The following is a 230,686-nucleotide window of genomic DNA, read 5'->3' as shown; positions in this document are numbered from 1 at the left end:
GTTCTGTGAAGATTTTGAATACATGCCCGTACTCTTTACAGCATACCAAACCGTAGGCAGCCAACGAAAAGCTATTTATCACACTAATGTGATGATGTGTGTTGGGGAAACCTTTGCAGTAATCTGTTTGAGTAGCATTGACGATAAAAAGGAACGTAAAAATGTGGTGAAGCATTTAAGAGAAGATGGCAAGGAAATTATCGACATTACCGAAGCGCAAGTACAGCGTTTTGCTGGCAATATGTTACAAGTTAAAGGAGCAAACGATGTGTCTTATCTCGTAATGAGTCAATCGGCTTATGATGCATTAACAACGTCTCAAATCTCAACTATTGAAAAGCATACTAAAATTTTATCCAGTTCTTTAGATACAATTGAAGCCTGTGGCGGTGGTAGTGCGCGTTGTATGATGGCAGAAGTTTTTTTACCAAAAGTATAGTTAGATTATGATATGTCAGGATTAGATTTAGGCAATTGTACATAAAAAGTACTGCCTATGCCTTGGGTGCTTTCTACCCATATTTTTCCATGATTCAGTTCTACAAGCTCTTTGCAAATTGAGAGTCCAAGTCCTGTACCTTTTTCGTTGTCTGTACCTAGAGTTGAAAAGGAATCTTCTTTAAAAAGTTTATCTAAATTTTGTTTAGAAATGCCAATTCCAGAATCGGCGACGCTTATTATGCAGCAACCATTGCTAATATGATTGGAAATGGTAATGCTGTCATCTTTTTTGCAAAACTTCAAAGCATTTGCAAGTAAGTTTTGAATTATGATTTCAAACATGCTTCTATCCGCGTAAGCGAAATCCCTTAAAGAACGATCAATTAAAGTGATGCCTTTATTTTGCATACGCTGTTCTATAAGGCTTACTTTGCTTTCAAAAACTTCTTGAATATCAAACAGGCTAGGTTTGGGTTCAAGCGATTGCATTTGGGATTTAGACCAATTAAGTAAATTGAATAATAAAAGCGAGGCGTTGTTAGCATTTTCGCTTAATTCAGGAATAAGGGTGTCAAATTCTTCTCTACTAAGCGAACCATCTTTAAGCAAATCGATAAAACCATTTATAGATGAAAGCGAGTCTTTTAAATCGTGAGAAACAATTGAAAAAAGCTTGTCTTTTACATTATTAACGTTTTCTAAATGCTTCGTTTGTTTGGAAAAAGCTTCGTTTTGTAATTCTATTTTAATGTTTTTTTCTTCTAGTTTTTTAGTGTACTTAATGGTGTTATTTCGTTTTAAAAGAAATACCACAAAAAAAGTAGATATAACAATTAAAAGGCCAACAGTAAAGTAAAGCCCCATATTGAGTTGTTTTAGTTTAGCATTTTGTAAAGTGCTGCTTGTGTTTATTGGGGTTGTGGTGTGTTGATTCGTGCTTGCAATGTTTACGGTATCGAACTCTAAGACATCAAAACTTTCATTTATTTTGGTATTTAACGCTGCTTTTTCTTGTTGTATCTCTTCTTTTAATTCGTAATAAGCACGTTGCCAAGCGTAAGCTTTTTCAAAACGCTGCCTAAGTGAATCTAGTGCTTTTAATAATTTATACTGCTTTAGTAATTCAGGTTTATTATTGCTGTTTTTTGCAATTTCTCCTGCTTTTAGAAGTTGTTCTTCAGCAAGTGTTAGTTTATTCTGACTAATATTTAAATTGGCAAGATTGTTTAAGGTGATTAATAAGTCGGTTTTGTTCGTTTTTAAAACATTTATGTCGTAACCTTCATTTAAATAATTTGAAGCTTTTTCAAAGTCATTAAACTCTAAGTACTCGCCACCTAGTTTAGGGTAGAGGTGCCCCAGAATAGAATCGTTTTTAGGGTTGGTATTCTCAATAAGTGTTTCGTAAATTTCAATGGCTTTTCGGTGTTCTTTTCTTTCGGAATACAGTCCAGCAAGTATGGTATTTGTTTTAAAAATGGCACTTTCGTCGTTTAATTGTTCTTGTACTTCAAGGGTTTTTAGGTAATACTCAATAGCTTTATCTTTTTGGTTAATACTAGAGTAAGCCTGTGCCAAGTTGTTATAAGCTAAATTAAGATCGGTTTTTAAATGCCTTTTTTCTAATTCGCGAATAGCATTTAGCGAATATTGTAAGCCCTTGTTAAAGTTGCCTCTTTTAATTTCAATTAAACCAATACTATTATTCACCTTGGCTATACTAATGGTGTCGTTTAGTTTGTTGAATAAACGTTTCGATTTTTCATAACCACTAATAGCGTTGATGTAATCGTTCTTTTCAGCATAAATTAAGGCTTTGTAATAGGTGATTTCTGCAATACCTTTTTTATGATTTATGCTATTTGAAAGTTTTTCGCTTTCAATAATATATTTTATGGCACGTTCGTAGTCATTACTGTCGTATAGCGATTTAATAAGTTTTAATGAAACGTCTACTTTTAAAGAATCTTGATTTTGAAAAGCTAATTGCAAGGCGAGACTATCTATTTCGTTGGATTGCGAAAATCCTAAAGAAATAAATAAAAGAGTAACTAATGTAATTAATCGCCTCATATAAAAATTCAATTACAACTCAACAAATTGAAAAAGCCTTAAGATTGAGAGAAAATAAGACGGTATTATTAAGTTATAAAGGTTGGTTAGTTTAATTGTTTTATCCAATGACTTGGAAATTAATAGCTTTACAAAAACAAATGTTGTAAAAAGCCTTATTAAAATCTAATTTATAGGTTTTAATGCCAAAAAATTAGATGAAATGAGTGCTAAAAAACCAGTGAAATATCGATGAATAGATGAACAGCATAAATCATAGAAAAGATGCGTTTCTTTTGAAAAAATACAGCTGTATTTCATCGGGTTTTTGCAAAAATGAAAATCTTATGAAATTTACCGCAGGTCACCGCAAGCTTTTTCGTATTTACTAGAAAATCTTGCTATCTTTGCAGGCTTAAAATACACGAGACATGAACCTTCAGGATACTTTATCGCATTACGTAAAACAAGCCGTAAAAGCAACATTTAATATTGAATTAGAATCGGTAGAATTTCAAGCCACACGTAAAGAATTTGCTGGCGATATTACCGTTGTTGTTTTTCCAATGTTACGTTTTATAAAGGGAAATCCGGTTCAAATAGGTGAAACTATTGGTGAATTTTTGGTGAATGAAGTTGAAGATGTAAAGGCTTTTAATGTGGTAAAAGGCTTTTTGAATATTGAAATAAACGACTCGTATTACCTCAATTTTTTCGAAGGAATTAAGGCTGATGAAACCTTCGGATTTGTATCGCCTAATCCTGAAGAAAAAGCCATTATGGTAGAGTATTCCTCGCCAAACACGAATAAACCTTTGCATTTAGGTCACGTTAGAAACAATTTATTAGGTTACAGTGTTGCCGAAATTTTAAAAGCTTCGGGCAAGAAGGTTTATAAAACTCAGATTATAAACGATCGTGGTATTCATATTTGTAAAAGTATGTTGGCTTGGAAACGTTTTGGAAACGAAGAAACTCCAGAAAGCACGAATTTAAAAGGCGATAAACTGGTAGGCAACTATTATGTAAAGTTCGACCAAGAGTATAAAAAAGAAATAGAAGCATTAGTTGCTGAAGGACAAACAGTTGAAGACGCTAAGAAGAACGCGCCAATTTTATTAGAAGCACAAGACATGCTTTTAAAATGGGAAGCTGGCGATGCTGAAGTTGTAGCGCTTTGGGAGAAAATGAACGCTTGGGTTTATAAAGGTTTTAATGAAACTTATAAAAATTTAGGGGTTGATTTTGATACCTTATATTACGAAAGTAAAACCTATTTATTAGGAAAAGAATTTGTTGAACAAGGTTTAAAATCTGGCGTTTTCCAAAAAGAAGAAGACGGCTCGGTGTGGTGCGATTTAACCGAGGATGGTTTGGATAAAAAAATCGTATTGCGTGCCGATGGAACAGCGGTTTACATGACCCAAGATATTGGTACGGCCATTCAACGTATTAAAGATTTTCCAGATGTTGGCGGAATGGTTTACACCGTAGGAAACGAGCAAGATTATCATTTTCAAGTCCTGTTTTTAATACTGAAGAAATTAGGTTTTGAATGGGCAAAAAATCTATACCATTTAAGTTATGGTATGGTAGATTTACCTAGCGGAAAAATGAAGAGTAGAGAGGGAACCGTTGTTGATGCCGACGATTTAATTGACGATATGGCGAATACGGCTGAAGAAATCTCGGAAGAATTAGGGAAACTTGACGGCTATTCTAATGAAGAAAAGAAGGAGCTATATAAAACCATTGGTTTAGGGGCTTTAAAATATTACATCTTAAAAGTAGATCCTAAAAAGCGTATTTTATTCGACCCAAAGGAATCTATCGATTTTCAAGGGAATACAGGGCCTTTTATTCAGTATACCTATGCAAGAATTCAGTCTATTTTAAGAAAGGCAGATTTAAATGCTCAGGTTACAGAAACCATAACATTACAGCCTAAAGAGAAGGAGTTAATTAAGCAAATCCAGTTGTTTCCAGAAGTGGTTCAAAATGCAGCCGAAAACCACAGTCCGGCATTAATTGCGAATTATACCTATGAACTGGTTAAAGAATTCAATTCTTTTTATCAAAATGTGTCAATTTTGGGTGCCGATAACGAGAGTGAAAAAGCTTTCCGTGTGCAGTTATCTAATACCGTAGCAAACACCATTAAAAATAGTTTTGGATTGCTTGGGATTCACGTTCCGGAGCGTATGTAAGTTTGCGTTTGGTAGAAAGTTAGAATTACTTTTTACAACTCCACTTTCTCTTCATAAGGTGCAATGGCTGTTGCCCAGCCTTCCATGATGGTTGGTGAGTTTAATATAAATTCGCCTGTTCTTAAATTAAAATGAACGATTTCATTAAAAGGATTTATCGTAATAATTTCATTCTTAGCAACAGTTAAACAGTAGGTGCCTGTGCTTTCTGAAAGGGCGATTTTATTCTCTTCACGGCTAGATAATCTGAGTTTTACAACGGGTTCATTTTCAGAGTAACGTAAGTAGTACAAATTTGTGTCGTCAATGGCGATATCTGGAATGTTATATGAGGAGTTTTTTGTAGCTATGGTTTCAATTAGTACCCCATTTTTGTCAATTTTTTTAATGTTTTTATAATCTGAATAATATATAAATTCATCTAAAACCGCAATACCTTCAGTTTTAATATTTGGTATTTCAGAAATAATAGCCCCATTTTCAGGGTTGAGTTGATAAATGGATTCGTCTTCTCCAACACCGCCAACCCATAAGGACTCACCATCGAAAGCTAAAGCGTGAGGCGACTCTAAACCTTTTGGTAAATCGAGTTTTAATTCAATGGTTGAAGTCGTTTCATTATATAAATAAATCCCTGGTTTAGCATAACTACGGTGTGTTAAAATCCACCATTTATATTCTATTTCCTCTTCTTCTTCAGTTTCTGTTACAAGATCACCTTCATCTAAATCTTCTAAATATCGGTTGCAAGATGTTGCAAGAATGCTAAGAATAAGTAAGGTAAAAATGGTTTTTGTTAGTTTCATAAACGGTATTTCAAATGGTAAACAAATTGACTGTTTTTATGCGAATGGCCAGGACTATATTTTAATGACTTTATGAATTTCTTTTTTAGATGAAGAATATATTTCAAATAAATAAACTCCGCTGCTAAAATGCCCTAAATTAAGCGAGACTTTGCCATCTTGTAAAGTTTCGGTTTTGCTTAATAACATTACGCCAGATGCATTATAAACTCTAAATGAAACGGTTTCAGGATGATTTATGCCTGATATATTTACGATATCTCGAAACGGATTTGGATACACCAGCCAGTTTTTGTTTTCGGAAAACTTCTCTTCTTTGGTAGGTATACAACCTTTTGAAATATCGAACTCCGATTTTAAAAGTTCTTCAATTCTTAAATTAACAAAACTGTCATTTAAGGTGTGATTAAAAAATGTGGAATCTATAATACTATCATCGGCACCAAGATAATTTTGCAGTAAAGTGGCAAAAGTTTGTCGGTAATCGTACTGAACGGTTTGTATTTGAAAGTTGTTGGAACTGGTAGCTTCAGTTAAATCTGGATTTGTTCCAGAAACACCGCCTGAAACTGGTTTTCCGAAGACAAACATAGGTGCGATTTCACCATGATCGGTACCTAAACTGCCATTTTCGGCTGCTTTTCTACCAAACTCAGAAAAGGTAAGTCCAACCACATCATCGGCTAAATTCTGACTATTTAAATCGTTAATAAAGGCTTCCATGCCTTCGGCTAAATCGGTTAATAAACTGTAGTGTTTTCCAATAGCCTCACCAACGCCTTCAACTTGTTGGTTGTGGGTGTCGAATCCAGAAATACGCACCATATATATTTTTGTGCCCAAATCGCCACTTATTAATCGGGCTACGGTTTTTAACTGATTGGATAAATCGGAATCCGGATAACTAATATCGTTTTGCCCAGCTTGAAAAGCTTGTGAAATTGATTTTCCATAGGTGTTCGAAAGGGCATCGGTATTGGTTAAATATTCTAATTGTTTACCATAATCGGAATCTGGAATATTCAAAGGCGGCAAACCTCCTAAACCGTTTACAATAGAGTAATAGCCTTCAGGATCTTGTCCGGAAATGTTTAATGATAGGCCGTGCGCTTCTTCAGCATGAAAACCTAAAGAAGTTTTAATTGAGCCTATTTCTACGGCTATAGGGAAACTTTCAACAATTAAATTGGGGTAATACAATTCCATAAAACGCCCCATCCAGCCTGTGTCCGAGCCGTTTAAAAGACTGTTTCCGTCGTTTCCGGTTAAATATAAATCGGTAGATTTAAAATGACTTTTATTTTGAGACGGGTAACCTACAGATTGCATAATTCTCAACCAGCCTTTGTCATATATCGATTTTAGTCCTGTAAGTGCAGGGTTTAATCCTATTTGTTGGTTGTCTGGCAACGTGCTATCTAAGCCAATATATTTATTGGGTCCCGTAATGGGAACTTTTATTGTGGGTCTTAAATTACTGTAAACATCGTATTGGTTTAATGGTACAACAGTGTTTAAACCATCGTTGGCACCTGCTAAATTGATAAGGACTAATTTTCGGTTTGAAATATCCGGACAATTAGCATAAGGCATGAATGACTTTAGTGCCGCTTGCAACTCAAAAGGTGTTAGGGCCATGGCTGAAGCCGCAGTTGATAATTTTATAAATTGTCTTCTTTGCATAATTTTAGGCTTACATTAATTGGAATTCTGGGGCATTAACCATAGCGGTAATCAAATCATTTAAACGGGTTCTTATCGTGGTATCGTCATTGTTTTCAAGGTATTTTTTCCACGTACCCGTCCAATAATAATCGGGAAAACCTACATCAACTAAAAAGCTTTTAAAGTAATTAGTTCTATCGGTATCAATACTTTCTGGATAGAGTAGTTCGGCAATTTCATATACCAATAAATTAGGGTCTTCAGCATTAGGAATGTGTTTTTTTACAAAGGCTGCGGTATCCAGTTTCGCATAAATATCACCATTGCTTATGGTATTTTTACCTTCAATAAAGCTTTCAATAAGTTTATAGCGGCCTATAATGGTGTTTGATGAAAACCAATACCTGTCAAATCCAGGTTCTTGATAATAGGCGGGGTAGCCAGCTACTTCATCAGGATTGAAAAAATCCATACCTGAAGCTAGAAAATATTTGTTATGAATAAAGTTGTGGAAGAAACTACTGTAGTAATTTATAGGGTTTGTGCTTGGGTCTGGATAGTCAATTTCGAACATGGCAGTAACTTCTGAAAGTAATTGCAACGGACTTTTAATAATGCTTCCAATAATATTATCGGTGGGGTCGCTATCATCAGCATCGTAAAAATGCTCGCTAGAAAGCAGGGTGGTTACTACAGGTAATATTTCGTAATCGTTCTGAATAAGAATCTGCGCTAAAGGCGTGATGATGTCGGTTTCAACGGTTTCATCCCAATGACTTTTTACAAAATAAAGGTAAAGTTTTCGGCAGTAGGCTTTCGCGGTTTCTTCTTGAGCAAAAACCATATCGACAAAAGCATGTAGTTCTTCAAAAATTTCAGCTTCCGTTTCTTTTCCAATAATCACCTGATTTCCAAAAGCACTGCTGAAGGTTTTATCTTCCGTATCATGTTGGTCGATATTAATGTATCCCATCGGGATATTAGTATCGGGGTCGATATCGGTTCTTTCTTCACGTTTTTTAAATCCAGAAAATACTTTTGCTGCTTGTTGGATATCAACTTCGGTATAATTGGTATAATTATCAGAGCCAATTTGTTTACCTTTTAAAATGGTGAAAAGTTCTAAATATTCACGGGCATAATTTTCATTCGGATTGTTTTTATTATTCTGGGTATTATCCAAATAATCGAGCATCCCGTTATCGAGATTAATTTTTTTAGCTAAGGTTTTTAAATTTCCAAAAGCATAAAAATCTAATAAATTAATATGATCAAAAAAGTAGGTTGATGAGCCCACGCCCGTGTCTTTCCCAACCACAAAACAGGTGTGTAAAAAGAACGATAGTTTGTGTTTTAAAGTGGTTTCCTGCATGGCATTATACCACCACCAGGCCGTAATTATAGAGCGTTTTCGACTTTGTCCTTCAAATGTTTTTGGAAGATTGGGAGACGATGTCCAATAACCATCAGGAGCTTCAGTTGGTAAAGGATCGTAAGGTTCTGCTATGGTGTTGGTTGAAGCAGTTGTTAAACTATTTACAGCATCTGTAGCAGACATGCCCACAAATGAGTCTAATTGTGCTTTTGTGAATTTAAAAGACGCGCGCCTAAGTAGGTGTTTTGCTTTTCGCAAGTCTAAATTGGTACTGAGTGGATTAATGGATGGCATGGTTAAAATTTTAGGCAAATTAGAAAAAAGATTAATTTAGAACTGTTAAAATGTCGTTTTTTTCTCTAAAAAAATGTATTTCAACCTTAAAAAGATGCTTTTTATCTAGATGTAAGTGTGGAAGTGTAGGTTCTTTTAGTATCAAGAAATTTGGTTTTTTGATTGATTTAGGTTGATTTGGAGTGTGTTACGATTTGGGTTAACAGTCGGTCCATTAGTTTATACGAGGAAACTTGTTTTTTAGATTAGAACGTGAGTTTAAAATCGAAGTTAGTTTTGATAATTTTGACTCAAAATAAGATTGCGAATAAAAAATCAATTGCGGTTCAATTGAAATATTCACGAGTTGAATACACTAATTTCTTGATTACCTGTTTTCGTCATGCTGAACTGGTTTCAGCATCCCATCCCAGATTAGTACATCAATATTAATTACGAATGATTGAAAAAACTTCAATTTCAGAACAAATTTTTAGCACGATACATCCAATCACTGCAAATTAAAACACTGTTTTAAACCTAAGAATCCCTTTACTGTACTTTTTGCATAACCTTACTTAATAATACCTAGCAAATCACTAAATTTGCAATTCTTAAAATTGAATTAAAAATTATGTTTAATAATTTAAGTGAAAAATTAGATAAAGCTTTACACGTTCTTAAAGGACATGGAAGTATTACCGAAGTCAACGTAGCTGAAACTTTAAAGGAAGTTAGACGTGCCCTTTTAGATGCCGATGTTAACTTTAAAATCGCTAAACAATTTACCCAAACGGTTAAAGAAAAAGCGCTTGGACAAGATGTATTAACAACGCTGCAACCTGGGCAGTTAATGGTTAAAATCGTTAAAGACGAGTTAACCCAACTTATGGGTGGTGATGCCGAAGGTTTAAATCTTTCGGGAACGCCAAGCATTATTTTAATGTCTGGTTTACAGGGTTCTGGTAAAACAACGTTTTCGGGTAAGCTTGCTAATTATCTTAAAAATAAAAAAACTAAAAAGCCATTATTAGTAGCTTGTGATGTGTACCGTCCAGCTGCGATAGACCAATTGCATGTTGTAGGTGAGCAAATTGGCGTTGAGGTTTTTAGTGATAAAGGCAATAATGATCCGGTTGCGATTTCGCAAGCAGCAATTGCGCATGCGAAAACCAACGGACACAATGTAGTGATTATAGATACCGCCGGTCGTTTAGCTGTAGACGAAGCGATGATGACCGAAATATCGAACATTCATAAAGCCATTCAACCTCAAGAAACCTTGTTTGTTGTAGATTCTATGACGGGGCAAGATGCTGTAAATACGGCAAAGGCCTTTAACGATGTCTTGAATTTTGATGGGGTTATCCTTACCAAATTAGATGGTGATACTCGTGGTGGTGCAGCCATTTCAATTAAATCGGTTGTAGATAAACCAATTAAGTTTATTGGTACAGGCGAGAAAATGGAAGCTATTGATGTGTTCTATCCATCGCGTATGGCAGACCGTATTCTTGGTATGGGGGATGTAGTGTCTTTAGTAGAACGTGCTCAAGAACAGTTTGATGAAGCTGAAGCAAGAAAACTACAAAAGAAGATTGCTAAAAATCAGTTTGGTTTTGATGACTTCTTAAGTCAGATTCAGCAAATCAAGAAAATGGGGAACATGAAAGACCTTATGGGTATGATTCCTGGCGCTGGAAAAATGATGAAAGATGTTGATATTGACGATGATGCTTTTAAGGGTATTGAAGCCATTATCCATTCGATGACACCAGCTGAACGTAGCAACCCTTCAATTATTAATGCAAGTAGAAAAAAACGTATTGGTAGCGGTTCGGGAACTTCGGTTCAAGAAGTGAATCAACTTTTAAAGCAATTCAACCAAATGAGCAAAATGATGAAGATGATGCAAGGCGGTGGCGGTAAAAAGATGATGCAGATGATGAAGAATATGAGATAATTTAAGTTAAAAGTTCCAAGTTAAAAGTTAAAAGTAGTTATAGCGGTTAGGAAGTTAAGAGGTTAAGGATTATGAAGTTTGGTAAGAACCAAAAACCAACAACCAATAGCCAACAACCAATATTAGTTAAAAGTTAAAAAGTAGTTATAGCGCTTAGGAGGTTAAGAGGTTAAGGGATATGAAGTTTGGTAACGACCAAAAATCAACAACCAATAGCCAACAACCAGTAACCAAAAGCCAACAACCAATAGAAATATGATCATTTTAGACGGAAAAAAAGTTAGTAACGATATAAAAGAAGAAATCGCTGCTGAAGTTTTAAAAATTAAAGCAAACGGCGAACGTGTCCCACATCTTGCAGCTATATTGGTTGGAACCGATGGGGCGAGTATGACTTATGTAAATGCGAAAGTTAAGGCCTGTGAAAAAATAGGATTTAACTCAACTTTAATTGATTTGCCTGAGGAAACTTCGGAAGCTGTCTTATTAGAAAAAATACATGAATTAAACACCGATGATGCTATTGATGGGTTTATCGTGCAATTACCATTGCCAAAACACATTGACGAGCAAAAGGTTTTAATGGCTGTAAATGCCGATAAGGATGTTGACGGATTTCATCCTACAAACGTTGGGAAAATGGCTTTAGATTTGCCTAGCTTTTTGCCTGCAACGCCTTACGGAATTTTAGAATTGTTAGAACGTTATAACGTAGAAACTTCTGGAAAAAACGTGGTTGTTATGGGACGTAGTCATATTGTTGGTCGTCCAATGAGTATTTTAATGTCTCAAAAACGTAAAGCTGGTGATGCTACGGTAACTGTTGTTCATAGCCGTACTAAAGATTTAGCTGAAATTACAAAACAAGCCGATATTATTGTTGCTGCTATTGGAATTTCAGAATTTTTAAAAGGCGATATGGTTAAAGATGGCGTTGTTATTATAGATGTTGGAATTACGCGTGTGCCAGATGAAACTAAAGAACGTGGGTACAGATTGGCTGGCGATGTTGATTTTGATAGCGTAAGCCCTAAAGCGAGCTACATTACACCAGTTCCAGGTGGCGTTGGCCCTATGACGATTGCCATGCTGCTTAAAAATACATTGCAAGCTAGAGAGATTCACGGTTAGAAAGTAATCGTTGACGATTTATTATATTAAAAAAGCCCTGTAATTTTAGATTATAGGGCTTTTGTTTTATGTCTCTAATCAATTGTTGGTTATACTTCCTGTTGGTTTTACATTTGAAGGTTTAAATTCAATTTTGCGCCTAAAGCATTGAAAATTCTCATAACAGTTTCAAAAGTTACATTGCCAGTATTATTTTCAAGTCTAGAGATTTGAGCTTTTTTAACACCAACTAATTCTCCTAATTGCTCTTGTGTAAGTTTTCTTTTCTTACGAGCAGTTTTTATCATATCTCCAATCAATTCAAGTTTTAACTCGAATTCATATTCCTCTCTTTCTTTAGTTCCTTTTTTTCCAATTAAAAGGTCTTCAGCTTGGTCTAAATTGTAGCTTTTCATTTCTTTTTCATCAATTTTGCTTGTATTCATGAAAGCTGTAGAAATTAAAAAAAGTTACTTCTAATGATTTCTAGGTCCTTTTTTTTGATCTTTATTTCTATCTTGATCCTTCTTTTTATCTCTGCTTGTTACAAACTCCTTTGTAGACTTTCTAATTAAATCGTTAAGCTCACTAAATTCTACTTTTGTTAATTCGCGGTATTCGCCAATGGGCATATCCAATTTAATGTTCATAATTCGAACACGCTTTAAAGTTTGTACCTCGTAGTTTAAATAATCGCACATTCTACGAATTTGACGGTTTAAACCTTGTGTTAAAATAATTTTGAACTTGTAAGTACCAAGTTTTTCAACCTGACATTTTTTAGTGGTTTTATTTAAATCGGCAAGCGGAATGCCACCAGCCATACGTTCTATAAACGTTTGCGAGATGGGTTTATCAACCGTAACAATATATTCCTTTTCGTGGTTGTTACTCGCACGAAGAATTTTGTTTACAATGTCGCCATCATCCGTTAGAAGAATTAAACCTTCACTGGGTTTATCTAATCTTCCGATAGGGAAAATACGTTTTGGGTATTTTAGAAAATCAATAATATTGTCTTTTTCAACCGATGTATCAGTAGTACAAACAATACCAACAGGTTTGTTAAAAGCTAAATAAACAAAGCTTTCTTTGGTGTTTTTAATTTCTTCACCATCGACAGCAACCACATCGTCTGGCGCTATTTTTGTCCCCTTTTCAGGAACCACACCGTTTATTGTTACACGTCCAGCTTCAATAAGTTTATCGGCTTCGCGTCTTGAACAATAGCCAACTTCACTTAAAAATTTATTGATGCGTTTTAATTGCGTTTCTTCCATGCTGTAAAAATACAATAATTTAAGCCTTTAAAAAGTCTAATATATGCTGATAAACAACTTCCGATTTAAGCCTGTGACCTAAGCCTATAGTTTTAATAAGTTTGCCGTTTTTGTAGTGTTTGTTAATATCTAAAGCTTCGAGATATGAAATGATTTTATCTTTTTTATCGTGAATAACGATGCCTTCAGTATCATTATTTTTATAAAAATTTTCAGCACAATAGTAACCAGGTAAATGGTTGAAATATTTTAAATAATAAGCATCTATAGCTTTAGTAACCGTTTCATTAAAACCCATAAAAGTGGCAAAATTTTTAACTGATATCGCTAAGTTTGAAGGCGCTCCTAACAAGATGTTCTTTTTAATTGAAGACAGATTGTAGTTTTCTTGAGCAATAATACTAGCAGTTGCACCAATGGAATGCCCAATAATAATGCTGGGTTTAAATTTTTCAACAACCACACGAATACATTCTGAATATTGGGGAGCATTAAAAATTTTACCGCTAGAGCCACCATGCGCAGGGGCGTCTAAAGCAACAATATTATAATCTTCTTTTTGAAGCAATTCAATTAAATCTTGCCATCTAAAGGTGTTACTTTCCCAGCCATGAACAAGTAGAATGGTTTCTCCTTTTCCTTTCCAGTGGTATGTTTTTATGTGAATGCCTTCACAAATAACATTTTCTTGTGTGGCGGTATTTAGAAAAGACAATTGATTCGCTTTAAGCTTTCCTTTGCGTGGTGTTGAAAATAATTTAACGGCTAGCTTAGCGGCCAATTGCGGATTGAAATGACTTATAGAATTTATAGCCGTTCCAATAATTTGCGGAATGTTTTTACTCATGTATTAGGCTTCTCTGTTTACTAAATCCATTGAAAATGCAGGAGTGCAAATGGCAATGTATTCGCAAACTTCGGTAAAAGGATTGGAGTATTGTACTCGTGTGTTTTTTTCTATTTTAATGGATTGACCAGCTTCTAAAATAACCGTTTCATCTTCAATGATAAATTGTTTTTTGCCTTTTATAATAAAGGTAAATTCATCAAATTCTGGTGTTTGAAAAGGTTCGCTCCAACCCGCAGGGGCTTTCATGTGGGCAATGCTTATTTTAGAATTTCCATCGGTCGTGTTTCCAAAGTGTTCTTCTATAATTTTGCCGTCGGTTGTGGGAACTACAAAAGGATTGTTTTGAACGGTATATTTTTTATGTGACATGGGTTTATAAGTTATCAATGAAACGATTAGTGATCTTTCATTGGTTTTTTCTTTATCATACCGCCTTTTAAATCTTTCACAATACCCATGATGATGAATGCATTTCGGTCAATCTTATCAATTTCAGTTTGAAGCCTAGCCAATTCTAAACGGGTTACAACGGTGTAGATAATGTCTTTGTCGTAACTTTCTCCAGAACTTCCAAATCCGCCTTTTCCAGCATAAATGGTACAAGCGCGTTGTAGTTTTTGGGTAAGCATGATTCGTAAATCTTCGTGCTTGTTGGAAATTATGGTAACACCAACATATTCTTCAACACCATCAACAACAAAATCGACTGTTTTCGCAGCGGCTAAATAGGTTAGTATCGCATAAAGAGCCGTTTCAATAGATAGTAAATATGCGCCAACCGAGAAAATTACAATGTTAATCAGTAATAACACATCGCCAATGGTTAGCGATAGTTTTCTGCCAAGGTAAATGGCCAAGACTTCGGTGCCGTCTATAACACTGCCACCTCGCATAGACATACCAATGCCTAAACCTAAGAAGAACCCTCCAAATACCGCTATTAAAAGTTTATCATCTGTAACGGTGGGGTAATCTACGAAGTGCACTACAATAGCTAACATGGCTATGGCAATAATACTTTTTATGGCGAATTTGGAACCTATAGTTTTGGCGGCCAGAATGATAAACGGGAGGTTTACTATAACTAATAAAATGCCTAATTGTAAGGAGGTTAGGTGTTCCAATAATAAGGAAATACCTGTTGCGCCACCATCAATAAAGCTATTAGGAAGTAAAAATCCTTTTAAGCCGAATCCTGCAGAAAACACGCCAATAATGATTAATATATATTCTTTAACAGCATGCGTAAATTCTACCTGAAGAATTCTTACCAAGGGCACAATGTCCCTTTTAGACAGCGTTTCTTCGGCGTGGGTTTTCTTCAGCCTTTTACGCGCAACGTCTACTATTAATTTTGATAAGAATGGATTCATTTATGTGGTTTTAATTATCCCAATTAAGAAAAAAGTACTTCACTTTAGCATCATCTGGAATGTGAGTTGGTTCAAATTTTAAATTCATATCGAACCTTAAATTTGCTGGTAATTCTTTTTTATCGATGGTAAAACTACCGTTAATATCGTTTACAGCGACCACCACAGAATTAATTAAATTGCTAATTTTTGAAATTTTATATTGGCTATGAATATCTTTAAAAGTGCTTATTGCCGATATGTTTTTGTCTGTTTTAAAACGTGGATCTATAATTCTTACATTACTGATTACAGAAGTCGAATCTAAGGCGTATTTTGGGGTTAGTGTAAGCAGCTTGTTACCGCCTTTTTCAAAGATTTCAATATTATCTACACTGCCTGTAAATTCGTCGCCAGCAATAAATTTAACAACCGAATCGTTTGGAAATACGCTGTTAAGGTCTTTAACTTGGGTAGAATCGGTTAATAAACCAATATGTTGTTTCGAAATTTCGAAAGGGTTTTGTGTTTTGCTACAGCTTGAAAATAAAAGAGTTAAGGCTATTCCGCTAAGTAATAATGTACGCATTGGTTTGTTTTAAGGTTTGTATTTAATAATTGTCAAATATCGACTTATTTTTTCATGACTTTAGTTAAAATTCCAAAAACACTACGAATAAATGTGGCACTTGTAAGGACTTTTACAATCGGGTTCATGGCTGAACTTCTTGAGCTGCTGCTGCGCGATCGTTTTTTAGCCTGAGCTTTTTCAAGTGCTTCTTGTTCTTTTTGTGCTTTTTCTTTTAAATCATCTGCTTCAGCTTGCTTAATTTTTTCATTAAGCAGTTCGTAAGCGCTTTCTCTATCGATGGTTTCGTTGTATTTTTTAACTAAATGCGATTGCTTGTATAAATTGTCTAATTCTTCATCGGTTAACACATCCATACGACTCATTGGGGCACGCATCATGGTGGCTGCAAGAGGTGTTGGACGTCCTTTTTCATCTAAAGCCGAAACTAAAGCTTCGCCAATTCCAAGGGAAGTGAGGACTTCTTCGGTATCGTAATATTCGGAGTCTGGATAGTTTTGAGCCGTTAATTTAATGGCTTTTCTGTCTTTTGCCGTAAAGGCTCTTAAGGCGTGCTGTATTTTTAATCCCAATTGCGATAAAACATCTTCTGGAACATCGGTTGGGTTTTGGGTTACAAAATATAAACCAACACCTTTGCTTCGAATCAGTTTTACTATACTTTCAATTTGATTTAAAAGGGCTTTGGAAGCTTCATTAAAAATTAAGTGAGCTTCATCAATAAAAATGATGAGTTCCGGACGTTCGCTATCGCCTTGTTCAGGAAAGGTTGAATAAATTTCAGCCAATAAACTCAGCATAAAGGTAGAAAATAACTGCGGTTTATCCTGAATATCGGTTAATCTGATAATATTGATATAGCCTCGCCCGTTTTCATCAATCCGAAGTAAATCCTGGGTGTCGAAGGAGGTTTCACCAAAAAATAAATCGGCGCCTTGTTGTTCTAATTCTACAATTTTTCTAAGAATAGAGCCTGTTGAAGCGGTAGAAATACGGCCATAAGCTTCGTTAAACTCGTCTTTACCTTCTTGGGTAGCATATTGTAAAATTTTCTTGAAATCTTTTAAATCGAGTAGGGGTAATTTATTGTTGTCGCAGTATTGAAAAATAACAGAGACAATGCCCGATTGGGTTTCCGATAAATCTAAAATTCGCGATAAAAGCACGGGGCCAAATTCGGAAACCGTTGCTCTTAACCGAACACCTTCTTGTTCAGAAAGGGTTAATATTTCAACAGGGAAACCTTTAGCTTCAAATGGGAGCCCGATTTTTTCTTGTCGTTGTGTAATTTTAGGATGTCCAGGACTTGGTTGTGCAATTCCACTTAAATCGCCTTTAATATCCATAAGCAGCACCGGAACACCTTTGTCGCTGAGGTTTTCGGCTAAAACTTGCAACGATTTTGTTTTTCCAGTTCCCGTAGCGCCAGCAATTAACCCGTGACGATTCATGGTTTTTAGCGGAATTTTTACATGAGCACCAGTAATGGTTTCACCGTTTAACATGGCCGCGCCAATAGGAATAAAATCGCCTTTTGTAGCGTTGCCTTCGGTGATGTATTTAAAAAAAGTTTCCTTGGTTGTCATCCTTTATGTTTTGCATAAAAATACAGGAAAAATGAAGAATGAGAAAAAAAGTTTTGAAGCCAGTAATATTTAAATCTTTTCTTGTATAATCACTATAAAAATTATATTCAATAGTACTTTAAAATATTATTGATTTTGGATTGTTTTTTATGAAACGGATTTTTGGCTTATCGAGAATTTATCGTAAAATTTGAAGCGAAAACACCGTAAAATTTCAGGCTGTTTGAGCTAAGTGAATTTTTGTAGCTAGCATTAATTATCAAAGCGAGTTCCTGAAATTTAGGTGTAGAGCGATAAATTTAGATAAAGATTCGTCAGCCTAGATTTTTTTGGTTGCGTTTTTTCATCAATGGAAAAAATGAACAAATATATTATTTAGGACTGATCTGGTTTTGACTCTTGATTACAAGGAACTTAATTTATTTTGAAAACCAAAAAATTAAATAAAGGAATATGTATCTTTGCAAACTTATGCAAGAAGAGACACAAAAACGGGTTGAAAAAGGTGAAATGCTCCCATTAATGGAGGAGTTTTACACGATTCAAGGGGAAGGATTCCATAAAGGAACAGCGGCTTATTTTATACGAATTGGCGGTTGCGATGTGGGTTGCCATTGGTGTGATGTTAAGGAAAGTTGGAATGCCGATTTGCATCCGCCTACCGAAACTTCAAAAATAGTTGACAATGCTGCTAAGTACAGCGATACTATTGTGGTTACAGGTGGTGAACCGTTAATGTGGGATATGACGAGTTTAACAACCCAACTTAAAGCAAAAGGCTTACAGGTTCATATTGAAACTTCTGGCGCTTATAAACTAACCGGAATTTGGGATTGGATTTGCTTATCGCCAAAAAAAATGAAGCTGCCTACGCAGGAGGTTTATAACAATGCCAACGAGCTAAAAGTGATTGTTTATAATAAGGACGATTTTCGCTTCGCGGAAGAACAAGCGGCCAAAGTAAATAAAGATTGTATTTTATATTTACAGCCCGAATGGAGCAAACGCGATAAGGTGGTGCCAGAAATTGTAGATTATGTGATGGCAAACCCGAAATGGAAAGTGTCTTTACAAACCCATAAATATTTAAATATTCCTTAAAAAAGCAATATGAAATTGATACGTTTTGGTCGCGATTTTCAGCCTGATGAGAAAGTAATCTTAAGAGATTATTTGGCAATCGAGCGTACGCGTTTGGCCAATGAACGTACATTGTTGTCTTACATTAGGTCGTCGTTATATTTACTTATTGCCAGTTTTGCTTTTTTTGAATTAAAGGCCTTTCCAAACTTTAAGTATTTTGCTTTGGTATGTTTGGTGTTTTGTGTAATATTTTTAGTGATTGGCGTGGTTCGTTTTAGACTGCTTAAGAAAAGTCTAAAAAAACTGTATTACATGTCTGAAAAAGAAAAGAATAACTAAAAAAATCCAGTAGAATAAAATTCTGCTGGATTTTTAGTTTTGTCTACCGTCTACCGTCTACCGTCTACCGTCTACCGTCTACCGTCTACCGTCTACCTATTCCGTAAAAGGCACTGCAACACGAGTTTTATCCCAAGCTAAAAACATGGTGCTATTATCATCAAAAGCGATAGAAAATGCTTCAATAGATTCTGAGGCACTGCTTACATCGGCTTGAACTCTTACCGCATCATGAGCTTCGTTATACGAATAAGCGCCCCAAACATTAATGTCTTTACTTAAAATAACCGTCCATGATTTGTCGCCAGGAATGGTGAAAAGTGAATATTGACCTGCTTTTACTGCTTTGCCAGCAATTTTTAGGTCTTTGTATAAAATTATAGTTGGCGCTTCGTTGGCACCTGTTCTCCAAACTCTATCATTTGGAGCTAATTTGCTTAACTCACGACCTTTAAGTTGGGGTCTGCTGTAAAATACTTTAATTAATTTTTCTGAAACTTTATTGCTAGAAGGGAATGCCGTAGCATCCATTGGGCTTTTGTCCAGCTTTGCGAATTTTTGAGCATTGATGTTTGTTGATAAAAGCATGATGCAAACTAAAGCTAGACTTGAAATAAAAGTTGATTTTTTCATAATAGGGTTTTAATATTTAGTTTTTAAAGATAGTTGTAGTTGGTCTTAAATATTTTGTAAAACTTAGATTAAGATGTTAAAGTTTATTGGTTACTGAAAACAAAAAAGCTGCCTAAAAAGTTAATTAAACTTGATTTGTCAGGTTGAGCTTGTCGAAACCGAAATTGATTAGCAATCAGTTAGAAACATTTCGACAAGCTGTAATATGACACCAAGTATACTTTTTAGGCAGCTTTAAGGTGTTTTTTGGAAACCTCTTATGGCGCTTCAACCACAGGGACCTCGATAGTTAAGAAGGTATCTTGGTCATCGGCATCTTTGCCTTGATAAAATTTAAAAATATAAGGTTCTTCTTGTAAGGCCTGCACCGGAATTGAAAATGTAACTTCTCTAGATGTATCATCACATGAAACATCATCATCAACATGTGCAATTGGGTAGATTAATCTAGAGGTTCCTTCATAGAAATAATCGTACTGATTGTAATAATAGTAGCAACTATTAGGTAGATCTATGGTAACTTCAATGCGGTAAGTACGTCCGTGAACAAATTCATCAGGAAGGTCTGCGCTTGTAACATTAACATACTCTAAATGGTACTCGTGGTAATCATCATCGTTACTACATGAAGTTAAGGACGCGGTGAAACCAACAAACATAATTAGTAAATACTTAAAATTTCTCATTCTTAATTTTGTTTTTAATTTAATTTTACCAAATGTATTACCAAAAAAAACGTTTGAATATGACATGTTATGTCGTAACGAAACTCGCTCCATCAACTACTTATCAGCATTTTATACGACGTATGGTCAAATGGTTTTCTTTAATATGTTAAAAGGTTAAATGTCTTCGTGTTATTTTAGGAAATTATAGAGATAAAAGTTATTTTGATAAGAAATTTTACTCCCCAATGATTAGTCCTGAATTACCTGAAAATGAATACGAAAGGCAATTAGCAGTCAATAAATATCAGCTGTTAGATACCTTGCCAGAGGAAAGTTACGATAACATTACGGCTTTAATGGCTTATATATGCGAGGTTCCCATCTCATTAGTGTCATTATTAGACAGAGATCGTAATTTTTTAAAATCGCATCACGGCATTCCTTTTAATGAGTCGCCTAGAAATATTTCATTTTGTGGGCATGCTATTAATTCTGATGATCCTATTACAATCATTGAAGATTCAAGAAAGGACATACGTTTTCATGATAACCCGTTAGTGACGGATTTTCAAGCGATTTTTTATGCAGGTGTTCCAGTTATTAATATTGATGGTTTTAAACTAGGGACCCTTTGCGTTTATGATACCAAACCGAGACAGTTAACAGATAATCAAAGAAATGCTTTGGTAGTCATGGCAAAGCAAGTTGCTCATTTATTCGAGCAGCGGTTTCAAAACCTAAAATTGATGCAGCTTCAAGATAATTTAAAGAAAAGAAATGAAGATTTAAAAAAGTTTGCAAGGGTGGTATCTCACGATCTTCAATCACCGTTATCCAATATTATTTCTTTAGCAGAGTTGCTGGAAAGTAAAAAGAAGAACGCTCTAGATGAAGAGTCTCAGCAATATCTGGAATACCTGAAAACTTCCTCATATTCTTTAAAAAATTACATTGATGGTTTACTGAAATTTTATAATAGTGATGATTTGCTTAGCAAAGGAAATGAAGTCATTTTGGTTGATGATATTCTAACCGAATTAAAACAGATTACCAATCTGGATCATACGGTGTCTTTTCATTTAGAAGGAAATTCCACGGAAATAAAAACGAATAAATCAGCCTTAATGCAAGTTTTGGTGAATTTAGTAACGAATTCGATAAAGTATAATAAAAAGCCAAATACGGAAATTAGCATTACTATTTCTGAAACGGAAACAGCATATTTGTTTTCTGTAGCCGATAATGGCGATGGGATTCCTGATAAGGATATTGCTAAAATATTTAATCTTTTTAGTATTGTTGGTTCCGAAGATAAATATGGTAATATAGGCACTGGTATTGGTCTGGCTACAGTAAAGAATATTATAGATGATCTAGGGGGAGAAATTAGTGTGTCGTCTGAATTAGGTCAAGGAAGTACCTTTACCTTTTCTATTCTGAAGCATTACAGTGCGAATTAGATGTTAAGCAAAGTTTGTATTCAATGATTCTGTTTTTTAAATCCATGCGCTTATGTTGCAATTTTTTGCCTTTTATCAAATAACGCATCATTCAGCTAAATCTAAAGCTTTATTCCAGAGGCTTTGGCCTTTGTTTTTAATTTCGTTTCCTGTTTTTTCTAAGCTTTCAGTGCTAGAGAAATTTTCTAGGTGTTCTATAAAAACTTTTAGGTTGTCAATTGTTTTAAAAATCTCTTCTGTATGAGAAACATTCTGTGCTTCAACCACTTTTTTCCAATCTATTTCCGATAACAAGGAGAACATGTATTTTGTAGCTATTTTGCTTAAAAAGTACTTGTCGTAAAAGTGATTGTGTGCTTTTTCAGGCGTTCTATTTTGCAAATAGATGATGGATTCGTTTATACTTTCTTTGTCGCCAGAAGAAAGTAAATGACTTGTTTTTAGTTTGGTTAAAGCGGTAATTGCTTTTTCGCCTTCTTCGTTTTTTACATATAAATAGGTTTCAATAGCCCATACAATTTCATTGTTAAGTCCAATTGCGTTTACGTCTTTTAAAAACATTTCAAAATCATCTAGGGCGCGTTTTTCATCAATTGTTCTTTCCATCATTAACCTGTCAAATCCCCTGAATAAATGATTTAAAGCATGAAAACCTATATGAGTTTGCTCATTGTTTAAATTCCCCCATTGAAACATGGTTCTTGTAAAAGGTAAGTCGACCCCTTTATTATTGTTTAACCAATCTATGTTTCTTGAAATTTCATCTTCAGATAGATAATAAAGTTCTTTTTCAAAAAATAAAAACCCTCTAAAATATTGTAATAGTGTTTTTGTTTCAGAGTCTTGAAGTAAATCTGGATGTGTTTTAGAGCATTCATAAAGCGCTACTTCTTTGCCTAAATTTTTACTTAAAATTACAATGGCGCTTAAAATAGCATGCTCAATATTTTGAACACGCATTTTTTCATTTCCTGTTAGATATGCGCTTTGCTTGCTAATAGAATCTGCATAATTTGTATTGAAAGCATCTATTAAAGTTGGAAAAATATCTTCATCGGTTTTCATGATAAAATCCTCCATGTTTTTGTAATCCCGATAAATCGAAATATAGTCGAGCATGGAGAGGCTCTCTGGATTATGAATATCATATTTTACAGCCTTATTAAAAATTCTATCTAAGTCCGCTTTATAGGATTGAAATTCTGGAGATATGCTGTCTTTTTCTGCTGAAGCTCTAATGAGTATTTTTCCAAATTTGTATGCAGATACTTTATATGAATCGAGGTTTGCTACTAATGCTTTTTTGTCGTTTTCGAGTAGTTCTTTGTCTGTTTTGTTCGCATTCGAACATCCAATAATTAAGCCTGTTAACAGGACTAAAACTATCTTTTTCATATTTAGTTTGGGACTATTAATGGTGTGGGGGTTACTTTGATTTGTGATTAATTAGCGGATTTAATAAATACAAACCGAATAGAAACCCTGTGAAGGTTTGTAGAAACAAGCGTAAATCAGTAATAAATTATGAGTGATACTTGTTTTTCGTATGCTAAATGTCCATTGATAATTTCAGACTTCCACCTAATCCATCTCGGATTATTCTCATCAAAGTTGAAAGTCGAATATCACTTGCATTATTTTCAATCCTAGAAATGTAATTTTTAGTAGTGCCAACTTTTTCGGCAAGTTGTTGTTGTGTTAATTGTTGCTTCTTTCTAGCTTCTTGAATTAAAATTCCAATTTTAAATGTTTCAAATTCTTCTTGGAATTTATCACGAGATTCAGTTCCCATTTTCCCGTACTGCTCATCTAAATGGTCATCAAATGATGTAATTCTTTTATCTGTTTTCATAATATTCCTTTTTTAATCGTTCAGCTTTTTTAATTTCTTTCATGGGTGTTTTTTGTGTCTTCTTTTGAAATCCGCTCAACAGAATTACTAAATTCCCCTTGTCGAAAAAGCAGAAAATCCGAAATATACCATTTCCTGCTGAAATTCGAACTTCCCATAAGCCATCAGTATTCGTAAGGTTCTTTAAAAATTTCTCAGGAACAATTCGAGTATCTCTCAAAAGTAAAAGCGTCCAATCTATTTTCTTACGAACAAGGAGTGACTGTTTAAAATAGAAATCTTTAAAGTAGTTTTCGTAAAACCCTATTTCTCTTTTAAATTCGCTCAATTTATTAATAGTTAAATCCAAAACAAAGTTACCTAAAAAGGCAACATGCTCCAAGTTTAGAGCTGTTTTTTTATCTGTAAACGGAATCCTATGTGCTACGGGAGAGGTGTTTGGCTATGGTTTAATAAGCCAAAACTGAATTGAAAATCATAGAAGATTTTCGTAAGTAGGCTATAACTAATAAGTGCTTTTGCTATTGTAGTACAAAGTATTTTATTCAAAGGTTATTTCTTGAGTTTGTTTTACTAATTCAGCCCCTGATTCCAGTGAGATTATAACCGTAAATAGAGACCTGTCTGGAATATTGTCATATTCTGACATGTCCACTTGAAATCCATCCAGCCAATCTTCCCGAATTTCAAATAATTCACTTATGGTCAATTGTTCTCCATTATAATTATAAGTTGTAAAATTATCTGTAACATCAGTAATCTCTTGGGTTTCTATATTTACTACATTTATTTTTATTGAAGCGATAGGGTCTAAAGTAATATACTCATCCATAGGACAATCACAATCACTCATTGCATATGCCGATGTAAATCCAAATGAGCTTATATTCCATATTGGTTTTGAATATGAAATTTGATTTAATTCAAATTGTACATAAATTGTTAGTCCGAAAGCATTTTTATAAGCAGAATTTAATACTTCTGTATTTTGAAATCCAGAAGTGTCCCAAGCCTTTAAATCCAAATCATTGTACGTTTTTTCAAATGTATTTATTGGGTCGCAATCACAAGAACAACAAGAAGTTGCAATAGACTGTATAAAGTAAATTAGAAAAATTATTATTACTTTTTTATTCATTTCATTCAATATTTTGCGTAGTTTATTTTACAAATACCTTTTCAGTTCTATTTACAATTCAAATAAAAAAGGCATTATGTTGTAATTTCCCTGCAAATATAATTATAAAAATTCCTACAAAAAAAGAAAATCCCAATAGGGTGCATATCGGGATTTAACTTGTGTTTACGCGATTAAAAAATGGTTTTAATCAAGATGTAGGTTCATCGTTATAACAATTCGATTTTTTTATCAAAAATTTTGTGTCTATACTTTATACCGACTTGATGTGTGTATTAATCTTTAATTTCTTTAAAAGGACTAGGTTTCATTGCGGGAGACGGGAATATGGGGTTTATAGGAGATATCACCTCTTTTATTCGTTTTGTTTTTTTATCCATGCGGTACTTTTTGTTAGTGTATTCTCCTAAATTAAAGCTGCCTGAATGTGTAATGTCAAAAAAATCATGGTCTTCAATAATTTCTATTGGGTAATCAATTTTATCAGCTCCTTCAAGGAAATCTGCTAATTTGCTTTCAATTAATTTGGTTGTCTTATTATCTTCTTCAGTAGGGGAATAAAAATGTGCAGGGTTTTTAGCTACCGTTTTTTTAACAAGATTAATCTTTAAATCGTAATCTAGCTTAGCTGTATTTTTATGTCTTAATGGGATGAATTTAACTAACCGAGTTAACGTCGCTTCCACTTCATTTTTATTTGTTTTATATCCGATGTTATAATCGTCAAGCTTAATATTTGGGCTGAATTGATTTTCATTCAAAATAGCCAAAGTCATATTTTCGAGAGGCTTATTGTTTTCAGATTGAGCTTCAAATAAACCATTCATTCTTTTATAGTTTTCCTGTAACGATAGGTCTTCGCGATTATTAACCTGTAGCGTGAAAGCATCATTAGTCCATACAATTTCATTGGTGTTTTTACTTATAAAATAGTTTTTTGTAGCACTTTCATAAATGCTTGTCACAAAAAAATAATTATTGTTTTCTGATACCGTATGTTCTATGTTAGCACTGTGTTCTAAAGGCAGTACGTTCTGTAGGGTTTTAATCGTTTTTTTGTCGGAAGAAGTTGTTTTATAAAAAGCAATTTCAGAAGTATTAAAAGGGCTTATTTCTTTTATTATAATATTAACAGCAAGATCGAAAACGGTTTCTTCATTACCCTTATTAAACCTAACAAAGCGTCTGTATTTTACGATAAGATCTTTGTAATTACCTAAAATCATGATATCGTAATCGTTAGGATCTAATTTTAAATCGGGTTGTTTTTCTTTTAAAATAGAAGTGGCCATTTTAATAATTTCATCATGGTTCGATGTGTTTTTTGCTTTTAAAACGGCATATAAATTTTCTTGATAATAATGTTTAGTTGTCATCTGGCTTAGGTAGTAAAAGGGATTACGTCCTTTAAAATAAAGCCTGTCTCCTGTTTTTTTATTTACAAGGGTTTTGCTTATGTAAGGGTGTTTTTGGTTTGTTATTGCGTTTTTGTCAATCTCATATAAATTATCAAAACACGATATTAAGTGATACGCTGCATTTTCTGTAAAGGTATATTCAACATCTGGCTGATTGTTTTTTGGTAACAATCCTTTTTCCTTTAATGCGGCAATAGTCTTATTTGCTTCTTTAGAAGGCGTGTAAAAGGGCAGATCTGGATCGTTAAAAGGCGTAATTTCTTTTGAGATTAAATCGATAGATATGTTATAATTAGTAGCATCTGTTTCATTGGTAGCATAACGTATTGCTCTTATAAAAATCACTTTTATGCTGCCATAATTATTATTCCAAACTCGAATATCAAAATCGTTGGTATTTAAAATACGTTCTGGGTATTTTTCTTTTAATAGGGCTGTAGCTATTTCAATTAACTCGGTTTTACTTTTTGCTTGAAGTGCTTCATTAGTATATTCCATAGTGTTTTGGGCATTAAGTAATAGCGTGTTCAAGAGTAAAAGTAGGAGTAGAAGGGACTTTATCCGAATCATTTTATAAACCATATTAATGTTTTTTACTATGCATGGACTCTTTAATATCCTTTAGCAGGTGTTCTTTCCGATGGTGCAAATAATGCCCTCACCATTTTGAGTCTTCATTATTTTATTCACTTTGTAATTCAATAGATAAAGAGCCTTGTGGCCATGTGTTATTCATGATTTCTTCAACATGGTCTAATAGCCTCAAAGAAATAATTCTTTCTAAAATATGATTAAAAGTTTTTCTGCATTTTTTGTTAAAAGCCATTCTATATAATGAGTTTTTAAATAATCTAAGTCTTTTAGAACAAATTCTAGCACTTGATTCCACTTATTTTGGTTTGAGGCGATAAGTGATCTATCAAGAAGTTTTTTAATGGTTATTGATATTTAGTATTGTAACGATGTAGCTTGTATTCATGACGGGGCAAAATTGTTTCTGTATCTGGTAAAGAAACGATGTGCTCTCGGAATATCAAATAGCAAAAACACACAACGCCTTTTAACTGACTTCCCTTTGTTATCCTCTACAAATATCGTGTGTTTAATGCGCTTTTTTCACCCCGAATACCGTGAAAATAGCATCATGAATAAAACCTCCCTGCTTGCATACAACTTGCTTAAATTGATTTATAATATATACCATAAAAAAAGCTCTCAAAATCAAGACATTGGTTTTGAGAGCTTAATGTTGTAGCAACCAAACTTAATGAAGAAAGCTGATGTATTTACCGCTTTTATTTGTTTTGTCTACCAAGTTGTTCAACTTTAGCAACCCATTTTTCTCTTAAACTAGCTTTTGAGTTTTTTACAACACCAAAATAAGAGGTTTGCACCCGTTTAATCCCACAAAAATTTAAAGTTGATTTTTTTAATTGATTGACACTTGGTCGGCCATAAACGAACCAATAATACCAGTTTGGCTGATCGAGTGTGGTAATTATACGCGCTGTTTTTCCTTTTAATAACTTATCCCAGAATATCGAATTTTCTCTGTATTGAAAAGCAAAACCAGGAAGAAAAACCCTATCGATAAAACCTTTCATAATTGCTGGTAATCCGCCCCACCAAACAGGATGAATCCATACCAAATGATCGGCCCATTTAATCTTCTCCCAAGCCTCTAACAAATCGGGTTCCAACTCTGTTCTTTTTCGGAAACCAAACTCTAGGTTTGGATTAAACTTCAAGTCGGAAATTCTAATTTCTTGCACTTCCGAATGGCTTTCTAATGCTCCTTTTTTATAAGCTGCAGCAAAACCAAAGTTCAAACTTTCTTTATCTGGATGTCCGTTTATAATTACTATTTTTTTAGCCATTTTTTGTCTTTTAATTGTGAAAGACAAAACTAGAAGAGGCTGTTTTGATTAGGTAGGACAAATGTCTAATAAAGAAATTTCTTTACGAATTCGGCTTAAATGCCTTTGTGTAACTCCTAAATAGGAGGCTAAATATTGTAAGGGGATATGCTGGATGTACTGCGGTTGATTTTTTATTAATTCAGTATATCGTTTTTTAGCATTACTGCCTTGTAGCGAAAATATTCTTTTCTCTAATTCAATGTACTGTTGTTCTGCAATGATTTTTTGAAAAAGTAACCAATTCTGACTGTTATCTGTTATTTTTTCAATCTTGGATTTCGGAACAACTAATAATTCTGTTTCGGTAATCGCTTGTATATTTTCTCGTGTAGGTTGGTTGGTTAGAAAAGAAGAATACGCCGTCATAAAGTTATTCGGAAACGTAATGCAGTAGGTCATGTCGTCGTCTTTATCGGAGGTGTAATAAGACCTTAAAATGCCTGAAATAACAAAAGTTACCGACTTACAGGTTTCTCCTTCTTTAATGTAGTACTCATTTTTATTCAAATGCTTGCTTGTCGAGGCATTGATAAAATCGTCAATGTCACTATCGTGGAGAACATCAAATGATTTTAAGAGATTTTTAATGGGTTCCATCTTTTTTGACTTTAAACGGGATTCTTCTTGTCTTTTTTTATCTTAAACTTTCAATGAGTTGAGATTGTTCTCTAACCAATTGTGATCGTTTGTTACCAACAGGTTCATTTTCTAACGCTGTTTCAATTTCGATGAATTTATGAGTGAAATCATTAAATGTCTTGGTGATTGTAAAGTCTTTCAACCATATCGTAAAATCTTGAAGTTCTTCTTGATCTTTAGAATATTCTAAGTTTTCTGCAATGTTTGAATATTCCCAATTGGTCTTTTCAGAATGATCTAAATGAATTAATTCATTGCCTAAAAACACGTCAATTATAAATCGATTGCAGCAAAAAGTTTCTAAAGCCTTTTTTTCAGCGTCTTCAATTTTTTTTCTTTTGAAAAGGGTTATGGTCCACTCAAATAGAAATATGGGAAAGCCAGCATCTTCGGGGAAGTTTTTATTAAACCAATTAAAATAGCGTAAAGCGCCTGTATAATCGTTAATTTTTAAATATAACGCTGGTGGTAAATATCTAAGACCTCGACCGTCATGATAGTAGCCACCCCAATGCTTTTTGTCTGCAGCGAGCTCCTTTTTGATTTTCTTGATTTTATTTTGAATCCTTTCTGCTTGTTTTGGGGTCATTGTTTAATCTTTCTTAATTGTGTCTGTTTGTTTTAGTACGATTTGTAGTGTGATTAAGTTGTTAATTTAGCAATAAATAAAACAGAATATAAAACCTGATCGGATTTTGGTGATTAGGCGAGGGGGTAGCTATTAATTATGGACGGTATTTTGTGTTATTATTTTTTGAATAAATTCTCCTTTTCGTTAAGAATTTGAATTCCAATTTTCTCGAATGTACTATTGTTTTTCAGTTTTCCTATAGAAAGAAATAGGTTAGCAATTGGAATGAAATTTTGTAAAACCATATTTGAAATATGAGGGACAAAAAACAATTCTAATGAATCCGTTAATCTTACATAAGGATCATTTTTATAATTTTCAAGCTTGTTCTTAAATATTGTTGAAACTGCAATTTGGGCATCTTTACCAATGGTAATAATTTTATTTGGATTAATAGCTTTAATTTCTTTTTCTAGAATTTCATAATGAAATCCTTTTTCTTTCTTTAATTTTTTTCTTTCTAGGCTATTGATGGTATAAAGTTTATATACATCGGTTATATAAACCCTATTATTTTCAAGAAGTGGTTCAGTAAATTTCCAATATTTATTTTTCGAGGTCTCCCTTCCTCCTTTGTTTGCTAACCCAAAAGGAGAGCCTATGATGAGTCTGTTGTCTTTATGGCTTCTTTGTGGGTCTCTCCCGATTATCATTACTTTTGATTTGTTAGTATTCCAATCAAACCAAATAGGAAAATCTATTCCTAACCCAAAGCAATTTTTATAAGGTTTTAGATAATCACACAATAAATCTGAATCTAAAGTTTTGCCCCAATTATCATCATTTTTAGACATTTTCATGCCTTCATAGATTTTATCAATTTCTATGAAATCTTGATTTATAATTTCTGTTAAAATAGGAATAATTTTTTCTTTAAGATTGCTTTCTAAGAGAGTATGAATCATTATCTTTTCTTGTTTCTATGTGTTTTTGTACGAAAAGTATCGGGTTTTCACGCATTAACTTTTCGGCTAAACAGAGGCTTTTTTATATTTTATTGCTTTCGTTTTAGCTATTAAACCGCTATTATTTTTATGCATTGTTGGTTGCAGTATTTTAACGTAAATGCAATTCAATCTTCTCTTCATCATCCCAAAATTGATTTTCTAAATTCTGTTCTCCGTTAACACAATCTGTTAATACAGACATCAGTTCTTCTTTGTTGTTTTCTAGCTTATCTTTCCAATTGTGGTAGTAAATATGCTTGATTGTAAATAGAACAAATCTTAAAGGGGACAATATTTTGTCAATAGGAATTCTAATATTGCTTAAATGACCAATATGTATGTGAGAAACAGAGTGTAGTATTGGTTTGTAGTTTTTAAAATCCGAATCATATCTAATGGTAGAATAATTTGAAGATAAGTCTTGTTCATTTAAAAATTGATTGTATTCCATCTCAAATAAATTACCTATACTTTCAATAGATTCTTCAATTTCTTCAAGGTCAATTTCATTTGCTAAATATTCCTCATATGTCAGGTGTTCAAAAGGATTTTGGAAAAATGAATACCTAATTTCTAAAATACCTTCTTTGATAGAAAATTGAAATTGAAAATATGACTCATCATCAAGTAAGAAGTCAAAATCGTAATTTTCTAAACCAGTCTTGTAAGCTTCAAAATATTTATTGCCTAATGAAGCCTTTTTAAATTCGTCTGTTACTCCGTCGTTTTTTAAATTTTTAATTCCTCTCATCTTGAAAAGATTAAAGGATTTAAGAGTTTTTTCTATTTTTGAAAATGAAATATTAAAGTTGGCTTCTGTCATTTTTTATCAAAAAATTTTATTTTTAATTGCTCAACAATCTCATCTTTTGATAAATCAGTTTCTTTAACTAAATCGTCTGCTAGTCGTTCTATTTTATTTAGTAGTTTTTGTTTTTTGTTAATTCCTTGTCTTACTGTCCTAACATCTCTTTCACTAGGTTGATTGAAGATTAATTTGTAATCATTATTTCTCAGCGCAGTAATTTCATTGATGCAATAATCAATAGAATCTCCTACTCCAGTTAAAGTAACCCAACCTAAACTTCTGGTAAGGGCAGTGAATATTTTATTTCGTTCAGTTATATCATCTTTTTCTTGAAAAACTGAATCAATTCCAGCAATATATACTTTACCAGCCTCATTTCCTTTTGCATTATAGATTGTACTCAAAGTAACGTGGTCTTGTACTTTAAAAAATTTATTACTACTTGAAACCTTTAATAAGTTGAAGCAACTAACCCCTTTAAGGTCTAATTTTTTTTCTATGTAATCGAAATATTTTTTTACGTTTATGTTATCCATACAAACAACGCTAATGTCTTCAGGCTTTAATTCTTGAGTGAGGTCTTTTAAGATTGATTCGACAATGAAATCCAACTCTTTTTTAAACTCATCAAATTTTAAAATTTCAATAATCTCATCATCACTTAGCATCTCATTTTTTATAGATGCGCTATTATGTATTGGCCTCTCAATTTCCATTTGAGATTTATCAGTAGAATCCCCTTTATTAACTTTGAATCCTAGGCTTTCCCAATGGTCATTACTTTCTAATCGTTGAATAATTTTAGGATTATTCTTTCTGTTTTTATTGTAAATACCGAGACCTAGAGCAAATGCGGTTATCAAAATTTTTCTTGGATTACGATAACATATATGTAAAATCAAATCTTGTAATTTGTCCTCACTTCTTGAAAAGTCGATAAAATATTTTCCTTCTACATTTTTTCCAAAAGTTTCTTTCTCATCTTGTATTTCAATGTCTAAAATATTCTGAAAATCGTCATAAGCCCATACAACCCTGTCTTTGTAAGTTATTTGTCTGCAAATTCTATAAAAACTATTTGGAAAATCTTGTGCTTCATCGATTAAACAGTAATCAAATTGCTTCTTTAAACTATTTTTATTTAGCTCTTCACAAACATATTTAAATGGCTGTTCTTTACTATTTGCTCTAGCTTTAGAAAGGTTTATAGGCGATATTCCATTATTTTTACTAGCATTATAATAAACACCCTCTAAATATTTTCCTCCCCAAGCGTGCATAATATTAATTTTATTCCAATTTGGGTCTCTATCTGCAAATTGTCTGTAAAATCTTGTTATTAAGTTTTTGACTACGTCATTTAAACTTTTAGTGTAATAAGTATATAGAACATTAGCTTCAGGGTTTTGCAAATGAATTAAAGCAGCTTTCATCGAAAGAATAACTGTTTTTCCAGAACCGGCTAGTCCTCTAATTCTTTGAGGACCATCTAAGATGAATAAAGCTGCTCTTTTTTGCTCTAAATCAAAATTGTAAATTTCATTTTCAATTGCTGATAATATAGCACCTTTAGAATTTTTAAAGTCGAGCTTGTCTTTTAGTTTTCTATTCTTAGGTTTAGGTATTCCTTTTGAACCTTCTATTGTTGCTTTTAAATCTCTATATTCGGATTCGGATAGTTCATTGTTTTCAGCTGAATCTATTATTAATTTTTTAATATCATTAAATGTAGTGCAGATTTCAAATTCAGATTCAATTTGATGATTATTTGGAATATTGTTCAAAAATAAAATTGATGTTATATCAATTTTGAGTGTCTTTCTTCTTCTATCCTCTATAAGAATTGGTGATTCTTTAAGAAGTTTTGCAAAGATTAATCTATCAATGTCATCTAATGAACTCTCTTCAGATTCAATTGAATTTAATTCTTGATTTGAACATTCAATAGTTTGAAATATAAATAATCCGTAATTTCTTGACACGAAAATTACATTTGCAGAAATTGTATCATCCGAATCTAAATTAGGATAAATAGGAAAATTATGATAGATAGCTGAATTTTCAAATTGTAGTTCTTCATCTATTTGATACAAATAAGTCAAAAGAGTCCTTGCTGAAGAATCTTTCTTTACTAAGTTTTCGTTTATGTTTTTTTCTATCATAAGGTTCTTTCAATCTTGCAACCAACATATATTACAAACACTCCTTTCTCTCATACCCCTAAAAACAAGCCAGATTAAAAAAAAGTATTCTATTATAATTTCCTCGTAAATATAATTATAAAGAATCCTACAAAAAAACAAAATCCCAATAGGTGTGCCTATCGGGATTTAACTTGTATTTGTGTTATTTAAAAAAAAACTTATTTCTTCATCACACGCACATTCATTTCTTCAACTTTTTTATCAGATAGAATAGAAGGCGCTCCGAATAATAAATCTTCGCTAGTTCCTGTTTTTGGGAAAGCCATCACCTCTCTAATGGATGCTTTTTTCTCTAAAATCATCATTAAACGGTCTACACCCCAAGCGATGCCGCCGTGTGGTGGTGCACCGTAATGGAAGGCTTTGTACATGGTGCCAACGCTTTTTAGCATCTCTTCTTTATTGTAGCCCATGTTCTTGTATGTGGCTTCAAGAATTTCAGGTTTGTGGGCACGCACAGAACCACCACCAATTTCGTAACCGTTTAAGATTAAGTCGTATTGTTGGGCGATAATACTGCCTATTTCTTCCTCTTTGCCATTCATGTGCTTGTCTAAATCGTAAATCGCAGGCATCGAGAATGGGTTGTGGGTAAAGGTCCAACGGCCTTCGTCGGTTTTCTCAAACATTGGGAAGTCAATTACCCAAGCAGGTCTTAATTCCTTAGGATTGATTAAACGTAACATGCTTCCTAGTTCTTGACGAACGGCATCTAAGGCTTTGTTTGCTGTAGCATAATCGGCAGCAGAGAAGAATACAATGTCTCCAACCTGTGCTCCGGTTGTTTTTATAATGCCTGCAGCAATCTCTTCACCTAAGAATTTAATGATTGGCGATTGTAAATCGTTTTCATTTACAATAATATAGGCCAAACCACCTAAACCATGCTGTTGGGCAATACCCGTTAATTTTTCAATTTGCCCTTTAGATAAACGTTTGTTGCCTTGTTCTTCGGCAGACACTTTAATACATTTTACAATACCGCCTTCTTCAATAGGTTTGCTAAAGACTTGGAATGTAGTATCTTTTACAATCTCGGTGATGTCTTGTAATTTCAATCCGAAACGTAAATCTGGACGGTCGCAACCGTAGTAATCCATGGCTTCTTGGTAGGTAAGCACTTCAAACGGATGTAAAATCCATTTTTTACCATATATTTTTTCAACAATCGCATTAAACATATTGGTGTTTAAATCTATGATTTGTTGCATGCTGGCATAGGCCATTTCAATATCCAATTGCGTGAATTCTGGCTGGCGGTCGCCACGAGAATCTTCATCTCTAAAACAACGTGCTATTTGAAAATACTTTTCGTAACCCGAAACCATCAACATTTGCTTGAATTGTTGTGGTGCTTGCGGTAGCGTGTAAAACGAACCAGCTTGCTTACGCGTTGGTACGATAAATTCACGCGCCCCTTCATCGGTTCCGGCACTTAAAATAGGCGTTTCAATTTCTAAGAAATCTTGATCGTCTAAAATATCGCGCATCATTTTAATCACCTTATGGCGATTTACAATAACACGACGCACATCGTCATTTCTATGGTCTAAATATTTATACTGAAAACGAACATTTTCATTCGTTTTAGTCGCTCTTTTTATTTCGAAAGGCAGCGTTTTAGAAAGGTTTAATATCTCTAAATCGTTCGCCTCTAATTCGATTTTTCCGGTGCGTAAAGCTGCGTTATAATCGTCCTCTTTACGTTGAAGAATGGTTCCTGAAACGGTAATGACCGACTCTGGTTTAAGTTTTACCAATTCATCTAAATTCGGGAAAGACTCACGACTTAAGCGAACTTGAAAAATTTGTGTGCTAGAATCGCGTAAATCGATAAAAATTAACTCCCCATGATCGCGAACGCTAGATACCCATCCAGAAAGTGTTACTTTTTCTGAAATGCTTTCTTCTGAAATATCAGAAATTAAGTGCGTTCTGTAGGTGTCCTTAATTACGATTGGAATTTGTGGGAGAACTTCTTCCTCTTTTTTTGTTGTTGGTTGCTGGTTATTGGTTGCTGGTTGTTGGTTGCCCGTTTGAGAGGCACTTTCAACTTTTAACTCTTCACTTTTAACTTGCTTCAAAATCCCTTCACGAATCACTTTTCCTGAAGCGCCTTTTCCTATAATCGCAATGACTTTTCCAACAAGAATACCTGCTTTACCTTGGTTCCCCGATTTAATATCGTTAGCAATGGCTTCATTTTCTGAAATGACTTTTGCAATCGCTTCCTCTATTTGAGATTCGGAAATGGTATTTTCTTCAAAATATTTATTGTAATCAAACTTTCGGTCTTTTAAGTAGGCGGTAATCGCATTCTGAACTAAAACAGAAGTGATTTTTTCGTCTTTAAAAAGCTGAAAGATTTCAATTAAATGTTCAATGCGGTGAATATCTGCATACTCATCGGCGCCAATATTATTCACTAGTGTTTTAGCTACAAACGACGGATCTTTAATCACGTTGTTAATAGCCACAAAAGTTTCCGAACGTAGGGAATCGGCTGTAAAAAACTTAGCGTCCTGCGGTAAAACGCCACCTTTAATTAAGATGGATTCTACGGCATAAGGTAAAGTACTTACATCGACATCAATCGATTCAACCACTTCTTTAATGCTTACAAAAGGTAAGTCTGGTTCCGAAATAAAACGGTAATCGGCTTCAAATTCCTTTTTACGCATGGTTTTGGTTTGCTTCAATTCGGCATCCCATAAAACCGTGGTTTGATCTGGTCTAAATTCTTTGTGTTCGATGTAGTAATTCAGTTGTTTTTCAACTTCTTCTTTTAAAGCATCGACCATAAACTTAAACGAGTTCAAGTTTTTAATTTCGGTACGCGGATTTAACTCGTAAGTATGTTTTTTACGAAGTGATACCGAAACATCCGATTTAAATTCCCCTTTTTCAAGGTTGGCTTCAGATATTTTTAAATTCTGAACAATACGCTGAATGTACTGCGCGTAGGTTGAAGCATCTTCGATATGACGAATACACGGTTCGGTTACAATTTCAATTAAAGGCACGCCAGCTTTGTTAAAATCGACTAACGAGATTTTCTTCTCGTGCATCAATTTCGCGGCATCTTCTTCAATGTGTACCTGAGTTAAATTCACTGTAAACTGCGAGCCATCATTACGGTAACAAGACACTTGTCCGTCAGGAATCACAGGGTTGTGAAACTGTGTAATTTGTATGTTTTTCGGGTTGTCTGGGTATTCGTAGTGTTTTCTATCCCAAGAAATAACTTCGTTAGAAAAAGTCGATTTTACCGCTTTTCCAAAGTAAATCGCTTTTGTAACGGCTTCTTTGTTAATGGCAGGTAAAACGCCCATTTGTCCCGTACATACCGAACATATATTTTGATTAGGTTGTTCTATTTCGCTATTGGCGCAAGAACAAAATAATTTGGTTTTGGTATTTAATCGAACGTGTGTTTCCAGACCGATTACTAACTCTAATTCGTGCTTTTTCAGCAAGTCGTTTAATTGTTCCAGTTCCATTATATCGTGTCTTTTAAGAAGTTAGCAAACTTCAAAACGAGTTCGTCATTATTTTTTGCAGCTGTAATTTGTAAGCCTGTTGAGGTGCCTTGTGGTACGGTTAACGTAGGTAATTGCCCTAAGCTAAAACCAACGGTATAAGCATCAGATAAGTACATGGCTAAAGGGTCTTTTAAGCTATCACCAATTTTAGGCGGAGTACTAGGTGTAACCGGAGAAAGGATGATGTCCACTTCATTAAAATCCTTTTCAAAATTTTCTGAAATTTGATCACGAAGGTTTAGACCTTTTAAATAAATTTCATCTGAAAATCCTTGAGATAGTACTTGGTTTCCACCCACGATTCGGCGTTTTGTCTCTTCAGAAAAATTCTCAGAACGGGTTACCGCGTAGGTTTCTTTTAAGTTTTCAGCTTCGATGCGATTGCCGTAATTAGTACCGTCTAAACGCGAAAGGTTAGAAGCGGTTTCAGCCATGGCTAAAGTATAGTAAGTGGATACTAAAGTGTTTGATTCAAAGAAATCTAAAGCTTTTACTTCAATACCTTTGGCTTTTATTTTCTCGATAGCTGCTAAAAAATCAGCTTTTATTTCAGAATCAATCGCGTCGCTTTCAATAAAATTTTTGAAGTACCCGACAGTTTTAATGGCTTCGGAAGATTTTATCGCCTCTGGAGTGATTTCCGCGGAAGCGTAAGTCGTTTGGTCCTTAACATCTTTTCCACTCATCACATTTAAAACAATGCGAATGTCTTCAATCGATTTTGCGATAGGCCCAACACAGTCGGTCGATGAGGCATACGCCATGAGTCCGTAACGCGAAATACGTCCGTAAGTCGGTTTTAAACCATACACGTTGTTGTAACCTGCTGGCTGACGAATAGAACCTCCAGTATCGCCACCAATTGAAAAAACAGTATAGTCTTTAGCAACGTTTACGGCCGATCCTCCACTAGAACCACCACCCACTAAATCGGGGTTTATAGCGTTTTTAACGGCACCAAAAATGGTGTTTTCGCTAGAGGAACCGTGACCAAAACTATCGCAGTTTTCTTTAACCAACGGAATGGCGCCAGCATCCAATAATTTTTGAATGGCTGTTGCCGTATAAGCCGATTTATAATTTTTAAGCAATTCGGAACTCGCTGTGGTAAGCGTGCCCTGAACCATGTAAACGTCTTTGATACCAAAAGGAATCCCTTCAAGCAAACCAATGGTTTCGCCGTTGGCTATTTTGGCATCTACTTTTGCTGCTAGCTCTAAAGCTTTTTCGTCTAGTAAAGCGTTTACAGTATGGTTGGTGTTTTGTTTTAAGGCGTCTAGTTTACTTTGCACAAGCGCTGTACAAGTAATATCTTGATTCACCAATTGTTGGTGAATTTTGTGTATTTGAGAGTCCATAACTATTCTTCTATGACTTTAGAAACGACTAAATAACCGTTTTTTTCTTTAGGAAAGTTTTCAATAATGATTTGTTTTTCTAGCTCTGAACTAGCAACCACAACATCATCTCTCAAATCATTTAAAGACACGCTGTTATTATGATTATTATTAAAAGAATTATTATTTGTAAGATTAGCGTTTTTAATAACCTCAAATAACTTGTTCACAGTCTCGGAAGGCTGTGCTCCTTTAATACTCGACAAAACGTCGACTGTCATAATTTTACTCATGTCTTTTTAATCTATTTTAAAGTGAAACTTTTAAGCGCGTAAAACTACAAAACATTTTAGGTAGTTTTTAGTTTCCTTAGACTAAAGTTGGAATATTGTTAGGATTATCAAAAAATAGGAGCAAAGTGTTTAAATCATTGAAATATTAATAAAAATGACGCATTAAATATGATTTTTTTTCTTTTGCTGAAAGTTAAAAAAAGTAATTATAATTGGGTGTGAAATGAAAATTCTAAAATGAGGTTGTTTAAAAAGCAAGTAAAAGTTAATTTGTTAGGTTGCCCTTGTAGAAACTGATATTGATTAGCAGTGAGTTAGAAATATCTTGACAAGTCCATGATGACATCAAACTTACTTTTTAGACAGCCTGGATTATTAGGGTTGAAATTAATCGGTTTTTACGCTTATTTTAAGGCAATTTGGTACTGTAAAACCGCCATGCCTTTGTAGTCTATGTTGGTTAAAGAAACCGCATCAAAAATGGGGCGGTATTGGTAACCTAAGCTTATTTTATTGCTATGCGTGCCGTTAATTAAAAAGTTTGTGGTGAAGTCGTAAACCGTCATCTTGTCGTTTAAAGCATCCCAATTGGCATGCTGAATAGCGATATTGGGTTGTATAACCACCTTATGATCTAGTAATTTAGTTTCTTTAAAGGCATAACCAAATTGCATGTACCACGTGCTACCTGTTCCTAGCATAGGAAACGCAACGCCGGCACCATTAAAATCGCCGTTTTCTACACCATTTGTGGGGTTGTTAGCGCCCAAGTTTCTAATGTAATCTTTACCGTAATTAAAGTTGTAAAACCCTAAATATGCTGTAATGGCTTGCTGATTTGTTAGTGGTAAATTTAAAAAAGAATCGACCGCCCAATGTTTCATGTCGTAAAATGTGGTTGTGGGGTCTTGGGCATCGCCATCACTAAATGCTTTTGCTTGATACTGAAATCCAGCTCCAACATTAAACACTTTTTTGTTAGCCAAATAAGTACCTGTTTGGTAAGCTGTTTTATTCGATTCGTTTTCAAAAAATTGATATTTTAAGTACGACGATGTTTTCCAACGGGGTTTGTTGTTCGCAAAATCTACTTTTCCGTTTGGCGCTTCTGAAATGGCTCTGGGTTGGTTAAGCGAAACACGATAATCGAAACGACCGGCTTGGCCTTTTATCCAGGTTCCAAATTGCCGACCTAAATCGTCGTCTTTTTCTACGGTATTCAAAGGGAATAAGGGGGAGTCGAGTCCCATTAACGAATTGCTAGAGCGTATATTCCAACGGCTTAAACCCTGCCATCCCGATTTTCCGAAGCCTACTTCTGCATATTTTGAAAAAGCATATTCTACATAAAAATCTAATACATCAATTAGGGATTCTGCTTTTTTAAGGTTGTAATTATTATCGCCAAACATGGCGGAAACATAAATTTTGGGTGTGATTTGTGCTGAAATAGGTATTCGAATACGGCGTATAGAAATGTCTGTAAAATGCGATGTTGGCTCGCTATTTACTAAAGATCCCTTGTTTAAATCGGAGTAACGTAACCAAATTTGAGCGCGGGCATTCCAGTTTAGGGTAGGCTTGAATTTTGCTTCTTTTTCCTGCCCTATTAATGAAAACGGAGCTAATAAAAAAGCAATTAATAAAACTGTAAAAAAACCTGTGTCTTTCATTCTCAAAAGATGACGCGCAAATGCTTACTACAAAATTATACCAATCCTTCAAGTGAAAAGATGACATGTGTCATTTTTAAGCTAAATCTTTAAAATTGGTCTTTTTTTATTATTCTGTTGAATTTTCTGAATCAGAAAGAAGTGAAATTAGCGTCTTAGAATCATTTTTTATGGTGTCGTTCGTCGAAGTGGTTTAAAATACAGCAATATCAATTTTAAGCTACTTTTTAGGCGATTTAAGACGCTTTTAGGTAATTAACAATTGTTGATAATTTAATTATTGAAGCTGTAAAATGCTTTAAAAAACACATTTAAAGCCTTATATTTGTTTGTATTCAAAAGGATGCTTTAGGCGTCTTTTTTTATGCTGCTTTTTTATTAAGAAGTGGTGCATGCAAAAACTTTAGCAAATTAAAAATGATTGTTGGGTTGATGTATCATTTTGGCTGAAAAACGCGTTAGGGATTGCAGTGGAAAGCCCACAGCGCCTTTTTTTGGCGCGAGGACTTGTAATGTAAAGCCCGACCTTTAGGTAACGCCCAAAGAAATTTGTGGTGTTATGTAAAAATTAATAATAGAATTAAACAATTTTAAATAATATGAGCGAACCAAAAGAAGAATTTAATAAGCATAATTATTCTGCTGATAGTATTCAGGCTTTAGAAGGCATGGAGCACGTACGTATGCGTCCTTCAATGTATATTGGAGATGTTGGCGTACGCGGATTGCACCACTTGGTGTACGAGGTTGTAGATAACTCGATTGATGAGGCCTTAGCAGGGCACTGTAACAACATTACAGTGATTATTAATGAAGATAACTCGATTACAACTGAAGATGATGGTCGTGGTATCCCTGTAGATTTACATAAAAAAGAAGGTGTTTCTGCCCTTGAGGTGGTTATGACCAAAATTGGAGCCGGAGGTAAGTTTGATAAAGACTCTTACAAGGTTTCTGGTGGTTTACACGGTGTGGGTGTAAGTTGTGTAAATGCATTGTCGGAAAACTTAAAAGCAACCGTTTATAGAAACGGTGAAATTTGGGAACAAGAATACGAACGTGGAAAAGCCATTTATCCGGTTAAAAAAATTGGTGAGACCGATAAAAGAGGTACGATTGTTACCTTTAAACCCGACTCGACTATTTTTACGCAGACTTTAGAGTATAGCTACGATACGTTAGCAAGTCGTTTACGTGAGTTGGCGTATTTAAATAAAGGAATTACCATCCATTTAGTTGATAGACGTACCGTAAAAGAGGATGGCGAATTTGAAGGTGAAACATTTCATTCTGATGAAGGTTTAAAAGAATTTATCAAGTATTTAGATGCTACTCGTGAGCCTTTAATGAAAGATGTAATTGCTTTTGAAGGTGAGAAAAATGGCGTGCCTGTTGAGGTTGCTATGATTTATAACACCTCTTATGCTGAAAATTTACACTCTTATGTAAATAATATTAACACCCATGAAGGTGGAACGCATTTATCTGGTTTCCGTCGTGGTTTAACACATACCCTTAAAAAGTATGCTGATGAATCTGGGATGTTGGATAAATTAAAGTTTGATATTGCTGGTGATGATTTCCGTGAAGGTTTAACGGCTATTATTTCTGTAAAAGTTCAAGAGCCTCAATTTGAAGGGCAAACCAAAACCAAATTAGGAAACCGCGAAGTGTCTGCTTCTGTAAGTCAGGCCGTTTCTGAAATGCTGACTGATTATTTAGAAGAGCATCCAGAAGACGCGAAAGTTATCGTTCAAAAAGTAATTCTAGCTGCCCAAGCCCGTCATGCTGCTCAAAAAGCGCGTGAAATGGTGCAGCGTAAAACGGTAATGAGTATTGGCGGATTGCCTGGAAAATTATCAGATTGCTCTGAGCAAGATCCTGCAAAATGTGAAGTGTTCCTTGTCGAGGGAGATTCGGCGGGTGGAACTGCTAAACAAGGTCGTGATAGAGCGTTTCAAGCCATTTTACCATTAAGAGGTAAGATTTTGAATGTTGAAAAAGCCATGACGCACAAGGTTTTTGAAAACGAAGAGATTAAAAATATTTTTACAGCGCTTGGGGTAACTATTGGAACCGAAGAGGATAGTAAAGCCTTAAACCTTTCTAAATTACGTTACCATAAAGTGGTAATTATGTGTGATGCCGATATTGATGGTAGCCACATTGCCACTTTAATTTTAACCTTCTTCTTCAGATACATGAAGGAATTGATTGAAAACGGACATATCTACATTGCAACACCTCCTTTATATTTAGTTAAAAGAGGTGCTAAAAAGCAATACGCTTGGTCGGATAAAGAACGCGACGCTATTGTTGCTGAGTTTGGCGATGGTTCAAAAATCCAACGTTATAAGGGTCTTGGAGAGATGAACGCTGAGCAACTTTGGGATACAACTATGAATCCTGAGTTTAGAACCATGCGTTTAGTGCAAATAGATAACGGTACAGAAGCCGATAGAATTTTCTCTATGTTAATGGGCGATGAGGTGCCACCTCGTAGAGAGTTTATTGAAAAGAATGCTGTTTACGCAAACATCGATGCGTAATAAGTAAATTGTGTTAATTGCTATTGTAAAATCACCCTGTCCATTTTTTAATGGCAGGGTTATTTTTTTGGACTGATTTTACTGTAGAATTAGTGTTAATTTTGGTTTTAGATAATGAAACAGCTTGTTAATATAACATTTCTAAATTTTTATCATAAAATTTTTAGGTAGTCTCAAAAAACCTGTGAATTGTCTGTTACTTCTTTATTAAGACTGTTTTAATTCGTAAATTAGCACGGTTTGAACTATAATGAGTTGTATTTCGAGCTTAAAACAAATAAATACTAATAATAAATAATAAAAAAATGAAAGTAACTGTAGTAGGAGCAGGAGCAGTAGGTGCAAGTTGTGCTGAGTATATTGCTATTAAAAATTTCGCTTCAGAAGTCGTAATTCTTGATATCAAAGAAGGTTTTGCTGAAGGAAAAGCAATGGATTTAATGCAATGTGCATCTTTAAATGGATTTGATACTAAAATAACAGGTGTAACGAACGATTATAGCCAAACAGCAAATAGTGATATTTGTGTGATTACTTCAGGAATTCCTCGTAAACCAGGTATGACTCGTGAAGAGTTAATTGGAATTAACGCTGGGATTGTTAAAAATGTATCAAAAAGTTTACTTGAGCATTCTCCAAACATGATTCTTATTGTGGTGAGTAACCCAATGGATACCATGACTTATTTAGCTCATAAATCTACAGGAATGCCAAAAAATAGAATTATTGGTATGGGTGGTGCTTTAGATTCTGCTCGTTTTAAATACCGTTTAGCTGAAGCTTTAGGTGCGCCTATTAGCGATGTAGATGGTATGGTAGTTGGTGGTCATAGCGATACAGGTATGGTGCCATTAACAAGTCATGCTACAAGAAACAGTATTAAAGTTTCTGAATTTTTAAGCGAAGAGCGTTTAGCGCAAGTTGCTGAAGATACTAAAGTTGGTGGAGCAACATTAACGAAGTTATTAGGTACTTCTGCATGGTATGCGCCAGGAGCAGCTGTATCAGGAATGGTACAAGCTATTGCTTGTGATACTAAAAAGATTTTCCCTTGTTCTACTTTCCTTGAAGGAGAATATGGTTTAAATGATATCTGTATTGGTGTGCCAGTAGTATTAGGAAAAGACGGTATCGAAAAAATAGTTGATATTCCTTTAAGTGATGCTGAAAAAGCACACATGAAAGCTAGTGCTGAAGGTGTAGCAAAAACAAACGGATTGTTAGAGCTATAGGCTGGATAATCTTTATAAATAAAAAAGCGTCTGAAAATTAATTTTCAGACGCTTTTTTTATGATGAATTTTGAAGTTAATTACATACCAACAAACTTCAAGGCTTGTTTTAATAATTTTGGGTTTTTTGTGATGTAATCAATCGCATGTGCTGCTAAGGATTTGTTTCCTAAAATAGAAGACATAAGATCTGAGTTGCTAGAACTTTTAGTGGCTAAATCTAAAACAGATTTAGAAGTTTCAGGATCAGATTTTAAAAAGTCTATAGTTTTAGATTGTAAATCTTTATCATTCATTAAAGCATTTTTAATTTGCTTTTCTTGACCTGAACTTAGGTTTGAAGCAGATTCAGTTAAATCTGAAGTTTTTACTGGAAATGATTGAGCCGATAACGCAAAAGTTGAAAAGGCTAGTACGAGGGTTGACAATACAATTTTTTTCATGGTATTAATTTTGTTTTAGCCCATAAAAATAATGCTTTTATATATGGATTTATAAAAGTTGATGTTAAATAATTGGCGTTATAAAGTTAATTTGAAGGCCAATTGCTTACGATTTAGTCTTTTGAATATAGAATGCGGTCGCCAACCGAAAGTCCCCAAGCGCTCACTAAACCAGCGTTAACTTCTAAAACATATTTGGCTGGTGCGTTTGATGGTAACGACGATTCGTCAAAAGGTTTTGCGTTTTCTTGAAAACTAACAATCGTTTTATCAGCGTTAATATAAATCAAGTCTAAGGCAATTTTGGTATTCTTCATATAAAAATAACGCTCTTGCTCATCTTCAAAAACAAAAAGCATCCCATGATTGCGTTTCATGGCATCGCGATACATTAATCCGGTTTGTACATCAAAATCGGTGTCGGCAATTTCAATGTCCAAATTAATTTTGGTAGAATCGGCTGCTTTTATAATGCTTAATTCGCCTTCTTTAGTGAAGGTAACTTCCGTTTGTTTAATACTTTTTTTATCCTCTTTACAGCTTGAAAAAGTCAATAAAAAAGATAAAAAAAGTAAAAAAGGATAACCTTTTATAAGCATGTTATTTTACAGTGGTTTTGGGTTTGTAAACAAACATAAAATACAAACCAATTAATACAAAAGGGATGCTTAACCATTGTCCTGTATTTAAGCCAAACCAATTGATGTACTCTTCGCCTTGTGGTTCTTTGGTGAATTCAATAAAGAATCTAATGCTCCATAAAAGCACTAAAAACAACCCGAATAAAAAGCCTGTTTGGTCTTTTTTAGTGGTTTTTGAATAGAAATACCATAAAATTAGAAATACAAATACATAACAAAACGATTCGTAAAGCTGAGACGGATGTCTGTAAGGTACCGCATCTAACAGGTTTTGAAATTGCGGATTATCAGTTACTGCATTATAGGCTTTTTGAACATCTTTAATGCCTGTAAGTTGCACAATTTCATTTTTATAATATTGGTCTTGTATAAAGCGAACCCCAAAATTAGAATCGGTTACTTTTCCAATAATTTCAGAATTAATAAAATTTCCAATACGAATAAAAATAGCACCTGATGCTACAGGAATAACCACGCGATCTAAAATCCAAAGTAAGGATTTGTAATTGTATTTTCTTCGGTACAAGTACATACCAATAATAATACCTATGGCAGCACCGTGACTTGCTAAGCCTTGAAATCCGGTAAACTGAAACCCACCTTTAAATTTAAAAGGTAAAAAGATGCTGAAAAAATCTTCTGAAATTAATTCCGATTGATAGAATAAAACATGACCTAAACGGGCACCAATCATGGTGGCTAAAACCGTGTAGATAAATAAGGGGTCTAGGTAGGTTAACGATACTTTTTCTTTGGTGAAAATACGTTTCATAATGTACCAGCCTAAAATAAAGGCGGTCACCCACATGAGACTGTAAAAATGAATTTTGAAATTTCCTGCTATATCAATTCCTGAGATAGGATTCCAATCGAATTTTAATGCTTGCATAAGTTTGTGTGTCGTTTTCTATTTTAAAAGTTCTAAAATTTCAACTTCAAAAATAATATTAGATTTTCCAGGGATACCACGTGTGCCACTTTCGCCATAGGCCAAATGATGCGGAATAAATAAGGTGGCTTTGTCGCCAACATGTAAATGTTGTAAGCCTTCTTTAAATCCAGGAATCATATACGCGTTAGGGGCGAGATCGGCAATTATAGGGGTGTATTTGTTCGCTAATTTTCGTTTTTGGTTAACAGCATCTTGCTGCTCGGCAACCTCTAATTTGCTAGTTTCTATAAGTTTTCCATTTTCAAAATAAACGGAATAATTTACAAGGGCTTTCGATTTTTTAGGAAGTTTTTCTCCCGTTCCTTTTTCAGAAATAAAATATTGCAAACCAGATTCAAGGGTTGTAGCTTGTGCTTTTTGAGCTTCAAATTTTTCTTTTGAGGCTTTTAGTATCGCTTCAGCCTTTTCAATTCTTTCTTTTTCTAAGCGTTCTTCTTCGGCAAAATGTTCCTTAAATATTTTAGGCGCATTAAAGGCTTTGGCGGCTTTTCCTTTTCTAATAATTACCAGATGTTCTAAAACGACATCGGTTAATGGTTTGTTTCTTTCATTCGTTTTTACTCTCGAAATGGTGTCTAAAACATCCAACCCAATAATCACTTCACCAAAAACTGTATGCACGTGATCTAAATGTGGTTTGGGGATAACGGTTATAAAAAACTGACTCCCGTTAGAATGCGTACCAGAGTTAGCCATAGATAGAATGCCAGGCTTGTCGTGTTTTAAATCGGGATTAAATTCATCTTTAAACTTGTAGCCAGGATTGCCTTTCCCTGTACCTGTTGGGTCGCCACCTTGAATCATGAAATCGGCAATAACACGATGAAAAATAGTGCCGTCGTAGTATTTTTTGTCTTTGTAAGGTTCTTTAACTAAAGTGTTTGTGCCTTCGGCTAAGGATACAAAGTTGGCTACGGTTACGGGTGTTTTTTCTTGTTCTAATTTGGCAAGCATTGTGCCTTTGTTGGTAATAAATTCGGCATATAAGCCATCTTCTAATTCAGGATATGGCGCTTTGCAGGATGCTAGATTTAAGCAAAGTATTAAGCCTAGAATTTTAATGCTGTTTTTAACTAAATTCATTCGTCTTGAGTAATAGAGTTTACTGTTACCTCGCAAATAATAGGCGTGTTGCTGCCTATTTTATTTTCGTCGCCATAATAACCGTATGCTTTTTGTGAAGGGAAGAAAAAAGTAGCTGTTTCGCCTGTTTTCATAAGTTTTAAACCCTCACGAAGACCTGTGAATAACTCTTGCTTATCCATGGCATAATTTTGCGTTTTTAGGTCTTCAGTAGAATATATAAGTTTGCCATTAAGCGCCTTTACATTGTAATTGTAATTTACAATATCTCCAAAATCTGGTGTTTTTAAGGAGTCAACTTCAATCTTAGTATTGTAGTAATACCAAAATCCGCTTTCGGAGGCGATGTACTCTTGGTTTTGCTGCTCTAATAGTTTTTTTATAGAGGCATATTCTTTAGAGTTTAGTTTTTTATTTCGTGCAATAGAGGCATCAATAAAAGAGCCAGATTTCACAGAAACTGGTCGGCGTGCTTCGGGTGTTTTACAGCCAAAAGCAACCAAAAGCAATAGGATTATTAGTGGTTTATGCATGGTTTAAAGCTTGGTTATAACTAGGCAATATACTAATAAATTTTTCAATGGTTTCATTTAATGAAATCTCGCTTCGTCCACCGGCAGCATTGGTGTGACCGCCACCATTAAAATGTGCACGAGACATTTCGTTAACCGAAAAATCACCTTTAGAACGCAGCGATATTTTGATGATGCCTTCTTGGCGGTCTTCAATAAAAATGGCAGCAAGCACGATGTTGTCTAAAGATAAAGCGTAGTTAACAATACCTTCGGTATCTCCTTTTTTGTAATTATAACGATTCAATTCGTCTTGAGATAGCGTGATATATGCAGCTCGCGATTCTGGAATCACTTTTAAGTTTCTTAAAGCGCACCCCAATAACTGTAAACGTTCATAACTGTTTGTGTCGTATACATTATTATGAATAATCGCGTTTTCGGCGCCTTTTTCAATAAGATTGGCTACAATACGGTGTGTGGTACTTGTAGTTGAGCGAAACCTAAAAGAGCCTGTATCGGTCATTATACCCACGTATAAACAGGTGGCTATATCAGCATCAATGCTATCGGCATCACCAAGAATGTCTATAAAATGATATACCATTTCGCAAGTGGAACTCATGCTAACATCACTGTAAGTGTATTTGGCATAATCATCAGGTGCTTGATGGTGGTCTATCATGATTTTTAGGGCTTGGCTTTCGCTTAAAACCGATTCCATATTGCCTGTTCTATGAAAGGCATTAAAATCTAAAGTAAAAATAATGTCGGCATCATTAATTAAGGCGTTGCAAGCTTTTGTTTGCGTTTCATGAATTAAAATGCTTTCATTTCCAGGCATCCATTTTAAAAATGAAGGATAATCGTTTGGCACGATAACCTGTGCGTTATGCTTATTTTTTAAAAGGTAGTGGTAGAGTCCTAATGTCGAGCCAATAGCATCGCCATCGGGGTTTTTATGCGGAACAATAACAATTTTTTTTGGTGTTGCTAATAATTGTTTTATGCCTGTAACGTCTTCTTTATTCATAGATGGCGAAGATACAATTTTTTTAAAATTCGTTTAGTTGCTTTTTATGATAAATACATTACTTTTGCAGGCAAAATAAGAGGTTTGTTAATTTGTTTTCAGAAATTTATAATGTTGTGAAGGCTTATTTATCAAATTAAATATCCGAATAAAAAAATTATAGACATGGCAACAAATAGAACATTTACAATGCTTAAGCCTGATGCTGTTGAAAAAGGACACATTGGAGCAATCTTAGAAAAAATTTCAGCTTCAGGTTTTAGAATTGTGGCGATGAAATTAACACAAATGACAAAAGCTGATGCAGAAACGTTTTACGCAATACATAACGAGCGTCCGTTTTTTTCAGAATTAGTTGAATATATGACGCGTGGCCCGATTGTAGCGGCGATTTTAGAAAAAGAAAATGCAGTAGACGATTTTAGAACTTTAATAGGTGCTACCAATCCTGCTGATGCTGCCGATGGAACTATTAGAAAAATGTTTGCAGATTCTATTAGCGAAAATGCGGTACACGGAAGTGATAGTGATGATAATGCTGCTATTGAAGGTGCTTTCCATTTCTCAGGAAGAGAGCAGTTTTAAGTATTAGAAACACACAATTAGATATTTAAAAATCCGTAACTTTTTGTTGCGGATTTTTTTGTGATTAATGTTGGTGAAGCATTATATCTACACGAAACATTTAGCTTTAAAATGAAAATGGTTAACTTTACAAACGATAAAAATTTTGAAGCAGCACTTTTCTTAAATTTATGTTAGATTCGTAGCACTGAAATAATATAAAAGGCTCTAATTTATAAATAACTAACACTCAAATTAAGACTATTTATTCTTCTTTTTCGTAGTGAAAAACTCAAAAACTCAAAAAACATATAAAATTCTTAAGTATATTTTTTTCTGTGCTTGTTTGGTTTTTACAGGTACGATAAAATCGCAAACCTTATATCCAGAAATTACTAATTATTCTTTTGGCAGTAGTCAAAACTGGAGTGTCGATGTAAATTTCGAAGCCTCTATAGCAGTGGCTAATAATGCAGGATTGTCTACATACAATGGGCAAACTTGGGAGATGCACCAATTGCCTAAAAACATGATTATCCGATCGGTTTTATGTGATGGCGATATTATTTATACAGGTTCTTATGAAGAGTTTGGCTATTGGAAAAAGGATGCTTTAGGGGAATTAAAATACAATTCTTTAAAATCAAAATTTGAAGTTAATAATCCTCAAGACAGTGAAGAATATTGGCAAATTATAAAATATAATGATCTTATCATTTTTAGGTCTTTCGGAGCCATTTACGCTTATGATGGTACTAAGATTAAGAATATTACAACCGATTTTAATGTATCTAATATAAGTGTTTACAAGAACAAACTAATATTTGGAAGTTTAGATCGCGGGGTGTTAGAAGTCACTAATTCTGGAGTAAAACCTTATTTTCAATACGAAGCATTAAGGAGTTTGTCTTCCGTTAGTCATTTAACATCCTTTAAAGATTTGTTGTTTGTTTTCGATCAAAATTCTGGAGGGTATTTGGTTAAAGCAGATAGTGTTTCAAAACTACCAGAGGCTATAAATTTAGTGCTTAAAAACTTCACTCTTAACAAGGTAACATTTATTGATGAGACTCAAGTTGCTTTTGGTACGGTTAAAAATGGAGTGGTTATTTATAATTTTATTAAAGATGAATATCGGGTTATTAATAAGCGTTCGGGGTTAAGAAACAACACTGTATTGGATATGGCGCTTAGTGATAATAATTTATGGTTAGCCCTAGACGATGGTGTTAGTAGAATAGCTATTAAAAGTGAGTATGCTTATTTTAATGATATAACAGGAACTTTAGGAGCTGTTTACGATGTTGCATTTTTTAATAACGCATACTATTTGGCAAGTAATACAGGGGTGTATACTTTTATTGACAACGAACTGGCGCTGGTTGCAAATTCTGAAGGACATTGTTGGAGTTTATTTCAATATCAAAATAAATTATTGTGTGCGCATAACCGAGGGGCTTTTGTTTTAGAATCCAATCGTTTAGTGCCTATTGAGGGGTCTTTTAGTGGTGTTTATAATTATTATTCCATCCCCAGATCTAAAGATTTATTGATTTCTACTTATTCAGGTATTGCCGTTTTAAAAGAAAACAAAAAGCAGTTTGCAATTTCTGCACTGGCTGGTTTGGAGGGGCCTATTGATAAGGTCGTTTTCCAAAACGATAGCACACTTTGGGCAACTGGAAATTATGAAGGGCTTTTTAAAGTGGATTTTGATAGTGGTAATCTAAAAATAAATGATGTTCAAAGTTTAAGTGATCATGCTGTTATTTCAGAAAATAAAGTAAAGCTAGAACCTATAAACAACCAACTCTATTTTGTAATTAATGGTAACTGGTTTACGTATTCTAACAACACACAATCTTTTGGAGTATTTGTTGATTTTAAAAATAAAAGCTTACTCGGAGAGAAAAACGGCTCGCTTTGGATGTATGACAATCAAACATTGGGGCTTGTTAATTATGATCGCGAGTTTAAAATTAAAGATGTTTTATTCAATAAAAATTTAACTTCAAAATTTGTAACAGGGTACGAAAAAATAATTTACAAGAATGATTCCACTCTAATTTTCAATTTAAAAGATGGTTTTTCCACTTTAAATTTGAAAAAGGACATCCAATATAAAACATCACAACCTAAAGTCGCTAAAATATATGTTAATAGGGAGTTGTTTCAAATTTCAAAAAATAATTCCATAGAACTCAATCATGAACAAGCACAATTGGTCACTTTTGATGTGTATACTCCAGGGCATTATGAGAATGCACTTCAATATCAATTAAAAGGAAGGGTTAATCAAGAAGAAGCTATTGTAAACGGTGTTTTTACGATTCAAAATTTACCAGCAGGTGATTATAATCTAACTATTTTTGAAAAAAAACAGCCTTCAAGAAAAACACATTTTGAAATTAAAATATTGCCACCATGGTATTTAAGTACTTTAATGGTGGTTTTTTATCTCATGTTGGTTTTATTGGGGATGTATTTAGCAGGACGCTACCAAAAACATAAAGCAGAAAAAGCACATCTAAAAACTCAAAAGCGCTTAAAAGCAGAAGCTGAAAAAAAACTTCAATTGGTTGAGAAAAATAACTTAATCAATGAAATAAAAACAAGAAAAAAAGAACTTACAAATAGAACGGCTTCAATAGTTAAAAAAAATGAGACTATAATTTTGCTTCGTAATGAGTTAAAGCGTCTTGAAAAAGTGTCTCCAAATGTGACAAGAACCAAAAATATTTTGCATCGTTCAGGAGAGCAATTAGACAGTAAAAATGATTGGCACATCTTCGAATCTAAATTTAACGAGCTTAATGAAGACTTTTTTAAGAACCTTTCTAAAGCATTTCCTAAGCTAACTACAAAAGATCGTAAGCTATGTGCCTATATAAAAGTAGGGCTCACTTCTAAGGAAATTGCTCCTTTATTAGGGATTACCGTTAGAAGTGTTGAGCTACAACGTTATCGATTGAGAAAAAAGCTAAATTTAGATGCTGAAATTACTTTTATCGAATTTTTAAGAGGGTTTTAGTACGATATTCTTGTTTTTAAAGCCTTTTTCTGCCTCATCATCACTACATCATTTTGTTAATTTTTGAGTTAATTTGTTTTTTAAAACACTGTTAATCAGGATTTTTTGTTTTTTGTGTATCTACATCTTTAATATTGAACTTGAGACTTTGCTTAATCCTGTAAATTTGTTTCAACGATAAACTAAATGAGTATTTACAAAACTAGAATAATGACTTATGTATTTTAAAAACCAAATTTTAACTTGCTTTATATTCTTAATAACATCCCAGATGATCTTTGCGCAAAACAGCGTTTCTGGAAAAGTTACAGACGAATATGATATCCCACTTCCTGGTGCAAATGTCACCATTGATTCAAGACAAAAAGGCACCCAAACAGATTTTGATGGCGGATTTACTTTAGAGGTATATCCTGGAGATGTAATCACAATAAGTTATTTGGGCTACATTAAACAAACCATTCCTGTTGGTGACAAAACCAAATTTATAATTAAACTAAAAGAAGACGTTAGCGCCTTAAGTGAAGTTGTAGTTGTAGGGTACGGTACACAGAAAAAGGCTATTTTAACTAGTGCTGTTTCTCAAGTAAAAGGCGAAGATTTAGCTAAAGAACCTGTTTTAAATGCAGCGCAAGCTTTGCAAGGTAAAGCGTCTGGTGTTTTGGTTATGGCATCCGATGCGCCCGGACAAGCATCAACGGTTATTATTAGAGGTTTAGGTACTGTACAAGGTGGTCGCGATCCTTTGTATGTTGTAGATGGGGTTTTAACCGATAATATTAACAACATTAATTCTGCAGATATAGAATCTTTAAACGTTCTTAAAGATGCCGCTTCACTTGCAATCTATGGAAATAGAGGTGCCAATGGTGTGGTTATGGTTACTACAAAAAAGGGAAAGAGTGGTAAAATGGTGCTTAATTTTGATACCTACACAGGGTTTCGTGATATATTAAGCCGTGTTGAAATGGCCAATGCTTCGCAATATGTAACTTATAGTAATGAAGCATTAAGACGCGATTACTTAACAGATAACGACCCAACCAATGATGATAGTACTTTTGGATTTATACCAACAAATCAAAAATACGACACCAATTGGTTAGATGAAATAACTCAACAAGGTTTAGTGTCAAACTACAATCTTTCTGCCTCTGGAGGTTCCGATAACGTAAAGGCCTTTTTTAGTGCAGGTTTTAATGAGGAGCGTGGTGTTTTATTAAACGATGAGTTTAATAGATTAACCCTTAGAAGTAATGTTGATTATAAAATTAGTGATAAAATTGATTTTTCACATAATGTAGGGGTGCAATTGGCTTCAGGAAGTCCACAAAATTACGGCCTTTTTACATCGGCTTATAAACAAGCGCCAATTATTCCTGTAAGAGATGAAAATGGAGCTTACGGGTCTTCAACCTCACTTAATAGTGTAGCCAATCCAGCCGTAGATGCTGGAAACGAGTTTAAAAAAGATAAAAATAAATTCTTCAAAATTCAAGGAGCTTTTAAATTGGACTATGAAATTATTGAAGACTTAACTTTTACCTCTCGTTTTTCTATAGAAACGGAATATGGTAGGTTTTATGCTTTTAGAGATCGCTTAGGGAATTTCTTGGCTCAAAACCCTTTTAATACAGAAAGTAGTTTTGAAGGTGATTCAGAAAATCCTGCTAAAACACGTCTTACGGTAACACATACAAACACCTACAGATGGTTTCTTGATAATTATTTCACGTATAAGAAGACCTTTAATGAAAAGCATACACTTAATGCAACTTTAGGTATTACTTCTGAAGAAAATCGTAGCGAACTCCTTTCGGCTACCAGAAATAACGTGCCTTTAGATCCAAATTTAAATTTTAATTTAAATACTGGTGATGAAGATGATACGCAACTTAACTCAGGAGCTTTAAGCGTAGTAGATCGCTTATATTCTTATATCGCCAGAGTTAATTACGATTATAAAGACAAGTATTTACTAGGAGGTTCTTTTAGAAGAGATGGGTCTAGTAAATTCCAAAAAGGACAACAATTTGGAAACTTTTATGCAGTAAGTGCTGGTTGGGTAGTTACTGAAGAGAAGTTTATGGCAAACAGCATCTTCAATATTTTAAAGCTAAGAGCGAGTTATGGTGAGTTAGGAAATCAAAATGTACCATTAAATGTTCTTGCAGCCACTACAGGAAGTGCAGGGTTTTATCCATTCGGCCAAAATCAAGATTTACAGCAAGGGATTACAATTACAGGAACAATTCAAGAAGACTTAACCTGGGAGACCACAAACGAGTTTGATTTAGGTTTAGAGTTTACGCTTTTAAATTACAGACTTTCTGGTGAGTTGGATTTTTATAGACGATTAAACACCAATGCGACTTTACAAATTGAATTGCCAGATATTATTGGTTTCGATCCTTTTAATTCTCACGTTGGTGAAATTGAAAATAAAGGGATTGAATTCGCTTTAAATTGGAAAGACAATATTGGAGAAGATTTTAAATACAATGTTGGGTTCAATGTTTCTTACAATGAAAATAAAATCACCAAAGTGACCAACCCATTTTTTAGCGAACAATTAGGGGGCTTTATTAATAACGGGCAGTATACTAAAAAGGTAGCTGTAGGTCAACCTTTAGGTAGCTTTTACTTATACGATATTGAAGGCATAGATGATCAAGGAGATTTTGTTTACAAAGATTTAAATGATGATGGTGTTATAGATGAAAGTGATAGAGCGTATTTCGGCTCGTATTTACCAAAGTTTTTTGGAGGGTTTAATTTAGGAATTCAGTATAAACAATTTGATTTTGGCGTAGAAACCTTTGCAAACGTTGGAAACAAAGTTTATAACGGAAAAAAAGCCCAGCGTTTTGGAAATGAAAATATTGAACTTTTAAATTTTAATAGCCGTTACACAACCGGAAGACCAAGTAATACAACGCCAAGAGCCTTTAATAATGTGCCTTTATCTTCAACGTATTATTTAGAGGATGGCGACTTTTTTAGAATAAATAATATTACTGCAGGTTACACCATTCCTATGAAAAACAATAGCTTTTTTAATACGGTGCGTATTTATGCAACGGCTAAAAACCCATTTGTTTTTCAAAAATTCACAGGCTTCTCTCCTGAATTGTCGGGAGATCCATTAGGGAATGCAGGGATAGAGCTTGATGCTTACCCAACACTTAGATCATTTTACATTGGATTAAACACATCATTTTAAAAAATAACTATGAAAACAATACTTAATAGAATCAAAAAGATTTCTTTAGTTACAGTGCTGTCTTTATTAGGCTTACAGTCTTGTTCAGAAAATTTTATAGACGTAGACTCTAATCAGGAAACCGAAGATGCGTTAACTCCAGATAGTGCGCCAGAGTTAGTAAACGCAATTTATAATAGCTTTTTAAGCTGGGAAATGAGCTCATTTGGTTGGACAGGATTAACCAGTATCGCTTCAGACGATGCAGATAAAGGCAGTATTCCTAGTGATACAGGAGCAGATAAAGATTTATTAGATGCTTTAACAATTACACCAACACTTTTATCTGCAGCAGAAGTATGGCGCGGGCATTATGATGGTATTCAACGTGCGAATCAGGCCATTAGTAGAATTCCAAAATTTGAAATGGATGCCAACTTACAAACACGTCTTTTAGGTGAAGCTCGATTTTTAAGAGGATTGATGTACTTTAGGTTAGTGCAAACTTTTGGTGGCGTACCATTAATATCGGAAGTGACTTCGGTAGAGGATATTAATGAAGATATTTTATCAAGAAAAACAAAAGAAGCCTGTTACCTTTTTATTGAAGAAGATTTACTATTTGCTATCGATGCTTTGCCGTTAAAAAGCGAATATCCTGCAGCTCAGTTAGGAAGAGCAACTAAAGGTGCAGCCCAAACTTTATTGGCAAAGGTGAGCATGTATCAGTCTAAATGGGATGATGTATTAGCATTAACTGAGGCGGTTATGCAATCCAACGAATACGGTTTAACACCAAATTACGAAGACATCTGGAAAGAAATTTCAGAAAATAATATCGAGTCCATATTCGAAATTCAAGCCAGAGGTAACGAACCTGCTGCTGGGGTAGATAAATACAGTACCATTCAAGGCGCTCGTGGCGAAGGCGGCTGGGGCTGGGGTTTCAATACACCCTCTGAAGATTTGGAAAAGGCTTACAGTCCTAACGATCAAAGAAAAGATGCTACCATTATGTTTGCTGGCGAAACTTTATTCGATGGTCGTGTTATCGACATCAATGCACCAAATCCAAGGTATAATCAAAAAGCATATTCAAGCATATTAACAGAATCAGAACAAACAGGAAAGAACATTAGAATACTGCGTTACGCAGAAGTATTACTAATGAATGCCGAAGCTAAATCTATTTTGGGTGGCGATGTGGCAACGCCTTTAAATGCTGTACGATTAAGAGCAGGACTTACTGCTGCAACAGACTTAAGTACTTTAGCTATTTGGGAAGAAAGACGTTTAGAATTGGCTTTTGAGCACGATAGATATTTCGACTTAGTAAGACAAGGTCGAGCTTCAGAAGTGCTTAATTCAAAAGGGATTCCTTTTGTTCAAGGTAAGCATGAAGTGTTCCCAATTCCGCAAGAGCAAATCGATATTAGTGGTGGAGCTCTAGTACAAAACCCAAATTATTAATTGAAAAGAACTTTAACGTATGATCCTTAATTCAAAAATAATGAGCATTATAAATCCAATCATTTTATTGATTACCCTTTTGATAACCAGTAATTGCACAAATAAAGATATAGAGGCACCGCCAGCTGATGTTGGTTTTATAGAAGAGCCTAGCGTAAAAACAATTCCTTTTGAAGAGTTATTAGATTTAGTACAACAACGTACATTTAATTATTTCTGGGATTTTGCAGAACCAGTTAGTGGTTTGGCTAGAGAAACCTCTAGAGACGCTGCACTTGGTGGTGAAGCCCCTAGAATCGTAACAACTGGAGGTTCTGGTTTTGGAATCGCATGTTTTCCTGCTGCCGTAGAACGTGGTTGGATAACTCGTGATCAAGCCATAAACCGATTAGATAAAATACTTACTTTTTTAGAAGGTTGCGAAAAATATCACGGCGTGTTTTCACACTGGTATTTTGGCGATACAGGAGTAACCAGACCGTTTAGCGATTTAGATAACGGTGCCGATCTTGTTGAAACCGCTTTCTTAATGGAAGGATTACTTATTAATAGGCAATATTTGTCTGTTGAAGCTGCTAAAGAAGCGTCGCTTATAAGCAGAATTACAACGATTTACGAAAATATAGAATGGAGTTTCTTTGAAAGAGGTCAAAATGAAATGACCTGGCATTGGTCGCCTGATAATGGGTTTGCTATAGATTTAAAAATTCAAGGTTGGAATGAATCGTTAATGGTTTACGTTTTAGCAGCAGGATCGCCAACATTTCCAATTACTAAAGAAACTTACGATAATGGCTGGGCAAGAAATGGTCAAATGGTGAATAATAATACCTATGTGGGGACTACTTTACCTTTAGGAGTCGATTTTGGAGGTCCGTTATTTTATTCTCATTATTCGTTTATTGGCTTAGATCCTCGTAATCTAAACGATCAATACGCTAATTATTTTGAGCAAAATAAAGCACATTCAAAAATTAATTACGAATACTGTAGAAACAACCCAAAAGACTTTATTGGCTACGGCGGAGACAGTTGGGGGTTAACTGCTAGTAACGATTTTAACGGTTATGCTGTGCATGATCCTTTAAATGATATCGGGGTAATTACGCCAACAGCTGCATTGTCTTCATTCCCGTACACACCAGAAGAATCTAAAAAAGCTTTAGAATATTTCTACTATAAACTTAACGACAGACTTTGGGGTAAATACGGTTTTTATGATGCCTTTTCTGAAGATCGTAACTGGTTTGACGATAGTTATTTAGCTATAGATCAAGGGCCAATTGTTGCCATGATTGAAAATTATAGAAGCCAATTACTTTGGGATCTTTTTATGAAAGATCAGGATGTTAAAAATGGTTTGGATGTTTTAGGATTTACATATTAAGTTTATGAAAAATAGTAATATATATATCTTTACAGCCTTATTAAGCGCCTTGTTTTTTAGCTGTAATAATGCAAACACTAAAACATCGGTAGTTAAGAGTGACGACATTATCGAACAAAAAATCGATTCGATTATTGCTTTAATGACTGTTGATGAAAAAATAGGACAAACCGTTTTATATTCTAGTATAGAAGATATTACAGGGCCTGTTTTAGATAAAAATTATACAACCTATCTTAAAAATGGACAAATGGGAGCCATTTTTAATGCCACTGGTTCGGCTTTTACAAGAAAACTTCAAAAAATAGCTGTAGAAGAAACCCGATTAGGTATTCCTTTAATTTTTGGATACGATGTTATTCATGGGTATAAAACCATTTTCCCAATTCCAATGGGAGAGGCGTCTAGCTGGGATTTAGAGCTTATGAAAAAAACAGCTAGTATTGCTGCAAAAGAAGCTGCTGCCGAAGGATTGCATTGGACATTTGCGCCAATGGTAGATATTTCAAGAGACCCAAGATGGGGTAGAATTGCTGAAGGTGCAGGCGAAGATACCTATTTAGGAAGCTTAATCGCCAAAGCAAGAGTTGAAGGGTTTCAAGGCAAAAATTTAGCAGATAAACATACCGTTTTAGCTTGTGCTAAACATTATGCAGCTTATGGTGCTGCCCAAGCGGGTCGTGATTATCATACGGTTGATATGTCTTTAAACACGCTTAAAGAAGTGTATTTACCACCATTTAAAGCAGCTATAGATGCCGATGTGGCTACATTTATGACGGCTTTTAACGAATTAAATGGCGTACCTGCTACCGGAAATAGCTTTTTGCTTAAAGATATTTTAAGGGATGAGTGGAAATTTAATGGTTTTGTAGTTACCGATTATACGTCTATTAATGAAATGGTACCTCATGGTTTTGCGGAAGACTTAAAACACGCTGGCGAATTAGCGATGAATGCTGGGGTAGACATGGATATGCAAGGCGGTGTTTACAAAAACCACATGAAAGCTTCGATAGAAGAAAACAAAATCAAAATTTCAAGACTTGATGAAGCGGTAAGAGATATTTTAAGGTTGAAATTTAAATTAGGACTTTTTGAAGATCCTTATAAATACTGTAATGAAGCTGATGAGGCTAATATTATTCTTCATAAAGACCATTTAGAAGTTTCTAGAGAAGCTGCAAGAAAATCGATTGTTTTACTGAAAAATGAAAATAATGTATTGCCATTAGATGCTTCTAAAAAAGTAGCTTTAATTGGGCCTTTAGCCGACGATCAATTTCATATTATCGGGAATTGGGCAGCAAAAGGTGATCGCGATGGTATTGCAGTAAGCGTAAAAGAAGGTTTTGAGGCTCAAAATAAAGCATTCAGCTACGCAAAAGGTTGCGATATTGAAGGTGGTGACACAGCAAACTTTAATGAAGCCATCAAAATCGCTAAAACTTCAGATGTTGTAGTTATGGTTATGGGCGAATCAGAAAGAATGAGTGGTGAAGCTGCAAGCCGAACCGACTTAAAATTACCAGGTTTACAGCAACAACTTATCGCAGAAATTAAAAAAACAGGCACACCTATTGTATTGGTGCTTTATAACGGAAGACCATTAAATCTAACCTACGAAAACCAAACTGTTGATGCTATTGTTGAAGCTTGGTTCCCAGGAACTGATGGTGGTCATGCGGTTACCGATGTGCTTTATGGCGATTACAATCCTTCAGGAAAATTAACTGTAACATTTCCAAGAAATGTGGGGCAAGTGCCTATTCATTATAATATGAAAAGAACTGGGAGACCTGAGGATTTAGAGGGCGCACACTCACGTTATGTGTCTAAATATATAGATGTTGAAAACTCTCCTTTATTTCCTTTTGGTTATGGGTTAAGTTATACCACATTTGAATATGGAGAACCGCAACTTTCAAGTAATACGCTATCAAATAACGGATCTATTACTGTAAAAACTACAGTAACAAATACAGGAAATGTAGCAGGAGAAGAAGTGGTGCAATTGTATATAAAAGACCGTTTTGGAAGTGTAACAAGACCTGTTAAGGAACTTAAAGGCTTCAAAAAAATAACTTTAGAAAAAGGAGCATCAACTACTGTGGAATTCACCATTACATCTGAAGATTTAAAATTCTATAACAATAAACTAGAATTTGCTAACGAAACAGGAGACTACGATCTTTTTGTAGCAGGGAGCTCGGATGCTAATTTTACAAGTAGCTTCACTTATAAATAATTAACCCTAAACCAACTAATATGAAAAATTCATTACTATTTATTTTTAGTTTATCAGCTTATTTAAGCTTTGCACAATGTGCAGATCCTGTAATCACAGATTTTGAATGCTCAGGGCCATCGCATCCTGTAACTGGCGCTTTAATTACTGTAGCCAATCCTGTATCAGGAGGTATAAATACAAGTGCTAACGTAGGTGAATACACCGATGATGGTACAGCTGGGTTTGATGCACTGATTATAGATTACGGAACCCCAATAGATTTATCAACAAACGGTTTGTTTAAGATAAAATTCTATTCATCCAGCTCAGTTCAAATTATGGCAAAGTTAGAAGGTGGTACAGCAACTCCAGATTTATATTCTGATTTTAGTGCCGTAGATACATGGCAAGAAATTGTTTTTGATTTTAGTGCCTATGCAGCAGATGGGAATACAAAAGTAGTATTGTTTTTCAATCCTACGGTTACTACTGGAACACCAACAGATATTTATTATATCGATGATTTACTTTTTGATGCACCGCCAACCATGTGTACAGATCCAATAATAACAGATTTTGAGTGTGATTTGCCATCGCATCCTATAACTGGAGCCTTAGTGTCTGTTGCTAATTCTGTATCTGGAGGTATAAATACAAGTGCTAACATTGGCGAGTACACCGATAATGGTACAGCAGGTTTTGATGCTTTAACCGTAGATTATGGAGCAGCCATAGATTTATCTGTTAATACACAGTTGAAACTTAAATTTTACTCACCAACTTCAGTGCAAATATTAGCGAAACTAGAAGGCGGTACCCAACAAGAGATTTATTCAGATTTTAGTTTGGTAAATACATGGCAAGAATTTGTTTTCGATTTTAGTGCTTCAGCAGGAAATGGGAATACTAAGGTGGTATTGTTTTTTAATGTTGCGGTTGAATCTGGAACACCAACAGACATCTATTACATTGATGATTTAAGATTTGAAAGTGCCACTTTATCAACTCCAGAAGTGCCTTCAAACGAAAAATTAAGCCTATACCCAAATCCAGCAAACGATGTTATAAACATTGCGTCGTCAGGAAAAATTGAGAGTTATCAAATTTTCAATACACTTGGTACAGAGGTGGCATCAAACCACTCAAATGCGATATCTAAAGCGATTTCTATAAATCATTTAAACTCTGGAATCTATTTTATAAGACTTCATACTGCCACCTCAAACGCGGTTATTAAGTTTATTAAACAATAATAATTAAAACATTTAATAATGAAAACACCACTATATAGAGTAGCCTTTTTAATATTAGTTTTTAGTCTTTTTTACACCTGTGAAAGAGATTTAAAAACTTATGATTTAATTAGTTATGAAAGATGCGAGTCAGACAACGTAACTGTAAACCCGTTTGTTGTTACAGATTTTGAATGCCAATCAAACATAGAGATTAGTGGTGTTTCTGTTATTAGAAACCCAAGCGAAACTGGTGTAAATACCTCTAGGTTTGTAGGCGAGTATATTGATGGCGCTAGTGCGACTGATGCATTAACTATTAATTTTGATAATGGCTTAGATCTTACTACCAATGCTTTATTTAAATTCAAGGTAAAAACAAAAACCACCGGAACATTACAAATTCAATTAAAGGGAGGATCTAGCAGCGATTTAAATTTTGATATTATAATCACTGGTAACGAAACTTGGGTGGAGTATGAATTGGATTTGGTAGATTATCGTGAAGAGCATTTTACAAAATTTGATTTGGTATTCAACAATGGAATTGAAAATAGCGGTAACGATGTTTATCTAATTGATGATATTAAATTTGATGAAACAATTGATCCTTGTGAAGGGGTAGAGCCAAATTTATCTATAATCAATGATTTTGATTGTCAGCAAAACTACTTTTTAGGTCAAGACCCAACGCAAACAAGTGCTCCAGTTGTAGACAATCCATACATGTCTGGAATAAACCAAAGTGCACATGTTGGTAGATATGTTGATAATGGTACAGAACCATATGATAATTTAGAAATAAACTTTGATTCAGCTATCGATCTTTCTGAAAAATCATTGTTTAAAATGAAAGTGTATGCAACGGTTGCTGGGCCAATTTTAGTAAAATTAGAAGGTGGTACAACACCAATTGAACTAAACATGCCTATTACAAATATTAACCAATGGGTAGAATATTCGTTTAACTTTTCTGAAGCTATAAATAACGGTAACGATAAGCTAATTATATTTTTTAATGCAGGAAATGCTACAGGAACCGAGGCGGACGTTTATTTTATAGATGACCTTAAATTTGAAGCTTATGTAGATCCGTGTGTGGGTGTTCCAGAAGATTTATCAATCATTTCAGATTTCGAATGTCAGCAAAATTATATGCTTGGCGCCGATCCAACAGTAATTCCAGTAGTCGAAAATATCGATAAAAGTGGTATAAATTCTAGTAGTTTTGTTGGAGAATATACCGATGATGGAACACAGCCTTACGATAGTGTTTTAATCGATTTAGGTGCGCCTATTGATCTTACTGTTAAGTCTGAATTTAAAATGAAAGTTTACGCGTCTAACACAGCGCCTATTTTAGCGAAATTAGAAGGAGGAACCCCTTTAGAAGTTTTTGCCAATATTACAGCAACTAGTGAATGGGTAGAGTATACCTTCGATTTTTCTCCAGCTATTGGTGCAGGAAACGACAAACTAGTATTGTTTTTTAATGCAGGACAGACCAATGGAACAGCAACCGATGTTTATTATATTGATGACCTTCGTTTTGATGTTAATGATTGCGCTCAAATCGTTGAAGATTGCACAGGTGTTACTCAAGATTTAAGTATTATTAATGATTTTGATTGTCAGCAAAATTATCTGCTAGGTAACGACCCATTAATTAACGCAGCACCAACAGTGCAAAATCCAAATATCGATTGTGAAAATAGAAGTTCTAACGTTGGTGAGTTTATCGATAACGGTACGGAACCTTACGATCACTTGTTCATCAATTTAAATGGTGCATTCGATTTAAGCACGAATAGTACCTTCAAAATAAAGATTCTGTCTAGTCAAGCTGTGCCTGTTTTAGCAAAGTTAGAAGGTGGTACGCCGTTGGAGGTTTTTGCAGACATTACGATGACTAATGAGTGGGTGGAATATAGTTTCGATTTTAGTGCTGCTATAGGAGCAGGAAACGATAAGCTAATTGTTTTCTTTAATGCTGGACAAACTGATGGTACGACAGCCGACACTTATTATATAGATAATTTAAGATTTGAATAGTTTTCAGATTAATACATAACGATTAAAAAAAAATAAAAAGTTAAAGTGAAAAAGTAAGCAGTGTGAAGATGCCTTAGAAGGGAAAAGTTAAATTTTAATTTAATTCAAAAATATCATGAAAAAATCATATTTATTCAGATTCATATTTTTATTATTTATTCAATTTTATTTTTTTGAGGCATCAGCCCAAATTACAACAGATCAACTTTTAGAAAACACCTATAAACTTTATGATGCACAAAGGCAGTATAATGGTGTTTACCTTGATTCCAAAATAATTAATGGTACAGATTATCATCCGTGTTCGGTAGCGAATACGGGTGTTGGTCTAATCTCATTGTGTGTAGCAGATCGAGCAGGGTATATAACTTATGCAAAAGATTTAGCTGTACAAACGCTACGAACTATTTTGGGGTATAATTCTGGTTTTAATCCAGATCGAAATAGCAAAGGCTATTACAGGCATTTCCTTGATGTTGATACAGGTAATCGAGCTTGGAACTCAGAATACAGTACAATTGATACGGCACTACTTGCAGCTGGTGCTTTATTTGCAAAAAAATACTTTAATGATGCTGAGGTTTCAGCTTATGCAGATGAAATATTTTTGTCTGTAGATTGGGGTGCTGCTATAAATAATCCCTCTACAGGTGCAATTTGGAGAGAGCTTGATGCTAATGGTAACGGCCAAGGCACATCGGCATTACCTTTTAATGAATACATGATTGTGGCGCATTTAGCCATGAAATCTGAAGGTAGTACGGGTGGAGTTGGAACTACGGCATGGAATGTATGGAAGCAATTAAATAATTTTGCACATGCCAATTATTGGGGATATCAACTCTTAGCCGATTATAATGATGTTAACGCATTTCAGTCAGATTTTACCATTCAATTCCCTTATTATTTAACCTCATGGGCGCATAATAGTATGCTGTATAAAAGCTACATGACTAATATGGCATCGGCAGATAAGCTTTATTATGAAAAAATAGCAGGCGACTACCCGAATTTAAATAGTTATGAGTGGGGTTTAGGCGCTGGAAACTCACCAGCTGTATTTAACGGAGTGACTTATACCGATTATGGTTATAATGCCGATCATATAAATAACCATAAGGCACGTGTGGTTTCACCTCAAATTGTAGCTGGGTATATGCCAGTACGATCAAGTGCTAAAACCGATTTACAGCAAATGTTATCAGGAACTAAAGGAATTTACACGTTAAGTTCTGGAGATAAATTATTATGGCGCTATAGTTTAGATGAAGTTAATTGGAATTCAGACCAAATTCAGGGCATCGATTATTCAACCATGTTATATGGTTTAGCGGCCGATAAATTTGGAATTTCATTTTTTACAGATAATAATGATTATGATTATCCTGTTCAAAGCTTTTATAGAGCGAGCTCTTGTACAGTAAGTGTAAATTCAATTTATGGTACTGTTTTAGGTTCGTCTGGATCTTGGGACGGAACTTCCACAAAATTTAAAGCGTTTGATAGTAATAACAATACTTATTTTGATGCACCAAGTGGCAATAATCAATGGGTTGGTTTGGATTTAGGGAGTTATCAAAATGTAACCTGTATTCGTTTTAGACCACGAAGTGGTTTTCCTAATAGAATGCGTGGCGGTAAGTTTCAAATAAGCGATAATGCCAACTTTAGCAACCCAAGAACGATCTATACCATTCCATCTGATGCCAATTTAAGTTTTCAAAATTATTACATTACAAGTGGGAGTGTAAATGGTGTTTCGGCTAGATACGTTCGTTATCTATCACCTAATAATGGTTGGGGGAATATTGCAGAAATGCGTGTTTACAGGTCGACAATCGCAAATAAATCGGCAACGCTTAAGGAAGCTGCATTAGATTCGAGTAAAGACCTTAATGGTTTTAGATTAAGTCCAAACCCTGCTTCTAAGGCTGTTCAAATCAGTTTTTATGTCGAAAAGAAAGCTGCTGTAGCTTTTGATATATACAATACACAAGGCTTAAAGATTCGGTCTTTTTCTAAATATTATAATGCCGCTGGGGACATAAATGAAAAGTTAAATATCGAAGATTTAGCAGATGGCATTTATTTTATTCATCTAAAAACGAATACTAAAGTGATCATGAAAAAATTTGTAGTAGTGAAGTAAAAAATTAACAGACGGCTTATTTATATAAAAAATAGGTCTTTACCTTTTTTGTTTAGTTTAGGGTCTGTTGAATTGATTATTAGCAGTTAGTAGTTTGTTTGAAAAGTCCGTAACCGTGTTGTTGCGGATTTTTTTTGTTTGAAATTGTAAGCACGATTAAAAGCGATGTTTAATCAGGATTAACTTTGTAATTATTCTAAAATTAAAGCTATTCTAGAAATAGGTAAGATTAAATCGTTCTAAAGGGTGTTTGAGCGCAGACGAGAACAAAGTGTCTGGATTAAGATTTTACATCTCGGCCTCGAAAAATAGAAGCACAAAAAAAGCCTATCAAAAATGATAGGCTCTTACTTGTAATTGTTAAATAGTATATTGTTAGACTACTTTTACGTTTACGGCGTTTAATCCTTTTCTTCCTTCTTGAAGATCGAATTCTACAACATCACCTTCACGAATTTCATCGATAAGTCCTGAAATGTGTACGAAATGTTCTTTGTTGTTGTCATCTTCAACGATGAAACCAAATCCTTTAGAATCGTTGAAAAATTTTACGGTACCTTTACTCATTTTATTTGTATTATAATAAATTAAGTCTCAAAGATAATATAAATAATTGTACGAGGTATGGTTTTGTGAAATTATTTACAATTAATTCAGTTTTATAATTATCTTAAAATCAATTTTTTAATAATTTCTTTCCCAAGATCTTCATTAAGCATGTTGATTATTTTTTGTTTTCCGTAACTTAATTCTTCACGTAAAACGCTGGAACTTAACTGTACATAAAGGGTTTCGCGATCTAGGTTTATAGAGGTTGTGTAATTGTTAACGCCATTTCCCATAAGTTTTGCCCAGGCATCGGCAACATTTACCTTGTCTAAACCTTTTTCAAGCTTATTGGTTTCTACAAATTCTTTAAGCGCATCGGAGATGCTAAGATGTTCGTTATTACGTTTTGCCATGATTATAATTTAAAAATTTCATAAGATTGATGCACTTGTTTTACTGCATTTTCGGTTCTTTCAGCATGGGTATCGCTAATAAATAACTGACCGAAATTTTCGTCGTCTACTAATTTAATGATTTGCGACACACGTTGCTCGTCTAGTTTATCAAAAATATCATCTAATAATAAGATGGGGTTTACGCCGCTTTGTGCTTTTATAAAATCGAACTGCGCCAATTTTAAAGCAATTAAAAAGGATTTTTGTTGGCCTTGACTTCCAAACTTTTTAATAGGATGCGCATCTATGTTAAAATTTAAGTCGTCTTTATGAATACCCACGGTGGTATAATGTAAGGCTTTGTCCTTATTAATAGCCGTTTTTAACAAGGTATTTAAATTGCCTTCAAATAATTGGCTGCTATAAACCAAATCGACCAATTCATTTCCGTTGCTAATGGCTTCGTATCGGGATTTAAAAATTGGGATAAATGTATTTAAAAAGGCATCGCGCTTTTCAAAAATTTGGGTACCAAATTCGGTTAGTTGTTCGTTGTAAACCTCTAAAGTGTCTTTGTTAAAGGTGTGGTTTAATGCAAAATATTTTAATAGGGCGTTACGCTGTGCTAGCGTTTTATTGTAACTTATTAATAGGTTGAGGTAGGTTTTATCGCTTTGCGAAATCACACTGTCAATAAATTTTCGGCGCGTATCGCTGCCTTCAATAATTAAATCTCTATCGGCAGGCGAAATAATAACCAATGGTAAAAAACCAATGTGTTCGCTAAATTTATCGTACACTTTGCCATTTCGCTTAATCACTTTTTTTTGCCCGCGTTTTAGGCTAATAACAATTTTTTCGGTTTTATCTTCTTTATTATAATCGCCGTTAATTACAAAAAAGTCTTCATCGTGCTTAATATTTTGAGAAGCTATGGGGTTGAAATAGCTTTTTCCGAAGGATAAATGGTAAATCGCATCGAGCACATTTGTTTTTCCAATGCCATTATTTCCCACAATGCAGTTAATCTTATCGTTGAAAACGAATGATTTGCTGTCAAAATTTTTATAATTAAGAAGTGAAAGGGATTTTAAAATCATATAAATGGCAACTTACGAGCGCTTTTGAAGCTTAACTGATAAAAAGATGTGCAAATTATTGAAAAATATCAAATAAATACCCTTTTAGTTATGAAGAAAAATTATATTTTTGCGCGATATTAATTTAGAAGGAACACATGGCAACTTATAATAAAAGAGGTTACAAACCAAAAACAAAGGAAGAGAAGCAAACCAATATAGAGGAAGAATCTACAACTGCAGAAGTATTTAATACTTTAGATGAAACTGCTTCTAAAACGGAAGACTTTGTAGCAAAAAACCAAAAGTATATCTTTATTATTATTGGTCTTGTTGCTGTAATTGTTTTAGGATCTTTAGGGTATAAAGAATTTATATCTAAACCAAAACAAACAGCAGCTATGAACGATATGTTTCAAGCTCAGAAATATTTTGATCAAGCTGTAACAGGTGTGAAAAAAGATTCTTTATACAATTTAGCATTAAATGGTGGTGAAGGAAAATTTGGAATGCTAGATATTATTGAAGAATATAGCGGAACACCTTCTGCTAATTTGGCAAACTATTATGCAGGAACTGCTTATTTAAGATTGAAAGATTATAAAAATGCAGTAGCTTATTTAAGTGACTTTAAAAGCGACGACGAAATATTAGCACCTTTAGCTAAAGGAAATATTGGTGATGCTTTTGTGCAATTAAACCAAAAAGAAGATGCTTTAGGATATTACGAAGAAGCTGCTAATATGCGTGATAATGCTTATACAACTCCAATGTATTTATTTAAAGCGGGAACTATTGCTTTAGATTTAGGGAAGCCAAGTAAAGCGTTAGATTATTTTAAAAGAATAAAAAACGATTATTCAAATTCTGCAGAAGCTAATCAAGTAGATGTGTTTATTGGAAAAGCACAGGTTTTAGCGAATAAATAAATTGCTATTTTATGGCTACGGCAAATAAAAACTTATCAGATTACGATAAAACAACAATCCCAAACGCGACTAAATTTCGGTTTGGGATTGTTGTTTCAGAATGGAACGATACCATTACCGAAGGTCTTTACAAAGGCGCTTACGATGCATTAATCGATAATGGTGTACTACCTGAAAACATTGTGCGTTGGGATGTTCCAGGGAGTTTCGAGCTAATTTACGGTTGCAAGAAAATGCAAGAGCAAATGGTAAGTGCTGTTATTGCTATAGGAAGCGTGATTCAAGGTGAAACTAAGCATTTCGATTTTGTTTGCGAAGGCGTTACCCAAGGCATCAAAGATTTGAATGTTTTACACGAAACACCTGTTATTTTCTGCGTACTAACCGATAATAACATGCAACAATCTATAGAGCGTTCTGGTGGTATTCACGGTAACAAAGGTACCGAAGCGGCTATTGCTGCTATTAAAATGGCCGAATTGCGTAGAAACGCATAGTTTTAAGCTGTAAAAACAGGATTTTAAATCTGCTTTTAAAATCCTTTGTACTCATCATAGCCTGTTGGTTTTTTATACGGTTTAGCTTCAGCTTTTTAGTCTAAATATTTGCTGGAGTGTTAACAATTTTTAGCATTCCTATTCCTAATTTCTGCCTATTTTTAAGTACTTTTGAGAGCTAACGGCATTAGATTTTGTTGAATCAACGTAAACATAAAACTTTTAATTATCAACCACGATTTTCTAAGGAGAAGCAAACCGATGCGTCTTTAGAAGAAGGCGGTCGCGAACGCGATTTTGTATCGAAGTGGCGCCAGAATAGTGGAAAACAACCTCGTGTTCGTGGGGCCATGTCCATGAAAATATTAGTCTTAATCTTGGTATTATTATTGATCGCTATGTATCTGTTAGAAAAGAAATACCTCTAAACTAAAGCCCATGGGAATTTTAAAGACACGTAAGAATAAAAAATTTAGCTACACCCCGCGTTATTATGATAATAAAGGGGAGGATGGGAGTCCGTTTGAAATTAAACACAAGTTTGATGATTATCGAAAAACCGTTGGCGACAACAAAGGTTTAAAAGGTAAGTTTGTTGATGCGCTTGACGATTTAAAAAACAATCGTGATAAGGAAGTTAACAAACGCCTTATTATCATTATAGCAGTGCTTATTTTGGTGTTTTTATTCATCATCGATTTCGATTTATCTATTTTCTTTTCAAAATAATTTATGGCAGACATTATACAGCTTTTACCCGATCATGTTGCTAATCAAATTGCAGCAGGAGAAGTTGTACAACGCCCGGCTTCGGTAGTCAAGGAACTTCTTGAAAATGCCATCGATGCTGGTGCAGATACGATAAAACTTATTATTAAAAATGCTGGAAAAACCCTTGTTCAAGTAATTGACAATGGTAAAGGCATGAGTACAACCGATGCACGATTAAGTTTTGAGCGTCATGCCACTTCAAAAATTAAAAGCGCCGAAGATTTATTTCAACTAAACACTAAAGGGTTTCGTGGCGAGGCTTTAGCAAGTATAGCAGCCATTGCGCATGTAGAATTAAAAACCAAACAAGCGAGTGACGATGTTGGCAATGCGATAGTGATTGAAGGCAGTACCATTGTTTCTCAAGATGTGGTAGTTACCCCAACAGGGACTTCGGTTTCGGTTAAAAATTTATTTTTTAATATTCCGGCAAGACGCAACTTTTTAAAATCGGATACGGTGGAACTACGTCACGTTATAGACGAATTTCATCGTGTAGCTTTAGCGCATCCAAGCATTAGTTTTGCGCTGTATAATAACGGTAGCGAATCTTTTAATCTGCCCATTACCAATTACCGCCAGCGTATTGTAAATGTCTTCGGAAATAAAACCAATGAAAAATTAGTACCTGTTGAAGAAGATACAGAGGTGCTTCATATTTCAGGTTTTGTTGGCAAGCCTGAGTTTGCTAAAAAGACCCGAGGCGAGCAGTTTTTTTTCGTAAATAATCGCTTTATAAAAAGTGCTTATCTTAATCACGCCATAGCTTCAGCTTTTGATGGCTTGCTAAAAACAGGCATGCATGCGAGTTATTTCTTGAATTTAACCGTCGACCCGCAAACTATCGATATCAATATTCATCCAACAAAAACAGAAATTAAGTTTGATGATGAACATACACTGTATGCCATTTTAAGAGCTGCAGTAAAGCACAGTTTGGGGCAATTTAATATTGCGCCTGTGCTAGATTTTGAGCGCGATCCTAATTTAGATACACCATACAATTATAAAGAAAACACACCAAGTTTTCCAAAAGTGGAAGTCGATAGAGCTTTTAACCCTTTTAACGAAACGGCTAGTTCTGTTAAACAAACAACCGCTTATAAATCCTCGGGAAATTCAGGGAATTCAAGTTCTAGTTGGGAGAGTTTGTATGTAGGATTAGAGTCTAAAGGCAATGTATCTCAAGACGATTTTGGCGAAGTAGAATTTGAAAGTGAAGAACAAACCTTGTCTATTTTTGATGAAGATAATCAAGTTGAACAATCGCATACTACTTATCAAATTCATAATAAATATATAGTAAGCACCATTAAATCGGGTATGCTTATTATCGATCAATACAGAGCGCATCAACGGGTTTTGTATGAAGAATTTTTAAAAAACATGACCACCAGAGAAGGGGTGAGTCAGCAATTATTATTTCCATTGCAACTGCACTTTTCACCCCAAGATATTGTTATTATCGAACAATTAAAGGCTGATTTAGAGCATACAGGTTTTGTGTTTTTAGAAATAGCAGAAGAGTTGGTTGAAATTACAGGCGTTCCTGTTGGTGTGCCAGAAAGCGAAGTATCTATCATTTTAGAACAGCTTATTAGCGATGTGGAAAATGAAGTGCCAGATAGTAATTTTAGTGCGACTGATTTATTAGCCAAGTCCATGGCTAAAAGTCTAGCCATTAAAACGGGACAATCTTTGCAAAAAGACGAACAAGAGCATTTGGTAAATAAGTTATTTGCGTGTAAGGAACCTAATGTGTCGCCTGCAAACCGAGTTACTTTTGTAACCATGAGTGTCGACGAGTTAGATAAAAAGTTTATATAATATCAGAATAAAAAATATTGGTTGTAGTTTTGAAGTACTCACTTTAATAACAACAATAAGTTTTATTAAAATAAGATTTTAAAATATGATGCGAGTATCAGAAACGGTTAAACACTTAATAATCATTAATGTGCTTATGTATGTGGGAACCGTTGCAATAGGAAATGGTAATTTGTTTTACGAATGGTTCGCGATGTATTTCCCGAAAAACGATGCTTTCAAGCCTTGGCAAATCATTACCCACATGTTTATGCATGGCGGCGTAACACATATTTTGTTTAATATGTTTGCCCTTTGGATGTTTGGAACGCCAGTAGAACAAGCCTTAGGATCGAAGAAATTTCTTTTTATTTATATATCTGCAGGTTTAGGAGCTGTATTATTACAGGTTGGTTTCTATTATTTTCAATACATCCCTAACTATAATGCTTTATTAGAATCTGGATTATCTGCCGAAACCATTAAACATGCGTTGGTAACAAATCAAGTTGGCAGTGGTATTACGCCTGCACAACTTGAATTACTAAAACACATTTTCCCGGCATATAATGCGAGTATGGTTGGAGCCTCTGGCTGTATTATGGGGATTTTAGCTGCTTTTGGGATGATGAATCCTGAAGCGAAATTGATGATGATTTTTTTACCAATTCCTATAAAAGCAAAATATTTTATTCCAGGAATTATTATTTTAGATTTGGTTTCAGGTTTAACAGGGCAATCATTCTTTAGTCCAAGTAACACGGCTTATATGGCACACGTTGGTGGTGCTTTAACAGGCTTTTTTATTATGTGGTATTGGAAGAAAAATCAATTTAATCAAAACCGTTGGTATTGATGGATACACTTACTCAAGACATAAAAGCCAAATTGTCTAACCTAAATGTGTTAGAGAAAATAATAGCCGTAAACGTGGTTGTTTTTGTGCTGTCTTTTGTTTTAAAACCTTATTTGGGTTGGCTGGAACTGCCTAGTAGTTTCTCCGGGTTTATTTCAAACCCTTGGTCCATTATAACCTATGCTTTTTTGCATTACGATTTCATGCACATTCTATTTAATATGCTTTGGTTGTATTTTTTAGGACGCATGTTTTTAAACTTGTTTAGCGCAAAAATGGCACTTAATGTTTATTTTCTAGGGGCTATTTCTGGTGGTTTGCTTTTTTTGTTGAGTTACAATTTATTGCCTACAGTGTTTACAGGAAACTCTAGATTGTTAGGGGCTTCGGCAGCCGTAAGAGCCTTGCTAATCTTCCTTTGTGCGTATATGCCTCATCAAGACATTCGATTTTTTACCTTTAATATAAAACTATGGTACGTTGGTGCTTTTATTGTGGTTTTAGATGTTATGGGGTTATTCGGATTAAATGCTGGTGGGAATTTAGCGCATTTAGGTGGTGCCATTTTAGGTTATGTTTACGCGAAACAACTTCATAAAGGACAGGATATCGGTAAGGGTTTTGAAGGACTTGTTGGTAAATTATCAGGACTGTTTAAGGCTTCAAAAAAAGGGCCTTTAAAAACGGTTCACAAGAATAAAAGCAAGGTTGGCGGTTATACAAAATCTGATTTTAATGCCTTTAATAATCAGAAGCAAATCGATGTTATTTTAGATAAAATTAGTAAAAGTGGTTATGAAAGTTTAACGGCTGAAGAAAAAGAATTTTTGTTCAGGGCAGGAAAATAATAAGATGAATAACTTAAGCTTTATAAATAAAATCATCTACATCATTAATTTGATTTTTGCGGTATTGCTTTTATTTTCATTCGTACTACCTTATTTACCTCCTAAAACATTTGCTGTTTTATCTGTTGTTAATCTAGGCGTTTCATTTCTAATAGGCATTAACTTCATTTTTGTTTTATATTGGCTTATAAAGCTTAAAAAACAGTGCTGGCTGTCGGTAGTTGTACTTCTTATTGGTTATTTTCTATATGGTTCTTTATACCGTTTTTCATCTTCAACAGCCCTTGAAGCAGGAGCAAAAAGCATTAAGGTGATGAATTATAACGTGCGCCTTTTCGATTTGTACAATTGGATTCCAGAAAAAGATACCGAGAAAAATATTATCGATTTTATTAAAAAAGAATCGCCAGACATTATTTGTATTCAGGAATACCATCCGCATGAACATTTAGATTTTTCATTTTATAAATACAATTTCAAGAAAATTGAAGGCAAGAAGCTTTTACATGGTCAGGCTATTTTTTCTAAATTTCCTATAATTAATTCAGGGTCTTTAGATTTTCCTAAGACCTCAAACAATGCCGTTTTTGCCGATATTGTAACAGGAAAAGATACTGTTCGAGTGTATAATATTCATTTGGAATCCCTGCATATTAATACCCAAGTTGAAAGTTTAAAAAAGGAAAATTCTGAACGCCTTTTAAAACGAATTGGTACTACTTTTAAAATGCAGCAAACCCAAGCAGAATTGTTTATAAAGCATAAAAATGCTTGCAAATACAAAGTGATTGTGAGTGGTGATTTTAATAATACGGCCTTCTCTTATGTTTACAGAACTATTAAAGGCGATTTAAATGATACGTTTGATGAAGCTGGAACGGGTTTTGGTCGTAGTTATGATTTTCAATTCTTTCCTGTGCGCATCGATTTTATTTTATCCGATAAACGTTTTAAAGTTAATGATTTCAAGAACTACGATGTGCATTATTCCGATCACTTCCCCATTATGGCGACTTTGAGTTTGGAGGAGTAGGTTTTAGTCACAGTCACAGTCACAGTCACAGTCTCAGTTTTTAGTCTCAGTTTTCAGTTAATTTTCAGTTTTAAAATCTAGCTTTAGAATTTAATGCAATTTTCTCTGTGTGACTTTGTGAAACTCGGCGCATCTTTGTGTAGCAATTTTTAGTTTCAGCAGTGATGAATCTTTACATTAAAGCACAATCAACAGCATCAGAAATAATGTGAATTATCAAGCCTAATCCTATTAAACGGGTTTTCTTCGGAAGTAATAAAAGCACATAAACGGCTATGGCATAATAGGAGTGCAGCGGATGAAAATTGATGCTGCAGCGGTTTGGTGAAAAAATAGGAGTGGCTAACAAATGGTCTACATCGATTAACATGGCTGCTATCATGATTAAATAGGCTGTTTTCCACTGCGATTTATACCAAATTAGCGCGACCGCTAAAGGCAATAAAAAATGACAACCATAATGAATTATTGGTTGAAGCATTATGGTGTTTTTAGGGTTTGAGATTCTAAGTAATTCAAGGCATTCGGACCTTCATTAAATAATAAATCTAAAATACTCAAATTGGGAATAAAACCGTGTTTGTCGCCAAAAACCTGAATGTACGGTTCGAAGTTTTGAGGGGGTTCTTTTTTTGCGTGAACCAGAAAGCGATAATCTGAATGTGCTTCATAAGATTTCTGATATGTTTCAGATTTAGAACTGTTCAAATCTAATTGTAAACAATCAAAAATAACGTCCATACACTTGAAATTATGGTCTAAAATGTATTCCGTTTTTTCAGTAAATAAAGGCTGAAGTTCATCTTCATAATAATCGAAAAAAGGTGATGTTCTGTATGCTGAAAGTAAGGATTTCCAATGCAGACTTTGCCAGTTTTCATCATTAAAAATCTTCACATCTTTATATTTCTGACGATTTTTTTGACTGTGAATCACAGGGATATTCAGAGTTAATTTACCGTTCGCCCCGTAGATGTAACTACGGTTCCTGTAGGTTTGTTTTAAAAAGTTATCATCAGTTTCAAACACAACAGCATCCGCATTTGCCATAGCAACACATTGCGCGATACTGGGGAAATAGGTTGGATGGATGATGATGTTCATTTGTTGATATGTTTAATCGTTGATGCGTTTATTTGTTTAATTGATTCCTGTGTATTGTATTCGATTTGTTCGAATTAAAAACCAAAAGTTGTGAGTCAAAATATATTTCTCAAAGGATGGTCTTTGGAGTCGAGAATGGAGGTGTGAACTAAAACAGTAGGTTCTCGACTTCGCTCGAACACCCTGGAGTTTATGATTTTAAATGTTTAATTGTTTGATACGTTTATTTGTTTAATTGTGTGTTTTCGATTAAACAGTTACACAATTCAACAAATCAACGTATCAACAAATCAACAAATCAACAAAAAAAAGTATTAACCATTTCGCTTACGTTCTCTCCATTTCGAGAATCCAAACCAACCTAATAGTAAAACTAAAAACGGAATTAAGAACGATGTTGCTTTTCCTGTGCCGCTAACGGTGGTAAAGAAACGCTCCCATCTTGGTTTCGATCCATCCCAACTCATCCAAATAAACACAGGTTTTCCAACCACGTGATCGAAAGGCACAAAGCCCCATGCACGCGCATCGATGGAATTGTGGCGGTTATCACCCATCATCCAATAATAGTTTTGCTTAAAGGTGTAATTTGTAGCAACCTCTCCGTTAATTAAAATTTGATTGCCTTGAACTTTTAAATCGTTTCCTTCATACTCGGTTATCACACGCTTGTAAAGGGGTAAATTTTCTAAATTAATGTTGATGCTTTTTCCAGCTTCAGGAATATAAAGCGGACCGAAAAAATCGATATTCCAGTTGTATGCAGGGTCGTGCGGGAAAATATTAGGGTCTCTAAGGCCTTTTTCTTTAATGTTTGGCGTGATACTTACCACATTTGGGTTGTCTTTAAATTTCGCTAATGCTTCATCTGAAATTGCCGAAAAATAATAAGTGTTTTCTTTATTTATGATGCCAAATCCATCGGTAATATCGTAACGTTCTTTTAAAAACGCTGGATTGAACTGATTGGTTTTAGGCTGCACATAATAGCTGAATTGTAAATGTGCGCGGTCTGGCAATTCGTTTTTCTTACCATTAATATAAACAAAACCATTTCTAACCTCTAAAGTATCGCCGGCAATACCCACGCAACGTTTTACAAGATTGGTTTTTTTATCGATAGGTTTGTAGTAATTTCTATCGGGTCTAAAATTGTTCATGTCCAGCAAAGTATCTGCTGGCTGGTTGAATACGACAATGTCGTTACGCTCGATATCTTCAAACCCTGGAAATCTTAAATAAGGCAGTTGTAGTTTGTTTTTCCAAGAGGTTTTTCTTTCCTCGTAATGGTCATCAAATAAATATGATTTTACACCTAAACCAGGAATGGTATCATGTACCATTGGTGCGGCAACGGTAGTCATTGGCACGCGCGCGCCATAATGAAATTTACTAACAAATAAAAAGTCGCCAACTAATAAAGATTTTTCTAAAGAAGAAGACGGAATGGTAAATGGTTGAATAATGTAGGTGTGCACAATCGTGGCAGCAACAATAGCAAAAAGAATGGAGCTAATCCAGTCGCCGGCAGAAGTTCTAGGTTTTAAACTACGGTTTTCAATGTATTTAACATCTGCTACGTAATTTAAATAATAGGTGTACAATCCTAAGGTTACAACCGCTAAAACCGTGTCTAGTGTTTGGTTTTTACCAAAGCTTCTAGCAGTTTCAACCCAAATAACAGGAAACATGATGAGATTAACAATGGGTAAAAATAATAAGATAACCCACCAAACCGGGCGGTTAATTATTTTCATTAATACAACAGCATTATACACGGGAATAAATGCTTCCCAAGCTTGTCTGCCTGCTTTTATATACAATTTCCATGTGCCTAAGCCATGAATTACCTGAATAATCAAGATGAATATAAACCACTGTGTTAAAGTCATAATCTGAATCTTTTAATTTTTTGTTAGTTGTAACCGGCGTTAAATCTGTTACATGTTTCGTGGGCTATTAACCTATATTTAACACATCGTTCATGGTGAAAACCCCTGTTTTACCTGCAATCCATTCGGCTGCAATTACTGCGCCTAAAGCAAAACCTTGTCTGGTGTGTGCAATATGTTCAATGTTAATGGTGTCTACTTCACTTTCGTAAGTTACGGTATGCGTTCCAGGGACATCTTCAATTCGTTTTGCAGTAATTGGAATGGTGGTTTCATCACCTTCATCAAGTTTCCAATTGCTGTATTTTGAACTTTGAGCAATCACATCATTCGCTAAAGATATAGCTGTTCCGCTAGGAGCATCTAATTTTTGTGTATGATGAATTTCTTCCATAGAAACGTTGTATTGTTTCAAAGTGCTCATCATTTTAGCAAGCGTTTTGTTCAGCTCGAAAAAGATGTTTACGCCCAAACTGTAGTTGGAAGCATAAATAAAAGCACTCTTTTTTTCTTCACATAAAGCCACGGCTTCGTCGTAACGCTCTAACCAACCTGTAGTTCCAGAAATTACGGGAACTTTATTGTTTATGCAGTTAGTAATATTATTAAAAGCTACGGAAGGAATACTAAAATCGATAGCAACATCGGCTTTCGTAATATCGTAATCAGCGTCGTTTTTATCAATAGTCAAAACCACTTGGTGTCCACGTTTTATGGCAATTTGTTCAATGGTTTTTCCCATTTTTCCGTATCCTAGTAATGCTATTTTCATATTAAAATTTAAAATTAAGTGTTAATCCAAGGTTGCTAGACGCATCAAATTCATTAATTCGGTAATGCGGCGCTAGCGATAAGTTTTCATCAATATTATATTGCATTAAATGCGCATCAACATTGGCATCGATGATGTTTAAGGCATATAAACCTAATGTAACTAAAAGTGATATTTCTTTGTTTCTACGGTAAAATTTTTGAGCACGTTCCAAACCATCAGTAGTTACTCGTGGTGTGGTTAATTGGTTGCCGTTACTATCGTAGTAAAACTCGTCGTTAGTAAATCCAGCCAGCCTGCTTTTGTAAGCATCGCGGTATCTGTGGTATTCTTTGTTGTTTTTCGTGTAAAAATAAATCCCTGTACCTAGGGCACCCCAAACAATAGGGATTTTCCAATATTTTTTATTGTAAGCTTGTCCTAATCCTGGTAAAATAGCCGAATAAAATGCCGCTTTTGCAGGCGCAAGCGGGTTAATAGGTTCTTTTTTAGTAATAGAATCGAGGGCTATAATGGTAGGTGTTTCAGGTTTTGAAACGGTTTCTTTTTCCTTGGTGTTATCATCCTCTTGGGCAGTAAGAGACAAACAACACAAAAAAATAAAAAAACATGATATTAGGAAGTTATTTGGACTCACCTTCAACTAGCTTTTTAATACGATTAAAATCTTCTTCAGAATGAAAAGGAATGGTAATTTTTCCTTTTCCGTTTTTAGAGACTTTAACGTCTATTTTATGTCCGAAGTAGTCTGAAAATGCTGTAATACCCTTTTTGATAAATTTAGGCACCGCATCATTTTCTGGTTTTTGAGCTGAATTTTCTTCTTCTTTTTCTGACGTATTATAATTGCGAACTAGTTGTTCGGTTTCTCTAACAGAAAGTTTTTTAGATAGAATTTTTTCGTAAATATCTAATTGAATATTTTGATCTTCAATAGTGATGATGGCACGTCCATGACCCATAGAAATAAAACCATCGCGCATGCCCGTTTGAATAATGGGATCTAATTTTAATAAACGCAAATAGTTAGCAATGGTAGAACGTTTTTTTCCAACACGTTCGCTCATTTGCTCTTGGGTTAAATTAATTTCATCAATTAAACGTTGGTAAGATAATGCAATCTCGATAGGGTCTAAATCTTGACGTTGAATGTTTTCAACCAAGGCCATTTCTAGCGATTCTTGGTCGTTTGCAATTCTAACATACGCCGTAATGGTTTCTAAACCTAATAATTTAGAAGCTCTAAAACGACGCTCACCTGAAACAAGTTGGTATTGGTTTACGCCTAATTTTCTAACGGTTATGGGTTGAATTATGCCTAATTCTTTAATAGAAGTCGCCAGTTCGCGAAGGGATTCTTCGCTAAAATTTGTTCGTGGTTGAAACGGATTAACTTCGATAAAATCGATGTCTAATTCCACGATATTACCAATTACTTTATCTGCATTTTTATCTTGCACCGATTGGATATCGTTGTTAGGATCGTTTAGTAATGCTGATAAACCTCTACCTAAAGCCTGTTTTTTAGTTGCCTTAGCCATATATTACGCGTTTTTATTGATAATTTCTTTTGCCAAACTTAAGTAATTGGTAGCACCTTTACTGCCCGCATCGTAATTAATGATGCTTTCGCCGTAACTTGGGGCTTCACTTAATCGTACATTTCGTTGAATGATGGTTTGAAACACCATATCGTTAAAATGCTTTTGAACTTCTTCTACAACCTGATTAGATAAACGTAAACGCGAATCGTACATGGTTAATAAAAGTCCTTCAATATCTAATTCTGGGTTGTGTATTTTTTGAACACTTTTAATGGTGTTTAATAATTTACCCAAACCTTCAAGTGCAAAATATTCGCATTGAATAGGAATAATAACCGCATCGGCAGCTGTAAGCGCATTTAGGGTTAATAAGCCTAATGATGGCGCGCAATCAATTAAAATATAATCGTAGTCGTCTTTAATGGTTTGTAATGCTTTTTTAAGCATATACTCCCGTTCTTCTTTATCTACGAGTTCAATTTCAATAGCGACCAAATCGATGTGCGCCGGGATGATATCCAAATTTGGGGTCTCTGTTTTAATAATGGCATCTTTAGCAATGTTGGAGTGTTCTAGAAGTTGGTAGGTACCAATTTCTACAGTTTCAACATCGATACCAATACCAGAAGTTGCATTTGCTTGGGGGTCGGCATCAATTAATAACACCTTTTTTTCAAGCACGCCCAATGAAGCTGCTAAGTTTATAGAAGTCGTGGTTTTACCTACGCCTCCTTTTTGATTAGCGATAGCTATGATTTTACCCATAAATGATTTGGTTTTATTCGCGCCAAAAATACGATTATTTAATTAGGAATAAAAATTCAACTTGTTAACAAAATGATAGTGAAAAACGGTAAAAGTTTTGAATAATTTTAATTATTCTATTAAAATTTCTAAAATTTTTATGGCAGCATCGCTAATTTTTGTGCCAGGGCCAAACACAGCAACGGTTCCGGCGTCAAACAAATACTTGTAATCTTGCTTTGGCACAACGCCTCCAACAATAACCATAATATCATCGCGACCTAATTTTTTAAGGGCTTCAATAACTTGAGGAACTAAAGTTTTGTGTCCTGCTGCTAATGATGAAATGCCTAAAATATGTACATCATTTTCAACGGCTTGTTTTGCGGCTTCTTCGGGTGTTTGAAATAAGGGGCCAATATCGACATCAAAACCCACATCGGCATAAGCGGTTGCTACCACTCTGGCGCCACGATCATGACCATCTTGTCCAATTTTGGCAATCATAATACGCGGGCGTCGGCCGTCTTGTAGCGCAAATTCATCAGCTAATTCTTGAGCTTTTTTAAAGGATTCGTCGTCTTTTATTGCTTTGCTGTACACGCCTGAAAAGGATTTTGTTTCTGCTTTATGTCTTCCGAAAACCAGTTCTAAAGCTTCGCTAATTTCACCTAAAGTAGCACGTTCTTTGGCCGCTTTAATAGCTAATGCGAGTAAATTAGATGTTTCACTTTGTTTAGAATGCTTGTAGCTTTCAGTATCTATACCTTTCGAATTTAATGAAAATCTAGCGGCTTCAGTTAACTTTTCTAGTGCAGCTTTTACTTTTTTAGAATTTCTAGTCGATTTTATACTGTTTAAACGTTCAATTTGCGCTTCTCTAACGGCATGGTTATCGATTTCTAAAGTTGAAATTGGATCGTCTTGCTTTGGCTGAAAGTGATTAACGCCCACAATAATATCTTGACCAGAATCGATACGGGCTTGTTTTTTTGCAGCAGCTTCCTGAATTCTAATTTTAGGAATGCCTGCTTCAATAGCCTTGGTCATACCTCCTAAATCTTCAATTTCTTGAATGAGTGTCCAAGCTTTTTCGGCAATATCATGGGTTAATTTTTCAACAAAATAACTGCCCGCCCAAGGGTCTACCGTTTTTGTAATTTTAGTTTCCTCTTGTAAAAAAAGTTGTGTGTTTCTGGCTATTCTAGCCGAAAAATCGGTTGGAAGCGCCATGGCTTCATCAAGCGCATTGGTGTGTAAACTTTGGGTGCCACCAAATACAGCAGCGGCCGCTTCAATAGTGGTTCGAGCGACATTATTAAAAGGGTCTTGAGCAGTTAAACTCCAACCCGAAGTTTGGCAATGCGTGCGCAGCATTAATGATTTTGGGTTTTTGGGATTAAATGGTTTTATCAATTTTGCCCATAGCATTCTAGCGGCGCGCATTTTAGCGATTTCCATAAAATGATTTAAACCAATGCCCCAAAAAAAGGATAAACGTGGCGCAAAAGTATCAATATCCATGCCTGTTGCCAGTCCGGTTCGAACATATTCTAAACCATCGGCTAGGGTATAGGCCAGTTCAATATCGCAGGTGGCTCCTGCTTCTTGCATGTGGTAGCCCGAAATACTAATACTATTGAATTTAGGCATGTGTTTGCTTGTAAATTCAAAAATATCTGAAATGATTTTCATGGAGGGTTCTGGCGGATAGATGTATGTGTTACGCACCATAAATTCCTTTAAAATATCATTTTGAATGGTGCCTTCTAAAGCTTCTAATTTCACGCCCTGCTCTTGTGCAGCAACAATATAAAAAGCCATAATGGGTAGCACAGCGCCGTTCATGGTCATGGAAACCGACATGTCTTCCAGAGGGATTTTGTTGAAAAGCAGTTTCATGTCTTCAACAGAATCGATGGCTACCCCGGCTTTACCAACATCGCCAACAACACGTTCATGATCGGAATCGTAACCGCGATGCGTTGCTAAATCAAAGGCAATGGACAAACCTTTTTGTCCAGATTTTAAATTGCGAAGGTAAAAGGCATTGCTTTCCTCGGCGGTAGAAAATCCGGAATATTGCCTTATCGTCCATGGTCTGCGTACATACATTGTGCTGTAAGGACCACGAAGATGTGGCGCTATGCCTGCAGCAAAATTTAAGTGCTCTAAATGGGCCATGTCGTTTTTTGAATAGTCTGATTTAAACTCGAGACCTTCAGCAGTTAAAAAAGAAGCGCTTGCAGCATTTAGCTCGCGCTTTACATTTTTATTTAGGTTTATATGTTGAAGGTTTTTTCTCAAAATCGGTATGAATTCAGTTTTTAACGGGTATGTTTTATTTTGTGGTTTCTTCCTTTTGTTCTTTGTCTTCTGAAAAATCCACATTAAAAAGTTTCGTGTAATACAAATCTAATGCAAGATAGGTAGCAAGGTATTTATCGCTTAAAGCGTTTCGGTATTTTTGCATTACAGGTGTGCAAAATAATCTAGGCGATAAGCTATTAGTGGATAAAAGTGCATTAAAAGTGGTTTTTAACTGGTTGTCTTGTATATTGTTTGAAATACAATCTACCACTTTGCCTTTGTAATTTAAGTGACTCACTTTATTGTTAGGGTCCCATAAATCATTTTCTTTTTTTAAGGCTTCAAAAACCTCAAGGGTATGTAGCGAAACCATTTCTTGAAAATTTATTCGGTTATAAACGGCGAGCCTAAGAAATTGATTGTAAGCTTGTGTTAAGTTGGTTTTTGGATTGTTTTTTTGTGCAAATTTTAAAATATCATCTTCAAAACTGTACAAAGCTTCTTTTAATAATTTTGAATTTACGCCTTCGCAGGTTACCGTATCTGGTTGGTCGGCATAGTTAAAATTAGTAAATGTTTGTTGTTTTTTACAACCGAACGTTAAGGTTAATAAAATTGCAATAAAAGTAAGTTTTAAGTGATTTTTAGTGTTCATTTTTTAATCGTTTTTGTTCGTAATTTTCAGATAATCTTTTTTCTATTATGGGTTCAATTAAAGTTTTTCTTGGTTTTATTTTTACAAAAGGGTATAATTCTAATGGATTGTTTATGGTCTCTTCTGTGTTTTGATGCAGGTTCGTTCCTACTAAAATTTCTTTGCCTTCATCAAATTCTTGTTGTTCCTTTTGGGCACTTTCTTTAATTTTCTTTTGAATGATGCCTGCCTTCAATTGTTTTAGAAATCCGCCGTTATTTTCAATGTTTTTAAATAATTCCAAGGCTTTTTCTGAAAGTTGTTGGGTTAAACTTTCAATATAATAAGCTCCATCTGAAGGATTATTAACTTTATTAAAATAGCTTTCGTGTTTTAAAATTAAAAGCTGATTTCTAGCAATACGCTCACTAAACTCATTGGTCTTTTTAAAAATGCTATCGTAAGGCATGTTGCAAATGCTGTTGGCGCCACCCAAAATAGCACTCATGCATGCTGTTGTGCTACGCACCATATTAGTATTGGCATCGTAAAGGGTTAGGTTGCGTTTTGTTGGTGTTGCAGAAATATAACAGGTCGATTTTATGCCGTATTCTCCAGCTAAAGTTTCCCAAAGCAGGCGTAAAGCTTTAAGTTTTGCGATTTCAAAAAAGTAGTTTGAACCGACTGAAACATGAAAAGTTACTTTGACATCTGTTAATTGGTGCTTCTTGTTGTCTAGAAAATTTAAATATTCGTTGGCGTGGGCAAGGGCATAGGCTAGTTGCTGTACCATATTTGCGCCCGCGTTTTGGTACAATGCGGCGTTAATAGTTATGGTTGAAGTTTTGGTTGCTGTGTTTTCGAAAACTAAAAAATCTTCATTTAAATTAGCGTACCAATTTCCTGTTTTTGCAAGATGCCCAATACTGTCTATATGTATTTTAGCTTTCGGAATATGCTTCAGTAATTGTTCAACATAAGCTTCAGATTGAAACTGAAGTTCAAAATGTAAAGGCGTGTTTTCTAAGTCTAAATTTTCAACTAAATTTTCAATAGAAATACTTTCAGAAGGGATGATGAATTTGATGCTTTCGGCACCGCGTTTTAAAACATCAATGGCATGAAGGTTTGATTTTTCTACTTGGGCAACAAAAATTATTTGGCAAATTTCCCAGGCAGTAGCTTTGGTATTCGATGCTTCTGGCCATGTGTTAAAATCATCGGCATGATAAAACGGTTTTACAGCAATGTCTTCATTAGAGTTCCAAATTAGGGTGCTGTTATAATCTTCGCCGTTTAAGTCGTACTGAATTTTTTGCTTCCATTGTTTGGAAGACACGGGATTGAATTCGCTAAATAAAGGACTAGTCATTTTGATTTGTTTTTAAGCTGTCTTCATATTCAATGATATAAATTTCTTCATTATCACGTTTCATGTAATATTGCTCGCGTGCAAATTTTTCTAAACCTTCCTTGGTGCTTAGTTTTTTTAAGTCTTTTTTATCTTTTTCAATTTCCTTTTTATAGTATTCTTTTTCGTTTTCTAAATCGTCAATTTCGCCGTTAAGTTCGCTGTGAATAATCCATGAATTGGCATCGAAAAACAGCATCCATACAATAAATAAAACCCCAATAAGGAGGAAGATGTTCTTGAAAGGCTTTAAATATTTGTTTTTTTTGAACTTCATGTTATAGTTTTTGGGCAATAATGGATTTAACAATATCTACCGCAACGGTGTTGTGTTTATTGTTAGGGATTATAATATCGGCATACTCCTTAGTTGGTTCTATAAACTGGGTATGCATGGGTTTTAAAGTGTTTTGGTAACGTGTTAAAACTTCATCGAGGTCTCGGCCACGTTCTGCAATATCACGTTTTAGGCGTCTAATTAAACGTTCGTCGCTATCGGCATGTACATAAATTTTAATATCGAATAAATCTCGTAATTCTGGATTTGTAAGGATTAAAATCCCTTCAACAATCATCACTTTTCTAGGATGTGTTAAAATGGTGTCGCCCGTTCGGTTGTGTTTTACAAAGGAATATACAGGCTGTGCAATGGTTTTATTATTTTTTAAATCTTTTAAATGCTGCGTTAACAAGTCGAAATCGATGGATCTTGGATGATCGAAATTAATTTTTATGCGCTCGTCATAGCTTAAATGCGAGGTGTCTTTATAGTATGAATCTTGCGAAATAATACCAACTTCGCCTTCGGGAAGCTCGTTAAGTATTTTATTGACTACCGTTGTTTTACCACAACCTGTGCCACCTGCAATTCCTATAATTAACATGATTTGCTTGTTTTTGTTCTGTTTTACAAAGTTAGTTAACATTCCTGTCCTAAATAATATTGTTGTTCATTTTTTCCATTGATGAAAAAACGAACCAATCCTTCGTCAAGCTCTGGACAGGCAAATCTAGGCTTACGAATCTTTATCTAAATTTATCGTTCGACACCTAAATTTCAGAAACTCGCTATGATATTTTTAGGTAAATATAAAAAACACGTCTAGCTCAAACAATCTGAAATTTCACGGTGTTTTCACTTCAAATTTCACGATAAATTTTCGATAGACCACAAAAATCAGAAATCAAGATATAGATTTGAATTTTTATTAAAGATAGATTCTAACAAGATTTTATAAAGAATCATTTCGAGCAATTCGTTAATTTTTAATGTTTGAAACTTCTGCCTCGGTAATTATTTTGGAATTGGTGTTTCCCCATTGGTTGGTTATGTAGTTCATCACATCGGCAACCTCGTCGTCGCTTAAGCCCATAGCGGCCATATTACCATTATATGTGATGCCGTTTACTACAATTTCATCATCTAAACCAAATTTAATGGCGTGAATACTTTTTGCTCGCTGTGTCATTAAATAATCGGATTGCGCTAATGGCGGATATACATTTTTAACGCCTTCGCCATTTGGAAGATGGCAGGACACACAAAAATCGGCGTAAATTTCTTCACCTCTTTCGATGCTTTTCTGTAACGGATCTTGATTTTTAATGTTGAAAATTAAAATAGAACTGATGCTGAATATGCTTAAAACAATGAGTTTCATAAGATGCTTTATTTTTGTTCTGGAATAATTTTGTAGATGCCTTTGCCCTCTACAGCAATGTAAATATAACCATCTGGCGCTTGAACCACATCTCTAAAACGGCCTAGGTTTTCAAAAATTTTTTCGCGTTTTACCACTTTGTTGTTTTTTAAAACCAAACGTTCTAAATAGCTAAATTTTAAAGAGCCAACAAGTAAGTTGTCTTGCCAGTCTGGGTATTTGTTTGATGTAACATAGGCAAACCCTGAAGGCGCAATAGAAGGTGTCCAATAAAAAATGGGTTGTTCCATACCTTCTTTATGGGTAATTTCGGTAAAAGAGGTACCACTATAATTAATACCATAGGAAATGACAGGCCAGCCATAGTTTTTGCCTTTTTCGATAATGTTAATCTCGTCGCCGCCTTGTGGGCCGTGTTCGTGTTCCCAAATAGCGCCTGTGTGAGGGTTTTTTATTAAGCCTTGCGGATTTCTGTGGCCGTAACTGTAAATGGCCGTTTTTGCATCTTTCGTGTTAATAAAAGGATTATCTGTTGGAGTGCTGCCGTCGTCATTAAGTCTGTAAATTTTACCACCATCGCGTGTAATGTCTTGCGGATTTTCATCTCTTGCACCGCGTTCGCCTATAGAGAAATACAAATAGCCTTCATTATCAAAAACGATACGCGAGCCAAAATGCTGCCCTTTTTTAGTGTTCGGAGTAGCTTTGTATAACAGTTGGTTTTCGGTTAAATGGTTATCTGTCAATTTTGCTCGCATAATAGCCGTGTTTCCACCGTCACCTTCACCTTCCGCGGAAGCGTAAGAGAAATAAATCCATCCGTTAGATGCGTAGTTTGGGTGTAATTGAATGTCTAGCAAGCCACCTTGACCACGTACGTAAATTTCTGGTAAGCCTGAAATAGTTGTTTTTTTATTGTCTTTAAAATGAATGAGTTCTCCCGATTTTTCGGTGATAAGCATGCTGCCATCAGGGAGGAATGCCATACCCCAAGGGATGTTTAAATCGGGAACCACCAATTCGGTTTTGTAATGAAGATTTTTGGGCGTTTCTGCTTTCACTTCAGATTCTACTTGTTGAGAACATGCCGAAAGCGTGATTAATATAACGGAAAGAAATGTGTAGAGCTGTTTCATCTTATTAGGATTGTATGTGATAGGCAATTTACTAAAATAATTCGCCGTTTTTGCAGTTGGCAGCAAATCTTATAAGCACTTCGGAAGTGTTTTTAATTTAAACACGAATAAATATAAAAAAATAATTTGGTGTATAAATAAAAAGGGTATATTTGCATCCCGTTACAGATAACCATAAATCGGGGTGTAGCGTAGCCCGGTTATCGCGCCGCGTTTGGGACGCGGAGGTCGCAGGTTCGAATCCTGCCACCCCGACTAAAAAAGCTTCACATGTTTTGTGAAGCTTTTTTTATGCGTTTTAGTGAAATTTAGATTAATTTTTCTAATAACCAAGATTAAGTTTTTCATTATAGTAGCATTAAAAATACCCTTTCAGTTTTAAAACCGGAAGGGTATTTTTTAGAAACACAACCTTATTAGTGATTAGCTGTGTTAATTAGAGTTTCAAGTTCACTAGTTTTTAATCAGCTTAGCAACTCCACCTGTATTTGTTTTTATAAAATAGATTCCTGCTTCTAAATTAGAAATATCCATGTCTTTAAGGTTTGTGAATTTTTTAACTTCAACCCCAGAAATGGTGTAAATTTTAACTTCTGTTGTGTTATGCGCATCAGAAAGGTTAAAAACACCTTTTGTTGGGTTTGGGTAAATCTTCACTTGCTTTAGCTTTCCAGTGCCTTCCACACCAGCTGTATTTGGTGTACGAATATCTCGATTAAAATTGAAGATTTGCATGGTTACACTACTTATATGTCCTCCTGCATCTGGGTAGGTTACCTCAATCGTGTTATTAGCTTGAATTAGGTTAAATGGAACAGGAATTTCTAATACACCAAAAAAGCGTTCTCTTTGCGCTTGGTCGTATCCTCTCCAATCGTTAGGAATTGTAATTGATGTGTTATTAACGGTAATTGAAGAAGGATAAACAAGTTTGCTATGCGGTCTTCCAACACCTAATCGTAAAACAGCTTCTCCATAAGTGTTTTTTGATACTCCGTTAACTTGAAAAGTTTCAGTTTGATTAGCAACGATTGGTTTTAGATAATCAGTTGCATAGTATTTCGTTTCTGTATTCGAGTCGTTAAGGGTTATTGCATTGTCAAAAGTAACTTCTAGAATCATGGTACCTTCAGCTCCCAAAATTACTGTTGAAGTCGTTGTTGGAATGGATTCCTCTAATAAAACAGGTGTTACATTATTTAAATAAAAGTGTTTTTTATTTATTGAATTTATAGTGCCGTATTGCGTGTCAATAAATTTTAAATCCACATCTTTTGAAACAAATTCTAAATTATTTAGAATAATGTACGCTTTATTGCCATCAACATAAGCATCTACCTGAATATCCAAATCATCCGATGTGGTATCTACTCTTGTACCTTTTACATCGCTCCATAGTTGATAAAATTTAATCATATCAGAGTACACCCAATTTCCAGTGTATCCATAACCAGGTACAAAAGTGGCAGGTTCATTCTCTTGTCTCATTAACCTGTTGTTATAAGGATTTCCTTGTGGTGTGCTTCCCCATTGTGCTTTTAAAACTAAAAATGGTAGTGCTTTAGCAATAATATTTGGGCGCTCCATCATAGACATGAGTTGTGCATTGGCACTCTTCACCCAAAGCCAATCTCTGTAAGGAGACCATTTTTGGTTTCTTTGGCCATTCATAACACCACCCATTTCAGATACTATAATAGGTTTTACATTATTAAATAATATGGTGCTATACTGCTCCATCATATCAAAAGTAGCCTCAATATTACTACCACTTCTTAAATCAATCGTGCCATCTGGTTTCGAAGCAATATCATATAAATGAATTGAAAAGAAATCCATGTTAGCTCCAGCTACATCCATGAACAGTTTCCATCGTTTATGCCAACGTTGAAAATCTCCTTTTTCAAAATTAGGAAAAGCCGTCGTATAGCCACCAACCAAAGCGTTTGGTGTTTGTATTTTAATAGCAGCAGCAACCTCATTATGAAAATCGGCGATATCTTGAATATCATGAGTAAAGTCTCCTGGACCACCGTATCCTTCATAAGCAGGCTCATTAATAACCTCTACCCAACTAGGTGCAGGTTCGCCATTTCCACTGTGGAATTCATTAATATAGCGTCCCATATACTCGCCTGTTGCAGTTCCGTTAGCCAAAAGCCAGCCTTGCCCCGTTGGAACCTGATCATGACCTGTCCAAAACGGATTTAATTGTCCTGCAAGAATAAGTTCATTTCTGCTTTCATAAGGATGTATAGCTGTTTTTGAAGCATAAGAATTCCTTGCGTTCAACCCTCTCGAAGCGATACTATTGGAGCCAGTAGGTTTAGCAAATCCTGTTCTGCTAGGATCTTCATCCACTTGATTTAAATTATAGGTAATACCTCCAGTATCTCTACCTAAATACACATCTAAACCATTTAAAAGGTCGTCGCGTAAATCAATCGGGTTACCATTAGCATCAACGTTGTTACCATCCCATTCTGCTTCCCCTTGGTTAGAATGAATACCAATATATTTAGATCGTTCGAAGGTTTCTTTCCCGCCAACGATGTGTTTGGCATTTAAAGTAATGTTTACCTTCGTGTTAACCTTGTTTTCATTGGTTATATTAACATTTCTACTGTCGTTTGCGCCACCATTACTTACGGTCCACATAAACATATGTAAGAAGTAATAGTTTCCTGCGGGTAATGTTGTTGGTGCATTTGCATCTATGGTATACGATGTAGAAAATGAATCTGAATTAGGCTGTTGCCCCACCCCTTCATTACGCACATATTCAATACCATAATTATTTACTACGGCATTTGCAGAGTTTTTTTCTTGTAATACCACCTGTATATAACTAAAATCGCCAGGTGTGCTATAGGAAAAGGTCATATCAATAACTTGCCCAGGGTAAAAGTTTTGTGAGCCCTTAGGGCCATAATCTGATGAATTGTCCCAAGTAAATGTGTTTTGTCCATAACTTAAGACGGTAATTAATAATAGAGCTACTAGTAGTTTAATTTTTTTCATTGTTTATTTTTATGTAGTTGAAAATGGGGTTTAATAGGTGTTAAAATGATTTACAACTTGTGGTAGTTTTTAAACACTATTAAGTACTTTTTTTATTAACCAAAATGTGAAATTACCCTTTTTCATCCCTGAGTCGTGGTTTGCCTACTCGATTTAAACTTGACATGCCCAATATTTGTTGAGTGATGATATTATTTCATGCCATAGAAATGGCATTTTTAAGAATTAGGAGAATATAGAGTTGGTAGGCTTAATTGAAGTTTTCAAGTCTCAAATGTACCATGGGTATTGAGAAACTTCAATGGTGTATAGTTTAAATCTAGTCGATTTTGAGAGCAGGTTATGTTTTATTAAATATATTATAATTATGAAAAAAAAGTTCAGTCAGATACCTGTAAATTTAGTGCATCATGCGGTTGAAACTTTTAAAAAGGGGTAAATTATGATATGGAAAACGATGTATTAATTCAAAATATTGAAAAAAGCATACAACTTTCTAAGCCTGAATTAGAGCAATTATGTAGTTATTTTAAACCCAAGGTGATTCAGAAAAAAGAGTTTTTATTAACTCAGGGTAGTGTTTGTAAATTTGAAGGCTTTGTATTAGAAGGTTGTTTTAGGGTTTTTGTATTAGACAATAAAGGCAATGAAAACACCTTGTATTTTGCGGTTAAAGACTGGTGGCTCATGGATATAGATAGTTTTATGAATCAAAAACCATCAGACTTAAACATTCAGGCTTTAGAGGATAGTAAGGTGCTACTAATCGACAGAAAGGATAAATTGGCACTTTATGATTCAGTTCCTGCCGTAGAAAAACTTTTTAGAATAATGTCTCAAAAAGCATTAGTGGCTTGGCAACGCAGGTTGATTAGAAATCATAGCCTTACGGCGGAAGAACGCTATTTTCATTTTATACAAACCTATCCAGAGATAGCATCTAAACTTACCGACAGACAAATTTCTAGTTATTTAGGAATTACTCATGAATTTTTGAGTAAAATCAAAAAGAAACACTTTAAAAATCATTCTCGTCATAAATAATTAAACTTGTTGTTCATTTTTTCCATTGATGAAAAAACGAACCAAAAAAATCTAGGCTTACGAACCTTTATCTAAATTTTTCGTTCGACACCTAAATTTCAGGAACTCGCTACTGTAATTGGTGGTAAATTTAAAAATTCATTTAGCTCAAACAGCCTGAAATTTTACGGTGTTTTCACTTCAAATTTCACGATAAATGTTCGATAGGCCATTAAAAAAAACTGATATAAAAATTAATTCCATATTCAATAATTTAAAACAGATCCTTTTGAATATAAAATCTAATAAGGTTTTAGAAATTGTTTTGGACGCTATTATTTAAAAATCAATAAAATTTTGAAGTGTTGAACTTGTTCTATTTTTTTGTCATTTTCATTTAAGAGTTTTGTCCTCATAAAACATAATCTAAATGAAAAGCATACTATCACCATTAAAACTTAAAATCATTTTCGTTTTCCTATTCCTATTGAATATGGGGCACATTGAAGCTCAATCAAATTACAATGTTACACATGATGAAGCTTTAAAAATTCTTTTGGAAGCAAAAAAGAACGCAGAACAATCTCATGTTTTAGTAAATATTGCCGTAGTAGATGCTGGTGCTAACTTAAAAGCTTTTATAAGAATGGACGAGTCTTTTTTAGGAAGCATAGATGTCGCCATTAAAAAAGCAAAAACAGCACGTTATTTTAATATTGATACAGGTAAATTAGGTGAACTAACTCAGCCTGGAGGCATTATTTATAATATAGAATTAACCAATAATGGTCTGGTATCCTTCCCTGGAGGCATGCCTATTAAAAATAAAGAAGGCAAAATTATCGGAGCCATTGGTGTAAGTGGTGGTACTATAGACCAAGACCGAGCCATAGCCATTTCTGGAGCAAAAGCAATTATAGATTAATTAAACTTGAAAAGGAATAAAATTATGAATCGTATAAAAAAAGGTATTCTAACCATCACATGGCTAGTCTCTCAAATTTGTTTAGCTCAAGGTTTTGATGATTTAATGCTTTATAGGCAAGACATTAAAAGCATATCAGGAACCAATACCGTGTCTATTACCAGTTATGAAAAAGATGGCGCACATTATATATATGCTAGCGGTATTGGAAATATTGATGTTTATAGTTTAGATAAGCAAGGTATCCTTACGCCAATTAGTAATCATGAACTTTATATGAAAAAAGGCCCTGCAAGAGGTATGGTTGCCGATCGTATTAATGGGACAGATTTTCTATTTGTGGCAAATAAGCATGGTGATGTTGTTGAAACTTTTAAAATTTTAGAAGGTGGCTCCCTTGAACGGGTTGCATTAATTGAAGACACCGACGAAACACACCTTGGTACTGCTATTACCTTACAAGTTATTCATATGAAGAAAGCGTCCTATCTTTTTGTTGGCGGACTCGAAGAAACACCAGGACTAAGTTCTTTTAAGATTGAAAACGATGGGAAACTCACCCATGTTCAGTCTATGAAAGATGATGAAACCATTCATACCGATGGCATTATCGGAATGTTTGTGCATAAGATAAAAGGAAAAACCTATTTATACACAGGCGGATTTCAAGATAATGGGGTTAGTAGTTTTAGGGTTTTTGAAGATGGAACTTTTAAAAACATTAATAACATAAGCGATAATACAACCGATAGATATTTAACAGGAGCCTACCCTGTAACAGGTGTCTCTTTTGGGGATAATAATTATGTAATTGTTGGTCACAGACATCATAAATATTACAAAAGAGGAGGTTTTATAAAAAGAACCAATTTTGTATATCATGGTGACGGTGTTAGTGTTTTTAAAGTTGATAAAAAAGGTGCTTTAGTTCCTCATTCGGTTTTAAAAGATGATGAACATACAAAACTTCAAGGGCAAACTCGAATTGAAGTTGTTTCAGTTGAAAATAATGAAGCGGTATTGGCTGTAGGCACAAGAGACGATGAAAGTATTCAATTGCTTAAGTTAAATAAAGAAGGTATCCTTAGTCCTATAAATTATTTAGAAACAGGATACTCTATTTATTACGGTTTAAGAGCTCTTAAAATAGGTGAAGACAACTTCTTAATTACGGGCTCTTTTCGGAATGATTTAAGAAAGATTGTAAGCTATAAACTTGCGCCTAAAATCAATAGAGAAGGCAAAGTTTTAAGACACATGGTTAACTTAAAATATAAAGAAGACGCCACAAAAGAACAGGTAAATGAGGCTGTTGAAGCTTTTATAAATCTTAAAAATGAAATTCCTGAAATTGCAAACTTGGAATGGGGATTAAATGATAGTACCGAAGGGCATACCAAAGATTTAACCCATTGTTTTACCTTAACCTTTAACGATGAGCATGCTAGAGAAATTTATTTATTCCATAAAGCTCATTTAGATTTGGTGAGTAAAATAGGACCTATTATTGCCGATGTTTTAGTGCTAGATTATTGGACAAAATAACAACCTGCTTTTCAGAAAAACGTTTTAATATTTATAGAAAATGAGCAATTTAAAGAATAAAAAAGCCATCATAACAGGTGGAGGCAGAGGATTAGGAAAAGCTATCGCTTTAGCATTTGCGAAAGAAGGTATTGATGTTGTTATTACAGGAAGAACAGAACGTGTTTTAAAAGAAACGGTTTCCGAATTAGAAGCCTTTGATGTCAAGGCGACCTATGTAGTATTTGATGTTGGTAATTATGAAGAAGTAAAAAACAGTATTAAAAGCGTTTTAGACACTATAGGAAATGTAGATATTTTGGTGAATAATGCTGGCATAGGCGGATTTGGGTCATTTCAAGACATGGCGGTTTCAGAATGGACTCATATTATTCAAACGAATGTAATGGGAATGTACTATGTAACTAAAGAAGTTTTGCCACATTTACTCAAACAAGACGAAGGTGATATTATCAACATAGCTTCTACTGCGGGTTTAAACGGTAATGCGAATACTTCTGCGTATTCTGCTTCAAAATTTGCTGTTATAGGTATGTCGGAATCATTAATGAAAGAAGTCCGTAAAGATAATATTAGAGTGTCTACCTATACACCAAGCACCTTTGAATCCGACATGTCCATAAATGCAGGAATAGCCACTAAAGGTTCTCAAGAAAGCGTGCTTCAACCAGAAGATTTTGCAGAATTAATAGTAGCAGGTCTAAAACTTCCAAGAAGAGCCATGCTTAAAAGTGGGGCTTTATGGTCTACCAATCCGTAATAATAATAGAAAGGATTTAGCTTTGTGTATTAATTAAAGCTTAATGTCCTGTAATCTTTGGATTTCCTGTAGAAATACAATCTATTGTTTACACAGAAAACTTATAAAAAGCTTGGTTTAGCCTAATAAAGTTTAGGGTTTTATTCTGAATCAATTTTAGCTATATTATAAAACAGGGTTAAACTATAAATAATTTAACCCTGTGATTTTATAACTTATGCAGTTTATGAGGTAATGCCTTTATTTTGAGATGTCTATATCGGCATGACTTAGAGTGCGAGCTGGATTTAATTTCTCCAAATTTTTCGCGAATGGTCGTCGTGTCCGTAACACATGTCTTTTAAGTCGTCTAGACTGAGTTTGAAATCATTTCCATCAACAAGGGTGTCTATGCCCTCAACTTTTACGGTTTCAGAAAATTGATGAAACGTCCATTCAACGTCGTTTACACGGTGTTTTCCAGAATAGGCTGCTAACCATAAAGGGTATTCATCAATATAACCTTTTAAACGGGTGTCGTAAAAATGTTTCCCTGTGTATACAACGGGTTTTATACCGTATTTCTCTTCGGTTAATTTTAACCATTTCAAAACATTTTCTCTTAAAAAGGCATCGCCAAACTTGCTTTTTTCTTCAATGTCTAAAATAGGAGGGAAGTCGCCTTTTTCTAAATGTACGGTTTGTGCAAAGTTGTTAAATTGCTCAACGGGGTCTTCATTGGGACGGTAATAATGATAAGCACCACGTATGTAACCATGCTTTTTAGCATCTGCCCAATTGTTGTTATAATGGGTGTCTTTTCCGTCTATACCCATGGTCGATCTTATAAATACAAATTCTATAGGTTTTTCGTTAGATTTTACCTCGTGCCATCTAATTTCACCTTGATAATGCGAAATGTCAATACCAAAAATATAATTAGGGTTTGTAACACCTAAATGTTCTAAGCTTTCAATTCTGTCGATGTTTTCACCAAAATTAGGGACATCATTTTTATTATGATTTGTTTGAAACACATAAAAAAAGCCAAAAATTATAGAAGCTAAAAGGAGTACAGGATATAGAATATGATGTGCCTTTCTAATGCCATTTACCTGTTTCCTGTTTTTATTATTGAAATAATTTAACAAGGCTATAAAAATAGTTATAACCAGAATTGAAATAAACAGAACCTTAGATGTAGTAGATGTTTGGGGAGTTACCAAAAAACTCAATAAAGGATTCATTTTTTTTGTTATTAACGTTGTGCTTCAAAATTATTGCTATTAAGCAGATAATCTTGCGACATGCGATGTCTTAGTCCGTTAAAAAAAAGTGAATGCTATACTATTAAATGGTGTTAATGGTTTGAGGTGTTTTTGCTATGGATGTAACACTTCGTGAGTGTGTTTTTTCATGTTTTCAGCCATTTTATCTAAGGGTAAATCATCAAAATCATTGCCAAAAGGATCTTCAATAGATTCGGCAATTAATTCCAACGAAGCTAAAACATAAAGTATAAAAGGCACCGCAAGAATTACAAAATAACCCAATGAAAATACGTAGCCAATAGGAAGAGTAACCACATAAATAGCTATAAATTTTTTAATAAACGTACTGTATGAATGTGGAATGGGTGTGTTTTTAATGCGCTCGCAGGCACCGCAAATGTTTGTTAGACCTTCAAGTTCATTATTAATAACGATAAGTTGTTCGCCCGAAATTTTATTTTGCTTGTAGAGTAAATTGGTTTTTTTAAATATTAAAGCTGCTACTTGATTTGGACCGTGCTTTTTTCGGCTAAAGGCATCACCTAATTCAGGGTGTTCATTTTCATCAAGCATAAAAGTGGTGTAATCCGATTTTAAAAAAGCAAACAAGCTTTGTGAATACATCGGGATGGCTTTTCTGTAAAAGTGACGCAGAGCGACATCATCATCTTCTAAAAAAGCATTAAGTTTAAGTGCTAGGTTTCGACTTACATTTGTTAGTGCACCCCATTGTTTTCTGGCTTCCCACCACCTGTCGTAAGCTGTGTTTGTTCTAAAAACCAATAAAAGTGATAAAGCAAAACCTAGTAAACTATGAACAACAGTGATGTTTTTTAACCAACTTTTAGATGATAAATTCAAATATTCGAGTTCAAAAAAGGCAATACCACCCGAGCATATAGCAGTTAGAATTAAGTAAGGATATAGGGTTTGTAAAGTATCGGATTTCCTTACATAAAACACGGCTTTAAACCATTCTTTAGGGTTGTATATTCTCATGTTGAGTTTTGTTTTAAAAAGTTGTACGCGAATTTATAAATAAGATTACGATTTTATCCCAAAAAAAAGAGTAACCATTTTTGATAACTCTTACTATGTATAGTATACTGGTCTAGAACCAGTGACTTTTGGGTTGTGAAACCCCGACTTCAATAAAAAAAAACTGTTTTACAGGGTTTTCATTATTAATTTATTAAAATGTAAGTTGTTTTAGTTTTCGAATTAATAATATTATTTTATGAAATTTACCAAATGGATTTAAAGTGTCAAACGTTGAATAATACTTTTAATAGGAAATTTGTGTCTATTTCGGTTTAAATTAATATAATATATTAGTTTTGGGCTTAACCAAATTCACGAAATTCTTTCTTACTAATATTTTCATATCGTTTACTTTAACAGTCATGAGAAATATCCAACTTATTTTACTAGTCATCTTTTTCTTTACCTTTTTTAACTGTCAAAATATAGAAGTAAAAAAATACAGAATAGGATTTTCTCAATGCCTGAGTGATCACATGTGGAGAAATGATATGAATCATTCCATGCAAATTCAAGCATCTCTGAATCATAATGTGATTAATCTCTCAAAGTTTGAAGCACATGGTAGTGCTAAACTACAAATTGCGCAAATGGAGGAAATGATTAAGAATCAATATGATTTAATTATTATTTCTCCCCTAGTTCAAGACAGTATTGTTCCAGTTATTGAAAAGGCATACGATGCGGGAATACCGATTATTCTTTTGGATCGAAAAATCAATTCTGACAAATACACTGCTTTCGTTGGTGCAGATAATTTAGAAGTAGGGCAAACGGCTGCCAAGTATATTATATCCAACTCTCAACAAAAAAAAACAAATGTTTTAGAAATAAAAGGTGTTGGAAACTCATCGCCTGTAGTAGAAAGAAGCTTAGGATTTCATCATGAAATTCAAAACAATCCAAAGATTAATATTGTTAAAACTATTGAAGGTGTCAATTCAACTGAAATATTAAAAACTATTGATTCCTTAGGGCCAAAGGGTATAGATTATGTTTATGCCTTCAATGATGAATTGGCTAAACAGGTTTGGGACTTAACCAATAAATTACAATTTGAAAAAAAACTAAAATTCATTGGGGTCGATGGATTAAACATTCCTGATGGAGGCATAGAGTTAGTCCAGAATAATATTTTAAATGCAACTATATTAAACCCCACCGGTGGCGATGAAGCTATTAGGCTAGCCTTAAGAATATTAAACGGAAAAAAGGTTGAAAAAAATAATATTTTAAGAACGACCGTGATTGATTCTAAAAATGCGGAAATCATGAAGAATCAATTAGACAAGATAAATCAACACCAAGAAGACATTGTCGCACAACAGGGTAAAATCAAGGAACAAGAAAAAACATACTCTACCCAAACAAATATATTAAAACTAGTTTTAGGCCTTTTAATTACCAGTATTCTACTTGGTTGCTTTAGCATATACTCGGGTTTTAAGCTTCGTAAAAAAAAGCGAGAATTAGAACTCAGAAATAATAAGATCACAATTCAACAAAAACATATTCAAAAAATAAGTGAAGCTAAAACTAACTTTTTTACCGGTCTCTCTCATGAATTTAAAACGCCAATTACTCTAATTCTCTCTTCTATCGAATCAATTTCAGATTACAAATCCGTTAGAGATAATAAATTAAATAGAGAAGTAGGTTTAATATTTAATAATTCTAAAAGATTATTAAGGCTTATAAATCAGTTGATTGACTTTCGTAAAGTAGAGGATAGGAAATTCATTTTGAAAGCATCAGAAACTAATCTGTATCAATTTTCAAAATCCATTTTTAAAGATTTTGAACGTGAAGCTCAGAAAAGAAACATTAAATTTTCAATGCATTCAAACAATGAATTTTTAAAAGTTTTCATCGATAGAAATTTAATGGATAAAGTATACTTTAACATTTTATCAAATGCTTTTAAGTTTACGCCTAACAATGGTACAATTAGCATTAATATTATAGATGAAGCAACCAATTTTGTAAAGATTCAATTTAAAGATTCTGGTATTGGCATTCCTGATACTGAAATGGACAAAGTTTTCATGGCTTTCTTTCAGGGATCAAATAATAAAAAATCTAGTTCAGGTATTGGGTTACACCTGTCTAAAGAATTTGTTGAATTACATAAAGGTACTATTGAAGTAAATTCTAAAAATGGAACAGAATTTATTATAACATTATATAAAGGCGATGTACACTTAAGTTCTGACGAAATAATTTATGAGCCTGACATAATAGAAAACCCTACTTTAAGTTTTGAAACTGACTACGAAGATGACGCTTTTATACTTAAAAATGATATTGATGAAGACAGCAAAAACACATTATTAATTATAGAAGATAATCCTGACTTGGTAAGATACTTGAATAATAAACTTTCTGCTGAGTTTATTATTGAGACTTGCGATGGACATGGTGCCATTGAAAAGGCTTTTGAACTCATTCCCGATATTATTATTTGCGATGTTAACTTACCAGACAAAAACGGATTCGAAATATGCAATATTCTAAAAAAAGACTTAAGAACATCACATATCCCTTCTATTATTTTAACAGCATACGATAGTAAAGAATCATACGTTCAGGGGTTAGATTCGGGTGCAGATTTGTTTCTAACAAAACCTTTTAGTTTTACCATACTTTACAGATCTATTAAAAACTTACTTTTCAACAGAGAAAAGTTACGTAGGCATCATATAAAAAACATCTATAAAACCGAGCCTTCGAATAATCTTGCTAATTCTGAACAAGAATTTATTAATGATATGAATAAATATGTTCATGAAAATATTGATGATTCCAGTTACAGCGTAGAACAATTAGCTTCAAGCTTAGGTATATCGAGAGTACAGCTTTATAGAAAAGTAAAGGCCATATTAAATATTAATGTTAGTGATTATATTCAAAATATACGATTAGAAAAAGCAAAAATTTTACTTCAAGAATCGACGCTTTCAATATCAGAAATAGCCTATTCAGTAGGTTTTTCTTCCCCAAGTTATTTTTCTCTAACCTTCAAAAATAAATTTGGTAAATCTCCAAAAACTTACAGGAAAAAATAACAGTTTTTTAATTTTGTATTCATTGCATTATCATATTAATACCAGTATTTTATCTCAAAACACAAGTATTTTACCATATAAAGATGTAACTATTTTTATAGTTTAGCCTAAAAATCGATAATTTCAATCATTGATAACTAGTTAAAAATCAGGTAATTGATGTAAAATTAAGTTAATTTTTAATAATGTAACAATTCTTATATGGTTTACTATGTTGGATAGATAGTTTTACAGAAACTAAATTTCCAACTAAATTATGAATAAGAAAATATTAATCTGGTCTATTACAGCTGCACTTGCGGGATTCCTATTTGGTTTTGATACAGTTGTTATATCAGGCGCAGAAAAAACATTACAACAAATTTGGAATTCATCTGATGTTTTTCATGGAACCGTAGTAATAGGTATGGCTTTGTGGGGAACTGTTATTGGGGCGCTACTTGGTAGTTTTCCAACCAATAAATTAGGGCGTAAAAAGACCTTAATTTGGATAGGCGTTTTTTACACTGTATCTGCCATTGGTTCTGGTTTAGCTAATGACCCTTATACCTTTGCTATATTTAGATTTTTAGGCGGATTAGGTGTTGGGGCTTCTACTGTTGCAGCTCCTGCATATATCTCTGAAATAGCTCCAGCAAAGGATAGAGGAAAGCTGGTAGGTTTATATCAATTTAATATTGTGTTCGGTATTTTAATAGCATTCCTGTCAAATTATTTATTAAATAATATTGGAGAAAACGCGTGGAGATGGATGGTTGGTATTGAGGCTGTTCCTGCAGCACTTTACACAATTATTGCTTTAAGCATTCCGAAAAGTCCAAGATGGCTATTAACTAAATTAAGAAATAGTGAAGCAAAAAGCGTTCTTAAAGTTATTAATCCTGGAGTAAATCCAGAACAATTAATGATAGAGATTAAGGATGAAATGAAAAATACCATCCCTAACGAAAATATTTTTATGAAGAAATATAGGAAGCCTTTAGTCTTAGCTTTTTTAATTGCTTTTTTTAATCAATTGTCGGGTATTAATGCATTGCTTTATTACGCTCCTAGAATATTAACAGAAGCAGGATTAGGAGAAAGTTCGGCACTTTTAAGTAGTATTGGTGTTGGTATAACCAATTTACTTTTTACACTTTTGGGGATTTCACTTATTGATAAACTAGGTAGAAAACAACTGATGTACATAGGTTCCATTGGATATATTTTATCATTATCACTTGTATCCGCAGCATTTTTATTCAATTGGGAAGGCAGTGCGGTTCCAATATTTTTATTCTTCTTCATAGCAGCTCATGCTATCGGTCAAGGAACCGTAATTTGGGTGTTTATTTCTGAAATTTTCCCGAATCATTTAAGAGGGTATGGACAATCCTTTGGAAGTTCAGTACACTGGGTATTGGCAGCAGTAGTGCCTTCCTTAGTTCCTGTGTTATTCTCCACAATAGGAGCAGGAATGGTTTTCTTGATTTTTGCAATTATGATGGTATTTCAACTTCTATTTGTGATTTTTATGATGCCGGAAACCAAAGGAATTTCTTTAGAAAAATTGGGTAAAATTTTAAGTAAATCAGGTAAATCCAAGAGTCTAAAAAAAGTAGCTAGTGTTGCTGTAATAATGTTTTTGACTTTTTCTTGTAAAGAAACTACAAAACCCAGTTTAGGTAGAGAAACCACCGCTGAAAATGTTGCCCATAAAGAAGAAATCTTGTACCGTCCGAACTTCCATTTCACCCCTAAAGAAAATTGGATGAATGACCCTAACGGTATGTTTTTCTTAAATGACACGTATCATCTGTTTTTTCAATATTATCCAGAAGGAAATAAATGGGGGCCTATGCATTGGGGGCATGCTACAAGTAAAGATTTGATTAAATGGTCTGAAGAACCTATAGCGCTATATCCAGATGAATTAGGTTATATTTTTTCTGGTTGTGCTGTAGTAGATCTAGAGAATACTTCTGGATTTGGAAATGGTACAACCCCTCCTGTTGTCGCTATTTTTACCCATCATGATCCAATTAAAGAAAAAGATGGTCGCATTGATTTCGAATACCAAAGTATTGCTTATTCAATTGACGAAGGAAAAACCTGGGTTAAGTACGCAAATAACCCAGTCTTACAAAATCCAGGAATTAAAAACTTTAGAGACCCTAAAGTGGTTTGGGATGAAGATCATGAACAATGGGTTATGGTACTTGCTGCAGATGACAGAACTAAATTTTATAGCTCCAAAGATTTAAAGGAATGGAAGTTCATTTCTGATTTCGGAAAAGACCTTGGTGCCCATGGAGGAGTTTGGGAATGTCCTGATTTTTTTCCGATGCAAACAGAAAACTCAAACGAAACCAAATGGGTGCTCCTTCAAAGTTTAAACCCAGGTGGGCCAAATGGAGGTTCTGCAACACAATATTTTATTGGCGATTTTGATGGTGAAACATTTAAACTCGATGAAACCTTTAAAAATCAGCTAGACTTAAAAAAGGCTATCTGGTTAGATCAAGGAATGGATAATTATGCTAGTGTTACTTGGAATAATACCAACAGTAAAAACCCAATAACTATTGGGTGGATGTCCAACTGGCTATATGCACAAGATGTGCCCACTGAAACATGGAGAAGTAGTATGACTATTCCAAGAGAGCTAAAACTTAATAAAACAGAAAATGGATTTTTGATTAGTTCTGAACCTGTTAATCAATTAGAAAATTATTATTCCAATAGAATCTCTAAAGCAGATATCAAATTTAAAGAAGAAACTGTTTTAATCGACAGTAAAACAATCGATTTAGCAAAGTCTGTCATAGATATAAAACTAACCGATTTAACTACCGACATCTATACACTCACGCTTTCTAATGCTGCTGGGAATAGCTTGAAATTCGGATTAGATAATATTGAAAAACATCTTTTTATAGATCGTCAATCATCAGGATTAACAAACTTTTCTGAAGCATTTGGAAAGCAAGTTACCAAGGCACCTCTTGCCAAACACTATGAAGAAGCAGAGATAAAAATCATATTAGACAAAACATCTATAGAGCTTTTTTTTAACAATGGTCAAGAAGTGTTAACTGAAATATTCTTTCCAAATGAACCTTTCGAAAAGTTAACAATAGGATCTACAAAAAAGGAAGCCAAAATTTCAATTTTGAACACTAATAAACTAAACATAAATAACAACTAACTATTAAAAACTAAATCATGAAGTATAAATTAATTATTTTATTCTTTCTGCAGTTCTCAGCCCTAATGGCTCAAGATCTGGAAATTAAAGGGAAGGTGGTCTCCTCTGAAGATAATATGCCTTTACCCGGTGTTGCGGTTATAATAACCGGTACATCAACAGGATCTGTAACCGATTTTGATGGAAACTTCATTCTAAACGGCGCATCAAAAGGCGATGCTCTTCAATTTAGCTACCTTGGTTTTGTAACTCAAGAGGTAATCATTGGTGATAATTTGACATTAAATATAGTCATGCAATCAGATAATCAACAATTGGAAGAAATCGTTGTAACTGGCTATACAAAACAGAAAAAGGCAGATATTACTGGAGCTGTATCAGTTGTAGATGTCGATGAAATTAATAAGCAAACAGAACCTAATCCAATAAAATCTTTACAAGGAAGATTACCAGGTGTAAATATTACTTCTGATGGGTCGCCTAGTGGCTCTAATACTAAAGTTAATATTAGAGGTATTGGAACGCTAAATAACACAGACCCTTTATATGTGATTGATGGTGTGCCAACTAAAGCAGGCATGCATGAATTAAATCCAAACGATATAGAGAGTATACAAGTACTAAAGGATGCCTCATCTGCAAGTATTTATGGTTCAAGGGCATCAAATGGAGTAATTATAATTACCACAAAACAAGGGAAATCTGGAAAAATGAGAATTAGTACTAATTATTATACTTCCCTTTCAGATTATACAAGCAAATTAGATGTTTTAGATGCAAATCAATTTGGACAAGTTTTATGGAAAGCAAATATAAATGATGGTTTGAATCCGAATTCTAATAATTTGAGTTATCATTTTGACTGGGGAGTAGTAGATGGAGTTCCAACATTAAATAGAATAAGTGTTCCAGAATATTTGGACTCAGAGCGAACTATTAAATCGGCGAATACTAATTGGTATGATGAAGTCTCGCAATTGGGAAGAGCGAATTCTCTGGATTTGTCCATGTCTAGTGGATCGGAAAAAGGAACTTATATGTTTTCTTTAGGTTATTATGATAATCAAGGAATTGTTAAAACTACGGAATTTAAACGTTTGTCAGCTCGAATTAATTCTTCATATAAATTTTTTGATGGAAAGTTAGTTGTAGGAGAGAATTTTACTTTAAATAGAACTAATGAAGTTGTTGATCCTGGAGTTTTAGATCCTGCATTAAGGGCATTGCCAATTATTCCGGTACGAACAGTAGATGGTTTAGGTTGGGGAGGTCCTGTTGGAGGGATGAACGATCGCCAAAACCCCGTTAGAGTTTTAGAATATAATAAAGATAATGGGTATAAATATATGCGTTTATTCGGTAATGTTTATACTGAGCTAGAATTGATTAAAAACTTAAAATTCAAAACTAGTTTTGGAATTGATTTTAGTGATTATTATAAACGAACCCTACAGCGAAGTTATAAATCAGGTTATTTAGAAAATGATCAAAACGCTGTAAATATTGATGAGTCTACTAATACTAAATGGACTTGGACTAATACAGTTCAATATGATTTAAGCCTTAATAAACATCATATTAATATGTTGGCTGGTACTGAAATGTATCAAGAAAGCTTTGAAAATACGTGGTTAAGAAAAGAAGATTTTTTGTTGGAAGATCCAAACTATATGTATCCTGATGCTGGTACTGGAGAAGCTTATAATGGCGGTTCAGCAACATCTTATAGTTTGCTTTCTTATTTTGGAAAGTTAACATATGATTTTGATAATAGATACTTGTTTTCAGCAACTTTAAGACATGACGGTTCTTCTCGTTTTGGGAAAAATAATCGATTTGGAACTTTTCCAGCTTTTTCTGGAGGTTGGAGGATAAGTAAAGAAGCTTTTGCAGAAGAACACTTGAGCTTTTTCTCAGATTTAAAACTTAGAGCGGGTTGGGGACAAACCGGAAATCAGGAAATAAGTAATGAAGCAATTTACTCGCTTTATTTAGCTAGTTATGCGGGAGGAGATCCTACATGGAATACATCTTATGGTACAGCTTATGATTTAGCAGGGGCCAAAAATGGACTGCTTAATTCAGGATTCATTGCCATACAAACTGGGAATGATGATTTAAAATGGGAAACTACAACGCAAACTAATTTAGGAATTGATTTTGGGTTTTTTAACCAAGCTCTAACAGGAAGCATTGATATCTATAAAAAAGAAACAGAAGATATACTAGTGTTGCCTCCTTATTTAGGAGTAATTGGAGAAGGAGGTGAAAGATGGGTAAATGGGGCTTCAATGGAAAACGAAGGTTTGGAAATTGGTCTACAATATAAAAACACAACTAGTTTTGGACTTAAATATGAAATCTCCGGAAATATTGCAGCAAATAGGAATAAAATTACTCAGCTACCAGATGAGGTAAAGAATAATTATGGAGGTGATGGCTTAGAAGATAACATCCTTGGAAGGCCAATAAATTCTATGTATGGTTACGTTGCAGATGGATTATTTAGAACAAAAAATGAGGTTGAAAACTCCGCAATTCAGCCCGGTAAGGACCTGGGGAGAATTAGATATAAAGATTTAAATGAGGACGGGATAATAGATGATAAAGATAGAACTTGGATAGGAAATCCAAATCCGGGCATATCCTATGGATTTAATTTGTCTCTCGAATATAAAAACTTTGATTTAACTACATTTTGGCAAGGGGTAGGAGATGTAGATGTCATTAATCAAACTAAATATCAAACAGATTTTTGGAGTGTAGACGATGTTGGATCAAATAAAGGTGCAAGACTTTTAAATGCTTGGTCAGTTGACAATCCTAATTCAAATATTCCAGCTCTAACAACTGTTGATAGTAATGCGGAATCTCGTTTTTCTACTTATTACGTCGAGAACGGTAGATATTTAAAGTTAAGAGTTCTTCAATTGGGCTATTCAATACCTCAAGATATCATAGAAAAATATAGTATAACTAAACTAAGAATGTACGTGAATGGACAAAACTTATGGACTATTTCATCTCCTAGTTTTACAGGTGTTGATCCTGAAAACCCTGGGTTTGGGTATCCAATACCAATAACTTTTTCCATAGGTTTAAATTTAACGCTGTAATTAATAAAACAAATAATCATGAAAAATATTATATATATAATAGGGTGCTTTCTAATGTTGACTACCCTTGGCTGTGAAGACTTTTTAGATAACGATCCTAAAGGTGTATTAAGTGAAGAAGAATTAGCAAAGCCTGAAAATATTGAAGGTTTTATAACAGCTGCTTATTCTTCATTAGGAAACGATCATTATGATACTCCATTTAGCTTGTGGCCTTACGGAAATGTTCGTTCAGATGATGCGTATAAGGGAGGTAGCGGAACTAACGATATACAGGCATTCCATTTTTTCGAAATATCAAATAATATTCGCTCTGATTTTGGAGAGTTAGATAGGTTGTGGTACAACTGCTATGTGGGTATCGCAAGAGCAAATAAGGCTATAAATGCTTTAAATCAACTTACAGAAGAGGAATTTAAATTGAAGCAAATTAGATTAGGTGAAATGCATTTTATTAGAGGACACTATTATTTTATGCTTAAAGAGTTGTTTAAGTATGTGCCGTATGTAACAGATGAAACGAAACCAGATGATTATAACCTTATTTCAAATCGTGATCTATCAGATGATGAACTTTGGGAAGCTATTGCCTCTGATTTTCAATTTGCAGCAGATAATACACCAGCTAAACAACCTGAAATAGGTAGAGCGAATAAATACGCGGCTTATGCTTATTTGGCTAAGACTAGATTATATCAGGCCTATGAACAAGATGCTAACTATAATGTTATCAATATCAATCAGCAAAGACTACAAGATGTTTTAGATGCAGTAGATCAAGTTGTGGGAATTTATTCTTTAGAACCAGATTTCGCTTTTAATTTTTTATCTGGTAGTTATGAAAATGGACAGGAATCCATATTTTCTATTCAATATTCTAACGACGATGGGACGCTTTATGGGCGTTTAAATTTTGGAGATGTTTTATCTGTACCACAAGGTTTAGGTTGTTGTGATTTTCATAAACCCAGCCAAAACTTAGTAAATGCATTTAAAACGACTACTTCAGGGTTGCCAATGTTTGATAATTTTAATGACCAAGATTTAGATTATAATCAATTAAATAATTATGATGTAGATCCAAGATTATATCATACAGTTGCCATTCCAGGTTTACCATTTAAGTATCACCCAGATTATATTTATGAGGAAAATTGGAATAGATCTCCTGGTACCTATGGATATTATGCTTCTCTAAAGGAAAATGTACAACCCGATTGTTCATGTTTTGTAAATATTGACCCGTTTTATGGAAATTCTAAAAATAGAATAGTTATTAGATATGCAGATGTCATTCTTATGAAAGCCGAGGCTTTAATTGAATTAGGGCGTCAAAATGAAGCCTTACCATTAATTAATGAAATAAGAGCCAGAGCGGCAGAAAGTACAACTTTAACTAAGGCATATACCTCAAATAATTTTATTAAAGAGTACGAAAATGGTGTGAACTGTAACTGGACTCAAGATTTTGCTAGAAAGGCTTTACGTTGGGAACGTAGACTAGAGTTTGCTATGGAAGGTTCTCGTTTTTTCGATTTGGTGCGCTGGGGAGTTGCAGCAGAAACAATGAATAACTTCTATTCACAAGAGAAAATAAAACGTGGTTATTATTTAGATGCCGGATTTGACCATGGAATTGAAGAGTTTCTTCCAATTCCACTGGCACAAATAAATTTTAGTCAAGGGCTTTATAAGCAAAATGAAGGTTATTAATTTAAAAATATAAAAACATGAATTGTATTATAAATAATATAAGAATCACATTCCCATTAATTCTAGTACTAGCATTAGGTTTATTTTGGTCATGTGAAGATAGTTTTGATGACTCAGCTTTTGTTACCAATGTTTCGGTTAACATGCTTTCATTTCAGATTGACGATTTACCTGCGGATATTAATAATGAGGAAGGTAAAATCATACTTGAGATGAATTATGGATCGGATTTAACAAGTTTAATACCCGAAATCTCGTTGCCAAAAGGTGCAATAATGGTTCCTGAAGAAGGAAAGCCTATAGATTTTACTAATGTTGTTAATTATAGGGTTACTAATGGTAATATTTATAAAACTTATGATGTCAATATTACAACCCTAAAACCCATAGAGAGCTTTACTATAAACGGTTTTGATGCTAATATAAATCACAATTCGAAAACTATAACACTAGTTTTACCAGAAGGTACAGATTTGACGGCTCTAAGGCCTGAAATTGTTACCTCAGCAGGTGTTAGTATTTCTCCTGCATCAGGTGAGTTGATTGATTTCAGTGATCCCGTAATTTATACTGTTAGTTCTGCTACATTAACTGAAAATTATACAGCTAGTGTTACTACCCCTATTGATGGTCCAGTTATTGCATTTTTGGGAACCTCCGCATCTTTACAAAGCATAACTAACCCAGATGAGATTGCCGCTTCAGATTGGTTATTCGAAAATTATCCAGGTGCTCAATATTTATCGTTTACAGATATATCAAATGGGGTTTCTTTAGCAGATATAGATGTTATTTGGTGGCATTATGATAGTGCGATAAACCTACCTACTATTGCCTTAGATGCCAATGTTACTACTGCATTAATGAATTATCAGGCAAATGGTGGAAACCTATTATTAACAACATTTGCTTCTCAGTATTTAGAGGCTTTAAATATTATTCCTAGCGGAAAAGGTCCAAACAATGTTTTTGGAGACTTTTTGCCAAATGGATTTATTGATGGTAATGATTGGGGAATGTCATTTGTTGGACATGAAGATCATCCTATTTTCTTAGGTCTTGAAACTTTTGCTCCTGGGAAAGCTAATTTATTAGAAAAAGGAACCTTTAGATTAAATCATACTGCTTGGTGGTTCTTGCCAGACTGGGGTGGTTTTGGAAATGGTGAAGGTTGGAGAAACCAGACAGGTGGTAACAATTTAGCTAGTGAAGCTTGGGATGATAACTTAGATGGACGTGTATCCATTGCTGAATTTCCTGGAGGAGCTACTAACATAAACACAGTTGTTATTTCGATGGGGGCTTACGATTGGTTTAACGAAAATGACACAAACGAAAACAACGGCTTTTTAGATAATATTAAAATACTAACAGCAAACAGCTTAGACTATTTAGCTGACAACTAAAAACAAAACAAGATGTACTTAAAACAATATTTTATAATCGGATTATATATCTGCCTTTTTATGTCGTGCTCAAACGATGATGAAACACATTCTCAGGTACCAATCGATACAGGTAATCAAACTGCTATATATCCATTGCCGCCTGAGCAATGGATGGGAGAAACAAACCCGTATTATACTTCGGGATACGTTGGAGATGTTATGCCGTACTTTGATAATGGGAAATTCAATCTTTTCTTTTTGCATGATGCAAAAACAAAACCTGCCGGCGAAGGCTTTCATGACATTCATAGTTTTGAAACCTCAAACTTCACTGAGTTTGATTACAATGGAAGAATGATTCCTTACGGAACAGCTGATGAACCTGATTTTGGGGTAGGAACCGGATCTGTTGTGAAAGTTGGAAACCTATACTATTTCTATTATACGGGACATAACGGTATACCATCATTCATTCAAAATAACCCTAGAGAAAGTGTTCTTTGTGCCACAAGTACCGACCTAAAAAACTGGACAAAGGTTAAAGACTTTAAATTAACTGCGCCTGCTGGATATTACGATTTCGACTTTAGAGATCCTCATGTGTTCTATAACGAAGAAGAAGGTAAATACTGGATGCTAATGTCTACACAAACAGACCCAGGGAGAAAGGCTGTGGTGGCACTATTTACAACAAGCGATCCTTCAACAAATAACTGGGAGGTTCAAAGCCCTGTTTATACGACAACTTCAGAAGAAAATTATTTAATGCTTGAATGTGCCGATATGTTTAAAATGGGATCTTATTGGTACTTAATTTTTTCTGAAAACTGGAGTAACTATAAAGGTACAAGGTATCGTATAGCAAACTCCCCTAACGGACCATGGACAACTCCAGAAATCGATCGGTTTGATGGTGAATATTTATATGCAGCTAAAACAGCTTCCAATGGAAACCAACGCTATCTATTTGGCTGGACAGCAAGAAAAGCACCAGAAAATAATACAGGTAATAAAGAATGGGCTGGAAATTTAGTAATACATGAACTTGTTCAAAACACAGATGGGACATTGCGAGTTCAACAACCAGAATCCGTCAGTTCAATATTTACTAATGATGTAGCTCTTGAAATGGTAAAAACAACTGGTTCTGTTAATCAAAACAATAATACATTCGTCCTTGATGGTTCCTCTAGTGAGGCTTCTGTTGTATTCCAAAGTATCAAAAAATCAAATGTAATCACTTTTGATACTTCGTTCAATTCCTTAGGTAAGTGCGGCATACTTTTGAATTATGAGAATGAAGGAAATTCAGCTTTCAATATAGTTTTCGAACCTGACAACAACAGAATTACCGCCTACAACCTAGTTAATGGTATTAATCAGTATGTAAACCACATTCCGTTTAGCTTTTCAACAGCTGAAAGTTATGATATAAATATAACAACAAACGAAGATGTATGTGTAATTTATGTAAACGATACTATAGCCTTTAGTAACAGACTTTACAATACTAGTGGAAAACAATGGGCCATTTATTCTAATAACGCCAAGGTTGAATTTTCTAATATTAGTTTAAAAAATCCTTATTAATATGTTCGAAAACACAAACATAAAATTTGTTAGCTTCGGAGAGATTCTTTTTGATGTTTTTAACGACCGAAAAAAAATTGGTGGAGCCCCTTTAAATTTAGCTTTAAGAATAAAGTCCTTCGGATTCCCTGTTTCTATGATAAGTGCCATTGGTAATGATGACAATGGTGTGTCATTAACAAACTATATCAGCAATGAAAATATTGATATTAATGGAATCTCGACTACCAAAAACTATGCTACTGGTATGGTTAATGTAACTTTAGATAGTAAAGGTTCTGCAACTTATTCTATTCAACATCCTGTTGCTTGGGATAAAATTGAAATCACCCCTACTATTCGCAAAATAGTTGAAGATTCAGATGTTTTACTTTTTGGTAGTTTAGCCTGTAGAGACCTTGTTTCTAAAACTACCCTGTTTGAACTTCTAAAATACAGTAACACTTTTAAGGTTTTCGATGTTAATCTAAGGCCGCCACATTACAATATAGAAACACTAAAAAGTCTGATGGACAAATCAGATTTTATAAAATTCAACGATGAAGAACTTCTTGAAATTTCAGAAGAATTGGGTTCCTCATCAAAATCTATTGAAGAAAACATTCATTTCATAGCTCAAGCAACCAAAACCAAAGCCATATGTGTAACGAAAGGAAAGCATGGTGCTGTTCTACTTTGGAAAGGTAAACTTTATCATAATGCTGGATTCTTAATCAATGTTGTAGATACGGTTGGTGCTGGCGACTCATTTTTAGCATCATTAATTTCAAAATTATTAAGTAACGGAGTTCCGCAGGAAGCTATTGATTTTGCTTGTGCTGTTGGCGCTATTGTTGCCCAAAACAAGGGCGCGAATCCTAAGATTTTAAAAGAAGATATAATGATGTTTCTAAATAATAATTGCAAAATATAAACACAACTATAACCACTAAACTAACTCAAAATGAAAAAAATTACAAAACAACTGATTGCTCTGTCATTAATCATTTCTTTTGTCAGCCTAAATGCACAGACAAAAAACATAGCATTCATAGGGCAATCTCCCACTTATAACGATAATATACCAGCTGCTGCTGATGGTTTTACGTATGATGACGACCGTGCAGCAGCAACATGGTTTATGGAAGATTTTGTTCCTGCAAACACCAACATTAATGGAAGTTATTTTTCCTTTCAGGATATTGCCGAAGGAGAAGACCTAAGCAGTTTCGATGCCCTTTGGATACAAAACGATGGAGCCACTTGGCCTAGTAGACTTGAGGAATGGCCAAGAGCTACTTCTGAAGGCGGGGGTGAGAGACATTGTATTATAACCGAAGTTGGATTTCAATGGAATGGGGGAGATGCAAATTGTATTTCACTTGAAGACAGCTTTATATCTAACATTCGAAGTTTTTATGAAGCTGGAGGAAATCTTTTTCTGGGGAATTTCGCAGCAAAAGGAGTTGAAGTCTTTGGGGTTTTTGAAGGTCTTAATAATCCATGGGAGTATAGACCTAATCAAACTTTTGGCGAAACTACTTCCATTTCAGATTCTTGGGCGGTAGACAATCCTTGGGGGAGTCTTTACCATGGCGAAACCAATGACCCTGTTGTGAATGATTTTGTATTGGGTGCTCAAGACGCAGGTTGTAACAATGGTATTTATATTGAGTTCTTAACGCCTGGTACTGGCAAAAAAAATAGAACCTGCCAGTATAATCTTGATTTCGGTCGGATAAATGATGATGCCAATACAAAATATGGAGGCGCTGCAACTTTAGCTCAAAAACAAAGTGAATTTGAATCTGTTTTAAATGCCGAAATACTGTTAACCAATTGTAGCGGAAATGAAATACAAGCAGCTAGATTTAACCCGAGAACTGCTGGTCATGGTACCATTATTATTAACGGTAGTGGGGCGTATGATTGGCATGCTGATGGAAGTCCGGAAAATTTTAACGATAATGTTAAACTATTTACTAAAAACGCATTACTATCTTTAGTTAATAGTACTTTATCAACAAAAACAAAAAATGCTTCCGAAATAAGCTTTGGCCCTAACCCTGTACAATCTTTATTAAAGATTAAGTATAAGGGAGAAATAAACACAACAGTTTATAACATGCTGGGTGAAAAAGTAATAGAATCATTTTCAAAATCTATAGATTTTGAAAATATAATAACTGGTATTTACATTATAAAAGTGAGAGATCTGAATTCTCAAGAAACCAACACGTTTAAAGTTGTAAAAAGGTAAACCAACGGCTCTCTATTTGAAATTATCATAATATAGATACACATTAAAATACTAATAAGCGTTAAACTAATTTTAGTTTGACGCTTAATTTATTGGGCCAATCTCAAAAGTTATTCAATGCTGAGAATACGGTTATTCTGTACTAGTATGAATAAAAAAAGGGCTTCAATTTCTTGAAACCCTTGTCTTTCCTAGTAGCGGGAACTGGACTCGAACCAGTGACCTTCGGGTTATGAGCCCGACGAGCTACCTACTGCTCTATCCCGCGATATAATATCCTAAAACGACTAACTTAGCTTTTAACTTTCGGTTCATAATGCCGACCTAGTTGTTTCGGACTGCAAATATACAATCCTTTTTAGATTCTGCAAGGATTATTTTGTAAAAAATTATTGCTCGATGCTATTCGCTTGAAAATCTATTAATTGAGTGTTATTAAATTTTAAAGAAACTTGAATGGGGTTGCAACATACCTCGCAATCTTCAATGTAATTCTGATTTGAAATAGAGCTATCTAAAAGCATGGAAACGTTTTGCCAACAGTAGGGGCAGCTAAAGCTATGTTCTAGCATGAAGTCAGTTTAAATTTTAAACAATTAATTGTTAAAACGTTTTTATTCTTCTTCAATGGTATTTTCAACTGGCGGATTTGCTGCAGCAGTTTCTTTTTGTATTGCCATTAATACTTCTGGATTTTTCCCTGAAATATTTGCGTATTCATGGCTTAATTGATTGTTGCTAACCATAATACTGTTTAGCTTTTTTAAGTTAACAAACTCTAAAGGAATGTCTCCAGTAAATTTATTTGTAGATAATAACAATTCTTCTAAGTCTGTTAATTGAGCTAGTTCTGCAGGAATTTCTCCTTCCATTTGATTGTTCATCAGACTTAGTTTTTGCAACTTAGTTAAAGCTTGAATTTCTGTTGGAATTTGACCTATAAATAAATTGCTGCCTAATAAAAGCTCTTTTAAACTTGTTAACTCCATAAGTTCTACAGGAAGTTCGCCAGAAAATTGGTTGTTGTAAAGTTTTAAAGATTCCAGTTTTTTTAAGGCGCCTATTTCAACAGGAATAGGCCCTTCAAAATTATTTGAAAATAATTCTAAAGACTCTAGTTCGGTTAAATTTTGAATGGATGCAGGTAGTGTTCCGCTTAATTTATTAAAACCTAAATTTATTTTTTTCAGGTAGATTAAGTTGCCAATTTCTTCAGGTAATTGACCATTAAGATTGTTGAAGTTAAGATTAATTTCAATAACCTTTTGGTCTTTTATTTTTACGCCATGCCAATTATCAACTGGTTGGTCTAAATACCAAGAGATATTCCATTGTTCGCCGTTGGTCGCATTAAACAAGGTAATTAAGGCATTTTTTTCTTCAGGAGAGATAGTTGCATAAGAGTAACTGCTTATACACAAGCAGACTAATAATAGTTTTAAGGTTTTCATTGGTTTTGATTTGGTTGGTTTTGCTAAACGAGCAAAATAAATAAAAAACAGATGAAAAACTATTTTAATCGCCAAAAAGCACTTTTTAGTTAACTAAAAAGTGCTTTTTGGCATTCTTATATAAGCGATAAAAATTGCTTTTGAAATTAATTAAATTTCCATCCTAAACCTGTAGTAATGATGTAATCTGTATCATTACCTTCAATCGCTGGCTGATTATCGTAGTTTAATGTGAAGCCTGCTTTTATGTAAAAATCGGAAGGTAAATCATACTTTAAGCTTGTGTCAAAATCGGTTCTTAACCTGCCTTTTTCAGATAAACTGGGAAGCACAGTTAAATTAGCAGTTACACTAATATCATCATAATTAAATAGATTTAAATTAGTAGCAACAAAAATTTCCGAAGAGGTTTTGTTTAAAGATGTATCCACATAGTTCTCAATATTGTAATTTATACCAGCACTAAGTCCCCAATAAAGTTTGGTGTTGTTTTTTATAAACTTACCAGCACCTATACTTGGTGTAATCCTGCCTTTAAGCGCTTGTTCGGTATTAGATAAAAATGATGCATTTGCTAGTAAATACCATTGGCGATTTGCAAGTATCCTAAAAATATCCACTTTAGCATCGGTTCTCTTAGTGCGTTCGGCATCATCTTGCGTGGTGTTTAATACGCTAACGGTTCCATCGGCAATCCATGAACGGTCTAAATAATGAATTTCACCACTTACCGAAAATTGTTGCGAATTGTTGGCTTTAGATAAATTGTAACCTAAGTCGATTGCCCCAGAAAAACGATTGATAAAATCTTCATTAATTTCGTTTAAGGCAACAATCTCAGATAAACTAAACTCTACAACTTTTCCGTCTTCAAGAATAACTTGACCTAAACCATCTTTGTTTGTTGTTAACTGTCCGAATTCGCGTCGGTTTTTTGTTAAAACTACAAGACTTTTTCTTTTAAGGTAGATGTATTTCACATCCTCAAACTTAACGTTAAAATCACTATCACTATAGTCTGTTTCAATAGTAATTACGTTTTGTTTTAGCTTTTTTACTTCACCTGTTAAAACGGTTTTGTCTTTAAGTTTTAGGGTGTCGACTTGCGAAAAACCTATGAGGGATAGGGATAACATAAAAACACAAGTTAAGTTTTTTTTAAGTACAGATTTTGTCATACTAAATGTTACATTTTGGTTGTACCCGCAATTTAATAATAATAATTTTTTTAATTCGATAAATACAGGAAATTCAGGCCTTATTAACGTACTCTTAAAAATGATTTAATTAAATTTGTTGCAATCAAATCTAATGTATGGGCGGGTTAAAATATTTATGGTTTTGTGTTGTAGTAGTCGTGTTTTTTACTTCTTGTAAGGAGGATAAGTATAAAAACCTTGATGTTAAAGAAACAAAGACACACTATGATGCTGCAACATATATCGGCTCTAAAACCTGTGTTGAATGCCATAACGAAGAATTTAAAAAATGGCAAGGTTCTCATCACGATTTAGCCATGCAGGTAGCAAATGATTCTACTGTTTTAGGTGATTTTAATGATAAAAAACTGACTATCGATGGGGTGTCGTATCATTTTTTTAAACGTAACGATCATTTTTTTGTTAAGGTTAAGGAAATTGATAATTCGGTGAAAGAATACCAGATTTCCTATGCTTTTGGTGTTACGCCTTTACAGCAGTATTTAATAGATTTTGATAAAGGTAGAAAACAAGTTCTGCGCGTTACTTGGGATGCTATTGAACACAAATGGTATCATCAATATCCTGGCGATACTATAGTGCCAAACGATTGGTTACACTGGACACAGACAGCCCAGAATTGGAATACCATGTGTGCCGAATGCCATTCTACGAATTTACAGAAGAATTATAATGTTGAAACTGATGAATTTCATACCACTTATGATGAAATTAATGTGGCTTGTGAAAGTTGTCACGGACCAGCAAGTAACCATGTGCAATGGGTTTCTAATGGTAAAGGTGAAGGCGACGATTATATTTTGAAAGGAAGGACTCAAGAAGATCAGTTACAACTTTGTGCGCCTTGCCATTCTAGAAGAGCAAAATTAACCCCGAATTTAGAGCCTGGAATACCGTTTGAAGATCAATATTTACTTCAAAATCTATCCACTACTTTTTACCATGGTGATGGTCAAATTGAAGATGAGGATTATGTGTATGGTTCTTTTAAACAAAGTAAAATGTTTGCCAATGGTGTTAAGTGTACCGATTGTCATGATGCCCATTCATTAAAACTAAAATTTGATGGTAACCAATTATGCCTACAGTGTCATGCACCAAGCACTTACAATACAGAAAAACATCATTTTCATAAGCCAGGCACAGAATCGGCCATGTGTATTAATTGCCATATGACGGGAAAAGTGTATATGGGTAATGATTTTAGACGCGATCACAGTTTTAGAATTCCTAGACCAGATCAATCGGTTGAATACGGAACTCCAAATGCTTGTACTCAATGTCATGAGGGTAAAAGCGATTCTTGGGCTGCAGAAGCGGTTAAAAATTGGTATGGAGAAGACCATGAGCCTCATTTTTCTGATGCTTTATTATTGAGTAATCATCCAAATTTAAGCACTGCTGAAAGAGCCAAATTAGATGCTTTTATTGGCGATTTACAATTTCCTGAAATTGCAAGAGCATCGGTTATTGATAATTTGAATTATGCAACTCAAGAACAGTATAATGTATTGTTTTCAGCTTTAGAAGATCCTTCAGCAATGGTACGTTATAGCGCACTTATGAAGTTTAGAGCTGTTTCACCAGAAGTGAAGAAAGAGGTTTTAAAAATGGTTTTAAACGATCCTATTAAACTGGTGCGGGTAGGCGCGGCACAACTTGTAAATGGAATGCCTCTTGAAGCGTTTCCAGAACAAGATAGAGCAGCACTTTCAAAAGCTAGGGCTGAATATGAAATCATGCTTAACAGTAGTGCCGATTTTTCAACAGGACGTATGCAATTGGGCGACTATTACATGCAGAAAAATGAGTATAACCAAGCCATAACACATTACGAAATGGCCATGAAAAAAGACAGCTTGTTTACGCCAGTCTATTCTAATCTTGCAACCGCTTATTCTTTAGTAGCAGATTATGATAATGCTTTAAACACGCTAGAAAAATGGATTAAAATAGAACCCAAAATAGGGCGACCACATTATTTGAAGGCCTTATTGTATTTTGAAAACAAAAAGGATGCTATGGCGGTTTCTGAGTTGAAATTGGCTATTAAGTTGGATCCTAAAGATTCGCGCTCTATGTATAATTTAGCAACCTATTATTACCAAGGGAACAAAGATTTACAGTTGGCTAAAACTCATATAAGTCGTGCTTTAAAAGTAGCGCCAGGCAATCCTAATTACGAATATTTATTGGCCTTAATTTATCAGAATTTAGGGGAAACAGATAAAGCTCAAAGCATCATGAGCAGGTTGCAAGCTAATAATCAGAATTAGGAATTCTACGTCTGTTTAAATCACAAGAAAATAGTGAAGCAAGAAGTTTTTTCATCAAATGACCTAATGGTTACGCGAGCATCGCTATGATTTTCTGAATTAAAGAGAAGGGGCATTATAAAGTCTACTTGTATTTAATTTTGATTCCTTTTGAAGATGAATTGAAGAGAAACCACCCATCAAAACACATAAAAAAAAGCTGTCTCCTACATTTGCTAAAAACAAACACAGGAGACAGCCTTTATAAATTCTATAATAAGTTTATTCTTTTTTGTTTAAGCTTTGCATGATTTTTGGAACTAATTTTTCAGCAGCTTTTTGTGCATCGTTAGGGTCTTCCAAATTTGTTGTTACAACGGCAACTAATTGTTTTTCGGTTGGTTCATCTAAATTATAAGCTACAGTTTCTAAAACATAATCGGTACTAACACTTGTTGAAGTTGATGTTGGGATGTAGCCTCCAAAAGAGTTGTAGTACCCGCCATAAGCGTAAGGCGCTCTATAATAATTATAAAAACCACCGTAATAACCTGGGTAATAATTGCCATAACCAGCACCCATGTAAATACCATTATTAGAGGTAGTTACCGTTTGTTTTTTATCTTTAATAGCAGTTAAAACAACACCATTGTACCCTTCGCTATCCATTAAGCTTTTTATAAATGCAATGCGTTCTTCGCTCATTTCTACGTTAGTGTGTATTTCTGGTGCTTTGGTGTAGCTTTCGGTAGCTTTAATACCTTTTGCTCTTAAGGCATTGGCTATTTCTACCTCAAAAGCAATACGCCCTTGTTTGTTTGCTGTACGTGCAATAACCAATACATTTTTTGTTTTAAAAAGATCTACAATAGATTCTTGAGCCTTCCAAGCATTTATTACTTTGGCGCTTTTACAGGCTTGTATTGATAAAGCGATTGTTAAGATTAGAATAACAGCATTAATTTTTCTCATAATTTCAAAAAGGTGTTTTATTAAATACAAGCAGTTTAGTGTGTTTTTAACTGCCATTACAACGGCTATAACCGATAATAGGGTGTAAATATAGTAATAATTAAGGTTGATGCTTGTGCTAATTTAGTCTTTCAAAAATCAGATGAATATTGGTTTTGAAACTAAAATGCATAGGTTAAAGAAATACTATATCTAAATGAAGGTAAGGTTAAACTAGATTTTCTTTTTATTTGGCTAAACCTAAAATCACTTTGAAGAAAATCGAATAAACTATAGTTTTCAAGCGCTTCATTTAAATCGTCATAAAACTCATCGGGAAGGTCTTTTTTATTCGTCATTGAAAAATTATAGAAACCAGCGCCTGGCCCTGCAATTAAAAAATCTACAGCAAACCTTTTAGATATTGGTAATTTGTAACCAACCATAAGTCCAACAGAGGTTATGTTAATTCTGGCATCAAATTCTAATTCGTAAGCTGTATTAGAGTTGCTTATATACGCTCCATCAAGATCCGATTTGTAATTGGAGTATTTTACATAAGCACCAAAATAAAAGCCATTCATTCCTGTAGATCGAATATCATTAAGATAATAACGGACTTCCGGAATTATATTAAATCCGGAGTAGGTGATATCATTCGTTTTTATTTTTTCAGTATTTAAACCAGATAGTCTAATTAGTCCTTCAGGGCTTTTATAGCCTAAACCTAAATCGGCAGAGATATGATCACCTAACAAGCGTTCGTATTTAAACTGAAAAGCACCATTTATTAATTCTGTTGCAACAAAAGCAATTTCGTTTTTACCTTTTGAGTTGTAGCTTTCTTGAGAAAAAGCATTTAAAGCGACTAATAATGCTATTAAAATAGAGGAGAAACGTTTCATAAAGTTTGATTTTATAAAATGAGATTAAAGATACATTATATATAGTTGAATTTAAATGTTCTGGCGTGTTCTTTTTTTATTGAAACTATTAAATTAGTGAATTTTAAAAGGTTATAGTTATATTTTCTTATGTGTTTTTCTCTGTCTTTTAGATTGTGATGCTTTGTAGATTTATTTTACACCATGGGTTTTGGTATTTTTTCTATCTTTAAAGGTCTATTTGTTTTTAGGTTTTTTTGCGCTTTGTTAAATCATTACAAGTACAAAATTACGGGCTTAATGCTCAACTTAAAAGTTGTTAATGGTGTTTTAATAGCCGCTTATCAAGATGAAAATCCAACATGACAAGCGTGTGTATTCGTGCTTTTATCGGTTTTTCGACTAAATAAAGTAGAATTTTTTTAAAAAATATTGCATATAAAATTTAAATCATTACATTTGTGTAATCGATTACAATAAAATAAGAGATTATGAACAACTACGATATGAGATATGCTTCTAGTCCTGAAGCTGTTAAAAAGTACAATACACAAGAGTTACGCGATGAATTTTTAATTCAAAAAGTGTTTAGTAAAGATAAACTAAATTGGGTATATACACACTACGACAGATTTATGGTTTCTGGTGTCGTGCCTGTTGATAAAGATGTTGAGCTAGAAACAATCGACCCATTAAAAGCGTCTTACTTTTTAGAAAGAAGGGAAATGGGCGTTATTAATATTGGTGGAGCAGGAACAATAACTGTAGATGGTACCCTTTATGATATTGATAATAAGGAAGCATTATACTTAGGACAAGGCAATAAAAAAGTTGTTTTTTCAAGTAAATCTAAAGATCATCCGGCAAAATTTTATATCAATTCAACCCCAGCTCATAAAGCATTTCCAAATAAGAAAATTGGAAAAGAGGACGTTGAAGTTATCGAATTAGGCGCCCCTGAAACCGCCAATGCACGTACCTTAAGAAAATATATTGTGAATAGTGTGGTTGATGTTTGTCAGTTACAAATGGGGATGACTTCATTAAAAACGGGAAGTGTTTGGAATACCATTCCTTCTCATGTTCACGACAGACGTATGGAAGTGTATTTCTATTTTGAGGTTCCAGAAGATCAGGCAGTTTGTCATTTTATGGGGCAACCACAGGAAACAAGACATATTTGGATGGCTAATAATCAGGCGGTTATTTCGCCACCATGGTCTATCCACTCAGGCTCAGGTACAAGTAATTATACTTTTATTTGGGGTATGGCTGGTGAAAACCTAGATTATGGTGATATGGATGTTTGTAGTAATAACGAATTAAGATAAAATAAGTATGTCTATTAATTTATTCGATTTAACAGGAAAAGTGGTTTTAGTAACCGGTGCCGCACACGGCTTGGGCATGGCCATGGCTAAAGGTTTAGGTAACGCTGGAGCGACATTAGTAATAAATAATAATACGCCTGCAAATTTAGTAGCAGCGATTGAAGAATATAAAAAATGCGGATTAACCGTTCATGGTTATTCATTTGATGTGACTAATGAAAGCGAAGTAATGCAATCGATTAAAAAGATTGAAACTGAAGTTGGTCCTATAGATGTTTTGGTAAACAATGCCGGCATTATAAAAAGAACTCCTATCGTAGATATGGAGGTTGTCGATTTTGAATCGGTGATAAAAGTCGATTTAGTAGGGCCTTTTATTATGTCTAAGCACGTTGCTAAAGGTATGATTGAAAGAGGTGGCGGAAAAATTATAAACATTTGCTCTATGATGAGTGAACTAGGAAGAACTTCTGTTAGTGCATACGCAGCTGCTAAAGGCGGTTTAAAAATGCTAACCAGAAGTATGGCCACCGAATGGGCGCGATTTAATATCCAAACAAACGGGATTGGCCCTGGGTATTTTGCGACTTCTCAAACAGCACCGATACGTGAAGATGGGCATCCTTTTAACGATTTTATTATTAATAGAACCCCTGCAGCACGTTGGGGTGATCCCGAAGATTTACAAGGCGCCGCAATCTTTTTAAGCTCGAAAGCCAGTGATTTTGTAAATGGCCATATTGTTTATGTAGATGGCGGAATTTTAGCAACCATAGGGAAACCTTCAAACGAAGATTAAATTTTAAGATATGAGTACGACATTTATCCACGATAACTTCTTGTTAGAAAATAAATATGCTGAAGAATTATATCATAATTACTCTAAAAATCAGCCTATAATTGATTATCATAACCATTTACCTCCGCAGCAAATTGCAGAAGATAAAACCTTTGATAACATTACTAATGTTTGGATAAACGGCGATCATTACAAGTGGCGTGCGATGCGAACTCTAGGTATCAACGAAAAATTTATTACTGGTGATGGTTCCGATAAAGACAAGTTTTTAAACTGGGCAAAAACAGTACCTTACACAATGCGTAACCCATTGTACCATTGGACGCATTTGGAATTGGCTAGATATTTTGATATTAACGATTTACTAAGCGAAAAAACGGCCGAAAAAGTTTGGGAACAAACCCAAGCCAAATTAAATTCGGATGGCTATAGCTGTCGTGGTTTACTTAAAAAAGCAAATGCAGAACTCGTTTGTACTACGGAAGATCCTATTGATACATTAGAGCATCATCAAAAATTAGCTAAAGAAAATTTTGGCGTAAAAGTAAGTACGGCTTTCCGTCCTGATAAAGCGATTTTAATTTCTAACGAAGGTTATAACGATTATATAGTAGAACTGGGGAAAGCGGCAAATGTTGCTATCAATACCTTTACAGATTTATGTGATGCCTTAAGAAAACGAATTCAGTTTTTCCATGATAATGGTTGCAGACTTTGCGATCATGGTTTAGATCAAATTTACTATGAAAGCTATACCGAAGCTGAGGTTAATAGCACTCTTCAAAAACAATTAGCAAATAAAGCGATTACAAATGAGGAGGCTTTAAAGTTTCAAAGTGCCGTATTGGTATATTTATGCGAAACCTATCATGAATTTGGCTGGGTGCAACAATTTCACCTAGGCGCTTTAAGAAATAACAACGCACGTATGCACCGTATTTTAGGTCCGGATACAGGTTGGGATTCTATAGGCGATTATCCTCAAGCTCAAAAACTATCGGCTTTTTTAAACGGTTTAGATAGTAAAGATAAATTAACAAAAACCATTATTTATAATTTAAATCCAGCCGATAACGAAGTTATGGCAACCATGATTGGTAACTTTAACGACGGTAGTGTAAGAGGTAAAGTGCAGTTTGGTTCTGGATGGTGGTTTTTAGATCAAAAAGACGGGATGACAAAGCAATTAAACGCCCTTTCTAATATGGGATTAATTAGCTGTTTTGTTGGGATGTTAACCGATTCTAGAAGTTTCTTGTCTTTTCCACGTCATGAGTATTTCCGTCGTATTCTTTGTAATCTTTTAGGGGATGAAATTCAACGCGGCGAACTACCTAATGATATGGAGTGGATTGGAAAAATGGTTTCTGACATCAGTTATAACAACGCGAAAAATTATTTCGATTTTTAAAAATATAATACCAACTAAACTTTTAACACCACAAACTACTAGTTATGAATGAAAATGTAAAAACCAAACCTACCAACTATAGATGGACCATTTGCGGACTTCTATTTATGGCGACAACCATAAATTATTTAGATAGGCAAGTCCTTTCGTTAACTTGGAAAGATTTTATTGCGCCCGAATTTCATTGGACCAATAATGATTACGGTAATATCACCGCTTTATTTTCTATTTTTTATGCGGTGTCTTTATTGTTTGCGGGTCGTTTTGTAGATATTATGGATACCAAAAAAGGCTTCCTTTGGGCCATTGGCGTATGGTCGGTTGGTGCTTGTTTACATGCCTTCGCAGGTATTGGAACGGCTGGATATATTACAGGAGATTGGTTTTTAGGGTTTGAAGGTGCTAAGGATGTGCTTCATACCGTAAGCGATACAGGCTTAGTGATTTCTGTAAGTGTGACGCTATTTATTTTTGCACGTTTTGTATTGGCTTTGGGGGAAGCAGGAAACTTTCCAGCAGCCATTAAAGCTACTGCCGAGTTTTTCCCTAAAAAAGACCGTGCCTTTTCAACAAGTATCTTTAATGCAGGAGCCACTGTAGGCGCACTTGCTGCACCTATTACCATTCCGTTTATTGCCGAGGCATACGGTTGGGAAATGGCCTTTATTGCCATTGGAGCCTTAGGTTTTGTATGGATGGGCTTTTGGGTATTTATGTATGAAAAACCAGAAAAGCATTCAAAAGTAAATGCTGCCGAATTAGAATACATTCAACAAGATATTATCGCAGATAGTAAGATTGAAGGTTATGTTCCAGAATCGACTAAAAAAGTGTCTTTAATGGAATGTTTTAAGTACAAACAAACCTGGGCATTTGCCTTTGGTAAATTCATGACCGATGGGGTTTGGTGGTTCTTCTTATTCTGGACACCAGCATATTTAAGCTCGGTTTATGGTATGGATTCTACCGAAGCGGCTTTCCCATTATTTGTTTTATACATGATTACCTTACTGTCAATAATAGGGGGATGGTTACCAACGTATTTTGTTGATAAAAAAGGGATGAATCCTTACGAAGGCCGTATGAAAGCCATGTTAATTTTTGCTTTTTTTCCTTTACTGGCGTTAATCGCACAACCTTTAGGGCATTATACGTACTGGATTCCTGTTATCATTATCGGAATTGCAGGAGCTGCACACCAAGCTTGGTCGGCAAATATTTTTACCACAGTAGGCGATATGTTTCCTAAAAAAGCCATTGCTACAGTTACCGGAATTGGTGGTTTAGCTGGAGGATTAGGGTCTACATTTATTAATAAAGGTTCTGGACTTTTATTTGATTTTAGCGAAAACACAAATATGGCATTTATGGGCTTTAAAGGTATCGAGTCTGGATATTTTATTGTCTTTTCAATATGTGCTGTATGTTACTTAATAGGTTGGACCGTTATGAGGGTTTTAGTACCTAAATACAGACCTATAACAGACCTATAAACCTTATATACTTACAACTACCAAATATGATTACTACTAAAAAATTAAATAGAGAAAACCTCGGGTTAGAAGCTAAACTACCCATTAAAATTGTTCAGTTTGGCGAAGGGAACTTCTTAAGAGCTTTTGTTGGCTACGCCATTCAAGAATTAAATAAAAAAGCAGATTTTGGAGCTGGAATAGCCGTGGTTCAACCTATAGATCGTGGTTTAGTTAAAATGCTAAACGATCAAGATGGTTTGTACACTTTGTTTATGAAAGGGGTTAAAAAAGGCAAAGAAATTCAGGATATTGAATTGATTTCAAATATCGTTAAAGGGGTAGATCCTTATGCGAATTTTAATGATTATTTAAGTTTAGCTAAGGAGGAAGCTTTAGAATTTATCATTTCTAACACCACCGAAGCAGGAATTTCTTATGTAAGTAGCGATACGCCAGAGATGCAGCCACCAAGCTCATTTCCAGCAAAATTAACCCTGCTTTTACACGAGCGTTTCAAGCATTTTAATGGCGATTCAAGCAAAGGTTTAACCATCATTCCTTGCGAGCTTATTAATCATAATTCTGAAACCTTAAAAGAGATCATATTACAATACATTTCAGATTGGAATCTTGGGGACGATTTTAAATCATGGATTTTAGAAAACAATGCGTTTCATAGTACTTTGGTAGATCGTATTGTGCCAGGCTATCCAAAAGATGAAATTGAAGCTTACAATGCACAATTGGATTATTCAGATAATTTAATTGTTGCTGCCGAAGCCTTTTTACTATGGGTGATTGAAGGTGGTGATGATTTAAAAGCAAAATTACCATTTGATAAAACCGATTTAGACGTTAAGATTGTTGATGATATGCAACCTTACCGTACAAGAAAAGTGCGTATTTTAAACGGGGCGCATACGGCTATGGTACCATTTTCAATTCTTTACGGAAATAAAACCGTAAAACAATCGGTAGATGATGCCTTTACAGGGCCGTTTATTCAAAAAGCCGTATTCAATGAAATTATTGATACGCTGGACATGGATCGTGACGAGTTAAATAGTTTTGCTGATGAGATTTTCGATCGTTTTAGAAATCCGTTTATCATTCATAACCTATCTAGTATTGCTTTAAACACCGTTTCTAAATTTACAGTTCGTGTGTTGCCAAGCTTACTAGGTTATGTTAAAATTCACAATAAAGTGCCAACGCATTTAACCTTTGCTTTTGCTTCGTTAATTCGTTTTTATAAAGGCACTTTTAACGGCGAGGCTTTACCTGTTCAAGATAGCGAAGATATCGTTGCTCATTTTGCCAAAATTTGGGAGTCTAACAATTATGCAGAAATCACAAAGGCTGTTTTAAGTCATGAAGAGTATTGGGGAGAAGATTTAACTCAAGTTGAAAATTTAACTGAAGCCATTGCTTTAGCTTTAAAGGAAATCGATACCAATGGTGTAGAACAAGGCTTTGCTAATTTTAGCAAGTCGTTTTAAGAATTTAAAAGATAACTGTAACAAGTTAATAGGATGCAAAAAAAAATTATAAAAGTAAATAACCCGGATAATGTAGCTGTAGCCCTTGTGAATTTAAAGGCTGGAGAGGTTGTTTCTTTTGAAGGGGAAGACATAAAGATTCTTTCAGATACCAAATCGAAGCATAAGATTGCTTTACAAAAATTTGAATCTGGAGACCGAATCATTATGTATAGCGTACTTGTTGGTACTGCCAATGGGGTGATTGAAAAAGGCGATGTTTTAACGGTTGATAATGTAAAACATCAAAGCGATAAAGTTTTTGGTAAAACAGAATCTTTTTCATGGACCGCACCAAATGTTGAAAAATGGAAGGATAAAACCTTTATGGGTTACCACCGTCCAGATGGCCAAGTTGGAACTGAAAATGTATGGTTGTTTTTTCCTTTAGTGTTTTGTGAAAACAGAAACATTGAAATTTTAAAAGATATTTTCGAACGCGAACTTTTAAAACAAAAGGTGAATCCGCATCAAATGTTGTTACGTTCGTTAGTTAGCGGTCACGAAGAAACTGCTGAAACACCAACATCAACCGATGTTTTTGAAAATATAGACGTAAAATTTATAACGCATCCAGGAGGTTGCGGTGGTATTCGTCAAGATTCCGAAATTTTAGCGAAACTATTAGCAGGTTATGTAAATAACCCTAATGTCGCAGGTGCTACGGTTTTAAGTTTAGGCTGTCAGAACCTTCAAATTAGTGTGTTTAAAGAAGCTTTAAATGCGATAAATCCGAATATGGAGAAGCCTGTTTTAATTTACGAGCAGCAGCAAATGGGGACTGTAGATGAGATGTTAACGGCAATCGTTAAGGATTCTTTTGAGGCCATTAAAGAAGCTAATAAGCAAGAACGCCAACCAGCACCAATATCTAAATTAAAAGTAGGTTTAGAGTGTGGTGGTTCCGATGGGTTTTCAGGAATTTCTGCAAATCCAACTTTAGGTGCTGTTTCCGATTTATTAGTAGCGCTTAATGGTACGGCTGTTTTAGCTGAATTTCCTGAGTTATGTGGTGTAGAACAAGAACTGGTAAACCGTTGTGTAGATGAGGAAGATGGTAAGAAGTTTTTACAATTAATGAAAGATTTTGAAAAATCGGTGGTCGATGCAGGCTCTGGTTTCGATATGAATCCGTCTCCAGGAAACATTAAGGATGGTTTAATAACCGATGCTATGAAATCTGCTGGGGCTGCTAAAAAAGGTGGTACATCACCTGTTGTAAACGTTTTAGATTATGGTGAGTATATCACAGAACCTGGTTTAAACCTTCTATGTACACCAGGAAACGATGTAGAGAGTACCACAGGTTTGGTAGGATCTGGATGTAACGTGGTGTTATTTACTACGGGATTAGGAACGCCAACAGGAAACCCTATTGCACCAATTATAAAAGTATCATCTAATACCGAACTTAAAGAAAAAATGCCTGATATTATCGATATTGAAACAGGCGCTGTAATACGAGCAGAGAAAACCATTGATGAAATGGCTGAAGAAATGTTAGATTTTATCATTGAAGTGGCTAGCGGTAGAATACAAACCAAAGCCAAATTATTAAATCAAAATGATTTTATTCCGTGGAAACGCGGAGTATCCTTATAGAATATAAGTTGTTGTTGTACAAAAAAGGTCGCCTTAAAATTATTTTCTGGCGACCTTTTTATTTATTTGATATGCTTAACTTAGGTTTAAACGTGTTATTTATTCCTAAGGGACGATTGTCTTATAATTAACTCAGGATCTAAAACCACTTTTCTTTCAGAACGGATGCGTTTCGAGTTATTAACTTCTTCAAGAAATACACGTGCTGCTAGTTTACCCATTTCAATAGGTGATTGATCAACCGTTGTTATAGTTAGTTCCATTAATTTCGTGAATGGCTCGTTACTAAAGCCTATAACGCCAATATCTTCAGGGATTCTTAATCCGCGTTCTTTTATTTCCTGAATGGCTCCAAGGGCAGAGAAATCACTTGATGAAAAGATGCCATCAGGCGGATTTTTCATATCTAAAAACGTTTTAGCGACTTCCTTACCTTGTTCCACTTTACTCCAAGATTCTAGCACTAAACTTTCGTCAAATTCCAATCCGTTATCTAATAAAGCTTGTTTGTAACCAGCATATCTATTCTTGAAAATCTCTAATTTTTGATCGTTAGAAATATGTGCAATTCGTTTAAAACCTTGATCAATTAAATGTTGTGTTGCTTCATAAGCTCCTTTAAAATCGTCGATAGTTACAGAACTTACTCCAGGAATATTTTTACTTCTATCAAAAAAGATTAGAGGCACATTTTTTTTAAGGACGTTTTTAAACAAATCATTATTGTCATGTTTGGTATTTGAAATAGACATTAAAATACCATCAACCTGTAGGTTTAAAAGTGAATTTATATTACCTAGTTCCAATTCTTTTTCATCGTGCGTCTGACAAATAATGATGTGATAGCCTTCAGGATAAAGTTCTTCTTCAATACCACGAATAACCGAACCAAAAAAGTTTGTGTTAATACGGGGTACAATCACGCCCACATTAAAACTCTTACCACTTTTTAAAGCTTTAGCAAGTCTGTTTTGTTCGTAATTCATTTCTGCTGCCGTATCCAAAACAAGTTTTCGGGTAGCAACACTAATCTTAGGATTATTATTTAGGGCACGCGATACAGTTGCAGCTGTTATGTTCAGCTTTTCAGCAATATCATAGATTGTTGTTTTTTTATTCATTGGTGAAGGCTCTGGTTAGAGTGCAACAAAAATACCCAAAAAAATAAGCTACACAAACTGTTTTTTGGTTTCATTTTGAGGCTGTTGGTTAGTTGGTTAACGTATTGGTTAATGAAATATTAAATTAAAGAAAATGAGTGTATAAACTATAAGAAACACTGCATTTACATTGTAAGAAATCTCTAGAATACCGAAGCAATATATAACATTAAGTAATCGATTGCAAAAATATGTCCAAAAAAAGTATAATTCTTTGTTTCTTACAATTATGTCAGATTTTTAATTAAAATTTTAGATAAAATGCAATCCTGTGTTCTGCTTTCATATTTTCTTATATTAATTTAAGTATAAAACAGTTGTAATCCATTATGTATAAAGGGGTGTAGGGTTTTTTCTGCATGGAGTTGTTCTTTGTCAAATAGTGGAAAATCGGACTTTATTCATGATATATTAGTAATTTTTTTAACATAATTTTTACAAATTTCTCATTTTTATTTGTTTATCTGAAAAATATTCCTTTGTTTCGTAATCGATTACAATAAGTTGTAGTCAGAAAACTAAACTTTAACTAAACAATTATTAAACTATGAAGAGTAAATCTTTACTTCAGAAATGCTTTAAGCATTTTGGAGCATTACTGGTGTTTTTTTTATTAAACACCTTGAATGCACAGCAAGGAACTACAATTACAGGAGTTATTACAGATTCCGAGACAAACATGCCTTTGCCAGGTGTAAATGTGATTGAAAAAGGCACTAAAAATGGAACTTCAACAGATTTTGATGGAAATTATTCATTAACAGTATCGTCTAGCGCTTCTGTTATAGAGTTTTCTTATGTGGGGTATAAAACTCAAGATATTTCAGCATCAGGAAAAACCACGATTAGTATCGTTATGGAATCTGATGCCCAAGCATTAAAAGAGGTTGTAATCGTAGGATATGGTACTGTTAAGAAAACAGATTTAACAGGTACTGTAGCTACGGTAGATTCTGAAATTATTAATGAAAGAAACGCAACCAACCCTTTAGAGGGGTTACAAGGTACAGTAGCAGGGGTGCAAGTTACTTCTAATACAGGTCGTGCTGGAGATGGTTTCGATATTGTGATTAGAGGAAATAACTCACTGTTATTAGATTCAAAACCACTTTTTGTTGTTGATGGAGTACCTACCGACAATATTGATTTTTTAAATCCTCAAGATATCGCGAGAATGGATATTTTAAAGGATGCTTCCTCGGCAGCTATTTATGGTTCTAGAGGTTCAAACGGGGTTGTTATTGTTACAACTAAAAATGGAACAACTGCAAAATCTGGTGTAACAGTGTCTTTAGATACTTATTCAGGGATAAAAAATGTAGCAAGAATGCCTAAGTTAATGAGTTCGGATAGATGGTGGTACTATCACCAATCGGCTTATATGGCAACCACAAATGGTGGTGATTCAATGAATACCTCACCAGCGGAATTAGAAAACAGTTACATTGGTGCTAGTAATCCTGTTCTTAAAAGCAGAGTTGAAGCAGGTAACGATTACGATTGGGCAGGTGCAGTACTTAAAAGTGGTGTGCAAAACAACACCTACTTATCTGTAGCTGGTAGAGCTGATAACGGATTAAATTATAATATTGGTTTAGGGTATCAAAAAGAAACCGGAAATATTGCAAATGAAGAATTAGATAAGTATTCTTTTAAAGCAGCTGTAAACCATAAGATTAATGAAAAGTTTTCAACAGGAGCTAATATTACGGTTACTTTGACTGAAGAGCAATTGGGTAGTGATATTGCCATGCAAGAAGCATTTAGAATGAACCCATTTCAATCACCTTGGGCTATCGATGCTAATGGAAATGAAATTGAAGGCGAAATGGTGTTACAACCTGGTAAATTATTATACCCTGACGGAAGCTGGGCTATTAATAAAACAAGTTCTATTAACCCGTTATTAGAAATTGTTAATTCGTCTGATGAGATTAGAAGATGGCAAACGGTTGGAAATGTGTTTTTTCAATATAGTCCGCTAGAATGGCTTTCATTCAAAACTACCTATTCTGCAGGTTTAGAAGATTACAGACGTGGTAAATCATGGGGTGCTTTAACCGAAACTGGTTCTAAAAATGGTAATTTACCATCAGCCGAATTAATTCAAGATTCAAACTTCAACTATACTTGGGATAACCAAATGAATATTGATTTTGATCTTGAAGATGGCGATCATACTTTTAATTTCTTAGCGCTTCAAAGTTTTTACTCTGATAGATATGAAACATCTTTTATGAGTTCACAAAGAATGCCTTTCGATACTGGTTATCATAATGTAGGCTCAGGGTTACAATCTTCTTATAATTTAGGTTCAGGTTTTTCTAAGCGTACCTTAAATTCTTATGCTTTACGTTTAAATTATGGGTATAAAGGACGTTACTTAGTAACCTTATCTAACAGATGGGATGGTTCTTCAGTTTTTGCTGAAGGTAATAAATGGGCTAGTTTCCCTTCTGCTGCTTTAGCATGGAGAATGAGTGAAGAGTCTTTTATGGCAGATTCTAATTTCTTTTCAAACTTAAAATTAAGAGCAAGTTACGGTTATACAGGAAACAATAATATTGATTCTTACTCAACTTTAAATGCTTTAGATAGACAGACGTATTACGATTATAATGGCACTACAGCTAACGGATGGATGCCTAGCGATTTAGCAAATTCAGATGTTACTTGGGAAAAAACAAGAGAATTTAATGTTGGTTTAGATTTTGGATTCTTGAAAAACAGAATTGTAGGTAGTGTAGATGTATACGATAGATTATCGGACGATTTATTATTCCCACAAGCCTTACCATTGGAGTCTGGATGGCCAACAACAATTGCAAACGTTGGATCTGTAAGTAATAAAGGTGTTGAGGTTTTATTAACAACAAGAAACATTCAAACTAATAATGTAAGTTGGGAAACGACATTCACTTTTACTAAAAACACAAACAAATTAGTAAGTATTTACGATCAAGATCAAGTAGACGATGTAGGAAACAACCTTTTTATTGGTGAGTCATTAAATTCACACTATAATTATCAGTTTGATGGTATCTGGCAAGCAGATGAAGCTACCGAAGCTGCATCTTATAACCAAACACCAGGACAAGCTAAAGTGAAAGATATAAATAACGATGGCGTTATTAATGCTAATGATGATAGAATTATATTAGGAAACTCTGATCCAGATTGGTCAGGAAGTTTAACTTCAAGATTAACTGTTGGGAATATAGATTTCACAGTTTCTGCAATTACGAATCAAGGCGTGCTTGTGTATAGTGGATTTCACCAAAATTTCACAGACATGAGAGATAGAGGTAGACCAAAATTAGATGTTGCAGATTGGTACATTCCAGAAAACACCTCGGGTATTACACCAATGGCATCAAACTCGTATCCACAACCTCGTAATGGTGGTACTTATTGGAGAAATGATGGCGTAGGATATTATAAAGACGCTTCTTTTGTAAAAATTAAGAACATAACATTAGGATACACTTTAAGTGATCGCATAGTTGATAAGCTTAAAATTAAATCGTTAAGAGTGTACGGAAATGTTTTAAATCCTTTTGTATTTACAGATTATGAAGGATACGATCCAGAGTGGGCGGCAGCAGGTTTTAATGTAGCACGTGTAGGTTCGGTAACCTACCAATTAGGGTTAAGTTTAAAATTTTAAAAAAGGATGAAAATGAATAATATAAAAGTAATTTTAGGAATACTTATTACAACGTTTAGTTTTACGGCTTGTAGTGAATATATAGAGGAAGATAACCTTTCTAATGTAACAGCTGAAAGTTTTTATGTAACAGCTGATGGTTTTCAAGCACTTGTTAATGCCAATTATGCTAATTTAAGAGATATTTATGGTGACGATGCTTGGTTATTTTGTGCAGGAACAGATATGTACGCCGAGGCAAGAGATCAAGAACCTCCAGGATTAAGTCAGTACACGCAATTAAATTCATCATCTCAAGGTGTTGATCATTTGTACGAAACTTGCTATAAAGCAATTCAATCAGCAAACATGGGATTGCATTATGCACAACTTACCGAATCAACTTCAGACTTACCTAAACAAGTAGGGGAGTTACATTTTTTAAGAGCAAATGCATATTTTCTTTTAGTACAAACTTATGGTGGAGTTAGTCTTGCAAATGAGTTTGTTACAAGTCCAGTTTTATCTTTTTCTAGAAATACAGCAGAGGAAGTATATACGCAAATCCTTGCAGATTTACAAGCAGCAGAAGGCGCTGTTGCAACAGGAGCTTATAATGGAAAAGTAAACCAAAGAGCTGTAAAAAACTTAAAAGCTAAGGTGTACTTAACACGTGCTTATGAGTCTTTTGGTGATGCTGGAGATTTTGCTATGGCTGCTCAGTTAGCCGATGAAGTTATTGGCGGACAAGGTTTAAATTTATCATTTACTGATTTATGGTTCCCAGGAAACGAAATGAATGAAGAGGTGATTTTTTCAGTACAGTTCGATCCATCATCAGTAAGTGCAGACCCATTAAATTTAGGAAACAGACAAGCTAATTATTTTGGGCCGTATTTAGGTGGTTCTGAAGTTGCAGGAAATGCGCCATATAGAACGTATAATTTATGTCCAACCGATTATGCTTTAGGCTTGTTTACTCAAGATGATGAAAGATGGGAAGGGACATTTATGACAGAAATTTTTAAAAGATATTATGATTATTTTGATGAAGATGATCATAGCGGTTTAGCAGTAACAGATTTTTATGAGCCACAATGGTTTACTGCAGCAGATAAAACAAATTATCTTACTACAGCTAACTTAGATCCAAATTTCGAATACCATGATTGGGGTACACATTCAGCACAGGTAGTTAGTACTGATTATGCAACAATTCCAGTTAAAAAATTCGATGATCCTGGATCTCCTTTTGGAGCTAATGGCGATGATGGTAGAGTAAGCAGAAGAGACTTTATTGTGTCTCGTTTGGCCGAAACATATTTAATTGCTGCCGAAGCTTATTTAAATACAAATCCTTCAACGGGTCTAGCTAGACTTAATGTGGTTAGAAATAGAGCTGGTGTAACTCCTGCTACCTTAGCCGAGTTTGATATCGATTATATATTAGACGAACGTGGTAGAGAATTATTAGGAGAATATCACCGTTGGTTCGATTTAAAACGTACAGGTAAATTAGTAGAAAGAGCTTCTATGTATCATTATTTAATAGATGCAAGCAATTTTAATGGTGCTAACGGAGAACTTAAAATTTTAAGACCAATACCACAGAAGGCTCTTGATTTAAATCAAAATAAAGATTTTAAACAAAACCCCGCTTACGAATAATTAGTAGTAGTAGTTAGTTTACATATTTAATTTAGTTAAAAAAGAGGTTTCTTCCGTTTTTAGAAACCTCTTTTTGTTTTTAGTTGGTAATGATTTATAATTCTTCTTGACTTTAAATAAAGGGGGATTCGAAATTAACATTGAACTCCTGTTTTAACACTTTATTCGATTAAATTAACGGATTCTGTTTTTCTATTTAAGATAAATTGATTAATATTGTGTAATCGATTGCATTTTGTTGCGTTTCGAATTGATAAATAAATTAATAGCACAGATATGAATAAATTTTTAAAGCTTTCTAGTTTGCTTCTTGTATGTCTTGTTACAGCTTGTAGTAGTGATAGTGATAATGACGACAAACCAGGAGAAGTATTGGTTTCGGGAATAAGCATTCAAGGCAATGACATTAACGATGGCAAAACAACAACACTAAAAGCAAGTGTATCGCCCGAAAACGCTACTAATATAAATGTAGATTGGAGTGTTTCAGATAAAAAAATGGCTGAAATTAGTGTTACAGGTGTTTTAACCCCAAGAGACAATGGTGAAGTTACGGTTACCGCAACAGCACAAGATGGAAGTGGTGTTACAGGAACTTTATTAGTTAAAATTTCTGGCGTAACCCACGGTACCATTTTGCAAGCCGAAAACATGCTGTTATGGCAAAGAAATAACGGCGGATGGCCTAAAGAGCCTCATAATGATTTTTCAGGCTATAGTCGCGAACAAACCGATGCCGAAAAAACAGCCGCATTAAACGGTAAGGGGTATACCGACACAACTATAGATAACGACCATACGGTTGGCGAGATTAAAGCCTTGTTGGATGCTTACCGATTAACATTTAATCCAGCCTATTTAGAGGCTGCCGAAAACGGATTAAAATACCTTTTTGAAGCGCAATATGATAATGGCGGATGGCCACAATATTATCCAGATAAAAGCGGGTACAGACACCAAATTACCTTTAATGATAATGCGATGGTTAATGTGATGAATTTTATGTGGGATATTTCAAAAGGTGAAAATGACACCGATAATTTTGAAGATAGCTACAAAGAAAAAGCTTTAAATGCGTTTAATAAAGGTATCGACGTTATTTTAAAAACACAGATTACCGTAAACGGAACCAAAACCGCTTGGTGCGCTCAACACGATGAAATTACCCTGCTTCCAGCTACGGCGAGATCTTATGAATTACCATCAATAAGTGGTTCGGAGTCTGTAGGTATTGCTAGAACGTTAATGCTTGTTGAAAGTCCTTCCTCAGAAGTAAAAGCAGCTGTAAAAGCGGCTATCGAATGGTTTGAAGATGCTAGACTTTACGACATTGATACCAAAAAAACGGCCGATGATGTGATTGTAGTTACGGCTCCTGGAAATATTATTTGGGCACGTTTTTATGACTTAGAATCCAACGAACCATTTTTCTGTGGTAGAGATGGTATTAAGAAAAGTACTTTAGCCGAAATTGAAAGAGAACGTAGAACAGGCTATGCTTGGTACGGTACATGGCCTAAAAATATTATAGGAACAGAATATACCAATTGGAAAAGTAAACACGGTATTTAAATGTATATAAACTTGTAGAGTAGTTAGTTTTTTTTTTTTTCAAAAGGGGTGCTTATTTATTATATAAGTGCCCTTTTTTATTGAGGTGATTTCAATTCAGAATTGGTATAAAGTGGTTAAAAGGATAAAAAAAGTAGCGATCTTACCAATAGAAATAATTTTTCTTAACCAACAACCAACAACCAACAACCAACATCCAACAACCAAAAACCAACCACCATAGAACTACTCCCCAAAAACAACACCCAAGAAGTCAACAGTAAAACCTAGTGTCGGTTCAAACCAAGGATGCATAAGCCAGAACGCATGTGGTGTATCTGGGAGGGTATGTGTTTCATTATAAATATGATAGTCTTTTAAAAGAGCAATCATATCGTCGCGCCCTGCATGAAAACGGGGCTGTGCGCTATTAATAAACAAAGTTGGTGGCGTATTTTTATCAACATATTCTAGCGGCGACGCAGCTTTCCAGTTTTCCCAGTTTTCTTCACGTGTACCATCTAACCAAATACTTGCCATTTTGCCTTCAGCGGAAGCTTCAGGATGAATAAAGGAAACTATACCATCAATATTTATAATGGCTTGTACAGCATCTGAAATGGTCGAACTCGATGTGTATATAGGGGCGTTTGGAGTTACCCCAATTAATGTGGCCATTTGTGCGCCAGAAGAAGCGCCTAAAACCGCAATTTTATCAGGATTTATATGGTACTTTTTAGCGTATTTTTTAATCCATTTAATGGCATCTTTTAAATCGATCACACCTGCGGGGTAGGGTGCTTCTAGGCCGAGACGGTAAGATGCCGTAATGCCCACATAACCGTTTAAGGCCAGATGTTGTGCCATAACACGTTGGTTTTTCTTTTCGCCTGTAAGCCAACCACCACCGTGAATAAGCAATACCGCGGGATATGTTTTTTTTGATTTGTCTTTAGGACGATAAACATCAAGTTTTAATTTCCGTTGATTTATCTTTTTATAAACAAGATCTTCTTTGTATTCGATTTTATCGGAAACTAAAGGCTGAATAGGGCTAATAAAACCGTATGATTTTTTTAATTTATTATAGGTGGTTTCTATGGTATATGGCTTAAATGTAGGTTTGTTTTGCCCCCATAAAGAATGACTGCCTAGTAGGATTAAAATGAAATATCCAATTTTATGATGAAGGAGCATGATGTCTTAAAATTATTTGCCAATTTTAAAATAAGCCACATCGGCATAACCACCACGTTTAGCATCCATAGTGCTTACCGAAAATAAGCCCACTTTGGCACCAATCCATTTGCCTTCTTTGGCTTTAAACGGTTTGCCTATATCTTTGAATTTTTTGCCATTTTCGGAATAACTGAATTGACACATCGCATTGGGTGCCGTGATTTCTACTTTAAAAAAAACGGTATTCGATTTTAATCTTTTTTCTTCAATTATTTTTTCTGAAGCACCATGAATGGCATCTATGCTTTCGGTTTGTTTGATGTAAAAGCCTTTGGAATCGTTTGCAATGCTTAAAGTAGCATAATCCATACCCATGATAATGATTCCTGCCGATTTACCACTTTCTGCTTCTTCAGGTACTAGAGTAATTTTTGTTGAAGCCGAAAATGATGGTGCCGGAAACTTTTGAAGTAACAAATTAGGCATTAACCATAAGTTTGGGATGGTTTCTTTTGGTTTTATAGAAAATAATCTGAGATAATCATTCCCTGGCAATTTAGCATGCCAAACCACATCATTATTGGCGTTCCATTGCCATTGTAATCCGATGTCTTGACCTTCAAAATTATCAGTTTCAAAAGGGGTTACTATGGGATAGCTTTTTCCAACATTAGGTTTTTTATGAGTTTGTACAGGTTCGCCAATACCATTGCCGTCGAAATCTTTACCCATTACAGGCCAATCGTTTTCCCAAGTCATGGGTTGTAGGTGCACAATGCGTCCGTAAGCATCAACATCCTGAAAATGATAAAACCACGATTCTCCCTGAGGTGTTTCCACCCAAGCCCCTTGATGCGGCCCATTAATTTTGGTGCTACCTTGTTCTAAAACGATCTTCTCTTCATAAGGGCCGTAAATGTTTTTAGAACGTAAAATAAGTTGCCAACCCGTTGGAACACCGCCAGCAGGAGCAAAAATGTAATAATAGCCGTTTCGTTTGTAAAATTTAGACCCTTCAACCGTATCGTGATGGTCATGACCATCAAAAACATGAATGCCTTTATCTAAAACTTTGGTGCCTTCAGCATTCATTTTATTAACACTTAACAAGCTTTTTACGCCTGCTCGGCTTCCAGCGTAAGCATGCACTAAATACGCATCGCCATTATCATCCCAAAGTGGCGAAGGGTCAATAAGACCTTGGCCTGGCATCACAAGAACGGGAGCATCCCAAAGTCCGTAGGGATCTTTGGTTTTTACCATATAAATCCCGTAATCTGGGTCACCCCAATAAATATAAATTTCATTGTTATGATAGCGAATACTAGGTGCCCAAACACCATTACCGTGTTGAGGTATGCTGAAGTTTTCAAGTGGAACCTGTTCTGGCAAAGCATGATTGATGAGTTGCCAGTTTACCATATCTTTTGAATGTAAAATAGGTAGGGCAGGAGCCGCATTGAAGCTAGAGGCGGTCATATAATAATCATCGCCCACACGAACCACATCAGGATCGGAATAATCCGCATATAAAATAGGGTTGGTATAGGTGCCATCGCCATTGTCGGCAACCCAAACTTCCGAAACATAAAGTTTCTCTGTTTGGGCGCTTAGACAGGTAACGTAAAATAATACAAATATTAACGAATAAAACTTCATTATAACTTGTTATTTATTAAGTTCTAAACTCGCCATAATGAAAGGACCAGTGCCTTTAGGGTCGTTAGAGCGGATAATTTCACCAATATAATATTCGTAAGAGCCATCGCGGTAAGGGTTTCCGCCTAAACCAGCTACACCACAGCATTTGTTAAGGTTTACAACACCGTTTTCTTCAACAGAAACAAGGTTTTTTACAAGACTATCGTAAGCTTTGTTGGCAATATCTAAATATTTCGCAGGCAAATAACCTTTGTTAGCGCCTTTTGCAAAAGTGTAGGTAAACATAGCGGTTCCTGTAGCTTCTAAATAGTTGCCTTCGCGATTGCCTTGGTCTAACACTTGCCACCATAATCCAGAGGCATCTTGAACTTTGGTAATGGCTTCTGCGTATTCGTTTAAGTATTTAATGATGCGGGCTCTTCCTGGGTGATCGCTAGGTAAATCATCTAACACATCAACCATAGCCATGCCGTACCATCCCATGCCTCTAGACCAGAAGTGTTGTGAGTTTCCAGTGTCTTTATTCGCCCAACGTTGGTCTTTGCTTTCATCCCAACCATGGTAAAGCAACCCTGTTTTTTCATCGCGACTGTGTTTTTGGATTAAATCGAATTGTAGTACCACATCGTTATAAATGTGTTCTCTTTTCGCCTTATCTTCAATGTACTCTTTAGCGTATCGTGTGTGGAATGGTTCAGCCATATATAAACCATCTAACCACATTTGATACGGGTATATTTTTTTGTGCCAATACCCACCGTCTGAAGTTTTTGGCTGCGACTCCATTTGGATATTTAAAGTTTCCATAGCCGTAAGGAAACGTTGTTCCTTTGTTTTAGGATATAAATACAGTAAAACATCGCCTGATTTTATCATATCTAAATTCTGATTTGATAATTTATAGGTTAAAATGTTTCCGGTACTGTCTATCATTTCATCCGCGTAAGCGTAAATGTAATTGTATATTTTTTCGTTTTTGGTTTGCTCGTAAACACGTGCCGCGGCATCTAAAACCAAGCCGTTGGTATAACTCCATTTTGGCTTATCTCTAAAGTCTAAAAGAGACGCTTTTGGGAAACGTACAATTTCCGATAGGATCATACGTTCCGACCATTTTAGGTTTTCTGGAACTACTTTTTCTACCGCAGCGGTTTCAGCCTTTGTTTCTGTTTCAGATTTAGCTTCCTTGCAGGCTGTTGCCGACAGCCCTAAAGCCAAAGTAAAAAGGGCTATATATTTAGTTGATGTCTTCATGAATGGTTTAGTTTATTGTGTTGTTTGAATTCAAGTTTTCTAGTTTTGTGTTTAAATCGGCTATAAAATCTGCTTCTGTTTTAATGCCGTTAGGTTCTTGTTCCCAAGCTGCTAAAAAGTAATAAGTGATGGTTTTAGTTGTTGGTTTAAAGATGACTAAATGATCGTGCTGTCCTTCTTTTTGTTCGGCAACTTCATCTAATTTATAGAACAATGCCATACCTAAATGATCTGGAGGACTAACTAAAGTTTGCGCGCCGTAGGTAGCGATGTACGCCCATTTTTCACCAACTTTTTTGGTTACTGGAATGTTTTTTGCGATAACAATTCCCGTACATAAACCTTCAATGGCTTTTGAAGGGGTTAATTCAGCTTTAGTAAATCTGTCGTTAGGATAGATGCTTAAAACCGATTTTAAATCGATGCTGTCGTCGCCCGTTTTCCAATCGTCATAAGAAATGGTAATAGCCGATTTTTCATCGGTATTAGAAATCGCAGCGTGGGTATCTTTAACATTTTGAAAATGTACAATCGTATCGGCTACAATGCGGCCGTAACCACCAATACCCATAGATTTTCCTGCTTTTAAAATGTCTTGTCCCCAAGCAGAAGGTTCATGATATGAATCGAATCCATCCTGACCCACATTTGGCAACACCATAGTGTCTACTTTTTTTCCGAAGATGTCTATGGCATTTCTCCAATCTAAATAAATGCGATAGCCTACTTGGGCATTTTCCCAACCTGGGCCTTCATAACGAATGTACCAAGTATGGTCTGTATGTTCTTTAGGAACTTGAAGTGCTTCTACATTTTTAAATGAAGTTCCATTAGCATATTCCATATGTCCTCTAGGACCATCGACCCAAGTTCCGCCTTGAGCGATAGAAATTTCGGCATAGGTTTTTTTGGTTTTTGGAGCTTCTGTTACTACGTTGGTAGTTACCTCAGTTTCGGTTTTTGTTTGTTTGTCTTTACAAGAAAATAGACTTAAAAAGACAATTGATATTAAGGTTAATTGTTTCATGGTCTTTATTTGGTAGTTGGTTTAGTATCGTATGCTTCGCCGTTAATGGTCGTGTTTTTAAATACAACTGGTTCTGAGTTTTCAACTTTCATTGGTGTTTTTGCACCTTTAATATGCACGTTAGTAAGCGTTACATTTTCAATAATAGCTTCTTCACGTCCATGAATTAAAACCCCATATTTACCACTATTTTCAACAGTCATGTTTTCTAAATGCACATTTTTAATGGTTGGAATATGCTCGCCTTCTTGATTCGCATAAATACCGTAATGCAAGTTTATTTTTAGTGCAGCTTCCTTTACTTGTCCTACTTGAACATCGCGTACATATAGGTTTTCAACAAAACCACCGCGTAATGTGTTTGTTTTAATACGAATGGCACGGTCTAAATTCGGACTGTCCATTTTACAGTGTCTTACGAAAACATTTCTTACCCCTGCTGAAATCTCAGAGCCTAAAACTACACCACCGTGACCATCTTTCATATCACAATTTTCAACCACTATATTTTCACTTGGAATATTAACACGTCTTCCGTCATTATTTCTTCCTGCTTTTATAGCAATACAGTCGTCTCCCGTATCAAAAGTACAGTTTGTAATATGTACATTTTTGCTGTATTCAGGATCGCAACCATCGTTATTAGGGCCGTGACTAGAAACCGTTACTCCGTCAATTCTAACAAATTCACAGCGTAGCGGATGGATAACCCAAAACGGCGCATTGGTAATGGTAACACCTTCTAGCAATACATTTGTACAATCCATTGGCTCGAAAAATGTGGGACGCAATTGGTACCCATCACCAAAAGTACGCTCGGCTATTGGGGTTTGCTCCTCGTTCATTTTACGTAATCGTGGTAAGTTGATAGAATCGTGTTGTTTAACATCGCCTTCAACATAACCGTATACATCTTTACCACACCATGGCCACCAATTATCGTTACTTCCTTGTCCGTTTAAAACCCCTTTTCCTGTAACAGCAATATTATCTTGTTTGTAAGCACGAATAAGAGGGGCGTAGTTCATTAATTCCACACCTTCATAAGACGTGTGAACAATAGGTAAATAATCTTTATGATTTGTAGAAAATAACACATTAGCACCTGCTTCTAAATGCAGATTCACATGACTTTTTAATTCAATAGGACCTGTTAGAAAATCGCCAGCAGGAATAATTACTTTTCCACCGCCAGCTTCATTACAAGCATTTATAGCTTTAGCGATAGCTTCTGTGTTTAGCGTTTTTCCGTCTGAAACGGCGCCATAATCAACAATGTTGAAGTTTTTATCTGGAAATTCAAGAACTTTTATGGATTTGATGATGTTATCAGCTTCAATAAAAGCATCTGCTTTAACTTTTTCTTTTTTCTCCACCTTACAGGATTGCATGCTGAAGCTGAAAAATGCTAGGCATAGTATTGAATAAAGTACTTTTTTTGTGTATGTTTTCATTTTGAAATAGTTTAATGTAATCGATTGTATAAAAATAATGAAGTTGTATATATCTACATAATTTTATTGGATAATATTACGTTAATTATTTTAATTCTTTTAAATGGATGATTGTTTAAATATTTGGATTCCAATTGTCTAATCCTTTCAAAACAATTTTTTTACTGAATTTTTCAGCTTGCTTTTTGTTTAGTTTTTTGGCCCATTTTACGCGATTATTTGAAGCGCCAGGCCCAAACGAATTATATTCGGCATAATAGGTTCTTTTTTCAGCCTTAGGTTTGTTCCAATTGTGCCAGCCTTCGGGCTTTATTTGTTTGTCCATAAAACAGTCTATCCAAACTGTTTGTGCATAATCGCGCCAGGGTCTGCCCAAATAAAAACTGTTTTCTAAAGCGCTTCCCGTAATTTTACAATCTTTAAATATAAAACCGTAATCAGCCGATTCCTCTGTTGATGCCGCGGTAATGTAGCCTTTATTTTTACAGAAGATTTCACAGTTTTCAAAAAAAGCAGTAGACCATCCGAAAATAAAATCGACCGTACCTTCTATATAGCAATCCTTGTAATATTGCCTGCTGTTTTTTCCGTGGAGGTAAAGGGTATCTTGGTTACCTAAAAATTTACAGTCTTCAAAAATAACTTTGTCGCCATCTATTCTCACAGCTACAGCCTGACCAACGGGGCCAGCGCTATTTTCAAACGTGATGTTTTTGGCTTTGAAATAATCCCCAAAAATAAAAAAGGATGAAGAGCCTGTGGTGCCTAGTTCTTCGCCAAAAGCATTGTGTTTTTGTGAAAAATCATCATAAGTTATAAGGGTTTCATTTTTATTTTCACCTACAAAAGTAACATGTATTTTGGAAGCCGGAAGGATCAGTTTTTCCTTGTAAATCCCGTTTTTAATATAAATTTTAGTTTCCTTTTTTCTGAAATCGGGAACGGCATTTATAGCTGCTTGTACGGTTGTAAAGTCGCCAAAACCAGATTGATCAATCACGAAATCATAGGCTTCGCCATTAATTAGGCTTTTTTTTTTGAGCGCTTCGAAGTGATTAAACTATGGCTATACACTTCAATGTTTGTATAGCTTTTATCTAAGGTGTTTAAATTACCGTCGTTTTCGTTGGGATTGAGTTTGTGTTGTTTTTCCCAAGTGTCTGGCATACCATCTTCATCGCTATCTATTTGACCTTTTTCAGATTTTATCAGCGGCCAACCGCCCACATTTTCTTGCGAGTCGATAATGCCTTTTTTGTAATTCGCACTGCCTTCCTTGGTGTTGTGAACCACGCGTGCATCTGCCGAATCTCTAAACAAACTAGCACCTGCATATTTTAAGACTTTATTATAGGCGTCTTCAGCGCTGTCTGTTTTTATATTGGTGTTGATAGAAATTTCACTTTCTAATTTTGTTGCTAACGGATTTTCACATTGTACACCACCATTCCAATTGTTTTTTGAAATTTCCTTGTAACCAAAAACATAATTTCCATCGACATAAAATTGCCCATAGGGTTCGGATGGATCGACAATACGATCTAGTTTTGATGAGGTGGTAGCTGGCCCCGATTTAAAGTAATTGTTAACCAAATTGTAGGTTCCTTTTTCGCCGCCATAAATGTTGTTTTCACCCCAATTGTAAATCACGTTATTTCTGAAATCTACAAATTCATTTTCAGAATTTTCAGTAGTTGAAGACCCGCTAAATCTTGGGTTTCTACTGTTGTTACTCACTAATAAATTATGATGAAAAGAGGCTTTAACGCCACCCCAAATACCACCATAACCATGAGCACCTTTTTTGTGAACCGATCGGTTTAGTGCTTCGGAAATAATACACCATTGTAAAGTGAAATTTTTATTGTTGTAGAATGAACCATTTTCATCTGTTGCCCAACTGATAGAACAGTGGTCTATAATCACGTTATTTGTGTTTCTACAACCAAGGGCGTCGCCTTCAATATTATGAATGTCGCCCATTCTAAATCTTAAATAACGCACAATAACATTGTCTGCTTTTATGGTAAACGGATAGCCTTTTAAGGTAATGCCTTCGCCAGGAGCTGTTTGTCCAAGAATACTTAAATCGCCTCTGTTTACATCGAGTTTTGAGGCTAATTCGATGGTTCCTGAAACTGCAAAAACAATGGTTCTAGGGCCTTTTTTTAAAATCCCTTTTCTTAAACTGCCTTCGCCGTCATCATTTAAATTAGTAACAGTGTAAATTAATCCGCCTTTTCCTCCCGTAGCGAATTGACCAAAACCTTCGGCGGTTGGAAAAGCCAATTGTTGGGCATTCATAATAAAAGAAAGTATTAAGAATGGGATTAGAAAACTCGTTTTTTTGAACATAAAATTAATTTTAATTTAATTCTACTCGTGCGCTTTTACACAAGTATAAAGATATTATAAAAATAAAAGAGGTATACATGACTGCATACCTCTTTATTTTTAGTACAAATCGGTAATCTATTTTATTTTAACCAACGTGGGTCTCCTACTAAATTATCGATTAAATTTTGATTTGAAACTTTGAAATCGCCTGTTGCTGCATCGGCAAATCCAGGATCTTCTTTTGTTCCAGTGCTGTCAAATACCCTTTGCGTAGTATCATAGAATCCTGCAGCATTAAAGTAATTATTATTACCAAAAGTTGGATTTGGATCGGTTTTACTTTGATCTGAATAGCCTTCAGAAACTGTATTTGTAATTAAATTATTTTTTGATGTGAAGGTATTTGAGTTGAATCTTACATACATTAGTCTTTTACTAGAATCGTTAGAACAACCATAAAGCGTGTTGCTTTCAAAAATTACATTACAATTTAGACCAGTACCTGTTGTACCTTTTTCGTCAATTCTAATGAAATCACGACCAGGTGCACAGTTGTTAAAAGTTGAATTTGTAACCGTTACGTTATATATATTTGAATTTCTGAAATCGATAAAATCTCCTCCGTTTGTCCAAACATCGGTAACAATACAGTTGTTAACCGTTACTGTTTGTATAAGCGCATTGGAAACATCACCAGCGATAAACGATTTGTTGTAATCACGGATGATACAGCCTTCAATTGTTAAAGAATTATAGTTTCCTGCAGCATTGTATCTTACCACATCATTGTTGCTATCTATTCCAGAACCATCACCTGTTAAATCTAAATCGATTAGACTAACATCTGCAGCACCATCAATTAAAGAGAATGCTAATTTTAATTGTGGTTTAAAATCGGTTCTTAACCCTTGAATAGTGATTGATTTATCTAATTCAACTAAACCTGTTTGTGCAGAGTAATCACCTTTTTCAAAAAGTAAAATATCTCCAGGCGCTGCATCGGCAATTTTTTGAAAAATATCATCATCAACAGTCACTAAAGTGTTGTCTCCAATATCGATACCTGTCGTGATTGTAGCCGATCCTCTTATTTTTGTGTTATTATATAAAATGGCATTATATGTAGTTTCAGGAAGTAATCCTGTAACCGTAGCAACACCTGCAGTTTTTTCAGCCGCAGTAATGACATGCGTTATACTTCCAGGCTCAAGTACCAATTGCGTTACTTCTGCATTTGGCTCCCATCTAAATGTCGCTTCTAGTGCTTTTATATCTCCTGGTTCTTCAGGTAGCATGATTTGCTCAGTTAGGGTTGTAGCTTCTGTTAATGCCCATGTAGAATCGTCTAAACCTCGTGAACTTAACGCTTTTACTCTAATTGAATAAATGATTTCTCCTTCTAGTCTTACTTGCACAGGCAGTTGGTCTGGAGTTACATTTAAAGTTTCGACAATAGAATTAAAATCAGGATCGTTTGCACTAAACTCTACCGTATAGTTTTTAATTTGATCGCTTTTCGTCCAGTTTAATTCAACTGTTGTTTGATTTCTAACTCGTGTTTCTAAACCTACCGGAGCAAATTCTCTAGTGGTGTCAAGCTCTTCTATCAGCTCTTCATTGTATCCACAACTAGTAACCAATACGGTTAGTATTAATGTGCATACTGTTTTAAATATATATTTAGTTTTCATAATCATATGTCGTATTATTTAATTTTGTAAATGATTAATAACCGTAATCGTTAGTTAGTGTATTATTACTTCCTTCAATAAACACTTGCCAAATTGGCCAGAATTGTCTTGTATCAGGATCTAATTTGTAAAGTGAGTTAATTCTAACATCATCTACAGAGTTCCAAGGTACTGCTGAATAATCGGTGCCTGGATCTTGGTTCTCATTTCTATTAAAACCGTAAAGTTCTAAAGTTTCGTTATCTGCCGCATACTTATAGTAAACGGTTGTTGGTACATCGGCATATTCGCCTGTACGATCTTTTAAAGCAGCTAATTTTACTTTAGCTTCTGCTAAATTAGCACCTAATAAGTTCCAACGGATTAAGGCTTGTTTACGTTCCATTTCTCCTGTAAACTCAAATTTGTGCTCGTCTATAATAGCATTAAGCATGGCTTCTTTACTACCTAAAGCATTTACATAAGCATCTACCTTAGTGGAGTGGTAAGCTGGATCGAAAGCTCTGCGACGAATTTCTTTTAAGTACGGTGCAGCAGCTGCAGGTCCTTGTAATTCGTTAGCCGCTTCGGCCGCAATAAGAAGCACTTCAGCGTACCTCATATATATTTTGTTAATACCATCATCGTTTGTTGATGTCACATAACGTGGCATCCACTCGTAACGGTATTTGCCAAAGTACCACGTTTTAGAATCTACTAATTCTTGTTGTGAAAAACCATCTACAGCAGTTCCCCATTGGTAAGGTACACAAGTAACATCTCTACGTGTATCGGCTTCATCATAATCGTAAAATAGAGTAGGTAATGGCCCTACGCTACCACCACGTCCTTGACCAGTGTGTTGGTCAACACTACGGTGTCTTACGCCATAAGTATAAACCACACGACCACGACCATCGGCAAAAGGAATTTCCCAAAGTGATTCTTTACCAGCGGTAACATCTTCTTCCATTAAGTTTCTCCATAAGCCTTCAAAAGTAGGTGTTAATCGAACGGTTCCACTTGCAATGATGGCTTTACATTCGTTTAAAGCAAGGGTATACATTTTTGAAACAGAAAGTTCTGGATCGTTACTCCTTCTTACTCCATCAGGATATTGTTGGTACCCACTAGCTACCATCGCTAAACGTGCTCTAAGTCCTTTTACAAAAGCTTTGTTAACACGTTCTACACTTGTAGTAGCGTTAGTTTCGTTAGGCCATGCCACTAAATTAGATGCCTCACCTAAATCGGCAATAATTTGTTTGTAAATAACATCACGACTTGATTTCGGTATGTAAATAGTTTCAGCTGAAATAGGCTCAAAACGTGCAATAACATCTCCCCAAGCTTTCGTTAAATCAGCATAGTATAAGGCACGTAATGTTAAGGCCTCACCTAAATATTGTCCCATTTCTGTACCTGGTTCAGGGTTTCCGTAAGCACGGATGCCTCGAATACAAATATTAGCACGCTCGATACCAGAATAAATCATGGCCCATGCATTGTTACTTGTGTTCATTTGGGCATTGTTGAATTTTGCATCGTAGATAGCAAGTTCTCCCGTTGAATTTCCAGCACTTTCCGAGTTGTATGTGTATTCGGTATCGGTGTTAGAACCGTACATTGGAATGAAACGCCCTCTGTAAGAGTTGGTTTGTCCCATAGGCTCTAGAATTCCATCAATAGCACCTTTAGTTAGTCCTGGTTTAGAAAAAATAAGCGACTCGTCTAAAGTAGATTTCGCTGGTGCATCCATGAAATCGTCACTACAAGAACTTACTAATCCGGCTATTATTAATCCAGTTATAATTATGATTTTATTTTTCATCTTCAAAAAAATATTTTATTAAAAGTTAAGGTTTAAACCAAAAACTAGTTGTCTACTTTTTGGGTATGGAGAATAATCTACCCCAGGAGTTAGTGGTGTTTTTCTTCTTGTGTTAACTTCTGGATCTAAACCAGAGTAGTTAGTAAGAACAAACACATTGTTTGCAGATAAGTAAAATCTTAGTTTACCAATGCCAACGTCTGAAAGGTATCTTTCAGGAACCGTATACCCTAAAGATATGGTGTTCAATCTTAAGAACGATCCATCTTCTACAGCCCAGTCGCTAAATACATAACGCGACATGTATGGCGACCACATAGTTGTATTTTCATTCATGGCAGCTAACTGCGTTGGATCGGTTACTAATTGTCCGCTAGCAGGGTCTAAATTCGTCCATCTTACACCATCGCCCATTTCTGTACTTAGGTTTCTGTATTGGCCATTTTCATTAGATGTTGTAAACTCAATTTTATTAGCGTTGTAAACATCGTTACCTACACTCCAGTTAAATGCTGCAGAAAAATCGAATCCGTACGCATTGGCATTAATTGTTAAACCACCTGTAAAATCTGGGTTAACATTACCAATAACTGTTTGGTCATCGGCAGTAATATCACCATCACCATCAACATCTTTTAATTTCATAGTTCCTGGCATTACGTTACCTACCCAAGTATTGTCTGTAACCCCCGATTTAAGCGTATAGGTATTTGTAGTGGCATCAAAGTTAAAATCATCAACCTCATAACGTCCATCACTCTGGAAACCATACATTAAACCTAAAGGTTCTCCCACTCTAACAACGTAATCATTTCCAATTTGAGAAGACGCCCAGTTGGTGTTTACACCATAATCGTCCATTACACCTAAAGAGTTAATTCTGTTTTCGTTTCTTGCCATGTTTAAGCTAAAGCTTAAGCCATAGTTTTCGTTATTAATAGCAGCAAGGTTTAAAGTGGCTTCATAACCACTGTTTTGAACTTCTCCCATATTTCTGTACTGAGAGGTATATCCTGTACCAGGTGTTGGGAAATTAATTAATAAATCGGTAGTTACATTTTTATAAGCTTCTAAAGACCCACTTAAAGTTCCTCTAAAAATATCGAAATCAAGACCCACGTTTTGCGTTACTGTAGTTTCCCATTTTAAATCTGGGTTAGCTAAAGTATTTGAAGCAGCCCAATAGTTAGGAACACCATTAATATAAGTTGTAGTACGTGATAAGAAGTTTTGAACCGTTTGTCCAACAGGAATATTGTTGTTTCCTGCTTCACCGTAACTAATTCTTAGTTTAAGTGTGTTTAACCAATCGGCATTTTCTAAGAATGATTCTTCAGAAATTTTCCAAGCAAAAGCAGCAGAAGGGAAGTAGCCCCAACGATTATCGCCTAAGAATTTACTCGATGAATCGGCACGAAATGTTGCTGTTAATAAGTAACGGTTTTTGAAATCGTAATTAGCACGACCAAAGAATGATAATAATTTATCATCAGGACTATAATAGTTATCAGTAACAATAGGCGTACCTTGTGTTGTTAACTGTCTTGCCGTTGTAAAATCAAAAAAGTCAGGGAATCCTTGTACTTCATTGAGTAATTCGTTGTTACGAGTAAAAATCCACTCATGACCAACCAAGAATTTTAAGCTATGGTTTTCATTTAAAAGCTTTTGAAAATCATAATTTAAAGTATTCGCATTTCTAAAACGAGTACGTTTTTCATCAGTAAATTTAAGCGCAGGAAGCCCTTGATTTTCTGCTGAAGGGTTATTGTTTGCGTAGTATGTTGAACTTCCGTAGAATCTAAAGTCTTGATCGTAGTAGTTATCTAAACCTAAATCTGTTTTAAATTGTAAGTCTTCAACGATTTTCCAAGAAAAACTACCTAATAAGTTAAAGTTCTTTTTAAGTCTTAAACGTTGGTTATCATCAACAGCAACAAAAGGATCTACAAGATAGCCAGCAACAGCTTCATTAGTATCATCAGTAGTTAATCCAGGTAAGTAAATTGGAGAGTAACCTACCGAGTGTCTAAGACGCGCATCGGCAGAAGACACCTCGTTTTGTTCGTTGGCACCACCACCATTTACTTGCGTATCCGAATAACGCATGGTTAAGGATAAATCCACTTTATCGCTAGCTTTACTTTTTAAAGCAAATGATAAGTTGTTTCTTTTAAAGTCCGATCCAACCATAATCGCTTTTTCATCGTATAAAGCATAGTTAAAGTTGAAGTTAATTTTCTCTGAACCACCACGAACGGATAAGTTACGGCTTTCAACCTCACCCATTTGTCCGTAAATTTGGCGCTGCCAATCGTTCCCTTTTACATTATCATACAGGTCGCGATCTTGCCATAAGCCAAAATATTTTTCGTAAGACTCTACATTGTCTCTAAGGAGCGCATATTCATATTGCCATTTAACAAAATCGGCAGGATCTTGTACATCTATTACATTAGCAATTTTTTTGGCACCATAGAAAGCATTAAAGTTCACAGATATTTTACCTTCTTTACCACTTTTAGTCGTAATGATAACAACACCATTTGCACCCCTAGAACCGTAGATTGCTGTTGAAGATGCATCTTTTAATACCGTTACATTTTCAATATCTGTTGGCGATACATCACTCATATTGTTTACTGGAAACCCGTCTACAATAATTAATGGAGAAGCGTCTTGTGTTAAAGACCCACCACCACGAATTCTAATTTGGACTTCAGAATCTGGCGAACCTTCAGCAGAAGTAACTTGTACCCCAGCCATACGTCCTGTTAAGGCTTCAGCAACACTTGAAATAGATTGTTTCTCTAGAATATCACCAGAAACCGCTACAACAGATCCTGTTAAATCTGATTTACGTGTAGAACCGTAACCTACTACAATAACCTCGTCTAAAGATTCTAAACTTGGTTTTAGTGTTACGTTTATAACACTTTTTCCTTTTAGTGGAGCTTCATGTGTTAGGTAACCTACGTATGAAAATAGTAAGGTTGCATTTGCATCAATGTTCGTTAAGGTATAACCACCATCAAAATCTGTGGTTGTTCCTATTGTTGTTCCTTTTACAAGTATGGTAACTCCTGGTAATGGGCCACCTATGTCTCCGTCTGTTACCATACCTGTAACGGTAACTTGGTTTTGTGCTTCAACGCTTGTCGCGCTAAGAATTAGCAATCCTATAAACAACCCCAGATGAGCCTTTTTATAGGGACTAAATTTCATTCTTTCTTTAAGAGAGAAAAAAAGTTGATTTAATAAAAAAAAGTTAGTCATAAAGTAATAAAGTTTAGTTACAAATTAAGTTTTATTTAAATAGGTTTTTCTTTGAATTACGTCATTGTAATTAATTATTCCCTGCAATCGATTACACAAATATATAGGAATTAATTCAAAAACCAAATTAAAAGTTAAGATTCCCTCAATTTTATGTTAATATTTAGTTGCTGGTCGATAAACCGAAACCCTACTCAATTTGTAATTGTATAATTTTTAGGCTATAAAATTGTATTTTATTCTAAAAATACATCATAAATATATAATAAATATATTCCTAGCAAAGAAGCTTTGTGTTAAATTACGGGGGCGTTCTACAGTTTGCTAATGATTTTAACATTTCAATGCCTTTCTGTTTTTTACTGAAAATATCGTATTTAAAAGCAAAAGACCCGATATAATATGTAATATATCGGGTCTTTTAGTGTAATCGGTTGTAATTTATGAATTACCTTTTAATGAGTATTTTATCGGTTACTCCACTATTAGTATATATTTTTATTAAATAGGTACCTGTTTTTAGCTGACTCATATTTACTTCTTTAATATTGGTATTCGCTGTTTTAAGAACAAGTGCCCCTTGAATACTGTATATTTCTACTTTTTCTACTTTTGAAACCGAATTTATATAGACGATATCACTTACAGGGTTAGGGTATACCTTTAATTGAGTGGTTTCTTTGTCTTCTATATTTAAGGTGTCGTATTCAACACTCATGTAATACAAGTTCATAGAGTCTCCTTTCGTAATTTCTTGCGCACCAGCAGTTAATTCGATTTCAAGGACACCGTTCACAGCATTGTAAGTTGTGCCATTTATCTTTACTCTTCTTGTCTCACCTTCATTAAATACAAGGGTTAAGGTAGCGACTGCGGATGTATTAAACGTAATACTTGTAGCGCTTTCCATTTTTAAACACTGTGTTAAGGTGAGTTCATTATAGGTTACGGTTCCTTTTGAAGTTGAAAGGTTTCCTGTAATAGTATAGAAAGTACTAGCAACACCAGAGGTTGTAAAGTTATGTATTTCATCACTCGATGCAGGCGGTGGAGGTGCTATATTAGAAGGTGTAGCAGATACAGCATCAGATTCTACAGCGCTATCGGCTACGATCCAGTAGAAATATTCTGTTTCGTTTGTTACCGTATTGTCTGTATAGGTTAAGGTGTTCGCATCTGTAATAGTCGAGAGTTTGGTTCTTCCGGCAGGATCAGAATCGGTATCTCTATATACCTCGTACGACGTTGCATTAAAATTAGTTACGGTCCAATTTAATTCTACTAAACCATCGCCAGGGTATGCTGTTAGTGCAACTTCAGGAGTAGGAGGGGCTTCGCCTTGCGTACAAACTAAAGTTGTGGTATAACTGGTTAAAGCTGCTTTAAGTGCTGGATTTACGTCGTATGAAGTGTCATCAACAGCATTATCGAAAGTCCATTTAAAATCACCACCCTTTACGCGTCCTGCATATTGCATAACTTTATCACGCGCTTCTGTTGGCGAGTCTGGCGTGTAGCTATACATGATTGCGTTATCCGTATCGAAATTATCATAAGTGTTGGCGCCGTAGGCAGAGGTTACACTGCTAGGTACTTGGTCGTTTCTATTGGAAACCACATAGGCGTCAAAATCTGCTGTAGGCGACGGGAAGTTGGTATCACCGTAGGCTACGAAACGACGAGGTGTTTCAATATAATTATTAAAGGCTTTAATGGTACCACCGTCTTCTTTAGAAAATGTTGGCATATCCGAATAATCGTTCGCTGCTTTACTTTCGTCATAAACATCCGATCCCTGCATAGAAGTTAGCATAGGGTATTTACAATTACGGAAGTAGTTCCCTTCTGAAAACACAGAGGAGCCTTCGGTCGCTCCTATACCATATTTAGAGTTTCCATCATAATAATTGTTATACACGTGAGCCGAATAGAAGCGTACGCGCGGATGACGTGAATCGGAATGGTCGTACCAGTTGTGGTGGTAGGTAATGTATAAATCGTCATTTGGGTCTTCACTTAACCCCAAAAGGTTACATTTTCCAGAATCCCAAAAGTGGTTGTATGAGAATGTCACATAAGTTGATTTTTTACAATCTAAAGCACCATCGCCTTTTGCTTGGTCTGAATCACCTCCTGCACCGCCATAAAAGAAATCAACATTGTGTACCCAAATATAGTCGTTATCTTGTTGTAAGCCAATGTTGTCGCCTTCACCGCTATCAACATTCATACTACCAATATTTCTAATTTCAATATTCGATGCATTTTTAATACGAATTCCCCAACCATCGGCTGTGGCATCATCGCCTACACCTTCTAAAGTAATATAGCTTGCTGCGTTATTTTTGTTTTCAATAACAATATCGCCATTTAGCATATAATCAAAATCGGTAATTTGTCCGATAAGTCTAATAATTAAAGGACGCGTATCGTTTCCTTTTTTAAACCCTTCAAGAATGGTTTGTAATCCTACACATGGGTTGGATGTTGCTCCAGTAACATTAAGACTTACAGTGTTTTTAGAGTTTTCGGTGATGTATAAAATAACCGCATTGTCTTTTGGTGTGCCATCCGCTTTGTAAGCCCCAGGAACTCTACCGTTACTAAATGCAAAACCCGTACGGTCTTGTTCTAAAACGGTAATGTTTGAAGTTGTTGTTTTCGGACCCTCGGTTCCAGAAACCACAGCAGCCACACTAATAGTGTAAGTGCCTGCTTTTAACCCTAAAATGTCTGCGCGATTATAGCCGTTATAACACCTAATGAGTTGGTTGTCAATTTTTTTGTTGGTAACGCCTTCGCCAGAATAGTAAACATTGTAGCTGTCTGCTCCGTTTACGGGAGTCCATTTAACAAAAGCGGATTCTAACCAGCCTTCAGATTCTGAAATGGTTACATCTTGCGCAGTCGCCACAAAGGATAGTAGCAAAATGGTTGCGAGAAAAAGTACTTTTTTTAACATAGTTTAAGTGTATTTAGGTTGTTTAGTTGATTCAATTACAGGGGTATAATAAATGTAATCGATTGCTCAAATGTATCTTTTTTTTTAATAAAAAATTTATTTTTTTTAAATATTCGTTGAAATACAGTAAGATGGTGAAAAGTAATACTTTTCTTTAAATCTATTAAATGTCAGGTTTATACCCGTAAACACTGAAAAGTGTTTAATTAACACATATTTTTTTTGCGGATTAAATAATTTCATTTACATTCGTGCAATCGATTACTTTTGTTTTGTATGAATATTACTGCTTTAATCCTGTTGTTTTTTTATTGATAACTGAGATGTTAAAGCTTTAAAATTTCAAACTTAATCATGTAGAAGTATCGATACCAACTAAACCTATAATGAAGCTTTTTCTATGTGTAACAGATGCGAATTTCACTAAAATCAATTCGGAAAGCATTTGTGAATAGAGAAAACGCCCTTTATAACTAAACTAAATAATAACTTAAATTAATTTCAACAATGAAGAAACTTTCCTTTTATCTCATGATTCCCTTGCTTTTTTTTACCTTTTTGGTGCAAGGGCAAACAACAGTAACTTATAATTTCTCAGATCAAAGTACCTTTACTAATACAGGAGTTCAGGGTGAAATCGTGACTTCAAATACAAGTCCAGATGGTAAATTAAGAACCCAGGCAGCAACCACACAATACCACAGTGCCGGTTACGGTGTTGTATTTAAGAACACAAATGTTTTAGAATTAGATGTTGATGCTGGTAGTACTACAGTAACTTTTTATGGCTCTGTTTATAGTTCAGGAATCATGAACGGAGGAACTTCATCTGGAGGAACCGATTTAGGAAGTGCCGATGTAAAAGTAACTGTAGATAAAACTGGAACTTACGAGTTTACTTATGTAGGTGGTGCCACGACTTTATACTTTACACTTGCTGGATCAAATGCGTACACACCTAAAATGGATGTTACTACCACCGTAGTTAACGTGGTAAAAACAGATGTTTGGGATTTTGGAGCCGAACAATTGGACCCCTTTTTATACAATAACATTTTAGATGAAGCAACAATTAATGCCTGGTATCCAGGTGTAGCTGCTGGGACATCTAATGAAAATACACCTCAAACTTTTACTGAAGGTATTTTGTCATGGGTAGGCGGTACCAACGACCGTTTGAGAACATCGAACACGAACTTGACTAGATATGATGAAAATGTTAGCGCATCAGGCTATACTGGTAGACTGTACCAAAATGGAGGTACTTCCTCGCGCTATATGAGTTTGAATTTAGATGAAGATGATGAGGTCACTTTAATGATGATTACACAGTCAGGCACTGGTCAGATACATTTTGAAAATGTTTCTGGAGCAGATACTCAAGATGATGTTGTAGCGGTAGGAGCTACAATTCAAGAGGTTAATTTTGTGGCTAAAGAAGCAGGAGAATTCCGTGTCTATGATATTAGCGATAAACCAAGTTTTTACAGAATATATAGAAAACCAGCTGAATATGTTACCGTTACAGGAACTGTAGATGAAACTTCAGCTGCAAATATTCCAAGTGGTTATTCTGTAGATTTTACAAACGAAGCTGGTAAAGTATTTTCAGCAGTTGTTTCTGGTTCTGCTTATAGTGTAAATTTACCTATAGAGTATACATACAACCTTAGTTTAGGAGGCGCAAATGGGTATGTTATTTCCAACGGACTAACTTTAAATGCCAATGCATCAACCACAACACATGATGTTACTGTGGTAAAAGTAGATTTATTCGAGGTTACTGGTGCTATTTCAGGATTGTCAAATCTTAGTAATTTAACTCTAACTTTTACGCCAGACCCTTCTGCAAACACAGTTTACACTCCTGTAGTGGCTTTAAATACAAGCGCTTCAACTTATAGTGTGAGTCTTGAAGCCGGTATAGAATATACCATAACAGCAACTGGTGAAGATGATTACGAAATTTCATCAGATAAAATAACGATTACAGGCGCTCAAACCTACGATATTGCATTTACTGCAAAACCTTTACATGCTGTAACTATTAATACACCAGATTTAGATGCTACACAACGAGGTTTATTAAACCTTACGTTTACTAATTTAAATGATGAAAATTACAGCTATAATTTTAGCGATGTTACATCCGTATCTCTACGCGATGCTGTTTATAAAGTGAGTTATAGTGGATTAGATGACTATGCTTTGGAATTAGCTTTAACGCCTAATTTAACAGTTTCTGGTGCAGCCACTTCCATTCACTTGGTGTTTAATCAAGTAACGAATTGGAGTTTTGATGATAAAGATATTATAAACACCGACACCCACTATAAGGGCTTGGTTTTATCTGGAGTTAAAAACGAGAAAGCTAAAGGGCATTTGGTAGCTAATGCAGGAAATACTGTTGAGGTTCCTATGCAGCCTGGCGATAAAATGATTGTGACTTACTATTATGCAGCCAATTTTGATATTGCAGGTGGAACACCTATAGTAAGCTCTAGTGGGAGCACCAATACTTTTGAAACGGTTCAATATTTATATCCAGGAAATGTAGCGGGTACAGTTATATTGAATGCTTTAGGAACCACTTACTTTACAAATATTGAAGTGAAACAAGCTGTTGCTTTTTCTGATGTGATTACCGTGGGATCTGGAAAAGATTACTTAACTATTAATGAAGCTTTAGCTGCGATAGCAGAAATGGACAGACCAAATGATGAGCGTGTTACAGTGATGATTGATCCTGGTAACTATGAAGAAATGCTTGAAATTACCAGTAAAAATGTGACCTTAAAAAATGCAGCATCGGTACCAAGCATTGCTATTTTAAATAAAGGTGTTGATATTGATGCCAACGCGGTTAGAATTACCTCGTATTATGGACAAAAATATAATTTCTTTAGTCAAGGTGAAGATAATAAATGGAGTGCTGAAGCCTTACATGTTAATAAAGCAAACGGCTATACAAATTATGAAAATAAAGAAGGTTCTGGAGGCGGTGCTTCCTATTGGAATGCTACGGTTGTGGTGAAAGCCGATGGTTTTACGGCTGAAGATATTATTTTAGAAAACTCATTCAATCAATACATTTCTTATAAAGAATCGCAAGATGTTGTGCAGGCAAAAAATACTTCTTCAGAACCTGTAAGACCAACCGATTACGGAAATACAGAGGTTCAAGATCGTTCTAAAGGCTATGTTACTCAAGCAGCTGCCATTGGGATTGCTAACAATACCGATAAGGTTGTGTTAAATAACTGTCGTGTTATTGGGCGCCAAGATTCTTTTTACGGTGGCGTAGGATCAAGAGTTGTGGTTTACAAAGGTGCTATGATGGGGGCAGTCGATTATATTTTTGGAGGCATGACTGCAGTTTTCTATCAAACAGATTTTGTATTTAATACCAGTGATACTTCTAGTGATGCGGCCTATATTACCGCAGCACAACAAGATTCTGGCAGAGGTTACTTAATGTACGAATGCCATGTAAAATCTACGGTTCCAGGTGTTGAAACAGCATCAACGCATGGTGCTAAACCAGGCTATTTTGGGCGTCCTTGGAGAGCTAATACTAGTGAGGTGGTATTCTACAAAACAAATATCGATGCATCAACCTATCCAGGGGCCGAAGGACAATCGTTAATTAGTCCAGCTGGATGGACAAACTCTTTAAGTGGTGAATCCGATTTAATGTATGAATACGATACTATGGAAGCAGCTTCAGTCGATAATTCAGCAAATCGTGCCAGTTGGGCAACCGTTTTAACATCGGCAGAATTAAAAGACGGTACAGCAATTACACCGCTAAACTTTACCAAAGGTAGTGATGGTTGGGATCCTATAGCGCAATTGGTACTTAGTGTTACCGAGCAAATACCTTCAGCAAATACCGTTCAAATAAAAGGATACCGAGGAAGCATTCATGTGTCTAACGTAAAATCTAAAACAAATGTTCAGGTTTATAGCTTAACAGGTGCTTTAGTAAAATCGATAGCTGTTGATGGTGATTCAAGTTTTCAGATAAACAGCGGACTTTACATCATAAAAGTAAAAGATGCCGATGGTGTAAAAGTGGTAAAAATTTCGGCACATTAATTAGTTGTTAATTTTTGTTTGTAGTTAGTAAGCGGGTGTATTATGTATTTAATACACTCGCTTTTTTATTTAACAGCAAATTCGAAATATTGAAAGAGCAATATTCATGCGGTGTTTTAACGAATAAGCTGATTTTTATGTGTTAAAGTATAAATTTTATTTTTTAAATCGAATAATATTACTTAGTTTAGGCAATCGATTACAATAATGTAATCGATTAAACTATAACTAAAACTATATAATCATGAAAAAACAATTACTTTTAATTATTCTACCAATTTTACTTTTTTCTGTATCCGTACAGGCGCAAACTAAGGTTTGGAATTTTTCCGACGAGTCAGTTTGGCCTATTTCAGATGGGATTGCAACAGCTCAAATTGTAGATAAATTAACATTAGAGCCACATCCAACAAGTACTAAATTATTTGGACAAGTAGATGGGAGTTCTCAGTCATTTTCTGATGGTTTTTCATCTACCAATCGTTTTAAGGTGAATGGAGGATCTGGTGCGACAGGCGCACTTCCTACCGCGAGATTTTTTAAATTCATTGTAAAAGGAGATGTGTCTATTAAAGTTTGGTTAAAATCCGGTGGGGGAAGTGAGCGTACATTTTATGTTTCAGATGGAATTAATGTGTTAGCTGAAGCTACTAAATTCTATGATGATACTGCAGGAGGAGTGGCAGAGGATGGAGATCCTTTTATACTTACGGCTAGTTATACTGGAGCAGATAGTGATATTTATCTTTATGATAGTAATAATTTCTCTGTATATAAAATAGAGGTTTCAGGCCCAGGTGCATCAGATTTAGTACTTAGTACTAACAATGCAGTATCTCAAGTTTCAACTAACGTTAAAGCTATTGGAAACCAAATTCATGTTTCTAATGTAAAGCTTGCTACTGCAATTAATATTTACAGCATTACAGGTGCTTTAGTAAAAACGGTTGAAGTGTCTAACGATACAAGTTTCTCCCTTAAATCTGGTCTTTATATCGCAACGGTTAAAACGGCAGAAGGACAGAAATCAGTGAAATTAGTGTTAAGATAATATTACAATTACTTACTTTATTTGAACTAGAAAAAAGGGTATCCAAATTTGGATATCCTTTTTGATTTTTTCATGAGTTGATATTGTAATTTATTTATATTTAGTAAGTTATGTTTTAAAAGTTAAAATAGTATAATATGAGTTATTTTAAGTTTGCTTCTAGTGTTGTGCTTATTATTAGCCTTTCGGTTTTAGGGCATGCGCAAGTACTTAATAAATCTTGGGGAAGCATTACGCATCAAGAAGAAGGGCCGTGGTTTGCTACGGAAGAGGCTAAAGCTATTGCCGAAAACGTATTGCTATATCAACGCGATATAGGCGGTTGGCCAAAAAATATTCAAATGCAAAACCCTTTGAATACCACTGAAAAAGCAGCTTTAATAAAACAAAAAAACAGTACTAAAGAGGTTACCACAGATAATGGCGCCACCATTCAAGAAATGCTCTATTTGTCTAAAATGTACAGGCAAATTCCAGACCCACGCTATAAAGAAGCTTTTCTCAAGGGCGTGCAATATCTTTTAGAAGCCCAATACAACAACGGCGGATGGCCACAGTTTTATCCGCTAAAAAAAGGCTATTACACCCACATTACTTATAATGATGATTCTATGGTGAATATTTTAAGGCTTTTGCAAGCTTTAAAAGATAACACAGAAACGCTTTCAATAAAACCATCGCCAGCCCAATTACAAAAAATCGATGTCGCTTTTAATAAGGGTATCGACTGCATTTTAAAAACACAATACAAACAAAATGGTGTGCTAACGGCTTGGTGTGCCCAACATGACGAAAAAACATTAAAACCCGCAAAAGCACGTTCATACGAGTTACCTTCTTTAAGCGGCAAGGAGTCTGCAAACATTGTTTTACTTTTAATGTCTATTGATAAACCTTCAGAAGCTATTAAAAATGCTATAAATCATGCAGTAACTTGGTTTGATGCTACAAAGATTTTAGGTTTAAAACGTGAATTTATCCGCGATGAAAACGGGAAGTTTATTGATAAACAAATCGTTAAAGATGAAAATGGGGTGCCACTTTGGGCGCGTTTTATGGAGTTAGAAGATAATACACCATTTTTTTGTGATAGAGATGGTATTAAAAAGGCAACCATTGATGAAATTGGAGATGAAAGACGCCGTGGTTACGCTTGGTACACCGACATCCCAAATAAAGTATTAGAAAAATACCCTGAATGGCTAGCGATAAATAAGGTTTCAACTGAAAATAAATCACCAAAAAACGCCTATAATATGGTTGTTTCTAAAGATGGTACTGGCGATTTTACCAACATCCAAGATGCCATTTATGCCGCCAAAGCAATTCCTGCCCAACGCGTTATTATTCATGTTAAAAACGGTGTGTATAATGAAAAAGTTCATGTGTTTTCATGGAATACAAAAATCACTTTACTAGGTGAAAGTCAAGAAAAGACTATAATTACGTTTGATGATTTTTTCAATAAAATTAATTTAGGACGTAACAGTACGTTTCACACAGCCACTGTTTTAGTTGAAGGCGACGATTTTATAGCCAAAAACCTAACTATTGAAAATGCTTCAGGCGATGTGGGTCAAGCCGTAGCTTTATCGGTAAACGCAAACCGATGCTTTTTTGAAAACTGTAAACTTCTAGGATTTCAAGATACTTTGTACACCGCTGGCGAAGGTTTTAAACAGTATTTTAAAAACTGTTATATCGAAGGTGGTACCGATTTTATTTTTGGTGAAGCCACAGTGTTGTTCGAAAGTTGCACCATTCACAGCAAGACAAACTCGTATATTACCGCGGCATCTACGCCAGAAAATCAGGAATTTGGTTATGTTTTTAAAAACTGTAAAATCACTGCAAATAACGAGGTTAACGCTGTTTATTTAGGACGACCCTGGCGCATTTATGCTAAAACGGTATTTGTAAACTGCGATTTGGGCAAACAAATAAAACCAGAAGGATGGCACAATTGGTCTAAACCCGAAGCCGAAAAAACAAGTTTTTATGCCGAATATCATAATTCAGGAGCGGGGTTTCAGCCTGAGCATCGGGTTAAATGGTCGCATCAATTATCAAAACACGAAGCAAAAAAATACAGCTTCAAAAATATTCTAGGAAATAATTTTAGCAAAAATCATTAACAATGAATTATCAAAAACTATCAAAAATCACTCTTATTTTCCTGCTGATGATTTCAGCATCTAGTTTCGCACAGCATACTATTTATTTAATTGGCGATTCTACTATGGCGAACAAAAAAAATCCAGAAGTGAATCCAGAACACGGTTGGGGACAAGTATTACCGCAGTTTTTTAATGATAAAGTTGTTGTAGATAATCGTGCAGTAAACGGTCGCAGTTCTAAAAGTTTTAAATCCGAAGGCCGTTGGGACGACGTTTTAAAAACATTAAAAAAAGGCGATTATGTTTTTATTCAATTCGGGCATAACGATCAGAAATTTAAAAAACCAGAACGGTATACCAATCCGCATACAGGATACCGAAATAATTTAATCAACTATGTTTTAGAGGCTCGTGAAAAAGGGGCGATTCCAATTTTGTTTTCATCTATTGTTAGACGAAATTTTAATGAGTTCGGCACCTTTATCGATACGCATGAGAGCTACCCTTTAGAAGTACGCTTGGTTGCTTTAGAATATCAAGTACCATTTATAGACCTGCAATTTAAAACAGAACAATTAGAGGAATCCTACGGTGTAGAAAAATCTAAAACTTTGCATCTTCATTTTGAAGCTGGCGAAAATGCTTATTATAAAGAAGCCAAACATGACGACACGCATTTGTCTAAATTAGGAGCAACCGAAGTGGCAAAATTAGCAGTAGCCGAGTTAAAGGATAAAGTGGATGGTTTTTCTAAATTTATTAAATAATGCCCTGGTATTAGTGTTAGCTACTTCAAGTAATGAGCTGATAGTTGTTTTAAAAACTCCTGTTGGTTTTAACGTTTTTTAACAAAATATAATTATATATATGACATTTGTCATATAATATCTTCTGTGTTTTTTACAAATTTGCGTCGTTATAGTAAAGCAGTGGTTCGTTTTACATATAAAATGTTTGGTTAATTTAAAGCTGTTCGGTCACTTCATAGGTTGAACAGTTTTTTTTTGGTGTGAAGTCTAGAAAAAGACCTTTCAGGTTTTTAAAAAATAAGTGTTTGAAACCCGAAATTTTAATTAAAATAGATTAATTAGATTTAGTTTGTTCTAGAAAACATTAATAAAACTTGTTCCTCCCTTCTTCGTTTTGAAGGGAGGAAAATTTCGATTTCATCGAAATTAGGAGGGTTAAAAACTATAAAAAAACATAAGAGCTATCAACTTCCGAATAATAGTTTTTTAAAAACTTGAAGGGTCAGTAAACACTGCGAGTATGAAAGAATAGCATTCCAGATTAAATTAACGCATTTTTAACAGAAAGTCGCAGTATACATGATATTTGTCATATAATCCGCTTTAGAATTTCCGCAACTTTGTACTGTTAATGTAAAACAGTGGTTCGTTTTTCATATAAAATGTTTGGTTAGTTTAAAACTGTTCAGCTTCTTCATAGCTTGAACAGTTTTTTTTTGGTGTGAAGTCTAGAAAAGGACCTTTCAGGTTTTTAAAACATAAGTGTTCGAAACCCGAAATTTTAATTAAAATAGATTAATTAGATTTAGTTTGTTCTAGAAAACATTAATAAAACTTGTTCCTCCCTTCTTCGTTTTGAAGGGAGGAAAATTTCGATTTCATCGAAATTGGGAGGGTTAAAAACTACAAAAAGCATAAGAGCTATCAACTACCGAATAATAGTCTTTAAAAAATCTGAAGGGTCTGTAAACACTGCGAGTATGAAAGAATAGCATTCCAAATTAAATTAACGCATTTTTAACAGAAAGCCGTAGTATACATGATATTTATCATATAATCCACCTTAGAATTTCCGCAACTTTGTACCGTTAATGTAAAACAGTGGTTCGTTTTTCATATAAAATGTTTGGTTAGTTTAATACTGTTCAGCCTCTTCATAGCTTGAACAGTTTTTTTTTGTGCTAAATCCAATAACGCTAAATTTTTAAAAAGCCAAGAACATCAAAAAAAAGAGGTTTTTAGTAGAAAAAGCCCTTGTTTTTAAAGGGAATTTAAGCCTTGTTAATTTCTTTTTTTACTTTATATAATTTTGTTACTTTTGGCTTCGTATAAAAAAAATGATAATAAAATGAAAATAATGAAATTATTAAGTCTAGTAACAATGGTTTTACTAGTTGTGTCTTGTAACAAAACCGGAGCTACAAAGAAACCTGTTAAAACGGAATTGGATTCTGTAAGCTACGCCATAGGAATGGATGTTGCCAAAAATGTAAAAGCTAGTTTTGATGAATTTGACAACGATTTATTTGTACAAGGGTTTACAAACGTTATCGATTCTACAGATATTTTAATTACTCCAGAGCAAGCGCAATTAGTAGTTAGAAATTATTTTCAAAAGAAACAGCAAGAAGAAGCTGCTAAAGCTGCTGAACTTGGTGAAAAAAATAAAGAAGAAGGTGCTAAGTTTTTAGAAGAAAACAAAACTAAAGAAGGTGTACATACTACCGATAGTGGTTTACAATACATCGTTTTAAAAGAAGGTACAGGTCCAAAACCTACACCAGCTTCTAAAGTAAAAGTACACTACCACGGAACTTTACTTGACGGAACTGTTTTCGATAGCTCTGTTGATAGAGGTGAGCCAGCTGAGTTTGGTGTAACTCAAGTTATTAAAGGATGGACAGAAGGTTTACAGTTAATGCCAGAAGGTTCAAAATACAAATTCTTTATTCCTCAAAATTTAGCTTACGGTGCAAACCCAAGACCAGGAGGAGCAATTAAACCTTACGCTACTTTAATTTTCGATGTAGAATTATTAGAAGTTAAGTAATTTAAGATTACACATTAAAATATTGTAAAAACAGGAAGTTATGCTTCCTGTTTTTTTTGTTTCTATATTTTATAACATAATTACGCCTTTCAAGTTGTAACTTTGCAGCATAAAAACAGATTATCATGAACCATAAAGCAGGTTTTGTAAATATTATAGGAAATCCTAATGTTGGAAAGTCAACATTAATGAATGCCTTTGTGGGCGAAAAATTATCCATAATCACTTCTAAAGCACAAACCACCAGACATCGTATTTTAGGTATTGTGAATGGTGACGATTTTCAAGTAGTTTTAAGTGATACGCCTGGTATTATAAAACCAGCTTACGAGTTACAGGAATCGATGATGGGCTTTGTAAAGTCTGCTTTTGAAGATGCCGATGTGCTTATTTATATGGTTGAAATTGGCGAACAAGAACTTAAAGACGAAGCCTTTTTTAATAAAATAAAAGCATCGAAAATTCCTGTTTTATTACTGTTGAATAAAATTGATAAATCCGATCAAGGGCAATTAGAAGCACAAGTACAACTTTGGACAACCAAAGTACCAAATGCCGAGATTTACCCTATTTCAGCATTAGAAGGTTTTAACGTTAAAGAAGTTTTTACTCGTATAATCGATTTGCTTCCAGACTCGCCACCATTTTATCCTAAAGACCAGTTAACAGATAAGCCTGAACGTTTTTTTATAAACGAAACCATTCGCGAAAAGATTCTGCTTCATTATAAAAAGGAAATCCCTTATGCTGTTGAAGTGGATACCGAAGAGTTTTTTGAAGAAGAAAAAATCATTAGAATCCGTTCGGTAATCATGGTAGAACGCGAAACACAAAAAGGTATTATTATAGGTCATAAAGGAACTGCTTTAAAACGTGTAGGGGTAGAGGCTAGAAAGGATTTGGAGCAATTCTTTGGAAAACAAATTCACCTAGAATTGTATGTAAAAGTGAATAAAAACTGGCGTAGTAATCAAAACCAATTGAAGCGTTTTGGTTATAATAATTAATGTTGCTAACACTTTCTTATTATTAAGGTAACACCCAAATAATATATTAAATTTATATTTGCCCAGAACACTGTTAGTAAATAGGTTTGGGTTAGTTGGTTTAAAAAAGCTTTAATTGTTACTGCAATTAAGGCTTTTCTATTTTTAAAACATCATACATAAAATCATTTAAAAGATGCATTTCTGTTATACTAGAGGCTTTTCCAATGCTTCCTGCAAAGTATAGTGCAATCCAAAGCACAACCATTAAAAGTACAACACTAAATTGTACGGCATAATCTTGATCTAAAGTCCAATTGCTATAGGCCCAAATGCCAAAGCCTAAAAAAATAACGCCCACACAAAAATGCAAAAACATAAACAAGGTCCAAACCGTAGGGTTAGGGCCAAATAAGCCGTGAATGGTACTGTTATTATCATCAATAGTGTTTATTTCTAAATGAAGCTGCGGCGACCAATAGGTTTGTTTTTCCTTTGGAAATTTTATAAATATATGGTCATCAATCAAATTTAAAATAAAATCAGATTGAGTGGTTTTAGCATTTTTAAAGTCACTTAAAAGCGCCTCCTTATATCTTGGTACTTCAATTTTAAATCGCGGTCGTAAAACAATATCGTTAGGTAAGGCCATGAAAGTTTAGTTTTGAGCTTAGTAAAGTACTATTTTTTTTCATATTGATAAATTTTATTCTTTTCATAAAAAAGATGTGGCATACAGTATATTTCCTATTTTTGCAAAAGTTTTCAGGGAACCTTAAGTAAATCGGTTTTAACCTGTTAACTTTTAAATTGAGATTATGAGTAATATAGTAGCCATTGTAGGAAGACCAAATGTTGGAAAGTCAACGTTTTTTAATAGATTGATTCAAAGACGTGAAGCCATTGTAGATGCGGTAAGTGGGGTTACAAGAGACCGTCATTACGGAAAATGTGATTGGAACGGTAAAGATTTTTCTTTAATTGATACCGGCGGATATGTGCTTGGAAGTGATGATGTTTTTGAAGCTGAAATTGATAAACAAGTTGAGTTAGCTATTGATGAAGCCGATGCGATTATCTTTATGGTCGATGTAGAATCTGGTGTAACAGGCATGGATGAAGATGTTGCAAAACTACTTAGACGTGTTAATAAACCTGTATTTTTAGTTGTAAATAAAGTTGATAATGGTAAACGTGCCGAAGATGCTGTTGAATTTTATGCGCTAGGTTTAGGCGAATATTATACCATTGCCAGTATAAACGGAAGCGGAACAGGCGAATTATTAGATGCTTTAGTTGAAGCTTTACCAGAAAAAGAAGAAGTGGTTGAAGACGAATTACCACGCTTTGCTGTAGTGGGGCGTCCAAACGCAGGGAAATCATCTTTTATAAATGCTTTAATTGGTGAAGACAGATATATTGTAACCGATATTGCTGGCACAACCAGAGACTCTATAGATACCAAATACAACCGTTTCGGATTTGAATTTAATTTGGTTGATACAGCAGGAATTAGAAGAAAATCTAAAGTAAAAGAAGATTTAGAATTTTATTCAGTTATGCGTAGTGTACGTGCTATAGAACACGCCGATGTGTGTTTATTGGTGTTGGATGCTAACCGCGGATTTGATGGTCAAGTTCAAAATATTTTCTGGCTTGCAGAACGTAACCGTAAAGGTATTGTGGTTTTAGTTAACAAATGGGATTTGGTTGAAAAAGACCATAAATCGGTTAAGGAATACGAAAAAGCCATCCGTTTACAAATGCAACCTTTTACCGATGTGCCTATCGTGTTTATTTCGGCATTAACTAAACAACGTATTTTTAAAGCTATTGAAACCGCTGTTGAAGTTTATAAAAACCGTACTAAAAAGATAAAAACATCTCAGCTTAACGAAATTATGTTACCGATAATTGAAAATTATCCACCACCAGCTTATAAAGCAAAATTCGTTAAAATAAAATACATCATGCAGTTGCCAACGCCGCAACCTCAGTTTGCATTTTTCTGTAATTTGCCACAGTATGTAAAAGATCCTTATAAGCGTTTCTTAGAAAATAAATTACGTGAAAAATTTGGTTTTAATGGGGTGCCAATTAGTGTGTACATGCGTAAAAAGTAGCATTTAATAATCATAATAAACAAAGCTGTTAATTTAAATAATTAGCAGCTTTTTTGTTATAATATTGTTGTTGTCGTAAAATAAACCGACTTAATTAGTGAGTTTTCATATTTTTTAATTTTCCTGAAAAATCAATTTATTATCAGCAATATTGGTTATTTTTAGCACTCAAAAATTTATTTATGGGTCAGATTATTACATTTGGTGAGGTACTTATGCGCTTATCACCTTTTGGAAACAAAAAGTTTATACAAGCCAATACTTTAGAGTTTTATTTTGGAGGAACCGAAGTTAATGTAGGGCTTTCAATTGCTAATTTTGGTGGCAATGTAAAGCATATTACTTGTATTTCTAACGATTTTATTGGAGATACAGCCATTTCATATTTAAATAAATTTGATTTAGACACCACCGCTATTGTGCGTTCGCCAAGACCGTTGGGCGTTTATTTCTTAGAAGTTGGTGCGGTAATGCGCCCAAGCTCGATTTCATATAATAGATCGCATTCTGCTTTTTCAAGCATTCAACCAGAAATGGTCGATTGGGAATCGGCTTTAACCGATGGCGAATGGTTTCATTGGACAGGAATTACTCCGGGACTTACACAAGGAAGTTTCGATACTTTAAAAGAAGGTTTAAAATTAGCAAAAGCTAAAGGCATGCAAGTTTCAGCAGATCCAACTTATAGAAGTGGTTTGTGGAAATATGGCGTGGATGCTAAAGATGCTTTAGTTGAATTGTTGCATTGTTCAACCATATTTATAGGTGGTATAAACGAAATGAACGAAGTTTTAGGTACCGAATACGGGTATTCAAATGAAGAGTTTATTGAAGCCAGTAAACTACTTATCGAAAAGTTTCCGTCTATAGAAAAAGTGTTTGATAAAATAAGAACTTCCATCAATTCGTCGTGGCATAAAATTAGAGCCAGAATGTGGAATGGCAGCGAGTTTAGAGAAACTCAAGATTTCGATATTACCCATATTGTAGACCGCATTGGAACCGGCGATGCTTTTGCTGCAGGTTTAATTTACGGTTTACAGCATTACGATGATTATAAGTCTATGGATTTTGCAAGTGCTGCATGCGCCTTAAAACACACCTACGAAGGGGATGTAAATTACGCAACCATCGACGAGGTAACACGCATTGTAGAAGGCAATATTTCTGGTCGATTTAATAGATAGGACAAAGTGAATTTTATCAACTAGAACTTGTTTTTCCATTCTATTGCTGAATCCAATTAAATACCGTGATGTCAGTCAGAGCTTGTCGAAGACTATTTTCGATTACTAATTTTTTGGTAATGTTTTGTAATGGCACTTCGACAAGCTCAGTGTGACAAAGTAGCTTCTATTTGTGTTTTGAATAAAGTTGAATGTTAGATATTTTATTCTATTGCTAAATCCAATTAAAAACCGAGGTGTCAGTCAGAGCCTTTCGAAGACTATTTTCGATTACTAGTTTTTAGTATTGTTTTGTAATGGCACTTCGACTGCGCTCAGTGTGACAAGGTTACTTCTATTTGTCTTTAGAATAAAGTTGAATGTTTAGAAATTCCATTCTAGTAATAAACCCAATTAAAAAACTAGATGTCAGTCAGAGCTTGTCGAAGACTATTTTCGATTACTAATTTTTTGGTAATGTTTTGTAATGCCACTTCGACAAGCTCAGTGTGACAAGGTAGCTTCTATCTGTCTTTTGAATAAAGTTGAATGTTTAGAAATTTCATTCTATTGCTAAACCCAATTAAAAACCGAGATATCAGCCTGAGCCTGTCGAAGACTATTTTCGATTACTAGTTTTTAGTATTGTTTTGTAATGGCACTTCGACAAGCTCAGTGTGACAAGACAGCTTCTATTTGTGTTTTGAATAAAGTTGAATGTTAACAATTCCGTTCGAGTAATAAACCCAATTAACTACCGAGATGTCAGTCTGAGCCTATCGAAGACTATTTTCGATTACTTGTTTTGTAGAATTGTTTTGTAATGGCACTTCGACTGCGCTCAGTGTGACAAGGTAACTTCTATTTGTATTTTGAATTAAGTTAAATGTTAACAATTCCGTTCTAGTAATACACCCAATTAAAAACCGAGATGTCAGTCAGAGCTTGTCGAAGACTATTTTCGATTACTTGTTTTGTAGAATTGTTTTGTAATGGCACTTCGACTGCGCTCAGTGTGACAAGGTTACTTCTATTTGTCTTTAGAATAAAGTTGAATGTTTAGAAATTCCATTCTAGTAATAAACCCAATTAAAAAACTAGATGTCAGTCAGAGCTTGTCGAAGACTATTTTCGATTACTAATTTTTTGGTAATGTTTTGTAATGCCACTTCGACAAGCTCAGTGTGACAAAGTAGCTTCTATTTGTGTTTTGAATAAAGTTGAATGTTAGATATTTTATTCTATTGCTAAATCCAATTAAAAACCGAGGTGTCAGTCAGAGCTTGTCGAAGACTATTTTCGATTACTTGTTTTTAGAATTGTTTTGTAATGGCACTTCGACAAGCTCAGTGTGACAAGGTTACTTCTATTTGTCTTTAGAATAAAGTTGAATGTTTAGAAATTCCGTTCTAGTAATAAACCCAATTAAAAAACTACATGTCAGTCAGAGCCTGTCGAAGATTATTTCCGATTACTAGTTTTTAGCATTGTTTTGTAATGGCACTTCGACAAGCTCAGTGTGACAAGGTTACTTCTATTTGTCTTTAGAATAAAGTTGAATGTTTAGAAATTCCATTCTAGTAATAAACCCAATTAAAAACCGTGATGTCAGTCAGAGCCTGTCGAAGACTATTTTCGATTACTAGTTTTTAGTATTGTTTTGTAATGGCACTTCGACAAGCTCAGTGTGACAAGGTAACTTCTATTTGTATTTTGAATTAAGTTAAATGTTAACAATTCCGTTCTAGTAATACACCCAATTAAAAACCGAGATGTCAGTCAGAGCTTGTCGAAGACTATTTTCGATTACTTGTTTTGTAGAATTGTTTTGTAATGGCACTTCGACTGCGCTCAGTGTGACAAGGTTACTTCTATTTGTCTTTAGAATAAAGTTGAATGTTTAGAAATTCCATTCTAGTAATAAACCCAATTAAAAAACTAGATGTCAGTCAGAGCTTGTCGAAGACTATTTTCGATTACTAATTTTTTGGTAATGTTTTGTAATGCCACTTCGACAAGCTCAGTGTGACAAAGTAGCTTCTATTTGTGTTTTGAATAAAGTTGAATGTTTAGAAATTCCATTCTAGTAATAAAACCAATTAAAAAACTAGATGTCAGTCTGAGCCTATCGAAGACTATTTTCGATTACTTGTTTTGTAGAATTGTTTTGTAATGGCATTTCGACAAGCTCAGTGTGACAAGATAACTTCTATTTGTATTTTGAATTAAGTTAAATGTTAGCAATTCCGTTCTAGTAATAAAACCAATTAAATACCGTGATGTCAGTCAGAGCCTGTTGAAGACTTTCGTCGCCTATTTATAAGTTCCATTTAGAAGGTTTTTTTACTATAAAAACATAATTGGTACTACCAACCTCCAGAAGCACCACCGCCTCCAAAGCCACCACCACCGAAGCCGCCTCCAAAGCCTCCGCCACCGCCGAAACCTCCACCGGAGCCCCAGCCGCTTCCGCCTCTATAGCTACCGCGTCCCATGTTGCTTAAAATAATGGCATCCCAAATATCGAGGCCTCCAGATTTATTGCCGCCGTTTTTTCCACCGCCACCGCGTTTATTTCTAAAAAAAGATAAAATAAATACGATAAAAATAAATAAGAAGATGTATTTCGATAAGTCTGGCGGACCATCGGTATTCTTTTTTCTAGTGCCTTTATATTCGCCTTGCATGACTTCAAAAATGGCATCGGCACCACGGTTAAGACCTCCTGCATAGTCGTCTTTTCTAAAGAAAGGAATAATGTCGCCCTCAATAATACGTTTCGATAAGGCATCGGTTAAAAGATGCTCAACACCTTGGCCTGTGTTTATGGCAATTTTCCTGTCGTCTCTAGCGAGTAAAATTAATATCCCGTTATCTTCCTTTGCTTGACCAATACCCCAAGCTTCGCCCCATTGTGCGCCAAGAAAGTTGATGTTTTCACCTTCGGTAGAACTAATTATAGCGACAACGATTTGTGTTGAAGTGGTATCGGAATACTTTATTAATTTTTGTTCTAAAGCCGTTTTTTGTGAACTTGAAAGCAAGTTAATATAATCGTAAACACTGGTTTGAAATTTTGGTTTTGCAGGAATTTCAAATTGCCCAAAAGCCAAACTGCATGAGAAAATAGATATTAAAAATAAAAGACTCAGGCTTTTAGAATTTGAAAAGAAGGCAGTTTGTATTTTAGATTTTTGCATAATTAAAACTAGCCTTTAGAAATTTCGTTTGTAAGTTCGTTTATGTCATCATCGGTATAAGGGAAATACTGCTTTAAGCGTTCTCCAGATCGCATGATGCCTTCAACAAGGCCTTGTTTAAAATCGCCTTTTTTAAAGTGTGTTACCATGAGGTCTTTGGTACAATCCCAAAAATCATCTTCAACCACATTATTAATGCCCTCATCGCCGTAAATAACAAATGATTTATCGGCAACAGCCACATATATTAAAACCGCGTTTTGAAGCTTTGTATTGAACATTTTGAGTTCATGAAAGACTTCTAACGCACGATTTGTAGCATCGCCGTTAGAAGTTTTTTCTATATGTACACGTATTTCACCAGAAGTGTTTAATTCTGCCACATGTATGGCATCAACAATGTCTTGCTCTTCTTCTTGGGTTAAAAAAGCTTCAATTTTAGACATATTAAAACTCTACTTTAGGTGCGTTTTCACTGCCAGGAGCGCTTTTAAAACGTGCCATTTCTTCAAAACCGAATAAACCGGCTAATAATTTAGCAGGGAATTTCTTAATGAATTTATCGTAAATATTAACCGATTCATTATAACGGTCTCTAGTTACATTAATTCTGTTTTCTGTACCTTCAAGCTGCGATTGTAATTCTAAAAAACTTTTATCAGCCTTTAAATCAGGATAACGCTCTACAGTTACTAATAATTTAGAAAGTGCACCACTTAAACCATCTTGGGCTTGTTGAAACTGCGCCATTTTTTCTGGCGTTAAATTAGTAGGGTCAATGGTCGTTTTTGTAGCTTCTGCACGGGCTTTTACTACACCTTCTAGAGTTGCTTGTTCGTGCGAAGCATAGCCTTTAACCGTTGCTACAAGATTTGGAATTAAATCGGCGCGACGTTGGTATGCGCTTTCAACATTAGACCATGCCGTTTTTGCATTGGCTTGATATTCTACTGCAGTGTTGTTAAAATTTTTAGCCCAAGAGTAAATTCCGAATACAACAAGAGCAACAATAATCCATGGTAAAAACTTTTTCATAATGTTTAATTTTTAAAGGTGTTGTTTTATTTTAATAAGTTGATTTTTAATAGATTCAAGTTTGTTTATAATTTCAAAAGTATTTAGGGCTTGCTTTTTTTCTTCTTTTAAATGCGTTTTAGCACCTTCAAGCGTAAAGCCTCGTTCCTTTACTAAATGATAAATAAACTTTAGGTTCTTGATGTCTTCGGGGGTGAATTTCCTATTGCCTTTGGCGTTTTTTTTGGGTTTAAGCACATCGAATTCCTTTTCCCAAAATCGTATTAAAGAGGTGTTCACATCAAAAGCTTTGGCCACTTCGCCAATGCCATAATACCGTTTTTCGGGGAGTTCTATATGCATTAATCTAAAGATTGATTTTCTAGTGAAGCATGCTCCAATAGTTTATTAAATTCTTCAGCAGTTAAACTGCCGTAATAGAAGTTAATAGGGTTAATGCGTTCTTCATCTTTAAAAATTTCGTAATGTAAATGCGGGGCTTGCGAGCGTCCTGTACTGCCTACAAAACCTATTAAATCGCCACGCTTTACTTTCTGATTTTTTTTAACATTATATTTATACAAATGCGCGTATAAACTAATATAACCGTAACCATGATCTATTCTAATGTGGTTCCCATAACCAGTAGATCGCGAATCGGCACGTGTAACAATACCATCGCCAGTAGCGTAAACCGGTGTACCTCGTGGAGCCGTAAAATCCATACCACGGTGCATTTTTCTAACCTTTGTAAACGGGTCCGAGCGCATACCGTAACCCGAAGCCATGCGTGTTAAGTCTTTATTACTTACGGGTTGAATGGCAGGAATAGCAGCGAGTAGTTTTTCTTTGTCTTCAGCAAGTTTGGTAATTTCATCAAGCGATTTTGATTGCACTACAATTTGCTTCTGTAAAATATCGAGGCGTTTATTACTTTCAATAATCAATTTAGAATTGTCAAAACCTTCTAAGTTTTTGTAACGGTTTATACCACCAAATCCTGCGCGACGTTGCTCCTCTGGAATGGGGTTGGCTTCAAAATAAACACGGTAAATATTGTTGTCACGATCGGCAACATTTGCCAAAACAGTTTCGGCATGTTCCATCTTTTTATTTAGCAGTTCAAACTGAAGCTGCACGTTGTGTAGTTCCCTTTTTAAGGCACGTTCTTTGGGCGATTCAATGTACTGGCTCGCAATAAAAACGAATATAAAAGAAAAGAAAGCGGTTCCTAGAATAAAGAAAAAAGCGTATTTAAATGTCGTACGTTTTTTGCGTTCTATTTTACGATAGGACAGCGTATCAGGATCGTAATAATATTTTACCTTACTCATTTCTTAAATTATGCTATTTTTGCAGCGGATTTAAGATGAAATTAACTTCAATCCGACAGTAATCAAACAAACGTACAAAAAAATTATTATACTATTTTGTAATAATAATGGCTTTGAAGGTTAATGCTGAACCAAATTTAAAATAAATTTGCAGCATAAATATAAAAATTGTTTCGCATTAAAGCTAATCAATACGAAACGAGGTATTTAAAAACAAGACATGAAATCACAAGACGTTCGCGCTAAATTTTTAAGTTTTTTCGAAGAAAAGAAACACAGTATTGTGCCATCTGCACCAATGGTTTTAAAAGACGACCCAACTTTAATGTTCGTTAATTCGGGAATGGCGCCTTTTAAAGAGTACTTTTTAGGCAATGCGCAACCTAAAAATAGTAGATTAACAGATTCTCAAAAGTGTTTACGCGTTTCTGGAAAACATAATGATTTGGAAGAAGTAGGTTATGATACTTACCACCATACCTTGTTTGAAATGCTTGGAAACTGGAGTTTTGGCGATTATTTTAAAGAAGAATCTATTGCCTGGGCTTGGGAATTGCTAACCGAAGTTTTTGGCATCGATAAAGACATTCTATATGTTACTGTTTTTGAAGGCGACAAAGAAGATAATTTAACGTTAGATACCGAAGCTTACGATATTTGGAAAAAGTACATTTCTGAAGACCGCATTTTAACTGGCGATAAAAAAGATAATTTCTGGGAAATGGGCGATCAAGGACCTTGCGGACCTTGTAGTGAAATTCATGTGGACATCCGTTCTGCTGAAGAAAAAGCTAAAATTTCAGGAAAGGATTTAGTGAATAAAGACCATCCCCAAGTTGTTGAGATTTGGAACTTGGTTTTCATGCAGTACAACCGAAAAGCCAATGGTTCATTAGAAACCTTACCAAACAAACATATCGATACTGGTATGGGCTTCGAGCGTTTATGTATGGTTTTACAAGGCGTGCAATCAAATTACGACACCGATGTTTTTACTCCAATTATTAAAGAAATTGAAGTCATCACCGATAAAAAATATGGTAAAGACGAAAAAGTAGATATCGCCATTCGTGTCATTGCCGATCACGTTCGTGCAGTAGCTTTTTCAATTGCCGATGGCCAGTTACCTAGCAATACAGGTGCCGGTTACGTAATTCGTAGAATTCTACGACGTGCGGTACGTTACGGTTTTACCTTCTTAGATAAAAAAGAACCGTTTATTTACCGTTTGGTTGATATTTTAAACAAACGAATGGGCGAAGCGTTCCCAGAATTAAAAGCACAAAAACAATTGGTTGAAAATGTAATTAAAGAAGAAGAACAGTCTTTTTTAAGAACTTTAGATCAAGGTTTGGTGTTGTTAAATCGCATTGTTGAAGAAACTAGTGGCGATACTGTTTCTGGAGCAAAAGCTTTCGAGTTATACGATACATACGGATTTCCAATAGATTTAACAGCTTTAATTCTTTCTGAAAAAGGATTGAAATTAGATGAAAAAGGCTTTGATGAAGAACTTCAAAAGCAAAAAACACGTTCGCGTGCTGCTAGCGAAATGTCTACTGAAGACTGGACGATTTTAGTCGATGATGCCGAAGAAGAATTTATAGGTTACGATGCCTTAGAGGCCAATGTAAAACTAACGCGATACAGAAAAGTAACCTCTAAAAAAGATGGCGATATGTATCAGTTGGTGTTTAATTTAACACCGTTTTATCCTGAAGGTGGCGGACAAGTAGGCGATAAGGGCTATTTGGAAGATATTCACGGTGATGTGGTTTATATTTTAAACACTAAAAAGGAAAACAATGTGATTATTCACTTTGCTAAAAATTTACCGAAGCATTTAAACGAATCGTTTAAAGTGGTTGTTGATGAAAAGCAACGTCATAGAACCGAGTGTAATCACACGGCAACACACTTATTACACCAAGCTTTACGCTCAATTTTAGGAACACACGTCGAGCAAAAAGGATCGGCAGTACATTCTAAATATTTACGTTTCGATTTTTCACACTTCGCAAAATTAACCGACGAGGAATTACGTGATATCGAACATTTTGTAAATGCAAGAATTAATGGTAAAATTCCTTTAGTTGAAAAAAGAAATATTCCTAAAGATGAAGCCATTGCAGCTGGTGCCATGAGTTTATTTGGCGAGAAATATGGCGATACGGTGCGTTCCATTCAGTTTGGGCAATCTATAGAGCTTTGTGGTGGAACTCACGTTAAGAACACGGCCGATATTTGGCACTTTAAAATTGTTTCTGAAGGTGCTGTGGCTGCAGGAATTCGCCGTATTGAAGGGATTACCAACGATGCGGTAAAAGATTTTTATGCTGAAAATAACCGTTCGTATTTTGAAATGAAAGGTTTGCTTAACAATGCTGCAGAACCTGTAAAAGCACTTCAAAATTTACAAGAAGAAAACAACAGCCTTAAAAAGCAAATTGAAGCCTTGTTAAAGGATAAGGCTAAAAATATAAAAGGTGAACTTAAAAGCGAACTCACCGAAATTAACGGCATTCAGTTTTTAGCTAAGAAATTAGATTTAGATGCTGGCGGATTAAAAGATGTGGCTTTCGAGTTAGGGGGGCAGTTTGAAAACTTATTCCTATTATTTGCAACAGAAAATGAAGGGAAAGCCTTATTATCATGCTATATTTCTAAAGAATTGGTGGCGAGTAAAGGCTTGAACGCCGGACAAGTAGTTCGCGAATTGGGTAAATTTATCCAAGGCGGCGGCGGCGGACAACCATTTTTCGCAACAGCAGGTGGTAAAAACCCAGCGGGTATTGATGAAGCTTTAGCTGAAGCTAAGAAGTATGTGGGGTAAAAAAGAGTTTCAAAGTTGTAAAGTTTCAAAGTGGCAAAGTAACAAAGTAACAAAGTGACAAAGTTTCAAAGTGGCATAGTAGCTCAGAAACTCTGAAGCTTTGTAACTCTGAAACTTAGTAACTCAGTAGCTTTGCAACTCTGAAGCTTTGTAACTCTGAAGCTCTGAAACTCTGCAACTTTGAATCTCAGCAACTCAGAAACTAAAAAAAATGAACCTTCAAACGAAAATACCTCTAGAAAAACGGTCTGATGCGACATTAGACTACCATTCTAAGTTACTTTTGTTTGGCTCTTGTTTTTCAGAAAATATAGGTGATAAACTAGCGTATTTTAAGTTTCAAAACCATCAAAATCCTTTCGGAATTTTATTTCATCCATTGGCAATTAAAACTCTAATTGCTAAGGCGATTTCTAATAAAACGTATTCTGAAAGTGATGTTTTTTTTCAAAATGAACAGTGGCATTGCTTTGATGCGCATTCAAAATTAAGCGATGTTTCTAAAGAAAATTTAATTAAAACACTGAATGAAACGCTTGTAGCTACACACGAGCAGTTAAAAAATGCGACACATATTATTATAACTTTTGGCACCGCTTGGGTGTATCGTTTTTTAGAAACTCAAAATGTGGTTGCTAATTGCCACAAAATTCCGCAGAAACAATTTAAAAAGACATTATTATCGGTAGAAGAAGTTTACAATGTGTTGGAAGTAACGGTTGAGTTGATTAAAAGCGTAAACCCTGAATGCAACATAATTTTTACGGTATCTCCTGTGCGTCATTTAAAAGATGGGTTTGTTGAAAACACACAAAGCAAAGCCCATTTAGTGGCAGCAATCCACCAATTGCTAAAACTGAATTCAAATAAGTTATTTTATTTTCCTTCATATGAATTAATGATGGACGAGCTGCGAGATTACCGTTTTTATAATGAAGATATGGTACATCCCAACCCGCTTGCCATTCAATACATTTGGGAGCGCTTTAAAAAAGTCTGGATTTCCGATTCAGCTTTAAAAACTATGGATACTGTAGAGGGGATTCAAAAAGCACTTCAGCACAAACCTTTTAATGCAAATTCTAAGGCACATGAACAATTTCTTAAGCAATTGGAAATAAAAAAAGAAGCGCTTCAAAAAGAATATTCGCATATAGTATTTTAGTTTTCTACTATTTTAAATCATCAAATTTTCATTAAAAACTTGGCTTTAAAAATTACGCTTGGTCGAAAAAATAAATGGTGTTACATAAAATAGTTGTAACTTAACCATCGCTATTAATCAGTTTATATTAAAAAGCATCATGTGTCAATTTAAAAGGGTGACGATTGGTGCTTTTTTTTTTATGGTTAATTTTTCAAAAGTTCTTGATACCAATGGCATAAGTTATTAAACGGGATAAGATTTAACATGCCATAAGCTTAGTTTAACCATTCGGTAATATACTTTTTTTAGAAAGCATGTATTTTTGACCTGTTTTGTTAGTAAACATGATAACACGGGTAGACTTCTTATACCAATTATGTTTTAAAATGAGTTTTAAATAAATTGAGAAGAAAACGATTTATAAGACCTATTTTAAAATATAAGAGGTATAATGTCGAAGGAACCTGTGTTTTTTTGTTTTAAAAAACGTACTAAAGCATGCATTTTTTTTCTAAATTAGTCTATGCGAAAAATTCTACTTGGTATACTGCTTACTATAGCCGTTCTGTATATCTTCAAAAATTGTGAAGCTAAAAAGGATGATAAAATCGTGCTTCAGGAAAATTCAGCACTTATACAAAAGCAAATTAATAACGTCGGGAAACTCATTGTAACCGAGGGACACTTTAGTCAAGTTTTCAACTATAAAAATTCAAAAGAAATTTTAAGTACCTTTTTGTCTTTTGATAAAAAAGCGCTTGTGGTGGTTAATGCGGATGTAACTGTTGCTTATGATTTAAGTAAAATTGAATTCGAAATTGATGAAGCCTCCAAAACACTTACTATTTTAAGCATTCCAAAAGAAGAAATTACCATCAATCCAGATTTTGAATATTATGATGTGCAAGCCGATTTTTTAAATCCGTTTGAAGCCAAAGATTACAATGCTATTAAAAACACGGTAAATGCGGCTTTGAAGAAGAAAATAGATAAATCGGAATTAAAAACTAATGCAAAAAACAGACTGATTAGCGAGCTTTCAAAATTTTATATTTTAACCAATTCTTTAGGTTGGACTTTGCAATACAACGGTGAGCCTATAAATCAAACCGATGATTTTCAGGGTTTAAAACTCTAGTTTCTTATATAAACGCATCCAACCACCGCCGTTAATAACTTCAATTCCATTAGATTTTAATAGGGCTGCAGCACTAGCCGATCGCATACCACTAGCACAACATGTAATAACGGGTTTGTTAAGTTCTTTAATTGCTGAAATTTGTGAATTTAAGGTTTGTAAAGGTATGTTTTTAGAACCAGGAATGGCACTTTGGCTATATTCAGAAGGTGTTCTAACATCTATAATAACAGCATTTCTAGATTGAAAATCTTTAATCTTATTGTTTTTGTTTCCGAAAAGTCTGTTTAATAATCCCATAATGTCATTTGTTTTAGCAAATATCTGTCGGTTTAATTAAAACCAACGTAACAAGTGTTACTAATTTTTTTGTGTATATTCATCCCTTATAATTTAGGATTACATGGAAGCATACGTCAGCTTAAATATAGAAAATAAAGTTGGTTACATCGAGTTTTTTCATCCGCAAAGAAACGCTATGCCTAGTGGGGTTTTAAGGGATTTAGAAAAAACCATTGTTGAAGCAGGAACGCATCCTGATATAAACGTTATTGTTTTAAAAAGTGGTGGCGATCGTACTTTTTGTGCAGGCGCCAGTTTTGATGAGTTAATTAATATTGAAGATGGCGAAACCGGAAAACAATTTTTTTCAGGCTTTGCGAATGTCATTGACGCCATGCGTAAATGCCCAAAATTAATCATAGGGCGTGTGCAAGGAAAAGCTGTTGGTGGCGGTGTAGGTTTAGCTGCAGCAACCGATTATTGTTTAGCAACCCAATATGCTTCAATAAAATTAAGCGAATTAAGTATTGGTATTGGTCCTTTTGTGATTGAACCTGCCGTTTCTAGAAAAATAGGGAAAACAGCCATGTCTCAAATGACAATTAATGCCGAACAATTTTATACAGCTGAATTTGCCAAAAATCAAGGCTTATACGCTGAGGTTTTTGATACAGTTGATGAATTAGACGCAGCAGTTTTTGAGCTTGCTGAAAAATTAAGTAACTATAACCCAGAAGCCTTAAAAGAAATGAAAACTGTTTTTTGGAAAGGCACCGAAGATTGGGATACGCTACTAGCAGAACGGGCAGAAATAAGCGGTAGGTTAGTGTTAAGTAGCTTTACAAAAGAAACTTTGAAGCGTTTTAAATGATTGTAATTTAAGATTTACATAAACCAAGTTCAAATTAGTCATGAATTCAACAGCATGTAGTGCCTGGTTATTTTAAACGATAGATTGTTTCATTTTTTTCTCCTATTTTTTCTAAAATAGATATGATTAATTTTAAAATAGAAATTGTGATTTCGTATGTTGGTTTCATCTTTAGATAGTATCATTTGATACTATCATTAAACTTAAAAGAATGTTGTACAAGATTTTTTAATTGAGCACCAAAGTGAATAACATATGGTTTTGAAAATTTTATTCAAAAAAAAAAGCTGTTTAAAATAATTTTTAAACAGCTTTTTAAGTTTTTAATGCTTTATTTTTTATCTAATTCGGGAGGATATTTTGCCATAATTTCGGCAACAAATTCTTTAATTCTGGCGTCTTTTTTCTCCATATTCTGGGTTAAATAGCCAGTTCCCATACCTTGCCAAACCAATTCTTTTTTCTTGGCGTCTATTAAATCAATGTATAATTGACCTTCGGTACTGGTAGAAACGCTAGGTTGTTGGTTCCAACCCCAGCCCCAACCAGGTCCCATGCCACCGTAAGGACCCCAGCCGCCCCAACCCCAGGCGCCGTAGCCCCATGTGTTGTTGTAAACATCTACACGCTGATTGGATTTCGTGAATAAGCTAATTAACAAATCTGGATTTTCAGATTTTGTAAAACCCTTATTTAGTAATTCGGCTTCAATCGCTCTAAGAATTCGGCGTTTGTCTAAATCGCTAATCTCTGCTTTATCAATGCCTGTTTTAAAAAATGCAAAGGTTTTATAGTCGTTAAAATTTGCTTTTTTATCATAATCTGCAGCGACTTGAATCGAGCTACAAGAGGAAATTATTACCACCATTAGTAATAATGAAAATGCTTTAATTAAATGTTTCATAGGACTGTTATTTAATGTTTTTTTCATGTTTAAAGCACGGTAACCGGTTGATTACAAGTTAGCTTTATCTTAATAAAATATCAAGAATCATACCAAAAAGCAGCTAGATTACTGGGCTGAATGGCTATTTTTTAATAGCATTTCGTTTTTTATCATAGCCATACGGGCAATGACGGCAACCACTTTCGCAACAATAACCACGTCTTAAATGATACTTTTCTGTAAAACAGCGATACCCTTCTGGTGTTAGGTAGTAATCGCCTTCTTCAATAGGGATTATTTTTTTCATTACTAACAAAGATAATGTAATTTAATAGAATTTTAATTTGAAAGGTTGGGCAGAGCGTTGCTTTTTTCAATATTTTCTGGATACTAATTCATAAATTATTTGGTTTAATTCTTGAAGTGTAAACGATATGATTCTAATTTCTAAATATATGGTGCCTAAAGGTTATTCAGGGTTAACCTTATATCCTTTTATTTTTTTGAAATCGAAATCACTTCAGAAGCAAACCATTTTAATAAATCACGAGAAAATTCATTTAAAACAGCAAATAGAAATGTTAGTAATTCCATTTTATATCTGTTACTTTTTTGAGTTTTTAATCCGTTTTGTACGGTATAGAAACTGGCAAAAAGCCTACCGGAATATTTCTTTTGAAAGAGAGGCTTACACTAACGAAAATGACTTAGATTATTTGAAACATCGCTCATTTTGGAGTTTTTTAAAGTATATTTGTGGGCATGATATTTAAGCTTGAAAATAGCATCAATCAGCAGGTTAATCTTCAGAATAAAGGCGTTGAATTGTATATAAAACGCGAGGATGCCATTCATCCTTTTGTGTCTGGAAATAAATACAGAAAGTTAAAATACAACCTCCTTGAAGCCGAAAAACAAGGGTTTAAAACCCTGCTTACTTTTGGTGGCGCTTATTCCAATCATATTGCTGCTGTAGCTTCGGCAGGACATTTATTCGGTTTTAAAACCATAGGCATAATTCGCGGTGAAGAACTATGGACCAAAATTGATGATAATCCTACTTTAAGTTTTGCCAAAAATCATGGTATGGAATTCAAGTTTGTTTCAAGGGAAGTGTATCGAAACAAATCCTCCAAGGCATTCATTGAAGCTTTAAAAAACGAATTAGGTGCCTTTTATCTTGTGCCAGAAGGCGGCACCAACTCTTTGGCGGTAATGGGTTGTGAAGAAATTTTAACAGAAAGTGATAAGGATTTCAATTTTGTATGTTCGGCGGTAGGCACTGGAGGGACCATTTCAGGACTTATAAATGCTTCAAAACCCCATCAAAAAGTTTTGGGTTTTCCCGCCTTAAAAGGGGACTTTTTAAAGTTAGATATTAGTAAATTTGCAACACAATCTAATTGGGAATTAATCAGCGATTATCATTTTGGCGGTTATGCCAAAATAAATGAAGAATTGGTGACGTTTATAAATCAGTTTAAATCCGATTTTAACATTCCGTTAGATCCCGTTTATACAGGAAAAATGCTATTTGGAATTTTCGATTTAATAGAGAAAGGTTACTTTCCTAAAGGTTCGAAAATTTTGGCCATTCACACAGGAGGCTTACAAGGTATTGAAGGTATGAACGCCATTTTGAAAAAGAAAAATTTACCAAAAATTACTTGATGTAATGAGAAGAATCTTAATAATTTTATGCTTAGGCTGCGTTTTATTTAGTTGTAAATCTAAAAAAGCTGTAGTTGCTAAGAAACCAAAACAGCGTACAGAACGCGTTACTCCTAAAACCAATACGACACCCAAATCGTCTAAAGAAGAACAAGTTGTTGCTAAACCGGCACCAAAAGTTTACGCTAACAGTACCGAAGAATATATTGATACCCACCGCGAAACGGCTCAAGAAGAAATGGTTTTATACGGAATTCCTGCAAGTATCACATTGGCTCAAGGGATTTTAGAATCGGGTTCTGGGAAGGGCAGACTTTCAGTTGAAGCGAATAATCACTTCGGAATTAAATGTCACGAATGGACTGGTGCTAAAATTTATCACGATGATGATGAAGACCAAGAATGTTTCAGAAAATATAAAGACGCCAAATATTCGTTTAGAGACCATTCCCTGTTTTTAAGTGAACGCAAACGCTATGCGAAACTTTTTCAGCTAAAAAAAGAAGATTATAAAAGGTGGGCTAAAGGTTTAAAGGATGCTGGTTATGCCACCGATCCTAAATACCCAAATAAATTAGTTAGCTTGATAGAACGCTATAAACTTTATGATTATGATGAAGAAGTTTTAGGTGATGCCTATGAAAAATATGAATTTCCAGTGGTCGAGAATGTTAATTCGTACACGGTTTCAAAAGGGGACACTTTGTATTCTATTTCAAAACGTTATAATACCACAGTAGAAGAACTTCAAAAATTAAATGGTTTACGCGGTACCGGGCTAAGTATTGGGCAGGTATTAGTGGTGAAATCATCAAAATAATAGATAGTAATATGATTTATAAAAGAAGCAGTGCATTATTTGCCGAAGCAGAAAAAGTAATTCCAGGGGGTGTAAATTCGCCAGTTAGAGCCTTTAACGGTGTAGGTGGCACACCAATTTTTGTTAAAGAAGCCAAAGGCGCATATTTGTATGATGAAGACGGTAATCGCTTGGTTGATTATATAAACTCTTGGGGACCTATGATTTTAGGTCATGCCCACAAACCCGTGGTTGATGCTGTCGTTGAAAAAGCTAAAAAAGGAACCTCTTTTGGAATGCCTACTGAAATTGAAACCGAAATTGCTAAACTAGCCGTTTCTATGGTGCCAAATATTGATAAAATCAGATTTGTAAATTCAGGAACCGAAGCTTGCATGAGTGCGGTACGTTTGGCACGTGGTTTTTCTGGAAAAGATAAAATTATCAAGTTTGCTGGTTGTTATCACGGGCATTCAGATTCGTTTTTAATTCAAGCGGGTAGTGGAGCAAGTACTTTTGGTACCCCAAATAGTCCTGGCGTAACACAAGGTACGGCTAAAGATACTTTGTTAGCTACTTATAACGATATTGAGAATGTAAAAGCTTTAGTTGAAGCTAATAAAGATGAGGTGGCTTGTATTATTATTGAGCCCGTGGCGGGAAATATGGGCTGCGTTCCACCTAAGAACGACTTTTTAAAGAAACTACGCGACTTATGTGATGCCAACAATATATTATTAATTTTTGATGAGGTAATGACCGGCTTCCGTTTAGCAAAAGGAGGCGCGCAAGAGCGTTATCATATTTCTGGGGATATTGTTTGCTTCGGAAAAGTGATAGGTGGCGGCTTACCAGTTGGTGCTTTTGCTGCCCGAGAAGAAATTATGAATTATTTAGCGCCTATTGGTCCTGTATATCAAGCAGGAACTTTAAGCGGAAATCCTTTGGCGATGGCTGCAGGTTTAGCCATGTTGCAAGAGTTAAATGCAGATGCTGAAGTGTTTTCTAGATTGGAAGCAAAAACCAAATATTTGCATGAAGGGATTGCTAAGGTTTTAACTGAAAATAAAATTACACATACCATTAATCGTGTGGGATCGATGATTTCTGTGCATTTTGATGCTGCCGAAGTTGTAGATTTTAATACGGCCGCAAAAGGAAATAACGACACGTTTAAGAAATTTTTCCATGGCCTTTTAAATGAAGGGGTTTACATTGCGCCAAGTGCTTTTGAAACTTGGTTTATTACAGACGCACTAAGTTATGAAGATTTAGATTTTACCATTGCAGCCGTGAATACGGTCTCAAAAACTTTATAGAATTTATAAAATTGAAATAAAAAAGCGCTTTTCTAAAAACCTAGAGAAGCGCTTTTTATCAACTAAAATCAATAACCTAACTAACTATTTCTTCGTTCACCTTTTCTGTCTTTTCTGTGGTGATCACTTTTTCTTTCTCTTTTCTTTTGCATTTTTTCCCATTTTTCAAATTGATCCTTCTTTAAAATAGTTTTCATTTTTGCTTTGGATGCAATTTGATAATCTAATTTGGCAACTGCTCTATTGTAACGCTCTTCCTGACTCGGTTTTTCAGCTTTACCACTTTCTTTTTTTGCTTTATGTTCAGCCATTATCGTTTTACGCTTTGTGGCATTTTCAAGGTTGAATTTGTAAATATCAACTTGCTGAGCGTTGCTTAAATCTAAAGCTAAAGTCATTTTTTTAGTTTGAAGCGTCGCCATTTGCTCGGCAGTCAAATCCATCTTTTGATGATGTTTCTGGTTGTGATTTCTTCTTTCTGATTTGTGCTCCTGCGCTATGCCTTGTAAACCAATAAATGCGATAGCAATTAATATTATTTTTTTCATCCTAACTGTGTTTTAATTTTTATATCCTTAGGACTGACGCGTTTTAAAAAGGTTTAAAATGCAGGATGTTTTTAACGAAATGTTAACGGTTTTTGTGTTGTGTAAAAAAGAGGGAGTTGCGTTGTTAAGCCTTGTAGAACATGGGCTAATCTTGTGTTCCTGTTCTAGAAATTTATGAACGATTTAAATTTTAAATATTCCTTTATTTTAAAACTAAAATGCTTTTTGCACCAATTGTTTAGGTTTTTGCGAAGGGTCGATAATAATTTTAAAATTAATAACACCTAAAACCAATTCTTCTTGCGTAATCACTTCAACACGCCAAAGTCCTGCTTTCACGTTGTTTTTATAGCTGTAGCCACGGTAGCCATCATTACGGCCGCCTTTAATATTAAAGCTTATATCATCGGCAAACACCCATTGGTCTGATGTCTCGTTATAATATTCCCAACGGTGAATAATCGATTTTTCAAGGGCTGTAGGGGCAAACACCGATGAGAAAACATAAATAGGCGTATTTGGGGTGTAGTTAAATTCAGAGCGGTAATCTCTCCAGAATATAAATTGATTTTCCTGTTCGTAAGTCACTAAATATTCATTGTTTTTCACCTTAATATCGTGTGCTACAATACCCGTTTGTAAAGCTAAGGGTACTGGCGGAATTAGTTTAAAATGATAAAACACATTAATTAAAATGTAAATTGAAATGATGATACTTAGCAATTTTCCTAAATGAACTTCGGCGCGTGTACTAGGACTCTTGCGATAAATAATTCGGATTAAACCGATGGTGCAAACCAAACTTACTGCTCCGGAAATTAGAAAAATAATATGTCCCATATCTCTAAGGAAGACAGGAATCATAAACGTGAAAAAAGTGAAATTGATAAAGTAATAAATGCTAAACTGAAGGTATTTATTAGCAATTCGCTTTTTAAGAAACTCGTTGGCTAATAATAAAACGACCAAAATAACAAAAAATGAAGCGGTTTTGGATAAGGATACGCTTCTTGAAAAGTAAATTACATAAGCACTTGAAAGTCCTCCAAAGAAAAACTGAATGGCTAGCGGAAAGTATTCTTCAAAACGTTCTAGAAAGGTGTCTTTCCATTTGCCATCATCCGATAAATTAAATAAATATAAGGTGAGGCTTAGCGCCGACATATGAAAACACAAAACAACCAAATCGTAGGTTCTGTCTATACGACCCAGAGTAAGCGTGTCAAAAATAAAACCACCAATAAAGAATAAAATTGGGGCGTATTTTTTGTGTTTTCTAATAAACTTTGAGAATCCACTATTTCTATACTTAACTAAGGCGCGTTTCATATCCAATTTTAGGCAATCACAAAGGTAATAGAATAAAATGGTTTTTGTTAAAATGAAGTTTAATCAAAAAAAGAGGCTCTCTAAAAGTGAAGTTTTCGTCAACCTGAACTTGATTCAGGTTCTCATCCTTATGAGATTCTGAAATAAATTCAGAATGACAATTTTACCTCCTTTTAGAAAGCCTCTTTAAAAATATTAAAGCTATTTCTTTAGTGCTTAATAAGTTTTACGGTTTGGGTGATTCCCGAGTCGTTTGTTATTTTCACTAAGTAAATACTTGATGGTAAATTTGAAATATCGAAAGCTTGTCCTTTATTAAACTTCCCTTGAAATTGCTTCATTAATTGTCCTGTAACCCCATAAACGCTTACTTGTGAAACCGTTCTATTGATTTTAAAGCTATTTTGGGTAGGATTAGGGTATATGGTAAAGGGTTGCGCTAAAACGTCGCCTTCAACACTTAAACTGTTTGCTGGATTATTTCCGTAAATTTTGAAGGTTCCAGGTGCTAATGTAATAGCACTAGTTGCTGTGATGGTTGTGCCTCCAGTTTCATCCATTAAATCGTACCAAGTACCACTAGTCGCAAAATTAGGATCTACTGTTTTATCAGCTGTATCAAAATTTGAAATAATAACCACATCATTTAATTGGGTTGATGGTAGGCTGGTATTCCAAACACGAATTCTTGGTGTTAAAGTTCCAGAAGTAATGCTGTAGTCGCCTTCAAAAACATCTTCGTTAATTTTTAAGTCGTTCAAACGGGCCCAAGTATCGTAAATAGATTTTCTGTCTGGGTTTTCAATCCATTTAGCAATCCATTGTGGCTGTGGCTTAGTGTCTAATTTACAAGTTTCTCCATTAATCGTTCCGTTAGAACAAGTAAAAATAGAGTTTTGCATGCCTAATTCTCCAAAATGCCAAATCATTTTTGGTCCTGGAATCGTAAGAGTTACTGCGCCTAAAGCTTCCATTCTTTTAAGAGCAGTGCTTAATGTTTTGATATTATAAGAACCGTTCGAATCGCCAAATTGTAAGTTTTTATACATTAAGCGTTCCTCATCATGACTTTCGGCATAACCGACTAAACGTTTGCCTGTAAATCCTCGAGATTTGTTTCCCATACGATCAAAGTTTGAGTTTGAAGCATAGCCCATAGTCAATTGGTTGTAAGGACTGGTCATTTTTCCCCACATCATAATACCTTTACCTTCTCCAATACGGTAGTTTGCCCATTGTTGTTCTTCAGTATCTCCACCTAAATGTTCAAAAATAACGTAGTGTGTGTTATCTAAACTCCAAGAGTAATCGGCGTATTGCTTTAAAATGTCAACACGATCTTGTTGGTAGCCGTTGGTGCAAACTTCGTCTGGATCGCTACAATTTTGAGTAAAGCCTTTGGTTAAATCCCAACGGAAACCATCAATTTTAAATTCGTTAATCCAGTGGTTAACAACACGCTCTACATAGTATTGTGTTTTTGCTTGTTGGTGGTTAAAATCCATACCAACGCTGTAACTGTGTTTGGCTTCAGTATTGAAATAAGGACTTTCAGTACTTGGTTCACCCCAACCATCACCATCAGGATCATTCATCCACATGCGTACCATCGGGTTTCTTCCGTAGGCATGATTTAATGCAATATCTAAAATAACGGCAATACCGTTTTGGTGACATAAATCGATAAATTCTTTAACCTTATCTTCTGTGCCATAAAACTTATCTAAAGCCATGTGGAAGGAAGTATTGTAACCCCAGCTTTCATTACCTTCATATTCCATAATCGGCATCAATTGAATGGCGTTAATATTTAGGTTTTTGAAATAATCCATACGATCTATTAAATCTTGAATATTTCTATCGGCATCAAAATCACGAATTAAAACCTCGTAAATAATTAAGTCTTCTTTTTTAGGTTTATTGAAATTTGTAACCGTCCAGTTGTAGGCACTTTTTCCAGTTTGAAGCACTGTAACTTCACGTTCTTGTCCGGCCGGATAAGTTGGTAAATTCGGATAAGTTCCTGAAGGAATTCCAAGGTCATCAAAAGGAGATAAGACTAAAGTTGAAAACGGATCGGCTGTTTTTACCATAACAGGTGAATTTGCTATAGGTGTTTCATCGACAACCCAATATTGATAAGTTTCTATCTTTTGCGCGGTTAAGCCCGTTAATTCTAACCAAAATTTCCCTGAAGTCGGGTCTTTTTTCATGGCGTAAGCCGAAGTAGGTGTCCAGTTATTGAAACTTCCAGCTACATAAACAAAATCTTTTAAAGGAGCATCTAGAACCAGAGTGGCTTTTGTAGCATCTCCTGAGTTATAGTTAATACCGTTTTCTAATCCGCTGGGCATGGTTTGAGATATTGTTCCAGGATTGATTAAAACAGAAAATGTTTTTGTGATAACCGATTGCCCTTTAGTAACGGTTAATGCATAATCTTGATTAGTACTAATATTGCTATGTGTAAAAGTATACGAGCTAACTCCTGTTTTAGAGTCTATAACACTTCCATTTGCAGTAAGTGAATAATCGGCATTTCCGCTTGTGTTTGAAGCAGAAATATTTAAATTGTTACCAGAAGCTAAGATAGAAGTACTGTTTTCGTTTGGCGAATTAAGTGTAACTTGAAAGTCTCCAACATCAATTTTAAAATCAATACAACCAGTGGCTTTCATTTCTTGGCTTCCATCGGCACTTCTAAAAACCATAGCCATTTTAGTAGCGGTAGCAGCTTGAGCATCGGTTAAGCTATAATATGTTTTTGGAGTTATTGTGATACTCCATGTACCATTGTTGTTATTGGTCATTAAGCCAACGCCATCATCTTGTCCCCAATTACCAACGGCACTATATCCCCAAGCGTTTGAGTCGTCTCCTATTCCAGAGTGCATATAAACTTTTGCAGGGTTATTTAAGGCGTTGCAATTTGTGGCAGTACTTGTTAGGTCTACGGTGATAGTTACCGGATCGATCGTATTAAATATGCTTGGACTTGTGGTTATTTGTGCGTAACCCAAGCTTGTCGCTATTAAAAATAAAAAAGCAAGTAATGTTTTTTTCATAATTTAAATTATTAGGTTATAAACAAGAAAGAGGTCGTATGAAAAGTTCGTTAAATTTGATTTTTATATGTTGAGCTTGTCGAAACTAATCGGGGTTAGCAATCAGTTAAATATATTTCGACAGGCTCAATATGACATCAAGTATACTTCTCAGACAGCCTCTTTCGTTAATTTATGGGTGATAAATTATTCTACAGGAATTAAAATATAGCCACCATCTAAGTCGTTAAACCAGATGTCGTATGTTCCAGCCATAGCAGGAATATTTGGACCTCCTAATGTTGCTAAACCACTTAAAGCGGTATCACTTCCCCAACTTACATCCCAAGCATCATCAGCTCTAAATTTTATTTCGCCATCGGTTAAAACCACATCATTAATAAACCACACATGTGGGTCGAAAGGTGATTGTGTTAAGTCTGTGTCATTATCCCATGCACCTTCTGTGGCGTCACCAATTAGACCGATAGTTGGGTAAATAGGAGCTGCAGAAGCATCATATTCAACTAAAGTATAGGTCATGTCTGTAATGTTCATGTTAAACTTGTAGTAACCGCTTACAGGAATTTTAAAGGCTGAAGGATCTGTTCCTGTACCGTCATTCATTCCTAAAGTTCCGGCAGATCCACCCCATTGAGGTTGCCATTCACCTAATACTTCAACTAATTTAAAGCCTTCCACATCAGCACCACCATTAAAGTAAGCCGTGTAAGAATAGATGTTTTCATCGGCAGGATCTCTAATAATAGCTGGGTTGTTATTATTTGGATTCCATCCAGGGGCTGTTCCGTCGCCTACTAAGAATAGGTTTCTAAAAGTAGGTATTGTAGGGGTGTCAGCACTTTCCAATATCACTAGAGTTAAAGGTACGCCGTCAGAGATGACTTCTGTATCAGAATCAGTTCCGGCAAATGCACGAATTCTAAATGTTACCACACCTGTGTTAGGCGCTTCGGTATCTGGATCGTTGTCTAGGCCAGCTTCTTCAGCGTAGCTAATCATGTCACCAATAGTTACTGCATAATTGTTTTCGCTAGTGGTTCCTACAACTTCAGCATCTGTAAAATCACCTATAATAGAACGTTGTATTTGGTACGAGATGTTGGTTGGTGTTTCAAAATCGACACTTTCCCATGTAAAACGTTCGCCTACATTGTCGGCTATTGTAGAAGAAAGTAGATACTCGGGTAAAAAAGAGTTTGTAAATTCTACATCGCCTTTTGGTTGTGCTATATAAGTTAAACCATCGTCGTCTGTACAAGCACTTAAGGCTAACATGCTTGTAATAAATAATGCTATAATTTTTATATTTTTCATCGTCTTTTAGTTTTTAGTTAGTAACCAGGGTTTTGTATTAAGTTAGGGTTAGTTGAAAGCGTATTGTTTGGAATTGGAAAAATGTTTCTGAAGGAATCAGTAGATGTTCCATTTTTTTGATTCGCTTTAAATGGCCATAAGTAACTTGATGTGGTGAAGTAGTTATAACGTACTAAATCGGTACGTCTTTGCCCTTCCCAGTACAATTCTCTTGAGCGTTCATCTAAAAGAAAATCTAAAGTAATATCGCCTGAAGTGATGCTTCCGGAGGCACTTCCGTAAGCACGCTCTCTTAATTGATTAATTAAGTTTGTTGCTGTGTTTAGGTCGCCACCACCACCTCTTAATGAAGCTTCAGCATAGTTGAAATAGATTTCAGGTAAACGAATAAGTGCTAAATCGGTATCTGTAAATTCACCGGTTTTATCATTGCCTTGCTCGCCATTAGAATCGATGTTTCTAAACTTAGTACAAGCATATCCGTTGCTAAATTGTGGAATACTTTCAATCTCTAGAGTTTGACCATCGGTATAAAACATACCGCGTTGGTCTCCGCTTTCAAATTTATTAACTAAGTTTTTGGTTACTCGTAGACCGCCCCAGCCACCGTTTACTCCAAATTCGGTAGGATCCATAGTGCCGCCAATGGCTGCATGAATTAAGAATGTAGAACCTCCGTAAGTTGACGATTGGATACCATCGAAGCTTACTAAGAAAATAAATTCGTTTTGTGCTCCGTTTGTGTCGTTGTCTGCTAAGAATAATTCATCATAAGCAGTACCATTTCCGTTTGTATCGGTAGTGTTAAGGCTGTAAGATGAGTTTATAACTTGGTTAGAAAAGGTAACACACTCACTATATTTATCTGCACCAGTCCATACTTCGGCATTTAAATAAAGTTTAGACAATAATGCCCAAGCGGCCACTTTATCGACACGTCCATATTCATTAGCTTTTGGTTCTGGTAACAAGTTTTGGATGTCTAATAATTCACTTTCAACAAAATCAAAAAGTTCTGTTCTGCTGCTTTGTGAAGGTAGGTCTGTGGTAATCTTCGTTACTAAAGGCACATTTCCGTAGAAATCAATTAAATTGTAATACGCAAATGCTCTTAAAAATCGCGCTTCAGCAATAAATGTTTGTGCTTCAGGATCGGTTAAGCTTTCAGCATTTGTTATAAACGAGTTACAAAATGAAACTTCTTGCGCCAAACGTAAGTACATAGCGCCTGTAAAGCTGTTACTTCCTGTCCAATACATACCGTGTAAATCTGGTAACCCGCTATCTCCCCAACCAACAACAGCATGATCTGTAGTAAGTTCGTTTAGGTTAAATAACATACGTGTGTATTGCGAAAACCCTTGTTCGATATCGCTAATATCTGGGGAGCCGCTATCGCCACCTTGTTGTCCAGTTAAGGCTAAACTGGCATATAGTTTTGCTAAAGCACCTTTTGCTTCGGTAACATTGGCAAATACATCTTGTTCTGTAAAACTATCTGGATCAATAGGGTATTGATCTAAATCGCCGTGACATGATGCCATAAATAACGAGATAGTTAAGATTGGTATAATTTTATTTATAATATTTTTCATAATTCAATTTTTAAAAGCCAACATTAAGTCCCAATACTATTGTTCTAGGTCTTGGGTAAAAACTATTATCGATACCGCCATTAATTTCTGGATCTAAACCATTATAACCTGTAACAGTTAATAGGTTTTGAACCGATCCGTATATTCTAAATGACGTGTCTTTAAGAGCATCATCAATGGTGTATCCCAAGGTAATGTTGTCAATTTTAAAGAAAGACGCATCTTCTATAAAATGACTACTCAAAAAGTTGTTGTCGGTTTGGTCTTTAAATCCAGTATTTAAGTAATCTGAATGAATATTCCATAAGAAGTTGTTGGTTGTTGGAATTACACCGTTTAAATATGAGTTACCAGAAGCTACATTGTTATAGGCATAGTTTCCAATATTTGCTCTTGTAATTACAGATAGGTCCCATTTTTTGTAATTCAAATTGGTGTTTAATCCCATAATCACATCGGCATAAGGGTTTTTATGCACATATTTATCTGCATCGTTAATGATATTATCTCCGTTTCGGTCTACAAAAGCACCTTCAATGGGTTTTCCATTAGCATCGTAAATTTGTTGTAAAACATAAAAGCTATAAGGCGCTTCACCTTCTGTATGTAATTGAATGTTGTTTCCAACACCACCACTAATACCACCTGTAACTTGGTCGAAAGGTAAATCTGTAATCTTATTGTCGTTTACAGCAATATTGTAGTTAATAGACCATTCGAAATCTTTTGTTTGAACAGGGGTTAGGTTTATGGCAAATTCAATACCCTTGTTTTCCATGTCTCCAATATTTTTATCGATTCTACTACCAAAGTTGGTAAAAGGATCTATAGAAGCATTGGCAATTAAATCTTTTGTTTTTTTGATGTAACCATTAATAGAACCAGAGATTCTACGGTCTAAAAAGCTGTAATCTAAACCAACGTTAAGTGTGTTACCAACTTCCCATCTAAGATCTGGGTTTACTGGGTCAGGTCTGTAGGTTTGATAAAAGCTGTTACCAAATTGATAGTTTGCGTTCGATTGACTTCCTGAGTAACGCGTTAAGAACAGGTATTCACCTAAACCATTTACGTTACCAACTTCACCGTAACCTACTCTTAATTTTAACTCATTTAAAGCAGAATCTTCTAAGAATGATTCGTTGTGAATATTCCAAGCTAATGCTACCGATGGGAAGTACCCCCAACGGTCATCAGGGTTTAATTTTGAAGAAGCATCTGCTCTTAAAGTTGCAGTTACTAAGTAGCGTCCATCATAATCATAGTTAAGTCTACCAAAGTATGATAACAATACGTTTTTAGATTTATCTATAAACTCATAGGTGTTACCACGTTCTTCAAGCTCACTATCATAACTGTAATTGTTGTATTCAAATGACTGGTATGAATATCCTACAACAGCGGTTAGATTATGAGTTTCGTTAAATGTTTTGTTATAGGTTAAATACGCATCAAAAAGTTGGTTTGTACTTTCATTTCTATAAGTATTTTCAGAGCCGTTCCAAGTTGGGTCTGTGGTAGGCATTAAATCAGATACGATGGTACGTCCATGACTGTTAGATTTATCTAAAGCGATATTAACCGTTGCAGTTAAATCTTCAAAAAAGTGTAATTGATAATCAAGTTTGGCGTTACCAATAAAGCGTCTTACCTCAGATTCGTCATCTCTTAAATTTAATAAAGCAACAGGATTGGTATTTGCTAAGCTAGGCTCTAAACCTGTAGCAGGGTCGATCCAAGACGAATATCCTGCGTAAGGGGAGTTTGCATCATAAACTGGTTGCGTTGGTGCATAGCTGTTAGCAGAACCAATGGCATCTCTATTTCCGAAGAAGTTTTCGGTATAGTTTCCTCTTGCATTTAATTCTATTTTTAGATGATCGTCAAATAATTTTGGTGTTAAACTAATAGAACCTGTTGTTCTTTTAAAATTATCACGTTTTAAAATACCACCATAATCGGTGTATGAAACTGAAGCTCTCATTGGTATGCCCCAAGCAGCTCCTAAAGCACTAAACGCATGGTCTTGACCAAAAGCATTTCCGTAAATTTCATCCTGCCAATCGGTATCGTAGTCTTGTAATAAGCTTAGTGTAGTTGCATTAGCTTGCGGATGATTTGTTACGATATCACGAAATTCATCGGCATTTAATACATCTACTTTCGCAATTGGGCTACCAATAGAAGTTAAGGTGTTTAAATTAAATTTAAAATCTGATGATTTCCCTTTTTTAGTGGTTACAATAATGACACCATTGGCAGCACGAGACCCATAAATTGAAGTTGCCGAGGCATCTTTTAAAACGGTCATACTTTCAATATCATTAGGGTTTACCATATTTAATGGATTTCTAGAGCCGCCAATACCACCTTGGTCTAAAGGAATACCATCCAATACAATTAAAGGATTGTTGTTAAGTGAGAGTGAGCTGTTTCCTCTAATTCTAATTTCTTGGCCATCTCCAGGAGCACCACTAGATGAGGTAACCGATACGCCCGAAACTTTACCTTGAATTAATTGAGGTGCATTAACAATAGGGCCTTGGTTAAAGTCTTTAGTTGTCACTAAATCGGCAGCGCCAGTAACGTCTTCTTTTCTAACCGTACCATACCCAATAACTACAACTTCGTCAAGAAGTGAAGCGTCTTCGGTTAGTGACATGTTTAAGGTAGATTGTCCTGTGTATTTTAATTCCTTAGTTTGGTACCCAATAAATGAAAAGACAAGGGTTTCTCCTGTGTTAACCGAAACCGTATAATTTCCATCAAAATCTGAAACCGCTCCGGTTGTTGTTCCTTTAACAATAATGTTTGCACCCGCTATGGGGATATTTGTACCGCTTTCCGATACAACTCCGGTGACGGTATTTTGCGCCAAAACTAAGGCTGGAGCAAAAAACAGTGCCAGTAATAAACTATTAATAATTGTTCTCATACAATAGTAATTAAGTTAAATGTGTAATTTAGTTTAGTGATTATATTTTTACTTCTCGAGGTTAAAATTATGTAAAAGTTATGTTAAATCGAATTTAACAATTACGAAATTCTTAGCGAAAACGTTTTCGTGTTAGTAACTTTTTCAATTATCAGCATTTTTGCTGCATTTATTTAAAAATATGAAAAATTTGTGGTTTTCATTTAAAGCAATATCTTTACTTGAAGAAATCCTGATAAATGAAAAGAAAAATTACTTTAAAGCAAATTGCTAAAGAGCTAGGTGTGTCTATAGGAACCGTATCAAAAGCTTTAAAGGATAGCAAGGAAATTAGCGAAGAAACCAAAGAGAAAATTCAAGCTTTTGCTAAATACTACAACTACAAACCCAATAATATTGCATTAAGTTTAAAGAATAGGAAAACTAAAACCATAGGTATTCTTATTCCTGAAATTGTGCATCACTTCTTTTCTAAAGTTATTCAAGGCATTGAAAAAGTAGCCAATAAAAAAGGCTATAATGTTATTATAGGTTTGTCTAACGAATCTTTCGATAAAGAGGTTATAAATATGGAAATGTTGGCCAGCGGAAGTATTGATGGATTTATCATGTCAATTTCCAAGGAAACCTTATTGCAGCAAGATTATCATCACCTTAACGAAACCATTAATCAAGGGATGCCTATTGTGATGTTCGATCGTGTGGTAAGTGATATTCGATGTGATAAAGTGATTATAAATGATGTTGAAGCTGCTAAAAAAGCAGTGAATAAACTTATAAAAAACAACTGCAAGAAAATTGCCATAATCACTACTAAAGATTATGTAAATGTTGGTAGACTACGTACACAAGGCTATGTTGAAGCATTGAATGACCATGAAATAGCCCCCGAACCCGAACTTATTTTAAAGGTTGATGATAAATTAGTCACCGAAGATTATATCGATGTTTTAGAAGAAGAAATTAAATCTTTATTTTTAATAAATCCAGACATCGATGGGGTTTTTGCGGTAAACGAATTGTATGCCATTACCACGATGAAGGTTGCTAAAAATTTAGGACGAAAAATTCCAGAAGATCTTCAAGTTATCGGTTTTACAGACGGTGTATTGTCCAGGCATGCATCGCCTAGTTTAACAACAGTGACTCAATACGGACAAAAAATAGGAGAGGTTGCAGCGGCATTACTTATAGAAAAAATAGAGAGTGAAGCCAGCGAAGACCCTGTTAGAACGGTAGTTATAGAAACGGAATTGATTGAAAGGGAATCAACTAAATAAAATTTAACATGGTCAAATAAAAATCTTTTGTATATTTGCCAACGATCAAGACTTATATTTTTACTTCTCAACTAATAAGTAAGTTTTGATAAGTATTTTTTCCGCTTATCAATAGTATCAATTTAAATTATACTATTAATGAAAAAGCGCGCCCTTAATTTCTGGGAAATTTGGAACATGAGTTTCGGTTTTCTGGGAATACAATTCGGATTTGCATTACAAGGAGGCTTTATGTCTCGAATTTTTCAAACTTTAGGAGCCGATAAAGACGCTATTCCATTGTTATGGATTGCTGCACCTTTAACCGGGTTACTCGTTCAGCCAATAATTGGTTATTTAAGCGACCGCACGTGGAGTCCGCGATGGGGCCGTCGTAGGCCTTATTTTCTTATAGGTGCTGTTTTAAGCTCACTGGCTTTGCTAATCGTGCCACATTCGCCTACGTTGTGGGTGGCTGCAGGTTTTTTATGGATTCTAGATGCTTCAATTAATGTGTCTATGGAGCCTTTTCGCGCTTTGGTTGCCGATAAATTGCCAGATTCACAACGTTCCTATGGTTTTGTGGTTCAAACACTTATTATCGGAATTGGTACCTGGGTAGCAAGTAACCTACCTTGGCTTGTTTCACAATTGGGAGTTAGCGATTCTGCGCCCATGGGTGTTGTGCCAATGTCGGTTAAAGTAGCCTTCGGAATTGGTGCCTTTGTGTTTTTAACGAGTATTTTATTTACGGTATTCACTACTTCCGAATATCCGCCAGAGGACATGGAAGCCTTTGAAAAAGAAAAAGCTAAGAAAAATCAATTCATTCCAGACATTCTTAACAATATTGGCAATATGCCAACCACGATGAAGAAATTGGGGCTGATTCAATTTTTTAGTTGGTTCGCATTTTTCACTATGTGGAGTTTGGCAAATCCAGCCTTAACAGAGCATGTGTTTCATACGCCAGCACCAATAGAATCGGCGTACGATTTAAGCATTCCAGCACAAGCCGAAGCTTTCGATGTGGCCAATACAGCCTTCCAAAAAGCATCCAATTTAGTGGGGTCTTCTATGGGGGTTTATGGTTTGTCTTCTATGGCATTTGCTTTAATTCTAGCATTTTATACTTCTAAAAAACGCATTAACAGAAAGTATGTACACATGTTTTCACTGGTTTTAGGCGGCATAGGGTTTTTATCTATGTATTATGTGCCGTCGCCAGAATTTTTAAAATATTCGTTTATTCTTGTTGGTATTGCTTGGGGGAGTATTTTATCCATGCCTTATGCCATGTTATCTAGCTCGGTAGATCCAAATAAAATGGGTGTTATCATGGGCATTTTTAACATGTTTATTGTTATTCCGCAAATTATAGCTGCTATTGGCGGTATTAATTTCATTTCAAACTTATTAGGAGAAGAAACTATAAATGCCATGTTAGTGGCAGGTTTTAGTTTAATTATTGCAGGGCTTTGTAATTTATTAATTACAAATAAACAGGCCATTTCATACCAACCAGAATTAGAACAGTAATGAAAAGAAAAGGATTTATTTTCGATTTAGACGGTGTTATTGTAGACACTGCAAAGTATCACTTTTTGGCATGGAAAAACCTTGCCCATAGTTTGGGATTCGATTTTACCGAAGCTCAAAATGAACAACTTAAAGGTGTGAGTCGTGTAGACTCACTTAACAAAATTTTGGCTTGGGGAAACACAAGGGTTTCCGAAGACAAATTTCAAGCTTTAATGACCTTAAAAAATGACGAATATTTAGGCTATATCGATAAGATGGACGATTCTGAAATCTTAATCGATGTGCCAAAAGTTTTAGATTTTTTAAAAGCAAACAACCAAGGGGTTTCCCTAGGTTCTGCCAGTAAAAACGCTAGAAAAATATTAGATAAAGTACATCTACTCGCCAAGTTTGATGCCATTGTAGATGGTAACGATGTAAGTAAAGCAAAACCAGATCCGGAAGTGTTTTTAAATGCCGCTTCGGCGATAAAAATTAAACCAGAAAATTGTATTGTTTTCGAAGATTCTGTTGCAGGGGTACAAGCTGCAAATATTGCAAATATGATATCTATAGGCATAGGAAGCAAAGACGTGTTACATGAAGCCGATTATATTTTTAACGACTTCTCAGAGATTTCCGAAGACTTTATAAAAGAGTTAATTAACAAGTAGAATAACCGAACATAGAATTTAGAAAAGCAGGGTCTCAACGATACATCGTTAGGAGGAGTACGCTTTTACTTTATTCTTTATCCTAAAAATAAAATGAATCAAGATTATATAAAACCAGATAATTGGTCAATCATAGAAGAAGGGTTTGATGTTGAACGCGTTAAATCTTCAGAAAGTTTATTCAGTATTGGTAACGGTGCCATGGGGCAACGCGCTAATTTTGAAGAACATTATTCTGGACCAACCTTTCAAGGGAGTTATATCGCAGGCGTCTATTATCCAGATAAAACACGCGTTGGCTGGTGGAAAAACGGCTATCCAGAGTATTTCGCAAAAGTATTAAATGCGCCAAATTGGATTGGGATAAACGTGTTTGTAAACGGCACTTCTTTCGATTTGTTTACCTGTAAAACGGTGTCCAATTTTAAACGTGAATTAAATATGAAAGCAGGTTGGTTGTCGCGTTCTTTTCGTGCAACATTGCCTAACAACATTGAAATTGCTGTAGAAACAAAACGTTTTTTAAGTTTAGATTTAGATGAGGTTGGCGCCATTTCATACAGTGTAACGCCTTTAAATGTGGATGCTGAGATTGCTTTCGAACCTTATCTAGATTCAGGGATTACTAATGAAGATACGAATTGGGACGATAAATTTTGGGAAACCACTGCGGTCACTCAAGATAAAAACAAGGCGTTTATTGAGGCATATACCATGAAAACAGAATTTAAAACCTGTACGTTTATGGCTTCGGAATATTTCTTAAATGGTGAAAAGTTAAACGCTAAAGAAACGGTTTCGTATACCGATAAAAGCATCACTTTTAAGCATGCTTCAACTGTAAAACAAAATCAAACTTTTTGTATTCATAAGTTTGGAGGCTATACAGTAGATCGTAATCATGAGGCTTCACAGTTGGTTTCAGCAGCAAAAAAGGTACTAAATAAAGTACTTAGTCTAGGTTTTGAACAACTTTTAGTGCAGCAGGAGTTTGCTTGGGCTAAAATTTGGGAGATGGCCGATATTACTATTTCTGGCGATGTTAAGGCGCAACAAGGCATCCGATTTAATATTTTTCATTTAAATCAGACCTATTTAGGTAAAGATGCCCGTTTAAATATTGGGCCAAAAGGCTTTACAGGAGAAAAATACGGCGGAAGTACCTATTGGGATACCGAAGCTTATTGCATTCCGTTTTATATGGCGACCAAAGACCAAAAAGTAGCTCGAAATTTATTAACGTATCGCTATAATCAATTGGATAAAGCCATTGAGAATGCCAAGAATAATTTAGGCTTTAAAAACGGCGCTGCTTTATATCCAATGGTAACCATGAATGGTGAAGAATGCCATAACGAATGGGAGATAACCCATGAAGAAATTCATAGAAATGGCGCCATAGCTTTTGCTATTTACAACTACCACCGTTATACAGGCGATTACTCATACATTCCTGAAAAAGGATTGGAAGTGTTAATAGGTATTGCCCGTTTTTGGCATCAAAGAGCATCATTTTCAACGCAAAAAAATCAATATGTTATTTTAGGGGTTACAGGGCCTAATGAATACGAAAATAACATCAATAATAATTTTTACACCAATTATATAGCCAAATGGTGTATTGATTATGCAGCAGAACAAACCGAAAAGGTCAAAGCAGAATACAACTCAGATTTCTGTAGAATTATCGAAAAAACCAAGCTTTCGGTTGCCGAAATTTCGGCATGGAAAGAAGTGGCAGATAATATGTATTTCCCAAAATCGGAAGCATTAGGCGTCTATTTGCAACAAGATGGTTTTTTAGATAAAGAATTGGTTCCTGTTAAAGATTTAGACAAATCGCAGCGCCCAATAAACCAAAAATGGTCTTGGGATCGTGTTTTACGTTCACCATACATTAAACAAGCCGATGTTTTACAGGGGTTTTACTTTTTCGAAGATCATTTTTCAAAGGAAGAATTACAACGAAATTTCGAGTTTTACGAAGCGTTTACAGTTCACGAAAGTTCGCTTTCGCCTTGCGTGCATTCCATTCAAGCCGCTGTTTTAGACAAAATGGATATGGCTTATACCTTTTATTTACGAACTTCTCGTTTGGATTTAGACGATTATAATAAAGAAGTAGAAGAAGGCTGCCACATCACATCTATGGCAGGAACTTGGATGAGTATTGTTGAAGGTTTTGGAGGCATGCGTGTTAAGGATGATACCTTGCATTTTGCGCCAAAAATCCCCAAAGAATGGGAGGCTTATTCGTTTAAAATTAATTTCAGAAATCAAATTCTGAAAGTAAATATCAATCATAACGAAACCACGTTTACGGTTGATGGTGACCATGATTTACCAATAATAGTTAATGGTCAAAAAGTAATGGCAGAAAAATCTGTTGTTGCATAAAAGTGAGTTTTTAAAATTCTGAAAAGAGTTTTTGTTAATAGTTAGTTTTTTTTTGTTTGAAACAATCCCAATTCATTTTGGGGTTGTTTATTTGTTTGGATTGTCTTTTATGTGATTATTGAAATTTGAATATATTTAATTGAAGACAGTTAGTGTTGTTACAGGGCGGACACACTATAATTCCCTCAAGTGGATAGTTGCACGTTTTCAATTCAAATTCAAAAACAAGTGGTTAAGGTAGTTTAAAATAATGTGTACATTCTTAAAGATTCTTGTAGAAGGAATATCCTCTAGAGGGATTATAGGGGGTGTTTTAATAACTATAACAATCAATAAATAGCGAGAAAATCAATGAAAACTTATTTCATGGGTCATTATTAAATAGATTATAAATATGCATACCGAAACTATCATATTCAAAGAGCAACAGAAAATTAGTATTAAGGACAATAAAACTTTAAAAAGAGTAAACAACGGCTTTTAAATTAAAACACATATCTCATGAAAAAAAATAGTATAATCCTTATTGCTTTCCTAATGTTAGTCCATGTGATGAAAGCTCAAGAATTAAAATCGCCAAACGGAGATTTGGTCATGCATTTTTCGCTTTTAAGTGATGGTACGCCAACCTATAAACTTGCATATAAAAATAAGGAAGTGATTAAAACCAGTAAATTAGGTCTTGAATTAAAGGATGATAAAACGTCTTTATTAAATAATTTCAGCTTAAGCGATACAAAAACTTCAACTTTCGATGAAACTTGGAAACCGGTTTGGGGCGAGGAAGCCCAAATTAGAAATCATTATAACGAATTGGCAGTCACCTTAACGCAAAAGGAAACCGAGCGTATTATGGTGGTTCGTTTTAGAATGTTTAATGAAGGACTGGGCTTTCGTTATGAATTTCCAGCGCAAAAAAACTTAGTGTATTTCACCATAAAGGAAGAACGTACACAGTTTGCCATGGCTGGGGATCATACCGCATTTTGGATTCCAGGTGATTACGATACCCAAGAATATGATTATACAGAATCGAAATTATCTGAAATTCGTAGTTTTTATGAAGGTGCTGTAACCGATAATTTATCGCAAACCTCTTTCTCGCCAACAGGCGTACAAACGTCGTTAATTATGAAGACCAATGATGGTTTGTATTTAAACTTACACGAAGCAGCACTTATTAATTATTCTTGTATGCATCTTAATTTAGATGATAAAAATATGGTGTTCGAATCTTGGTTAACGCCCGATGCAAATGGCGATAAAGGCTATATGCAAGCACCTGCAAACTCGCCTTGGCGAACCATTATGGTGAGTGATGATGCCCGTGATATTTTAGCATCTAAAATGACTTTAAACTTAAACGAGCCTTGTGCGATTGAAGATACCTCATGGATTAAGCCTGTAAAATACATTGGTGTTTGGTGGGAAATGATTACAGGAAAAGGCTCTTGGCAATATACCGATGATTTACCAGCGGTTCAATTAGGAGTAACCGATTATACAAAAGTGACACCAAATAAAACGCATTCAGCAAATAACACCAAAGTAAAACGCTACATTGATTTTGCTTCAAAACATGGCTTTGATGCGGTTTTAGTTGAAGGTTGGAATGTAGGTTGGGAAGATTGGTATGGCCATTCTAAAGATTATGTATTCGACTTTGTAACCCCTTATCCAGATTTTGATGTTGAAGCAATTCATGCCTACGCCAAATCTAAAGGTGTCGACATGATGATGCATCACGAAACCTCGGCATCGGTTAGAAATTACGAACGCCACATGGATGCAGCGTATCAGTTTATGAACGATCACGGTTACAAATCGGTTAAAAGTGGCTATGTTGGCGATATTTTACCGCGTGGCGAAAACCATTATAATCAATGGATTGTGAACCATTATCAATATGCTATTGAAAAGGCGGCCGATTATAAAATTATGGTGAACGCGCACGAAGCCGTTCGTCCAACAGGAATTGCAAGAACCTATCCGAATTTAATAGGAAACGAATCGGCTAGAGGTACCGAGTATCAATCTTTTGGAGGTTCAAAACCAAATCATGTGACGGTGTTGCCTTTTACACGTTTAATTGGCGGACCTATGGATTATACACCTGGAATTTTTGAAATGGACATTTCTAAATTAAATCCAGAAAACCATTCGCATGTAAACAGTACTATTGCGAACCAATTAGCCTTGTATGTTACCATGTACAGTCCGTTGCAAATGGCGGCCGATTTACCAGAGCATTACGAGCAATTTATGGATGCTTTTCAGTTTATAAAAGACGTGGCTATTGATTGGGATAACAGTATTTATTTAGAAGCCGAACCTGGACATTATATTACTGTAGCCCGTAAAGAAAAAGGGAGCAGTAATTGGTTTGTAGGCAATGTAAACGGCAATGACGCTAGAACTTCAAAAATAAGTTTAGACTTTTTAGAAAAAAATAAAAAGTATGAAGCCACCATTTATGCCGATGCTAAAGATGCGCACTACAAAACCAATCCGCAAGCTTATGTAATTACTAAAAAGAAAGTAAGCCATAAGACTAAATTGTCTCAATTATCTGTACCAGGAGGTGGTTATGCTATTAGCATTATGGAAGTAAAATAATTTTTTTTGAAGATTTTTTAGAAACAAAATAGGTGTCGTATGAGTAGAAATATAAAAGGATTAAGTAGAAAAATACAAGCCACTCTGTTACTGGTTGTGTTGGTTTTGGGTATGACTTTAAATGCTCAAATTACACGCGTTGAACCTTCAAATTGGTGGGTGGGTTTTAAAAATTCAGAACTTCAATTGTTAGTGTATGGTCCCAAAATAGGGGAGGCTGTTCCCGAAATTAATTATGAAGGCGTAAGCATTACCAAAGTACATCACGCTAAAAGTCCGAATTATTTATTCATCGATTTAAATATTTCTGCTTCAGCTAAACCCGGAAGTTTTGATATTGTTTTCAAACCTAAAAAAGGTAAAAAAATAGTTTACAAATATGAATTGAAAGCGCGAGACAAATCCGCGGAAGCGTATATAGGATTTAACAGTAGTGATGCCATTTATTTAATTACGCCCGATCGTTTTGCGAATGGCGATACATCCAACGATGTGGTTAAAAGCATGCAAGAGAAAGTGCTTAACCGTAAAGATGATTATGGCAGGCATGGTGGGGATATTCGTGGTATAATTAATAATTTAGATTACATCCACGGATTGGGATTTACAGCCATTTGGCCAACGCCTATGTTAACTAACGATATGCCAACATCGTCGTATCATGGTTATGCTATGACCGATTTTTATGAAGTCGATCCGCGTTTTGGAACTTTAGATGAATACATCGAATTGTCTCAAGAAATGAACGAGCGTGGTTTAAAATTAATTATGGATATGGTGGCAAACCACTGCGGAAGTAACCATTGGTGGATGACCGATTTGCCTTTTGAAGACTGGGTAAATCAGCAAAAAACTTTTGAAACTAAGGGTAAACTGAAAAATTCAAATCATAGACGTACAGCAAATCAGGATGTTTATGCTTCAAAAATTGATAAGCAAGACATGACTGAAGGGTGGTTTGTGCCGTCTATGCCAGATTTAAATCAGAAGAATCCGTTTATGGCGAAATACATCATTCAAAATAATATTTGGTGGATAGAAACTTTAGGCTTGGGCGGTATTCGTCAAGACACCTACCCGTATCCAGACAAAGCGTTTATGAGCGATTGGGCGGGCGCCATTATGAGCGAATATCCCAATTTTAGTATTGTTGGCGAAGAGTGGAGCACCAATCCGTTATTGGTTCGTTATTGGCAAACAGGCACGCCAAATAAGGAAGGTTACGAGTCGCATTTAACATCGACGATGGATTTTCCGATGCAAGAAAACATTGTAAATGCTCTAAATGAAGAAGAGGCTTGGAGCACAGGTTTCGTAAAAATGTACGAAGGTTTAGCGATGGATTTTACCTATACCAACCCTGAAGCGATTTTAGTGTTTCCAGACAATCACGATATGGATCGCGTGTTTACACAGTTAAAAGAAAATGTGGTAAATACAAAAATGGCATTGAGTTATATATTCCTAATGCCACGCATTGTACAAATGTATTACGGCACAGAAATATTAATGCAAAACACTGCAAAACCTCACGATCATGGTTTAATTAGAACCGATTTTCCTGGCGGCTGGGAAGGCGATGCTGTTAATGCTTTTTCAGGAAAAGGCTTAACAAAGGAGCAAGTAGATATGCAGGGTTTTGTTCAAAAAATATTGAACTACAGAAAGGAAAGTGAGGCCATTCATAAAGGGAAAACCATTCATTTTGCTCCAGAAAATGGGGTTTATCTGTTAAGTAGAATCGAAGGCAATGAAACTGTGGTGTTAATTTTGAATAAAAATGAAAGTCCCATTGATTTAGATCTGTCACATTTTAAAGAGTTAGGCTTGGAAGGGAAAACACTTAAAAATGTAATTTCAGGTGAAGCGGTCAAGTGGGATGCTACATTGAAACTTTCAAAAAAAGGACCACTTTTATTAACAACTAAATAATATCCTGCTGGTGGATACCATAAATTAGGTATGATAATTACAACAATAACGTTTTGAAGTTAAGTAGGGTATGGCCTATCGAAAATTTATCGTAAAATTTGAAGTGAAAACACCGTAAAATTTCAGACTGTTTGAGCTAAACGAGTTTTTGAAGCTAGCAATAATTTTCAAAGCGAGTTTCTGAAATTTAGGTGTCGAGCGATAAATTTAGATAAAGATTCGTAAGCCTAGATTTTTTTGGTTCGTTTTTTCATCAATGGAAAAAATGAACAACACTATTGCTTATTACGAGAATGATAGAAAAATAATATTCAGAAAAAATAAATTTTAAGTTAGAAATTAAATAAAAACAACATGTTAAAGCTTCGCGTAGTATCCATTGTAACGGTTTTAGTTGTATTAGTAAGTTGTGGCACTAAAGAGAAAGAAGTATTGTCTGAAAATAACTTGATGGCGAACGATAAAAAATCAAGAAAAGAAGTCGTTTATCAAGTGTTTACCCGCTTGTTCGGCAACACAAACACGACCAATAAACCTTGGGGAACCATTGAAGAAAATGGCGTTGGTAAGTTTAGCGATTTTACAGATAAAGCTTTAGCAGAAATAAAGGATTTAGGGGTAACGCACATTTGGTATACAGGCGTTCCGCATCATGATGTCATTACCGATTATACAAAATATGGCATTTCTAACGACGACCCCGATGTGGTAAAAGGACGCGCCGGTTCGCCTTATGCGGTTAAAGATTATTACAATGTAAATCCAGATTTGGCCGAAAATCCAGCAGCGCGTTTACAAGAATTTGAAGCTTTAATAGAACTTACGCATAAAGCCGGTTTAAAATTGATTATTGATATCGTTCCTAATCACGTAGCACGAAATTATAAAAGCATTTCCAAACCAGAAGGGATTACCGATTTTGGAGAAACCGACGATAAAACAGTGGTTTATAGCGTAAATAATAATTTTTATTACAATCCGGGAGAGGCTTTTAAAGTGCCCAATTGGCAAAATGGCTATTTGCCTTTAGGCGGGGAGAAGCATCCGTTGTCGGATGGTAAGTTTGAAGAAGTCCCATCGAAATGGACAGGGAACGGTTCGCGTTTATCGCAACCAGATCCTAACGATTGGTACGAAACGGTTAAAATTAATTACGGGGTATCGCCCGAGGGAAGACATGATTTTGACCCTTTGCCCGAAGGTTTCGATATGAAGGATTATAAAGCACATTTCGAGTTTTGGAAAGGTAAAACCGTACCAGATTCTTGGGATAAGTTTAAAGATATTGCCTTGTTTTGGACCGAAAAAGGTGTTGATGGTTTTCGTTATGATATGGCTGAAATGGTTCCTGTTGAATTTTGGAGCTACATGAATTCTGCTATAAAAATGAAAAATCCTGACGCTTTTTTGCTTGCCGAAGTTTATAACCCAAGTTTGTACCGCGATTATATCCGTAAAGGAAAAATGGATTACTTATACGATAAAGTACAATTGTACGACACTTTAAAACATGTGATTCAAGGTTATGGGAAAACCGATAATATTCCTCCCATTCAAGAGGATTTAAAAGATATTGAACACCACATGCTACACTTTTTAGAGAATCATGACGAGCAGCGTATTGCAAGCCCAGAATTTGCAGGAAATGCTCAAATAGCTAAACCTGCCATGGTGGTTTCGGCAACCATAAGTACATCACCGACTTTAATTTATTTCGGACAAGAATTAGGGGAGCCAGGAGCCGAAGATTTAGGTTTTGGAGATCCTTCAAGAACTTCAATTTTCGATTATGGTAGTGTACCAACCATAAACCGTTGGGTGAATAATAAACAATTTGATGGCGGCCAATCCACTGCAGAAGAATTGAACCTACGCGATTTTTATAAGCGTTTGTTAAACGTGACTATTTCTAGCGAAGCCTTAATGGGGGCCTACCAAGATTTACACGAATACAATAAAGCAGATACCGAGTTTTATACGGCAAAACAATTGGCTTATGCGCGTTGGAGTTCTAATGAAAAACTTATTGTTATAAGTAATTTTGATGCAGATTACGGTGCCGAAATTAATTTGAAATTACCAGAAGCACTTATTAAAACATGGCAGTTGGAATCAAGAGATTATCTGTTGGAAGATTTGTTGTATGATAAATATAAGACCGTGTTAAAAGTTTCAGAAAATGAAGCTGTGGCAAAAATAACTTTGAAACCTTTAGAGTCTTTCATCTTAAAATTACAATAAGATATGCTTAAATTAGGATCACTTTTTATTTTAGGAATGCTATTCGTAGGATGTCAAAATCAACAAGAAAAGCTAAAGGAGGCCGAGGCTGTGCCTTTTGATTGGGATGCAGCTACCATATATTTCATGCTTACCGATAGGTTTAATAATGGTGATACTACAAACGATGTGAATTTTAACCGTAATAAAGAAACCGGCGTTTTACGTGGTTTTGAAGGCGGCGATATTAAAGGTGTTATCGAAAAAATTGAAGCGGGCTATTTTACAAAACTGGGGGTGAATGCCATTTGGATGACGCCCATTGTAGAACAAATTCATGGCGGCACCGATGAAGGGACTGGGGTAACTTACGGTTATCATGGCTATTGGACTAAAGATTGGACCAACCTAGATCCTAATTTTGGAACCAAAGCCGATTTAAAACATCTTGTTGAGGTTGCGCATAAAAACGGCATCCGTATTGTTTTAGATGCCGTAATAAATCATACAGGGCCAGTAACCGCCCAAGATCCTGTTTGGCCAGACGATTGGGTGCGTACAGGACCTGCTTGCGATTATCATAATTTCGACAGTACGGTAACTTGTACGCTAGTTGAGAACTTACCAGATATAAGAACCGAAAGCAACGATAGTGTAGAACTTCCAACGCAATTGGTTGAAAAATGGAAAGCAGAAGGGCGTTACGAGCAAGAAATTGCCGAATTGGATGCTTTTTTTGAAAAAACAGGTTATCCTAGAGCGCCACGATTTTACATCATGAAATGGTTGGCCGATTATGTTACCGAATTTGGCATTGACGGTTACCGTGTAGATACCGTAAAACACACGGAAGCCTACGTGTGGCAGGAATTCAGAAAAGTTTTAGATGCCGCTTTTGCTGATTTTAAAACCAATAACCCTGAAAAGGTTTTAGATGCTAACGGTTTTTATTTAGTGGGCGAAGTTTATAACTACGGAATAAGCGCCACGAAAGCATTCGATTTTGGCGATAAAAAAGTAAATTATTTCGATAAGGCTTTCAATCAGTTAATCAATTTTGAATTTAAGTGGGATGCGCAGCAATTGGATTATGAAACCATGTTTTCAAAATACGATGCATTACTTCATAACGATTTAAAAGGATATAGCGTATTAAACTATTTAACGTCCCATGACGATGGGCAACCTTTCGATGCTAAACGAGAAAAATCATTTGAAACTGCTACAAAACTATTATTATCACAAGGGGCGGCTCAAATATATTACGGCGACGAATCGGCTAGGGTTTTACATGCTGAAGGGGCAGTAGGCGATGCCAATTTGCGAACGTTTATGAATTGGGAGGCTGTCAAATCAAATCCAGAAACACAAGCAATTTTAAATCATTGGCAAAAAATAGGGCAGTTTAGAGCAAAGCACCCGTCAGTAGGCGCAGGAAAGCATCATATGATTTCTCAAACACCTTATGTGTTTTCAAGAAGTTATCATAAAACCAATTTTAATGATGCCGTTGTTATCGGATTAAATTTAGAAAAAGGCATAAAAAATATCGCTGTTTCCAATGTTTTTGAAGAAGGAACAACAGTTCGCGATGCCTATTCGGGAACCCTTTCAAAAGTAATAAACGCTCATGTGGAAATTCATTCAGACTTTAATTTGGTACTTCTTGAAAAAGCAGATATCAGTCATTAAGAAAACCCATCAGAAAATAATTAGATCCATACCATATCATTTTATTTCATTGAAATTAATCAATACAAAAAGTGACACCTTACAGTTAATCCACTTCCAAAGTAGATAAATGGTAAAACGGCGTTCCAGAGTCGGTTATACCTTCAATTTTTATAGCATAGTTTGTTTGAATATCACTTGTAAAGAATGAGATTTCAGCATTGGGATTTTGTGTTGATAATCTAATTTTTGGTTCCCAATGTAAGGTGGTTCTAATGTCTTGTTTTGAAGCTTCATTAAATTCATCGTCATAATCTGGCGCATAAAATTCTCTTGCGGTATAAAAACCTTTAGCCGTAAAATCGATAATTCCTGGCTTACGTTCGATGTTTGAATTTTGATTAAACGAACCTTCCTTAGAGTAAATAGCAATTATTCCATTTGCAGCATTACTATACATGGCAGCGTCTATGCCTGTTAGCACATCAATAAATTCTATGTTATCTCCTGTCATGAATTCAATATCTTCTAATTCAACAATAACACCATCAAGCATAATTTTTGGGGTTCCCGAATTTCGAATTGATATGGATCCGTTATGGGCAGAAACTCCAGGTAGCATATTAATTAAAAAAAAGATGGATTGCGATTGGTAATTTTCATATTCGCTCATATCAATTCTATGACTAGGTTCGCCATGAAGTGTTCTATCATTTAATTCATTGTGTCGTTTTTCTTCTTCTGTTTCTCTTGTAGCTGTTATTAAAACTTCCTCCAGTCTTGTGGCGTTGTCTAAATATAACGAGTCAATAAATATTTCGTTTTTCGATTGATTGATGAAGTTGATAACTTTTGTACTGTCTTCTATAAAATCTTTAATAACGGCATGCTTTGTTATTTTAGGGCTGTTATTAAAAGGCGCGTCTAAATAAATAGAAACAAATCTGTTTTTCTTGTTTGCATCAGATTTGAAATCTTTAACTCGAGCTTCAATAAGTACGGGCATAGAATCATTAAAAATGAATGGCCCGTATTTAAAGATTCCGTGTTCATTGGATTGCATTTTGTCTTGAAACGGAGGCTTACTCATGAAGGTAATTCTAGTGGCCGCCGATATTTTTGTAAGACTCTTATCTTGATATAGGGTTCTTCCAGAAATATAGAGGCCAGTTTCGGCATTGTATTTATCTGGGCTAGGGCTTTTATATAGTAAATCTGTCCAAGTAAATCGTCTCCAACCATGACTTAACATAACTAAATCGAGAAGGTAGCGTCTTTTAGGATCGTTATTTTTTTCAAAAAAGTAACCTGGATTTTTAATGGTACCGCGTAAATCGGAATTTAATAAAAGGTAGGTTTTTATATTTTCACTTTTTGTGCTTTGTCCAACGGCATCAATATCTGTGATAGACATGGACATATTCCCAGATAGGGGTAAGCTGTCCTTATCTTTTAAGTTTAGTTTTAAAGTGACTTTGTCTCTTGTTTTTGGAGATTTCTTGTTAAGGGAGACATTTACTTTGATATCATTTTCGGGGTTGTCTATAAAAACTAAACGTTCGCAAACAGGTCTGCCATTATTATCGAACAGTGTAAAATTGGCAACACCGTCACGCAGTAGTTTTGTGCTAAGTTGTACCGAATATTCATGAACGCCTTCGGTTTCAAGTTTTTCAAAAATTAAAGCCCCACGCTCATGTCCGACTAACAAAGTATTTTTAAGTCCTAATGCAGTGTTGGAAACAACGTTTATAATAATTTGGTTTCCATGATTTGCAGCGCTTAATTTATAGCCGTTTGGAAGTGCTTTTGGTAACGGATATTTTATTTCTTCATCATTAATAAACACACTCGCGTAATAGGTTTTGTTTGGTTCAGGATTTAATGTGATGAATGCCATACCCAAATCTTGGGTTTTAAAAGGACATACTTCAACTCCGTCTGAATTTTTAATAACCCCTTGAATTGAAACATCTCTATTTTTTTCATCACTAGCCTTAACAACCATTTTGCAGTGCAAACCATTTATTAAGTTACCACCTTCGGGATAAAAATTAAGTGTAGGTTTAAATTTGGGTTCTAATTTTTTTTCGGGAGTAGATTGCAATAAGGAATCAATACTCGCTGTGTTAATAGGTTTTTTTACATCCCAAATGCTAATTTCTTTCTGAAAAAAGTAATCGCCACTTTTATTGCGCATGTAATTGGTGTAGGCTCTAAGGGTGTATTTTCCTGGTTTTAAATCTGCGGTAATTTTAAAATCGCCAGCCACACTTACATCATCGGAGAAGAGTTGTTTTTTATCAATTATGGTATGCGAAGCATCAATAAGTTCAACATAAATAATGTTGCTTTTTTTAGAACGTTCGTGCGTAATTCCATTAACAAGGTATGCGGTATACCAAATATCATCACCAATAGTATAATAAGGTTTATCGGTTTGTAGGTATAGTTTTTCAGGATAGTTATTGGCGTAGTTTTCAAGTTTTTTAATTACTATTTCTCTAAAATTACTAACTAAAGTAAATGATAGGAGCGCCAATAAGGCAATACCAAGGATGAATTTTTTAATCATTAAAGTTAAGATTTTTACGCCACCTAGGGCTTGGTATTAGATGCTTAAAAACAAGAAAGGTTTAATGTGCAAATAGTTAAATCTTAAAAAATTAACAATTAAGTTGTGCTATCTTAAGGAAACTATAAAGTTTGAGGCAGAGGCTGTTAAACAAATCTAAAATCCTTTAAGGAAAGGGCTAAAAGTTTTTTCTTTGTAGTGTAATTAATTGAGAACAAAATTATTTCAAGAGTCCTCCTAAAATACTCTTAGAAAAATAAAATATTTAGTTTGTAAATTAGTATGGTTAGTTTAGTTTGTTAGTAAAAAAAGCCGGCTGGTTACCGGCTTTTTTAATACAATAAATTCAGCGAAAACGCCTTTTTTATACCACTTCTACAAATAAGCCGTCATCGGTATTTTCAACTTTAGCCAGATTATTTTTAGTTAATTCTTTAATGGTTTTATCCCATTTTTTATTTGATAAACCAGACTGTGTTTTCAGGTCGGTTAATGCTATTTTTTCAGCTTTCTTTAAAAGGTCTAAAACGGCTTTTCCTTCATCACTTAAAGCCACCGCTTTTTTCTCTGGGCGCATTTGCGGAAAGAATAAAACTTCTTGAATCGATTGATTATTGGTTAAAAACATAATTAATCGGTCCATACCAATACCCATTCCAGAAGTAGGTGGCATACCGTATTCTAAAGCACGTAAAAAGTCATGATCTATAAATTCGGTCGCTTCGTCATCACCTTTAGCAGCAAGTTTTAATTGGTGCTCAAAACGCTCGCGTTGGTCTATTGGGTCGTTCAATTCAGAATAAGCATTGGCAATTTCTTTACCACAAACCATAAGCTCAAAACGCTCGGTTAATTCTGGATTTTCTCGGTGTTCTTTACATAACGGACTCATCTCTTTAGGGTAGTCTGTAATGTAAGTTGGCTGAATGTAGTTGCCTTCACATTTCTCGCCAAATATTTCGTCAATTAGCTTGCCTTTCCCCATGGTTTCATCAACTTCAACACCAAGGTCTTTTGCAGCTTGTCTAATCTCTTCTTCAGTTTTTCCTGTAATATCAAACCCAGTAAAATGTTTGATAGAATCGGCCATAGTCACTCTCGCGTAAGGCGCTTTAAAATCAATTTCATGCTCGCCAAATTTCACTTTTGTCGTACCATTAACGGCCATGGCACAGTATTCTAATAAACGTTCGCAGAAACTCATCATCCAGTTGTAGTCTTTATAAGCCACATAAATTTCCATAGCGGTAAATTCTGGATTATGGGTACGGTCCATACCCTCGTTTCTAAAGTTTTTAGAAAACTCGTAAACCCCTTCAAAACCACCAACAATCAATCTTTTTAAATAAAGTTCGTTGGCAATTCGCATGTATAAAGGCACATCCAAAGCATTGTGATGCGTCATAAACGGACGCGCCGCAGCACCACCAGGAATAGGTTGTAAAACAGGCGTTTCAACCTCAAAATATCCCGCCGAATTAAAAAATTCGCGCATGGCATTAAAAAGTTTGGTACGCTTAATAAACACCTCTTTAACGTGTGGATTTACAACTAAATCGGCATAACGTTGTCTGTAACGTTGCTCTGGGTCTGTAAAAGCATCAAAAACAACACCGTCTTTTTCTTTTGGTAACGGCAGTGGTTTTAAGGCTTTACTTAATAAGGTAAAATCTTTAACACGAACCGATTTTTCGCCCACTTGCGTAGTGAACAATTCGCCTTCAATTCCTATAAAATCGCCAAAATCTAGAAGCTTTTTAAAAACTTCGTTGTATTTAACTTTGTCTTCGCCTGGGCAAACTTCGTCGCGATTAAAATACACTTGAATTTTACCTTCCGAATCTTGTAACTGTGCAAAACTCGCCTTTCCTTGCACCTTAACCATCATTAATCGTCCAGCGATAACAACGGGTTTACCTTCTTCAAATTGGTTTTTAACTTCGTTGGAAGTGTGGTTTACAGGATATAAATCAGCGGGGTAAGGGTTAATTCCTAATGCGCGTAATTTGGCTAATTTCTCTCTTCTTACAAGCTCTTGTTCAGATAATTGTGACATACTCTAAATACGGTGTGAAAATTTTTAAGGCACAAAGATAATCATTTGATTTTCGATTTACACTTAATGATTTAATGAATTTTATGGGCGTTACCTCCCGAAAGCTTTCGGGAGGTCGGGCTATACGTTGCAATCTTTTTTCTCGTGCCTCAAAAAAAGGATTTCCACTGCTATCCCTAACGCAAAAAAAGAGATTCATAATATGATTAGTTGTAACAATTAATAAGTTTGCGCGTCTTAAAGGTAATCATCAATCAAAAAATGAACTTATGAGTTTTTGGAGAGTTTTACTGTCTATAATTTGTCCGCCGCTAGCCGTAATAGGTAAAGGTTGCGGCTCGGTATTAATTGTGTTTTTATTATGGCTTTGCGGTTGGGTACCAGGCGTTATTGCGGCTTTGGTTATTTTGAATAACCCGAACCGCTAGAAGAGGTGCGAATTTTGTTGCTATGTTTTTCCAGATAGTTTTTAATTGTACTTTACCTTTCTTCGTTCAATTAAATTGGTATACCTAGTTGATTGGTTATTAAAGGACAAATAATGAATTGCATATTTCTCATTTAAAAAATAGTTCGACAGGCTGAAATAAAAACAACTTTCCTTTTCAGATAACCTGATTAAATTTAGTTATGCAATCTCAATATTCAGATGCTTACCTAGGCCTATTTCAATTAACTTGTAGTAAGTAGATACTTGAATATCACTTAATCCGCGTTCAATTCGTGAGATGTAGCTTTTTTTAGTTCCTGTTCTTTCTGCAAGTTCTTGTTGTGTTAAATTAGCTTCCTTTCTAGCTGCTTTCAACATAACTCCTAATCGAAAAGCCAGTGAATCTGCATCATATTTGTCGCGCTTTTCAGTTCCTTTTTTTCCGTATGTCTCATTGAGGATATCCTCGAAGTCTGTTACATTTTTCATATTAGCTATTTTTGTCTTTTAGATATTCTTTTTTCAGTTTTTCCGCAAGTTTGATTTCCTTTCGCGGTGTCTTTTGAGTTTTCTTTATAAAGCAATTTGTTAGTACAACTAAATTTCCATCATCGAAAAAACACAGAATCCTAATACTTTTAAAAGTTGTAATCACACGTACTTCATAAATTCCGTCTGTATTCTCTAAGTATTTAAAAAATTTTTTAGGGACCTGCTTTTCAAAACGTACTAAATCCAAAACGTAACTTATTTTTTCACGGACTTTTTCATCTTGAGATTTATAAAAATCAATGAAATAAGTTTTGTATGCAATTACTTTTCTTATCACAGAACAAAGTTAACTAATTAGTTTACTTATTTCAAATATAAATTACAAAATTTGACAAGGTCGATGTGTTTCTAGAACTTCATTGTTGTAATTGTGTTATGGACAATTTGTGGTTTTTATTTAAGAAGAAATTTTAGAATGTTTTCCTTTTGCTAACTCCCGCCATGCAGCACGACTTATTGGTTTATAATAATTATATTTGCATGATTATTTTAAACAGCGTTTTTATTAAAAGATGCAAAAGTTACCAAGGATTTAAACAGCGTGAATAAGTTAATACAAATTAAAGAATTAGGTGTTATAGATTATAAAGCGGCTTGGGACTATCAAGAGGCGTTGTTTAAGGATATTGTAGACTTAAAAATTAAAAATAGACGCGAGGAAACCAATCTGGCTACTCCAAATTATTTGTTGTTTGTAGAACATCCTCATGTGTATACTTTAGGAAAAAGTGGCGACCTGTCTAACTTACTTTTAAGTGAAGCGCAACTTATCCAGAAGGGCGCTAGTTTTTATAAAATAAATAGAGGAGGGGATATTACCTATCATGGGCCCGGACAAATTGTAGGCTACCCGATTTTAGATTTAGATAACTTTTTTACAGACATCCATAAGTACCTACGTTTTTTAGAAGAAATGATTATTTTAACCTTAGCCGATTACGGATTAAAATCTGAAAGAAGTCCAGGAGAAACAGGCGTATGGTTAGATGTAGGTACACCTTTTGCACGTAAAATTTGTGCTATGGGCGTTCGTGCCAGCCGCTGGGTTACCATGCATGGTTTTGCTTTAAACGTGAATGCCGATTTGGGTTATTTTGACAATATTATTCCCTGTGGTATTCGGGGAAAAGCCGTAACCTCATTAAATGTAGAATTAGGAAAACAAAATGTTGACGAAGCTGAAGTAAAAGCAAAAATTCTAAAACATTTTAAAACACTTTTTGAAGCAGAATTTATTTGATAGATTCCTAACTCCTAACTCCTAACTCCTAACTCCTAACTCCTAACTCCTAACTCCTAACTATTCCCTATTCCCCAAACGTGAAGCAATCAAACTTATAATAAAGATTTGCATAGCGTGAAAAAGCATTAAAGGTAAAAGCAGTAATCCCACAGGAAAGGTTACTGGAAACAAAATTTCTGAAAATACGGTGCCGTGAACTAACGACTTTTTAGTGCCACAAAACCGTGCTGTTATTTGGTCTTCTAAATTAAAATGAAGCTGCTTAGCAATATATCCTGTTAAAAAATATACCCCATAAAATAGAGCGAGAATAAAAAAGGCAATCATCATAAAGTCCAGAAGGCTTAAATCACTGAAAATATCATCTTCAAACGCATGTACAAAGCTTTTATAAATAATCAATAAAATAACAAGCTTATCAAAAGTGGTTAATTGATTTTTATATTTTGATGTAAAAGTTCTTCCAAAGCGCTGTAAAAGGATACCCAAAAAAACAGGTACAATAATAGTGACTATTAATTTGATGTAAATACTACTCAAGTCGAAATCGGTTGTGCTTTTCGGAATAAATAATTCCATCCAAATCGGTGTGATAACAATTCCTATAAGTCCAGAAATACTAGCATTAAAAATAGCTGCAGGCACATTGCCTTTGGCTATAGAAACCATGACCACCGATGATGAAACGGTAGAGGGTAAGGCTGCTAAAAACAAAAAGGACAGCCATAAACTTTCGCCTTCTTCAGAAGAAATAAAAGGTTTAGTTGCTAAAACTATAAGTGGAAAAATTAAAAACGTTGTAGCTTGTACTAATAGGTGAAGTTTCCAGTTTTTTAAACCTGCTTTTATTTTACTCGGACTCAATTTTAATCCGTAAAAAAAGAAAATTAACGATACGCCTATCGTGCCTATTAAATCCAAAGGAACAGGACTTGATTTACTCCCTAATTGAGGAAAAAAATAAGCAATTATAATAGTGACTATAATGGCAATTACAAAGCGATCAATTTTCATAAGATACTACGTATTCATAAAAAAAACACATTTTAAAAATGAATTAAAAATGTGTTTTATGTAAATCTAAAATTATTGAACAGGCCCGATTGGAAGTACCACTTTTTTATATAATTCATTAAGAACTTGTGCTATGGCTGTGTAAATTGCAGAAAATCCGCAAACAATACCAACATACCCAGCAAAATGTCCTATGCTTTCACTATGGGTATAATCGCCCAGAGCTAACAAAAAGAAAAGTAGCGTTAACGTAGCAAAAACAAATTGTAAGGCACGGTTAATTTTTAAAGTTCCAATAAATAACGCGCCTGTAAAAATACCCCACATTACTAAGTAAGATACTAAACCTGCATTTTCTGGAGCAGGAATTAAATCCATTTTAGGCATTAAAATTAAACCAGCAAAGGTGAGCCAGAAAAACCCATAAGATGTAAATGCCGTAGTAGCAAAAGTGTTTCCTTTTTTCCACTCCATAATGCCTGCTATAACTTGTGCCATGCCACCATAAAATATGCCCATGCCTAAAATCATGGAATCTAATTCAAAAAGGCCGGCGTTATGTAAATTTAAAAGCACAGTAGTCATTCCAAAACCCATTAAACCTAAAGGGGCTGGGTTAGCGGTGCTGTCTACTAATTGAGTTGAATTTGTATGGTTTTCCATGAGTATCTGTTTTATGGTTGATATGCATTTTATGTTTTAGCAATTTAATGAAAAATGTTTCAACTAAGTGATGAATTGTTATTCCGATTAAAAATCAGTAAAATTAAGCCGCACTAATTGCTTGTGTAGCTATTGCCATTCCTCATATTTGCAGGATGTCATGAAAGCTTTACAACTTATCGTTTTCTGTGAGTAAAAATTTAAAAGTTATCCATTTTTTCGTACATTGGTAGACAATACTAAAAACCATAAATATGAAAAAAACACTTGCTTTCTTACTATTTATTCTTTTTCTGCTCTTGGCTTGGTTTAGCTGGGGATGGTATAAAGATACAGTAGTATGTTGTGCGGAGCCTATAGTTGTAGTCGAATACGGCCCGTTAATTTTTGATTGTGCTACAGGAGAAGTCATTACAAATGATGCTTGGCCAGAAAAAAAACAAGAAATTTTAAATGCTAAAGCTGAAGGCAAAAAACTACTTTTAGTTGGACCTTATTTTACTGGAGAAACCGAACAAGCTGGGCTTGATCGCGCTGAAAAAGTAAAGGCTTTATTTGTCGAATTATCTGAAGAAGATATTATTACAGGTGCTAGATCTGCTAGTGATTGTGAATCGACTAAAACCAATATGCTTCATGAGTTGAGATACAAATGGGTAACTCAAAATGACGATGTTGTTGAGCATTTCGATAAAACCATGGTGTTTTATAAGTACGACTCTACCGAGGAGGTTTCTAGCGAAAATGTGCTATCGTATTTTTCAGATTTAGCAACGTTCTTAAAAGATTCTGGAGATCGTATTTTAATTGTTGGTCATACCGATAGCGACGGCACTTCAGAATACAATAAAGAATTAGGTCTTAAAAGAGCTAACGAATATAAATCTCATTTGGTGAAATTAGGTGTTCCTGAAGACAAAATTACAGTGGACTCTAAAGGAGAAACAATGCCGCTTAAACCAAATGCTGATAATGAAAACAAGCGATTTAACCGACGTGTTGAAATTCAAATCATAAAATAACAATTAACCAAACAAAATAAATTATGAGATTATTACAAATAAGTACTACTGCGTGCGACGGATCTGACGTCTTTTGGCCTTGGCTTTTATGGCTTTTAGGTGCTTTTCTTTTAGGGTTTTTATTAGGGTGGCTTTTAAAATCACTTTTTGGCTGTGCTGCTAAAGAAGAGGAACCAGTAGTGAAACAAGATTTAACTAAAATTGAGGGTATTGGTCCTAAAATTGAAGGTTTACTTAATAATAAAGGTATTATTAGCTATAAACAACTTTCTAATACTAAAATTGATTTTCTTGAAGCCATGCTTGTTGAAGCTGGACCAGCTTTCATTACACATAGAGGTATGACTAGAACCTGGCCTGCTCAAGCCAACTTAGCCGATTTAGGTGAATGGGAAGAGTTAAAGAATTGGCAAGACGTTTTAAAAGGAGGCGTTTAATCTGCTTTACCAACTAAACTAAAAGAAGCCGTCTATTTATTTTAGACGGCTTCTTTGTTTTGTATAATATGGTGTTTTTTAATTAAGCTTTAATCTTCAGCATTAAAAAACACTTTGTAATAATGCATCTTTTTCTCATCATCATAACCGCGTTCTAAATATTCGGCAGAAGCATCAGGCGCATCAATATCCAATTTTATTTGAATGTTAGTATCGAGTTTAATATCGGTTTTAATTTTGCGTTTTTCCTTGGTAACTACAGCTTCAGCAACATCAAATTGATTTCTAATCACTAGGTTTTTTTCGCCTTCAAACTCTTTTTTATAATCGTCAAATTGCTGTTTGTATTTGTCTTCTTCAAAGAGTTCTTCCTTAAAACGCTCCACATTAACAATTTCATTTTCTTTAAAAAAGTCAATGGTTTTGGCTAAAAAAGTATTCTGTTCTTTAGCGCCGTAGCTTGTTTTAATAATTTCGGTCGAGAAATCTTTGCAAAGCTCTATATATTGTTGTGTGTGGTTGTTGGCATCATCGGCATATTTAATATTTAAAAAATGATTAAGCCAATATTGCGCATCGTAACTATTATTATCCACACTTAAAATAATATTGCCTTCACCATCACTTTGGTTTAAAATTAAACAGCCTTTATCTACTTTTTTCGAGCTTATTCCTTTTTGCACCAAAACATCGTAACTGTTATCTTCTAAATAAGTTTGAAAGAAATTAACTTTGTTTTCAATTTTAAAAATCCCAACAGCATTGGTTGTTATGTCTTGAAATTCTATACCTTCAAACATAACCACTAGAACATCACCCGTTTTTATTTGTGAGGAGTTAGATTGCTCGAATAAATGGGTTACAATATGTTTGGAAACATCAACAAAAGCTTCTTCATCATTAAACAATTGTGCTGCGTAGCTGTTTATTTCGTTTAAAGAAATGTTAGAATGGTGGTTAAAACGGTAGCTCTGTACCACGCTTCCAAAAGGTCTTAATAAAAAAGGCAGCATGAGTTCGTAGCTGGCTTCATCAAATTCTACGGGTTTATCTGAAAAAGCATTTTTGGTGTCGTTGAATTTATTTCCAACCTTATGTATTATAAATTGAGAAATAGAAGCGTTTTTTCTTGAAATCATTTGTGTGTATTTAAGAATGCAATAGTATTAAAATAAACCTGAAGGTTGGGTTAGAACATTTCAAATAAATCTAAAAAACGAAAATTAGTTAATTTGATATAAAATAATCGAGTTGCTTCCCCCTTTAGTTACAAACTCTAAACGCTTGTCTTTATCGATATGTTCTAACTGAATTGGACCATTTCCATAAACAGGGAAGTTGGGCAGTAATTCAGAATTACTATCAAATAAATAGACTTTATGCGCATCTAAATCGGTGGTAGTAACATATATTTTATTGTTGATGTAAAACAAACCAGGTTTAGAATAATGTCCAAAATCTAGATCGGTGGTTTTATTTTTTATGAAAAGCTTGTTTTCGGTTTGCGTCACTAATGTTTTAGATGTGGTTTGAAAATGATGTTTTTCAGTAAGGTTTAAATCTCGTCTAGAAACCCCGCCCTTAGTATCTACCGAAATTAAATCGCCACTTAAAGTCGTTGTGGTAAACGTATCATTAAATAAATAGATAGGCTCTGTAGAGTAGCTGTTAAATTCCTTAGTTTTAACGCGAACCTGTCCCGTTCTATTTAAAATATATAATTTATTTATAGTTTTAAATGTGATGTAATCTTTGCCTGAAATTCTAAAATGTTTCGGCTGACAAATAATAGCATTATTGGCTGATTTGAAAGTAAATCCAGTTACAGGTTTTCCTTTAGCGTCGTACATTAAAACATTGTTACCTTGGGTTACTAAAAGACGGTAATTTTTACGGTTATCATAATCAAATACGGCAAGTGGCTGAGTGATTTTATCGTTGAATTTTAATGCAAACGGACTCACCTCATTGCCATTACGGTCTAACACGTACACGCGGTTTGGCGTAGCAAAAGCAAGCTGAAGTCGGCCATTTTTATACATGTCAATTTGCTCAATACTACCTAAAATAGGGCCTTGCAGTTGTTTTTTCCAAAGAATTTTTCCTTTATTAGAAATTAAATACAAGTTGTTGTTTATATCCTGAACTACTATTTCTTTTTGTTTTGAAATGTGATTTTTTACAAACTGTGGATTATTCAACAAGTCATTGTCTATTTTGATGTTCAATTCTTCTGAAACCGAATTTTCATAAACTTTGGTTTTTTCCTTTTGAATCACGCCGTTTACATGAGCAAAATTAGTGTCGTATATAAATTGAATAGCAGATGCATTGTAATTTGAAAAATCGATATCTTCTGATGCTTCTATATTTTTATTCAATATTGTATTTAATGTTTCAGCATTATTAACTTGCAATATTGAAGACGCATCACTTAATGATTCTTTTGTGTTTTTAAAGAATTCTTTTTCGGCCAACGTGGTTTTATTTTGATAGCTTGAAATGATGTTTTGAAGTAATTCTTTATCATCTGAAAACACAAAAAAGTGATCTAAAACACAGTAATTAGTTGCTTTTTTAAAACTGATTAAGGGAGAAAATGTGTGTTGGAATAAATCGGGTTGACTAAAACTGTATAGGTCAATTTCGCGATACACATCGGTTTTAGTCTGCTCTCCTAAAAGCGCATCATTAGTGGCAATAATATCTAAGGAGTTTAGTACAATTGCTCGCTTATCAGCTTCATAAATTACGCCAACTTCAATAATATCGTTAAATAAAGTGGTTTCATTTACTAAAGTGTCTTTTTGCTGAAATTGAAGCAAATTCTTTTCAATAACTTTAAAGTTATCAAAAGTAAAACTTAAAAAACCATCGCTGTTTGAAGGTGTAACATGTGGCATTTGGTTTTCTTGCGGTACGGTGTTTTTAAAAACATTTATTAAGCTTTTGGTAGAATCTTTGGCTCTTGCAATACCGTTAAATTGTAAGCTGTTTTGGTGTAGTTCTACATCGACAGCGATATACTTTGTAAAGTTGTTTAGAGGTATGGAATCTTGAATGAAAAGCGATTTTAAAAACGGATTATTGGGCTTTATAATTACAGAACAAGTTTTATCGTTTCCAGTGGTGTGATATATTTTTTTTAGTTCAGAATCGATAGTGGTTTTTTCAAAAACGGCTTCAACATTAGCTTTTGATGAGGATGCGAAAAAAGTACTATCTATAACCGTACTGTAAAAAACAGCGTTGTTAATGCTAGATTTTGTGATGGTTTTCTTTTTGTATTCTAGCGTTTCTTCAATGTAATTTGGTAACGAATCGGTTTCAAATAAGGCTTTGTCGTATTTTGTAACAACCGTGTACTGTAAACTGTCTTGCGCATCTTTGGAAAGGCAAATTAATATTTCGTTGGACGGGTTTAAAACCGATAAATGATTTAATTTTTTATCTAATTGCTTGTAAGCTGAAGTTTTAGAAATTCGTTTTAGGAAATCACTATTCTTAATACCGCTCTTTACGCCATCAAAACTCGATGTTTTAATAATAACCGATGTGTTTTTTGGTGCAAAATCTATGAGTTCCAAACGTTTTGTATTGGTTTCAGAACAGCTAAAAATTAAAATAAGTAGGAGGGGAATGTATATAAATTTCATGAACCACATTAGTTTCTACAAACCTACTATATTTTTTAATTCATTAAAAACTTAAAGTTCTAACTTTAACTGTTCTGGCAATAATCTGAACGATTTTCGATGGTATTTTGTAATTCCGAATTCTCGAATGGCTTCGCGGTGTTCTTTTGTGGGATAGCCTTTGTTTTTTTTCCAATTATACATGGGGAATTCTTCATGAATTTTTTCCATATACAAATCGCGGTAGGTCTTTGCTAAAACCGAAGCCGCAGCAATGCTTAAATATTTAGCGTCGCCTTTAATTATGGTTTGGTGGGGTATGGTTTGGTAGTTTTTAAACCGGTTGCCATCTACAATTATAAATTCGGGAATGCTGCTAAGTTGCGCGATGGCTTTATGCATCGCTAGAATAGAGGCGTTTAAAATATTAATGCTATCAATTTCAGCTTCAAAAATATGAGAAACTCCAAAACACAATGCTTTTTCTTCAATAAGGGGCTTTAAAAGCATGCGTTTTTTTTCGCTAATTTGTTTCGAATCGTTTAAAATAGTATTCTTAAATTTTTCGGGCAATATTACAGCTGCAGCAGTTACTGGGCCAGCCAAACAACCACGGCCAGCTTCGTCTGTGCCACACTCTAAAGCTAAACTTGAATAGTTTTTTAATAACATGAAGCTAAAATATTCATAATTCTAAAATATCCTAATGTTATAATGCCTGTAAATTATAAGAATTGTATGTTTTAAATTTTAATTCCATATGTTATTTTACACGTTTTAGCTTCAAAAGTGAAAAATAAACCGATGAGCTAAAAAGCTTGAGTTTTGTTAACACGCTTTATTTAAAATAATTTCTCGCACTTTACGTTCAAATAATTACTTTTGCTTGGAGAAAAATTATTCCGATAACACAGTTTTAACGTTGTTGATTACCTATAAGTTGAATATGATTATAACATTAAAAGCAAATTCTAAAAAAAAGAAAGCTAAGCATAACCTTACCGTACTAGTTTCCTTGTTTCTTTTATTTGCGAATATAATAGGTGCTCAAATCAAACCTAGTCGTAATAATGTAGAGAACGACTCTATTAGAAGTCGCCAACCCAAAAGTAGCTCAAGTTCAAATAAGGCCAAAAAAATAAAAGGCGATATCGATCAGTATCAAATTATTTCTTTCAGAAACGATACCACTTTTGTAGATACGACTCTTTCAATTAGAAAAGATCATAAGTTTAATTATTTGCGAGAAGATAATTTCGGATTACTGCGTTTTTCTAATCTCGGACAAACATATAATACCTTAACCTATAATTTTGAAAACACAGAATTAATGCCTGTTTTTGGTGCTAGAGCTAAGCATTTTAATTATATGGAGGTTGATGATATAGATTATTACCGCGTGCCAACGCCGCTTACCGAGTTGTTTTTTAAAACTGCTTTTGAACAAGGGCAGTTAGTTGATGCTTTTTTTACAGCGAATATGACACCGCAATTAAATTTTTCGATTGCTTATAAAGGTTTGCGCTCTTTAGGGAAGTATCAACATATACTAACAAGTACAGGAAATTTTAGGTTTACATTAAATTATAGTACTAAAAATAACCGCTATAATGCCAAAGCCCATATGGTAACCCAAGATTTATTGAATCAAGAAAATGGTGGCTTAGATGAAGAAGGGGTTCAGAATTTTGAAAGTGGCGATCCTGAATTTCTAGACCGTTCTATATTAACCGTTAATTTTGAAGATGCTGAAAATATGCTGCTAGGTAAGCGCTACCATTTGAATCATTCTTATAAAATTATTAATCAAAACGATTCCATAGCTAAAAATGTATTAACCGTAAATCAAATTATAACTTCTGAAAGTAAATATTACGAATACAAACAAACAACTGCTGCTACCGATTATTTTGGAACCTCTTTTAATGCTTCAAATTTATCTGAAAAAGTCACGCTTAAGACCTTGTATAATGAGTTTCAGTTAAATTATAGCAACAATATTATAGGCGATTTACAACTAAATGGGAGCAACACCTATTATAATTATGGTTACAATCAGTTGGTAAAAATAAACGGACAATTAATTACCAACAGACTTATAGGAAATGTGGTTGCGCTAGGTGGAAAATACCATAAACGCATTAAAAAGTTTGATATACTAGGAGAAATAGGTGCGAATGTTTCAGGGGATTTTGATGGGAACTATTTAAAAGGAGAAGCTTCTTATCAATTAAATAAAGATATTGAAGTTGAAGCCTCAATAAACCATAGTTCGCATGCGCCTAATTTTAATAAGATGCTTTATCAAAGTAATTATTTGAGTTACAATTGGCAAAATGATTTTAATAATATTGAAACACAGCAAATAGGTTTTCAATTTAAATCGGACAAGCAGGTTAATTTGTCTGTAGATTTTTCTACAATAAGCAATTACATGTATTTTAAAAAGGATGCTGTATCGCAACAAGTATCGCCATTTCAAAACGATGAAACCATAAGCTATTTAAGAGTTAGGCTGGGTAAGGAGTTTCGAGTTGGTAAGTTTGCTCTTAATAATACGATAGAGTATCAAAACGTGCAAGACGATAATATGGTTTTAAATGTTCCTGAATTTAATACACGTAATACTTTATATTTTACGAGCCACTTATTCAATAAAGCCTTGTTTTTACAAACTGGAATTACATTTAATTATTTTACCAGTTACTACATGAATGGATATAGTCCGTTATTAGCTGAATTTTATGTGCAGAATGATAGAGAATATGGCGGTTTTCCACGATTCGATTATTTTTTAAATGCTAAAATTCGTCAAACACGCCTGTTTTTAAAAGCAGAACACTTTAATTCCTCTTTTACCGGGTTTAATTTTTATTCTGCACCCAATAACCCTTACCGCGATTTCATTGTACGTTTTGGTGTAGTTTGGAATTTCTTCTTGTAGACGAATATTTTTAACCTTAAACTCTTTTTGTTGAGGTTTTATCTAATTTTATCAGAACTTTATATTAATTTTAAAAGGATTAGCTTGTAGTTAATAATCGACGCCAGTTATCTTTAACTTAAATATTTTTTAATTATGAAAAAACTATACTTCATTCTATTTGTTTTATTTGTGAGTCAAAATTTGATTTTTTCACAAGTAGAAAATGATCTTTTACCTTTTGATGCTGAAACGTATACTAAAAGGGATAATTGGCATATTGCAATTTTCCCAATAGATTTTGCCGATATCCCACCAGTATACCGAGCAAAATTTCCAGACAAATCAAGGTGGTCCGATATAATTTTTACTGAAGATATTTCAACTTGGTTTCATGATATGAGTTATGGCACAACAACCATTACAGGCGATGTTTTTGATTACACAACGTCATCAGATGTATTTTTTGATACTTCAAATAATTCGGTGATGCAATTTCAAGATGTTTTAGATAACCTGTCTTTTACAGCACCTTCGTCTTTTGATATTAATGATTATGATTATTTGGTTTTTTTATTCTGTCATGATGCAGTGGTGCAACAAAGCATAACAACCAATAAAACTTTTGAAATAAATGGAACATCTTACACGCAGTCTGTTGTAACTGTTTCTTATCGAAATGGCGTTTTTCAAAGAAACCCATCTCAATTTGCGGAAACTGATCAGTTAACCGAGGCCAACTCATATTTAATTCCATTAGGAAAAGATATGATCGAAGAGGGTGATGCTAATTTTGCCATGAAAGAGTTTGAATCGGTACTTCTGCACGAATTAGGACATAGCATGGGGTTGGATCATCATGCAAATTCGAGTACAAATGGAGATAAGCCTGCTCATGAAACACCAGAAGTGCCAAACAATTCAAATCTTTTAAACCAGGAATATGGTAATAAGTATGCTTTAATGGGAAAGCGAGAATATGGTTTAGGTATGAATGGTGCCATGCGAGATGTTTGTGGTTTAATAGATGCTCAAACTATTTATTCTAAAAATTGGTGGGGAAAAACCACGGTTACTGTGCATCCTGTGTCCTCTGCCACAGGAAAACGTTTTATAGAAGTGCTGTTGCCAGATGAAAGAGATTTTTTGGGTTTTAAAAATCATGGCTACGAGCTAGAGTTAAGAACCAACGATGCTTATAATAGTATGTTTTCTAACCCTGAGCTTTCAAATAATATAGAAGGTTTCTTTGTGCATAAGGTTATGGGTACTGAAAATTTATTGCTAGATATGAGTCCATCTGCCAATATCGATTATTTTGGTGATTATTTTGCTGATTTAAGAGATGTGGTTTTAAAACCAGGGATGATGTATGAAAATGATGATGTTAAATTTGATAACGTAGTTGATAATACTGATGGTACCTGGTCTGTAGATATTGAAATAAAAGCATCTTTAATTGTTACGCCAGCTCCAACTTTTTCTTCTGCAACACGATTAAGTAATGGAAACATAAAAATCGATTGGGTAAATAACTGTTCAGATTGTAGTGCTTCTGAAGTTTTTACAATTACTTATAGAAAAGTAGGCGACCCTTCCTGGAATTATATTAGTGATGCCGATTTAAATTCAGGAACCTATACCAATACGTCACTGTCTGGAAACACTGATGATTATGAGTTTAGAGGAAGTATTTCAGGAAGCGCAACACACTATGATTCTTTATATTCTAATACCGTGTCTACATCAAGTCTAGGGGTTGATGAGCATTCAAAAGATGCTCCAAAAATTCACCCAAATCCAACTTCTAGTAAAATAAACATTGAATTGGATGCAGTAACTCATGTAGCTGTTTATAATACAGTAGGGGAAAAGGTACTTGAAAAATCAAACACCAATACAATTGATGTGCAAAATTTAAAATCAGGAATCTATTTTCTAAAAATTTCATCTCAAGGAAAATCTTATTACAAGAAGTTTATAAAAAAGTAAAACTATTAAATAAGGGTTGCTTCATCAGGTTGATTGAAGTTTAATACCGTATGGCTAACTCATGACATGATTTTTTTAAAGTCATTTCATGAGTTTTTCTGTTTAAGACATTAATATAGGTAACTGCAATTATTACAATAAAGAGGTTTTGTATGGCTACTCTTAGCATATATATAAAACAAACAAGGTTTATTAGCCTTTCGGCGGAAGACACCGTGGGTGCATGATGGTTGTCCTTTATAGGTATATCCACGACAAGCATCCAGTTTCTTTTAATGAGTATGGCATCTGAAGCGATTATTTTAAAGTGTAAATAGCACGTTTACTGAAAGTTAAAACTGAGACTAAAAAAACTTCAAAAAAAACCAACAAAAAGTTTGTTAGGGAATATAAAAGAGCTGTATATTTGCACCCCGCTAAGAGAGGCACAGCCACTTAAAGCGTTAGTTCATAAACAGTTTTCGGTATAAAAAAGAGGTTTTAAAAAGCTTTAAAAAAATATCAAAAAAAACATTGTGAGGTTATAAAAAGGTTGTATGTTTGCAGCCGCTAAAAACAGCAGGTCTGTTAGAGGTAAAAAAGTTCATAATATTGTTTTTATTGGATATTAAATTAAAGTAAAAAAATCTTTAAATTTTTTTTCAAAAAAACATTGTGAGTTAAAAAAAAGGGTTTTACATTTGCACCCGCTTAACAAGGAAACGCGTTAAGAAACAAAAGAAAAAAGTTCATAAACATATTGAATTGACAGCGTAAGAATTGAATTGGAAACGATTTAATTTAACAAAGAGAATAGACCATTTTGAGTACAAAGAGAGCTAATTAGTTGTTAAAGTTGTTACCTTATAGGTAGCACATTAAAATTTAACGATGAAGAGTTTGATCCTGGCTCAGGATGAACGCTAGCGG

172 protein-coding genes, 2 tRNA genes and 2 pseudogenes (1 of these 176 cut by a window edge) are annotated in these 230,686 nt (G+C 34.7%); 80 read left to right on the top strand and 96 right to left on the bottom strand.

Going from position 1 to position 230,686, the window contains the following annotated elements:
* On the top strand, nt 1–439 hold the 3' portion of the coding sequence (gene ctlX, locus H6X70_RS02390) for a citrulline utilization hydrolase CtlX (protein ID WP_194766080.1). Its footprint begins 497 nt before the window's first position; only the last 439 of its 936 coding nucleotides appear in the window; its start codon lies beyond the left edge, outside the window; it ends in the stop codon at nt 437–439.
* 5 nt (nt 440–444) lie between these two features.
* Here the strand turns inward: ctlX and H6X70_RS02385 are convergent, their stop codons facing one another.
* Entirely contained in the window at nt 445–2,514 is a 2,070-nt protein-coding gene (locus tag H6X70_RS02385) for an ATP-binding protein (RefSeq protein WP_194766079.1), read from the bottom strand.
* Nucleotides 2,515–2,924: 410 nt separating this feature from the next.
* Between H6X70_RS02385 and argS the strand changes: the two genes are divergently transcribed.
* Nucleotides 2,925–4,700, top strand: coding sequence for an arginine--tRNA ligase (gene argS, locus H6X70_RS02380; protein WP_194766078.1), 1,776 nt, complete (start codon nt 2,925–2,927; stop codon nt 4,698–4,700).
* A 32-nt stretch (nt 4,701–4,732) separates the two neighbouring features.
* On the opposite strand, the gene H6X70_RS02375 is transcribed toward argS, so the two are convergent.
* From H6X70_RS02375 to H6X70_RS02365, 3 genes are read right to left on the bottom strand one after another with little or no spacing between them, the layout of a single operon-like run.
* Nucleotides 4,733–5,506, bottom strand: a complete 774-nt coding sequence (locus H6X70_RS02375) for a hypothetical protein (RefSeq protein WP_194766077.1) — start codon at nt 5,504–5,506, stop codon at nt 4,733–4,735.
* 54 nt (nt 5,507–5,560) lie between these two features.
* Nucleotides 5,561–7,189: a DUF1501 domain-containing protein gene (locus tag H6X70_RS02370; protein ID WP_194766076.1), complete on the bottom strand. Its 1,629-nt coding sequence runs from the start codon at nt 7,187–7,189 to the stop codon at nt 5,561–5,563.
* A gap of 10 nt (nt 7,190–7,199) precedes the next feature.
* Nucleotides 7,200–8,840, bottom strand: coding sequence for a DUF1800 family protein (locus tag H6X70_RS02365; protein WP_194766075.1), 1,641 nt, complete (start codon nt 8,838–8,840; stop codon nt 7,200–7,202).
* A gap of 613 nt (nt 8,841–9,453) precedes the next feature.
* On the opposite strand from H6X70_RS02365, the gene ffh reads away from it, so the two are divergent.
* Both ffh and H6X70_RS02355 read left to right on the top strand, forming a co-directional pair.
* Nucleotides 9,454–10,782, top strand: coding sequence for a signal recognition particle protein (ffh, locus tag H6X70_RS02360; RefSeq protein ID WP_194766074.1), 1,329 nt, complete (start codon nt 9,454–9,456; stop codon nt 10,780–10,782).
* A 255-nt stretch (nt 10,783–11,037) separates the two neighbouring features.
* Entirely contained in the window at nt 11,038–11,913 is an 876-nt protein-coding gene (locus tag H6X70_RS02355; protein WP_194766073.1) for a bifunctional 5,10-methylenetetrahydrofolate dehydrogenase/5,10-methenyltetrahydrofolate cyclohydrolase, read from the top strand.
* A 107-nt stretch (nt 11,914–12,020) separates the two neighbouring features.
* Here the strand turns inward: H6X70_RS02355 and H6X70_RS02350 are convergent, their stop codons facing one another.
* Genes H6X70_RS02350 through H6X70_RS02320 form a run of 7 tightly spaced genes read right to left on the bottom strand, consistent with a single transcriptional unit; the run spans nt 12,021 to nt 17,549 of the window.
* Nucleotides 12,021–12,308 (bottom strand): helix-turn-helix domain-containing protein, encoded by a 288-nt coding sequence (locus tag H6X70_RS02350; RefSeq protein ID WP_194766167.1) that lies wholly within the window; start codon nt 12,306–12,308, stop codon nt 12,021–12,023.
* Between the two features lie 60 nt (nt 12,309–12,368).
* On the bottom strand, nt 12,369–13,172 hold the full coding sequence (rluF, locus tag H6X70_RS02345) for a 23S rRNA pseudouridine(2604) synthase RluF (protein WP_194766072.1): 804 nt from the start codon (nt 13,170–13,172) through the stop codon (nt 12,369–12,371).
* 19 nt (nt 13,173–13,191) lie between these two features.
* Nucleotides 13,192–14,019 carry an alpha/beta hydrolase gene (locus H6X70_RS02340; RefSeq protein WP_194766071.1) on the bottom strand — a complete coding sequence of 276 codons (828 nt, stop codon included), beginning with the start codon at nt 14,017–14,019 and terminating at the stop codon, nt 13,192–13,194.
* 3 nt (nt 14,020–14,022) lie between these two features.
* Entirely contained in the window at nt 14,023–14,391 is a 369-nt protein-coding gene (locus H6X70_RS02335; RefSeq protein ID WP_194766070.1) for a cupin domain-containing protein, read from the bottom strand.
* A 26-nt stretch (nt 14,392–14,417) separates the two neighbouring features.
* Nucleotides 14,418–15,395, bottom strand: coding sequence for a YitT family protein (locus H6X70_RS02330; RefSeq protein ID WP_194766069.1), 978 nt, complete (start codon nt 15,393–15,395; stop codon nt 14,418–14,420).
* 10 nt (nt 15,396–15,405) lie between these two features.
* Nucleotides 15,406–15,963, bottom strand: a complete 558-nt coding sequence (locus H6X70_RS02325; RefSeq protein WP_194766068.1) for a hypothetical protein — start codon at nt 15,961–15,963, stop codon at nt 15,406–15,408.
* Between the two features lie 44 nt (nt 15,964–16,007).
* Complete coding sequence (locus H6X70_RS02320; RefSeq protein ID WP_194766067.1) at nt 16,008–17,549, bottom strand: helicase HerA-like domain-containing protein; 1,542 nt, start codon at nt 17,547–17,549, stop codon at nt 16,008–16,010.
* Between the two features lie 471 nt (nt 17,550–18,020).
* Here H6X70_RS02320 and H6X70_RS02315 point away from each other — a divergent pair, with 471 nt between their 5' ends.
* Nucleotides 18,021–18,650 (top strand): 7-carboxy-7-deazaguanine synthase QueE, encoded by a 630-nt coding sequence (locus H6X70_RS02315; RefSeq protein ID WP_194766066.1) that lies wholly within the window; start codon nt 18,021–18,023, stop codon nt 18,648–18,650.
* Nucleotides 18,651–18,659: 9 nt separating this feature from the next.
* On the top strand, nt 18,660–18,971 hold the full coding sequence (locus H6X70_RS02310; RefSeq protein ID WP_194766065.1) for a DUF202 domain-containing protein: 312 nt from the start codon (nt 18,660–18,662) through the stop codon (nt 18,969–18,971).
* A 96-nt stretch (nt 18,972–19,067) separates the two neighbouring features.
* Here H6X70_RS02310 and H6X70_RS02305 read toward each other — a convergent pair whose 3' ends face one another.
* Both H6X70_RS02305 and H6X70_RS02300 read right to left on the bottom strand, forming a co-directional pair.
* Nucleotides 19,068–19,604, bottom strand: a complete 537-nt coding sequence (locus H6X70_RS02305; RefSeq protein WP_194766064.1) for a DUF2911 domain-containing protein — start codon at nt 19,602–19,604, stop codon at nt 19,068–19,070.
* 257 nt (nt 19,605–19,861) lie between these two features.
* Nucleotides 19,862–20,290 (bottom strand): hypothetical protein, encoded by a 429-nt coding sequence (locus H6X70_RS02300; protein WP_194766063.1) that lies wholly within the window; start codon nt 20,288–20,290, stop codon nt 19,862–19,864.
* Nucleotides 20,291–20,517: 227 nt separating this feature from the next.
* Here H6X70_RS02300 and H6X70_RS02295 point away from each other — a divergent pair, with 227 nt between their 5' ends.
* A complete protein-coding gene (locus H6X70_RS02295) occupies nt 20,518–21,732 on the top strand; it encodes a sensor histidine kinase (protein WP_194766062.1) in 1,215 nt (404 codons plus the stop codon).
* Nucleotides 21,733–21,819: 87 nt separating this feature from the next.
* Here H6X70_RS02295 and H6X70_RS02290 read toward each other — a convergent pair whose 3' ends face one another.
* From H6X70_RS02290 to H6X70_RS02220, 15 genes are all read right to left on the bottom strand, one after another.
* Nucleotides 21,820–23,127: a short-chain dehydrogenase gene (locus H6X70_RS02290; protein WP_194766061.1), complete on the bottom strand. Its 1,308-nt coding sequence runs from the start codon at nt 23,125–23,127 to the stop codon at nt 21,820–21,822.
* Nucleotides 23,128–23,281: 154 nt separating this feature from the next.
* Nucleotides 23,282–23,584, bottom strand: coding sequence for a helix-turn-helix domain-containing protein (locus H6X70_RS02285; protein WP_194766060.1), 303 nt, complete (start codon nt 23,582–23,584; stop codon nt 23,282–23,284).
* Nucleotides 23,571–23,933, bottom strand: coding sequence for a type II toxin-antitoxin system RelE/ParE family toxin (locus H6X70_RS02280; protein WP_228530236.1), 363 nt, complete (start codon nt 23,931–23,933; stop codon nt 23,571–23,573). Before H6X70_RS02280 ends, H6X70_RS02285 begins: the two co-directional genes overlap by 14 nt.
* Nucleotides 23,934–24,125: 192 nt before the next feature.
* Entirely contained in the window at nt 24,126–24,722 is a 597-nt protein-coding gene (locus tag H6X70_RS02275; protein WP_194766059.1) for a hypothetical protein, read from the bottom strand.
* Nucleotides 24,723–24,997: 275 nt separating this feature from the next.
* A complete protein-coding gene (locus H6X70_RS02270; RefSeq protein ID WP_194766058.1) occupies nt 24,998–26,638 on the bottom strand; it encodes a hypothetical protein in 1,641 nt (546 codons plus the stop codon).
* A gap of 797 nt (nt 26,639–27,435) precedes the next feature.
* A complete protein-coding gene (locus H6X70_RS02265; RefSeq protein ID WP_194766057.1) occupies nt 27,436–28,017 on the bottom strand; it encodes an NAD(P)H-dependent oxidoreductase in 582 nt (193 codons plus the stop codon).
* A gap of 48 nt (nt 28,018–28,065) precedes the next feature.
* On the bottom strand, nt 28,066–28,656 hold the full coding sequence (locus H6X70_RS02260) for a Crp/Fnr family transcriptional regulator (RefSeq protein WP_194766056.1): 591 nt from the start codon (nt 28,654–28,656) through the stop codon (nt 28,066–28,068).
* A gap of 37 nt (nt 28,657–28,693) precedes the next feature.
* Nucleotides 28,694–29,287 (bottom strand): hypothetical protein, encoded by a 594-nt coding sequence (locus H6X70_RS02255; protein WP_194766055.1) that lies wholly within the window; start codon nt 29,285–29,287, stop codon nt 28,694–28,696.
* Between the two features lie 158 nt (nt 29,288–29,445).
* Nucleotides 29,446–30,129 (bottom strand): uracil-DNA glycosylase family protein, encoded by a 684-nt coding sequence (locus H6X70_RS02250; protein WP_194766054.1) that lies wholly within the window; start codon nt 30,127–30,129, stop codon nt 29,446–29,448.
* Between the two features lie 256 nt (nt 30,130–30,385).
* Complete coding sequence (locus tag H6X70_RS02245; protein WP_194766053.1) at nt 30,386–31,099, bottom strand: DUF2290 domain-containing protein; 714 nt, start codon at nt 31,097–31,099, stop codon at nt 30,386–30,388.
* Complete coding sequence (locus tag H6X70_RS02240) at nt 31,096–33,246, bottom strand: DEAD/DEAH box helicase (RefSeq protein WP_194766052.1); 2,151 nt, start codon at nt 33,244–33,246, stop codon at nt 31,096–31,098. Before H6X70_RS02240 ends, H6X70_RS02245 begins: the two co-directional genes overlap by 4 nt.
* Before the next feature lie 200 nt (nt 33,247–33,446).
* Nucleotides 33,447–36,788 carry a bifunctional amidotransferase subunit GatB/aspartate--tRNA ligase AspS gene (gene gatB/aspS / locus H6X70_RS02235; protein ID WP_194766051.1) on the bottom strand — a complete coding sequence of 1,114 codons (3,342 nt, stop codon included), beginning with the start codon at nt 36,786–36,788 and terminating at the stop codon, nt 33,447–33,449.
* The gene (locus H6X70_RS02230) at nt 36,788–38,188 is read right to left on the bottom strand and encodes an amidase family protein (RefSeq protein ID WP_194766050.1); all 1,401 of its coding nucleotides are present in this window, start codon (nt 38,186–38,188) and stop codon (nt 36,788–36,790) included. Before H6X70_RS02230 ends, gatB/aspS begins: the two co-directional genes overlap by 1 nt.
* A gap of 2 nt (nt 38,189–38,190) precedes the next feature.
* Complete coding sequence (locus H6X70_RS02225) at nt 38,191–38,460, bottom strand: hypothetical protein (RefSeq protein WP_194766049.1); 270 nt, start codon at nt 38,458–38,460, stop codon at nt 38,191–38,193.
* 404 nt (nt 38,461–38,864) lie between these two features.
* Entirely contained in the window at nt 38,865–40,133 is a 1,269-nt protein-coding gene (locus tag H6X70_RS02220; protein ID WP_194766048.1) for a porin, read from the bottom strand.
* A gap of 599 nt (nt 40,134–40,732) precedes the next feature.
* Here H6X70_RS02220 and gyrB point away from each other — a divergent pair.
* Both gyrB and mdh read left to right on the top strand, forming a co-directional pair.
* Nucleotides 40,733–42,682: a DNA topoisomerase (ATP-hydrolyzing) subunit B gene (gyrB, locus tag H6X70_RS02215; protein WP_194766047.1), complete on the top strand. Its 1,950-nt coding sequence runs from the start codon at nt 40,733–40,735 to the stop codon at nt 42,680–42,682.
* 305 nt (nt 42,683–42,987) lie between these two features.
* Nucleotides 42,988–43,914 (top strand): malate dehydrogenase, encoded by a 927-nt coding sequence (gene mdh / locus H6X70_RS02210; protein ID WP_194766046.1) that lies wholly within the window; start codon nt 42,988–42,990, stop codon nt 43,912–43,914.
* Nucleotides 43,915–43,993: 79 nt separating this feature from the next.
* Here mdh and H6X70_RS02205 read toward each other — a convergent pair whose 3' ends face one another.
* The 6 genes from H6X70_RS02205 to H6X70_RS02180 all read right to left on the bottom strand — a co-directional run bounded on the left by H6X70_RS02205 (nt 43,994) and on the right by H6X70_RS02180 (nt 48,577).
* Nucleotides 43,994–44,356, bottom strand: a complete 363-nt coding sequence (locus tag H6X70_RS02205; RefSeq protein WP_194766045.1) for a hypothetical protein — start codon at nt 44,354–44,356, stop codon at nt 43,994–43,996.
* Nucleotides 44,357–44,469: 113 nt separating this feature from the next.
* On the bottom strand, nt 44,470–44,955 hold the full coding sequence (locus H6X70_RS02200; protein WP_194766044.1) for a DUF192 domain-containing protein: 486 nt from the start codon (nt 44,953–44,955) through the stop codon (nt 44,470–44,472).
* 1 nt (nt 44,956) lies between these two features.
* Nucleotides 44,957–45,886, bottom strand: a complete 930-nt coding sequence (gene lgt / locus H6X70_RS02195) for a prolipoprotein diacylglyceryl transferase (protein ID WP_194766043.1) — start codon at nt 45,884–45,886, stop codon at nt 44,957–44,959.
* An 18-nt stretch (nt 45,887–45,904) separates the two neighbouring features.
* Nucleotides 45,905–47,032 carry a peptidylprolyl isomerase gene (locus H6X70_RS02190; RefSeq protein ID WP_194766042.1) on the bottom strand — a complete coding sequence of 376 codons (1,128 nt, stop codon included), beginning with the start codon at nt 47,030–47,032 and terminating at the stop codon, nt 45,905–45,907.
* On the bottom strand, nt 47,029–47,565 hold the full coding sequence (gene gldI / locus H6X70_RS02185; RefSeq protein ID WP_194766041.1) for a gliding motility-associated peptidyl-prolyl isomerase GldI: 537 nt from the start codon (nt 47,563–47,565) through the stop codon (nt 47,029–47,031). Before gldI ends, H6X70_RS02190 begins: the two co-directional genes overlap by 4 nt.
* Complete coding sequence (locus H6X70_RS02180) at nt 47,558–48,577, bottom strand: DHH family phosphoesterase (protein WP_194766040.1); 1,020 nt, start codon at nt 48,575–48,577, stop codon at nt 47,558–47,560. The genes gldI and H6X70_RS02180 overlap by 8 nt, the downstream gene beginning before the upstream one ends.
* Before the next feature lie 165 nt (nt 48,578–48,742).
* Here H6X70_RS02180 and H6X70_RS02175 point away from each other — a divergent pair, with 165 nt between their 5' ends.
* The 9 genes from H6X70_RS02175 (at nt 48,743) to H6X70_RS02135 (ending at nt 65,894) form a co-directional block, all read left to right on the top strand.
* Nucleotides 48,743–49,162, top strand: a complete 420-nt coding sequence (locus tag H6X70_RS02175; protein ID WP_194766039.1) for a nucleoside-diphosphate kinase — start codon at nt 48,743–48,745, stop codon at nt 49,160–49,162.
* A gap of 262 nt (nt 49,163–49,424) precedes the next feature.
* Nucleotides 49,425–52,172: a LuxR C-terminal-related transcriptional regulator gene (locus H6X70_RS02170; RefSeq protein ID WP_194766038.1), complete on the top strand. Its 2,748-nt coding sequence runs from the start codon at nt 49,425–49,427 to the stop codon at nt 52,170–52,172.
* A gap of 271 nt (nt 52,173–52,443) precedes the next feature.
* Nucleotides 52,444–55,395, top strand: coding sequence for a SusC/RagA family TonB-linked outer membrane protein (locus H6X70_RS02165; RefSeq protein ID WP_194766037.1), 2,952 nt, complete (start codon nt 52,444–52,446; stop codon nt 55,393–55,395).
* 9 nt (nt 55,396–55,404) lie between these two features.
* The gene (locus H6X70_RS02160; protein WP_194766036.1) at nt 55,405–56,844 is read left to right on the top strand and encodes a RagB/SusD family nutrient uptake outer membrane protein; all 1,440 of its coding nucleotides are present in this window, start codon (nt 55,405–55,407) and stop codon (nt 56,842–56,844) included.
* Between the two features lie 40 nt (nt 56,845–56,884).
* Nucleotides 56,885–58,231 (top strand): glucoamylase family protein, encoded by a 1,347-nt coding sequence (locus H6X70_RS02155; protein ID WP_194766035.1) that lies wholly within the window; start codon nt 56,885–56,887, stop codon nt 58,229–58,231.
* Between the two features lie 4 nt (nt 58,232–58,235).
* Nucleotides 58,236–60,479: a beta-glucosidase BglX gene (gene bglX / locus H6X70_RS02150; protein ID WP_194766034.1), complete on the top strand. Its 2,244-nt coding sequence runs from the start codon at nt 58,236–58,238 to the stop codon at nt 60,477–60,479.
* 20 nt (nt 60,480–60,499) lie between these two features.
* Nucleotides 60,500–61,714: a T9SS type A sorting domain-containing protein gene (locus tag H6X70_RS02145; RefSeq protein WP_194766033.1), complete on the top strand. Its 1,215-nt coding sequence runs from the start codon at nt 60,500–60,502 to the stop codon at nt 61,712–61,714.
* An 18-nt stretch (nt 61,715–61,732) separates the two neighbouring features.
* Nucleotides 61,733–63,745 carry a hypothetical protein gene (locus H6X70_RS02140; RefSeq protein WP_194766032.1) on the top strand — a complete coding sequence of 671 codons (2,013 nt, stop codon included), beginning with the start codon at nt 61,733–61,735 and terminating at the stop codon, nt 63,743–63,745.
* Nucleotides 63,746–63,860: 115 nt separating this feature from the next.
* Nucleotides 63,861–65,894 (top strand): T9SS type A sorting domain-containing protein, encoded by a 2,034-nt coding sequence (locus H6X70_RS02135; RefSeq protein ID WP_194766031.1) that lies wholly within the window; start codon nt 63,861–63,863, stop codon nt 65,892–65,894.
* 375 nt (nt 65,895–66,269) lie between these two features.
* On the opposite strand, the gene H6X70_RS02130 is transcribed toward H6X70_RS02135, so the two are convergent.
* From H6X70_RS02130 to recF, 3 genes are all read right to left on the bottom strand, one after another.
* A complete protein-coding gene (locus H6X70_RS02130) occupies nt 66,270–66,461 on the bottom strand; it encodes a cold-shock protein (RefSeq protein ID WP_027137048.1) in 192 nt (63 codons plus the stop codon).
* 98 nt (nt 66,462–66,559) lie between these two features.
* Entirely contained in the window at nt 66,560–66,856 is a 297-nt protein-coding gene (locus H6X70_RS02125; protein WP_194766030.1) for a DUF721 domain-containing protein, read from the bottom strand.
* Between the two features lie 2 nt (nt 66,857–66,858).
* Nucleotides 66,859–67,938: a DNA replication/repair protein RecF gene (gene recF / locus H6X70_RS02120; RefSeq protein ID WP_194766029.1), complete on the bottom strand. Its 1,080-nt coding sequence runs from the start codon at nt 67,936–67,938 to the stop codon at nt 66,859–66,861.
* A gap of 137 nt (nt 67,939–68,075) precedes the next feature.
* Between recF and H6X70_RS02115 the strand changes: the two genes are divergently transcribed.
* From H6X70_RS02115 to H6X70_RS02080, 8 genes are all read left to right on the top strand, one after another.
* Complete coding sequence (locus H6X70_RS02115; protein ID WP_194766028.1) at nt 68,076–68,846, top strand: tetratricopeptide repeat protein; 771 nt, start codon at nt 68,076–68,078, stop codon at nt 68,844–68,846.
* A gap of 11 nt (nt 68,847–68,857) precedes the next feature.
* Nucleotides 68,858–69,343: a 6,7-dimethyl-8-ribityllumazine synthase gene (gene ribH / locus H6X70_RS02110; protein WP_194766027.1), complete on the top strand. Its 486-nt coding sequence runs from the start codon at nt 68,858–68,860 to the stop codon at nt 69,341–69,343.
* A gap of 197 nt (nt 69,344–69,540) precedes the next feature.
* Nucleotides 69,541–69,771 carry a hypothetical protein gene (locus tag H6X70_RS02105; protein ID WP_194766026.1) on the top strand — a complete coding sequence of 77 codons (231 nt, stop codon included), beginning with the start codon at nt 69,541–69,543 and terminating at the stop codon, nt 69,769–69,771.
* A 10-nt stretch (nt 69,772–69,781) separates the two neighbouring features.
* Nucleotides 69,782–70,072 (top strand): riboflavin synthase subunit beta, encoded by a 291-nt coding sequence (locus tag H6X70_RS02100; protein WP_194766025.1) that lies wholly within the window; start codon nt 69,782–69,784, stop codon nt 70,070–70,072.
* A gap of 3 nt (nt 70,073–70,075) precedes the next feature.
* Entirely contained in the window at nt 70,076–71,941 is a 1,866-nt protein-coding gene (mutL, locus tag H6X70_RS02095; RefSeq protein ID WP_194766024.1) for a DNA mismatch repair endonuclease MutL, read from the top strand.
* 85 nt (nt 71,942–72,026) lie between these two features.
* Nucleotides 72,027–72,776: a rhomboid family intramembrane serine protease gene (locus tag H6X70_RS02090; protein ID WP_194766023.1), complete on the top strand. Its 750-nt coding sequence runs from the start codon at nt 72,027–72,029 to the stop codon at nt 72,774–72,776.
* Nucleotides 72,776–73,624 (top strand): rhomboid family protein, encoded by an 849-nt coding sequence (locus tag H6X70_RS02085; protein WP_194766022.1) that lies wholly within the window; start codon nt 72,776–72,778, stop codon nt 73,622–73,624. Before H6X70_RS02090 ends, H6X70_RS02085 begins: the two co-directional genes overlap by 1 nt.
* Nucleotides 73,625–73,628: 4 nt before the next feature.
* Nucleotides 73,629–74,657, top strand: coding sequence for an endonuclease/exonuclease/phosphatase family protein (locus tag H6X70_RS02080; RefSeq protein ID WP_194766021.1), 1,029 nt, complete (start codon nt 73,629–73,631; stop codon nt 74,655–74,657).
* A 172-nt stretch (nt 74,658–74,829) separates the two neighbouring features.
* Here the strand turns inward: H6X70_RS02080 and H6X70_RS02075 are convergent, their stop codons facing one another.
* From H6X70_RS02075 to H6X70_RS02010, 14 genes are all read right to left on the bottom strand, one after another.
* Nucleotides 74,830–75,138, bottom strand: coding sequence for a DUF6122 family protein (locus tag H6X70_RS02075; RefSeq protein WP_194766020.1), 309 nt, complete (start codon nt 75,136–75,138; stop codon nt 74,830–74,832).
* Entirely contained in the window at nt 75,138–75,761 is a 624-nt protein-coding gene (locus H6X70_RS02070; protein ID WP_194766019.1) for a WbqC family protein, read from the bottom strand. The genes H6X70_RS02075 and H6X70_RS02070 overlap by 1 nt, the downstream gene beginning before the upstream one ends.
* A gap of 314 nt (nt 75,762–76,075) precedes the next feature.
* Nucleotides 76,076–77,653, bottom strand: coding sequence for a signal peptidase I (gene lepB / locus H6X70_RS02065; RefSeq protein ID WP_194766018.1), 1,578 nt, complete (start codon nt 77,651–77,653; stop codon nt 76,076–76,078).
* 67 nt (nt 77,654–77,720) lie between these two features.
* A complete protein-coding gene (gene dapB / locus H6X70_RS02060; RefSeq protein WP_194766017.1) occupies nt 77,721–78,425 on the bottom strand; it encodes a 4-hydroxy-tetrahydrodipicolinate reductase in 705 nt (234 codons plus the stop codon).
* A gap of 1 nt (nt 78,426) precedes the next feature.
* A complete protein-coding gene (locus H6X70_RS02055; protein WP_228530235.1) occupies nt 78,427–79,011 on the bottom strand; it encodes a DUF5683 domain-containing protein in 585 nt (194 codons plus the stop codon).
* A 37-nt stretch (nt 79,012–79,048) separates the two neighbouring features.
* The gene (locus H6X70_RS02050) at nt 79,049–79,966 is read right to left on the bottom strand and encodes a ParB/RepB/Spo0J family partition protein (RefSeq protein ID WP_194766015.1); all 918 of its coding nucleotides are present in this window, start codon (nt 79,964–79,966) and stop codon (nt 79,049–79,051) included.
* A gap of 3 nt (nt 79,967–79,969) precedes the next feature.
* Nucleotides 79,970–80,734 (bottom strand): ParA family protein, encoded by a 765-nt coding sequence (locus H6X70_RS02045; RefSeq protein WP_194766014.1) that lies wholly within the window; start codon nt 80,732–80,734, stop codon nt 79,970–79,972.
* Between the two features lie 111 nt (nt 80,735–80,845).
* The gene (gene scpA, locus H6X70_RS02040) at nt 80,846–83,023 is read right to left on the bottom strand and encodes a methylmalonyl-CoA mutase (RefSeq protein WP_194766165.1); all 2,178 of its coding nucleotides are present in this window, start codon (nt 83,021–83,023) and stop codon (nt 80,846–80,848) included.
* A 31-nt stretch (nt 83,024–83,054) separates the two neighbouring features.
* A complete protein-coding gene (locus H6X70_RS02035; RefSeq protein WP_194766013.1) occupies nt 83,055–83,678 on the bottom strand; it encodes a hypothetical protein in 624 nt (207 codons plus the stop codon).
* Nucleotides 83,668–85,029 (bottom strand): methylmalonyl-CoA mutase subunit beta, encoded by a 1,362-nt coding sequence (locus tag H6X70_RS02030; RefSeq protein ID WP_194766012.1) that lies wholly within the window; start codon nt 85,027–85,029, stop codon nt 83,668–83,670. The genes H6X70_RS02035 and H6X70_RS02030 overlap by 11 nt, the downstream gene beginning before the upstream one ends.
* Nucleotides 85,022–85,345, bottom strand: coding sequence for an FtsB family cell division protein (locus tag H6X70_RS02025; RefSeq protein ID WP_194766011.1), 324 nt, complete (start codon nt 85,343–85,345; stop codon nt 85,022–85,024). The genes H6X70_RS02030 and H6X70_RS02025 overlap by 8 nt, the downstream gene beginning before the upstream one ends.
* A gap of 1 nt (nt 85,346) precedes the next feature.
* Nucleotides 85,347–85,952, bottom strand: a complete 606-nt coding sequence (gene udk, locus H6X70_RS02020) for a uridine kinase (RefSeq protein ID WP_194766010.1) — start codon at nt 85,950–85,952, stop codon at nt 85,347–85,349.
* 375 nt (nt 85,953–86,327) lie between these two features.
* Nucleotides 86,328–86,729, bottom strand: coding sequence for a c-type cytochrome (locus tag H6X70_RS02015; RefSeq protein WP_194766009.1), 402 nt, complete (start codon nt 86,727–86,729; stop codon nt 86,328–86,330).
* Nucleotides 86,730–86,737: 8 nt separating this feature from the next.
* Nucleotides 86,738–87,865: a PQQ-dependent sugar dehydrogenase gene (locus tag H6X70_RS02010; RefSeq protein ID WP_194766008.1), complete on the bottom strand. Its 1,128-nt coding sequence runs from the start codon at nt 87,863–87,865 to the stop codon at nt 86,738–86,740.
* Between the two features lie 180 nt (nt 87,866–88,045).
* Here H6X70_RS02010 and H6X70_RS02005 point away from each other — a divergent pair.
* Nucleotides 88,046–88,120, top strand: a tRNA-Pro gene (locus H6X70_RS02005).
* A 198-nt stretch (nt 88,121–88,318) separates the two neighbouring features.
* Here H6X70_RS02005 and H6X70_RS02000 read toward each other — a convergent pair.
* Nucleotides 88,319–90,886: a T9SS type A sorting domain-containing protein gene (locus H6X70_RS02000; RefSeq protein ID WP_194766007.1), complete on the bottom strand. Its 2,568-nt coding sequence runs from the start codon at nt 90,884–90,886 to the stop codon at nt 88,319–88,321.
* Between the two features lie 447 nt (nt 90,887–91,333).
* On the opposite strand from H6X70_RS02000, the gene H6X70_RS01995 reads away from it, so the two are divergent.
* The 4 genes from H6X70_RS01995 (at nt 91,334) to H6X70_RS01980 (ending at nt 95,139) form a co-directional block, all read left to right on the top strand.
* On the top strand, nt 91,334–91,930 hold the full coding sequence (locus H6X70_RS01995; protein ID WP_194766006.1) for a Crp/Fnr family transcriptional regulator: 597 nt from the start codon (nt 91,334–91,336) through the stop codon (nt 91,928–91,930).
* Nucleotides 91,931–92,339: 409 nt separating this feature from the next.
* The gene (locus H6X70_RS01990) at nt 92,340–92,834 is read left to right on the top strand and encodes a GlcG/HbpS family heme-binding protein (RefSeq protein WP_194766005.1); all 495 of its coding nucleotides are present in this window, start codon (nt 92,340–92,342) and stop codon (nt 92,832–92,834) included.
* Nucleotides 92,835–92,858: 24 nt separating this feature from the next.
* Nucleotides 92,859–94,379 (top strand): Dabb family protein, encoded by a 1,521-nt coding sequence (locus tag H6X70_RS01985; protein WP_194766004.1) that lies wholly within the window; start codon nt 92,859–92,861, stop codon nt 94,377–94,379.
* Between the two features lie 40 nt (nt 94,380–94,419).
* Complete coding sequence (locus H6X70_RS01980; RefSeq protein ID WP_194766003.1) at nt 94,420–95,139, top strand: 3-ketoacyl-ACP reductase; 720 nt, start codon at nt 94,420–94,422, stop codon at nt 95,137–95,139.
* Nucleotides 95,140–95,426: 287 nt separating this feature from the next.
* On the opposite strand, the gene H6X70_RS01975 is transcribed toward H6X70_RS01980, so the two are convergent.
* The gene (locus tag H6X70_RS01975) at nt 95,427–96,365 is read right to left on the bottom strand and encodes a glycoside hydrolase family 25 protein (RefSeq protein WP_194766002.1); all 939 of its coding nucleotides are present in this window, start codon (nt 96,363–96,365) and stop codon (nt 95,427–95,429) included.
* A 135-nt stretch (nt 96,366–96,500) separates the two neighbouring features.
* Nucleotides 96,501–97,388 carry a bestrophin family protein gene (locus H6X70_RS01970; protein WP_194766001.1) on the bottom strand — a complete coding sequence of 296 codons (888 nt, stop codon included), beginning with the start codon at nt 97,386–97,388 and terminating at the stop codon, nt 96,501–96,503.
* 404 nt (nt 97,389–97,792) lie between these two features.
* Between H6X70_RS01970 and H6X70_RS01965 the strand changes: the two genes are divergently transcribed.
* The 9 genes and pseudogenes from H6X70_RS01965 to H6X70_RS01925 all read left to right on the top strand — a co-directional run bounded on the left by H6X70_RS01965 (nt 97,793) and on the right by H6X70_RS01925 (nt 113,728).
* Nucleotides 97,793–100,495 (top strand): substrate-binding domain-containing protein, encoded by a 2,703-nt coding sequence (locus tag H6X70_RS01965; RefSeq protein ID WP_194766000.1) that lies wholly within the window; start codon nt 97,793–97,795, stop codon nt 100,493–100,495.
* Between the two features lie 256 nt (nt 100,496–100,751).
* Nucleotides 100,752–102,116 (top strand): annotated as a pseudogene (locus H6X70_RS01960) (sugar porter family MFS transporter); the annotation flags it as partial.
* The gene (locus tag H6X70_RS01955) at nt 102,114–103,682 is read left to right on the top strand and encodes a glycoside hydrolase family 32 protein (RefSeq protein ID WP_194766164.1); all 1,569 of its coding nucleotides are present in this window, start codon (nt 102,114–102,116) and stop codon (nt 103,680–103,682) included. The pseudogene H6X70_RS01960 and the gene H6X70_RS01955, both read left to right, overlap by 3 nt.
* Nucleotides 103,683–103,699: 17 nt before the next feature.
* On the top strand, nt 103,700–106,798 hold the full coding sequence (locus tag H6X70_RS01950) for a SusC/RagA family TonB-linked outer membrane protein (RefSeq protein ID WP_194765999.1): 3,099 nt from the start codon (nt 103,700–103,702) through the stop codon (nt 106,796–106,798).
* Between the two features lie 18 nt (nt 106,799–106,816).
* Nucleotides 106,817–108,511 (top strand): RagB/SusD family nutrient uptake outer membrane protein, encoded by a 1,695-nt coding sequence (locus H6X70_RS01945; RefSeq protein WP_194765998.1) that lies wholly within the window; start codon nt 106,817–106,819, stop codon nt 108,509–108,511.
* A 17-nt stretch (nt 108,512–108,528) separates the two neighbouring features.
* Nucleotides 108,529–109,917: a DUF4960 domain-containing protein gene (locus H6X70_RS01940; RefSeq protein ID WP_194765997.1), complete on the top strand. Its 1,389-nt coding sequence runs from the start codon at nt 108,529–108,531 to the stop codon at nt 109,915–109,917.
* Between the two features lie 60 nt (nt 109,918–109,977).
* Nucleotides 109,978–111,489, top strand: coding sequence for a glycoside hydrolase family 32 protein (locus H6X70_RS01935; RefSeq protein WP_194765996.1), 1,512 nt, complete (start codon nt 109,978–109,980; stop codon nt 111,487–111,489).
* A 1-nt stretch (nt 111,490) separates the two neighbouring features.
* Nucleotides 111,491–112,402, top strand: a complete 912-nt coding sequence (locus H6X70_RS01930) for a carbohydrate kinase family protein (protein ID WP_194765995.1) — start codon at nt 111,491–111,493, stop codon at nt 112,400–112,402.
* A gap of 30 nt (nt 112,403–112,432) precedes the next feature.
* Nucleotides 112,433–113,728 carry a DUF4960 domain-containing protein gene (locus tag H6X70_RS01925; RefSeq protein WP_194765994.1) on the top strand — a complete coding sequence of 432 codons (1,296 nt, stop codon included), beginning with the start codon at nt 112,433–112,435 and terminating at the stop codon, nt 113,726–113,728.
* A gap of 195 nt (nt 113,729–113,923) precedes the next feature.
* Here H6X70_RS01925 and H6X70_RS01920 read toward each other — a convergent pair.
* From H6X70_RS01920 to H6X70_RS01905, 4 genes are all read right to left on the bottom strand, one after another.
* Nucleotides 113,924–113,996, bottom strand: a tRNA-Met gene (locus tag H6X70_RS01920).
* Nucleotides 113,997–114,117: 121 nt separating this feature from the next.
* Nucleotides 114,118–114,300 (bottom strand): CPXCG motif-containing cysteine-rich protein, encoded by a 183-nt coding sequence (locus H6X70_RS01915; protein ID WP_194765993.1) that lies wholly within the window; start codon nt 114,298–114,300, stop codon nt 114,118–114,120.
* A gap of 42 nt (nt 114,301–114,342) precedes the next feature.
* Nucleotides 114,343–115,179, bottom strand: coding sequence for a Two component regulator three Y domain protein (locus tag H6X70_RS01910; RefSeq protein ID WP_194765992.1), 837 nt, complete (start codon nt 115,177–115,179; stop codon nt 114,343–114,345).
* Between the two features lie 146 nt (nt 115,180–115,325).
* Nucleotides 115,326–116,315, bottom strand: coding sequence for a DUF481 domain-containing protein (locus H6X70_RS01905; protein ID WP_194765991.1), 990 nt, complete (start codon nt 116,313–116,315; stop codon nt 115,326–115,328).
* A gap of 179 nt (nt 116,316–116,494) precedes the next feature.
* Between H6X70_RS01905 and H6X70_RS01900 the strand changes: the two genes are divergently transcribed.
* Nucleotides 116,495–118,675, top strand: a complete 2,181-nt coding sequence (locus H6X70_RS01900) for a tetratricopeptide repeat protein (protein WP_194765990.1) — start codon at nt 116,495–116,497, stop codon at nt 118,673–118,675.
* Nucleotides 118,676–118,936: 261 nt separating this feature from the next.
* Here H6X70_RS01900 and H6X70_RS01895 read toward each other — a convergent pair whose 3' ends face one another.
* Nucleotides 118,937–119,626: a hypothetical protein gene (locus H6X70_RS01895; protein ID WP_194765989.1), complete on the bottom strand. Its 690-nt coding sequence runs from the start codon at nt 119,624–119,626 to the stop codon at nt 118,937–118,939.
* A gap of 161 nt (nt 119,627–119,787) precedes the next feature.
* The gene (locus tag H6X70_RS01890) at nt 119,788–120,510 is read right to left on the bottom strand and encodes a DUF3575 domain-containing protein (RefSeq protein ID WP_194765988.1); all 723 of its coding nucleotides are present in this window, start codon (nt 120,508–120,510) and stop codon (nt 119,788–119,790) included.
* Between the two features lie 470 nt (nt 120,511–120,980).
* Between H6X70_RS01890 and kduI the strand changes: the two genes are divergently transcribed.
* Genes kduI through H6X70_RS01860 form a run of 6 tightly spaced genes read left to right on the top strand, consistent with a single transcriptional unit; the run spans nt 120,981 to nt 128,645 of the window.
* Nucleotides 120,981–121,820, top strand: a complete 840-nt coding sequence (kduI, locus tag H6X70_RS01885; RefSeq protein ID WP_228530233.1) for a 5-dehydro-4-deoxy-D-glucuronate isomerase — start codon at nt 120,981–120,983, stop codon at nt 121,818–121,820.
* Between the two features lie 7 nt (nt 121,821–121,827).
* Nucleotides 121,828–122,619, top strand: coding sequence for a gluconate 5-dehydrogenase (locus tag H6X70_RS01880; protein ID WP_194765987.1), 792 nt, complete (start codon nt 121,828–121,830; stop codon nt 122,617–122,619).
* Nucleotides 122,620–122,629: 10 nt separating this feature from the next.
* Nucleotides 122,630–124,030 (top strand): glucuronate isomerase, encoded by a 1,401-nt coding sequence (gene uxaC, locus H6X70_RS01875; protein ID WP_194765986.1) that lies wholly within the window; start codon nt 122,630–122,632, stop codon nt 124,028–124,030.
* A gap of 44 nt (nt 124,031–124,074) precedes the next feature.
* Nucleotides 124,075–125,523 (top strand): MFS transporter, encoded by a 1,449-nt coding sequence (locus tag H6X70_RS01870; RefSeq protein ID WP_194765985.1) that lies wholly within the window; start codon nt 124,075–124,077, stop codon nt 125,521–125,523.
* 26 nt (nt 125,524–125,549) lie between these two features.
* A complete protein-coding gene (locus H6X70_RS01865) occupies nt 125,550–127,004 on the top strand; it encodes a tagaturonate reductase (RefSeq protein WP_194765984.1) in 1,455 nt (484 codons plus the stop codon).
* A gap of 33 nt (nt 127,005–127,037) precedes the next feature.
* The gene (locus tag H6X70_RS01860) at nt 127,038–128,645 is read left to right on the top strand and encodes a UxaA family hydrolase (RefSeq protein WP_194765983.1); all 1,608 of its coding nucleotides are present in this window, start codon (nt 127,038–127,040) and stop codon (nt 128,643–128,645) included.
* Between the two features lie 95 nt (nt 128,646–128,740).
* Here H6X70_RS01860 and H6X70_RS01855 read toward each other — a convergent pair whose 3' ends face one another.
* On the bottom strand, nt 128,741–129,766 hold the full coding sequence (locus H6X70_RS01855; protein ID WP_194765982.1) for a LacI family DNA-binding transcriptional regulator: 1,026 nt from the start codon (nt 129,764–129,766) through the stop codon (nt 128,741–128,743).
* A gap of 586 nt (nt 129,767–130,352) precedes the next feature.
* Here H6X70_RS01855 and H6X70_RS01850 point away from each other — a divergent pair.
* From H6X70_RS01850 to pelA (H6X70_RS01840), 3 genes are all read left to right on the top strand, one after another.
* Complete coding sequence (locus H6X70_RS01850) at nt 130,353–133,472, top strand: SusC/RagA family TonB-linked outer membrane protein (protein ID WP_194765981.1); 3,120 nt, start codon at nt 130,353–130,355, stop codon at nt 133,470–133,472.
* Nucleotides 133,473–133,484: 12 nt separating this feature from the next.
* Entirely contained in the window at nt 133,485–135,119 is a 1,635-nt protein-coding gene (locus H6X70_RS01845) for a RagB/SusD family nutrient uptake outer membrane protein (RefSeq protein ID WP_194765980.1), read from the top strand.
* 276 nt (nt 135,120–135,395) lie between these two features.
* Nucleotides 135,396–136,691: a pectate lyase gene (gene pelA, locus H6X70_RS01840; RefSeq protein ID WP_194765979.1), complete on the top strand. Its 1,296-nt coding sequence runs from the start codon at nt 135,396–135,398 to the stop codon at nt 136,689–136,691.
* A gap of 225 nt (nt 136,692–136,916) precedes the next feature.
* On the opposite strand, the gene H6X70_RS01835 is transcribed toward pelA (H6X70_RS01840), so the two are convergent.
* From H6X70_RS01835 to H6X70_RS01785, 11 genes are all read right to left on the bottom strand, one after another.
* On the bottom strand, nt 136,917–137,867 hold the full coding sequence (locus H6X70_RS01835; RefSeq protein WP_194765978.1) for an alpha/beta hydrolase: 951 nt from the start codon (nt 137,865–137,867) through the stop codon (nt 136,917–136,919).
* Nucleotides 137,868–137,879: 12 nt separating this feature from the next.
* Nucleotides 137,880–139,508: a glycoside hydrolase 43 family protein gene (locus H6X70_RS01830; protein ID WP_194765977.1), complete on the bottom strand. Its 1,629-nt coding sequence runs from the start codon at nt 139,506–139,508 to the stop codon at nt 137,880–137,882.
* A 9-nt stretch (nt 139,509–139,517) separates the two neighbouring features.
* Complete coding sequence (locus tag H6X70_RS01825; protein WP_194765976.1) at nt 139,518–140,765, bottom strand: glycoside hydrolase family 105 protein; 1,248 nt, start codon at nt 140,763–140,765, stop codon at nt 139,518–139,520.
* A gap of 7 nt (nt 140,766–140,772) precedes the next feature.
* Nucleotides 140,773–141,792 (bottom strand): DUF4861 family protein, encoded by a 1,020-nt coding sequence (locus H6X70_RS01820; protein WP_194765975.1) that lies wholly within the window; start codon nt 141,790–141,792, stop codon nt 140,773–140,775.
* A gap of 5 nt (nt 141,793–141,797) precedes the next feature.
* The gene (locus tag H6X70_RS01815; protein WP_194765974.1) at nt 141,798–143,246 is read right to left on the bottom strand and encodes a glycoside hydrolase family 28 protein; all 1,449 of its coding nucleotides are present in this window, start codon (nt 143,244–143,246) and stop codon (nt 141,798–141,800) included.
* A gap of 115 nt (nt 143,247–143,361) precedes the next feature.
* Nucleotides 143,362–144,246 (bottom strand): pectinesterase family protein, encoded by an 885-nt coding sequence (locus H6X70_RS01810; RefSeq protein ID WP_317171437.1) that lies wholly within the window; start codon nt 144,244–144,246, stop codon nt 143,362–143,364.
* Nucleotides 144,247–144,269: 23 nt separating this feature from the next.
* Entirely contained in the window at nt 144,270–145,550 is a 1,281-nt protein-coding gene (locus H6X70_RS01805) for a polysaccharide lyase family 1 protein (RefSeq protein ID WP_228530232.1), read from the bottom strand.
* Nucleotides 145,551–145,723: 173 nt separating this feature from the next.
* A complete protein-coding gene (locus H6X70_RS01800; RefSeq protein ID WP_194765972.1) occupies nt 145,724–147,274 on the bottom strand; it encodes a DUF5123 domain-containing protein in 1,551 nt (516 codons plus the stop codon).
* A gap of 34 nt (nt 147,275–147,308) precedes the next feature.
* Entirely contained in the window at nt 147,309–149,084 is a 1,776-nt protein-coding gene (locus tag H6X70_RS01795) for a RagB/SusD family nutrient uptake outer membrane protein (RefSeq protein ID WP_194765971.1), read from the bottom strand.
* An 18-nt stretch (nt 149,085–149,102) separates the two neighbouring features.
* Nucleotides 149,103–152,309 (bottom strand): SusC/RagA family TonB-linked outer membrane protein, encoded by a 3,207-nt coding sequence (locus H6X70_RS01790; RefSeq protein WP_194765970.1) that lies wholly within the window; start codon nt 152,307–152,309, stop codon nt 149,103–149,105.
* Between the two features lie 499 nt (nt 152,310–152,808).
* On the bottom strand, nt 152,809–155,322 hold the full coding sequence (locus H6X70_RS01785; RefSeq protein WP_194765969.1) for a T9SS type A sorting domain-containing protein: 2,514 nt from the start codon (nt 155,320–155,322) through the stop codon (nt 152,809–152,811).
* A gap of 507 nt (nt 155,323–155,829) precedes the next feature.
* Here H6X70_RS01785 and H6X70_RS01780 point away from each other — a divergent pair.
* The 6 genes from H6X70_RS01780 to era all read left to right on the top strand — a co-directional run bounded on the left by H6X70_RS01780 (nt 155,830) and on the right by era (nt 166,394).
* Nucleotides 155,830–159,420 (top strand): pectinesterase family protein, encoded by a 3,591-nt coding sequence (locus tag H6X70_RS01780; RefSeq protein ID WP_194765968.1) that lies wholly within the window; start codon nt 155,830–155,832, stop codon nt 159,418–159,420.
* 244 nt (nt 159,421–159,664) lie between these two features.
* Nucleotides 159,665–160,471 (top strand): T9SS type A sorting domain-containing protein, encoded by an 807-nt coding sequence (locus tag H6X70_RS01775; RefSeq protein ID WP_194765967.1) that lies wholly within the window; start codon nt 159,665–159,667, stop codon nt 160,469–160,471.
* Nucleotides 160,472–160,608: 137 nt separating this feature from the next.
* Entirely contained in the window at nt 160,609–162,606 is a 1,998-nt protein-coding gene (gene pelA / locus H6X70_RS01770) for a pectate lyase (protein WP_194765966.1), read from the top strand.
* A gap of 2 nt (nt 162,607–162,608) precedes the next feature.
* Entirely contained in the window at nt 162,609–163,355 is a 747-nt protein-coding gene (locus H6X70_RS01765) for a rhamnogalacturonan acetylesterase (RefSeq protein ID WP_194765965.1), read from the top strand.
* A gap of 1,339 nt (nt 163,356–164,694) precedes the next feature.
* The gene (locus H6X70_RS01760; RefSeq protein ID WP_317171436.1) at nt 164,695–165,387 is read left to right on the top strand and encodes an FKBP-type peptidyl-prolyl cis-trans isomerase; all 693 of its coding nucleotides are present in this window, start codon (nt 164,695–164,697) and stop codon (nt 165,385–165,387) included.
* Nucleotides 165,388–165,512: 125 nt separating this feature from the next.
* Entirely contained in the window at nt 165,513–166,394 is an 882-nt protein-coding gene (gene era / locus H6X70_RS01755; RefSeq protein ID WP_194765963.1) for a GTPase Era, read from the top strand.
* Nucleotides 166,395–166,521: 127 nt separating this feature from the next.
* Here the strand turns inward: era and H6X70_RS01750 are convergent, their stop codons facing one another.
* A complete protein-coding gene (locus H6X70_RS01750; RefSeq protein ID WP_194765962.1) occupies nt 166,522–167,025 on the bottom strand; it encodes a GTP-binding protein in 504 nt (167 codons plus the stop codon).
* A 166-nt stretch (nt 167,026–167,191) separates the two neighbouring features.
* Here H6X70_RS01750 and der point away from each other — a divergent pair, with 166 nt between their 5' ends.
* Both der and H6X70_RS01740 read left to right on the top strand, forming a co-directional pair.
* Entirely contained in the window at nt 167,192–168,496 is a 1,305-nt protein-coding gene (gene der / locus H6X70_RS01745) for a ribosome biogenesis GTPase Der (RefSeq protein ID WP_194765961.1), read from the top strand.
* 182 nt (nt 168,497–168,678) lie between these two features.
* Nucleotides 168,679–169,683 carry a sugar kinase gene (locus tag H6X70_RS01740; protein WP_194765960.1) on the top strand — a complete coding sequence of 335 codons (1,005 nt, stop codon included), beginning with the start codon at nt 168,679–168,681 and terminating at the stop codon, nt 169,681–169,683.
* 2,345 nt (nt 169,684–172,028) lie between these two features.
* On the opposite strand, the gene H6X70_RS01735 is transcribed toward H6X70_RS01740, so the two are convergent.
* The 5 genes from H6X70_RS01735 to H6X70_RS01715 are packed head-to-tail and all read right to left on the bottom strand — an operon-like array spanning nt 172,029 to nt 175,210.
* Nucleotides 172,029–172,862 (bottom strand): TPM domain-containing protein, encoded by an 834-nt coding sequence (locus H6X70_RS01735; protein WP_194765959.1) that lies wholly within the window; start codon nt 172,860–172,862, stop codon nt 172,029–172,031.
* Between the two features lie 8 nt (nt 172,863–172,870).
* Nucleotides 172,871–173,308 (bottom strand): TPM domain-containing protein, encoded by a 438-nt coding sequence (locus H6X70_RS01730; protein ID WP_194765958.1) that lies wholly within the window; start codon nt 173,306–173,308, stop codon nt 172,871–172,873.
* 1 nt (nt 173,309) lies between these two features.
* Nucleotides 173,310–173,897, bottom strand: coding sequence for a LemA family protein (locus H6X70_RS01725; RefSeq protein ID WP_194765957.1), 588 nt, complete (start codon nt 173,895–173,897; stop codon nt 173,310–173,312).
* A gap of 12 nt (nt 173,898–173,909) precedes the next feature.
* Nucleotides 173,910–174,239: a MerR family transcriptional regulator gene (locus H6X70_RS01720; protein WP_194765956.1), complete on the bottom strand. Its 330-nt coding sequence runs from the start codon at nt 174,237–174,239 to the stop codon at nt 173,910–173,912.
* Nucleotides 174,239–175,210: a M23 family metallopeptidase gene (locus H6X70_RS01715; RefSeq protein ID WP_194765955.1), complete on the bottom strand. Its 972-nt coding sequence runs from the start codon at nt 175,208–175,210 to the stop codon at nt 174,239–174,241. The genes H6X70_RS01720 and H6X70_RS01715 overlap by 1 nt, the downstream gene beginning before the upstream one ends.
* 220 nt (nt 175,211–175,430) lie before the next feature.
* Here H6X70_RS01715 and alaS point away from each other — a divergent pair, with 220 nt between their 5' ends.
* From alaS to H6X70_RS01700, 3 genes are all read left to right on the top strand, one after another.
* Nucleotides 175,431–178,043: an alanine--tRNA ligase gene (gene alaS / locus H6X70_RS01710; RefSeq protein ID WP_194765954.1), complete on the top strand. Its 2,613-nt coding sequence runs from the start codon at nt 175,431–175,433 to the stop codon at nt 178,041–178,043.
* A 211-nt stretch (nt 178,044–178,254) separates the two neighbouring features.
* Nucleotides 178,255–179,208, top strand: a complete 954-nt coding sequence (locus H6X70_RS01705) for a GSCFA domain-containing protein (protein ID WP_194765953.1) — start codon at nt 178,255–178,257, stop codon at nt 179,206–179,208.
* Between the two features lie 505 nt (nt 179,209–179,713).
* Nucleotides 179,714–180,328: a DUF4230 domain-containing protein gene (locus H6X70_RS01700; protein WP_194765952.1), complete on the top strand. Its 615-nt coding sequence runs from the start codon at nt 179,714–179,716 to the stop codon at nt 180,326–180,328.
* Here H6X70_RS01700 and H6X70_RS01695 read toward each other — a convergent pair.
* Nucleotides 180,317–180,628 carry a rhodanese-like domain-containing protein gene (locus H6X70_RS01695; protein WP_194765951.1) on the bottom strand — a complete coding sequence of 104 codons (312 nt, stop codon included), beginning with the start codon at nt 180,626–180,628 and terminating at the stop codon, nt 180,317–180,319. The genes H6X70_RS01700 and H6X70_RS01695 overlap by 12 nt on opposite strands.
* A 103-nt stretch (nt 180,629–180,731) precedes the next feature.
* On the opposite strand from H6X70_RS01695, the gene H6X70_RS01690 reads away from it, so the two are divergent.
* Nucleotides 180,732–181,481, top strand: a complete 750-nt coding sequence (locus H6X70_RS01690; protein WP_194765950.1) for an enoyl-CoA hydratase/isomerase family protein — start codon at nt 180,732–180,734, stop codon at nt 181,479–181,481.
* Between the two features lie 331 nt (nt 181,482–181,812).
* Here H6X70_RS01690 and H6X70_RS01685 read toward each other — a convergent pair whose 3' ends face one another.
* A complete protein-coding gene (locus H6X70_RS01685; protein WP_194765949.1) occupies nt 181,813–182,385 on the bottom strand; it encodes a DUF4136 domain-containing protein in 573 nt (190 codons plus the stop codon).
* A gap of 124 nt (nt 182,386–182,509) precedes the next feature.
* On the bottom strand, nt 182,510–182,674 hold the full coding sequence (locus H6X70_RS01680) for a DUF5522 domain-containing protein (RefSeq protein ID WP_194765948.1): 165 nt from the start codon (nt 182,672–182,674) through the stop codon (nt 182,510–182,512).
* Between the two features lie 127 nt (nt 182,675–182,801).
* On the opposite strand from H6X70_RS01680, the gene H6X70_RS01675 reads away from it, so the two are divergent.
* From H6X70_RS01675 to hemL, 4 genes are read left to right on the top strand one after another with little or no spacing between them, the layout of a single operon-like run.
* On the top strand, nt 182,802–183,140 hold the full coding sequence (locus H6X70_RS01675) for a hypothetical protein (RefSeq protein WP_194765947.1): 339 nt from the start codon (nt 182,802–182,804) through the stop codon (nt 183,138–183,140).
* Nucleotides 183,130–184,038 carry a 1-aminocyclopropane-1-carboxylate deaminase/D-cysteine desulfhydrase gene (locus H6X70_RS01670; RefSeq protein WP_194765946.1) on the top strand — a complete coding sequence of 303 codons (909 nt, stop codon included), beginning with the start codon at nt 183,130–183,132 and terminating at the stop codon, nt 184,036–184,038. Before H6X70_RS01675 ends, H6X70_RS01670 begins: the two co-directional genes overlap by 11 nt.
* Nucleotides 184,039–184,042: 4 nt before the next feature.
* Nucleotides 184,043–184,858, top strand: a complete 816-nt coding sequence (locus H6X70_RS01665) for a glucosaminidase domain-containing protein (protein WP_194765945.1) — start codon at nt 184,043–184,045, stop codon at nt 184,856–184,858.
* A gap of 11 nt (nt 184,859–184,869) precedes the next feature.
* Nucleotides 184,870–186,156 carry a glutamate-1-semialdehyde 2,1-aminomutase gene (gene hemL, locus H6X70_RS01660; protein ID WP_194765944.1) on the top strand — a complete coding sequence of 429 codons (1,287 nt, stop codon included), beginning with the start codon at nt 184,870–184,872 and terminating at the stop codon, nt 186,154–186,156.
* A gap of 80 nt (nt 186,157–186,236) precedes the next feature.
* Here hemL and H6X70_RS01655 read toward each other — a convergent pair whose 3' ends face one another.
* The 6 genes from H6X70_RS01655 to H6X70_RS01630 all read right to left on the bottom strand — a co-directional run bounded on the left by H6X70_RS01655 (nt 186,237) and on the right by H6X70_RS01630 (nt 196,945).
* Complete coding sequence (locus tag H6X70_RS01655; RefSeq protein ID WP_194765943.1) at nt 186,237–186,704, bottom strand: hypothetical protein; 468 nt, start codon at nt 186,702–186,704, stop codon at nt 186,237–186,239.
* Nucleotides 186,705–186,917: 213 nt separating this feature from the next.
* Nucleotides 186,918–188,033: a DUF2914 domain-containing protein gene (locus H6X70_RS01650; RefSeq protein WP_194765942.1), complete on the bottom strand. Its 1,116-nt coding sequence runs from the start codon at nt 188,031–188,033 to the stop codon at nt 186,918–186,920.
* A 209-nt stretch (nt 188,034–188,242) separates the two neighbouring features.
* Complete coding sequence (locus H6X70_RS01645) at nt 188,243–191,098, bottom strand: alpha-amylase family glycosyl hydrolase (RefSeq protein WP_194765941.1); 2,856 nt, start codon at nt 191,096–191,098, stop codon at nt 188,243–188,245.
* Nucleotides 191,099–191,284: 186 nt separating this feature from the next.
* A complete protein-coding gene (locus H6X70_RS01640) occupies nt 191,285–192,415 on the bottom strand; it encodes a SusF/SusE family outer membrane protein (protein WP_194765940.1) in 1,131 nt (376 codons plus the stop codon).
* A 17-nt stretch (nt 192,416–192,432) separates the two neighbouring features.
* Nucleotides 192,433–194,010 (bottom strand): RagB/SusD family nutrient uptake outer membrane protein, encoded by a 1,578-nt coding sequence (locus H6X70_RS01635; protein WP_194765939.1) that lies wholly within the window; start codon nt 194,008–194,010, stop codon nt 192,433–192,435.
* Nucleotides 194,011–194,020: 10 nt separating this feature from the next.
* Nucleotides 194,021–196,945 (bottom strand): SusC/RagA family TonB-linked outer membrane protein, encoded by a 2,925-nt coding sequence (locus tag H6X70_RS01630; protein ID WP_194765938.1) that lies wholly within the window; start codon nt 196,943–196,945, stop codon nt 194,021–194,023.
* A gap of 239 nt (nt 196,946–197,184) precedes the next feature.
* Between H6X70_RS01630 and H6X70_RS01625 the strand changes: the two genes are divergently transcribed.
* From H6X70_RS01625 to H6X70_RS01590, 8 genes are all read left to right on the top strand, one after another.
* Nucleotides 197,185–198,225 carry a LacI family DNA-binding transcriptional regulator gene (locus tag H6X70_RS01625; RefSeq protein ID WP_194765937.1) on the top strand — a complete coding sequence of 347 codons (1,041 nt, stop codon included), beginning with the start codon at nt 197,185–197,187 and terminating at the stop codon, nt 198,223–198,225.
* A gap of 138 nt (nt 198,226–198,363) precedes the next feature.
* Nucleotides 198,364–199,743, top strand: coding sequence for an MFS transporter (locus H6X70_RS01620; protein WP_194765936.1), 1,380 nt, complete (start codon nt 198,364–198,366; stop codon nt 199,741–199,743).
* Nucleotides 199,743–200,399, top strand: a complete 657-nt coding sequence (pgmB, locus tag H6X70_RS01615; protein ID WP_194765935.1) for a beta-phosphoglucomutase — start codon at nt 199,743–199,745, stop codon at nt 200,397–200,399. Before H6X70_RS01620 ends, pgmB begins: the two co-directional genes overlap by 1 nt.
* A gap of 93 nt (nt 200,400–200,492) precedes the next feature.
* The gene (locus H6X70_RS01610; RefSeq protein ID WP_194765934.1) at nt 200,493–202,796 is read left to right on the top strand and encodes a glycoside hydrolase family 65 protein; all 2,304 of its coding nucleotides are present in this window, start codon (nt 200,493–200,495) and stop codon (nt 202,794–202,796) included.
* A gap of 501 nt (nt 202,797–203,297) precedes the next feature.
* Nucleotides 203,298–205,412, top strand: a complete 2,115-nt coding sequence (locus H6X70_RS01605; protein ID WP_194765933.1) for a glycoside hydrolase family 97 protein — start codon at nt 203,298–203,300, stop codon at nt 205,410–205,412.
* A gap of 111 nt (nt 205,413–205,523) precedes the next feature.
* Nucleotides 205,524–207,344 (top strand): glycoside hydrolase family 13 protein, encoded by a 1,821-nt coding sequence (locus H6X70_RS01600; RefSeq protein ID WP_228530241.1) that lies wholly within the window; start codon nt 205,524–205,526, stop codon nt 207,342–207,344.
* Between the two features lie 354 nt (nt 207,345–207,698).
* Entirely contained in the window at nt 207,699–209,585 is a 1,887-nt protein-coding gene (locus H6X70_RS01595; protein WP_194765931.1) for an alpha-amylase family protein, read from the top strand.
* 3 nt (nt 209,586–209,588) lie between these two features.
* Nucleotides 209,589–211,256, top strand: a complete 1,668-nt coding sequence (locus tag H6X70_RS01590; protein ID WP_194765930.1) for an alpha-amylase family glycosyl hydrolase — start codon at nt 209,589–209,591, stop codon at nt 211,254–211,256.
* An 85-nt stretch (nt 211,257–211,341) separates the two neighbouring features.
* Here H6X70_RS01590 and H6X70_RS01585 read toward each other — a convergent pair whose 3' ends face one another.
* Complete coding sequence (locus tag H6X70_RS01585; RefSeq protein ID WP_194765929.1) at nt 211,342–213,810, bottom strand: TonB-dependent receptor plug domain-containing protein; 2,469 nt, start codon at nt 213,808–213,810, stop codon at nt 211,342–211,344.
* A 364-nt stretch (nt 213,811–214,174) separates the two neighbouring features.
* Nucleotides 214,175–215,866, bottom strand: a complete 1,692-nt coding sequence (gene lysS / locus H6X70_RS01580; RefSeq protein WP_194765928.1) for a lysine--tRNA ligase — start codon at nt 215,864–215,866, stop codon at nt 214,175–214,177.
* Between the two features lie 269 nt (nt 215,867–216,135).
* On the opposite strand from lysS, the gene H6X70_RS01575 reads away from it, so the two are divergent.
* On the top strand, nt 216,136–216,294 hold the full coding sequence (locus H6X70_RS01575) for a YqaE/Pmp3 family membrane protein (protein ID WP_194765927.1): 159 nt from the start codon (nt 216,136–216,138) through the stop codon (nt 216,292–216,294).
* A gap of 200 nt (nt 216,295–216,494) precedes the next feature.
* Here H6X70_RS01575 and H6X70_RS01570 read toward each other — a convergent pair whose 3' ends face one another.
* Both H6X70_RS01570 and H6X70_RS01565 read right to left on the bottom strand, forming a co-directional pair.
* The gene (locus H6X70_RS01570; RefSeq protein ID WP_194765926.1) at nt 216,495–216,785 is read right to left on the bottom strand and encodes a helix-turn-helix domain-containing protein; all 291 of its coding nucleotides are present in this window, start codon (nt 216,783–216,785) and stop codon (nt 216,495–216,497) included.
* A 1-nt stretch (nt 216,786) separates the two neighbouring features.
* The gene (locus tag H6X70_RS01565; protein ID WP_194765925.1) at nt 216,787–217,125 is read right to left on the bottom strand and encodes a type II toxin-antitoxin system RelE/ParE family toxin; all 339 of its coding nucleotides are present in this window, start codon (nt 217,123–217,125) and stop codon (nt 216,787–216,789) included.
* 261 nt (nt 217,126–217,386) lie between these two features.
* On the opposite strand from H6X70_RS01565, the pseudogene lipB reads away from it, so the two are divergent.
* Nucleotides 217,387–218,088, top strand: a pseudogene (gene lipB / locus H6X70_RS01560) (lipoyl(octanoyl) transferase LipB); the annotation flags it as partial.
* A 60-nt stretch (nt 218,089–218,148) separates the two neighbouring features.
* Here the strand turns inward: lipB and H6X70_RS01555 are convergent.
* Nucleotides 218,149–219,105, bottom strand: coding sequence for a bile acid:sodium symporter family protein (locus H6X70_RS01555; protein WP_194765923.1), 957 nt, complete (start codon nt 219,103–219,105; stop codon nt 218,149–218,151).
* Between the two features lie 72 nt (nt 219,106–219,177).
* Complete coding sequence (locus tag H6X70_RS01550) at nt 219,178–219,768, bottom strand: acetate uptake transporter (protein ID WP_194765922.1); 591 nt, start codon at nt 219,766–219,768, stop codon at nt 219,178–219,180.
* Between the two features lie 254 nt (nt 219,769–220,022).
* On the opposite strand from H6X70_RS01550, the gene H6X70_RS01545 reads away from it, so the two are divergent.
* Together H6X70_RS01545 and H6X70_RS01540 are read left to right on the top strand one after the other, a co-directional pair.
* Nucleotides 220,023–220,790: an OmpA family protein gene (locus H6X70_RS01545; RefSeq protein ID WP_194765921.1), complete on the top strand. Its 768-nt coding sequence runs from the start codon at nt 220,023–220,025 to the stop codon at nt 220,788–220,790.
* A 23-nt stretch (nt 220,791–220,813) separates the two neighbouring features.
* The gene (locus tag H6X70_RS01540; protein WP_194765920.1) at nt 220,814–221,227 is read left to right on the top strand and encodes a hypothetical protein; all 414 of its coding nucleotides are present in this window, start codon (nt 220,814–220,816) and stop codon (nt 221,225–221,227) included.
* An 89-nt stretch (nt 221,228–221,316) separates the two neighbouring features.
* Here the strand turns inward: H6X70_RS01540 and H6X70_RS01535 are convergent, their stop codons facing one another.
* The 3 genes from H6X70_RS01535 to H6X70_RS01525 all read right to left on the bottom strand — a co-directional run bounded on the left by H6X70_RS01535 (nt 221,317) and on the right by H6X70_RS01525 (nt 225,534).
* Nucleotides 221,317–222,366, bottom strand: a complete 1,050-nt coding sequence (locus H6X70_RS01535; RefSeq protein WP_194765919.1) for a nucleoid-associated protein — start codon at nt 222,364–222,366, stop codon at nt 221,317–221,319.
* An 84-nt stretch (nt 222,367–222,450) separates the two neighbouring features.
* Nucleotides 222,451–224,883, bottom strand: a complete 2,433-nt coding sequence (locus H6X70_RS01530; RefSeq protein WP_194765918.1) for a ribonuclease HII — start codon at nt 224,881–224,883, stop codon at nt 222,451–222,453.
* 51 nt (nt 224,884–224,934) lie between these two features.
* Nucleotides 224,935–225,534 (bottom strand): ribonuclease HII, encoded by a 600-nt coding sequence (locus H6X70_RS01525; protein ID WP_194765917.1) that lies wholly within the window; start codon nt 225,532–225,534, stop codon nt 224,935–224,937.
* A 274-nt stretch (nt 225,535–225,808) separates the two neighbouring features.
* Between H6X70_RS01525 and H6X70_RS01520 the strand changes: the two genes are divergently transcribed.
* Complete coding sequence (locus tag H6X70_RS01520) at nt 225,809–227,806, top strand: putative porin (RefSeq protein ID WP_194765916.1); 1,998 nt, start codon at nt 225,809–225,811, stop codon at nt 227,804–227,806.
* A 135-nt stretch (nt 227,807–227,941) separates the two neighbouring features.
* A complete protein-coding gene (locus H6X70_RS01515; RefSeq protein ID WP_194765915.1) occupies nt 227,942–229,777 on the top strand; it encodes a zinc-dependent metalloprotease in 1,836 nt (611 codons plus the stop codon).
* Nucleotides 229,778–230,686: the final 909 nt, after the last annotated feature.

The organism is Tamlana sp. I1 (assembly GCF_015355625.1).
In the GTDB taxonomy this organism is placed as follows: Bacteria; Bacteroidota; Bacteroidia; order Flavobacteriales; family Flavobacteriaceae; genus Pseudotamlana.
This window is presented reverse-complemented; position numbering and strand designations above follow the sequence as displayed.

Bases quoted from the DNA above. Each gene is read 5' to 3' on its own strand.
- H6X70_RS01860 (WP_194765983.1), top strand. From the start codon at position 127,038: ATGCAAAAAAAAATTATAAAAGTAAATAACCCGGATAATGTAGCTGTA.
- H6X70_RS02375 (WP_194766077.1), bottom strand. From the start codon at position 5,506: ATGAAACTAACAAAAACCATTTTTACCTTACTTATTCTTAGCATTCTT.
- H6X70_RS02115 (WP_194766028.1), top strand. From the start codon at position 68,076: ATGGCAACTTATAATAAAAGAGGTTACAAACCAAAAACAAAGGAAGAG.
- H6X70_RS01995 (WP_194766006.1), top strand. From the start codon at position 91,334: ATGGAAAACGATGTATTAATTCAAAATATTGAAAAAAGCATACAACTT.
- H6X70_RS01910 (WP_194765992.1), bottom strand. From the start codon at position 115,179: ATGAAAACCTTAAAACTATTATTAGTCTGCTTGTGTATAAGCAGTTAC.
- gatB/aspS (WP_194766051.1), bottom strand. From the start codon at position 36,788: ATGGAACTGGAACAATTAAACGACTTGCTGAAAAAGCACGAATTAGAG.
- dapB (WP_194766017.1), bottom strand. From the start codon at position 78,425: ATGAAAATAGCATTACTAGGATACGGAAAAATGGGAAAAACCATTGAA.
- H6X70_RS02140 (WP_194766032.1), top strand. From the start codon at position 61,733: ATGAAAACACCACTATATAGAGTAGCCTTTTTAATATTAGTTTTTAGT.
- H6X70_RS01625 (WP_194765937.1), top strand. From the start codon at position 197,185: ATGAAAAGAAAAATTACTTTAAAGCAAATTGCTAAAGAGCTAGGTGTG.
- H6X70_RS01680 (WP_194765948.1), bottom strand. From the start codon at position 182,674: ATGAAAAAAATAATCCCTATTGAAGAAGGCGATTACTACCTAACACCA.
- H6X70_RS01630 (WP_194765938.1), bottom strand. From the start codon at position 196,945: ATGAGAACAATTATTAATAGTTTATTACTGGCACTGTTTTTTGCTCCA.
- H6X70_RS01825 (WP_194765976.1), bottom strand. From the start codon at position 140,765: ATGAAGACATCAACTAAATATATAGCCCTTTTTACTTTGGCTTTAGGG.
- H6X70_RS01980 (WP_194766003.1), top strand. From the start codon at position 94,420: ATGAGCAATTTAAAGAATAAAAAAGCCATCATAACAGGTGGAGGCAGA.
- H6X70_RS01805 (WP_228530232.1), bottom strand. From the start codon at position 145,550: ATGAATGCCCAACAATTGGCTTTTCCAACCGCCGAAGGTTTTGGTCAA.
- H6X70_RS01780 (WP_194765968.1), top strand. From the start codon at position 155,830: ATGAAGAAACTTTCCTTTTATCTCATGATTCCCTTGCTTTTTTTTACC.
- H6X70_RS02295 (WP_194766062.1), top strand. From the start codon at position 20,518: ATGATTAGTCCTGAATTACCTGAAAATGAATACGAAAGGCAATTAGCA.
- H6X70_RS01665 (WP_194765945.1), top strand. From the start codon at position 184,043: ATGAGAAGAATCTTAATAATTTTATGCTTAGGCTGCGTTTTATTTAGT.
- H6X70_RS01715 (WP_194765955.1), bottom strand. From the start codon at position 175,210: ATGAGTAAGGTAAAATATTATTACGATCCTGATACGCTGTCCTATCGT.
- H6X70_RS01975 (WP_194766002.1), bottom strand. From the start codon at position 96,365: ATGAATCCTTTATTGAGTTTTTTGGTAACTCCCCAAACATCTACTACA.
- H6X70_RS02100 (WP_194766025.1), top strand. From the start codon at position 69,782: ATGGGAATTTTAAAGACACGTAAGAATAAAAAATTTAGCTACACCCCG.
- H6X70_RS01890 (WP_194765988.1), bottom strand. From the start codon at position 120,510: ATGAAACGTTTCTCCTCTATTTTAATAGCATTATTAGTCGCTTTAAAT.
- H6X70_RS02220 (WP_194766048.1), bottom strand. From the start codon at position 40,133: ATGAAAGACACAGGTTTTTTTACAGTTTTATTAATTGCTTTTTTATTA.
- H6X70_RS02070 (WP_194766019.1), bottom strand. From the start codon at position 75,761: ATGAACATCATCATCCATCCAACCTATTTCCCCAGTATCGCGCAATGT.
- H6X70_RS01525 (WP_194765917.1), bottom strand. From the start codon at position 225,534: ATGTTATTAAAAAACTATTCAAGTTTAGCTTTAGAGTGTGGCACAGAC.
- H6X70_RS01925 (WP_194765994.1), top strand. From the start codon at position 112,433: ATGAAAAAAATTACAAAACAACTGATTGCTCTGTCATTAATCATTTCT.
- H6X70_RS01675 (WP_194765947.1), top strand. From the start codon at position 182,802: ATGATTCTAATTTCTAAATATATGGTGCCTAAAGGTTATTCAGGGTTA.
- H6X70_RS01955 (WP_194766164.1), top strand. From the start codon at position 102,114: ATGTTTTTGACTTTTTCTTGTAAAGAAACTACAAAACCCAGTTTAGGT.
- H6X70_RS01855 (WP_194765982.1), bottom strand. From the start codon at position 129,766: ATGAATAAAAAAACAACAATCTATGATATTGCTGAAAAGCTGAACATA.
- H6X70_RS02050 (WP_194766015.1), bottom strand. From the start codon at position 79,966: ATGGCTAAGGCAACTAAAAAACAGGCTTTAGGTAGAGGTTTATCAGCA.
- H6X70_RS01515 (WP_194765915.1), top strand. From the start codon at position 227,942: ATGAAAAAACTATACTTCATTCTATTTGTTTTATTTGTGAGTCAAAAT.
- recF (WP_194766029.1), bottom strand. From the start codon at position 67,938: ATGATTTTAAAATCCCTTTCACTTCTTAATTATAAAAATTTTGACAGC.
- H6X70_RS01690 (WP_194765950.1), top strand. From the start codon at position 180,732: ATGGAAGCATACGTCAGCTTAAATATAGAAAATAAAGTTGGTTACATC.
- H6X70_RS01685 (WP_194765949.1), bottom strand. From the start codon at position 182,385: ATGAAACATTTAATTAAAGCATTTTCATTATTACTAATGGTGGTAATA.
- mdh (WP_194766046.1), top strand. From the start codon at position 42,988: ATGAAAGTAACTGTAGTAGGAGCAGGAGCAGTAGGTGCAAGTTGTGCT.
- H6X70_RS01540 (WP_194765920.1), top strand. From the start codon at position 220,814: ATGAGATTATTACAAATAAGTACTACTGCGTGCGACGGATCTGACGTC.
- H6X70_RS01845 (WP_194765980.1), top strand. From the start codon at position 133,485: ATGAATAATATAAAAGTAATTTTAGGAATACTTATTACAACGTTTAGT.
- H6X70_RS01795 (WP_194765971.1), bottom strand. From the start codon at position 149,084: ATGAAAAATAAAATCATAATTATAACTGGATTAATAATAGCCGGATTA.
- H6X70_RS01585 (WP_194765929.1), bottom strand. From the start codon at position 213,810: ATGATTAAAAAATTCATCCTTGGTATTGCCTTATTGGCGCTCCTATCA.
- bglX (WP_194766034.1), top strand. From the start codon at position 58,236: ATGAAAAATAGTAATATATATATCTTTACAGCCTTATTAAGCGCCTTG.
- H6X70_RS01555 (WP_194765923.1), bottom strand. From the start codon at position 219,105: ATGAAAATTGATCGCTTTGTAATTGCCATTATAGTCACTATTATAATT.
- H6X70_RS01620 (WP_194765936.1), top strand. From the start codon at position 198,364: ATGAAAAAGCGCGCCCTTAATTTCTGGGAAATTTGGAACATGAGTTTC.
- H6X70_RS01820 (WP_194765975.1), bottom strand. From the start codon at position 141,792: ATGAAACAATTAACCTTAATATCAATTGTCTTTTTAAGTCTATTTTCT.
- H6X70_RS02000 (WP_194766007.1), bottom strand. From the start codon at position 90,886: ATGAAAAAAATTAAACTACTAGTAGCTCTATTATTAATTACCGTCTTA.
- H6X70_RS02045 (WP_194766014.1), bottom strand. From the start codon at position 80,734: ATGGGTAAAATCATAGCTATCGCTAATCAAAAAGGAGGCGTAGGTAAA.
- mutL (WP_194766024.1), top strand. From the start codon at position 70,076: ATGGCAGACATTATACAGCTTTTACCCGATCATGTTGCTAATCAAATT.
- H6X70_RS01835 (WP_194765978.1), bottom strand. From the start codon at position 137,867: ATGCTCCTTCATCATAAAATTGGATATTTCATTTTAATCCTACTAGGC.
- H6X70_RS02080 (WP_194766021.1), top strand. From the start codon at position 73,629: ATGAATAACTTAAGCTTTATAAATAAAATCATCTACATCATTAATTTG.
- H6X70_RS01775 (WP_194765967.1), top strand. From the start codon at position 159,665: ATGAAAAAACAATTACTTTTAATTATTCTACCAATTTTACTTTTTTCT.
- H6X70_RS02255 (WP_194766055.1), bottom strand. From the start codon at position 29,287: ATGACCCCAAAACAAGCAGAAAGGATTCAAAATAAAATCAAGAAAATC.
- H6X70_RS01945 (WP_194765998.1), top strand. From the start codon at position 106,817: ATGAAAAATATTATATATATAATAGGGTGCTTTCTAATGTTGACTACC.
- H6X70_RS01750 (WP_194765962.1), bottom strand. From the start codon at position 167,025: ATGGCCTTACCTAACGATATTGTTTTACGACCGCGATTTAAAATTGAA.
- H6X70_RS02125 (WP_194766030.1), bottom strand. From the start codon at position 66,856: ATGGCAAAACGTAATAACGAACATCTTAGCATCTCCGATGCGCTTAAA.
- H6X70_RS01880 (WP_194765987.1), top strand. From the start codon at position 121,828: ATGTCTATTAATTTATTCGATTTAACAGGAAAAGTGGTTTTAGTAACC.
- uxaC (WP_194765986.1), top strand. From the start codon at position 122,630: ATGAGTACGACATTTATCCACGATAACTTCTTGTTAGAAAATAAATAT.
- H6X70_RS01640 (WP_194765940.1), bottom strand. From the start codon at position 192,415: ATGAAAAATATAAAAATTATAGCATTATTTATTACAAGCATGTTAGCC.
- H6X70_RS01535 (WP_194765919.1), bottom strand. From the start codon at position 222,366: ATGATTTCAAGAAAAAACGCTTCTATTTCTCAATTTATAATACATAAG.
- H6X70_RS01570 (WP_194765926.1), bottom strand. From the start codon at position 216,785: ATGAAAAATGTAACAGACTTCGAGGATATCCTCAATGAGACATACGGA.
- rluF (WP_194766072.1), bottom strand. From the start codon at position 13,172: ATGGAAGAAACGCAATTAAAACGCATCAATAAATTTTTAAGTGAAGTT.
- H6X70_RS02130 (WP_027137048.1), bottom strand. From the start codon at position 66,461: ATGAGTAAAGGTACCGTAAAATTTTTCAACGATTCTAAAGGATTTGGT.
- H6X70_RS01655 (WP_194765943.1), bottom strand. From the start codon at position 186,704: ATGAAAAAAATAATATTAATTGCTATCGCATTTATTGGTTTACAAGGC.
- H6X70_RS02225 (WP_194766049.1), bottom strand. From the start codon at position 38,460: ATGAGTAAAATTATGACAGTCGACGTTTTGTCGAGTATTAAAGGAGCA.
- ribH (WP_194766027.1), top strand. From the start codon at position 68,858: ATGGCTACGGCAAATAAAAACTTATCAGATTACGATAAAACAACAATC.
- H6X70_RS01815 (WP_194765974.1), bottom strand. From the start codon at position 143,246: ATGAAAACATACACAAAAAAAGTACTTTATTCAATACTATGCCTAGCA.
- H6X70_RS02165 (WP_194766037.1), top strand. From the start codon at position 52,444: ATGATCTTTGCGCAAAACAGCGTTTCTGGAAAAGTTACAGACGAATAT.
- H6X70_RS02180 (WP_194766040.1), bottom strand. From the start codon at position 48,577: ATGAATAAAGAAGACGTTACAGGCATAAAACAATTATTAGCAACACCA.
- H6X70_RS02200 (WP_194766044.1), bottom strand. From the start codon at position 44,955: ATGCTTATAAAAGGTTATCCTTTTTTACTTTTTTTATCTTTTTTATTG.
- alaS (WP_194765954.1), top strand. From the start codon at position 175,431: ATGAAATCACAAGACGTTCGCGCTAAATTTTTAAGTTTTTTCGAAGAA.
- H6X70_RS01870 (WP_194765985.1), top strand. From the start codon at position 124,075: ATGAATGAAAATGTAAAAACCAAACCTACCAACTATAGATGGACCATT.
- lysS (WP_194765928.1), bottom strand. From the start codon at position 215,866: ATGTCACAATTATCTGAACAAGAGCTTGTAAGAAGAGAGAAATTAGCC.
- H6X70_RS02315 (WP_194766066.1), top strand. From the start codon at position 18,021: ATGCAAGAAGAGACACAAAAACGGGTTGAAAAAGGTGAAATGCTCCCA.
- H6X70_RS02305 (WP_194766064.1), bottom strand. From the start codon at position 19,604: ATGAAAAAATCAACTTTTATTTCAAGTCTAGCTTTAGTTTGCATCATG.
- pelA (WP_194765979.1), top strand. From the start codon at position 135,396: ATGAATAAATTTTTAAAGCTTTCTAGTTTGCTTCTTGTATGTCTTGTT.
- H6X70_RS02245 (WP_194766053.1), bottom strand. From the start codon at position 31,099: ATGACAGAAGCCAACTTTAATATTTCATTTTCAAAAATAGAAAAAACT.
- lgt (WP_194766043.1), bottom strand. From the start codon at position 45,886: ATGCAAGCATTAAAATTCGATTGGAATCCTATCTCAGGAATTGATATA.
- H6X70_RS02325 (WP_194766068.1), bottom strand. From the start codon at position 15,963: ATGCGTACATTATTACTTAGCGGAATAGCCTTAACTCTTTTATTTTCA.
- der (WP_194765961.1), top strand. From the start codon at position 167,192: ATGAGTAATATAGTAGCCATTGTAGGAAGACCAAATGTTGGAAAGTCA.
- H6X70_RS01760 (WP_317171436.1), top strand. From the start codon at position 164,695: ATGAAATTATTAAGTCTAGTAACAATGGTTTTACTAGTTGTGTCTTGT.
- H6X70_RS02320 (WP_194766067.1), bottom strand. From the start codon at position 17,549: ATGACAACCAAGGAAACTTTTTTTAAATACATCACCGAAGGCAACGCT.
- H6X70_RS02240 (WP_194766052.1), bottom strand. From the start codon at position 33,246: ATGATAGAAAAAAACATAAACGAAAACTTAGTAAAGAAAGATTCTTCA.
- H6X70_RS02155 (WP_194766035.1), top strand. From the start codon at position 56,885: ATGAGCATTATAAATCCAATCATTTTATTGATTACCCTTTTGATAACC.
- H6X70_RS01985 (WP_194766004.1), top strand. From the start codon at position 92,859: ATGAATCGTATAAAAAAAGGTATTCTAACCATCACATGGCTAGTCTCT.
- H6X70_RS01650 (WP_194765942.1), bottom strand. From the start codon at position 188,033: ATGAAACGCGCCTTAGTTAAGTATAGAAATAGTGGATTCTCAAAGTTT.
- ffh (WP_194766074.1), top strand. From the start codon at position 9,454: ATGTTTAATAATTTAAGTGAAAAATTAGATAAAGCTTTACACGTTCTT.
- H6X70_RS02010 (WP_194766008.1), bottom strand. From the start codon at position 87,865: ATGAAACAGCTCTACACATTTCTTTCCGTTATATTAATCACGCTTTCG.
- udk (WP_194766010.1), bottom strand. From the start codon at position 85,952: ATGTTAATTATAGGAATTGCAGGTGGCACAGGTTGTGGTAAAACAACG.
- H6X70_RS01730 (WP_194765958.1), bottom strand. From the start codon at position 173,308: ATGTCTAAAATTGAAGCTTTTTTAACCCAAGAAGAAGAGCAAGACATT.
- H6X70_RS01600 (WP_228530241.1), top strand. From the start codon at position 205,524: ATGACTTTAAATGCTCAAATTACACGCGTTGAACCTTCAAATTGGTGG.
- H6X70_RS01970 (WP_194766001.1), bottom strand. From the start codon at position 97,388: ATGAGAATATACAACCCTAAAGAATGGTTTAAAGCCGTGTTTTATGTA.
- H6X70_RS02230 (WP_194766050.1), bottom strand. From the start codon at position 38,188: ATGGACTCTCAAATACACAAAATTCACCAACAATTGGTGAATCAAGAT.
- H6X70_RS02135 (WP_194766031.1), top strand. From the start codon at position 63,861: ATGAAAAAATCATATTTATTCAGATTCATATTTTTATTATTTATTCAA.
- H6X70_RS01530 (WP_194765918.1), bottom strand. From the start codon at position 224,883: ATGAAATTTATATACATTCCCCTCCTACTTATTTTAATTTTTAGCTGT.
- H6X70_RS01705 (WP_194765953.1), top strand. From the start codon at position 178,255: ATGAACCTTCAAACGAAAATACCTCTAGAAAAACGGTCTGATGCGACA.
- hemL (WP_194765944.1), top strand. From the start codon at position 184,870: ATGATTTATAAAAGAAGCAGTGCATTATTTGCCGAAGCAGAAAAAGTA.
- gyrB (WP_194766047.1), top strand. From the start codon at position 40,733: ATGAGCGAACCAAAAGAAGAATTTAATAAGCATAATTATTCTGCTGAT.
- H6X70_RS01990 (WP_194766005.1), top strand. From the start codon at position 92,340: ATGAAAAGCATACTATCACCATTAAAACTTAAAATCATTTTCGTTTTC.
- H6X70_RS02300 (WP_194766063.1), bottom strand. From the start codon at position 20,290: ATGAGAAATTTTAAGTATTTACTAATTATGTTTGTTGGTTTCACCGCG.
- H6X70_RS01800 (WP_194765972.1), bottom strand. From the start codon at position 147,274: ATGAAAACTAAATATATATTTAAAACAGTATGCACATTAATACTAACC.
- H6X70_RS01635 (WP_194765939.1), bottom strand. From the start codon at position 194,010: ATGAAAAATATTATAAATAAAATTATACCAATCTTAACTATCTCGTTA.
- H6X70_RS02365 (WP_194766075.1), bottom strand. From the start codon at position 8,840: ATGCCATCCATTAATCCACTCAGTACCAATTTAGACTTGCGAAAAGCA.
- H6X70_RS01865 (WP_194765984.1), top strand. From the start codon at position 125,550: ATGATTACTACTAAAAAATTAAATAGAGAAAACCTCGGGTTAGAAGCT.
- H6X70_RS02370 (WP_194766076.1), bottom strand. From the start codon at position 7,189: ATGCAAAGAAGACAATTTATAAAATTATCAACTGCGGCTTCAGCCATG.
- H6X70_RS01740 (WP_194765960.1), top strand. From the start codon at position 168,679: ATGGGTCAGATTATTACATTTGGTGAGGTACTTATGCGCTTATCACCT.
- H6X70_RS02030 (WP_194766012.1), bottom strand. From the start codon at position 85,029: ATGACTAGTCCTTTATTTAGCGAATTCAATCCCGTGTCTTCCAAACAA.
- H6X70_RS02270 (WP_194766058.1), bottom strand. From the start codon at position 26,638: ATGGAATATACTAATGAAGCACTTCAAGCAAAAAGTAAAACCGAGTTA.
- H6X70_RS01900 (WP_194765990.1), top strand. From the start codon at position 116,495: ATGGGCGGGTTAAAATATTTATGGTTTTGTGTTGTAGTAGTCGTGTTT.
- H6X70_RS01790 (WP_194765970.1), bottom strand. From the start codon at position 152,309: ATGAAATTTAGTCCCTATAAAAAGGCTCATCTGGGGTTGTTTATAGGA.
- H6X70_RS01670 (WP_194765946.1), top strand. From the start codon at position 183,130: ATGATATTTAAGCTTGAAAATAGCATCAATCAGCAGGTTAATCTTCAG.
- H6X70_RS02035 (WP_194766013.1), bottom strand. From the start codon at position 83,678: ATGAACACTAAAAATCACTTAAAACTTACTTTTATTGCAATTTTATTA.
- H6X70_RS01850 (WP_194765981.1), top strand. From the start codon at position 130,353: ATGAAGAGTAAATCTTTACTTCAGAAATGCTTTAAGCATTTTGGAGCA.
- H6X70_RS01765 (WP_194765965.1), top strand. From the start codon at position 162,609: ATGAATTATCAAAAACTATCAAAAATCACTCTTATTTTCCTGCTGATG.
- H6X70_RS02385 (WP_194766079.1), bottom strand. From the start codon at position 2,514: ATGAGGCGATTAATTACATTAGTTACTCTTTTATTTATTTCTTTAGGA.
- H6X70_RS01720 (WP_194765956.1), bottom strand. From the start codon at position 174,239: ATGCATATAGAACTCCCCGAAAAACGGTATTATGGCATTGGCGAAGTG.
- H6X70_RS02275 (WP_194766059.1), bottom strand. From the start codon at position 24,722: ATGAATAAAAAAGTAATAATAATTTTTCTAATTTACTTTATACAGTCT.
- H6X70_RS01545 (WP_194765921.1), top strand. From the start codon at position 220,023: ATGAAAAAAACACTTGCTTTCTTACTATTTATTCTTTTTCTGCTCTTG.
- H6X70_RS02260 (WP_194766056.1), bottom strand. From the start codon at position 28,656: ATGGAACCCATTAAAAATCTCTTAAAATCATTTGATGTTCTCCACGAT.
- H6X70_RS02330 (WP_194766069.1), bottom strand. From the start codon at position 15,395: ATGAATCCATTCTTATCAAAATTAATAGTAGACGTTGCGCGTAAAAGG.
- H6X70_RS02340 (WP_194766071.1), bottom strand. From the start codon at position 14,019: ATGAGTAAAAACATTCCGCAAATTATTGGAACGGCTATAAATTCTATA.
- H6X70_RS02085 (WP_194766022.1), top strand. From the start codon at position 72,776: ATGGATACACTTACTCAAGACATAAAAGCCAAATTGTCTAACCTAAAT.
- H6X70_RS01610 (WP_194765934.1), top strand. From the start codon at position 200,493: ATGAATCAAGATTATATAAAACCAGATAATTGGTCAATCATAGAAGAA.
- H6X70_RS02250 (WP_194766054.1), bottom strand. From the start codon at position 30,129: ATGAAAATGTCTAAAAATGATGATAATTGGGGCAAAACTTTAGATTCA.
- H6X70_RS01965 (WP_194766000.1), top strand. From the start codon at position 97,793: ATGAGAAATATCCAACTTATTTTACTAGTCATCTTTTTCTTTACCTTT.
- H6X70_RS01895 (WP_194765989.1), bottom strand. From the start codon at position 119,626: ATGAGAAAAATTAATGCTGTTATTCTAATCTTAACAATCGCTTTATCA.
- H6X70_RS01595 (WP_194765931.1), top strand. From the start codon at position 207,699: ATGTTAAAGCTTCGCGTAGTATCCATTGTAACGGTTTTAGTTGTATTA.
- gldI (WP_194766041.1), bottom strand. From the start codon at position 47,565: ATGCATAAACCACTAATAATCCTATTGCTTTTGGTTGCTTTTGGCTGT.
- era (WP_194765963.1), top strand. From the start codon at position 165,513: ATGAACCATAAAGCAGGTTTTGTAAATATTATAGGAAATCCTAATGTT.
- H6X70_RS02025 (WP_194766011.1), bottom strand. From the start codon at position 85,345: ATGAAGTTCAAAAAAAACAAATATTTAAAGCCTTTCAAGAACATCTTC.
- kduI (WP_228530233.1), top strand. From the start codon at position 120,981: ATGAACAACTACGATATGAGATATGCTTCTAGTCCTGAAGCTGTTAAA.
- H6X70_RS02310 (WP_194766065.1), top strand. From the start codon at position 18,660: ATGAAATTGATACGTTTTGGTCGCGATTTTCAGCCTGATGAGAAAGTA.
- H6X70_RS01950 (WP_194765999.1), top strand. From the start codon at position 103,700: ATGAAGTATAAATTAATTATTTTATTCTTTCTGCAGTTCTCAGCCCTA.
- H6X70_RS01940 (WP_194765997.1), top strand. From the start codon at position 108,529: ATGAATTGTATTATAAATAATATAAGAATCACATTCCCATTAATTCTA.
- lepB (WP_194766018.1), bottom strand. From the start codon at position 77,653: ATGACTTTAACACAGTGGTTTATATTCATCTTGATTATTCAGGTAATT.
- H6X70_RS02160 (WP_194766036.1), top strand. From the start codon at position 55,405: ATGAAAACAATACTTAATAGAATCAAAAAGATTTCTTTAGTTACAGTG.
- H6X70_RS01590 (WP_194765930.1), top strand. From the start codon at position 209,589: ATGCTTAAATTAGGATCACTTTTTATTTTAGGAATGCTATTCGTAGGA.
- pgmB (WP_194765935.1), top strand. From the start codon at position 199,743: ATGAAAAGAAAAGGATTTATTTTCGATTTAGACGGTGTTATTGTAGAC.
- argS (WP_194766078.1), top strand. From the start codon at position 2,925: ATGAACCTTCAGGATACTTTATCGCATTACGTAAAACAAGCCGTAAAA.
- H6X70_RS01905 (WP_194765991.1), bottom strand. From the start codon at position 116,315: ATGTTATCCCTATCCCTCATAGGTTTTTCGCAAGTCGACACCCTAAAA.
- H6X70_RS02015 (WP_194766009.1), bottom strand. From the start codon at position 86,729: ATGAAACTCATTGTTTTAAGCATATTCAGCATCAGTTCTATTTTAATT.
- H6X70_RS02090 (WP_194766023.1), top strand. From the start codon at position 72,027: ATGATGCGAGTATCAGAAACGGTTAAACACTTAATAATCATTAATGTG.
- H6X70_RS01575 (WP_194765927.1), top strand. From the start codon at position 216,136: ATGAGTTTTTGGAGAGTTTTACTGTCTATAATTTGTCCGCCGCTAGCC.
- H6X70_RS02265 (WP_194766057.1), bottom strand. From the start codon at position 28,017: ATGGCTAAAAAAATAGTAATTATAAACGGACATCCAGATAAAGAAAGT.
- H6X70_RS02350 (WP_194766167.1), bottom strand. From the start codon at position 12,308: ATGAAAAGCTACAATTTAGACCAAGCTGAAGACCTTTTAATTGGAAAA.
- H6X70_RS01830 (WP_194765977.1), bottom strand. From the start codon at position 139,508: ATGAAGTTTTATTCGTTAATATTTGTATTATTTTACGTTACCTGTCTA.
- H6X70_RS01645 (WP_194765941.1), bottom strand. From the start codon at position 191,098: ATGAAAAAAACATTACTTGCTTTTTTATTTTTAATAGCGACAAGCTTG.
- H6X70_RS02290 (WP_194766061.1), bottom strand. From the start codon at position 23,127: ATGAAAAAGATAGTTTTAGTCCTGTTAACAGGCTTAATTATTGGATGT.
- H6X70_RS01725 (WP_194765957.1), bottom strand. From the start codon at position 173,897: ATGAAAAAGTTTTTACCATGGATTATTGTTGCTCTTGTTGTATTCGGA.
- H6X70_RS02075 (WP_194766020.1), bottom strand. From the start codon at position 75,138: ATGCTTCAACCAATAATTCATTATGGTTGTCATTTTTTATTGCCTTTA.
- H6X70_RS01700 (WP_194765952.1), top strand. From the start codon at position 179,714: ATGCGAAAAATTCTACTTGGTATACTGCTTACTATAGCCGTTCTGTAT.
- H6X70_RS02355 (WP_194766073.1), top strand. From the start codon at position 11,038: ATGATCATTTTAGACGGAAAAAAAGTTAGTAACGATATAAAAGAAGAA.
- H6X70_RS02205 (WP_194766045.1), bottom strand. From the start codon at position 44,356: ATGAAAAAAATTGTATTGTCAACCCTCGTACTAGCCTTTTCAACTTTT.
- H6X70_RS01735 (WP_194765959.1), bottom strand. From the start codon at position 172,862: ATGCAAAAATCTAAAATACAAACTGCCTTCTTTTCAAATTCTAAAAGC.
- H6X70_RS02335 (WP_194766070.1), bottom strand. From the start codon at position 14,391: ATGTCACATAAAAAATATACCGTTCAAAACAATCCTTTTGTAGTTCCC.
- H6X70_RS01930 (WP_194765995.1), top strand. From the start codon at position 111,491: ATGTTCGAAAACACAAACATAAAATTTGTTAGCTTCGGAGAGATTCTT.
- H6X70_RS01785 (WP_194765969.1), bottom strand. From the start codon at position 155,322: ATGTTAAAAAAAGTACTTTTTCTCGCAACCATTTTGCTACTATCCTTT.
- H6X70_RS02175 (WP_194766039.1), top strand. From the start codon at position 48,743: ATGGCAACAAATAGAACATTTACAATGCTTAAGCCTGATGCTGTTGAA.
- H6X70_RS01520 (WP_194765916.1), top strand. From the start codon at position 225,809: ATGATTATAACATTAAAAGCAAATTCTAAAAAAAAGAAAGCTAAGCAT.
- H6X70_RS01695 (WP_194765951.1), bottom strand. From the start codon at position 180,628: ATGGGATTATTAAACAGACTTTTCGGAAACAAAAACAATAAGATTAAA.
- H6X70_RS01605 (WP_194765933.1), top strand. From the start codon at position 203,298: ATGAAAAAAAATAGTATAATCCTTATTGCTTTCCTAATGTTAGTCCAT.
- H6X70_RS01550 (WP_194765922.1), bottom strand. From the start codon at position 219,768: ATGGAAAACCATACAAATTCAACTCAATTAGTAGACAGCACCGCTAAC.
- pelA (WP_194765966.1), top strand. From the start codon at position 160,609: ATGAGTTATTTTAAGTTTGCTTCTAGTGTTGTGCTTATTATTAGCCTT.
- H6X70_RS02145 (WP_194766033.1), top strand. From the start codon at position 60,500: ATGAAAAATTCATTACTATTTATTTTTAGTTTATCAGCTTATTTAAGC.
- H6X70_RS01915 (WP_194765993.1), bottom strand. From the start codon at position 114,300: ATGCTAGAACATAGCTTTAGCTGCCCCTACTGTTGGCAAAACGTTTCC.
- H6X70_RS02285 (WP_194766060.1), bottom strand. From the start codon at position 23,584: ATGAAAACAGATAAAAGAATTACATCATTTGATGACCATTTAGATGAG.
- H6X70_RS02190 (WP_194766042.1), bottom strand. From the start codon at position 47,032: ATGAATTTAGTTAAAAACAGCATTAAAATTCTAGGCTTAATACTTTGC.
- H6X70_RS01935 (WP_194765996.1), top strand. From the start codon at position 109,978: ATGTCGTGCTCAAACGATGATGAAACACATTCTCAGGTACCAATCGAT.